The sequence below is a fragment of the Sphingobium cloacae genome (assembly GCF_002355855.1).
Classification (GTDB): domain Bacteria; phylum Pseudomonadota; class Alphaproteobacteria; order Sphingomonadales; family Sphingomonadaceae; genus Sphingobium; species Sphingobium cloacae.
Window position 1 is genome coordinate 392,339 of record NZ_AP017655.1, and the last position, 225,942, is coordinate 618,280.

Annotated in this window: 217 protein-coding genes, 1 tRNA gene and 4 pseudogenes (2 of these 222 only partly in view); 111 read left to right on the forward strand and 111 right to left on the reverse strand. The window is 64.6% G+C overall.

The genetic code is table 11. From position 1 onward, the window contains the following. The 17 genes and pseudogenes from SCLO_RS23750 to SCLO_RS02145 form a co-directional block, all read left to right on the forward strand. Positions 1–1,991 (forward strand): annotated as a pseudogene (locus tag SCLO_RS23750) (TonB-dependent siderophore receptor); its annotated part reaches 247 nt to the left of the window's first position; the annotation flags it as partial. Positions 1,992–2,037: 46 nt separating this feature from the next. After that, a pseudogene (locus SCLO_RS24360) lies at positions 2,038–2,358 on the forward strand (ATP-binding protein); the annotation flags it as partial. Between the two features lie 217 nt (positions 2,359–2,575). Then, positions 2,576–3,496: a hypothetical protein gene (locus SCLO_RS02080; protein ID WP_231923320.1), complete on the forward strand. Its 921-nt coding sequence runs from the start codon at positions 2,576–2,578 to the stop codon at positions 3,494–3,496. A 131-nt stretch (positions 3,497–3,627) separates the two neighbouring features. Further along, positions 3,628–4,161 (forward strand): DUF1419 domain-containing protein, encoded by a 534-nt coding sequence (locus SCLO_RS02085; RefSeq protein ID WP_231923321.1) that lies wholly within the window; start codon positions 3,628–3,630, stop codon positions 4,159–4,161. Between the two features lie 43 nt (positions 4,162–4,204). Continuing rightward, complete coding sequence (locus SCLO_RS02090) at positions 4,205–4,744, forward strand: hypothetical protein (RefSeq protein ID WP_021244092.1); 540 nt, start codon at positions 4,205–4,207, stop codon at positions 4,742–4,744. After that, a complete protein-coding gene (locus SCLO_RS02095) occupies positions 4,741–5,106 on the forward strand; it encodes a DUF6283 family protein (RefSeq protein ID WP_021244093.1) in 366 nt (121 codons plus the stop codon). The genes SCLO_RS02090 and SCLO_RS02095 overlap by 4 nt, the downstream gene beginning before the upstream one ends. An 83-nt stretch (positions 5,107–5,189) precedes the next feature. Next, positions 5,190–5,612 carry a hypothetical protein gene (locus SCLO_RS02100; RefSeq protein WP_021244094.1) on the forward strand — a complete coding sequence of 141 codons (423 nt, stop codon included), beginning with the start codon at positions 5,190–5,192 and terminating at the stop codon, positions 5,610–5,612. Continuing rightward, entirely contained in the window at positions 5,609–5,824 is a 216-nt protein-coding gene (locus SCLO_RS02105) for a hypothetical protein (protein ID WP_021244095.1), read from the forward strand. The genes SCLO_RS02100 and SCLO_RS02105 overlap by 4 nt, the downstream gene beginning before the upstream one ends. 67 nt (positions 5,825–5,891) lie before the next feature. Further along, positions 5,892–6,080: a hypothetical protein gene (locus SCLO_RS02110; protein WP_031290719.1), complete on the forward strand. Its 189-nt coding sequence runs from the start codon at positions 5,892–5,894 to the stop codon at positions 6,078–6,080. Positions 6,081–6,108: 28 nt separating this feature from the next. Then, entirely contained in the window at positions 6,109–6,303 is a 195-nt protein-coding gene (locus SCLO_RS22795; RefSeq protein WP_062066102.1) for a hypothetical protein, read from the forward strand. Beyond that, the gene (locus SCLO_RS02115; protein ID WP_021244098.1) at positions 6,300–6,848 is read left to right on the forward strand and encodes a hypothetical protein; all 549 of its coding nucleotides are present in this window, start codon (positions 6,300–6,302) and stop codon (positions 6,846–6,848) included. Before SCLO_RS22795 ends, SCLO_RS02115 begins: the two co-directional genes overlap by 4 nt. Positions 6,849–6,970: 122 nt before the next feature. Next, positions 6,971–7,486 (forward strand): hypothetical protein, encoded by a 516-nt coding sequence (locus SCLO_RS02120; protein WP_021244099.1) that lies wholly within the window; start codon positions 6,971–6,973, stop codon positions 7,484–7,486. A 78-nt stretch (positions 7,487–7,564) separates the two neighbouring features. Continuing rightward, entirely contained in the window at positions 7,565–7,966 is a 402-nt protein-coding gene (locus tag SCLO_RS02125) for a hypothetical protein (RefSeq protein WP_021244100.1), read from the forward strand. Positions 7,967–7,991: 25 nt separating this feature from the next. Next, positions 7,992–8,540, forward strand: a complete 549-nt coding sequence (locus SCLO_RS02130; protein WP_021244101.1) for a hypothetical protein — start codon at positions 7,992–7,994, stop codon at positions 8,538–8,540. Positions 8,541–8,676: 136 nt separating this feature from the next. After that, on the forward strand, positions 8,677–9,762 hold the full coding sequence (locus tag SCLO_RS02135; protein ID WP_021244102.1) for a hypothetical protein: 1,086 nt from the start codon (positions 8,677–8,679) through the stop codon (positions 9,760–9,762). Between the two features lie 136 nt (positions 9,763–9,898). Beyond that, entirely contained in the window at positions 9,899–10,099 is a 201-nt protein-coding gene (locus tag SCLO_RS02140; protein ID WP_021244103.1) for a hypothetical protein, read from the forward strand. Between the two features lie 91 nt (positions 10,100–10,190). Beyond that, positions 10,191–11,195: a deazapurine DNA modification protein DpdA family protein gene (locus tag SCLO_RS02145; protein WP_013846873.1), complete on the forward strand. Its 1,005-nt coding sequence runs from the start codon at positions 10,191–10,193 to the stop codon at positions 11,193–11,195. 111 nt (positions 11,196–11,306) lie between these two features. Here the strand turns inward: SCLO_RS02145 and SCLO_RS23215 are convergent, their stop codons facing one another. Further along, entirely contained in the window at positions 11,307–11,483 is a 177-nt protein-coding gene (locus SCLO_RS23215; protein ID WP_013846872.1) for a hypothetical protein, read from the reverse strand. A gap of 234 nt (positions 11,484–11,717) precedes the next feature. On the opposite strand from SCLO_RS23215, the gene SCLO_RS02155 reads away from it, so the two are divergent. The 3 genes from SCLO_RS02155 to SCLO_RS02165 all read left to right on the forward strand — a co-directional run bounded on the left by SCLO_RS02155 (position 11,718) and on the right by SCLO_RS02165 (position 13,171). Continuing rightward, the gene (locus tag SCLO_RS02155; RefSeq protein ID WP_062066100.1) at positions 11,718–12,320 is read left to right on the forward strand and encodes a hypothetical protein; all 603 of its coding nucleotides are present in this window, start codon (positions 11,718–11,720) and stop codon (positions 12,318–12,320) included. A gap of 87 nt (positions 12,321–12,407) precedes the next feature. Continuing rightward, a complete protein-coding gene (locus tag SCLO_RS02160; protein ID WP_021244107.1) occupies positions 12,408–12,722 on the forward strand; it encodes a type II toxin-antitoxin system Phd/YefM family antitoxin in 315 nt (104 codons plus the stop codon). Continuing rightward, positions 12,719–13,171, forward strand: coding sequence for a type II toxin-antitoxin system VapC family toxin (locus tag SCLO_RS02165; protein ID WP_021244108.1), 453 nt, complete (start codon positions 12,719–12,721; stop codon positions 13,169–13,171). Before SCLO_RS02160 ends, SCLO_RS02165 begins: the two co-directional genes overlap by 4 nt. Before the next feature lie 24 nt (positions 13,172–13,195). Here SCLO_RS02165 and SCLO_RS23220 read toward each other — a convergent pair whose 3' ends face one another. From SCLO_RS23220 to SCLO_RS24500, 3 genes are all read right to left on the reverse strand, one after another. Next, complete coding sequence (locus tag SCLO_RS23220; RefSeq protein WP_021244109.1) at positions 13,196–13,345, reverse strand: hypothetical protein; 150 nt, start codon at positions 13,343–13,345, stop codon at positions 13,196–13,198. A gap of 291 nt (positions 13,346–13,636) precedes the next feature. Beyond that, a complete protein-coding gene (locus SCLO_RS02170; RefSeq protein WP_021244110.1) occupies positions 13,637–14,032 on the reverse strand; it encodes a hypothetical protein in 396 nt (131 codons plus the stop codon). A gap of 44 nt (positions 14,033–14,076) precedes the next feature. Then, positions 14,077–14,382 carry a hypothetical protein gene (locus SCLO_RS24500; RefSeq protein WP_145980662.1) on the reverse strand — a complete coding sequence of 102 codons (306 nt, stop codon included), beginning with the start codon at positions 14,380–14,382 and terminating at the stop codon, positions 14,077–14,079. A gap of 559 nt (positions 14,383–14,941) precedes the next feature. Between SCLO_RS24500 and SCLO_RS02180 the strand changes: the two genes are divergently transcribed. Beyond that, positions 14,942–15,415, forward strand: coding sequence for a DUF736 domain-containing protein (locus SCLO_RS02180; protein ID WP_021243077.1), 474 nt, complete (start codon positions 14,942–14,944; stop codon positions 15,413–15,415). 83 nt (positions 15,416–15,498) lie between these two features. Beyond that, on the forward strand, positions 15,499–16,524 hold the full coding sequence (locus tag SCLO_RS02185) for an SLOG family protein (protein ID WP_062066095.1): 1,026 nt from the start codon (positions 15,499–15,501) through the stop codon (positions 16,522–16,524). Positions 16,525–16,688: 164 nt separating this feature from the next. On the opposite strand, the gene SCLO_RS02190 is transcribed toward SCLO_RS02185, so the two are convergent. Continuing rightward, entirely contained in the window at positions 16,689–17,012 is a 324-nt protein-coding gene (locus SCLO_RS02190; RefSeq protein ID WP_013846863.1) for a hypothetical protein, read from the reverse strand. A 464-nt stretch (positions 17,013–17,476) separates the two neighbouring features. Between SCLO_RS02190 and SCLO_RS02195 the strand changes: the two genes are divergently transcribed. From SCLO_RS02195 to SCLO_RS02300, 22 genes and pseudogenes are all read left to right on the forward strand, one after another. Continuing rightward, positions 17,477–17,776: a ribbon-helix-helix domain-containing protein gene (locus SCLO_RS02195; RefSeq protein WP_013846862.1), complete on the forward strand. Its 300-nt coding sequence runs from the start codon at positions 17,477–17,479 to the stop codon at positions 17,774–17,776. 172 nt (positions 17,777–17,948) lie between these two features. Further along, a complete protein-coding gene (locus SCLO_RS02200) occupies positions 17,949–20,099 on the forward strand; it encodes a type IV secretion system DNA-binding domain-containing protein (RefSeq protein ID WP_013846861.1) in 2,151 nt (716 codons plus the stop codon). Further along, a complete protein-coding gene (gene mobF / locus SCLO_RS02205; RefSeq protein WP_013846860.1) occupies positions 20,096–23,089 on the forward strand; it encodes a MobF family relaxase in 2,994 nt (997 codons plus the stop codon). The genes SCLO_RS02200 and mobF overlap by 4 nt, the downstream gene beginning before the upstream one ends. 6 nt (positions 23,090–23,095) lie before the next feature. Continuing rightward, the gene (locus tag SCLO_RS02210; protein WP_231746298.1) at positions 23,096–23,689 is read left to right on the forward strand and encodes a restriction endonuclease; all 594 of its coding nucleotides are present in this window, start codon (positions 23,096–23,098) and stop codon (positions 23,687–23,689) included. Positions 23,690–23,703: 14 nt separating this feature from the next. Continuing rightward, positions 23,704–24,243: a lytic transglycosylase domain-containing protein gene (locus SCLO_RS02215; protein ID WP_013846858.1), complete on the forward strand. Its 540-nt coding sequence runs from the start codon at positions 23,704–23,706 to the stop codon at positions 24,241–24,243. Between the two features lie 565 nt (positions 24,244–24,808). Then, positions 24,809–27,190: a phosphoenolpyruvate synthase gene (gene ppsA, locus SCLO_RS02220; protein ID WP_030090317.1), complete on the forward strand. Its 2,382-nt coding sequence runs from the start codon at positions 24,809–24,811 to the stop codon at positions 27,188–27,190. Between the two features lie 338 nt (positions 27,191–27,528). Next, positions 27,529–28,500 carry a universal stress protein gene (locus SCLO_RS02225; RefSeq protein WP_081465117.1) on the forward strand — a complete coding sequence of 324 codons (972 nt, stop codon included), beginning with the start codon at positions 27,529–27,531 and terminating at the stop codon, positions 28,498–28,500. A 126-nt stretch (positions 28,501–28,626) separates the two neighbouring features. Beyond that, a complete protein-coding gene (locus SCLO_RS02230; protein WP_231923322.1) occupies positions 28,627–35,112 on the forward strand; it encodes a glucoamylase family protein in 6,486 nt (2,161 codons plus the stop codon). A gap of 75 nt (positions 35,113–35,187) precedes the next feature. Further along, positions 35,188–36,237, forward strand: a pseudogene (gene istA, locus SCLO_RS02235) (IS21 family transposase); the annotation flags it as partial. A 150-nt stretch (positions 36,238–36,387) separates the two neighbouring features. Next, positions 36,388–37,650: an IS21 family transposase gene (gene istA, locus SCLO_RS02240; protein ID WP_096362064.1), complete on the forward strand. Its 1,263-nt coding sequence runs from the start codon at positions 36,388–36,390 to the stop codon at positions 37,648–37,650. Next, positions 37,647–38,507: an IS21-like element helper ATPase IstB gene (istB, locus tag SCLO_RS02245; protein ID WP_066522470.1), complete on the forward strand. Its 861-nt coding sequence runs from the start codon at positions 37,647–37,649 to the stop codon at positions 38,505–38,507. The genes istA (SCLO_RS02240) and istB (SCLO_RS02245) overlap by 4 nt, the downstream gene beginning before the upstream one ends. A gap of 79 nt (positions 38,508–38,586) precedes the next feature. Next, a pseudogene (locus tag SCLO_RS02250) lies at positions 38,587–39,054 on the forward strand (IS21 family transposase); the annotation flags it as partial. Further along, positions 39,041–39,769, forward strand: a complete 729-nt coding sequence (gene istB, locus SCLO_RS02255) for an IS21-like element helper ATPase IstB (protein WP_096362194.1) — start codon at positions 39,041–39,043, stop codon at positions 39,767–39,769. The pseudogene SCLO_RS02250 and the gene istB (SCLO_RS02255), both read left to right, overlap by 14 nt. A 211-nt stretch (positions 39,770–39,980) precedes the next feature. After that, positions 39,981–40,814, forward strand: a complete 834-nt coding sequence (locus tag SCLO_RS02260; RefSeq protein ID WP_013846845.1) for a universal stress protein — start codon at positions 39,981–39,983, stop codon at positions 40,812–40,814. A gap of 36 nt (positions 40,815–40,850) precedes the next feature. After that, positions 40,851–41,888 (forward strand): zinc-dependent alcohol dehydrogenase family protein, encoded by a 1,038-nt coding sequence (locus SCLO_RS02265; RefSeq protein WP_013846844.1) that lies wholly within the window; start codon positions 40,851–40,853, stop codon positions 41,886–41,888. Beyond that, complete coding sequence (locus tag SCLO_RS02270) at positions 41,885–43,456, forward strand: thymidine phosphorylase family protein (RefSeq protein ID WP_425454911.1); 1,572 nt, start codon at positions 41,885–41,887, stop codon at positions 43,454–43,456. The genes SCLO_RS02265 and SCLO_RS02270 overlap by 4 nt, the downstream gene beginning before the upstream one ends. After that, positions 43,453–44,370, forward strand: coding sequence for a ribose-phosphate diphosphokinase (locus SCLO_RS02275; protein ID WP_066520580.1), 918 nt, complete (start codon positions 43,453–43,455; stop codon positions 44,368–44,370). The genes SCLO_RS02270 and SCLO_RS02275 overlap by 4 nt, the downstream gene beginning before the upstream one ends. Positions 44,371–44,927: 557 nt before the next feature. Then, entirely contained in the window at positions 44,928–45,242 is a 315-nt protein-coding gene (locus tag SCLO_RS24370) for a universal stress protein (RefSeq protein ID WP_374411714.1), read from the forward strand. Between the two features lie 132 nt (positions 45,243–45,374). Then, positions 45,375–48,068, forward strand: a complete 2,694-nt coding sequence (locus SCLO_RS02285; RefSeq protein WP_162849038.1) for an HAD-IC family P-type ATPase — start codon at positions 45,375–45,377, stop codon at positions 48,066–48,068. Beyond that, a complete protein-coding gene (locus SCLO_RS02290) occupies positions 48,065–48,976 on the forward strand; it encodes a universal stress protein (RefSeq protein ID WP_021246219.1) in 912 nt (303 codons plus the stop codon). The genes SCLO_RS02285 and SCLO_RS02290 overlap by 4 nt, the downstream gene beginning before the upstream one ends. Beyond that, a complete protein-coding gene (locus SCLO_RS02295) occupies positions 48,973–49,941 on the forward strand; it encodes a calcium/sodium antiporter (RefSeq protein ID WP_030090329.1) in 969 nt (322 codons plus the stop codon). The genes SCLO_RS02290 and SCLO_RS02295 overlap by 4 nt, the downstream gene beginning before the upstream one ends. 246 nt (positions 49,942–50,187) lie before the next feature. Beyond that, positions 50,188–51,120 (forward strand): 1-phosphofructokinase family hexose kinase, encoded by a 933-nt coding sequence (locus SCLO_RS02300; RefSeq protein WP_030090330.1) that lies wholly within the window; start codon positions 50,188–50,190, stop codon positions 51,118–51,120. Positions 51,121–51,244: 124 nt separating this feature from the next. On the opposite strand, the gene SCLO_RS02305 is transcribed toward SCLO_RS02300, so the two are convergent. The 4 genes from SCLO_RS02305 to SCLO_RS02320 are packed head-to-tail and all read right to left on the reverse strand — an operon-like array spanning position 51,245 to position 54,402. Further along, entirely contained in the window at positions 51,245–51,577 is a 333-nt protein-coding gene (locus SCLO_RS02305) for a carboxymuconolactone decarboxylase family protein (RefSeq protein ID WP_231746297.1), read from the reverse strand. 38 nt (positions 51,578–51,615) lie between these two features. Further along, positions 51,616–52,881, reverse strand: coding sequence for a TolC family outer membrane protein (locus tag SCLO_RS02310; protein ID WP_030090332.1), 1,266 nt, complete (start codon positions 52,879–52,881; stop codon positions 51,616–51,618). Continuing rightward, a complete protein-coding gene (locus SCLO_RS02315) occupies positions 52,878–53,081 on the reverse strand; it encodes a YgaP family membrane protein (protein WP_021246224.1) in 204 nt (67 codons plus the stop codon). Before SCLO_RS02315 ends, SCLO_RS02310 begins: the two co-directional genes overlap by 4 nt. Positions 53,082–53,121: 40 nt before the next feature. Then, positions 53,122–54,402, reverse strand: coding sequence for an NAD(P)/FAD-dependent oxidoreductase (locus tag SCLO_RS02320; protein ID WP_030090333.1), 1,281 nt, complete (start codon positions 54,400–54,402; stop codon positions 53,122–53,124). Between the two features lie 83 nt (positions 54,403–54,485). Here SCLO_RS02320 and SCLO_RS02325 point away from each other — a divergent pair, with 83 nt between their 5' ends. The 5 genes from SCLO_RS02325 to SCLO_RS02345 are packed head-to-tail and all read left to right on the forward strand — an operon-like array spanning position 54,486 to position 60,071. Next, positions 54,486–54,824 carry a rhodanese-like domain-containing protein gene (locus SCLO_RS02325; protein WP_021246226.1) on the forward strand — a complete coding sequence of 113 codons (339 nt, stop codon included), beginning with the start codon at positions 54,486–54,488 and terminating at the stop codon, positions 54,822–54,824. A 39-nt stretch (positions 54,825–54,863) separates the two neighbouring features. Continuing rightward, the gene (locus SCLO_RS02330; RefSeq protein ID WP_030090334.1) at positions 54,864–55,913 is read left to right on the forward strand and encodes an efflux RND transporter periplasmic adaptor subunit; all 1,050 of its coding nucleotides are present in this window, start codon (positions 54,864–54,866) and stop codon (positions 55,911–55,913) included. After that, complete coding sequence (locus tag SCLO_RS02335; RefSeq protein ID WP_030090335.1) at positions 55,910–59,116, forward strand: efflux RND transporter permease subunit; 3,207 nt, start codon at positions 55,910–55,912, stop codon at positions 59,114–59,116. Before SCLO_RS02330 ends, SCLO_RS02335 begins: the two co-directional genes overlap by 4 nt. Continuing rightward, the gene (locus SCLO_RS02340) at positions 59,113–59,436 is read left to right on the forward strand and encodes an ArsR/SmtB family transcription factor (protein ID WP_030090336.1); all 324 of its coding nucleotides are present in this window, start codon (positions 59,113–59,115) and stop codon (positions 59,434–59,436) included. The genes SCLO_RS02335 and SCLO_RS02340 overlap by 4 nt, the downstream gene beginning before the upstream one ends. An 8-nt stretch (positions 59,437–59,444) precedes the next feature. Further along, positions 59,445–60,071 (forward strand): Tll0287-like domain-containing protein, encoded by a 627-nt coding sequence (locus tag SCLO_RS02345; protein ID WP_030090337.1) that lies wholly within the window; start codon positions 59,445–59,447, stop codon positions 60,069–60,071. 96 nt (positions 60,072–60,167) lie between these two features. Here the strand turns inward: SCLO_RS02345 and SCLO_RS02350 are convergent, their stop codons facing one another. The 6 genes from SCLO_RS02350 to SCLO_RS02375 form a co-directional block, all read right to left on the reverse strand. Then, complete coding sequence (locus SCLO_RS02350; RefSeq protein ID WP_231923323.1) at positions 60,168–60,740, reverse strand: cytochrome b; 573 nt, start codon at positions 60,738–60,740, stop codon at positions 60,168–60,170. Positions 60,741–60,812: 72 nt separating this feature from the next. Next, positions 60,813–61,118 (reverse strand): alkylphosphonate utilization protein, encoded by a 306-nt coding sequence (locus tag SCLO_RS02355; protein WP_030090339.1) that lies wholly within the window; start codon positions 61,116–61,118, stop codon positions 60,813–60,815. 28 nt (positions 61,119–61,146) lie between these two features. After that, the gene (locus SCLO_RS02360) at positions 61,147–61,839 is read right to left on the reverse strand and encodes a DUF1275 family protein (RefSeq protein ID WP_030090340.1); all 693 of its coding nucleotides are present in this window, start codon (positions 61,837–61,839) and stop codon (positions 61,147–61,149) included. 9 nt (positions 61,840–61,848) lie between these two features. Then, the gene (gene bktB, locus SCLO_RS02365) at positions 61,849–63,045 is read right to left on the reverse strand and encodes a beta-ketothiolase BktB (protein ID WP_030090341.1); all 1,197 of its coding nucleotides are present in this window, start codon (positions 63,043–63,045) and stop codon (positions 61,849–61,851) included. A 52-nt stretch (positions 63,046–63,097) separates the two neighbouring features. Further along, on the reverse strand, positions 63,098–64,774 hold the full coding sequence (locus SCLO_RS02370; protein ID WP_037446394.1) for a SulP family inorganic anion transporter: 1,677 nt from the start codon (positions 64,772–64,774) through the stop codon (positions 63,098–63,100). Continuing rightward, positions 64,771–65,085, reverse strand: coding sequence for a helix-turn-helix domain-containing protein (locus SCLO_RS02375; RefSeq protein ID WP_030091389.1), 315 nt, complete (start codon positions 65,083–65,085; stop codon positions 64,771–64,773). The genes SCLO_RS02370 and SCLO_RS02375 overlap by 4 nt, the downstream gene beginning before the upstream one ends. A 408-nt stretch (positions 65,086–65,493) precedes the next feature. Between SCLO_RS02375 and SCLO_RS02380 the strand changes: the two genes are divergently transcribed. The 4 genes from SCLO_RS02380 to SCLO_RS24160 all read left to right on the forward strand — a co-directional run bounded on the left by SCLO_RS02380 (position 65,494) and on the right by SCLO_RS24160 (position 68,965). Continuing rightward, the gene (locus tag SCLO_RS02380; protein WP_030091390.1) at positions 65,494–67,071 is read left to right on the forward strand and encodes a phosphoenolpyruvate carboxykinase; all 1,578 of its coding nucleotides are present in this window, start codon (positions 65,494–65,496) and stop codon (positions 67,069–67,071) included. A gap of 46 nt (positions 67,072–67,117) precedes the next feature. Next, positions 67,118–67,555: a DUF983 domain-containing protein gene (locus SCLO_RS02385; RefSeq protein ID WP_051743820.1), complete on the forward strand. Its 438-nt coding sequence runs from the start codon at positions 67,118–67,120 to the stop codon at positions 67,553–67,555. A gap of 103 nt (positions 67,556–67,658) precedes the next feature. Then, positions 67,659–68,834, forward strand: coding sequence for a cell division protein ZapE (zapE, locus tag SCLO_RS02390; RefSeq protein ID WP_051743818.1), 1,176 nt, complete (start codon positions 67,659–67,661; stop codon positions 68,832–68,834). Beyond that, positions 68,831–68,965: a hypothetical protein gene (locus SCLO_RS24160; RefSeq protein ID WP_255210268.1), complete on the forward strand. Its 135-nt coding sequence runs from the start codon at positions 68,831–68,833 to the stop codon at positions 68,963–68,965. Before zapE ends, SCLO_RS24160 begins: the two co-directional genes overlap by 4 nt. Positions 68,966–69,067: 102 nt before the next feature. Here the strand turns inward: SCLO_RS24160 and SCLO_RS02395 are convergent, their stop codons facing one another. The 6 genes from SCLO_RS02395 to SCLO_RS02420 all read right to left on the reverse strand — a co-directional run bounded on the left by SCLO_RS02395 (position 69,068) and on the right by SCLO_RS02420 (position 73,745). Beyond that, on the reverse strand, positions 69,068–69,484 hold the full coding sequence (locus SCLO_RS02395; RefSeq protein ID WP_030091393.1) for a ferritin-like domain-containing protein: 417 nt from the start codon (positions 69,482–69,484) through the stop codon (positions 69,068–69,070). A gap of 85 nt (positions 69,485–69,569) precedes the next feature. Next, positions 69,570–70,049 carry a Dps family protein gene (locus tag SCLO_RS02400; protein WP_021246237.1) on the reverse strand — a complete coding sequence of 160 codons (480 nt, stop codon included), beginning with the start codon at positions 70,047–70,049 and terminating at the stop codon, positions 69,570–69,572. Between the two features lie 22 nt (positions 70,050–70,071). Further along, on the reverse strand, positions 70,072–70,860 hold the full coding sequence (locus SCLO_RS02405) for a TlpA disulfide reductase family protein (RefSeq protein WP_030091394.1): 789 nt from the start codon (positions 70,858–70,860) through the stop codon (positions 70,072–70,074). A 12-nt stretch (positions 70,861–70,872) separates the two neighbouring features. Beyond that, entirely contained in the window at positions 70,873–70,983 is a 111-nt protein-coding gene (gene cydX / locus SCLO_RS02410; protein WP_030091395.1) for a cytochrome bd-I oxidase subunit CydX, read from the reverse strand. A gap of 14 nt (positions 70,984–70,997) precedes the next feature. Further along, complete coding sequence (cydB, locus tag SCLO_RS02415) at positions 70,998–72,146, reverse strand: cytochrome d ubiquinol oxidase subunit II (RefSeq protein ID WP_030091396.1); 1,149 nt, start codon at positions 72,144–72,146, stop codon at positions 70,998–71,000. 12 nt (positions 72,147–72,158) lie between these two features. After that, a complete protein-coding gene (locus tag SCLO_RS02420) occupies positions 72,159–73,745 on the reverse strand; it encodes a cytochrome ubiquinol oxidase subunit I (RefSeq protein ID WP_030091397.1) in 1,587 nt (528 codons plus the stop codon). A gap of 90 nt (positions 73,746–73,835) precedes the next feature. Here SCLO_RS02420 and cydD point away from each other — a divergent pair, with 90 nt between their 5' ends. The 3 genes from cydD (at position 73,836) to SCLO_RS02435 (ending at position 78,442) form a co-directional block, all read left to right on the forward strand. Continuing rightward, positions 73,836–75,419 carry a thiol reductant ABC exporter subunit CydD gene (gene cydD / locus SCLO_RS02425; RefSeq protein ID WP_030091398.1) on the forward strand — a complete coding sequence of 528 codons (1,584 nt, stop codon included), beginning with the start codon at positions 73,836–73,838 and terminating at the stop codon, positions 75,417–75,419. After that, positions 75,416–77,032, forward strand: coding sequence for an amino acid ABC transporter ATP-binding/permease protein (locus SCLO_RS02430; protein WP_030091399.1), 1,617 nt, complete (start codon positions 75,416–75,418; stop codon positions 77,030–77,032). Before cydD ends, SCLO_RS02430 begins: the two co-directional genes overlap by 4 nt. 162 nt (positions 77,033–77,194) lie before the next feature. Continuing rightward, positions 77,195–78,442 carry an MgtC/SapB family protein gene (locus tag SCLO_RS02435; RefSeq protein WP_021246244.1) on the forward strand — a complete coding sequence of 416 codons (1,248 nt, stop codon included), beginning with the start codon at positions 77,195–77,197 and terminating at the stop codon, positions 78,440–78,442. Between the two features lie 162 nt (positions 78,443–78,604). On the opposite strand, the gene SCLO_RS02440 is transcribed toward SCLO_RS02435, so the two are convergent. Continuing rightward, positions 78,605–78,847 carry a YdcH family protein gene (locus tag SCLO_RS02440; RefSeq protein ID WP_030091400.1) on the reverse strand — a complete coding sequence of 81 codons (243 nt, stop codon included), beginning with the start codon at positions 78,845–78,847 and terminating at the stop codon, positions 78,605–78,607. Between the two features lie 91 nt (positions 78,848–78,938). Further along, a complete protein-coding gene (locus tag SCLO_RS02445; protein WP_030091401.1) occupies positions 78,939–80,540 on the reverse strand; it encodes an MBL fold metallo-hydrolase in 1,602 nt (533 codons plus the stop codon). 216 nt (positions 80,541–80,756) lie between these two features. Here SCLO_RS02445 and SCLO_RS23575 point away from each other — a divergent pair, with 216 nt between their 5' ends. Further along, positions 80,757–80,984 (forward strand): hypothetical protein, encoded by a 228-nt coding sequence (locus tag SCLO_RS23575; RefSeq protein ID WP_030091402.1) that lies wholly within the window; start codon positions 80,757–80,759, stop codon positions 80,982–80,984. On the opposite strand, the gene SCLO_RS02455 is transcribed toward SCLO_RS23575, so the two are convergent. Further along, entirely contained in the window at positions 80,962–81,336 is a 375-nt protein-coding gene (locus SCLO_RS02455; RefSeq protein ID WP_030091403.1) for an ArsR/SmtB family transcription factor, read from the reverse strand. The two genes, SCLO_RS23575 and SCLO_RS02455, sit on opposite strands and share 23 nt — an antisense overlap. Next, positions 81,333–81,914 carry a peroxiredoxin gene (locus SCLO_RS02460; RefSeq protein ID WP_407695339.1) on the reverse strand — a complete coding sequence of 194 codons (582 nt, stop codon included), beginning with the start codon at positions 81,912–81,914 and terminating at the stop codon, positions 81,333–81,335. Before SCLO_RS02460 ends, SCLO_RS02455 begins: the two co-directional genes overlap by 4 nt. Before the next feature lie 190 nt (positions 81,915–82,104). Between SCLO_RS02460 and trxC the strand changes: the two genes are divergently transcribed. The 6 genes from trxC (at position 82,105) to SCLO_RS02490 (ending at position 86,352) form a co-directional block, all read left to right on the forward strand. After that, positions 82,105–82,548: a thioredoxin TrxC gene (gene trxC, locus SCLO_RS02465; RefSeq protein WP_021246250.1), complete on the forward strand. Its 444-nt coding sequence runs from the start codon at positions 82,105–82,107 to the stop codon at positions 82,546–82,548. 209 nt (positions 82,549–82,757) lie between these two features. Continuing rightward, positions 82,758–83,402, forward strand: a complete 645-nt coding sequence (locus tag SCLO_RS02470) for a peroxiredoxin (protein ID WP_030091405.1) — start codon at positions 82,758–82,760, stop codon at positions 83,400–83,402. Between the two features lie 70 nt (positions 83,403–83,472). Continuing rightward, positions 83,473–84,393 carry an MBL fold metallo-hydrolase gene (locus tag SCLO_RS02475; protein WP_021246252.1) on the forward strand — a complete coding sequence of 307 codons (921 nt, stop codon included), beginning with the start codon at positions 83,473–83,475 and terminating at the stop codon, positions 84,391–84,393. A 4-nt stretch (positions 84,394–84,397) separates the two neighbouring features. Beyond that, entirely contained in the window at positions 84,398–85,186 is a 789-nt protein-coding gene (locus tag SCLO_RS02480) for a sulfite exporter TauE/SafE family protein (RefSeq protein ID WP_030091406.1), read from the forward strand. A gap of 28 nt (positions 85,187–85,214) precedes the next feature. After that, on the forward strand, positions 85,215–86,075 hold the full coding sequence (locus tag SCLO_RS02485) for a class I SAM-dependent methyltransferase (protein WP_030091407.1): 861 nt from the start codon (positions 85,215–85,217) through the stop codon (positions 86,073–86,075). Between the two features lie 25 nt (positions 86,076–86,100). Then, complete coding sequence (locus SCLO_RS02490) at positions 86,101–86,352, forward strand: hypothetical protein (protein WP_030538178.1); 252 nt, start codon at positions 86,101–86,103, stop codon at positions 86,350–86,352. Here SCLO_RS02490 and SCLO_RS02495 read toward each other — a convergent pair. From SCLO_RS02495 to SCLO_RS02550, 12 genes are all read right to left on the reverse strand, one after another. Next, positions 86,346–87,041 (reverse strand): energy transducer TonB family protein, encoded by a 696-nt coding sequence (locus tag SCLO_RS02495; protein WP_231923324.1) that lies wholly within the window; start codon positions 87,039–87,041, stop codon positions 86,346–86,348. The two genes, SCLO_RS02490 and SCLO_RS02495, sit on opposite strands and share 7 nt — an antisense overlap. Positions 87,042–87,068: 27 nt before the next feature. Then, entirely contained in the window at positions 87,069–89,261 is a 2,193-nt protein-coding gene (locus SCLO_RS02500) for a TonB-dependent receptor (protein WP_096362195.1), read from the reverse strand. Between the two features lie 109 nt (positions 89,262–89,370). Next, positions 89,371–89,769 (reverse strand): DUF2946 family protein, encoded by a 399-nt coding sequence (locus SCLO_RS02505; RefSeq protein ID WP_021246258.1) that lies wholly within the window; start codon positions 89,767–89,769, stop codon positions 89,371–89,373. A 60-nt stretch (positions 89,770–89,829) separates the two neighbouring features. Beyond that, positions 89,830–91,068, reverse strand: a complete 1,239-nt coding sequence (locus tag SCLO_RS02510) for a TolC family protein (RefSeq protein ID WP_021246259.1) — start codon at positions 91,066–91,068, stop codon at positions 89,830–89,832. Continuing rightward, the gene (locus SCLO_RS02515) at positions 91,068–91,367 is read right to left on the reverse strand and encodes a DUF3240 family protein (RefSeq protein ID WP_021246260.1); all 300 of its coding nucleotides are present in this window, start codon (positions 91,365–91,367) and stop codon (positions 91,068–91,070) included. Before SCLO_RS02515 ends, SCLO_RS02510 begins: the two co-directional genes overlap by 1 nt. Beyond that, positions 91,360–94,431 (reverse strand): efflux RND transporter permease subunit, encoded by a 3,072-nt coding sequence (locus SCLO_RS02520; protein WP_021246261.1) that lies wholly within the window; start codon positions 94,429–94,431, stop codon positions 91,360–91,362. Before SCLO_RS02520 ends, SCLO_RS02515 begins: the two co-directional genes overlap by 8 nt. Positions 94,432–94,440: 9 nt before the next feature. After that, complete coding sequence (locus SCLO_RS02525) at positions 94,441–95,553, reverse strand: efflux RND transporter periplasmic adaptor subunit (RefSeq protein WP_021246262.1); 1,113 nt, start codon at positions 95,551–95,553, stop codon at positions 94,441–94,443. Between the two features lie 57 nt (positions 95,554–95,610). Beyond that, on the reverse strand, positions 95,611–96,627 hold the full coding sequence (locus SCLO_RS02530) for a sensor histidine kinase (protein WP_021246263.1): 1,017 nt from the start codon (positions 96,625–96,627) through the stop codon (positions 95,611–95,613). Continuing rightward, entirely contained in the window at positions 96,624–97,301 is a 678-nt protein-coding gene (locus tag SCLO_RS02535; protein WP_021246264.1) for a response regulator, read from the reverse strand. The genes SCLO_RS02530 and SCLO_RS02535 overlap by 4 nt, the downstream gene beginning before the upstream one ends. Positions 97,302–97,379: 78 nt before the next feature. Further along, on the reverse strand, positions 97,380–98,069 hold the full coding sequence (locus tag SCLO_RS02540) for a cytochrome b/b6 domain-containing protein (RefSeq protein WP_021246265.1): 690 nt from the start codon (positions 98,067–98,069) through the stop codon (positions 97,380–97,382). A gap of 72 nt (positions 98,070–98,141) precedes the next feature. Next, positions 98,142–98,843, reverse strand: a complete 702-nt coding sequence (locus SCLO_RS02545; RefSeq protein ID WP_021246266.1) for a VIT1/CCC1 transporter family protein — start codon at positions 98,841–98,843, stop codon at positions 98,142–98,144. 193 nt (positions 98,844–99,036) lie between these two features. Further along, complete coding sequence (locus SCLO_RS02550; protein WP_021246267.1) at positions 99,037–99,288, reverse strand: hypothetical protein; 252 nt, start codon at positions 99,286–99,288, stop codon at positions 99,037–99,039. 283 nt (positions 99,289–99,571) lie between these two features. Between SCLO_RS02550 and SCLO_RS23755 the strand changes: the two genes are divergently transcribed. Beyond that, positions 99,572–99,754 (forward strand): hypothetical protein, encoded by a 183-nt coding sequence (locus tag SCLO_RS23755; protein WP_062066092.1) that lies wholly within the window; start codon positions 99,572–99,574, stop codon positions 99,752–99,754. A 28-nt stretch (positions 99,755–99,782) separates the two neighbouring features. Here SCLO_RS23755 and SCLO_RS02555 read toward each other — a convergent pair whose 3' ends face one another. Both SCLO_RS02555 and SCLO_RS02560 read right to left on the reverse strand, forming a co-directional pair. Beyond that, positions 99,783–100,433, reverse strand: coding sequence for a hypothetical protein (locus SCLO_RS02555; protein ID WP_021246268.1), 651 nt, complete (start codon positions 100,431–100,433; stop codon positions 99,783–99,785). 121 nt (positions 100,434–100,554) lie between these two features. Further along, the gene (locus SCLO_RS02560; protein ID WP_231923325.1) at positions 100,555–101,727 is read right to left on the reverse strand and encodes a L,D-transpeptidase; all 1,173 of its coding nucleotides are present in this window, start codon (positions 101,725–101,727) and stop codon (positions 100,555–100,557) included. 49 nt (positions 101,728–101,776) lie between these two features. Here SCLO_RS02560 and SCLO_RS02565 point away from each other — a divergent pair, with 49 nt between their 5' ends. Beyond that, on the forward strand, positions 101,777–102,634 hold the full coding sequence (locus SCLO_RS02565; RefSeq protein ID WP_021690797.1) for a universal stress protein: 858 nt from the start codon (positions 101,777–101,779) through the stop codon (positions 102,632–102,634). A 44-nt stretch (positions 102,635–102,678) separates the two neighbouring features. Further along, positions 102,679–104,181, forward strand: coding sequence for a phospholipase D family protein (locus SCLO_RS02570; protein WP_021246271.1), 1,503 nt, complete (start codon positions 102,679–102,681; stop codon positions 104,179–104,181). 84 nt (positions 104,182–104,265) lie between these two features. Here SCLO_RS02570 and SCLO_RS02575 read toward each other — a convergent pair whose 3' ends face one another. The 7 genes from SCLO_RS02575 to SCLO_RS02605 all read right to left on the reverse strand — a co-directional run bounded on the left by SCLO_RS02575 (position 104,266) and on the right by SCLO_RS02605 (position 111,695). Then, positions 104,266–104,850: a hypothetical protein gene (locus SCLO_RS02575; RefSeq protein ID WP_021246272.1), complete on the reverse strand. Its 585-nt coding sequence runs from the start codon at positions 104,848–104,850 to the stop codon at positions 104,266–104,268. 81 nt (positions 104,851–104,931) lie between these two features. Beyond that, the gene (locus SCLO_RS02580) at positions 104,932–105,342 is read right to left on the reverse strand and encodes a DUF2147 domain-containing protein (RefSeq protein ID WP_021246273.1); all 411 of its coding nucleotides are present in this window, start codon (positions 105,340–105,342) and stop codon (positions 104,932–104,934) included. Positions 105,343–105,392: 50 nt separating this feature from the next. Beyond that, positions 105,393–105,926, reverse strand: coding sequence for an HdeD family acid-resistance protein (locus tag SCLO_RS02585; protein ID WP_086400778.1), 534 nt, complete (start codon positions 105,924–105,926; stop codon positions 105,393–105,395). 179 nt (positions 105,927–106,105) lie between these two features. Next, a complete protein-coding gene (locus tag SCLO_RS02590; protein WP_021246275.1) occupies positions 106,106–107,329 on the reverse strand; it encodes a phospholipase A in 1,224 nt (407 codons plus the stop codon). After that, positions 107,326–108,519 (reverse strand): acetate/propionate family kinase, encoded by a 1,194-nt coding sequence (locus tag SCLO_RS02595; RefSeq protein WP_021246276.1) that lies wholly within the window; start codon positions 108,517–108,519, stop codon positions 107,326–107,328. Before SCLO_RS02595 ends, SCLO_RS02590 begins: the two co-directional genes overlap by 4 nt. Further along, positions 108,516–109,937, reverse strand: coding sequence for a bifunctional enoyl-CoA hydratase/phosphate acetyltransferase (locus SCLO_RS02600; RefSeq protein ID WP_021690796.1), 1,422 nt, complete (start codon positions 109,935–109,937; stop codon positions 108,516–108,518). The genes SCLO_RS02595 and SCLO_RS02600 overlap by 4 nt, the downstream gene beginning before the upstream one ends. Positions 109,938–109,940: 3 nt before the next feature. Continuing rightward, complete coding sequence (locus SCLO_RS02605; protein WP_021246278.1) at positions 109,941–111,695, reverse strand: PHA/PHB synthase family protein; 1,755 nt, start codon at positions 111,693–111,695, stop codon at positions 109,941–109,943. A gap of 515 nt (positions 111,696–112,210) precedes the next feature. Between SCLO_RS02605 and lptB the strand changes: the two genes are divergently transcribed. Next, positions 112,211–112,960: an LPS export ABC transporter ATP-binding protein gene (gene lptB, locus SCLO_RS02610; RefSeq protein WP_047169120.1), complete on the forward strand. Its 750-nt coding sequence runs from the start codon at positions 112,211–112,213 to the stop codon at positions 112,958–112,960. Here the strand turns inward: lptB and SCLO_RS02615 are convergent. After that, entirely contained in the window at positions 112,950–113,774 is an 825-nt protein-coding gene (locus SCLO_RS02615; RefSeq protein ID WP_021690795.1) for a TetR/AcrR family transcriptional regulator, read from the reverse strand. The two genes, lptB and SCLO_RS02615, sit on opposite strands and share 11 nt — an antisense overlap. A 91-nt stretch (positions 113,775–113,865) precedes the next feature. On the opposite strand from SCLO_RS02615, the gene SCLO_RS02620 reads away from it, so the two are divergent. From SCLO_RS02620 to SCLO_RS02650, 7 genes are all read left to right on the forward strand, one after another. After that, positions 113,866–115,284 carry an efflux transporter outer membrane subunit gene (locus SCLO_RS02620; RefSeq protein ID WP_231923326.1) on the forward strand — a complete coding sequence of 473 codons (1,419 nt, stop codon included), beginning with the start codon at positions 113,866–113,868 and terminating at the stop codon, positions 115,282–115,284. Then, positions 115,281–116,354 carry an HlyD family secretion protein gene (locus tag SCLO_RS02625; protein ID WP_021246282.1) on the forward strand — a complete coding sequence of 358 codons (1,074 nt, stop codon included), beginning with the start codon at positions 115,281–115,283 and terminating at the stop codon, positions 116,352–116,354. Before SCLO_RS02620 ends, SCLO_RS02625 begins: the two co-directional genes overlap by 4 nt. Next, positions 116,351–119,101, forward strand: coding sequence for a ribosome-associated ATPase/putative transporter RbbA (gene rbbA / locus SCLO_RS02630; protein ID WP_021246283.1), 2,751 nt, complete (start codon positions 116,351–116,353; stop codon positions 119,099–119,101). The genes SCLO_RS02625 and rbbA overlap by 4 nt, the downstream gene beginning before the upstream one ends. Before the next feature lies 1 nt (position 119,102). Next, complete coding sequence (locus SCLO_RS02635) at positions 119,103–120,227, forward strand: ABC transporter permease (RefSeq protein WP_021246284.1); 1,125 nt, start codon at positions 119,103–119,105, stop codon at positions 120,225–120,227. A gap of 312 nt (positions 120,228–120,539) precedes the next feature. Beyond that, complete coding sequence (locus tag SCLO_RS02640; RefSeq protein WP_231923327.1) at positions 120,540–121,313, forward strand: helix-turn-helix transcriptional regulator; 774 nt, start codon at positions 120,540–120,542, stop codon at positions 121,311–121,313. A 184-nt stretch (positions 121,314–121,497) separates the two neighbouring features. Further along, positions 121,498–122,292: a type IV toxin-antitoxin system AbiEi family antitoxin gene (locus SCLO_RS02645; RefSeq protein ID WP_013846842.1), complete on the forward strand. Its 795-nt coding sequence runs from the start codon at positions 121,498–121,500 to the stop codon at positions 122,290–122,292. A 4-nt stretch (positions 122,293–122,296) separates the two neighbouring features. Next, positions 122,297–123,217: a nucleotidyl transferase AbiEii/AbiGii toxin family protein gene (locus SCLO_RS02650; protein WP_021690793.1), complete on the forward strand. Its 921-nt coding sequence runs from the start codon at positions 122,297–122,299 to the stop codon at positions 123,215–123,217. 213 nt (positions 123,218–123,430) lie between these two features. Here SCLO_RS02650 and SCLO_RS02655 read toward each other — a convergent pair whose 3' ends face one another. Beyond that, a complete protein-coding gene (locus SCLO_RS02655) occupies positions 123,431–123,715 on the reverse strand; it encodes a hypothetical protein (protein WP_145980663.1) in 285 nt (94 codons plus the stop codon). 665 nt (positions 123,716–124,380) lie between these two features. Here SCLO_RS02655 and SCLO_RS02660 point away from each other — a divergent pair. Continuing rightward, on the forward strand, positions 124,381–124,839 hold the full coding sequence (locus SCLO_RS02660; protein WP_021246288.1) for a hypothetical protein: 459 nt from the start codon (positions 124,381–124,383) through the stop codon (positions 124,837–124,839). Here the strand turns inward: SCLO_RS02660 and SCLO_RS02665 are convergent. From SCLO_RS02665 to SCLO_RS02775, 23 genes are all read right to left on the reverse strand, one after another. Next, complete coding sequence (locus tag SCLO_RS02665; RefSeq protein ID WP_021690792.1) at positions 124,836–128,606, reverse strand: conjugal transfer protein TraG N-terminal domain-containing protein; 3,771 nt, start codon at positions 128,604–128,606, stop codon at positions 124,836–124,838. The genes SCLO_RS02660 and SCLO_RS02665 overlap by 4 nt on opposite strands. Positions 128,607–128,620: 14 nt before the next feature. Further along, positions 128,621–130,045 (reverse strand): conjugal transfer protein TraH, encoded by a 1,425-nt coding sequence (locus tag SCLO_RS02670; protein WP_021246290.1) that lies wholly within the window; start codon positions 130,043–130,045, stop codon positions 128,621–128,623. Positions 130,046–130,090: 45 nt separating this feature from the next. Continuing rightward, on the reverse strand, positions 130,091–130,675 hold the full coding sequence (locus SCLO_RS02675; RefSeq protein WP_021246291.1) for a hypothetical protein: 585 nt from the start codon (positions 130,673–130,675) through the stop codon (positions 130,091–130,093). Then, entirely contained in the window at positions 130,672–131,544 is an 873-nt protein-coding gene (locus SCLO_RS02680; protein ID WP_021246292.1) for a conjugal transfer protein TraF, read from the reverse strand. The genes SCLO_RS02675 and SCLO_RS02680 overlap by 4 nt, the downstream gene beginning before the upstream one ends. Next, on the reverse strand, positions 131,541–132,152 hold the full coding sequence (locus tag SCLO_RS02685) for a S26 family signal peptidase (RefSeq protein WP_021246293.1): 612 nt from the start codon (positions 132,150–132,152) through the stop codon (positions 131,541–131,543). The genes SCLO_RS02680 and SCLO_RS02685 overlap by 4 nt, the downstream gene beginning before the upstream one ends. Continuing rightward, positions 132,124–133,005, reverse strand: a complete 882-nt coding sequence (locus SCLO_RS02690) for a type-F conjugative transfer system pilin assembly protein TrbC (protein ID WP_021246294.1) — start codon at positions 133,003–133,005, stop codon at positions 132,124–132,126. The genes SCLO_RS02685 and SCLO_RS02690 overlap by 29 nt, the downstream gene beginning before the upstream one ends. After that, positions 132,977–134,095 (reverse strand): conjugal transfer protein TraN, encoded by a 1,119-nt coding sequence (traN, locus tag SCLO_RS02695; RefSeq protein ID WP_021246295.1) that lies wholly within the window; start codon positions 134,093–134,095, stop codon positions 132,977–132,979. Before traN ends, SCLO_RS02690 begins: the two co-directional genes overlap by 29 nt. Further along, entirely contained in the window at positions 134,092–136,035 is a 1,944-nt protein-coding gene (locus SCLO_RS02700; RefSeq protein ID WP_013846831.1) for a hypothetical protein, read from the reverse strand. Before SCLO_RS02700 ends, traN begins: the two co-directional genes overlap by 4 nt. A 319-nt stretch (positions 136,036–136,354) precedes the next feature. Next, positions 136,355–137,371, reverse strand: a complete 1,017-nt coding sequence (locus SCLO_RS02705; protein WP_021246296.1) for a TraU family protein — start codon at positions 137,369–137,371, stop codon at positions 136,355–136,357. Then, positions 137,368–138,033 carry a conjugal transfer protein TraW gene (locus tag SCLO_RS02710; protein ID WP_021246297.1) on the reverse strand — a complete coding sequence of 222 codons (666 nt, stop codon included), beginning with the start codon at positions 138,031–138,033 and terminating at the stop codon, positions 137,368–137,370. Before SCLO_RS02710 ends, SCLO_RS02705 begins: the two co-directional genes overlap by 4 nt. Next, positions 138,023–138,259, reverse strand: coding sequence for a hypothetical protein (locus SCLO_RS02715; RefSeq protein WP_021246298.1), 237 nt, complete (start codon positions 138,257–138,259; stop codon positions 138,023–138,025). The genes SCLO_RS02710 and SCLO_RS02715 overlap by 11 nt, the downstream gene beginning before the upstream one ends. Beyond that, complete coding sequence (locus tag SCLO_RS02720; protein ID WP_037484338.1) at positions 138,256–138,765, reverse strand: hypothetical protein; 510 nt, start codon at positions 138,763–138,765, stop codon at positions 138,256–138,258. The genes SCLO_RS02715 and SCLO_RS02720 overlap by 4 nt, the downstream gene beginning before the upstream one ends. Further along, complete coding sequence (locus SCLO_RS02725; protein WP_021246300.1) at positions 138,762–139,175, reverse strand: hypothetical protein; 414 nt, start codon at positions 139,173–139,175, stop codon at positions 138,762–138,764. Before SCLO_RS02725 ends, SCLO_RS02720 begins: the two co-directional genes overlap by 4 nt. Further along, positions 139,172–139,498 carry a hypothetical protein gene (locus SCLO_RS02730; RefSeq protein WP_013846825.1) on the reverse strand — a complete coding sequence of 109 codons (327 nt, stop codon included), beginning with the start codon at positions 139,496–139,498 and terminating at the stop codon, positions 139,172–139,174. Before SCLO_RS02730 ends, SCLO_RS02725 begins: the two co-directional genes overlap by 4 nt. After that, positions 139,495–142,011, reverse strand: a complete 2,517-nt coding sequence (locus SCLO_RS02735) for a TraC family protein (protein ID WP_021246302.1) — start codon at positions 142,009–142,011, stop codon at positions 139,495–139,497. Before SCLO_RS02735 ends, SCLO_RS02730 begins: the two co-directional genes overlap by 4 nt. Continuing rightward, the gene (locus tag SCLO_RS02740) at positions 142,008–142,595 is read right to left on the reverse strand and encodes a TraV family lipoprotein (RefSeq protein WP_031291881.1); all 588 of its coding nucleotides are present in this window, start codon (positions 142,593–142,595) and stop codon (positions 142,008–142,010) included. The genes SCLO_RS02735 and SCLO_RS02740 overlap by 4 nt, the downstream gene beginning before the upstream one ends. A 35-nt stretch (positions 142,596–142,630) precedes the next feature. Next, positions 142,631–143,944, reverse strand: a complete 1,314-nt coding sequence (locus SCLO_RS02745) for a TraB/VirB10 family protein (protein WP_021246304.1) — start codon at positions 143,942–143,944, stop codon at positions 142,631–142,633. After that, on the reverse strand, positions 143,941–144,708 hold the full coding sequence (locus SCLO_RS02750; protein ID WP_021246305.1) for a type-F conjugative transfer system secretin TraK: 768 nt from the start codon (positions 144,706–144,708) through the stop codon (positions 143,941–143,943). The genes SCLO_RS02745 and SCLO_RS02750 overlap by 4 nt, the downstream gene beginning before the upstream one ends. Further along, the gene (locus SCLO_RS02755; RefSeq protein ID WP_021246306.1) at positions 144,692–145,330 is read right to left on the reverse strand and encodes a TraE/TraK family type IV conjugative transfer system protein; all 639 of its coding nucleotides are present in this window, start codon (positions 145,328–145,330) and stop codon (positions 144,692–144,694) included. The genes SCLO_RS02750 and SCLO_RS02755 overlap by 17 nt, the downstream gene beginning before the upstream one ends. An 8-nt stretch (positions 145,331–145,338) precedes the next feature. Continuing rightward, entirely contained in the window at positions 145,339–145,605 is a 267-nt protein-coding gene (locus tag SCLO_RS02760) for a type IV conjugative transfer system protein TraL (RefSeq protein WP_013846819.1), read from the reverse strand. A gap of 136 nt (positions 145,606–145,741) precedes the next feature. Beyond that, positions 145,742–146,059: a hypothetical protein gene (locus SCLO_RS02765; RefSeq protein ID WP_013846818.1), complete on the reverse strand. Its 318-nt coding sequence runs from the start codon at positions 146,057–146,059 to the stop codon at positions 145,742–145,744. Between the two features lie 181 nt (positions 146,060–146,240). Then, on the reverse strand, positions 146,241–147,023 hold the full coding sequence (locus SCLO_RS02770; protein WP_021246307.1) for a DsbC family protein: 783 nt from the start codon (positions 147,021–147,023) through the stop codon (positions 146,241–146,243). After that, a complete protein-coding gene (locus SCLO_RS02775; RefSeq protein ID WP_037484342.1) occupies positions 147,010–147,315 on the reverse strand; it encodes a DEAD/DEAH box helicase family protein in 306 nt (101 codons plus the stop codon). The genes SCLO_RS02770 and SCLO_RS02775 overlap by 14 nt, the downstream gene beginning before the upstream one ends. Before the next feature lie 449 nt (positions 147,316–147,764). On the opposite strand from SCLO_RS02775, the gene SCLO_RS02780 reads away from it, so the two are divergent. From SCLO_RS02780 to SCLO_RS02795, 4 genes are all read left to right on the forward strand, one after another. Then, a complete protein-coding gene (locus tag SCLO_RS02780; RefSeq protein ID WP_021246309.1) occupies positions 147,765–148,154 on the forward strand; it encodes a helix-turn-helix domain-containing protein in 390 nt (129 codons plus the stop codon). A 73-nt stretch (positions 148,155–148,227) separates the two neighbouring features. Next, positions 148,228–148,896 carry a MobA/MobL family protein gene (locus tag SCLO_RS02785; protein ID WP_021690788.1) on the forward strand — a complete coding sequence of 223 codons (669 nt, stop codon included), beginning with the start codon at positions 148,228–148,230 and terminating at the stop codon, positions 148,894–148,896. 756 nt (positions 148,897–149,652) lie between these two features. Then, a complete protein-coding gene (locus tag SCLO_RS02790; protein WP_021246311.1) occupies positions 149,653–149,856 on the forward strand; it encodes an excisionase in 204 nt (67 codons plus the stop codon). Then, positions 149,817–150,953, forward strand: coding sequence for an Arm DNA-binding domain-containing protein (locus tag SCLO_RS02795; RefSeq protein ID WP_021246312.1), 1,137 nt, complete (start codon positions 149,817–149,819; stop codon positions 150,951–150,953). Before SCLO_RS02790 ends, SCLO_RS02795 begins: the two co-directional genes overlap by 40 nt. Positions 150,954–151,161: 208 nt before the next feature. Here the strand turns inward: SCLO_RS02795 and SCLO_RS02800 are convergent. From SCLO_RS02800 to SCLO_RS02810, 3 genes are all read right to left on the reverse strand, one after another. Continuing rightward, a tRNA-Glu gene (locus SCLO_RS02800) sits at positions 151,162–151,236 on the reverse strand. Positions 151,237–151,532: 296 nt separating this feature from the next. Beyond that, positions 151,533–152,318, reverse strand: a complete 786-nt coding sequence (locus SCLO_RS02805) for a SapC family protein (protein ID WP_066517229.1) — start codon at positions 152,316–152,318, stop codon at positions 151,533–151,535. A gap of 119 nt (positions 152,319–152,437) precedes the next feature. Continuing rightward, on the reverse strand, positions 152,438–153,877 hold the full coding sequence (locus tag SCLO_RS02810) for an FAD-binding oxidoreductase (RefSeq protein WP_066517227.1): 1,440 nt from the start codon (positions 153,875–153,877) through the stop codon (positions 152,438–152,440). An 80-nt stretch (positions 153,878–153,957) separates the two neighbouring features. On the opposite strand from SCLO_RS02810, the gene SCLO_RS02815 reads away from it, so the two are divergent. Both SCLO_RS02815 and SCLO_RS02820 read left to right on the forward strand, forming a co-directional pair. Next, positions 153,958–154,392 carry a hypothetical protein gene (locus SCLO_RS02815; protein WP_066517225.1) on the forward strand — a complete coding sequence of 145 codons (435 nt, stop codon included), beginning with the start codon at positions 153,958–153,960 and terminating at the stop codon, positions 154,390–154,392. Positions 154,393–154,528: 136 nt separating this feature from the next. Then, positions 154,529–155,884, forward strand: a complete 1,356-nt coding sequence (locus SCLO_RS02820; RefSeq protein ID WP_066517224.1) for a DEAD/DEAH box helicase — start codon at positions 154,529–154,531, stop codon at positions 155,882–155,884. 201 nt (positions 155,885–156,085) lie between these two features. On the opposite strand, the gene radC is transcribed toward SCLO_RS02820, so the two are convergent. Then, on the reverse strand, positions 156,086–156,772 hold the full coding sequence (gene radC / locus SCLO_RS02825; RefSeq protein ID WP_066521812.1) for a RadC family protein: 687 nt from the start codon (positions 156,770–156,772) through the stop codon (positions 156,086–156,088). A 143-nt stretch (positions 156,773–156,915) separates the two neighbouring features. Here radC and SCLO_RS02830 point away from each other — a divergent pair, with 143 nt between their 5' ends. From SCLO_RS02830 to SCLO_RS02900, 16 genes are all read left to right on the forward strand, one after another. Next, entirely contained in the window at positions 156,916–160,140 is a 3,225-nt protein-coding gene (locus SCLO_RS02830) for an intermembrane phospholipid transport protein YdbH family protein (protein WP_066521827.1), read from the forward strand. A 14-nt stretch (positions 160,141–160,154) separates the two neighbouring features. Next, entirely contained in the window at positions 160,155–160,325 is a 171-nt protein-coding gene (locus SCLO_RS02835) for a YnbE family lipoprotein (RefSeq protein ID WP_231923328.1), read from the forward strand. Next, positions 160,322–160,723, forward strand: a complete 402-nt coding sequence (locus SCLO_RS02840; RefSeq protein ID WP_066521807.1) for a YdbL family protein — start codon at positions 160,322–160,324, stop codon at positions 160,721–160,723. The genes SCLO_RS02835 and SCLO_RS02840 overlap by 4 nt, the downstream gene beginning before the upstream one ends. 185 nt (positions 160,724–160,908) lie before the next feature. After that, on the forward strand, positions 160,909–161,232 hold the full coding sequence (locus SCLO_RS02845) for an AtpZ/AtpI family protein (RefSeq protein WP_066521805.1): 324 nt from the start codon (positions 160,909–160,911) through the stop codon (positions 161,230–161,232). A gap of 46 nt (positions 161,233–161,278) precedes the next feature. Further along, positions 161,279–162,064 carry a F0F1 ATP synthase subunit A gene (locus SCLO_RS02850; RefSeq protein WP_066521803.1) on the forward strand — a complete coding sequence of 262 codons (786 nt, stop codon included), beginning with the start codon at positions 161,279–161,281 and terminating at the stop codon, positions 162,062–162,064. Positions 162,065–162,116: 52 nt separating this feature from the next. Continuing rightward, complete coding sequence (locus SCLO_RS02855) at positions 162,117–162,344, forward strand: F0F1 ATP synthase subunit C (protein ID WP_021240110.1); 228 nt, start codon at positions 162,117–162,119, stop codon at positions 162,342–162,344. A gap of 84 nt (positions 162,345–162,428) precedes the next feature. Next, positions 162,429–162,923: a F0F1 ATP synthase subunit B family protein gene (locus SCLO_RS02860; RefSeq protein WP_066521801.1), complete on the forward strand. Its 495-nt coding sequence runs from the start codon at positions 162,429–162,431 to the stop codon at positions 162,921–162,923. Continuing rightward, a complete protein-coding gene (locus SCLO_RS02865) occupies positions 162,916–163,527 on the forward strand; it encodes a F0F1 ATP synthase subunit B family protein (RefSeq protein WP_066521799.1) in 612 nt (203 codons plus the stop codon). The genes SCLO_RS02860 and SCLO_RS02865 overlap by 8 nt, the downstream gene beginning before the upstream one ends. Positions 163,528–163,715: 188 nt before the next feature. Continuing rightward, positions 163,716–165,632 (forward strand): excinuclease ABC subunit UvrC, encoded by a 1,917-nt coding sequence (gene uvrC / locus SCLO_RS02870; protein WP_066521818.1) that lies wholly within the window; start codon positions 163,716–163,718, stop codon positions 165,630–165,632. 33 nt (positions 165,633–165,665) lie between these two features. After that, positions 165,666–165,839: a hypothetical protein gene (locus SCLO_RS23225; RefSeq protein WP_157080347.1), complete on the forward strand. Its 174-nt coding sequence runs from the start codon at positions 165,666–165,668 to the stop codon at positions 165,837–165,839. Positions 165,840–165,888: 49 nt separating this feature from the next. Next, complete coding sequence (gene recO / locus SCLO_RS02875; protein ID WP_066521798.1) at positions 165,889–166,623, forward strand: DNA repair protein RecO; 735 nt, start codon at positions 165,889–165,891, stop codon at positions 166,621–166,623. Positions 166,624–166,673: 50 nt separating this feature from the next. Then, a complete protein-coding gene (leuB, locus tag SCLO_RS02880) occupies positions 166,674–167,720 on the forward strand; it encodes a 3-isopropylmalate dehydrogenase (protein WP_066521794.1) in 1,047 nt (348 codons plus the stop codon). Between the two features lie 10 nt (positions 167,721–167,730). Continuing rightward, entirely contained in the window at positions 167,731–168,939 is a 1,209-nt protein-coding gene (locus tag SCLO_RS02885) for a trans-sulfuration enzyme family protein (RefSeq protein ID WP_066521791.1), read from the forward strand. 33 nt (positions 168,940–168,972) lie between these two features. Beyond that, entirely contained in the window at positions 168,973–169,371 is a 399-nt protein-coding gene (gene apaG, locus SCLO_RS02890) for a Co2+/Mg2+ efflux protein ApaG (protein WP_066521790.1), read from the forward strand. Further along, positions 169,368–170,159 carry a LysR family transcriptional regulator gene (locus SCLO_RS02895; RefSeq protein ID WP_066521788.1) on the forward strand — a complete coding sequence of 264 codons (792 nt, stop codon included), beginning with the start codon at positions 169,368–169,370 and terminating at the stop codon, positions 170,157–170,159. Before apaG ends, SCLO_RS02895 begins: the two co-directional genes overlap by 4 nt. Before the next feature lie 4 nt (positions 170,160–170,163). Further along, positions 170,164–170,580, forward strand: a complete 417-nt coding sequence (locus SCLO_RS02900) for an SgcJ/EcaC family oxidoreductase (RefSeq protein ID WP_231923329.1) — start codon at positions 170,164–170,166, stop codon at positions 170,578–170,580. Positions 170,581–170,717: 137 nt separating this feature from the next. Here the strand turns inward: SCLO_RS02900 and SCLO_RS02905 are convergent, their stop codons facing one another. The 3 genes from SCLO_RS02905 to SCLO_RS02915 form a co-directional block, all read right to left on the reverse strand. Then, positions 170,718–172,001, reverse strand: coding sequence for a serine hydrolase (locus SCLO_RS02905; protein ID WP_066522379.1), 1,284 nt, complete (start codon positions 171,999–172,001; stop codon positions 170,718–170,720). After that, positions 171,998–173,971: a DNA topoisomerase IV subunit B gene (parE, locus tag SCLO_RS02910; protein WP_066522374.1), complete on the reverse strand. Its 1,974-nt coding sequence runs from the start codon at positions 173,969–173,971 to the stop codon at positions 171,998–172,000. The genes SCLO_RS02905 and parE overlap by 4 nt, the downstream gene beginning before the upstream one ends. 259 nt (positions 173,972–174,230) lie before the next feature. After that, entirely contained in the window at positions 174,231–174,920 is a 690-nt protein-coding gene (locus SCLO_RS02915) for a GcrA family cell cycle regulator (protein WP_096362079.1), read from the reverse strand. 115 nt (positions 174,921–175,035) lie between these two features. Between SCLO_RS02915 and SCLO_RS02920 the strand changes: the two genes are divergently transcribed. The 5 genes from SCLO_RS02920 (at position 175,036) to SCLO_RS02940 (ending at position 181,409) form a co-directional block, all read left to right on the forward strand. Beyond that, the gene (locus tag SCLO_RS02920; RefSeq protein ID WP_066518683.1) at positions 175,036–175,884 is read left to right on the forward strand and encodes an ABC transporter permease; all 849 of its coding nucleotides are present in this window, start codon (positions 175,036–175,038) and stop codon (positions 175,882–175,884) included. A 54-nt stretch (positions 175,885–175,938) separates the two neighbouring features. After that, complete coding sequence (gene wecB, locus SCLO_RS02925; protein WP_066518716.1) at positions 175,939–177,051, forward strand: non-hydrolyzing UDP-N-acetylglucosamine 2-epimerase; 1,113 nt, start codon at positions 175,939–175,941, stop codon at positions 177,049–177,051. Positions 177,052–177,140: 89 nt separating this feature from the next. After that, positions 177,141–178,442, forward strand: coding sequence for a UDP-N-acetyl-D-mannosamine dehydrogenase (wecC, locus tag SCLO_RS02930; protein ID WP_066518678.1), 1,302 nt, complete (start codon positions 177,141–177,143; stop codon positions 178,440–178,442). A gap of 139 nt (positions 178,443–178,581) precedes the next feature. After that, a complete protein-coding gene (locus SCLO_RS02935) occupies positions 178,582–179,289 on the forward strand; it encodes a polysaccharide biosynthesis/export family protein (RefSeq protein WP_083949116.1) in 708 nt (235 codons plus the stop codon). A gap of 14 nt (positions 179,290–179,303) precedes the next feature. Continuing rightward, a complete protein-coding gene (locus SCLO_RS02940; RefSeq protein WP_066518672.1) occupies positions 179,304–181,409 on the forward strand; it encodes a GumC family protein in 2,106 nt (701 codons plus the stop codon). Positions 181,410–181,735: 326 nt separating this feature from the next. Here SCLO_RS02940 and rpoH read toward each other — a convergent pair whose 3' ends face one another. Beyond that, positions 181,736–182,650 carry an RNA polymerase sigma factor RpoH gene (gene rpoH / locus SCLO_RS02945; protein WP_066518671.1) on the reverse strand — a complete coding sequence of 305 codons (915 nt, stop codon included), beginning with the start codon at positions 182,648–182,650 and terminating at the stop codon, positions 181,736–181,738. A 76-nt stretch (positions 182,651–182,726) separates the two neighbouring features. After that, the gene (locus SCLO_RS02950; RefSeq protein ID WP_066518669.1) at positions 182,727–183,677 is read right to left on the reverse strand and encodes an RluA family pseudouridine synthase; all 951 of its coding nucleotides are present in this window, start codon (positions 183,675–183,677) and stop codon (positions 182,727–182,729) included. A gap of 16 nt (positions 183,678–183,693) precedes the next feature. Here SCLO_RS02950 and SCLO_RS02955 point away from each other — a divergent pair, with 16 nt between their 5' ends. Together SCLO_RS02955 and SCLO_RS02960 are read left to right on the forward strand one after the other, a co-directional pair. Next, on the forward strand, positions 183,694–184,095 hold the full coding sequence (locus SCLO_RS02955) for a M67 family metallopeptidase (protein ID WP_066518667.1): 402 nt from the start codon (positions 183,694–183,696) through the stop codon (positions 184,093–184,095). A 96-nt stretch (positions 184,096–184,191) separates the two neighbouring features. Further along, the gene (locus SCLO_RS02960; RefSeq protein WP_066518664.1) at positions 184,192–184,839 is read left to right on the forward strand and encodes a histidine phosphotransferase family protein; all 648 of its coding nucleotides are present in this window, start codon (positions 184,192–184,194) and stop codon (positions 184,837–184,839) included. Positions 184,840–185,104: 265 nt separating this feature from the next. Here SCLO_RS02960 and glnA read toward each other — a convergent pair whose 3' ends face one another. From glnA to map, 3 genes are all read right to left on the reverse strand, one after another. Next, positions 185,105–186,517, reverse strand: coding sequence for a type I glutamate--ammonia ligase (gene glnA, locus SCLO_RS02965; protein ID WP_066518662.1), 1,413 nt, complete (start codon positions 186,515–186,517; stop codon positions 185,105–185,107). An 81-nt stretch (positions 186,518–186,598) separates the two neighbouring features. Further along, positions 186,599–186,937 carry a P-II family nitrogen regulator gene (locus tag SCLO_RS02970; protein ID WP_066518659.1) on the reverse strand — a complete coding sequence of 113 codons (339 nt, stop codon included), beginning with the start codon at positions 186,935–186,937 and terminating at the stop codon, positions 186,599–186,601. Positions 186,938–187,155: 218 nt separating this feature from the next. Beyond that, on the reverse strand, positions 187,156–187,983 hold the full coding sequence (map, locus tag SCLO_RS02975; RefSeq protein WP_066518649.1) for a type I methionyl aminopeptidase: 828 nt from the start codon (positions 187,981–187,983) through the stop codon (positions 187,156–187,158). 108 nt (positions 187,984–188,091) lie between these two features. Here map and SCLO_RS02980 point away from each other — a divergent pair, with 108 nt between their 5' ends. Continuing rightward, the gene (locus tag SCLO_RS02980; RefSeq protein ID WP_066518713.1) at positions 188,092–188,853 is read left to right on the forward strand and encodes a competence/damage-inducible protein A; all 762 of its coding nucleotides are present in this window, start codon (positions 188,092–188,094) and stop codon (positions 188,851–188,853) included. A 259-nt stretch (positions 188,854–189,112) separates the two neighbouring features. Further along, positions 189,113–190,456, forward strand: a complete 1,344-nt coding sequence (locus SCLO_RS02985) for a UDP-glucose dehydrogenase family protein (RefSeq protein ID WP_066518648.1) — start codon at positions 189,113–189,115, stop codon at positions 190,454–190,456. A 3-nt stretch (positions 190,457–190,459) separates the two neighbouring features. Here the strand turns inward: SCLO_RS02985 and SCLO_RS02990 are convergent, their stop codons facing one another. From SCLO_RS02990 to SCLO_RS03075, 18 genes are all read right to left on the reverse strand, one after another. After that, the gene (locus SCLO_RS02990) at positions 190,460–191,395 is read right to left on the reverse strand and encodes a glycosyltransferase family 2 protein (RefSeq protein ID WP_231923330.1); all 936 of its coding nucleotides are present in this window, start codon (positions 191,393–191,395) and stop codon (positions 190,460–190,462) included. Beyond that, complete coding sequence (locus SCLO_RS02995) at positions 191,392–192,480, reverse strand: acyltransferase family protein (RefSeq protein WP_066518647.1); 1,089 nt, start codon at positions 192,478–192,480, stop codon at positions 191,392–191,394. The genes SCLO_RS02990 and SCLO_RS02995 overlap by 4 nt, the downstream gene beginning before the upstream one ends. Continuing rightward, positions 192,477–193,601 carry an endo-1,4-beta-xylanase gene (locus SCLO_RS03000; RefSeq protein ID WP_066518639.1) on the reverse strand — a complete coding sequence of 375 codons (1,125 nt, stop codon included), beginning with the start codon at positions 193,599–193,601 and terminating at the stop codon, positions 192,477–192,479. Before SCLO_RS03000 ends, SCLO_RS02995 begins: the two co-directional genes overlap by 4 nt. Beyond that, complete coding sequence (locus SCLO_RS03005; protein ID WP_066518632.1) at positions 193,598–194,563, reverse strand: glycosyltransferase family 2 protein; 966 nt, start codon at positions 194,561–194,563, stop codon at positions 193,598–193,600. The genes SCLO_RS03000 and SCLO_RS03005 overlap by 4 nt, the downstream gene beginning before the upstream one ends. Beyond that, positions 194,563–195,498, reverse strand: coding sequence for a glycosyltransferase family 2 protein (locus SCLO_RS03010; RefSeq protein ID WP_066518630.1), 936 nt, complete (start codon positions 195,496–195,498; stop codon positions 194,563–194,565). The genes SCLO_RS03005 and SCLO_RS03010 overlap by 1 nt, the downstream gene beginning before the upstream one ends. Continuing rightward, a complete protein-coding gene (locus SCLO_RS03015; RefSeq protein WP_066518628.1) occupies positions 195,495–196,424 on the reverse strand; it encodes a glycosyltransferase in 930 nt (309 codons plus the stop codon). Before SCLO_RS03015 ends, SCLO_RS03010 begins: the two co-directional genes overlap by 4 nt. Beyond that, a complete protein-coding gene (locus SCLO_RS03020) occupies positions 196,417–197,790 on the reverse strand; it encodes an O-antigen ligase family protein (protein WP_066518627.1) in 1,374 nt (457 codons plus the stop codon). The genes SCLO_RS03015 and SCLO_RS03020 overlap by 8 nt, the downstream gene beginning before the upstream one ends. A 4-nt stretch (positions 197,791–197,794) precedes the next feature. Beyond that, entirely contained in the window at positions 197,795–199,075 is a 1,281-nt protein-coding gene (locus SCLO_RS03025; RefSeq protein WP_066518626.1) for a polysaccharide biosynthesis protein, read from the reverse strand. Then, entirely contained in the window at positions 199,068–199,877 is an 810-nt protein-coding gene (locus SCLO_RS03030; RefSeq protein WP_066518625.1) for a WecB/TagA/CpsF family glycosyltransferase, read from the reverse strand. The genes SCLO_RS03025 and SCLO_RS03030 overlap by 8 nt, the downstream gene beginning before the upstream one ends. Next, complete coding sequence (locus SCLO_RS03035; RefSeq protein WP_066518624.1) at positions 199,874–200,779, reverse strand: P-loop NTPase family protein; 906 nt, start codon at positions 200,777–200,779, stop codon at positions 199,874–199,876. Before SCLO_RS03035 ends, SCLO_RS03030 begins: the two co-directional genes overlap by 4 nt. Then, complete coding sequence (locus tag SCLO_RS03040) at positions 200,776–202,131, reverse strand: GNVR domain-containing protein (RefSeq protein ID WP_066518621.1); 1,356 nt, start codon at positions 202,129–202,131, stop codon at positions 200,776–200,778. Before SCLO_RS03040 ends, SCLO_RS03035 begins: the two co-directional genes overlap by 4 nt. Further along, complete coding sequence (locus SCLO_RS03045; RefSeq protein WP_066518619.1) at positions 202,128–203,570, reverse strand: nSTAND1 domain-containing NTPase; 1,443 nt, start codon at positions 203,568–203,570, stop codon at positions 202,128–202,130. Before SCLO_RS03045 ends, SCLO_RS03040 begins: the two co-directional genes overlap by 4 nt. Then, positions 203,567–204,412, reverse strand: coding sequence for a polysaccharide biosynthesis/export family protein (locus SCLO_RS03050; RefSeq protein WP_066518618.1), 846 nt, complete (start codon positions 204,410–204,412; stop codon positions 203,567–203,569). The genes SCLO_RS03045 and SCLO_RS03050 overlap by 4 nt, the downstream gene beginning before the upstream one ends. Positions 204,413–204,435: 23 nt before the next feature. Next, positions 204,436–205,605, reverse strand: a complete 1,170-nt coding sequence (locus SCLO_RS03055) for a hypothetical protein (RefSeq protein ID WP_096362081.1) — start codon at positions 205,603–205,605, stop codon at positions 204,436–204,438. Between the two features lie 281 nt (positions 205,606–205,886). Further along, positions 205,887–206,093, reverse strand: coding sequence for a hypothetical protein (locus tag SCLO_RS23145; RefSeq protein WP_231923332.1), 207 nt, complete (start codon positions 206,091–206,093; stop codon positions 205,887–205,889). Between the two features lie 129 nt (positions 206,094–206,222). Beyond that, complete coding sequence (locus SCLO_RS03065) at positions 206,223–207,614, reverse strand: sugar transferase (protein ID WP_066518616.1); 1,392 nt, start codon at positions 207,612–207,614, stop codon at positions 206,223–206,225. A gap of 283 nt (positions 207,615–207,897) precedes the next feature. After that, on the reverse strand, positions 207,898–208,122 hold the full coding sequence (locus SCLO_RS23760; protein ID WP_066518613.1) for a hypothetical protein: 225 nt from the start codon (positions 208,120–208,122) through the stop codon (positions 207,898–207,900). Positions 208,123–208,242: 120 nt separating this feature from the next. Beyond that, positions 208,243–209,112, reverse strand: a complete 870-nt coding sequence (locus SCLO_RS03075) for a LysR family transcriptional regulator (protein WP_066518611.1) — start codon at positions 209,110–209,112, stop codon at positions 208,243–208,245. Between the two features lie 121 nt (positions 209,113–209,233). Between SCLO_RS03075 and SCLO_RS03080 the strand changes: the two genes are divergently transcribed. The 4 genes from SCLO_RS03080 to SCLO_RS03095 are packed head-to-tail and all read left to right on the forward strand — an operon-like array spanning position 209,234 to position 214,273. After that, positions 209,234–210,379: an isovaleryl-CoA dehydrogenase gene (locus SCLO_RS03080; RefSeq protein WP_066518608.1), complete on the forward strand. Its 1,146-nt coding sequence runs from the start codon at positions 209,234–209,236 to the stop codon at positions 210,377–210,379. After that, positions 210,376–211,977 carry a carboxyl transferase domain-containing protein gene (locus tag SCLO_RS03085; RefSeq protein ID WP_066518606.1) on the forward strand — a complete coding sequence of 534 codons (1,602 nt, stop codon included), beginning with the start codon at positions 210,376–210,378 and terminating at the stop codon, positions 211,975–211,977. The genes SCLO_RS03080 and SCLO_RS03085 overlap by 4 nt, the downstream gene beginning before the upstream one ends. 5 nt (positions 211,978–211,982) lie before the next feature. Then, positions 211,983–213,821 (forward strand): acetyl/propionyl/methylcrotonyl-CoA carboxylase subunit alpha, encoded by a 1,839-nt coding sequence (locus tag SCLO_RS03090; protein WP_066518696.1) that lies wholly within the window; start codon positions 211,983–211,985, stop codon positions 213,819–213,821. Further along, complete coding sequence (locus SCLO_RS03095) at positions 213,821–214,273, forward strand: MaoC family dehydratase (protein ID WP_066518692.1); 453 nt, start codon at positions 213,821–213,823, stop codon at positions 214,271–214,273. Before SCLO_RS03090 ends, SCLO_RS03095 begins: the two co-directional genes overlap by 1 nt. A gap of 10 nt (positions 214,274–214,283) precedes the next feature. On the opposite strand, the gene SCLO_RS03100 is transcribed toward SCLO_RS03095, so the two are convergent. Both SCLO_RS03100 and SCLO_RS03105 read right to left on the reverse strand, forming a co-directional pair. Then, on the reverse strand, positions 214,284–216,437 hold the full coding sequence (locus SCLO_RS03100; RefSeq protein WP_083949115.1) for a TonB-dependent receptor plug domain-containing protein: 2,154 nt from the start codon (positions 216,435–216,437) through the stop codon (positions 214,284–214,286). Between the two features lie 220 nt (positions 216,438–216,657). Beyond that, positions 216,658–217,035 (reverse strand): winged helix-turn-helix domain-containing protein, encoded by a 378-nt coding sequence (locus SCLO_RS03105; RefSeq protein WP_066518603.1) that lies wholly within the window; start codon positions 217,033–217,035, stop codon positions 216,658–216,660. A gap of 163 nt (positions 217,036–217,198) precedes the next feature. On the opposite strand from SCLO_RS03105, the gene SCLO_RS03110 reads away from it, so the two are divergent. Next, a complete protein-coding gene (locus SCLO_RS03110; protein ID WP_066518690.1) occupies positions 217,199–218,632 on the forward strand; it encodes an aldehyde dehydrogenase family protein in 1,434 nt (477 codons plus the stop codon). Between the two features lie 30 nt (positions 218,633–218,662). Here the strand turns inward: SCLO_RS03110 and ccoS are convergent, their stop codons facing one another. The 8 genes in view from ccoS to ccoN are tightly spaced (at most 45 nt apart) and all read right to left on the reverse strand, a layout consistent with a single transcriptional unit that may run on beyond the window. Beyond that, positions 218,663–218,815, reverse strand: a complete 153-nt coding sequence (ccoS, locus tag SCLO_RS03115) for a cbb3-type cytochrome oxidase assembly protein CcoS (RefSeq protein ID WP_066518602.1) — start codon at positions 218,813–218,815, stop codon at positions 218,663–218,665. Then, a complete protein-coding gene (locus tag SCLO_RS03120; protein ID WP_066518600.1) occupies positions 218,812–220,950 on the reverse strand; it encodes a heavy metal translocating P-type ATPase in 2,139 nt (712 codons plus the stop codon). The genes ccoS and SCLO_RS03120 overlap by 4 nt, the downstream gene beginning before the upstream one ends. Next, the gene (locus SCLO_RS03125; protein WP_066518598.1) at positions 220,950–221,423 is read right to left on the reverse strand and encodes a FixH family protein; all 474 of its coding nucleotides are present in this window, start codon (positions 221,421–221,423) and stop codon (positions 220,950–220,952) included. The genes SCLO_RS03120 and SCLO_RS03125 overlap by 1 nt, the downstream gene beginning before the upstream one ends. A 3-nt stretch (positions 221,424–221,426) precedes the next feature. After that, positions 221,427–222,860 carry a cytochrome c oxidase accessory protein CcoG gene (gene ccoG / locus SCLO_RS03130; protein ID WP_066518595.1) on the reverse strand — a complete coding sequence of 478 codons (1,434 nt, stop codon included), beginning with the start codon at positions 222,858–222,860 and terminating at the stop codon, positions 221,427–221,429. Positions 222,861–222,905: 45 nt separating this feature from the next. Continuing rightward, entirely contained in the window at positions 222,906–223,823 is a 918-nt protein-coding gene (ccoP, locus tag SCLO_RS03135; protein ID WP_066518594.1) for a cytochrome-c oxidase, cbb3-type subunit III, read from the reverse strand. Continuing rightward, the gene (locus SCLO_RS03140) at positions 223,816–223,992 is read right to left on the reverse strand and encodes a cbb3-type cytochrome c oxidase subunit 3 (protein ID WP_066518592.1); all 177 of its coding nucleotides are present in this window, start codon (positions 223,990–223,992) and stop codon (positions 223,816–223,818) included. Before SCLO_RS03140 ends, ccoP begins: the two co-directional genes overlap by 8 nt. After that, a complete protein-coding gene (ccoO, locus tag SCLO_RS03145; RefSeq protein ID WP_066518590.1) occupies positions 223,989–224,723 on the reverse strand; it encodes a cytochrome-c oxidase, cbb3-type subunit II in 735 nt (244 codons plus the stop codon). Before ccoO ends, SCLO_RS03140 begins: the two co-directional genes overlap by 4 nt. Positions 224,724–224,735: 12 nt before the next feature. Then, positions 224,736–225,942, reverse strand: the 3' portion of a protein-coding gene (gene ccoN / locus SCLO_RS03150) for a cytochrome-c oxidase, cbb3-type subunit I (RefSeq protein ID WP_066518589.1). It continues 458 nt past the right edge of the window; 1,207 of the gene's 1,665 nt are visible here — the last part of the coding sequence; the start codon falls outside the window, past its right edge — the gene reads right to left on this strand; it ends in the stop codon at positions 224,736–224,738.

Consider the following 225,942-nt stretch of genomic DNA (forward strand, 5'->3'; position numbering starts at 1 on the left):
GACTGACCTTCAGGTTCACGGGATCGAGTACCGTGACGCTCGAACCGGCGCCGCGATCGGCGGATGGCGCCGTTCAGCTGGGGCCGGTGCGCGTGGAAGGGGCAAGCCACGGTGCTGCATCCTATTCAAGCGGATCGATCGCGACGACACTGACGGAAGGGTCGCAATCCTACACGGCGCAGGCCGTCGAAGTGGGCGGGAAGACGGCGCGCGCGCTGAGGGAGATCCCGCAGTCGGTGACTGTCATGACGGCGCAGCGCCTGCGTGATCAGGTCATCACCACCACCGAGGACGCCTTGCGGCAGGCGACGGGTGTGACGGTCACGGACGGCTCCGGCTACCCGCTCGAGTCCTTCTCCGCCCGCGGTTTCGGGCTCGGCGTGCAGTCCGATGGTGGCGCGCCTGGCGTGAGCAACTTTTGGTACAACACCGGACTGCCCGATGCCGCAGTCCTCGACCATATCGAGATTCTGCGCGGCTCGGATGGTCTGTTCGCGGGGAGGGGCGACCCCGGAGGAACGGTGAATATGGTGCGCAAGCGCCCGCTGGACCACAATCAGGTTTCGGCCGATCTGCTCGCGGGAAGCTGGAACCGCTATCGCGGCGCCGTGGACGTGACAGGGCCGATCGGCTGGAACGGGCGCTTGCGGGGCCGCGCGGTCGCCGCCTTCGAGGACCGCGATTTCTTCTACAAACCGTCCAGTATGAACAAGCAGGTGTTCTATGGGATTGCGGAAGCCGATGTGACCGCGACCACGCTGCTGACCTTTGGCGGCAGCTATGAGAAGCGGGAGACCCGCGGCGCCTATGCGGGCACGCCGCGCTCCGTGACGAGGGACGATCTCGGTCTTTCCAGGGACGAATGCCTTTGCACGGACTGGTCGTTCCGCGATTACAAGACGAGCGAACTGTTCTTGCGGCTGGAGCAGAAGATCGGCGGTGACTGGACGCTCAAGGTCAATCTCACGCGGCAGCGGCAATCCTATGCGTATGAACTTGGCTACCCGCTGGGCACCGTCAATCCGGTGACCGGTGCAGGACCGCTCCTGGCGGGGAGCCGCACGGATGTTTCCAATCTCTCCAAACTGGCCGACGTGACCATTGACGGCAGCTTCCGCGTGCTGGGATTGAAACATGACCTGCTGGCGGGGATCAATTACCAGGACATGTTCAGCGACGGCACCGGTGTTTCCCTCTACCCGACGCGGCCCCCGGCCGATGTGTTCAACTTCGATCCCGCCGGGTTTCCAAGACCGGCGACGCCGGGCAGCTATGTTCCCCTCCTGCCATTCGGTGGTCAGAAGCAGTTCGGCGCCTATGCGACGCTGCGGTCCCACATAACCAATAGCTTGCGTGTCACCGCCGGCGTCCGTTTGAGCAATTATACGTATGACTACGCCGCCGGACGGCAGCGCTATGAAGATAACGGCGTCTGGATACCTTATGGGGCGGTGAGTTTCGATGTCTCGAAGTCGCTCACCTTGTACGGCAGCTATACATCCATCTACATTCCGCAGGGTGGCAATCTGACGGCGACGGGTGCCCAGCTGCCACCCGTGCGCGGGAATACCATGGAGATCGGCGTCAAGGGATCGTGGCTCGACGGAAAGCTGAACGGGTCGCTTGCGGCCTATCGTATCGATCGGAGGAACGGAGCGGCGTTGGATTTCACGTCACCGACGATCCCGGGCTGCTGTTATGTCGCATCCAGAGCGATCCGCGCGCAGGGCATCGATGCCGAACTGGTGGGCGAGATCCTGCCCGGCTGGGAGATGTCGATCGGCTACACCTACAACGAGAACAAATACCGTTCCGGCTATGGCGCATCGAACGGCGCCGCCTATTTTCCGCGCACGCCGCGCCATATGCTCAAGCTTTGGACCATGGCGCGCATGCCGGGGAATTGGTCCGCTCTCCGGCTCGGCGGCGGTATCAATGCGCAATCGAAGACCTATGTCGCAGGATCGGCGAGCATCATCGACGCGAGCGGAACCATCACCGGTACGACGCCCTATCAGTTCACCCAGGGCGCATATGCTGGTGACACGCCTCGAAGAGGAGACCCGGATCGGCAAAGGCGGGACCCTGGCGGCGCAGCTGTCGCGGCTCGATCTGATCGTGCTCGACGAGCTTGGATATCTGCCGTTCGCACGCTCGGGAGGGCAGTTGCTGTTCCACCTCATCAGCAAGCTTTATGAGCGCACCAGCGTCATCATCACCACCAACCTTGCCTTCGGCGAGTGGCCTACCGTCTTCGGGGATCCCAAGATGACTACGGCGCTGCTCGACCGCGTCACCCACCACTGCGATATCATCGAGACGGGCAACGACAGCTGGCGCTTCAAAAACCGCAGCTGACCGCTACCTTCGGCGCCTTCAAAAATCTATCTTGCGCTGCGCGCGCCTCCGGTCGGGCTACGCCCGCCCTCCGCCGCACGCAGCGCAAGGCCATCTTCAACAAACCAACATCATATCCGAAAAAGGGGGTCCCTCTTCGACGCCGATCGGGGGTCCCTTTTGAACGCCGTTTGACAACGCAGGCCACCTACAACTCGTGCTCCCTGCGCGCAAAGAAATGGTGCAGGGGCCGGCGCTCGAGGCGTTGCGCGAGGCCTGCGAGGCGGCGATCTTCCGCACCGTCGCCCGCAAGGGTCACCATCGGCTGTCGCATGCCCATTGGCTGCGGGCCAAGGCGCTGGGCGTGTTCCTCCCTGAAGCCGCACCCTGGCTGTCGGTCTGGACTCCGCGCACCGCGGAAGCGGATAGCACCATGTTCGGCGAGCGGGTGGCGGGTGAACCGATGATCCTGATGCCGACGGACCAGGCCCATATCGAGCAGTGTGCCGAGCGCGCCCTCGCGTCGGGACGTCTGCACGGCGCGACCCCAGTCGAGCCCGTCGATGAATTCGCGGGATACGCCTGGTATGACGAACTTCCGCGAGTGCTCGGATGGTCCTTCCGGGTCGACCAGGGCGAAGGCGACGTCTTCGATTATGCGGCTGACACGCAGCTGTCGCAGGTCGTGGTCTCCGGGCGCGTCGATGCGATCGAACTCGAAATCGCCGTGCAGGCGTCAGCCGATTCCGGCGAACCTGCCGAAATCCTCTCGTTACCGGCGGATGTGCTGATTATTCCCGATGACTGCTCGAACGATCTCGATAACGTCACCATCCTGCTCAGCGCCGACTGTGCAATCACACCCAGCGAACTCGCCTACCTGCTCGAAGCCGCCTGTTTCTATCACGACGACGATTGCGACGCCGACAGCTATCATACCCAGCAGGCGACATTCGATATGCAGGCGCGCTTTGCTGCGAACATGTTGCTGCTCGGCGAGGATGCCGCAATCCTTGAGCGAGTCCGCGAGGCGATCCGCGAGCATGTCTCCTGGCTGATCCCCAAGGACCGGGCGATTAGGATGCAGGCTGTCAACTATCTGGTTGAGGCCAGCTTCGCGGACAATGACGACGGGGCCGCTCTCGGCGCCGCCGAATAGCCCATTCTCTTTCCGGCCTGCCCGGCGCGTCATCACGCGCGCCGCGGCACGCCATGTCCATGAGGAATCGTCCCATGACCCAGGCTCCTCCATTCAGGAAGATTTTCGACGGCGTCGCGACACGCGAGCAGATGTTCGAACTGTTCAACCGCGTTCCCGATTGTTCGTTAGAGGATCGCATTTCGGGGAAGGCTTTTGAGAATAGATGGTTCGAGATTGAACTCGAATCCTACGAATCCATGCTTGAGGAACTGCCGCCGCTCTTCATGCGCGCCGGGATGTTTGCCTGGTCTGAACTCAAGGCCGGTTTCGTCGGTTCGGTCTTCTTCGCCATCACGATCGGACGCAAGCGCTGGTTTACCGGTTATTGCAATCTTGGAGATCGCCATAGCCCCGACGCGATGCGGGCGGCAATCATAGCCCATGAGACAGCCGCCGCTCCGGGCATGACCCGCGAACAGAAGCTGGAACTGATCTGGTCGCACACGCATCCTGATATTCGTGGTCTTGCAGGCGAGGCCGATCCCGATGCGTGGCCCCCGGAAGACCGGGGCAAACGCACGATCGTCATTTGTGAACCGGACGGCGGTTCCGCTTTGAAACTGCTCGAACGCCTCACCGATGATGAGATCGACCACCGGCTGCCGTCGGGGCCGGCGATCTAGCCTGCCGGGTGCTGTTCCATCCTTTCCATCCAGGAGCTGAAAGATGGCCAATCACTATCTGCAAACGGCGTTCGCCATTCCGCTGATGCCGCAGGAAGCAATCCTGCTCAAGGAATGCTTCGCCGTATCGACCCAACTGTCCAGCGACTTCGCCGAACTCCCGTCTAACGGGATGCAAGCGGTGAAGACCTATTACGCGTCGCTCAGCGAGGGATTCAGGAACACCTTTCCGAACAAACCGGAGGAGGAGGATCCTTTCGCGGACTTTCTCGATCTCTGGTCGGATCCGGGCTTTCCCGAGTTCGATGCCGATCTCATCATTCAAGGCGACCCGGAGGCCAAGACACAGTTCGCGTTCATCAGCGGCCATGAAGCCGACGTTCCGGCCCTCGCATCGCTGATCCAGAAAGTCTGCAAATCCGCGCTGCCGTTCGGCTTTCAATGGGCGGAGGTGGCCGACAAGGACATCGCTGACGGTTTCGGAGGCGGTTACTATGTCGTCACCGATACTGAGATATTCGGCGGCTCGACCCGGTGGCTCATGAAGGAGACGCTGCAAACATTGCGAGCTGGCGCGACATGAAGCCGCTGCTCAAGCAGCCGTGCAACGAATGCCCCTGGCGCCGCGATCATCCCGCCGGCTGGCTGGGCGGCTACCGGCCGGAGGATTTCACGCAGCAGATCCAGTTCGACGGGCCGCCGCTGCCTTGCCACAAGACCATTCCGGGCGATGGCAGCGATGCCCGCGCGATGTGCGCCGGCGCACTCATCTTCATGCGCAACAGCTGCAAAGGCGCGCATCACCCCGAATATGGCGACGCGCTCGATATGATCGAGCCGGATACTGAGACAGTATTCGCCTGGTCACAGGAGTTTATCGACCACCATAATAACCCGGCGCATTGGGTCGAGAACGTCCGGGCTCGGATGATGAAGCGCCCCTGAGACCGCCAATAGCTCTTCCATCCCCGACATAGCACCGGACACCTCGTGTGCCCCGTCTGGTCGCACCCGCGAAGGAGATTCCGATGAACGACGATCAATTCGACGCGCTGGTCGATGACGCTACCCATGCGGTCAACACCCTCATTCCCAACACTGTGCTGGACGGTCTGCGCGATAGCGAAAGGTCGGATCTGCTTTTCCAGATCAATGACGCGCTGACACCGATCCTGCGCGAAGCGATCGACAGGACCGATAGCGACAATCCGACCCGCGCCAGCACGATTGCTGCCCTAATCTGCGAGCTGCTGGAGACTCATGCCAAAAAGTGCGACGAGAGCGGCGATTGCAAGGATGACCGTCCGCCCCATGTAATTTCGGAAATCCATGGCACAAGCGCCAATATCGACAGCATCGCAAGCTGCGATATCCAGACGGGGACGCAGATCTACCTCGTGCTGGGCGATCGTTCCGCCTTCCGCATTACCGTGGAGGCGGTCTCCACATGATCGAGATGCACATGGGGCTTCGTGCCCTGAGGCAGATCGCGCTCGCTGCCGACCAGAGCGAACGCGACGTCGTCAGGACGGATGTATCCGATATCCTTGAGCGCGCCGGTTGGGAAAATTCGGCGCGCACCGTCATCGACAGCATCGGTTGCCCAGTCGTCTCCCACGATGCCGCCTCCGACGATCAGGAAGACCCGTCACAACAAGGCTGATCCCGCATCGGCCATGCCCGCCTACCGGGCAGCAAACCTTCCCCATCTCAACCTCATGGAGGATATCATGGCCCAACTGTCTCCCCTTCGCGAGCGTTTGGCGAGCGCGGAGCACGCATATGCCTGCGCGATTCAGCGCCGTAGCGCCACCGGCCGCAACCAGTATGTCATCCGCACCGGCAGCCCGATCCAGCCGTTCTGCGTGACGGAGACGCGCCCGGCGAAGGACGAAAATCTCGTACTGCACGTCGCCTGATACCAATCCCATCGTCGTGGAGGCGCCAATGAACCCTGCCGATCGATACCCGATCACGCCGGGCATGTGGATCAGGACCGAGGAGAACGAGAAGTTCTTCTTCCTGCGATATTCATCGACCGGCCATTGGGGTTTCTTTTCCGAGGAGCGTCATCACACCGTGCGGGAATACAAGCTCCCGCTCGCGGGCCTCAAACCTTGGCACAAGGAACGCTGCCCATGAAAACGCACGCGATGGCGAGCGGCCTTCGGGTCACTCTGAGCAAGACCGAGCTGCAAGCCTTGCTTGCGCTCGCGCGATATGGCGCCGAACAGATCGCGGCCGCACACCATTCTTATATCGTGCCAAAGCGGCAGGAAGCCCTGGCGGCCGACGTCATCAAGGGCCTCGAACAGGGGCTGTCGTCGGTCCGCTGGAAACAGGCGGAGGCCAAGGCAAGACGCGACGCACCGAAACGCGAGGCCGAGCGACGCGCAGCACGCGAGCATCATGCACAGATCGACGGCTATACGGTTTGGGGGATGTTGAGCGACTGGACCGATCTTTCGGACGATCCCGACCGGCACCAGTGGGCGGATCTATTGAATCCTCTAACCGAAGCGCGTGAGCAGGCAGAAATTCGCCATAATGTCTGGCGGATATTCATCAGCAAGGGCAGCGCCGCGGCGGACGATCTCATCGTCTATCCGGGTGATTGCACGCAGACCGCCGATCGTCAGGAAATCGAGGTGCTCGCCCGACGAATCATCGCGCAACATCGGGAATGACGGGATCGCGCTGGCAAGATATGCGCGCGCCCTCGGAGGTGACCACAGGATCGGCCATTGCGAAAGGGCCCGCAAGGAGGGGAGTAGGAGGGGCTGACGGTGAACTTCCCTGGGAGCTTGCTATGACCGCCAGCGATTTTGCCACATACCATCGCGTATCCACGCCACCCATATTCATCTCCGGATCGCTTTCCATCCGGCAGCTTCCGGCCTGCGTAATGAAGCGGCTCGGCGTCGTCATCGAAAAGGAGTTGCCCGTCGTGATTGGCGACGCATCTGGCGCGGATGCAGCGGTCCAGCGATTCCTCGCCGATTGCGGTGTGCGTCACGTCACGATCTTCTGCGGAGGTTCCGTCCCCCGGCACAATATCGGCATATGGCCGGTCCGGCAGATCCGAGCAGATGCTCCTGCGGGTACGCGCGCCTTCCACAGCGCGAAAGATCGGGAAATGTGTCGCCTCGCCGGTGTCGGGTTCGTCATATGGGACGGAACGAGCCAGGGCAGTCGCGCCAACATCCGGCGACTATGCGAGCGCGGGCGGTATGTCGTCGTCTATCTTCGCCCTGACGACTGTTTCGTGACCCTTGCCAGTGATGCGCAAAGGATGGCGTTTTTGGCCTCCGGCCGTCTCGGCTGACATCACTGCGGAATGGTGGTTGCACGCCTCGCTAGAACCCGCCCCCAGCCTCGAACTTCCATCACAAGGATGCCATCGATGACCGAATCCATTCGATTGTCCGCCGATGACGTCCGGCAGCTGCGAGACGTCGCCGAGCGTATCGCCCGCCGCCACAGTTCCGTCCGCCGCTTTGCGATCGAGATCGCCGAGCGCTTCAGCCTCACCACCGGCAACGCTGCCCTCAATATCCGTGCGATCAGCGCCGACCCGGATTGGGCGGACACCGATCTCAATCAGACGTTCCCCTGGTCGCGCATCCGCGAGCGCCATATACTTGCGAACGGAGGTGCGCTGTTCGACCTCTATATCTACGAACGGCCCGGCATCGGGGAAACCGGCGACCTTGTCTGCTGCGTCCAGGCCGAGTTAGATGGACAGGGCCTCATTGCCGTCCACGCGGATAGCACCAGGGATGTCTGGCGCCGGTCGGACCTGTAGACTGTCTTTCCGCCCATTCGATACGATGAGCGCGATCGCTCACAGCAACCACATCTTCGGGAATCCCGCCATGCGCCTGTCAGACGAGCTTGCCGCCAGACGCCGCCTCTATGCCATGCCGCTCGTCACCGCTCCGGCGGTGATGGTCATCGACATTCCGCCGCGTCTCGCGGGGCAGGGGCTCGCACTCGATCGCTATTATATCGTCATGATCGAGACCGATGAGGAGCTTGCCGCGTTCGAAGCGTTCCTCACCGTGGACCGGGACGGCCTGCGAGCACCCGATCTACTCGATCGCAAACCCAGTTGCCGCGAGGCGGGAGAGATAAGCTTCTTCGAATTCTCGCCCCCTGAGCCGGGCTGGCCATGGATCCTGCTTTGTCACTGGCCGCGGCACTTTGCGCGGATGTTCGGCACCGACCCCGATGCTCTCGCGCGCCGGGCCTATTCGATGGAGGCGTTCGACGATCGGGAAGGCCTGGAAGCGGCGCTGAAGGCGCATATTGCCGCGTTCGGCGAACTGGCGGACGTCAAGGTCATCCAGCCGCTGGCCGGCACGGCGGGCCGGGCGTGATCAGGCTGCCTGACTTGCCCCTATTCTGGATGAGCAACTGACCGCAGCGAACAGTCCTGGGCCGCAGGAGGGGAGGAAAGAGGTGATGGGCGAGGGAGCCATAGTGGATCCTCCGATCTCCATAAGGAAACAGCCCATGCCCACCCATCAGCTATCCGGTTTCACGACGGAAGCAACCGCCGACATCATCTCTCGGCCGTCCGCCGATCTTGTCGCGCTGTCCAGCAACGAACTGATGGTTGCGCGCAAGCTTGCCTATAATCCCGAAAACGACGCGCTTGGCGAAGGTGATTTCTGGGCCGAATATATGGAAAGCGAGGACGACTGCATGGCCGCGCGCCAGGTCGTTCCGTTCGACACATTCACGCTTTCCGTCTGGCATACCCTTGCCGCCGACATGTTCGAGGAACGATCCGATGAACGCGATGCATCCCAGATCGACCGGCTGATCGAAAGGCGCGGCCTGTTTCCTCATGATCCCGCCAATCGTCCTTGGCGTATCGCGCTTCCCGCAATCGAACTCCAAATCGCGCTTGAAAAGGATATCAAAGCAGGTTCGTGTCGGACTGCCGATGCCCGGATACGGGTCGATGCCCTCGATCAATTGTCCGGCATGGAGCCCGACTTCTATACGGATAGGGAAGCCATATCGACCGCAGGCTGGGACGCTCTTTCGGTCACCATCTTCGAACAGACCTGCACTGCGCCGACGGGCGTGCGCTTCGGGAACATCTTCGATCGACCCGACCTGACGACCGGAACGCCGCTCGCGCACGCCCGCGCCCAACTCTTCGAACTCCAGACGGCGCTCGCTTCCGCCACACGGAGCCGACGGCAGGATCCTGCGTTCAAAATCTATGTGCGGGGCATGATGGACGAGCTGCTCGCGATGCCTCCGCTGCTGGAGGCGATCCATAATGACCACAGCGGCGCATTCCGCGTCGTGGCCGCCTTTCTCGACGATCATCATCCCGAATGGTCCGAGGGGCTCTCGAAGAACCAGGCATTCAGTCCCTTGCTGCCCCTGCCTGTCGACTGGAATGGCCACGTCGATATCGTTGGCCTGGTGCAGGACTCGCGCGCCCGCATGTCCGCCGAAACGGTGGGTGTCGCGCCGCAGTTCTTCGGACTCTATGCCGGACGCCGCGATGGCAGTTCCGTCTGGCTCGGGGCGGCGGCCTGCGAAGCCGATGCTCATGCGCTGGTGACCCGGTTGGGCTAACCCGGCCCCATATCGATCCGCTCATTGGCGCGGCAGACTGGTGCAACAACAGGGCGGCAACATGGCGCCCTTCGCGTTCTCCACAGGGGGAAAGGGGGTGGTTGGTGGATGAGTTTCATCTGGGAGTTCACCAACCATGTCCAGCAGCCAGCGAACCACGAACACCCCCGAAATCATCGTAACCGACAGCATCACCTGTCCCAACTGCGGCGCAGCCGAGTGCTATGATGATCCCACGAGCCCTACAGGCAAGCGGTTCAACATCAACGCCTATAAGGTCGGCGACAAGCACGGTTACTGGTGGAGCCGTTGCAACCTTTGCAATAGCTGGTTCTAGAAGGGCAGGAGGATTTCCGGCTCCCGCAAGCGTAACCGTCTTTCGTCTCACCGACCCTTCGCTTGAGAAGCGTGACGTCGCGGAGGCCAGCATGAACATAGAGATCATCGTCGGCCTCCCGCATCTCAATCGTGGCCCGCTTCTCCAGCGCGCGATCGAGATGCGCTATCCGGTCCTCATTTCAGCGAACGCGCTGTCGCGATGGGATCGCCGCGAGGGCTATGCGCGCTGGGCGGGCTGGAACCTGCGTTCGCTGGCCAATGCCTCGCGCCTGGTGTCGATCGACCTCGACTCCGCCGGCTTTGTCGTCGCTCATCGCTACCGCGGGCTGCCCTGGACGGCCGATGACTATATCGAACTGGCCGCAAGCTACCCATTTCGGCGCTTCGCGAGCCTCGACCTGTGCACCGAAGAGGAAATTGCCCGCGACCGCGACGAAGTCCTCGACCGTATCTCGCGCACCATCGCGCTCAATCATGCCTGTCATGCAAGAGCCGCCGATCGCGGAATCGATGCCCGGTTCATGCCCGTCATCCAGGGACGGCATCCCGACGACTATCTGCGATGCCTCGACGGCATTGCCGGTATCCTTCGGCCAGGCATGGTTGTCGGTATCGGCTCCATGTGCCGCCGCACGGTGTCCGGTCCTGATGGGCTTCTCGCGGTGCTAAGCCGGCTCGACCGGGACGCAGACCCTGCGCTCCGCTTCCACCTTTTCGGTGTGAAGGGAACAGCCCTCCATTATTTGCGGCCGCTTGCGCATCGCATCGCCAGCCTCGATTCCTGCGCCTATTCTCTGGCCGCGCGGATCGAGGCGTGGCGCGAAGGCTTTTCGAAGACCGACGAGTTCGTTGCCGGTCATATGGAGCGATGGCAACGCCGGCAGCAGGCCCGGCTCGACGGGGGCGACGCCGCATTCCAGCATCATCTGCCGCTCACGAAACCTGCGCTTTCGGCCGGAAACGCATGGGACAGAGCACTCGATCTCGCCCGGGCGGAAATCCGCACTTTGATCGAACAAGGGGAGATCGCGCACGAGCAAATCACCGAAGGGTGGGTCGCGCAGTGGGCGGCTGAAACCTATAGCGCCACGTAGTAACGCAGGTCCTGGTGAATTTAGCCTCGGTCGCTGACCTATGCGGTGTGCGAAGAACTCACCGGCCTATAAGGTCGAGGACGCCACGCAGGGTCTTGCCCATCGATCGAATCATCTCCTCGCCCGCCTCACCTCGTCATCCCGACAGAAGTTCCAATACTCGTCCATATCTGCGAGCGTTAGCTTCTTCGGCTGCATCTTGGCCCAGGCATCCGCCATAAAGAGCATGAAGCTCATTGCGCCGTCATCAGAAACGGCATGCGGCTGATACACGATAGGCAGGTTCATCACGAGCATCCCTGTCGGAGCACTTTGTTTCTTTTTCAAAGCGGCGATAGGCGACCGCCCGTTTTTCACAGGTCCGAGACGCTCCGATTACGCCTGTCGCTGCGAATTCACAAGATTGACCGCCAGATTGGCGTGAACGACGCGCGGTTGCAACCACCGATCACCGTCGCCGCACGGCCTGGCTGTGCCGATGGGGGCAATTGCGGCCTTCAAGCCCGCAAAAAGGAGGTATCCGTGACCCAGTGTCCCGAATCCAATTCGGCCGAGCGTCATTGCTATGGCGTGATTCTCCATCATCGCGCCGAATGGTGGCTTGTCGAATTTCCCGAGCGCGATCCGGACCCTATCAAGGCATGGGCCCTGACCGGCCAGCTTACGCCGGCGATGGCGGATTGGTTTCGTGCCGATACGGGCAATAACGCCGCCAAGGCAGAGGTCCCCGCGTTGAACCCGGACAGTCGCTGCTGGTCTGGTGAATTCTCGATCCGTCCGTCGCCGGATAGCGCCGATCGCTTCGACATCGATGCGCATCCCTGGGGCTCCGAAGCGGGCGAATTGGAGACGCGGCTTGCCCGCGCCATGATCGAAAGCACACTCTTCCCTATCCCGCCCGGCTTCCTTTCAGTCTTCACAGGCCTTCCGGACGACGATCGACCCGTTCTTGCCATCCGCCTCAGCGGCTATATCTGCTCGACGTTCGAAGTGCTCACCGCCCGTTACATGCCGGTCTATCGGCCTCGATCGCCCTGGCGGGACATATCGGGCGAGGCCGTCAGCGACAGCGGCAGTGACATTCTCGGATGGGCACCCGCCCGCGACTGGATCAGGCCGGCATGACACACATGGCCTACCGATGCCGGATCGAGCTTGCGCCGATACCGCTGGATCATTATATCTGACTAACTAGTCAGATGGAGAATTTTCATGACTACCTCCAAACGCGCCGGTGACGGCCCCGCACGCAAAGGTGGTTCCAGGCTTCCACCAGCGGCGCGCGGATGGAAGCTCGAAGACGCCAAGGCGCGGTTCAGCGAGGTGGTTCGCCTGGCCCGCAGCGAAGGGCCGCAACGCGTCACGGTGCGCGGCAAGGATGCCGTCGTTATCATCAGCGCCGACGAACTCGAAAGATTGCTGCCGCCTGAACGCAAGAAGCCGCTTGTCGCCTTTCTCGAAGGACTGCACCTCGAAGGCGTCGATCTGACGCGCGAACGCGATAGCGGACGGGACATCGTCTTGTGATCGGCTGGCTTCTCGACACCAATGTGATTGCCGCCCTCATAAATCCCAACGGCGCGCCGAGCGTGAAGACATGGGCGTCGGAGCAGCCCGAAGAAGCGCTGTTCCTCAGCATCCTGACGCTCGGCGAATATGACAAGGGAATCCACGCCATACCCGCGAACCATCCCGAGCGGCCCCGCTATATCGGGGCTCGCGATGCGCTCGAAGCGCGTTTCAAAGGTCGCATTCTGTCCGTTGATGACGCGATTATCCGGCGATGGGGAGCAATCTCCGGCGACGTCAAGCTAGGGACGGGCCATGCGCCGGGCGTTGTCGACACAATGCTGGCGGCCACCGCGATTGAGCACCAGCTTTATCTCGTGACTCGCAACGTCAAGGATGTGCGTCACAGCGGCGCAGCCATATTCAATCCGTGGGAGGATGATCCCACAACTCTGGCGCTATCCTGACCAGTTCGGGAATGAGATCCTTCCTCAGGCCCCTTCGAGCAATCGCTCCCGCGCCAGATCCAGCGCGTGCGAAAGCCGTATCGCCACCACCTGGTCCTTAGGGTCGACGAGGCATTCGAGTGCCGCCTCCATGTGCTTGATGGCGTTTTCCAGCCCTGGCTCTTCGTCTGTCATCTGTGCTTCTCCGTCCCGTCGCGCTCAGTCGGCGGGCACCCCCCCGGAGGAGGATGCCGGCCCCTGAGCCGGACGGTAGAAAGACGCGAACAATAGAACGCGTGCCTGATCTTTAGCCGGAGCCTGGACATAATCAGGCAATCCGGCCGCAAGGCATGCGCCGACTCTATTGTTCGGAGTTTCTACTCTCCGGCCCACCACCGGCGGACCCGCCCCTCTAACCCAATCGGGCAGCAACTGCCAATCGGTTCCGTGCGAAATTACCGGATGCCGCAGGTGGGGACGGGATATTCAGCGTGTCGATAGACGCGCCGCTTCGACCGGCCGATACATATCCGCGCGATCACGCATTACGCTGGTAAGCCAGGCGAGATGGCTGGCCGCGTCCGCCAACGGCAACGTGGCTACCGCGTCGAACAGGCTGCGTTGATAGGGTGGACCGCTATCGAGGATATCCACCAGCTTTTCCCGCGCCGGGCTATGGGGATCGGTGATCTCGGCATTGGCTTCGCGAGCCGCCTCCAGAAAGGCCTCAGCCAGTTCTTGCGTGGCATAGTAGCCGCTGTCGAGACCTTCCCCGAGCGCGAGGGCGGCGATCTGGCTGCGCACATCCGCGATATCGGGGTCGTTGACTGCATCGATCAGCGACAGGTTGAAATCGAAGGTGGCGAGATAGTCCGCGATCATGGGAAAGTCCTTTCATCCATGAATAGAACATAGGTCGAACATGTTTACAATCGGAATGATGCCCGCAATAGGATCGCGATCATGAGTTTCGCTTCCGCATGGGCCGCCCCGATCGGCCGGCACCCCGCGCCGTGACCATGGCGGCCGCGCCTCTGCGCCTCCGTGGACAGCTGCGCCGATCCGAGCGCGGTTTCCTCCTCGAGATGGAGGATGGCCACGTCTGGCGTCTCAATGGCGCGCAGGATTTCCCGCCGCTGGTGGACGCCACTGTCATCGTCGAGGCACGCAAGGCCAGCAGCAGCCTCCTCGACGTTCTCTGGCTCGGGCCAGCGTAGCAACCCCAAAGGCACGCTCCGATCTCTCCTCGGGCATCGCGTTTGGGGAACCGTCGCCGCGGGCCTCGGCGAGGACGCCTCGGCCCGCAATCAGCGTCGCACGCAGTCTGTCATCACATTCTGCGCCGCCTCGCAGGGTCTCGGCGTGCCAGGGCTGGTCGGGGCAAGCAAGGGCTGCCTCCGGCCAAGAAAACCTAGGAGTAGAAGGGGCCTGCCGACGTTGTCGCTTGGGGTAAGCGGTCGGCAGGCCCCTTCTACTCCAAGCTTTTCTAAAGGCCGCAGCGCGACGTCCCTTGCTTGCCCCGACCAGCCCTGACCCTTGAGCCCCGGCGACGGCGGCTCCGAATGCGATGACAGACGGCCACCGTCGCGTCCTCCGCTGATCAGGAAGGAATGGCTTCGCCATACTTTTCTTTGTTCGGGACGCTGCCGCGTCCGTTTTATTGGCTCTGGCTCACCAAATGCGATGAAATACTGTCAAGAAAACAATGACATATACTCAAAAAGGGGGAGGGGGTATAAGTATAGGTGCTGATGGGGATTGGCCCCGGATGCATCGTTTGGAGTAAAGGCTATGAATATCGGTGAGTTTAACCTGAACAAGGGCCGCATCATCGGGTGGATTGCCACCCGCGCAATCGACCTGCCCAAGCTGGCCTTGCGCCCGGTGGAAAGCGAAAACGAACTGGCCCCGGCTTATGAAATCATCGCGCCCAATGTCGGGGGCCGTGTCGTTCAGGTCGGCGCGCTTTGGGAAGCCGTCGCCAAGAAAACCGGCGAGGTTTTCCTGCAAGGCCATGTTGATGACCCGTCGATGCCCGAAGCCCTGCCCATCGCGCTTTTCGGCTCGGTGGAGGAAGGCTATCGGGTGGCATGGCGCAGGCCGGAGCGCGACGATTTCGGTCCCGCCATTCGCGCCACCCGCGACAATGCGCCTTCCGGCAACCGTGGCGACGACTACGGTTTCGGTGACAGCACCGCCGATGAAAGCGGCGGACTGTCCAGCCAAGGAGCCGCCGCCGATCTGGACGATGAAGTTGCGTTCTAGGGGCTAGGCCGAGACGGGCCGGGGGAGCGTTGCACCGCTTCCCCGGACCCTAACCGATCATCCTGCCATCAGGAGTCAGACCCATGACGAAGAAGTCAGCTAAGAAAACCGTTAGCACATTTGCGGACCTGCCGGAACTTATCGCGGAGGAAACCGCAAACCCTGCCTTTGAAGCATCCTTTGGCGATCCGCTGCCGCTGTCCATCATCGAACCCGGCGACGAACCGGGCGAACACACCATGCCCGAACCGTTCACCGCGCAGAAGGTATGCGGCGAACTTATCACGTCGCTTTACTGCCTCTTGACCGACACGCGGCTTGACCCGCTCGCCCCGCAAATCGCTTGGGGTATCGTCAACAGCTTCCATTTCGTTGCCGGAACGGTGGAGCGCCAAGAGGATAGGCTTGCCGACAAAATCCGCGACATGACGCGGCGCATGGAACCGGGCGAGGTATTCAACAAAGACCTTGAGGATACCCAGTTGCAATGCCGCTCGCTGGCCGAACAGCGCGCAGCCATCGAGACATTGCGCGACTATGCCGCCGCCATGTATCGCGCTTGTTGGCGTCGCGCATGGGCACCGACCAAGGGCAGCAAGGCGTCATCTGTCACCACCGCAAGCTATATCAATGCGCTGGATTTCTTGCAGGAGCGCGCCCTTGCCAAGCGCGAGAAGCACCAGCCGCAAGGCCCCGTCGTCATCTTTTCCGGCCCAGCCGTATGGGAGGAATGGCAACCGCTTTGGGCGAAGCTAAGCGAGATCAAGGCCCGTGTTCCGCATATGACGCTTGTTACCACCGGGCAACGGAAAGGGGCGGACGCCATCGCGGCGGCATGGGCAGCGCGGGAAGGCGTCCCCGTTGTCGCCTATGGCCTCTATGGTGGCGGGCGCAAGGCTCCCTATCAGCGCAACCGCAAGATGGGCGAGCTTGAGCCGGTGGAAGCCGTCCTTTGCGAAGGGTCCGGCATCCAAGCCAATCTCTATCAGACCATGCGGAAACAAGGCGTTCCCATCCATGCTTTCCGCAAGCCCAAGGATGCCCCCGCATCCCGCAAGCCGCAGAACGGCGAGGGGGACACGTTCAGGCAAGCACGGCGCAGCGCCTGAAACCAAACGGCGCGGCGCTTCCCCCAGCGCCGCGCTACCCATCACACGAGACCCGCCAAGGCTGGCGCGCATCCCCGCGCGCTGGCCTTTTGTCGTGCCCCCGGCCGCCGCCGCGCCTGACGGCGCGGCGGCGGGAAGAACCAAAAGGGGAAGGGCCGACAGGTTCACGCCCCCACCGAAGGGCCGAGCGCCCCACCGTCATCCCCCTTTGCGGGCCTTGGCGCGGCTGGCGCTTTCCCCGAATGGGAAGCATCGGAGGCACCCGACGCCCCCTTGAGCGCAGCCAGCGCGGCAGCGCCGCCCAACCGCAACACATGGCCCAGCACGTCCCGGAACTCGCGTTCCGTCAATTGCTCGACCGGCAGCGCCGTCACCATTGCCGCATAGCGATCGCGTAGCCGCTTGCGTAGCGCAGCCTTCTCGACCGCAATCCTCTTCTCGCGATCTTCCAGATCAGCGAGCCTATCGCGTTCAGACATTTTAGGCATGACCAGTTTCCTTCTCAGGCTGGCCCGCTCGTCACGCGATCCTTGTCGCACAGGCGCACCCGCGCCACAAGCGACCCCACCGCATAGCGCGACCTATCTCCCCACATCGACCACCACCGCAATGGGTGCGCCCGGCAGCGGTAGGGATGACGCAGCAACTCCGTTGCTGCGGGCAAGCGACGCACGCGCTTCGCGGTTTGTAATGCACCGTACGCACGGGTGCTGTGGCCTGAAACTGCCCTATAATCAATGGTTTCCGTTGGCAGACGCGTCAGCCAGATTTCACGTTATTTGGCTGACGCGTCTGCCGCCTCAGTACTATTGCCCGAAAAAGCCCCGCAATTCCGCCGTTTCCGGCTGGCAGACACGTCCGCCACGCTGATTTTATTGTGATCGTCGCTTGTCTGCGCTATAGTTGCTGTGCGTCGTGACCTCCTTGTCGAAGCTCCAGTCGGAGCATCACCTTGGCAAGGGTCACAATCCGGATCGACGATGCCCTTTACGAGCGGCTGCAGCGCCGTGCCCGTAAAGTCGGCGTCAGCGTCGCCGAACTCCTCCGCCCCGCGATCGACCAGACCGCCGATCCCCGCGGCGGCTACGTCTACACGACGCAGGACGAAATCCTCTCCTGCGTCCTGCAGACGCTCTCTATCCTCGCGGCATCGGTGCGACGCCGGTCGCCCGAGACGCTCGAACAGGGCATGGCCGACGCCAGGGCGCTGCTCCTCGAAAAGGGGCTGCTCTCACCGGACGAACAGCCATGACCCGGCGCGCGGATCCCCACCTCGCGGACACATGCCCGGCCTCGCGTTCCCCCTCGGCGGGCTTCCCGTCCGGCCGCGCGATTGCCTGCGATTATTCCCTGCCGGTCAGGGCCATCCCAAATCCGGGGGCATGCCGTAGCGCACCGCCAGCCGTTCGGGGGAGGGGCCGGCCATGAGCATCTTCCGCAACGACACGTTGGGGAGCTGGACGCGGGGCGGGCAGGCGATCGTCCACAATGTCCGCATGACCACCCAGGTCTTTTTCCAGACCGTGCTGGCCGGGCTGATCCTCTGGTTGATGGGGACCTGCTGGTATGCGTTCGAAAAGTCGACCGACTATCAGCGCTTCGTCCTCGCCAAGCTGGTGGAGGCGACCATCAAGGCGGATGCGGCGCCGGGGACCAATGACCCGGTGCTGTTCCGCACCCCCGACGGGCGCCAATACTGGACCTCGGCCGACACCCTCGCCGACTCCGGTGTCGCGAAGCAGGCGCTCCACAAACTCGAAAAGGACCTCATCCACGGGGCGGCCATTGCCGGTGTGGTCGCCCTCTTCGGACTGGTCAGTGCCTGGTTCTATTTTACCAGAACTGGGAAGGGGCTCGGCTCCAACGAATATCTGCGCGGCGCCCGCTTCGGGACGGCCTCGGAAGTGCGGCGCGCGCTCCGGGGGCAGAAGAAGGGGGCGCTCACAATCGGCGGCGTCGCCGTGCCGGAAGCCTTCGAGCCCGAACATATCCTGCTGGTCGGCGCTCCAGGAACGGGCAAGACCAACCTCATCACCACCATGCTCGAAGGCATCCGCAAGCAGGGTAAGCGGGCGATCGTCTATGACACGGCCGGGAGCTTCGTTGAGAAATTCTATCGCCCCGGCAGGGACATCCTGCTCAACCCGCTCGACAAGCGCACCGACATCTGGAGTCCCTGGGTCGATGTTCCGCGGGAGTATCATTACGACCAGATCGCGGAATCTACGATCCCCGACAAACATGGCGATCCGTTCTGGAGCAAGGCCGCGCGCGGCACGCTGGTCGCCGTCCTGCGCAAGCTCGCGCGGCAGAAGCACACGCTCATCTCGGTCCTGCTTGATCGGGTGCTGCGTTCCCCGCTCGCCGATCTTGCCGCCTATGTGAAGGGCACCGATGCCGCCGCTTTCATCTCCGCCGAGGGAGAGCGCACCTCGGCCGGCGTCCAGGCCGAGCTTGCCTCGGTCATGCGCAGCTTCGCCTATCTCGACGATACCGAGGACGGCTTCTCGATCCGGCGTTGGGTCGAGGACGAGAAGGACGACAGCTGGCTGTTCGTCACCGTCAAGGCCGACCAGCTTCCTTCGCTGCGCCCCCTGATCACGGTCTGGCTCGACATCGCGATCAGCGCGATCATGAGCCTCACGCCCGACCGCGACCGGCGGCTCTATTGCGTCATTGACGAATTGCCGACGCTCCAGAAGCTCCCCAGCCTATCCGACTTCCTCGCCCGTGCGCGCAAATATGGCGGCTGCGGCATATTGGGGTTCCAGTCCTATCCCCAGCTGACCGCGACCTACGGCAAGGAGGATGCGGCGGCCATCACCGGCTACTGCTCGACCTGGGTCGCGCTCCGGGCGAACGATAGCGACACCTCGGAACTTATCTCCAAAAACCTTGGCCGGGTCGAGCAGGTCGAAGCCAACGAGGGGATGAGCTACGGCGTCAATGACATGCGCGACGGGGTGAACCTCAGTCGCATGCAGGTGACCCGCCCGCTGGTTCTGGACACCGAGGTCACCCATCTGCCGAACCTTTCGGGTTTCCTCCGTTTCGGGCGCAATCTCCCCGTCGTCCGTTTCACCGATCGCTTCAATCCGCTGCCTTCGATCGCGGCCGCGTTCGTTGAACGCACCGAGCCCCCCAAAAGGCTGCCGCTCGGCAAGGCCATCATCTCCCAGGCGTGGGCAGAGCGCCGCGCGCGCCAGGCGCGGGAGGAGGCCGCGAGGCGAGGGCAGGGTCCGGGACATCCGGACACGCCGCCGTCTCCCGGAACGGGGCAAGGCGATCTTTTTACCGGCGAGGCCAATCCCCCGCCGGCGCGGGAGCCGACCCAGGAGCCGCCCAGCCTGCCGGATCCCCAGGACGCCGTGCCGCAGGATGAGGTGTTCGGACCCACCGACCACAGCGATTCCGGCATGACGGACGAGGGAGCGCCGATCGACGATCATCCCGACGAGGAGAACAGGGTTGCCACCCCCATCCCCTTGTTGGGGGCGACGCGCGGCACGATCCGTGTGCGGCTCGACAGCCATGGCCGTTCCGAAGGCCCGCGTGAGAAGGCGAAGCCGGCATGATCCATCCTCGCCGCCTCAAGGGGACACCCGCCAATATCGGCCGCTACTATACAATCGGCGACTATTATACCAAGGGCGGCAACGAACCCTCCGAATGGGGCGGCAAGCTCGCCGCCAGCCTCGGCCTGTCCGGGCCTGTCGACCCCAAGCAGTTCGAGGAACTGCTCGCCGGCAAGGTCGGCGACCAGCAGCTCGGTCGCCGGCGCAAGGAAGGCATCCAGCATCATCCCGGCTGGGATTTCACGATCAGCGCGCCCAAGTCGATCTCGATCCTGGCGCTGGTCACGGGCGACGAGCGCATCCTTGCCGCGCACGAGCGGGCGGTCGGGGTTGCGCTTGCCTATGCCGAGGAACATGCCGAGCTGCGCCGCCGGGTGGACGGCGAGATCGTCCACGAGACGACGGGCCGGCTGCTGTTCGCGCGTTTCACCGAATATGCCAGCCGCGAGCACGACCCGCAGCTCCATACCCATGTCGTCATTCTCAACATGACCAACCATCTCAATGGCGACCGCATGTCGAGTCTCGAGACGCGCTCGATGTATGCCGAGCAGCTCGTCATGGGTCAGATCTATCGCAACGAGATTGCCCGCGACGTGCGCGCGCTGGGGCATGAGATCGTGTTCGATCCGCGTAAGGGGCTGTTCGAGGTCGAAGGCATGCCCGGCCAGCTTATCCGTGACTATTCGCAGCGCGCCGAGCAGATCAACGAGCATGCCGCGGAGCACGGGCTTGAGGGACAGGCCCAGCGCCGGATCTCCTTCTTCGCGACCCGAAAGGCCAAGGAGACGATCGGCCTCGATGACCTGCGCGAGCAATGGCGCGTGCGTGCTGAACCCTATCGTGAAGATCTCGACAGGCTCCAGGCCGCGGCGCAGGAGCGGGGTGAACGAACCATCGAGACCGATCCGCGCGTTGCCCGCCGCGCCGCTCTGTTCGGCATCCGCCAGAATGAAACGCGCGAGGCGGTCAACAATATAGGCCGTCTCTATCGCACCGCGCTCGCATCGCATGTCGGTGAGGTCCGCCTGGGCGACGTGCGGCCGCTCTACGATGCGCAGGAGAACAAGGGCAAGCTGCTGGTCACGGTGCGCCAGACCGGCGACCAGCCGCTTCCGCGCGGCCGGACATCGCGCCGGACCGCCAAACTCGAACTCGCCCTGTCCGAGCATCTGTCGCTGGCCATGGGCGATGCGAAGCCGGTTGCCACCCGTGAACGGCTGGAAGAGGCTGCGACGGCCGCCAGGCTGAAGCCCGAACAGACCGCGGCGCTGATCGCCATCGGCAGCGGCACAAACCGGGCGGTCGGCGTGCATGGTGTCGGCGGCGCAGGCAAATCCACCCTGGTCGCCGCGTTGGTCGATGCGACCCGCGACGACTATACCACCGTGGCGCTCGCACCGACCTCTTCGGCGGCGGCGGAACTCGGGCACAAGGCGGGCATCGAATCCCGCACGCTCGCCTCGCTGCTCGCGAGCGGCGGTTATGGCATTACCGACAGGCATATTCTCGCGCTCGACGAGGCGGGCCAGCTCGGCAACCGCCAGGCGCTGCGCGTGCTGGAGATCAGCCGCGCGACCGGCGCGCGTCTCATATTCCTCGGCGACAATAAGCAGACGGGCGCGATCGAGCAGGGCAAGGCCTATTGGCTGCTCCAGCAACTCGGGCTGCCGACTAGCCAGCTCAAGGAGTCGCGGCGCCACCTGACCGACGCGACGCAGGAGGCCGCGGACATGGCGCGCAAGGGCGACTATGCCGCGTCGCTCGCCGCGCTGGATCGCGTGACCACCGGCGACACCGCGGAGAACCTCGCCAAGGCGATGGTCGCCGATTGGACCCGGCTCAAACCGGAGATACGGGGCGAAACCAATATCCTCGTCCTCGACAACGCGACCCGTCTGATCGTCAACAGCCATATCCGCGAAGTCCTGAAACGCGAGGGCACCGTCGCGGCCGAAGACCATCGGCTCGAAGTGCTGACCCCGTCCGGCCTGACCGACCAGGAAAAGCAGATGGCGCGCTTCTACAGCGCGGGCCAGGTGCTCAAGTTCACGCGCGACAATCCCAGGCTGGGGATCGCACGCGACGCCGACTATCGCGTCGTCGGGGTCGGCCGGAACAATCATGGCCGCCAGGTCGTGCGCCTGGTCGACGAGCATGGCCGCCAGATCGAATGGCGTCCGGGCCTCGGCAAGGCGGCGCATGTCAATGTGTTCCTGCCTGAGAAGCGCGACCTTGCCCAGGGCGACCGCATCCAGTGGCGGCTGGTCAACAAGGAACTCGAGGTCAAGAATGCCGAACGCGGCACCGTTCTGGCGCTCGAGGGCAATATCGCGACGATCAGATGGGACCGCGGCGAGCGCGTCCAGCAGGTCGATCTCTCGGTCCACCGGACCTGGGATCATGGGTATTCGGAAACCGTCTATTCGTCGCAGTCCAAGACCTATGACCGCGTCTATGCGCTGGCGCCTGTGGAATCCGGCCTCGTCAACGGTCAGAACTATTACACCGCCATCACTCGCGCCGCCTATGGCGTGAAGCTCTGGACCGAGAGCCAGCAACGTCTCGCGGAAAAGCTCGCCTCGCGATCGGGCGAGAAGACCTCGTCGCTCGAAGGGCTCGGCCGGATCAGGGCCGACAGCCACAAGATGCGGGGACTTCGCCACAAGGACCGGCACGACCGCTCCCGCGAGGAGAATGCCCGCGAGCGCGCCGCCCGTAATGCCGAGCGGGAGCAGCGCGAGCGGAAACGGCAGGGCCGCTCCGAACCCCGCCCGAACAGTCTTGCCGAGATCCTCGCCGGCCGCGCGCAGGAGGCTGCCTCGCTGGTCGACCGCTTCCTGCGCGGCACGATCGAACGGGACCGTCAGCACGCGCCGGCGGAGCCCGATCGCGCGGGTACGCGCGAGCCTGTCCACCAACCAGAACCCCAATCCCAACCTCAGCCGCAGCACGATCATGGCGATCGTGGCGGCGGGCATGACCGATAGGAGAAGATGATGGAACTTTTGCTGATGGCGATCGCCTGCGCCGCCCTCGTTGCCCTGCTATACCGCCATTATCGCGTTCCGATCCGTCATCGCTGGCGACGCCGACAGGCTCGAACGATGTGCGAGCAGCTGCGCGGACCGGATCGCGATCAGCCCGCCGTCTTGCACTATGCCCGGCTGCGCGCGATGGATCCGCTGGCGTTCGAGGAATTACTGCTCGAAGCCTTCGAGCAGCGCGGGCACCGCGTCATCCGTAATCGCCGCTATACCGGGGACGGCGGCGTCGACGGGGAGGTCATCATCGATGGCCGGCGCTGGCTGATCCAGGCGAAGCGGTATCGCGATGCGATCAAGCCTGAACATGTGCGTGAGTTCGCCATGCTTTGCGCTGCGCGGCGGCGGCGCGGCATGTTCATCCACACCGGTCGCACCGGCGGGATGAGCCGCACGATCTGTTCGAGCGCCGATGGCATCGAAATCGTCTCCGGGCAGCGATTGCTTGCGCTGCTGACCGGCGCTCCGTTCGAGCCGGATGGTCTGCCGTCTCGCGATCTTCTTCGACGTGGCCCCTCCGATTTTCGTGATCGGATAGTGCAATGAGGGCGTGTCGATCAATGATTTTCCAGGCCTCGGTAGCGGGAAGGGCGCTCACCAGTATAGCGATCCTGTCCGTCATACTGACGCCGGCTCCTGTGCTGGCGAAGCAAGCTGCACCTGGTGAGGTCGCCGAAATCGCCCGTTGCATCCGCGTCGCCGCGCGGGGGCGTGCCTGGCTTGAAAAGACGCTTTGGGGCTTGCGGACACAGGAGGCTGGCTGGCTGGGCGCGGAGATCGCGAATACCAACGGCACCCACGATCTCGGGCCGCTTCAGATCAACAGTAGCTGGGTGCCGAAAATGTCCCGACTGCTCGAACGACCCCAGGAGCAGATCCGTCATTGGCTGCGCTACGATCCCTGTTTTAATGTCGAGGCGGCACGCTGGATATTCCTGTCCGGGCTGGAAGCGACCGGAGACTATTGGAAAGCGGTTGGCGTCTATCATAGCCCAACCGAGGCGAGGCAGGTCGCCTATGCGAAGAAGGTCGCAAGCCACATGCGTCGGCGGTTTGGCCCGGACGTGTTTGCGGCAAGCCGCGGGAACCTGGTGAGGTAGTTTTGGGCGATGAATACAAGCGGTTGAATAGCTTTCAACGCTGGACTCCAAGGCTGGGCAGGCAGCCCGTTCGCTGCATCTGCCCTCCGAGGTCATCCCTTTTCAGCGAACACTGGGATCGTACCTAAGATCGTGCGCTGGCCACCTGCGCTTTGCAGCTTCCGCCCCAATTCAGCGATGCGTCGTTCGCCGTCCTCTTACGTCAGTGTACTCCTTCGATGGGGCTGGCGGACTTGCACAGCTTGGCAGGCTTGGTGGACGGCCTGCGATCTGCTGATCGGTGAAACTGACGACAGGCAGGCAATGGCGCGATAGGGTGAGTATTACGCCCGCGCCCGCAGTTCGTCGATCATGCATTTGTGTTGCCCATAACCTGCTCTCGATCTTGGGCCATCCGGCCGGAGCTGATCCGGTCAATCTGATGATCGAGCCGAAGTCCATCGATACACTCAGGAGCCTTACGTAGTGACGTTGCCAGTCGGCGCGGTGATGGTGACCACAAAAGAGGTGGCTGGGTGAAACCTTGAGGCGGCCTCTGGCACCTTACGCAAGCTGGAGATGAGCTATGTCCAAGCCGATGATTTTGTGGTTCGAAGACATCGGTATCGCTGATGTGCAGGCCGTAGGCGGCAAGAACGCGTCTTTAGGCGAGATGACCGCGGCCCTCGCTCAGAAGGGCGTGAAGGTGCCCTCTGGCTTTGCCACCACTGCGGACGCTTACAGGGCGTTCATTCACGACAATGAGCTTGCACCCCGCATTACGGAACATCTCTCCGCCTTCCACTCCGGCGGATGCACCCTTCAGGAAGCGGGGCAGGCTATAAGGAGTCTGTTTCTGGAAGCGGAAATGCCCTCCCATATCGCCGAGGAGATTGTGTCCGCTTATGCGGAACTTGGCCGGCGTACCGGCACAGAGCGTCCCGCCGTTGCCGTGCGCAGCAGCGCGACCGCCGAAGATCTGCCGGATGCGAGCTTCGCGGGCCAGCAGGAAACCTTCCTCAATGTCCGGGGCCGGGCCGCACTTCTGGCGGCCTGTCGTCGATGCTTCGCCTCGCTGTTCACCGATCGCGCGATCAGTTACCGCGATGCGAAAGGCTTCGATCATCTCGAGGTTGCGCTGTCGATCGGCATTCAGCAGATGGTCCGCTCGGACCTGTGCGGATCGGGCGTCATGTTCTCGATCGATACCGAAACTGGCTTTCCAAATGCTATCGTCATCAGCGCCGCCTGGGGGCTGGGCGAGACCGTCGTCCAGGGGAGCGTAAACCCGGACAGATATGTCGTATTCAAACCGCTTCTCGCGCAGCCGGGGACCGAACCGATCATCGACAAGGAGTTGGGCGGTAAGGCGTTCCGCATGGTCTATGGGGAAGGCGGAAGCCACCGTACGAGGATCGTCGAGACAACCGAGCAGGAGCGTCAGAGCTTCGTTCTCGATAACAGCGATATCGTCCAGCTCGCGCGGTGGGCCGTGGCAATCGAGGACCATTACCAGCGTCCCATGGACATGGAATGGGCGAAGGACGGCGAGACTGGTGAACTCTACATCGTCCAGGCGCGTCCCGAAACGGTTCAGGCCCAGGCCAGCACTTCGACATTCCGGCATTACCGCCTCAAGGAGAAAGGCGACCCGCTATTGACGGGCGCGGCGGTGGGAACAGCCATCGCTGCTGGCAAGGCTTGTGTCATCCGGACCGCCGCCGACATCGCCCAGTTCCGGGACGGGTCTATTCTCATCACTGAGACGACTGACCCCGATTGGGTTCCGGTCATGAAACGCGCGGCGGGGATCGTGACCAATCATGGCGGCACCACCAGCCACGCTGCCATCGTCAGCCGCGAACTCGGTGTTCCCGCAATCGTCGGCACCGGAAACGCGACCGAGATCATTGCCGAGAACAGCGAGATCACGATCAGCTGCGCTGACGGTGACGTCGGAACAATCTACGCCAGCATACTCGATTTTTCCGTGACGGACGTGGATATCGGCTCCCTGCCGGCCACCCGGACGGACATCATGGTCAATATCGCGAACCCGGCGGCGGCATTCCAGTGGTGGCGGCTTCCTGCCCGAGGGGTCGGCCTTGCGCGCATGGAGTTCATCATCAACGCGCATATCAAGGTGCATCCGATGGCACTGGTTCACCCGGATCGCGTGAGCGCTGAAGCTCAACGGCAAATACGCGATCTGACCAAGGGGTATTCCGACCCATCGGAGTTTTTTGTCGATGTCCTCGCGCGCGGCATCGCGAAGCTTGCAAGTCCCTATTACCCGCACCCCGCCATCGTGCGCCTGAGCGATTTCAAAACGAACGAATATGCGCACCTTGTGGGCGGCGACGCCTTCGAGCCGGATGAGGAGAATCCGATGCTCGGCTTCCGCGGCGCCTCGCGCTATTACGATGAACGGTATCGCGAAGGCTTCGCTCTCGAATGCCGCGCGCTCAAGCGGGTCCGGGAGGAACTGGGCTTCTCGAACGTCATCGTCATGGTCCCCTTCTGCCGCACGCCGGCCGAGGCGGATCGCGTGCTCGAAGCGATGGCCGAGAACGGTTTGCGCCGCGGGGAGAATGGGCTGCAAATCTACATGATGTGCGAGATACCCTCGAACGTCATTCTCGCCGAGCAGTTCGCTACGCGCTTCGACGGATTTTCCATCGGCTCCAACGACCTCACCCAGCTTGTGTTGGGTGTCGACCGCGATTCCGGGATTCTGGCCAATCTCTTCGATGAAAGAGACGAAGCCGTCACCCGCATGATCTCGGAAGCCATTCGCAAGGCGCACGCGGCGGGCATCAAGATCGGCATATGCGGCCAGGGGCCGAGCAACCATCCGGACTTTGCGGCGTTCCTGATTTCGGAGGGTATCGATTCCATGTCGCTCAATCCCGACAGCTTCGTGCGAACGATCAAGGCCGTCGCGGAGGCGGAGGGACAATCGGGCTGAGCGCCGGGTGAAATGACACTGATGCGAGGTACAGGAAATTGCGTCTACCGGTGCTGATCCGCCTGGGTTCACCCGCATATTGTCGCGCAATCGCGAGCTCGGGAAGGTTACCCGAGAACGTCGTCTGAGTCCGGCGGCATTCGTAAAAGCCCTAATGGCCCCATCCTGGAACCGCCGATAGCCTTTGAGTGCTGGCTGGAATCGGGGAACAGGGTCCGGCCAGATGACGTTGATAGCAACAGTCGGAATGAGCGCCGCCGGTAGCGGGGAGACGGACGGCAACAGGAGGTTTTCCTATGTCTGCCGTATCTGCCTTTCCATCCTTCTCCCAGCCCCGAATGTCCGCGAAGACATCCGGCGTCGTCGCGTGCATCGATTGCACCGATCGCAACGCGTGGATCTATCCACACGCTCTTGCTCTGGCTTCAACGCTCGACGTTCCGGTAACGCTGCTTCAGGTCTTGGACAGAGACGCGTCGCCCGACGCACGGCCTGACCCCATCGAGTGCAATCTTCGTCGCCGCGAGGCCATGCGGGTGCTCGATCGTTGTGCTGCGACGATCGAACCGTCCTCATCTCAAACGACCATTGAGCTCGCAGAAGGACCGGCGGCGGAGGAAATCTGCCGGTACGTGCGGGAGTGTGACGAAGGGATGGTCGTGCTGGGCAGGCGCGGACGAAAGGAAGCCGGCCGCGACGGCGTCGGGGGCACAGTCCACAAGGTGCTGTCCCAGGCACCAGGCCCTGTCCTGCTTGTTCCGGTGGAAGCGCCCGTCCCGGGTTCGGCCTATCGACGGATCGTGGTGCCGCTCGATGGCTCGCGCTGGGCCGAAAGCGTGCTGCCCCTTGCGGTGCGCCTCGCGAAGGCAGCCGACGCTGAGCTGCTGCTCGTTCATGTCGTCCCCACGCCCGAAATGATCCAGGCGCGACCCCTGGAAACCGAAGACGAGACGCTGCGCGAAAACCTGATCGAACGCAACGAGCAGGCCGCGCGCAGCTATCTGGATCGGACCAGGTCCAATCTTTCGGCGATGGGCCTTCGCGCTCGCGCGATTGTCATCCGTGGCGGCGACGTTCGCGACACGCTTTGCGCGTTGATCGATCGCGAAGCGGCTGATCTCGCGGTGATGTCCGCACGCGGGCACGGGCATCAGCATGTCAGGGACGTCCCGTACGGAACGGTTGCCTCCTATCTGATGGCCCATTGCAGTGTCCCGATGCTCGTCCTGCCTTCGGCGAGTCGCAAGGCGCAAATGACTTCGCCTGCCGCCAGCCAGAGCGTGAGATTGCCAACGGCCATTCAGGTCTGATTGATGGCCGATTATGAGGAGCGCGATCCGCTCGCCGGGGCGGCGGAGGAGGTCGCCGACCGTCATCGCCTGACAGGACTGCTCGGCAAGTCGGTGCCGCTGCCCGCATGGGCGCATCTCGAGGAGATGAAGACCTGGCTGAGGCAGGCCCGACAGGCGGCCGCCAAGGCCGACAAGCGCGCAGGCGCCGCGGCTGAATGGCTGCTCGACAACGATTATCAGATACAACGCGCCATCCTGCAGATCCGCGAGGATCTTCCCGGAGAGTTCTACGCGAAACTTCCGGCGATCTCCGGGGACGGGCTCGGTCGCCCTCGCGTGCATCAGCTTGCCCATGCCTTGCTGCAGGCTTCTCACCTGCAGGTCTCGCTGAATGGCGCGGTGCTGTTCGTAGAGCAATATCAAAAGAAGATGCCGCTCAGCATCGCCGAGACCTGGGCCTTCCCGACCATGCTGCGCATAGTCTGCCTGGAATTGCTCATCGGAGGTTTCAGCCACCTCTTCCCGGAGGTCGAGCCGCCCTTTGAGATCGTCGAGACGCCCGACACGGCGATGGTTGGTTTTGACGATACGGAATGCGTCGCGCGCGCAATCGCGAACCTTGGCGTGATCGCGACGATTCAATGGAACGACTTCTTCGATCGAACGAGCCAGGTCGAAGCCATCCTCCGGCGCGACCCGGCAGGCGTCTATCCACATATGGACTTCGATACGCGCGATCGATATCGCCATGCGGTCGAGCAGCTTGCCGACCAGTCGGGACTCCCGGAATGGGATGTCGCCGAGCGTGCCTTGCGCCAGTGCTATAGCAGCGACGAAGCGCCATCGGGCCATGTAGGCTTCTGGCTCATCGATATCGGACGGCCTGCCTTTGCCGACGCGATCGATCCTCGTCCATGGACGCCGGGCTCGATATTGCGACGCGCGCTGCGTTATCCAGGCCTGCTTTATGCAGCCGCCTTGCTGCTCGCGGGCCTTGCGGGCTTTGCTCTACCCGCAGCCTATCTGGTTTCCACCGGCGCCACCGCCGGATCCTGGCTTCTAGGGATCGCGCTCACCCTGCTACCCGCATCGATCCTGAGCATCACCTTCGTCAATTGGCTCGTGACCCACATCGTTCGGCCGAACGTACTCCCCAAGCTCGATTTCAAGGACGGCATCCCCGAAAGTTCGGCGACGGCAGTCGTGATGCCTGTCTTGGTCGCGCGATTGTCGGATATCGCGCCGCTGCTTCGGCGCCTGGAGGCACACCGCCTTTCCAATCCCGATGCCGCGCTCGAATTCGTGCTGCTCAGCGATTTCGCCGATGCGTCACAGGAAAGTGTCTCGGTCGATGCCGATATCGTTCGCGCGCTGACCAGCGGGATCGAGGAACTCAACGCGCGCTTTGCCAATGCCAAGGGACATGGGCCGTTCCATTTGCTGCATCGGCCACGACGGTTCAACGCGGCCCAGGGCTGCTGGATGGGCTGGGAGCGAAAGCGCGGAAAGCTTGAGCAGTTCAACGCCTTCATCCTGAACGGAGATGCGTCCCCCTTCAATGTGACCGTCGGTAGCATCGAACGGTTGCGGCGATGCCGTTTCGTGATGACGGCCGATGCCGATACCAGGTTGTCGGCCGGCATCGTCCGGCGACTGGTGGGGACGCTATCTCATCCCCTTAACCGCGCCCACTTCAACGCTGCGACCGGCGCGGTCGAACGAGGATATACGGTTCTTCAGCCGCGCGTTGAGCTGGCGCCGGAAGCGACCGGCCAATCCTTGTTTTCGCGCCTCTATGGCGGTGACACGACCATCGATATCTATTCGCGCGCCGTATCCGACGTCTATCAGGATTTGCTCGGCACAGGCGTCTACGTGGGCAAGGGCCTCTATGATGTGGCGGCCTTTCATCGGAGCCTCGAAGGGCGCGTTCCCGAGAATACACTTCTCAGCCATGACCTGTTCGAAGGACTGCACGGGCGAGCGGCGCTGGTCAGCGATGCGATCGTTTATGAGAGCTTCCCGACCAGCTATCTCGACTTCACCTGGCGCTGGCACAGATGGGTCCGTGGGGACTGGCAGATCCTGCCATGGCTCTTTCCCTTCGTGCCCGGCGGCGATGGCCGATGGCTGCGCAACCGGCTCGGCTGGTTCGATCGGCTGAAGATATTCGACAATTTGCGGCGCAGCATAATTCCAGCGAGTATTGTGGCGCTGCTGGTGGGTGGATGGTTTCTTCTCCATGGGCAGCCCTGGGTCTGGACCTTGCTTGCCGTCATCGCGCCCGGTGCATATCTCTTTACGGACCTCGTGACCGGCCTCGCGCAGGGCCGCCGCCGCGGCGTCATGCAGAACCTGCTGCGACGTCTGGCGGATCACGCGGGTCGCTGGTTTCTCGCTATCGTCTTTCTCGTCAGTGACGCGATGATAGCGCTGCATGCCATTGCCATCACCCTATGGCGTCTCCATTCGGGCCAAAGAAAGCTCGAATGGACGTCGGCCGCCCACATGGCGACGCGCAACGCGGCGCGACATCCGCGACTGGCGGCATGGCGTGACATGGCCGCCTCTCCGGTGTTCGCGCTGATCATCGGCGCGGGTCTGTTCCTTGCGGCGCCCGCTTCCCTGCCTGTCGCGGCTCCCCTGCTGCTGCTCTGGTTCATTGCGCCTGAGATCGCGATCCGGATCAGCCGTCCGATTGAGCCGGCAAAGGACACGCTGTCCGAAAACGATCGAAAGTTCCTGAGACTGATGGCGCGGCGCACCTGGCTCTTTTTCGAGACCTTTGTGCGCCCCGAGGACAACTGGCTGCCACCCGATAACTATCAGGAGCCGCCCGACGAGGAAATCGCGCACCGAACCTCGCCGACCAACATCGGAATGATGATGGTATCGGTCCTCACTGCCTGGCGCCTCGGACATATCGGCCTCAACGAGGTTGCGACACGGCTTCACAACACGCTCGATACGTTGGATCGCCTGGACCGCTACCGCGGCCATATTCTCAACTGGTACGAGACGAGAACGCTCGCGGCCCTGGAGCCCCGATATGTTTCGACCGTCGACAGCGGAAATCTCGCGGTCAGTCTGATCACCGTCGCGCGAGCCCTTCAGGAAGCCAGAAGCTTGCCACCGGTCGCCACGGATTTGTGGCGAGGGTTTGACGACAATATCGAGTTGCTCGCCGAAGCGATTGCGACGATCGACCTCGAAGCGGCCTCCGCCGCCGGCTCGATCCTTGAGGCTATGCGGGAAACCGCCCGCAGGATTGAGGAAGGGAGGCAAGACTGGGCCGAGAGGATCGACGATCTCCTGTCGATCGATCTTCCTCGCCTGCGCGAGCAGATTACCCTGATGGCCGAAAGCGTCGGCGAGGATGAAATCGCCTCCCTGCGGAATGTCCAAGCCTGGCTGGAGCGGCTCGAACATCATCTGTCCGGCATGCGGCGAGACCTTCGGCTGTTCTCGCCCTGGTGGGAGACGCTCGCGGCGCATCCGGCAGAGTGTTCGAACGTCGCGGCAAAAGTCGCCGACCTGTTGGCGAACGACCGGCTGCCGTCCACGCACGCGGGCGCCGCGGCAGCAATTGGCGTCCTCAATGCGGCGAGAGACCAGCTACCGGCGGAAAGCCGGCAATGGGCGCACGATCTCCAGGCGGCGATCGAGGAAGGCCAGGCGGCCCGGCAAGCGCTTCATGACCGCCTCGATGACCTCTCCAGTCGCGCTAACGCCGCCGCGCACGCCATGGACTTCTCGTTCCTGTTCGATGCCGGCAGCCGGCTCTTTCATATCGGCTACAATGTGAGCGCCGATCGAATAGATCCGCACCACTACGATCTGCTCGCCAGCGAAGCACGCCTCGCCAGCTTTTTCGCCATCGCGAAGGGCGACATAGAGCCTCTGCACTGGTTCCATCTCGGGCGGCCCATCACCAAGCAGCACGCAGGCCTGGCGTTGATATCGTGGAACGGCTCGATGTTCGAATATCTGATGCCGAACATCTTCCTGCAGAGCGATCCCCAAACCCTGCTCGGAATGAGTGACCGGACCGCGATTGCTATCCAGATCGCATTCGGGCGGTCACATGATATGCCTTGGGGTATTTCGGAGTCGTCCTTCGCATCGATGGGCGAGGACCGCGTCTACCGATATCACGCATTCGGCGTCCCTGCGCTCGGCCTCCAGCGAGGTCTGGGGCGCGATCTGGTTATCAGCCCCTATGCGACGGCGCTGGCGCTGACGATCCGGCCCGCGCTGGCGACGCGCAACCTTCAAACTCTGGCGGATCTTGGCCTCATCGGCCGATACGGATTTTTCGAAGCGGTCGACTTCACGCCCGAGCGGGCGCCTGACGGTGAACGCTTTGCCGTCGTGCGCTCCTACATGGCTCATCATCATGGCATGAGCCTTGCCGCGCTCGGAAACGCGTTGTGCGATGACATGCTCGTGCGCTGGTTCCACACCGATCCTCATATCCGCACCGTCGACCTGCTCCTTAACGAAAGGATTCCATGGGAGCTGCCGCCCGAGATCGCGCGGCTTGAGGTTCGTGAGCCACAGCCGGAACCCGACGAACTGATTCCGGGCCTTTACGGCTGGGCACCCACTCGGCGCCGTGGGGAGCACGCGTGGCAGATTCTCGGCAATGGCCGGCTTTCGAGCCGCATTCGGACAGACGGTGCAGGTGGGCTGAGCTGGAACCAGCATGCCCTGACCCGTGGGGACGCAGGTTTCTGGATCTATCTGCACGACCGGGATGCAGATGTTACCTGGTCGGCAACGGGCGGCCCCTTTTCTCGACCCGAAGACGCGCCGGAGGTGATCTTCCAAGCGCATCAGGTGGAGTTCCACCAGCGCGCCCACGGCTTGTCGGTCACGACAACGATCAATGTCGCCAATGCCGACGACCTGGAGATCCGGCGTGTCGCTCTTGTCAATGATAGCGATAAGCCCCGGACCATCGAAGTCACGGGCTACGCGCAGATCGTTCTGGCTCCGGCCCAGGACGCGGCGCGCCACCCTGCCTTCAGCAAGCTGTTCGTGGGGGCGGAAGCCTTGCCTGGCAATGACGGCCTGCTTTTCACGCGGCGGCCGCGCAGTTCGGCGGAACGTCCGCCCGTCCTGCTGACCCGTGTGATCGGGGATGAAGATGGCGTTACCCTGCTCGGTCTCGAAGCCGATCGCAGCGCTTTCATCGGACGATATGGGTGCCCCAGGCGGCCCGCATTGTTGACCGGGGAACTGCCTGGTGGCCCGCTCGGCTGGACGCTTGATCCGATCTGCGCGATCAGGATGACGGTGGAACTGCCTCCGCGCGCGCGACGTGAATTCGCCTTCGTCACCATTGCGGCTGGATCCCGGCAATCGGCCCTCGAACTTGCCGAGCGCTTTACCACCCTGCCGTCACTCGACTGGGCTGTGAGCGATACGGCAAGTGCGGCGGCGCGCGAGATGCACAAGCTGGGCCTGCAGCCGCACATCGTGCCGCAGGCGCAGGCGTTGCTGTCCACTCTTCTCACCAGAGCGGCAGAGCCGGGATCGGCCGGCGCGCGCACATTTCGGCGCGGGGACCTTTGGGCGCTCGGGATATCGGGCGACCATCCTATTTTGATGCTGCGTTCCGGAACCGCGGAGCAGCAGGACCTGCTTCGACAGCTTCTCTCCTTCCACAAGCTCATGCGGCAGCGTGGTATGCCGATCGACCTGGTGGTGACGCATGAAGGAACGTCGGGCTATATCGAGCCCGTCCGCGAGCGTCTTCTGGAAGTGCTGAAGGATGCCGGGCTACAGGATCGCCTTGGCACCCATGCCGGGATACACCTCGTCGGCATCGGTCCATCCGATGGCGAGCGGGCGGCGCTTCTCGATCAGGTTGCCCGCCTCATCCTTGACGAAGCCGGCGGCAGCCTAGTCGACCAGCTTGCGCGATACGACCAGCCGCCGCATCCGGGCCCGCTGTTCGCGCCGGTCGGGGCGAACTCCGGTACAATCATGACGGCGCCCGTACCGCGCCCGGCTGATCTGCAATTCGATAATGGGTGGGGAGGCTTCGATCCGGATACGGGCGACTATACTATCTATCTGGAACCCGGTGCGCCGACCCCTGCGCCCTGGGCCAACGTCCTCGCCAACGACGGCTTCGGGACGATCGTGACCGAGGGCGGTCTGGGCTTCACCTGGGCGATAAACAGTGGTGAAAACCGTCTCACGCCGTGGTTCAACGACCCTGTCGAAGATCCTCAAGGCGAACGCCTTTATCTGCGCGATGAGGAAAACGCACGGCTCTGGACGCCGACGCCGCTTCCGGCCGGTGGAGACACGGCATGCCGCATCGATCACGGCCCCGACCGTACGTCCTGGCACCGGCATAGCGAAGGCCTTGAACAGGAGCTCTCCGTCATCGTGCCGACGCACGACACCGTGAAGCTTGTCCGGCTTCGCTTGCGTAATCAGTTGCCGCGTCCGCGCCGGATCACGGCTACCTACTATGCCGAATGGCTGATGGGCGCTGTGCAAGGAGAACAGGCGCCCCTGCGCCGCTCATTCTATGATCCGATCTCGCACGCGATTCTCGGCCAAAATCCCTGGACTGAGGATCAGCGTGCAATAGGCACCCCCTTCGTGGGGTGATCGGCGTGCAAAAAGGACCCCTTCATCCCGGGGATTTAGTCGGCCGACTGGTTTTGATCAGTTGGCGAGAACGGGATGTTGATCGTGGAGACAGTGGTTCGGATTCGGCGTGAGCATGCAGGGGGGAAGGCGATCAAGGCGATCGCGCGCGACCTTCGTTTGTCGCGGAAGGTAGTCCGCAAGGCGATCCGGTCGCCGGAGGCGGCGTTCAACTATCAGCGCAAAGTCCAGCCGCTGCCGCGGATCGGTCCTTATCAGGATCGTCTCGATGCGCTGCTTGAGGAGAACGAGGGGCGCGGCCGCCGCGATCGGCTACGGATGACGCGTATCCATGACCTGCTGGTGCGCGAGGGGTTCGATGGATCCTATGATGCGGTGCGCCGCTATGCGGCGCGCTGGCGTGCTGCGCGGCGGAAGGATGCTGGCGAAGGCGCACCGGCGTTCATCCCGATGACCTTCCAGCCGGGTGAGGCCTACCAGTTCGACTGGAGCCACGAGGATGTGGAGATCGCCGGCAAGCCGATGCGGGTGAAGGTGGCGCATATGCGTCTCTGCGACTCGCGCGCACCCTATGTCCGGGCCTATCCGCGCGAGGGCCAGGAGATGCTGTTCGATGCCCATGCCCGGGCGTTCGCGTTCTTCGGCGGTGTGCCGCGACGCGGTATCTACGATAATATGAAGACGGCGGTGACGGCCGTGTTCACCGGCAAGGAGCGTGTGTTCAACCGCCGCTTCCTGATCATGACCGATCATTACATGGTCGAGCCGACCGCCTGCTCGCCGGCGGCGGGATGGGAGAAGGGCCAGGTCGAGCAGCAGGTCCAGACGATCCGAGGCCGCTTCTTCCAGCCGCGACTCCGGTTCGCCAGCCTGGCCGAGCTCAACGGGTGGCTGGAGGCCGAGTGCCGGCGCTGGGCCGAGCATCATGCCCATCCCGAACGCGGGGATATTACCGTCGCCGAGGCGCTGGATATGGAGCGACCGGCCCTGCAGCCGATCCTGGCACCGTTCGACGGCTTCCATGAGAGCGAGCATGCCGTCACCGGCACCTGCCTCATCAGCTTCGATCGCAACCGCTACTCGGTCATGTCGACGGCCGCACGCCGGACCGTTCAGGTGCGCTCCTGTCATCGGTCGTGCAATTCTCCGCAAAAGTGGGCTTTGAAAATTCCCTAGTTGGTGGCCCCTTCATCTCATTCTGCCGGGGCTAGCCCCGGCAGAATGAGATGAGCCGACATTGTCCTCATCTCCTTTGCAGACGCGGAGACGGGGCCGATGATCCGACTTGGAGAATTGATGATGATCCTCGAACTACATCGGCAGGGCGTATCGATATCCGCCATTGCCCGACGCACTGGTCGCGATCCCAAGACCATCCGAAAATATATCGAACGGGGCATCGAGGCCCCGGTTTACGGCCCTCGCATGCTGGGTCGACCGAACAAACTGGCACCCTATCTGGAATTTTTGCGTGAGCGAGTGACGGCCTTTCCCGATCTGACTGCGGCGCGCCTGACGCGGGAAATCCGTGAGCTGGGATATATGGGCGCCTATACCGCGGTAAAGCGGTTCCTGGCAGCGATCCGGCCGGAAAACGGCCCCAAGCCCTTTGAGGTTCGGTTCGAGACGCCGCCTGGCGTGCAGGCACAGGTCGACTTTGCCCGGTTCGTCGTCGAATTTACCGATGAGCCCGGCGTCAGCCGGATCGTCTGGCTGTTCAGCCTGGTGCTGGGACATTCGCGCTTCCTGTTTGCGCGCTACGTCATGCATCAGGATCTCCAAAGCCTGTTGCGCTGTCATATGCAGGCCTTTGAAGCGCTCGGCGGCGTCCCGATCGAGATCCTCTACGATCGCATGAAAACCGCTGTGACCGGGGAAGATGATCAGGGCCACATCATCTACAATCGATCATTGCTGGCTCTGGCCGGGCATTATCGCTTCGTGCCGCGCGCCTGCCGTCCCTATCGGGCCAAGACCAAGGGAAAGGTCGAGCGGCCATTCAGCTATATCCGCAAGGACTTCTTCCTGGGCCGGAGCTTCCGCAATCTGGACGATCTCAATGTCCAGCTGATCGACTGGCTCGATACCGTCGCCAACGTCCGTGTCCACGGCACGACGCAGCGGATTATTGCTGAAGCCTTCGCCGCCGAGCAGCCTGAGTTGCAGCTGCTCCCGGCGGGCCGCTTTGACGCTGTTCTGAAGCTGGAGCGCCGCGTCAGCCACGATGGGATGGTCTCGGTCGGCGGCAATTACTACAGCGTTCCCGATCGCACCCGGCGCGTCGTCGAAATCCAGCAGTTACCCGACAAGATCCGGATCGTAGACCTGGGCCAGGTCATTGCCGAGCACCCGGTTCTTGAGGGGCGTCGGCAGTACAGGATCGATCCTGCGCATCGGACAGGCAGCAGCGGCGCCAAGCGCCGTATCCATGGCAAAGAGGTAATCGCCATCGGTCGTGTAGGCGAGCATGTCGCCGTGCGCTCCCTGGCCATCTATCAGGCGATCGGCAGCCAACTGGCGCGGGGAGACCGGCCATGAACCATGGGGGTGCCGCATCCCGCGTCGATAATATCCGCCGCAGCCTCGTCCATCTCAAAATGCCACGCGCCCTGGAGATGCTCGACGCCACCCTGCGCGGCATAGAGCAGGGCAAAATCGATGGCATCGAGGCCATCGACATATTGCTGAACGAAGAACTGTCGCTCCGGGAGAACCGCAGGATCAAGGCAGCCCTGCGCATGGCAAGGCTGCCGATCATCAAGACGCTGGACGGATATGACTTCTCCTTCCAGCCATCGCTCGACAGGAACCGCATCCTGGCGCTCGCTGGCCTGGACTTCATCAACCGGGCCGAGGTGGTGCATCTGCTGGGCCCGCCCGGTACCGGGAAAAGCCATATCGCCACGGCCCTTGCCGTCGAGGCCGTGAAGGCGGGCAAGAGCGTCTACTTCATCCCGCTCGCCGATCTGATCGCTTCACTGACCAAGGCTGAACGCGAGGGCACGTTGCGCGAGAAGATCCGCTTCCTATGCCGATCCTCCCTGCTCGTCGTCGACGAGATCGGGTATCTTCCCGTCACGCCCGGCGGCGGCAATCTCTTCTTCCAGCTCGTCAACGCCCGATACGAAAAGGGTGCCATGATCCTGACATCCAACCGCGGCTTCGCCGAATGGGGTGATGTCTTTGGCGATCCGGTGGTGGCCACCGCGCTGCTCGACCGCCTTCTTCACCACGCTGTGGTCATCCAGATCGAGGGCTCCAGCTATCGCATGCGACAGCACGCCGACCTCCTGCCCGAGCATGCGCGCATGGCACCGTCCATCAACCCGCCGCCCTTGCCGAAACGGCGCGGCCGCCCGCCAGCAAAGGAAAAGCCCGATCTCCATCACGGCTGATCACCGACACAAACCCTCCCGCCAAACTAGGGAATTTTAGATGCCCACTTTTGCGGAATCTTCGGTGCCCGTTGACAGCTCCTATGCCGATCGCATCGTCATACGCTGCGGCGATGCGATCGTCGGGGAGCATGAGCGCCACTTCGGTCGGAACCGCACGATATACGATCCCTGGCATTATCTGCCGGTCCTCGCGCACAAGCCCGGCGCGCTGCGTAACGGCGCACCGTTCCAGGACTGGGATCTGCCGCCCGCCCTGCACCGATTACGGCGAAGGCTCGGCACCGGGGACGAGGCCGATCGCAGGTTCGTGCGGGTCCTCTCGGCGGTGCTCACCGATGGCCTGGAGCCGGTAGAGGCTGCCGTGCGCGAAGCGTTGGCGAACGGAACGGCCAGCGACGAGCTGATCCTCAACATCCTCTCCCGGCGCCGCGAGCCGGCGACACCCCACAGCATCGTCACTTCGGAAGACCGGATGCTGCAGCATCCTCCGCTCGCCGACTGTGCCCGCTATGATCTGCTGCGAGGCTATGATGCAGCGGCATGATATGATCGACACGATGCGCGGCCTCGGACTCAAGGGCATGGCGGCGGCGTTCGACGAGGCGGTCACCACCGGCCTCCAGCGCAAGCGCACCACCATGGAGATACTGACCGACCTGCTCCGTGCTGAGGCGACCCACCGGGATGCAGCCTCCATCCGCTATCGGATGACGGCTGCGAGGCTGCCCGTGGTGAAGGACCTGGAGCGGTTCAGCTTCGAGGGCACACCGATCAATGAGGAGATGATCCGCTCCCTTCACGATGGCTCCTTCCTCCCGCCTCGCCGCAATATCGTGCTGGTCGGCGGCACGGGGACAGGCAAGACCCACCTCGCCATCGCGATCACCGCCAATGTCGTGCGAAGGGGCGCTCGCGCCCGCTACTTCAACACCGTCGATCTGGTGACACGCCTCGAAGAGGAGACCCGGATCGGCAAAGGCGGGACCCTGGCGGCGCAGCTGTCGCGGCTCGATCTGATCGTGCTCGACGAGCTTGGATATCTGCCGTTCGCACGCTCGGGAGGGCAGTTGCTGTTCCACCTCATCAGCAAGCTTTATGAGCGCACCAGCGTCATCATCACCACCAACCTTGCCTTCGGCGAGTGGCCTACCGTCTTCGGGGATCCCAAGATGACTACGGCGCTGCTCGACCGCGTCACCCACCACTGCGATATCATCGAGACGGGCAACGACAGCTGGCGCTTCAAAAACCGCAGCTGACCGCTACCTTCGGCGCCTTCAAAAATCTATCTTGCGCTGCGCGCGCCTCCGGTCGGGCTACGCCCGCCCTCCGCCGCACGCAGCGCAAGGCCATCTTCAACAAACCAACATCATATCCGAAAAAGGGGGTCCCTCTTCGACGCCGATCGGGGGTCCCTTTTGAACGCCGTTTGACAGTGCGGTCATCAATGGCCGGGGCCATGATGCGATCATGAGCAGCATTTCACAGATCAAACATGTGCTCGTCGTCGTGGACGGTGCAGAGCATTCCCTGACCGCCGTTGATCAGGCGCTTGCCTATGCCGGTATGCATGAAGCGGCGCTTACGATCGTCGTCGTGACCGAAAATCTCGCATTCGCCGCGGCGGCTGATGCGATGGCTTTCGCGCAGGCCATCACGGTATCCGAGGACCAGCGCGACGAACATCTGGCGGCCGTTCGCGAACGAACCAGGAATACCGCGATCGAAGTAGAGGTTCACTCGGTGTTCGAGGCCAGCGGGCTGATACCCGGTCTCGTGAAGGCTGAAGGCCAGTACGCGGATATCGCGCTGATTCCGGGTGTCGGGCGCTGGCAAAGGGATGGCTTGAGGCGCCGTATCTCCGAGGCGCTTCTGTTTACGGGCGTGCCGACGGTCATTTTGCCGGCCTCCTGGAATCCTGGTCCCATCGATCACGCCGTATTGGGCTGGAACGCATCACTTGAATCGTTCCGCGCCGCGAGGGCGCTTCTCAATCTGGCCGAACCCGATGCCCGTATCGACGTTGCGATTGTCGATGATCCGGGTGTCGAATCCGGGGAGCACCGGGGCGGTGTCCAGATCGCCCGCCTTTTCGCGCGACATGGCCATAGCGGCGGCGTTTGTCCGATCAGCTCATCCGGTAAGGATACGTCGGCTGTCCTTCAGAATTACGCAGTGGAGCAGAAAGCCGATGTGCTCGTGATCGGTGGCTATGGGCGTTCGCGCGCACTCGAGTTCGTGCTTGGCGGCGTGACGCGGGAACTGATCGATCATCAGCGCCTGCCGATCGTTTTCGTACACTGACTGGCGAACCCGTCTAACGGTTGAACGGAGGAGATCATGAAAGCTCTCGTTTATCATGGCCCCGGCGAGAAGAGTCTCGAGGATCGCCCGAGGCCGGCCTTGCAGGCACCCGGCGATGCGATCGTGCGGATCACGAAGACCACCATTTGCGGCACCGACCTGCACATCCTGAAGGGGGATGTGCCGACGTGCGAGCCGGGCAGGATCCTCGGACATGAGGGTGTCGGGATCGTGGAGGAGGTCGGAACCGCGGTTGGAGCCTTCAAGCCCGGAGATCATGTCCTGATCTCCTGCATCACCTCTTGTGCCCGGTGTGAATATTGCCGGCGCGGCATGTATTCGCATTGCGTCGAGGGCGGCTGGATATTGGGCAACAGGATCGATGGCACGCAAGCCGAATTCGTGCGCATCCCCCATGCCGACAACAGCCTTCACGCGATCCCGCCGGGGGCCGATGAGGATGCCCTCGTCATGCTGAGCGACATTCTTCCGACGGGCTATGAGTGCGGCGTCCTGAACGGGAAGGTTGCACCGGGCAGCAGCGTCGCGATCGTCGGCGCTGGACCGATCGGCCTGGCGACCCTGCTGACTGCGCAATTTTATGCACCGGCCCGGATCATCATGATCGATCTCGACGACAATCGCCTCGCCGTCGCGCGCAAGTTCGGCGCGACGGACACGTTCAACAGCGGACGTGATCCGGTCGTGAGCCTGGTTCGAGAGCTCACCGACGGCAAGGGGGTCGATACGGCTATCGAAGCAGTCGGGATCCCTGCGACATTCGCGTTATGCGAAGAACTGGTCGCGCCCGGCGGGGTAATTGCCAATGTCGGTGTCCACGGCGCCAAGGTCGACCTCCATCTGGAGGAACTCTGGTCGCGCAACATCACCATCACCACCCGGCTCGTCGACACCGTCAGCACGCCGATGCTCCTGAAGACGGTCGAGGCCAAGCGCCTGCGGCCCGAACAGCTCGTCACCCATCGTTTCGTGTTGTCGGACATATTGGAGGCGTATGAGACGTTCGCGCGCGCAGCCGATACTCATGCCTTGAAGGTGGTGATCGACACGTGATCGGGGTTTCCAGCGATATTCCGGGCGATGCGCAGCAATTCCATCCGAATATAGGGAGTTCCGAACCGGCGGAACCATCGTTCGCGCGCGCGCGCCGGCTGCGCCTTCACACGCATCATGAGCTGGTCGCGATCATGCGGACCGACAGCCCGGTGTGCCATGCCGAGGGCCTTGCCGCGCACACCCAGGTCTATATCCGCAACGGCAGCCAGCCGATCGCGGCCACGCTCTATCAGGTGGAGGGCGACTTCCTGGCCGGCGACGAGATCGGTCTGTCCGAAGCGGCCTGGGTCGCGCTTGGCGTGGAGGAGGGAACCGTTGTCCAGGTCGGTCATGCGCCGCCCCTCGAATCGATCGCCTGCGTCCGCCAGCGCATCTACGGACACAGGCTGAACGGGGCCGCGCTGACCAGCATCGTCGGTGACGTGGTGGCGGGCCGCTATGCCGATGTGCACCTCGCCGCCTTCCTCACGGCTACCGCCACGCTTCCCTTCGACGAGGACGAGACCTACCATCTCACCAGGGCGATGGTCGAGGCCGGCGACCGTTTGCGCTGGCCGAGCGAGATCGTCGTCGACAAGCATTGCGTTGGCGGTCTGCCGGGCAACCGCACGAGCCCGATCGTCGTCGCCATCGCTGCCGCCTGCGGTCTGACCATGCCCAAGACGTCGTCGCGGGCGATCACGTCCCCGGCGGGAACGGCCGATACCATGGAGACGCTCACCCGGGTCGATCTCGACCTTGGCGCCATGCAGCGCGTGGTGGCGGTCGAGGGCGGCTGCCTCGCCTGGGGCGGCGCGGTCTGCCTCAGTCCCGCCGATGACATCTTCATCGGCGTGGAACGCGCGCTCGACATCGATACGGAGGGGCAGCTCATCGCCTCCGTTCTGTCGAAGAAGATAGCGGCGGGCGCGACCCATGTGGTGCTCGACATTCCGATCGGGCCGACCGCCAAGGTGCGCAGCGTCGCGGCGGCCGAACGGCTGGAAGCCACGCTTGGCGCCGTCGCCGCCCGTTTTGGCCTTGTTATCCGCTGTGTCCAGACCGATGGCACCCAGCCCGTCGGCCGGGCGATCGGGCCCGCCCTGGAGGCGCGCGACGTGCTGGCGGTGCTGACAGGCGATGCCGATGCTCCGCCGGGCCTTCGGGACCGCGCCTGCACGCTCGCCGGCGTGGTGCTCGAACTCGGGAAGGTCGCGGAAGAAGGCCAGGGACGCGCGCGCGCCGAACGCACATTGGCCGACGGCAGCGCCTGGGACAGGTTCCAAAGGATATGCCAGGCCCAGGGCGGCATGCGCACCCCGCCCACGGCCAGGCTCACCCATCCGATCCTGGCGGCGCATAGCGGCCGCGTCACCCATATCGACAATCGCCGGATAGCGCGCCTTGCGAAGCTGGCGGGCGCGCCCGACTCGCCGGCCGCGGGCATGCTTCTTCATGTTCGCCTGGGCGACGACGTTATCGCTGGCCAGCCTTTGCTGACCCTCCACGCCCAGTCGCAGGGTGAAATGGCTTATGCGCTGACCTACGCCGCCGCCAATGCCGACATGCTTGCGATCGTGCCATGACGGCGATGCTGTTTTCCATGCCCGGGAACGAACGGCTGGCCGCATCCATCGCGGAACATACCGGGTGGGCGACAGGCACGCTCGAGGTTCGCCGGTTTCCCGATCAGGAGAGCTATGTCCGGCTCCGCTCCGGGGTGTCGGGATCAGCCGTGGCCGTCATATGCACGCTCGCGCGGCCCGACGACCAGATCATGCGGCTGCTCTTTGCTGCAAGGCTGCTGCGCGAGAGCGGGGCGCGGTCGGTCCATCTCGTGGCGCCTTATCTTGCCTATATGCGACAGGATCGGCGGTTCAAGGATGGCGAAGCGCTGACGTCCCGCCAGTTCGCCCAGCTCCTTTTATCCGAGTTCGATGGGCTCGTGACCGTCGATCCGCATCTCCACCGCTACGCGGATCTGGGGGAGATCTATTCGATGGAGACGGCTTCGCTCGCGGCATCTCCGCTTCTGGCGGACTGGGTCCGGGCCAATGTCGATGCACCGCTCATCATAGGACCCGACAGCGAGAGCGAGCAGTGGGCGGGCGCAATCGCCAGGCTTATCGGAGCGCCCCATGCGGTCTTCGCGAAATCGCGGCGCGGTGATCGGGACGTCCTTATCGCGGCCTCGGACCTGGGGGCATGGAAAGGCCGCACGCCGATCCTCGTCGATGACGTGATTTCGTCGGGACACACCCTTGCCAACGCCGCGCGCGAGATCATCGACCAGGGCTTCCCTCCGCCGATCTGCCTGGCTGTTCACGGCCTCTTCGCGGCTGGTGCCGAGGCTTTGCTCAGGGAAGTCGGCTGCCGCATGGTTACGACCGAAAGTATCTCGCATGCCAGTAACGCGATCACTCTTGGCGCACTGCTTGGCGATGCGCTGGCCCGGCAGATGGAAGGGGGCGCCGGTCGGCTACGTATAACACCCGAATGAATCCCATCACGGCGCTGGGTAGCAGGAATAGCTCAAAGCTGGAGGGACATATGGCTATCAAGGACATTCTCGCCGTCGTCGATACCGGAGACAAGGACGAGCGGTTTTTGCGCGATGCGCTTGCCTTTGCCGAGTTCCACGACGCCAGCCTTGCCATCGTCGTGCTGTCGGCTCTCCCCGCGAGCGACTATGCCCTGACGGTTGCACTGCCTTATGTACTTCTTCCCGATTATACTGAAGCGGTGGAGGCGAAGCAGCAGCGGATCGCGATGCTCGCCCGCTCCACGAACGTAGAGGTGAGGACGATTTCGGACCAGCCGGCGGTGATCTTCGCCAAGACCGCGGTCTATGCCCGTTATGCCGACCTCGTCCTGTTCGGTCCTTCGGACAATTACGACCATCCGCCAATTCGACGTGATACGCTTGAGCGTTGCCTGTTCGCATCTGGGCGTCCCGTTCTGATCCTGCCCACCGGCTATAAACCGGCCGCCATCGATCACTTGGCGATCGGCTGGAATGCGACCCGCGAGGCGACGCACGCGCTGCGCGACGCGACCATGTTCGCGGCGCCTGGGGCAAGGATCGATATACTCATCCTCGATGCGAAGCCGACGGCCCAGGGCCACGGTTCCGAACCGGGAGCCGATGTCGCCCACCATCTCGCCCGGCATGGCTTTACGTCGACCGTAGTTCCCATCCAGGGCGGTGACGTGTCGGATGCGGAGGCGCTGGTCGAAGCGGCTCACCGGCGTGGCGCCGGGATGCTCGCGCTTGGCGCTTATGGCCACTCTCGCCTGCGCGAGATGATCCTGGGCGGCGTCACGCGCGACCTGCTCACTGGCGCGCCGCTGCCGCTGCTGTTTGCGCATTGAAGCCCATTCAATCGGCGGCACGCAAGCGCGGAACCGCGGGCCGGGAATGAAACCGGTCCGCACGGTCTTCGCTCCGCATGCTCAACACGAGATGGTTTGATGTAATACGAAAGAGATTTGATGTCAGGACCCATGGAAACTTCCGAAGTGCGCTGGCATATGCTGTCAACCAGCGAAGTTGCCACGGCACTCGACGTCGGTTGTGCGGGTCTCTCTTCTCCGGAGGTGGATCGGCAATCGGCCCGCTTTGGGCCGAACGCGCTACCCCGGTCGGCGCGTCGCAATGTGTTCCTTAGGTTCCTCGCGCAATTCCATAACACGTTGATCTATGTGCTTCTTGCCGGGGCATTGGCCGCAGCGCTGCTCGATCACATGATCGACGCGGTGGTCATCGTCGCCGTCGTGATCGTGAATGCGGTGATCGGGCATATCCAGGAAGGAAAGGCTGAACAGGCGCTTGAGGCCATCCAGCAGATGATCGCGCCCAAGGCCAGCGTGGTGCGTGACGGCGTGAGGCAAACGATTCCCGTCCGCGAGATCGTGCCCGGCGATCTCGTGATGATCGAGGCCGGTGATCGCGTTCCCGCCGATCTCAGGCTTCTCCATGCGCGGCGAATGCTTATCGACGAGGCGCTGCTGACGGGCGAATCGGTGGCTGCCGAAAAGCAGGAAGCGGTGCTGCCCGAGCAGACCGATTTGGCGGATCGGCGTAATATGGCCTTTTCGGGCACGATGGTTGCGGCTGGGCACGCAAGCGGGCTCGCTGTTGCCACCGGATCTCGCACGCAGATCGGACGGATCAGTTCGCTTATCCAGTCGGTCGAACAACTGGCAACCCCGCTGCTGAAGCAGATCGACGGTTTTGCCCGGCGCTTCACCTGGTTCGTACTCGCGGGGGGGCTTGCGCTGTTCGCCTTTGCCGTTCTGGCGCGGAATTACGATTGGATCGACGCGCTGATCGCCGTGGTCGCGCTCGCCGTGGGGATCGTGCCGGAAGGGCTGCCGGCGGTCATCACGATTACTCTCGCGATCGGCGTGCGGCGGATGGCGGGGCGCAACGCCGTCATCCGAAAGCTCCCGGCCGTCGAAACGCTCGGCGCGACCTCGGTGATATGCACCGACAAGACCGGCACGCTCACACGCAACGAAATGACGGCCCGCCGCGTCATCACCGAGCGGCATACGATGATCGCGAGCGGATCCGGCTATGTTCCCGATGGTCAAATCCGGATCGTCGGGTCCGGGGACCAGGCAGAGGCTATGGCCGATGCGATGCCACTGATCCGCTGCGGGCTGCTGTGCAACGATGCCGCGCTGCGCAAGGTCGGTGCGGAATGGCGTGTCGAGGGCGATCCGATGGAGGGGGCCCTCTTCGCCCTGGCAATGAAGGCGGCCATCGATCCGGAGCAGGAGCGGGCGGAATGGGAGCGGCTCGACGAGATTCCCTTCGACGCCGCGCATCGGTTCATGGCGACGCTCTGCCGGGGTTCCAACGGCACGCGCTTGCTGTTCGTGAAGGGCGCGCCCGAAGCGCTCTTGGCGATGACCGCGCCCGACAATTGTTCCTATTGGGAGAGTTCCATCGCTACCGCCGGAAGCGATGGCGAGCGCGTTCTCGCCTTCGGCGCGAAGGAAATGCCTGCCGGCAGCGAACGGATCTCGTTCGAAGATCTCTCGACTGGCGTGTGCCTCCTGGGCCTTGTCGGCTTCATCGATCCGCCTCGTGCGGAGGTCAAGGACGCCATCGCCGAATGCCGGTCCGCCGGAATCGGCGTCAAGATGATCACTGGCGATCATGCGGCGACGGCGCTGGCGATCGCCCGGCAACTCGACCTTGCCGACGACCCGCGCGTGCTGACCGGGCTGGAACTGGAAAAGCTTCCGGACACCGAACTGGAGCAAGCGGTCGCGGATGTCTCGGTCTTTGCCCGGACCAGCCCGGAACATAAATTGCGGATCGTCCGTGCGCTGCAGGCTCAGGGAAAGATCGTCGCGATGACGGGGGACGGCGTGAACGACGCGCCGTCCCTCAAGCAGGCCGACGTCGGGGTCGCCATGGGCATCAAGGGCACCGAAGCGTCGAAAGAAGCGGCTTCCATGGTGCTGCTCGACGATAATTTTGCCTCGATCGTCAGCGCCGTTCGCGAAGGCCGAACGGTCTACGACAACATTCGCAAGGTCATTTCCTGGGAAATCCCTACGAACGGCGGTGAAACACTGGCGGTCGTATTGGCGATCCTGCTGGGCTTCGCGCTGCCGATGACGGCGACGCAGATCCTCTGGGTGAACCTCGTCCTCGCCGCCACGCTCGGCCTCGTGCTGGCGTTCGAGCCCACGGAACCCGGTGCGATGTTGCGCCGGCCACGGGAGCGCGGCGCGCCGTTGCTTTCGCCGTTCCTGCTTTGGCGTGTCCTTCTCGTCTCTGTGCTGTTCGCGGCCGTCACTCTCGGAATCTTTTTCCATGTTCTGGCGCAAGGCCGGAGCCTGGAGATGGCGCGCACCATGGTCGTCAACATGTTCATCATCGCGGAGATCTTCTACCTCTTCAACGTCCGCTATCTCCACATGACGTCCCTGACATGGCGCGGCGCGATCGGTACTCCCGCCGTGTTGATCGCGATCGGCGTTCTCGTCATCGGCCAGGCGCTCTTCACCTATGCGCCGTTCATGAACGCGATTTTCCACTCGCAGCCGCTGGGCTTCGCGGACTGGGTGTTGCTGGTGGCGTGCGGCATGCTTCTCATGCTGTCGCTGGAGGTGGAGAAGCATGTGATGCGGCGACTGGGCTGGTTTAGCGAACTTAATAATCAGGAGGACATGCCATGACGCGTGACGGTTTCCCTAAATGCATCGCGCTCGCGACCGACCTCAGCCATCGTTGCGACCGCGCCTTCGATCGCGCCCTGCTGGTAGCCCAGGCATGGCGGGCGGAGCTTATGGTCATCCACGCGCTGAACCCGCCGGAAGACGGGATGCTGTCCGTCCGACTCGGCGATCTGCCGTCCTGGCGTCGGCCTCTCGAAGACCCGGTGCGGGCGGCGCGCCATCGCATCTACCACGACCTTGTTCGCGAGGCGCCGCCAATCGACATTTCGGTCCACGTCGAAACCGGCTCGCCGGCACCGGTCGTCCTCGATATCGCCGGAAAGGGCGAGGCGGGCCTGATCGTCACCGGCGTGGCTCGCGATGGGCCGCTGGCCCGGATGCTGCTCGGCGATACCGTGGACCGGCTGATCCGCAAGGCGCCCGTTCCGATCCTGATCGTACGCGACCGCGCTTTCGAGCCTTACCGCGCCATGGTGGTCGCGACAGATTTCTCCGCGCCCGCCCGGATCGCTCTGGAGACCGCCGTCCGCTTTTTTCCCGATGCGGCTATCTCCCTTTTCCACGCCTACGATGTGCCCTTCGCGGGCTATCTCGGCCGATCGGAAATCGAACGGCAATTCGAGGGTTATGGCGAGGCTGCGGCCGACAAGTTCCTTGCCGAAGCGGGACTGTCTGATGTGGCGGCCCGGAACGTCACGCGCATGATCGAGCACGGGGTTCCCGAAGCGCTGCTTCGCGACCGTGCGGAAAATGCCGCACGTCACCTGACGGTCGTTGGAACCCATGGCGGTGGCCTCGTCTATGAGGCTATGATCGGCAGTACGGCGCGCAAGATCCTTGATGCGGTCCCGGGCGATGTCCTCCTCGTACCCGATCCCGCCAGGCGCAAGGTGAACCCGGCCGGATGACGCTGGCGATCGTTTCCAGCCTCATGGGGCTCGCCGCCCTGATCGCTGGTGCGGAGTGGCTGGTGAGGGGAGGCTCGGCGCTGGCCGCGCGGCTGGGCGTTTCGCCGCTGCTCATCGGCCTCACGATCGTGGCGCTGGGAACGAGCACGCCCGAACTCGCCGTCGGGATCGAGGCGGCGCTCCAGGGAAACGGCTCGCTCGCGGTTGGCAACATCGCCGGCACCAACACCGTCAACATCCTCCTTATCCTCGGCCTCAGCGCGATGCTGCAACCACTTGCCATTCGGATGCAGACGCTGCGTCTGGAACTGCCTGTCATCGTCATCGCGTCGGCCGCGCTACTCGTCTTTGCCTGGGACGGTGTGCTCTCGCGCCTTGAGGGGCTGTTTTTGATCACGATGGGAATGGCCTTCACGCTGACCGTCATTCGCGTCGCCCGGCGGGAAAGCATCACGGTGAAGCTGGAGTTCGCGCGGGAATTCGCGGCGCCGCGCTTTTCCCGCCGCCACGGTTTCTCCGCAATGGCGATGCTGGCCATCGGCCTCGTCGTGATCGTCGTGGGCGCCAACTGGCTGGTGGATGGTGCGGTCGCGCTTGCCCGGTTGTGGAACGTATCGGACGCCTTTATCGGACTGACGATCGTTGCGATCGGTACTTCCGCTCCTGAACTCGTTACGACGATCATTTCGACGATTCGTGGCGAGCGCGACATCGCGATCGGCAATCTGATCGGCAGCAGCGTTTACAATATTCTGGTGATTCTCGGCGCGGCCTGCCTGTTTCCGTCGAACGGGATCGAGGTCAGCGCGCAACTGATCCGGGTCGACATCCCGGTCATGTTGGGGGTCGCGCTGGCCTGCATTCCCGTATTCATCAGCGGACGCCAAATTTCGCGGTTCGAGGGTGGAATGTTTGTGAGTGCCTACTTGCTATATCTTGCCTATTTGATCAATGATCGGATTTAACCGATAAGGAAAGCGCGAGGGCATCTTTTGACAACGCCGCGATTTTCCCGCCTTTCGTCTATTATCCAGTGATTTTGGGTCGCAGGCGGTGGCTGCTGCTGTCAGGTTGCTAACGCGGGTCTTTCGATCCCGGTAGAACTTCGCACCCTTTCGATCGGAGCCTTCGCATTCGTGGACCCGCGATAGCGTAACGATTAGGGAAATCCCGGATAGACCCGAGCCCATCCGGGTCCCTCAATGGCGGCCATGATGAACATCGCGACCCTCACCCTGAACCCGACGATCGACGTCGCCTATGAAGTCGATCATGTCTACCACACCCGTAAAATGCGGACGAAGACAGAATTCTATTCGCCGGGTGGCGGGGGAATCAACGTGGCCCGTGTCTATGTCCGGCTCGGCGGGAACGCGCGGAGCTACTATCTTTCGGGCGGTGCAACCGGCCACGCGCTCGATGGTCTGCTCGACCTGCACCAGCTGGTGCGCAACCGTATCCCGATCAAGGGGCATACCAGGGTGGCCACCGCAGTGCTCGAGCGCGAAAGCGGGAAGGAATATCGCCTCGTTCCGTCCGGACCGATGGTCGAACCTGCAGAATGGCGGCAGTGCCTCAATCAGCTCCAGACGGCACAATGTGACTATCTGGTCGCGAGCGGTTCGCTCTCACCCGGCATTCCGGATGATTTCTATGGCCAGGTCGTCGCGATGATGACGGAACGCAATATACCGGTCGTGCTCGACAGTTCAGGCGCTGGCCTGCGCGGAGGCCTTGAGCAAGGCGGCGTCTTCCTCGTCAAGCCCAGCATTGGCGAGTTGCGCCAGTTCACCGGTCGGGATCTTCCCGACACGGAGTCGGTGGGACGGGCGGCCATGCAGATCGTCGGGGGCGGTCATGCGCAATATGTGGCGGTGACGATGGGGCACGAGGGCGCTCTCCTTGCCTCGGCCGAGCGCCAACTCCTGCTTCCCGCAGTGGACATCGAGGTCAGAAGCGCGGTCGGCGCGGGCGACAGTTTCCTTTCGGCGATGGTCTTTGCTATCTCCTCAGGCTGGGAGATCGAAGAAGCGTTCCGCTTCGGCATCGCGGCAGGCGCGGCGGCCGTGATGAATCCGGGGCACGATCTTGCGCGACCCGAAGACATCCGGCGGCTCTATTCGCAGGTCCGTGCAGCCTCCTGAACCTTGCGTTGAACTTGAGCGTACTCCACCGACCAGTTCATGATCGTGGTTCCCGGTCGCGAAATTCGCGACCGGTTCGGCGCACTGCCGGTCAAGTGTTCGGCTGTTTCGATTTCACGGCGTATTATTGTTTCGCTTGATCGGAGAACTGATCGAAGGCCTCGACCGCCTGCGCGGCATACATGAGGCTGGGGCCAGCGCCCATGTAGAGCGCCATGCCCATCGTCTCCATCACTTCATCGCGCGTGGCGCCATGCTTGACGGCGGCCTTCGAATGGAAGGCAACGCAGCCGTCGCAGCGGATGGCGACCGAGATGGCAAGAGCGATCAGTTCCTTGGTCTTGGCATCGAGCGCCCCGGCCTTGGTGGCCGCAGTCGCCATGGCGGAAAAGGCCTGCATCACGTCGGGCGTGCCGAGCCGCACTTCCTTGATGGCGCCATTCAGCTCGGTCGCCATTTTCGGCCAGTCCTTGTGCATATCGTCTCCTGTAAAGTTCAGCGTCCGAGAAGGGCAAGCAGTCGGTAAGCCGCGACGATGCGATCGCTTCGCGCGCGAGCTTCGCTGACCGCTGCGGCGGTTGCCTCGCGTTCGGCATCGAGCAGATCGAGCTGGGGCTTCATCCCCACGCGAACCTCGTGGCGCACGCTGTCGCGCGCCTGTCCGGCGGCAAGGGCTTGCTGGGAAGCAGCCGCTTCGACCAGGGCGGCCGAGCGCACCCCGGAAAAGGCGCTGATCGTCTGTTCATCGACGGCGGCGCGTGCGGCGCGCATACGCGCATCGGCGGCCCTGACCGCACTATCGGATTCGGTAATCTTGGCTGAGACTCGCCCGCCCGCGAATATCTGCCAGCGCGCCCGCACGCCGACCGTGGCGGCATCGGAGCGATAATCGGGAAAGAACTGGTCACGCACCGTCGAACCTTCGGCGAAGGCGCCGATCGTGGGCAGGCGTTCGGCCCGCGCGCCCCGCGCGCCGGCCTGGGCGGCATCCAATGCCGCTTCGGCTTGCGCCAGCGCCGGGTTGTTCCCGCGGGCGCTGTCGAGCGCTTCATCGAGCGAGGCAGGCAGGACCGGACTTGCCGGAATGGGCTGGAGATCCTGCGGGGCAAGGCCAGTGAGGTTGGTGAATCGCGCATCGGCCGAGATGGCAAAGCCGCGCGCGCCTTCAAGGGCTGCCTGTGCTTCGGCAAGGCGCGCCGCCGCCTGCGCAACATCGGTGCTGGGGCTTTCGCCTGCCTTGAAGCGGAGCCGGGCCTGGCGCTGGATCTCCTCCATCTGGCCGACCATCTGTTCATAGAGCGCTATCATTCGGTGCGTGGTCAGCACGTCGCCATAGGCTTGGACCGTCGCGACAACGATCTGGCTGCGGGTCATCGTTTCACCGGCGCGTGCTGCTTCGCTGCCCGCTTTCGCCTGTGCGATCCCGGCGCTGACCCTGCCGCCCATAAAGAGGGGCTGTTCGATAGTGAGCTGCGCCGCGCGCGGCGTGACGTTGGCCGCCGGAAGCCCGAAGAAACCCTGCGGATCGAGTCGTCCATAGCCGATCGTCCCGCTCAGCGTCGCGGTTGGCAGACCCTGGCCGCGTGCTTCCCTGATCCGGGCGTCGGCCGCATCGGCATCGGCCCCCGCCGCCTCGATTTCCGGCGCGTGGTTCACGGCGGCCGCAATGGCTTCTTCAAGCGTCGTTGCCTGCGCGGGCATGGCGACACTCGCCAGCAGGCCGGCGAGCAGGGGGAGGGGGATCGTCCGCCTGAGCGTCATTTGAAGGCGGTTCCCGGACGGACGCCGAACGCCTTGAACACCATCGCAGCCGGGCAGAAACCAGTGAAGCTTGCCTGAAGCATATTGAGGCCGGCAAAGGCGGTGAGCGCGATCCACCAGGGATGCACGGTCAGCGACAGGACGACGCCGAGCAGTACGACACAACCGGCGAACGCCATCACGGCACGATCGAGAGTCATCAGTCTCACTCCTTCGCTTGGGAAACCAGAAGCCGGGGCATCAGAAACGCAGCTTGCGGATGCCCATCGCGTGCATGGCGAGCTTTTCGTAGAAGGGCTCGCTCTCGCCCTTGCGGACCTTGCGCAGGAAATATTTCTCAAAGCCGACCTTGGCCAGATGGACCCATTTGCCGCTGGACGACCAGTTGACGTTGCGCGGCGGGATCTGCGGCTGGGCGACGAAGGCGACGCCTCCGTCGCCAAAATCGGCGAGACACACCGCGTTCCACGTCGCTTCCGCCGTCGGCTCCTGGCCGTCGAGAACCAGCGAGAGATTGGCGGCGATCGCCGTGACCATGGATTCGATCATGAAACCGGTCTTGGGCACGCCCACCGGAACCGGCGTCGGGCCGGTCGGCGGGATGGCGACACAGACACCGAGCGCGAATATCTCGGGGAAGGCCGGATTGCGCTGGTGCTTGTCGACGATGATGAAGCCGCGCGGATTGGCCAGCCCTTCGATATTGCTGACCGCGGGGACGCCCCGGAACGCAGGGAGCATCATCGAGAAGCCGAAGGGCAGGTCGTGCGTCTTCTTCACCGCGCCGTCCTCGCCGACTTCCTCGACGTGCATGACGCCGGGCTCGACCTTGGTGACGCGGGCGTTGGTGATCCATTTGATGTGGCGATCACGCAGCTCGCTCTCGAGCAGCGACTTGGTATCGCCGACGCCGTCGAGCCCAAGGTGGCCGATATAGGGTTCGGGCGTCACATAGATCATCGGCACCTTGTCGCGGATCTTGCGCTTGCGCAGTTCGGTGTCGAGGATCATCGCGAATTCGTAGGCCGGGCCGTAGCAGGACGCGCCCTGCACCGCGCCGACGACGATCGGGCCGGGATTTTGTGCAAAGGCATCGAACGCATCGGCGGCGGCTGAGGCGTGGGGCGTCTGGCAGATGGAGAGGGTATGGCCGCCATGCGGACCCAGCCCCTCGATCTCGTCGAACGCGAGTTCCGGGCCGGTAGCGATTACAAGATAATCGTAATTGATGGATGAGCCGTCATTGAGTTCGAGTCGCTTTTCGCCGGCATGCAGCCGCTTCGCGCCGACCGAGGTGAAGCCGATCTTCTTTTTGGCGAACACGGGAGGGAGGTGGACCTGGATGGCTTCAGGCTCGCGCCAGCGCACGGCGACCCAGGGATTGGACGGGATGAAGTTGTAGGTATCGCTATCGGATACCGTCATCACGTCGGCGCGGTCTTTGACGGCAGCCTTGATCTCATAGGAGGCGATCGTGCCTCCCAGACCCGCGCCCAGCACCACGATCAAAGGCTTGCCCATCTGCGATCCTTCCATGTCTCAATGGCATTGACGAATATCATCATTACACGTTATATGCAAATAACAAAGTTGAGGAAGCTGCCATGTTCGGATTCAAGAAACGTGATGCCCACCGTGAGATCGGCCCCGCCGAGCTGGACGCCATGCTGAAGGGCGGCAAGGCGCTCCTGATCGACGTGCGCGAGACAGGCGAGTTCGCCGCCGGCCACATACTGGGCGCAATAAACATGCCACTGTCGGGCTTTTCACCTCGTAACATCCCTGATCCCAAGGGCCGGACTGTCGTGCTGCAATGCGCGGGCGGAAAGCGCTCGGGCCAGGCACTCGATCAATGCGCGGCGGCGCAGAGCGCGATCGACACCCACCTCGCTGGCGGGATCGGTGCGTGGAAAGACGCCGGCTTCCCGGTCGTTGGTGATTGAGAGCCTGAAAGAGAACCAAAAAAGAGGGGTATCGGCGGCATGATGAGCGGCAGGGGCAAGTGGCTCTGGTTGGCGGGCGCCGCGCTGGCGCTGTCGGCATGCGGGAGCAAGCCGGAGCAGGAGCAGGCGGCGGCGACGCTACCCGCCGGGGAAACTCTGCGGCTCGCCGCAACCGAAATCCCGGACATGAAGGTAGTCGGCGCGGAGATCGCCACGCGCGACCAGGCCGAAGTGCTCGCCCGCATCCCCGGCATCCTCACGTCGCTTTCCGTCCGTGCCGGCGACACGGTGCAAAAGGGCCAGCGGATCGGCATGATCGTCGATTCGCGGCTCGGCTATGAGACAAGCGCCTATGGCGCCCAGACCGCCGCCGCCCAGGCCGAAGCCGCGCGGACCAATGCCGATCTCGCCCGCATTCGCGATCTCTATGGCCAAGGCGTCTATGCCAAGGCGCGCCTGGATCAGGCCGTTGCGGCCGCGCGCGCGGCCGATGCGCAGGTTGCTGCCGCTCGGGCGCAGCAGGGCGCAAGCGTCAGCGTCGCGGGGCAGGGGGCGGTGATCGCCCCGGCGAGCGGTCGGGTGCTTCGCGCCGATATTCCCGCCGGATCACCGGTGGCGCCGGGCATGTCGATCGCGACGGTTACCGCGGGGCCGCCGGTGCTGCGGTTGATGCTGCCGGAGTCGGTTGCCGGACAGGTCCATCCCGGTGCGCGCGTGATCGTCAATGAAGCGGATATGCCGTCCGGGCAGCGCGAAGGCAGTGTGGCGCAGGTCTATCCCGCGATCACTGGCGGCCAGGTCCGCGTCGATGCGACTTTGCCTGGGCTTTCCACCCAATTCATCGGCCGCCGCGTGAGCGCGTCGGTCGAGATCGGCACGCGCAAGGCGCTGGTCGTGCCGCGCTCCTTCATCACCACGCGCTATGGCATGGATCAGGTGCAGATCGTCGCGGAAGGCAAGCGGCTCAGCATGGTGCCGGTCCAGATCGCGCCGACGGCCGATCCCGCCCTGGTCGAGATATTGAGCGGTGCGGCCGCCGGCGACGTGCTGTTCGCCCCCGGTAAGCCGGCCAAGGCTCCGCGGCCATGAATCTCGGTGTTTCCGGTCGCCTCACCAGGGCCACTATCGCTTCCCCCCTGACGCCGCTGTTTCTGCTGGCGGCGATCGCTGTCGGTCTGCTGGCTCTTCTTTCCATCCCAAGGGAGGAGGAACCGCAGATCAGCGTGCCGATGGTGGACATTCAGGTGATGGCGCCCGGCCTGTCCGCCGCCGATGCGACCGAGCTGGTGGGCATTCCGCTCGAAACCATCGTCAAGAGCGTCGACGGGGTGGAGCATGTCTATACCCAGGCGCAGGACGATGGCGTAATGGTGACGGCGCGCTTCCTCGTCGGGTCGAACCCGGAGGATGCAGCGATCCGCATCGAGGAGAAGCTGCGCGCCAATTGGGATCGTAAGCCGGTCGGCATCCCCGATCCCAAGGTGACGGTGCGCGGCATTAACGACGTTCCCGCTGTCGTCCTGACCCTTGCCCCCAAGCCCGGCGCGGCAGGGCAGTGGAACGATGCCAGCCTCTACGAACTCGCCGCGAAGCTGCGCACCGAGATCGCCAAGGTCGACAATGTCGGGATCAGCTTCCTCGTCGGTGGCCGCCCCGAGGAAATCCGCATTGCGCCCGATCCGGCCAGGCTCCGCCAGTATGGCGTGCCGCTGGGGAGCGTGATCGAGGCCGCGAGCCAGGCCAATCGGTCCTTTCCGCTGGGTAATATCCGCGAGGACGGCAAGGCGGTCGGCGTCACGGCGGGCCGCACCCTGTCATCGGCGCAGGAGGTCGGACTTCTGACCGTGCGCTCTGCCTCCGGCTCGCCCGTCTATCTGCGCGACGTTGCCAGCGTAACGCAGGGGCCGCGCGAGGATCAGGCGCGGGCGTGGCGCTGGGCGAAGGAGGAAAACGGCAAGTGGCATAGCGCCCCCGCCGTCAGCATCGCCTTCGCCAAGCGCGCCGGCGCCAATGCCGTGGTGGTGTCCGATGCGATCCTCGAGCGCGTCGAGAGCCTGAAAGGCAAGCTCATCCCCGATGACGTCACGGTCGCCGTCACCCGCAACTATGGCGAGACGGCGAACGAGAAGGCCAACGAGCTGCTGTTCCATCTGGCGCTGGCGACCGTCTCCATCGTCGTGCTGATCGGCTTCGCGATCGGGTGGCGCGAGGCGGGCGTGACCGCCGTGGTCATTCCGACGACGATCCTGCTGACCATGTTCGCCTCGAACCTCATGGGCTACACCATCAACCGCGTCAGCCTGTTCGCGCTGATCTTCTCGATCGGCATCCTCGTCGACGACGCGATCGTCATGATCGAGAATATCGCGCGCCATTGGGCGATGGACGATGACCGCAACCGTACCCAGGCCGCGATCGAGGCGGTGGCGGAGGTCGGCAATCCCACGGTGGTCGCGACATTGACCGTGGTTGCGGCGCTGCTGCCGATGCTGTTCGTTTCCGGCCTGATGGGCCCCTACATGGCTCCCATCCCGGTCAATGCGTCGGCGGCGATGATCTTTTCCTTCTTCGTCGCCGTGGTCATTGCGCCGTGGCTGATGATCCGTTTTGCCCGCAAGACGCTCGGCTCTGGCCACGGCCATGACGAGAGCGGCGGCAAGCTGGGGCAGCTCTATGCCCGTGTCGCGCATCGCGTCATCGATACGAAGAAGTCCGCCCGCAATTTCCTGATCGCGGTGGGCGTGGCGACACTGGTCGCCTGCTCGATGTTCTATTTCAAGGCCGTTACCGTGAAGCTGCTGCCCTTCGACAACAAGTCGGAGGTTCAGGTCGTGGTCGATATGCCCGAAGGCACCGCGCTCGAAAACACGGGCCGCGTGCTGGAAGATGTTGCCGGCGTGGTGCGAGGCTTGCCCGAAGCGACGGCGATGGAGGCCTATGTCGGCACATCGGCGCCGTTCAACTTCAACGGCCTTGTCCGCCATTATTTCCTGCGCTCGCAGCCCGAGCAGGGCGATGTGATGGTGACGCTGCTGCCCAAGGGGGATCGCAGCCGGTCCAGCCATCAGATTGCGCTCGACCTGCGCCAGCGGCTGAAGGCGCTGCGCTTGCCCAATGGCGCATCTATCAAGGTGGTCGAGACGCCTCCAGGACCGCCCGTCCTCGCGACCCTGCTGGCCGAGGTCTATGGCCCCGACGAAGTCACGCGCCAGAAGACAGCGTCCGAGCTGGAAAAGATCTTCAAGTCCGTCCCCTTCATCGTCGACGTGGACAACAGCTTCGGCGAGGCGCGCCCGAAGCTCCGCCTCGACGTGCAGCGCGACCGGCTCGATTATTACGGCCTTTCCCAGCGGCAGGTCGCCGACAGCATCGGTATGCTCATGGGGAGCCAGACTGTCGGCTACGCGCCGCGCGGCGATGGCCGCAGCCCACTACCGATTACAATCGCGCTGGAACAGAAGGACCGCAGCTGGACGCAAGCCTTGTCGAGTATGCCTGTCGCACAGACGCCGGGCGGCCAGCTCATCGACCTTGGCGCGGTGGTCGAAGCGCGCACCGAGACGGGGAGTCCTGCGATCTTCCGCCGTGACGGTCGATATGCCGACATGGTCACGGCCGAGCTGGCCGGAGCCTATGAAGCGCCGATCTACGGCATGATCGAAGTGAACCGCGCGGTCGATGCCTATGACTGGGCGGCCAAGGGCCTCCAGAAGCCGGAAATCCGTCTCAACGGTCAGCCCGAGGATGAGAGCGTGCCGTCCCTGCTCTGGGATGGCGAATGGGAGATCACCTGGGTCACGTTCCGCGACATGGGCGGCGCCTTCATGGTCGCGCTGCTGGCGATCTACATCATCGTCGTCGCGCAGTTCAAAAGCTTCCGCCTGCCGCTCGTGATCCTGACGCCGGTGCCGCTCACGCTGGTCGGGATCGTCATTGGCCACATGCTGTTCCGTGCACCGTTTACGGCAACCTCGATGATAGGGTTCATCGCGCTCGCCGGTATCATCGTGCGCAACTCGATCCTGCTGGTCGACTTCATCCGCCATTCGGCCACGCCGGACAAATCGCTGCGCGACGTGCTGCTGGAAGCCGGCACGATCCGGTTCAAGCCGATCGTTCTCACGGCCGCCGCGGCGATGATTGGCGCGGCCGTGATCCTGACCGATCCGATCTTTCAGGGTTTGGCGATCTCGCTGCTGTTCGGCCTTGCGTCCTCGACGCTGCTGACCGTGCTGGTTATTCCGGCCATTTACATCGTGCTTCGAGATGATGGGAAACCCGCGACCAGATGATGCCGCTTGAGACGCCCCTTGCACAACTCGCCGAGCACGCCGCCCATGCGGCGAGCGTGCTGAAGCTGCTGGCCAATGAACAGCGTCTGCTGATCCTGTGCCGGCTGACCCAGGGCGAATTCTCCGTCGGGGAGATGGTGGAGTTGTGCGGGCAATCGCAATCCAGCGTGTCCCAGCATCTGGGGAAATTGCGAGAAGGGGGTCTGGTCAAGACCCGGCGCGAGGCGACGACGATCTACTACAGCCTTGCTGACAGCGACGTCCGCAAGTTGATCGACATGCTCTGCGATCGCTTCGGTCCCGGTGCTGGACAATCCTGAGAAATCCGATGCGACGCGCCGTCCTTCCGCTCCTGTCCATGGTCTCTCTCGGGGCTTGCGCCTCGAATGAGCCGCCGTCGGATCCGGCGGTGATGGTGCAGGAGGCACAAGCGCGCTCCGATATCCTGGCCGACCGCTTCCAGAAGGAATTATTGAGCGCGCTGACCGCCGCGATGGCGGCGGATGGTCCGCAAGGCGCGATCAGCGTCTGTTCGAGCATAGCGCCCGCGCTCGCCGCGCAGATCTCCGAGGAAAGCGGAGCGACCGTCCGGCGCACGGCGCTGCGCACGCGTAATCCCGCTGCCAGTCCTGACGCTACCGAACGCCGCGTCATGGAGAGCTGGGCCGCCGCGCCGTTTGGCGTCGACGGCAAGCCCAGGCGCTGGTCGGCGTATGAGGGCGGGCAATATCGCTATATGCGCGCCATACCGACCATGCCCATGTGCCTCGCTTGCCATGGCGAGAATGTCGCCCCGGAGGTGATGGCGGCGATCCGCGCGCATTATCCCGCAGATCAGGCGACGGGTTTTGCTTCCGGCCAGCTTCGGGGCGCCTTTTCGATCCGGTGGGAGGAGGCAGCCCTGGCGCGTGCGATCAAAGGCGGGGAGGGCGCGCAGCGAGGTCTGCACCCATGACGATCTTGCGCGCGCTTGCGCTGGCCCGATTTTACAGCGCTGCGGCAGCTGTCGCCTACCGCTCAGCGGCGCCGTGATCGCCAGAGTGCTTTGCCATCAGGTTCGGCCCGGCAGCATTCGGCGCAAGGTATCATCCTTGACGATGTAATGATGGAAGAGAGCGGCAAGGGCGTGAAAGCCGATCAGGAAATATCCGATGGTCCCGACTGTCTCGTGCCAATCCTTCATCTGTCCCGCCAGGGCTTTGCTCTGGCCGACAAGAGCCGGCAGTTCCAGACCGAAGAATGGAATCGGCTTGCCCGACGCACTCAGGATCACCCAGCCCGCCAAGGGCATCGCCAGCATGAACGCGTAGAGTGCGAGATGCGTCGCATTGGCTAAAAGCGTCTGCCATGACGGCGGTTCCGGCGTGATCGGGGGGGTGCGCTGGCTGAGGCGTGCCAGCAGGCGGATGATCGCCAGCGCCAGAACGGTGAGTCCGAGTATGAAATGCCAGGTTTTCAGCCCCTCGCGGATGTCGGTTCCCTTGGGATAGTTCTCCCGCAGGAGAATGGTAGCGTAAACGACCGAGATCAGCAGCACCATGAGCCAGTGCAGAGTGATCGACAGGGAAGAGAAGCGGTTACGGATATCGGTTGTACTCATGGCGAACCTCCCATCAATTTTCATATTGCCAGCGAGATGAGAAAAATGCCTTGATCCTTCTCAAGAAGCTTTGCGCCGAACAACCGCAATAACCGGTCAGCTGCGCTTGCGGACAAATTCCGCACGAAGCACCAAACCTTTGATGCCTTCATACCGGCAGTCGATTTCCTGCGGGTCATCCGTGAGGCGGATCGACTTTATCAGCGTTCCCCGCCTCAGAGTCTGGCCGGCGCCCTTGACGACCAGATCCTTGATCAACGTGACCTGGTCGCCGTCGGCAAGCAGGTTGCCCACGGCATCGCGGACTTCGATCCGGTCCGCGGTGGCGCGCCGTTCCTTCAGTTCGGATGCAGCCATCCATTCACCGGATTCTTCATCGTAGACATATTCATCTTCGCTCATGGAGTTCTCCATCGGTCAGGAATGTGCGTCAGGCACCGAACAGATCGCGTTCAATCAGCCAGGCGCGCATTGCCAGCAATGCGGCGACGAGGGCAGCCACGGCAAAGGCTCTGGCGTCGAGCGTGATCCACGCAACAGCGCCTGCGAGCCCGCCAATAAGGAAGACCAGCCAAAAGGATGCATGCAAGCCAAGCTGGCGATAGTTCGCGTGATGCCGTCCGCCGGCCAATGCCTCCCCGAACCGCACGACCTGCGTGGAGGGCGAAATAGCCTCCTGCAGGTCGGGATCATCCCTCTCAAAAGTGCAATGAGCACTACCCATGGCCATCGCGATCAGCACGGCCGGGATGATCGCCAGATGCGAGAGGAATGTCAGATAGGCGGCGGCCAACGCGATTGCGGTACAAACGAGCGCGATTGTGCGCCGGTACCGGCCTAGCCAGTGCGTAATCAAGGTCGTGAGGACCACACCCCCCACGAAGCTGAAGATCATTCCGCCCACAAATTTCGTGATACCAAAGCCACCGGGAAGGCTCGTGCCCAGAACAGTGGCGTTGGCCTCGGGCGAGGCAAGGAAGACGTGCCCGAATGCCAGAAAGCCGGCTGCATTGATCGCGCCGGCAAGGGCCGCCAGCATGGCGGCCAGTTGGACCAGCGCGCGCTGCGCTCTGCCGATATCCAGGGAGCTGGGCCGTCTGCCTGTCCGATCCGGTTCGCTCATGCTCGCCTCTTACGCATCCTGGCTCGGCAATCGCTCGATCACGAGTGCAATGCCTTGTCCGCCGCCAATGCACATGGTCACAAGCCCGTAGCGGCCGCCAATACGCTCGAGCTCGTAAAGCGCCTTGATGGTGATGATGGCGCCGGTTGCCCCGACGGGATGCCCAAGTCCAATGCCGCTGCCATTGGGATTGACCTTCTCGGGCGGGAAATCGAGCAGTTTGGCGACCGCGCAAGCCTGCGCGGCAAAAGCCTCGTTCGCCTCGATCACGTCGATGTCGTCAAGCGATAGTCCGGCCCGCTTGAGGGCGATGGGCACGGCTTCGACGGGACCGAGCCCCATCACTTCGGGGGCAACACCGGCATGTCCCCAGCTTACAACCCTGGCGCGGGGTGTCAGGCCGTGTCTCTCGGCGGCGGCGGCGGAAGCCAGCACCAGAGCCGCGCCAGCGTCGTTGATGCCGCTGGCGTTGCCCGCCGTTACGGTCCCGCCATCCTTGCGGAAGATGGGCGTGAGTGCGCCGAGGCCTTCGCTGGAAACGTCGGTGCGCACATGCTCGTCGGCCTCGAACATAAAGGTGCCGCTACGGCCCTTGACCTCGACGGAAACGATCTGCTCGCGAAAACGGTCTTCCTGCTGTGCTCTTGCTGCCCGGCGATGGCTTTCGGCCGCCAGCGCGTCCTGCTCGGCCCGGGTGATGCCATGACGTTCGGCAACGTTCTCGGCAGTGACCCCCATGTGACCTGCACCGAACGGATCGCTCAGCGTCGCGTTCATCGCGTCGATCATCATTTCATCGCCCATCCTGCGCCCCCAGCGCAGGCCCTTGAGAACGTGTGGGGATTGGCTCATGCTCTCGACACCGCCAGCAACGGCGATGTCACACTCGGCCAATGCGATCATTTGGGCGGCGGAAATAATCGCCTGCACACTCGATCCGCAAAGGCGGTTCAGGGTGAGCGCCGGGGTCCGATCGGGAATCCCCGCCGCGATAGCGGCAATTCGCGAGACATATGCATCGCTGGGTTCGCTTTGAATGACCTGGCCAAGGACAACATGCTCGACATGGCCTGGTTCGATTCCGGCCCGCTTGATGGCTTCGGCAATGACGATGCGGCCAAGCTCCCACGGCGCGACGTCCTTAAGGCTGCCTCCAAAATCCCCGATAGCGGTGCGCACACCCGACAGGATCACGACGTCGTTCAAATTTCCTTCCTTTCGACAATATGTTCGCCCGAACCGCAGCAGGGTGCGCCGATCAGTGCGGCTGAGTTTTGGGCGCTTCGAGCAAGCTGACCGCGAGCGACTGGGCGCTGGCGAAGTCCGCGGCATAGAAAAGCTTGTCCGAACCAGCTTCCAGGTGAACGCGCGCAAGCATCGACTTCGGTTGCGGCTGCACGCCGGACAACACGACCGTTGCGCCGGCGACGCGCGCTTGTTCGATGAACTGTTCGAGCGCCTGGACGCCGCTTGCATCGAGCAGGGGAACGAGCCGCATGCGCAGGATGATGACTTTGGGCGACTGACCGACGCGGCGCAGCGTATCGAGCAGTTCGCCTGCTACGCCGAAGAAGAACGGGCCGGTGATCCGGAACACCTCGACACCCTCCGGCAACGCGTCGCGCTGGTGAACGTCTTCGGAATCGAGATCGATGTCCTGCCGGCCGCTGCTGTCGACCTCGACAGCCTCGCTCATGCGGGCCATGAAGAGGAGCGAGGCCAGAGTTACGCCGACGCCGATTGCGACGGTGAGATCCACCAGTACCGTCAGGCCGAATGTCAGTAGCAGCACGGCCCGGTCGCTGTTGGGCATGTGCAGCAAGGCAATGAACCGCTCATATTCACTCATGCCCCAGGCGACCATGAACAGGATCGCGGCAAGCGCGGCCATGGGTACGAATGCCATCAGGTCCGTGGCGAACAGGATGAACAGAAGAAGGAACACGGCATGCATGATTCCGGCAACCGGGGTTCTGGCCCCGGAGCGGATATTGGTGGCGGTACGCGCAATCGCGCCCGTCGCGGGTAGCCCACCGAACAGGGCGGATCCGATATTGGCGACGCCCTGGCCGATCAATTCCTGGTTGGAGCGATGCCGCGTTCCGGCCATGCCATCGGCGACGACGGCCGACAGCAGGGCTTCGATGCCGGCGAGAAATGCAATGGTGAATGCCGAAGGCATCACCGCATTGATCTTGGCGAAGGTGAATTCCGGCAGGGACGGCATCGGCAGGCCGGAAGGAATGTCCGGGAAGCGGGAGCCGATAGTGTCGACCGGGAGCTTGAGCAGAGCGACGGCGAGGGAACTTACCACGACCGCGATCAGGAACCCGGGCAGTCTGGGCGCGAGTTTGCGCAGCACGATGATGGTCGCAAGTGCTCCGACCCCGACGCCTAGAGTTGCCCAACTGGTGCTCGGCAGAGCGGCGAGATAGGACTGCCATTTGGGCAGGAACTCAGCCGGGACCTCGGTCATCGAGAGCCCGAGGAAGTCCTTCACCTGACTCGAGGCAATGATAACGGCGATCCCCGCGGTGAATCCGGTGACGACCGGATGGGGGATGAATTTGATCATCTGCCCGAGGCGAAACGCACCGGCGGCAATGAGGATGATGCCTGCCAGGAGCGTCGCGATCAGCAGCCCATCATAGCCGTGCTGGGCGATAACATTGAAAATGACGACGACAAAGGCGCCCGTGGGTCCGCCGACCTGGACCCGCGATCCGCCGAGCGCGGAAATCAGGAACCCCGCCACCACGGCCGTGACAAGCCCCTTGTCGGGAGAAGCGCCGCTGGCGATGCCCAGGGCCATGGCAAGAGGCAGCGCGACGATCGCGACCGTCAGGCCCGCTATGGCGTCGGCGCGGAAGGTCTGAGCGGTGTACCCTTCGCGCAAGGTCGTGATGAGCTTGGGCGTATAGGCTTTCGCGCTCACCTGACCGGTTCCTCCGCCTTGTCATAGAGAAGCGACTGCCCCTGGCCGCCGGACTTTCCCGCGGTCGTTTCGCGCAGACGCACACCGCGGCCCACGCCCGTGCTGGGCGCATTCTCGCCCAGCAGTTCGATGCCTGCGCCTTCCAGCGCGGTGATCACCTTGACCAGCGTGTCGACCACACCGCGCACTTGGCCATCGGATGATTCCATGCGCTGGATGGTCGGCAGGGAGAGGCCGGCCAGCGCGGCGAGCTGGCGTTGATCAAGTCCGAGGAGGGCGCGCGCGGCGCGCATTTGCTGCGACGTGATCATGTTGGCTCCATGATGTTTAATACATCAAATATCACTCTTAACAAATTAGGAGGGAGTTGTATATGTGCATTGTACCGGATAATCGATCACACGCGCTTTGTCGGGGTGAGGTATTTCCGCGTCTGAGAAAGCCGATGGTCTTGAGGGCTGCGACCTTCGAGCCTCCAGATCGGAGATGAGCAAATGATCGTGGAGAAAAAGCACCGCCGCAAAGGTGCAGGTCGACAGGCGCCGCCATCGGATGCCCCGGCGGCGGCGAGTCCGGTGTCGCAACCCGATCGTCTTCGGCGCCCGAAGCTCAGGCTGAAACTTCCCGTCGGAACAGGTTCGGGCGACGCCCGATCCGCCTGCTTCCTTCCAACCCGATCCGAAAGGCCACACAGCAAAATCACGCAGATCCCCGCAGCTTTGGACATCACGGTCAAATCCGGTGGGACGCTTCACGAAAATCTCGATACGCCCGAACTCGTCGAGATCGCCTTGCGGCGCGGTGAAGGCCGCCTGTCCGAGCATGGCGCCTTCGTGGTTGAAACCGGAAAACATACCGGCCGTTCGGCCCAGGACAAATTCATCGTCCGTGATGAGGTCACCAGGGATGATGTCTGGTGGGGGGCTTCCAACAAGCCGATGTCGGAAGAAGCCTTCGCCAATCTGCGCGAGGATTTCCTCAAGCATCTTGCCGCACTCGACGACGTCTTCGTCCAGGATCTGTTCGGCGGCTCGCAGCCGGAATTCCGTGTCGGAGTCCGGGTCGTCACGGAACTGGCCTGGCACTCGCATTTCGTGCGCACCATGCTGGTTAGGCCGACGGCGGATGAACTCACGCATTTCACGGCGGATTACACCATCATCGACTTGCCCGGCTTCCGCGCCGATCCCGAACGCCATGGCTGCCGGTCGGAAACCATCATCGCGATCGATTTCACCCACCGGCTGATCCTGATCGGCGGCACCGGCTATGCCGGCGAGATGAAGAAGGCGGTGTTCTCGGTGCTGAACTATGTGCTGCCGCAAAAGGGCGTCATGCCGATGCATTGTTCGGCGAACATCGGTCCCGATGGCGACACCGCGATCTTCTTCGGCCTCTCGGGCACCGGCAAGACCACTTTGTCCGCTGATGTTTCGCGCACGCTGATCGGCGACGACGAGCATGGCTGGTCGGACAGCGCCGTCTTCAATTTCGAAGGCGGCTGCTACGCCAAGATGATCCGTCTCTCGGCCGAGGCGGAGCCTGAAATCCATGCGACCACCCGCCGCTTCGGTACGATCCTCGAGAATGTCGTCATGGATCCGGAAACCCGCGCACTCGACCTCGACGACGCCTCGCTCGCCGAGAACAGCAGGGGCGCCTATCCGATCCACTTCATCCCCAATGCCTCCGCCGAGAACATGGGGCCGGTGCCGAAGAACATCATCATGCTGACGGCCGATGCCTTCGGCGTGCTCCCGCCCATCGCGAAGCTAACGCCCGAACAGGCGATGTATCATTTCCTGTCCGGCTACACAGCCAAGGTCGCGGGCACCGAACTCGGTGTCACCGAACCCGAAGCGACGTTCTCGACCTGCTTTGGCGCGCCGTTCATGCCGCGGCATCCCAGCGTCTACGGCAATCTGCTTCGCAAGCGTATCGCCGCGGGGAATGTCGATTGCTGGCTGGTCAACACCGGCTGGACCGGCGGCCAATATGGAACGGGATCGCGGATGCCGATCAAGGTGACGCGCGCACTGCTCAATGCTGCGCTTTCCGGGACTCTCGAAGGCGCACAGTTCCGCACCGATCCCAACTTCGGCTTCGTGGTCCCCGTTGCTGTAGAGGGTGTGGATTCGAGTATTCTCGACCCGCGTTCCACCTGGGCTGATGGGGCCGCCTATGACGGCACGGCGCGTTCCCTGGTCGACCGCTTCAAGCGCAACTTCACGCAGTTTGTCGCTCATGTCGACGAAAGCATCCGCGCGGCGGCCCCTCCCGGATGGTTCGATGCCTGACCTCATCCGGTTCCCCTTTGACAAGTTTCACGAAAAGCCAGAATCCATGCCCGCTCATGAACAGGGATCGGTAACCGGCAAGCTTGTCTTGCCGGTCACAGGTTGGGCCGCGATCCTGCGCGGGTTGCGCGGGCGATGCCCCCGGTGCGGCGAGGCGCGCCTGTTCATGCGGTTCCTGAAACCGATCCCTCATTGCCCGCAATGCGGCCAGGACTGGACGCATCAGCAAGCTGATGATTTCCCGGCCTATGTCTCGATCTTCGTGACGGGGCATCTGATGGCGCCGCTCATTATCGCCGTGACCAGTCGCGCGGAAATGTCCGTGCCGATGTTGATGGCGATCCTGCTTCCGTTGGCGTTGCTCCTGATGGTCGGGCTGCTTCAGCCCGCCAAGGGAGCCATCATTGCCTTGCAGTGGTGGTTCGGCATGCATGGGTTTCGCAGGGAACGCCCGGGAGCAATTCCGGACGACGCCGATACATGATCTTCAGCTTCGGCCGTGGCCAGTCTCGAGATTGACCAGGGTATGAGGCTGTCGGGCCGATGCGCGACTTCTCAAATTCAACTTTTTGCCGGAGAACTTTGTCTTGCCTCAGAGCAAAGTCCTGACGCGTTACGTGAACGCCATTTCAACGGGTCAGCTGCGCCCTGACGACGCCCAGCGGCAGGTCGCTCTGCGTTTCGGCAAGGCGGTTGCGGAATTGGAAGCACAGGCGCGCCGTCAGGGCCTCCTGTCGCGTTTCGTCAGGCGCAAACCCGATCCCGTGCGGGGAGTCTATCTCTGGGGAGGGGTCGGCCGCGGCAAATCGATGCTGATGGATCTCTTCTTCGACTGCGTCGAGATCGCCGGGAAACGGCGCGTCCACTTCCACGAGTTCATGCAGGAGGTGCATGACCGGCTACGCTCCGAACGCGCCAAGGAGACCGGCGATCCGATATTGCCGGTCGCCGATGCCATCGCGGCCGAAGCGCGGCTGATCGCCTTCGACGAAATGATCGTAACCAATTCGGCTGACGCGATGATCCTGTCGAGGCTGTTTACCCGGATCATCGGACATGGCGTTACCGTGGTCGCTACATCCAACCGGCCGCCTCAGGACCTCTACAAGAACGGCCTCAACCGCGAACATTTTCTGCCATTCATCGCGCTCCTCAAGGATCGGCTCGATGTGCTCACCCTGGATGGGCCGACTGACTATCGCATGCAGCGCCTTGGAGGGTTCCAGACCTGGCACGTGCCCAATGGCGATGCGGCGACGGAAGCCCTGAGCCGGGCGTTCTTCCGGTTGACCGATTTTCCGGTCGAGGACCGGGAGCATGTTCCCTCCGAAACACTGGCAATCAAGGGCGGACGAGAACTGTTCGTGCCCAAGTCGCTGAAAGGCGTGGCCGTCTTCTCATTCAAGCGGCTATGCGGCGAACCGCGCGGCATTCCCGATTATCTTGCATTGGCCTACCGCTATCACACCGTGATCCTGGTCGGGATCCCCGTTCTCGACGCAAACCGGAAATCGGAAGCGGCGCGATTCAAGACACTGATCGACGCCTTCTATGAAAATGGCGTCAAGCTGCTGGCTTCCGCCGATCGCGAACCCGACGCGCTGTATTGCGCGGCAGACGACGCCTTCGAGTTCGAGCGGACGATCTCGCGCCTCAACGAAATGGGATCGCAGGACTATCTCGCCCGCGGTCATGGAGTGAGCGACGAGGTCGCGCTCGCCGAGGTTCAGCGTCCATCGAGAACACAAAGGCTTATGGAATGATTCCGAAACCGGATCTCAAGCCGGCAGTCCGAAACAGCGATGTCTATCTGAACAGACGTGATGTGTGCCTCGCCGAGGCGAAGGAAATGTACGAGAAAGCGCAGCTGTTCGAGGAACGCCAAAGGCGCTGACGCCGACAGGTCATGCCTCGCGCCCTCTGTCGATGCCATCCACCGTCGATTACGGATCCCAAAAGCAGCCTGTGCCTGAGTGATCGCGATTGAGGGAGGCCGTCACGAACGGCGATCGCGTTCCCGCTCCAGGCATTGCCTGAAAGCTGGAAGGTGGCGCTCGCGCGAGGCGGCCTGCAGGTTTTCCATCACCTGGCGCGCCGCGGGGTCGTCGACCATCGGGATCAGCCGGTCGTAAAGCGCGATATTCTCGATCTCGCCCTGGACCGCGCTTTCGCAAGCCTGCGCGAGAGAAGCTGGTGCCGCCACTTTCCCCGTCCATGGATCGGGCGGTACGTCGATGCCCAGCCGGGCAAGCTGGCGCTCAAGTGCGGCGGCATGGCGCTGTTCGGCCTCTATGATGTTGGAAAAGGGCCGGACAGGGCCGAACTTTTCGATCACGGCGGCATAGGTCGCCTCCGCCTTCCGCTCGTCTTCGAGCGCATCGAGGAGGATGTTTGCCAGCTTTGACGTAGCCAAGGTCTCGTCCTTTCAATGGCGGCAGTTCGCTAACGGCCCCGGCCTCGCAGAGATTGCGCGGCCGGGGCCAGTCGTTGAGCGTGTCTTACTCTTCGAGCAGGGCGCGCAGCATCCATGCGGCCTGCTCATGCACGCCGATCCGTTGGGTGAGCAGGTCCGCGGTCGGCTCGTCGCTCGCCTTCTCGACCAGAGGGAACAGCGTGCGCGCCGTGCGGGCGGCCGCTTCATGCCCCTTGGCGAGGATGTCGACCATGTCGAGCGCCTTCGGCGGCACTTCCGGCGCGTCGGGCAGGGAACTGAGTTTGGCGAACTGCGCGTAGGAACCGGGTGCGGGCTGTCCGAGCGAGCGGATGCGTTCGGCGATCGGGTCGATCGCGTTCCACAACTCGGTATATTGCGTCATGAACATGGCATGGAGGCTGTTGAACATCGGCCCGGTCACGTTCCAGTGAAAGTTGTGCGAGGTCAGATAGAGAGTGTAGGTGTCCGCCAGGAGGCGGCTCAGGCCTTCGCAAATCGCAACCCGATCTTCCTCGCCGATTCCAATATTCACTTGTCTGGTCATGGTCTTCTCCTTGATCGAAACTCTACTTCAGATCGCGTAGTCCCGCGAGCAGGGCGGCCCGCGAGATTTCACCGACATGGAGCGCACGGATCACGCCTTTGCTGTCGACGAACAGCGTCGCGGGAAGCCCGGCCGAGCCGGTCGCGGCAGCTATGCGCAGGTCGCGGTCGAGATGGACGTGCGCCGCTTCAAGGCGCTTGCTGTCCAGCCACGCACGTACGTTGTCTGCATCCTCGCCCTGATTGACAAGCAGGATCGGCACGGCCGAGTGTGCCGCTTCTACGACCATCATCGGCATTTCACGCTGGCACGGCGGGCACCAGGTTGCCCAGAGATTGACGACGAACGGCTTGCCCCGGCGATCGTCGAGCAGGCTCGTTCCGCTGTCCAGCGACTGGAGAACGATTCCTTGCGGTAGAGGTCGCTGCGCCGAGGCAAGGGCCGCTGCCGTGGCGCCGGATGTGACCGCGACGCAGCCCGCGAAGACGAGTGTCAAAGGTGCTAGGGCGCGAGATCGCCGTAGTGACACGCCCAGCACGATTGCGGCAGTCACCAGACCGGGGAGCGGCGAGAAACCTCCTTGCCAGACATAGAGGATGGTTGCGGGTTCGATGGCGAAGGCATGCCAGTTCTGCGCCACAAAACCCGCGCGAGCTGCAACGAGGCCAGCGAGCAATGCCCGCCACGCGGCCGTATCGCAATCCACGCCGCGACGGCGGCCTATCCAGTTCGCCGCCGCCAGGAAGGCGATGATCCCGAGAATCGCGAACAGCCGTTCCAACGCGAGCGCGAGAGGGCCGATGGCAATCATGATCCGTCGCGGTCAGGCCGCAATGTCCTCATCGGGATCGGCGTGGAATTCATGCCACATGCCGTTGAGGATACCGAACCCGACGGCGAGGCCCACGCCCAGAATCCAACTGAAATACCACATGGAAAGTCGTCCTTTCAGTAATAGTCGGGGTTGGTGTCGACATCGCGCAGCGTGATGCGGCCGAACAGGACCTTGTAGACCCAGGCGGTGTAGAGCAGGATGATCGGCAGGAAGATCACCGTCACGGCCAGCATGATGAACAAAGTCACATGGCTGGACGAGGCGTTCCAGACCGTCAGGCTCGAGGCCGGGTCGATCGAACTGGGCAGGATGAACGGGAACATCGAGAGGCCCACGGTCGCGATGATGCCGATCGCGCCGATCGATGAGCCGCCAAAGGCCAGAACCTCGCGGCCCTTGCGGATGCCGATCCACGCCAGCAGCGGCCCCGCGAAGCCGAGGATCGGGGCGATCAGCATCCAGGGATGGGCGCCATAATTGTTGAGCCAGGCCCCCGGCGCCGCGACCGTTCCCGACAGCAGCGGATTGGACGGGCCGAGCGGATCGGCCGCATGGGTCAGGCGGAAGCCCATGCCCATTTTCGCGACCATGACCCCGCCCAGCGCGAACAGCAGGATCGACGCGACCGCCGCGACCTTGCCGAAGGCGCGCGCGCGGTCATGCACGACGCCGCGTTCGATCTTGATCGCAAGCCAGCTCGCGCCGTGCAGCACGATCATGGCGACCGAGAGCAGCCCGGCGACCAGCGAGAACGGATGGAACAGGCCGAGCAGGCTGCCCTCGTAGAAGGAGCGCAGATCGCTATCGAGCCGGAAGGGGATGCCGGTCAGGACATTGCCGACCGCGACGCCGAACACCAGCGCAGGCACGAACCCGCCGACGAACAGCGCCCAATCCCAGCGCGAGCGCCATGTGGCATCGGGCTTCTTCGAGCGGTATTTGAAGCCCACGGGCCGCAGGATGAGCGCGGCGAGGACGAGGAACATGGCCAGATAGAAGCCCGAGAAGCTGACCGCATAGACGAACGGCCAGGCCGCGAAGATCGCGCCGCCGCCGAGGATGAACCAGACCTGGTTGCCTTCCCAGGTCGCGCCGATCGAGTTGATGACGAGACGCCGTTCGGCGTCGGTCTTCGCGACGAAGGGCAGCAGCGCGGCGGTGCCGAGGTCGAAGCCGTCGGTGAGAGTGAAGCCGATCAGGAGGACGCCCATCAGCAGCCACCAGATCAGCCGGAGCGTTTCATAGTCGATGGGAGGTGCCATGACCTGTTCTCCTTATTCGGCAGGGATGGGCGCGTAGCCGCTGTGGGTTTCGGGGGATGGCGCCGGAGGCCGATGCTGGTCCGGTCCCTTGCGGATTGCCGCCAGCATCAGCCGCACTTCGATGACGGCGAGCGCGCCATAGATCACCGTGAACCCGATGATCGTCGTCCAGAGCTGCGCGACGGTCAGGCTCGAGGCGGCAAGGAACGTCGGCAGAACGCCATCGATCGCCCAGGGCTGGCGGCCGATCTCGGCCAGGATCCAGCCAAATTCGATGGCGATCCACGGCAGCGGGATGACCCAGACCGCCGCGCGCAGGAAGGTGCGGCAGAAGCGGCTGTCGCAGTTCAGCTTGCGGATCGAAGCCATCCAGAAGGCGGCGCCGAAGAAGGCGATGAAGAAGAAGCCGAGGCCGGCCATCACCCGGAACACCCAGAACATCACCGGGACATTGGGCACGGTCGACCATGCGGCCTTTTCGATGTCCTGGGGCGTGGCTTGCCGCGGATCGGCGACGAAGCGTTTCAGCAGCAGGGCATAGCCAAGATCGGCCTTGGCTTCCTCGAATGCCTCGCGCGCGACCATGTCCTTCTGGTCCACCTTCAGCTTTTCCACCGCATCATAGGCCTTGATGCCGTTCTCGATGCGGTCCTGCGCCCTGGCGACCAGTTCGAAGATGCCGGAGACTTCGCCCGTCAGGCTGCGCGTGGAGATGAGACCGAGCACATAGGGGATCTTGACCTCGAAATAGGTCTCGCGGTCGGCGACGCTGGGAAAGCCGACAACGGCAATGCCCGCGGGCGCGGGCTCAGTGTGCCACATGGCCTCGAGCGCGGCGAGCTTCATCTTCTGGTTATCGGTCAGCGCGTAGCCGCTTTCGTCGCCGAGCACGACGACCGACAGCGACGAGGCAAGGCCGAAGGCGGCGGCGACCGTGAAGCTGCGCCGCGCGACCGCGACCCACTTGCCCTTGAGCAGATACCAGGCCGAGACGCCCAGCACGAAAACGGAGGCGCAGACATAGCCCGCGCTCACCGTATGGACGAACTTCGCCTGCGCGACCGGATTGAACAGCACCGCCATGAAGTCGGAGACTTCCATCCGCATCGTTTCGGGATTGAAGCGCGATCCCACCGGATTCTGCATCCAGCCATTGGCGACGAGGATCCACAGCGCCGATAGGTTCGAGCCGAGAGCCACCATGAAGGTGGTGAGCAGATGCCCGACCCTGGACAGCTTGTCCCATCCGAAGAACATGAGGCCCACGAACGTCGCTTCGAGGAAGAAGGCCATCAGCCCTTCGATGGCGAGCGGCGCGCCGAAGATGTCGCCGACATAATGCGAATAGTAGGACCAGTTGGTGCCGAACTGGAATTCCATGGTAATGCCGGTAGCGACGCCCAGCACGAAGTTGATACCGAACAGCTTGCCCCAGAAGCGCGTGACGGTGCGCCAGATCTCACGGCCCGTCATCACATAGATGCTCTCCATGATGACGAGGATGAAGGAGAGGCCGAGCGTCAGGGGGACGAACAGGAAATGGTAGAGAGCCGTCAGGGCGAATTGGAGGCGTGAAAGCTCGATCACAGCCATGTCCATGGCAAGACTCCTTGCGTTCCGGCCCGGCTTCCATGGGTGTCCTGAGTCGGTTGAAAAGATTATGATTATTCGTTACTCGTAATTGAGTATATGAGCAACCCGTTAGATAGACAGGCTGCGGCCCTTTTCTGGATCGGCGACAGCGGCGCGGCGATCCTCATGGCGGCGGCGCTGGCCGGAGCCGTGGCATCAATGGAGCAAGGGGCGGGGCAGGGCCATCTTGCGCTTGCCGCGGGCGGACTGATAGCCGCCGCCCTGCTTCGCGCCGGGATGCAGATCGGTGCGACCAACGCCGGCGAAGCGGCTGCTATGCGCGTCAAGACGAACTGGCGCCAGCGGGTGTATCCAGGCATTCTCGTCGCCGCGCCGGGGGATCGCCGGATGCTGGGCGAGGCGGTCGCCGATGCCGTCGACCGGATCGAGGACCTGGGCGGCTTCCATGCCCGCTTCCTGCCGCTGCGCCGCGCCGCGGTCCTGTCCCCGCTCATAATCGCGATTGCTGCCGTATTTGGGAGCTGGGTCGCCGGCGTGATCATGCTCGCGACGCTGATTCCCTTTGCCATGGGCATGGCGCTCGCAGGAACGGCGGCCGCGCGGGCCGCCGCGCGCCAGCTCGATGCGCTGAGTCGCCTGTCGGGCCTGTTCGTCGACCGGGTGCGCGCGCTCCCGGTGATCGTCGCCTTCGCCGCGCAGGACCGTATCGGCCGCCACCTTGCCGACGCTACCCGCGAGGTCGCCGCGCGCACGATCGATGTGCTCAAGGTCGCCTTCGTGTCGAGCGCGATCATCGAGTTCTTCGCGGCGCTGTCGGTGGCGCTGGTCGCGCTCTATTGCGGCTTCAACCTGCTCGGCATCCTGCCCTTTCCGGCTCCCGAAAAGCTGACCCTGGGCCAAGCCCTGTTTGTTCTTGTCCTCGCGCCGGAATTCTATCTTCCCATGCGCCGCCTTGCCGCCGCCTATCACGACAAGCAGGTCGGGGAGGCTGCGGTGGAACGCCTTGAAGCGCTCGCGCCCGCTTCTCCGCCCGCGCCGAAACCCGCGATCGAAGGGCCGCCAGCGCTGCGCTTTGACGGCGTGGTGATCGACTATGGCGAGACGGCCATCGGTCCCTTCACGCTGGATATCCCGGCGGGCACCAGCCTTGCCCTGCGCGGAAGCACCGGGGTCGGCAAATCGAGCCTGCTCCATGCGCTGCTGGGGCTGGCCCCCATTGGTGGGGGACGGATTCTGGTTGACGGCCGGGATGCGGCCGAGGTTGCGCTTCCCGGCCATGTCGGCTGGGCGGGCCAGACGGTTGCGTTCGTCCCGGGCACGCTGGCCGACAATATCCGTCTTGCGCGTCCCGATGCCGACGATGCGGCAGTCGAAGCCGTGGCCCATCTGGCAGGCCTTGGGCCGATGATCGAAGCGCGCGGACAGGGATTGGCCTTGCCGCTCGATCATCGCGGGTCGGGCCTGTCCGGTGGGGAACGCCGGCGCGTCGGCATCGCGCGCGTGTTGCTCAAGGACGCGCCGCTCTGGCTGCTCGACGAACCGACCGCGGATCTCGACGCGGGATCGGCGGCCGACATCGCCGGGATACTGGCGTCCGCCGCAAAGGGCCGCACGGTCCTGATAGTGACGCACAGCGCCGAGCTGGCCGCGATCGCCACCAAAGAAATGGTGCTTTCATGAGCCGCGCGGATATGGACCTGCTGCTCGCTGAAGCTATCGGCCCCGAACGCCGCGCCTTCCGAATCGCGGGCTTGCTTGCCTCCGCTGCGACAATCGCCGCGGTCCTGCTGCTGGGCCTGTCTGGATGGTTCATCACCGGCGCGGCACTGGCCGGGCTGGGCGGCGTGTTGGCCGCGCAGGGTTTCAACTACCTGGTGCCGAGCGCGATGATCAGGCTGCTCGCGATCGTAAGGACGACGGCGCGTTACGGCGAACGGCTCTATGGCCACCGCGCGGCCTTGATGGCGCTCGCCGCGGTTCGCGCGCGCCTGTTCGACCGCATCCTGTCGGTGCGCGACGTGCGGGCCGTATCGGCGGGCGATGCCGTGACGCGGCTCGTGCAGGACATCGGCGCGCTGGAGGACAATCTGGTCCGTAAGCCGGCATTGCCCGCCGCGTTCGCCGGCGCTGCCATCGGCCTTGCCCTTGCGTGGCTGGCCAGCCCCTGGACGAGCCTTGCCTTGCTGGCGTTGCTTGCCGGTCTTGTCCTCTGGGCGCATCTGGCGACCCCCCGCCTGCTGGCGAGCGCCGCGACCGATATGGCGGAGGCGCTGGCGCGGCTCAAGGCGAGCATGGTGGACTATGCCGCCGCTTCGCCCGAAATCCTTGCCTACGATCTCGCTCCGGCGATCGGGCGAAGCCTCGCGGTCGAGACGGCCGAGTTGGACAGCGCGCGACCTCGGTTCGCGCGCGGCGAAGCGATCATCGATGCGGGCCTCGTGTTGGGTGGGGGCATCGCCATGGGCGCGATGCTGATCTTCTCCCATGCCTCCCTGCCGGTGACGGTCCTTGCCGTGCTGGCGGCGGCGGGCGCGATCGAAGCGCTTTCCGGCTATGTGCGCGGGGTGTCGCGCGGCGCGCTGGTCGCGGCCGCCCTCTCGCGATTGGAGGGCATGGCGGGTCAACCGTCTGCGCCTGTCCGAAAGGCGACGGCATCCATGGCGCCCGCGCGGACCATTGCCTTTGACCGGGACGGCATGAATATCCGGATCATGGCGGGCGAGCGCTTGGGGATTTCAGGCAAATCCGGCAGCGGCAAGACCAGCCTTCTGGAAACGCTCGCTGGTATTCGGCCCGCTGGCGAGCATTGCGGCATTGCTCTTGATGACCAGCTTCTTGCTTCCCTGCCGTCCGAGGACGTGCGAGCGGCATTCGCGCTCTCGCCCCAGGATGCCCAGCTCCTGTCGGGAACCATCCGCGACAATTTGCGTGTGGCGCGCCCCGGCCTCAGCGACGAACGGCTTTGGGCGGCGCTGGAAGTCGCCTGCCTCGCTGTCGATATTCGCGCGATGCCGCATGGGCTTGACCAATGGGTCGGCGACGGCGGAGCGCGGTTGTCGGGCGGCCAGCGCAAGCGGTTGTCGATCGCCCGCGCCTTGCTTGCCGGCAGGCCGTGGCTGCTGCTCGACGAGCCGAGCGAGGGGTTGGACATGGCGACGGAGGCGCGGCTTGCGGGCCACCTCGACGCGTGGCTTCGCGAGACAGGGACCGGAGTCGTGGTGGTGAGTCATCGACCGATTTTCTTGAGTCTCGTCGGCAAGGGTCGAACAATCAACTTGAAGGATCGCCGCTAATATAGGGATATCTGTAGCTGGCCTGGGGGCGGATCGATTTGGCGCGCGTAATCAAATCCATTCAATCCACGTCGCGCATAAGGAGGAGCCTATCTGCCGCGTTCATACTACCGTTCCCGATCGATTACCTTGCCGTGGAGTGATCATTTGATATCGCTTGATATGGAACTGCTTCGTTCGCTTGCTGCGGCGCTCGCGGTAGGCGTGCTGATCGGTATCGAGCGAGGCTGGCGGCAGCGCGAGGCAGCGGATGGCAGCCGGGTCAGCGGTTTGCGCACCTTTGGCCTGCTCGGTCTTGCCGGCGGCCTTGCCAGCCATATGCCCGAAAGCCTTGCGGCGGTAATCGGGCTGGCGGTCACTGCCAGCCTGGTTCTTGGATATCGCAGCGAACAAGCCCGCACGGCCAGCCTGTCCATCACCAATACGTTGGTCGGCATTATCACCTTCGCCTTGGGATATATGGCCGGGCAGGGCCTGGTGAGCGAGACGCTGGCCGTCGCGGCGGTAACCACCTTGATCCTGACGCTCAGGCAGCAATCCCACGCCATGCTCAAAGGGATGAGCCACAAGGAGGTCGAATCGATCGCCACGTTCGCGATCGTCGCGTTGGTCATCCTGCCGCTGCTGCCGGATGCGAGCTACGGCCCCTTTGAGGCCTGGAACCCGCGGCAAATCTGGATGGTCGTCGTCGTCGTGCTCGGACTCTCCTTCGCCGGCTATGTCGCCAGTCGTCGGCTCGGCGCGGACAAGGGGGTCATGATAACCGCTTTGTTCGGGGCATTGGTATCGTCCACGGCGGTCACTGTTGCCTATGCCCGGCGTTTGCGCGCCAATGATGGTCCGCAAGGCCCCTTGATTGCTGGTATTGCGCTCGCCTCGCTCGTGATGTTCGCGCGCGTCCAGATACTCTCTTTTACCCTCATCCCCTACGCCAGCACATCGCTCGCGCTTGCAATGGTTCCGGCTTTCGTCGTCGGCGGTCTGACAACCCTTCTGGCGCTACGCTCCAAGGTGGATGGTGATGGCGCCAGCGAGGTGAAGCTGGGCAATCCGCTGGATTTCGGGCCGGCGCTTCTGCTGGCGGGCGCGGTTGCGTTGATTGCTGTCCCGGCACGTTGGGCGCTCGCGCGGTTCGGCGATCAGGGCATTGTCGTTGTGCTTGGCCTTACGGGCATGTGGGATGTGGACGCAGCCGTACTCACGCTCGCGGGGCTGCCTGAGGATATGCTGAAACCCGACACGGCCGGACTGGTGCTTGCGGTGCCCGTGCTCGCCAACACGATGTGGAAGGCTGTACTCACGCTGGTACTGGCAGGGCCATCAAAGCAAGGCTGGAAGGCGTCCGGCCCACTCTTCGCATCAGTTCTGGCATCTGCTGCCGGTATCGCCGCGCTCATGGTGTTTCGCTAGGAGCGATGAGCGGGCAGCTCGTGACTGGTTCGAAGCTGGTTCAGGTCCATTCCTGAGCGGGGATGCGCGCTTTCGTTGCTGGCCGTGAATTTGTGGCGACGCAGAGCCATGGCCGGCTATTGTCGTAAGGGCCGAACGCGCGGCATCCGGCCCTTGGGCAGATCAGGCGGCCTGCGACAGGGCTTCGGCGATCTGATCCTTGATCGCGAGGCGGCGCTTGCGAAGTTCGGTCTCGTGATCTTGCGAGGTCGGTTCGATATTGGTTTCAGCCACGTGGATTTCGTCATTCACGACATCATAATCGAGAAGAAGCTGCGCGAAGCGAGAGTCCGAAGCCTTCAAGGCGTGAATCTTGTCCATCTGACCGGGGAATTCCTCGCTCAGGGTGTGGGGGGTATTCGACATAATTACTCCTTTGATGAAACTATGATATATAGCGAATTCGCGGGTGGCCGCACCCGTTTATGTCTGGGGCTGGTCACTTTGTTTTCGCCGATCAGCTCGATCGGCTCTTACGATGCTCGCGATAGGCCTGATAGGAATGCAGAATCTCGGCCATGCGGGCGAGTGCCTCGCGCCGGCCCGACGCGCTCTCGATATTCTGCAGTTCTTTTTTCAGATGGGTCGAAAAATCCGCATAGTCATTCTGCCAATCGCGGCCGACAGCCTCCTGTAGTTCCGGCTTTCCGGTCTTCAGGCGCTTGGACGGGGCGCGTGACGGCAGTGAATAGGTTTCCCCGATCTTCGGCGTGACAATCGATGCCGCGGCATCGTCCGCCTGCATCAGGCGGCGGAACGTCTCGATCGAGCCCTCTTCGCCGTGTCCCAGGAACAGGCTGCCATCGATCGGCTTCCGCGCCCTTATCCAGCGCTGCAGATCCTTCTGGTCGGCATGCGCCGAATAAGTGTCGATCCGCCGGATCTGCGCGCGCACCGCGACGTCCTGCCCCCAGATGCGCACGCGGTTCGCGCCATCGAGGATTGTCCGGCCAAGGGTGCCTGCGGCCTGGAAACCGACGAACAGGATCGTCGATTCACGGCGGCCGAGATTGTACCGCAGATGGTGACGGATGCGTCCCGCTTCGCACATGCCGGATGCCGCCATGATGATGGCTCCGGACATGTCGTTGAGCCGCATCGATTCCATCGTGCTGGCAGTGTAGTGGAACGAGGGGTGACGGAAGATTTCACCCGAGCCCATGTCTTCGAGTTCCCCGGCATGTTTGGCGAACACCTCTGTCGCGCGGGTCGCAAGTGGCGAATCGATGAACACCTGCGGATGCGCCAGGCGTCCGGTGTTGATCAGGGTCGCGATATCGAGGAGCAATTCCTGGGTGCGTTCGAGCGCGAAAACGGGAATGACGAGGTTGCCGCCGCGCGTAAGCGCTGCATTGATCTCGGCTTCCAGCAAAGTCCGGCGCTGCTCGATCGTCACGTCCTCGCGGACGCGGTCGCCATAGGTGCTCTCGCAGAACACATGATCGAGTCCTGCCGGACCCTCGGGATCGGCATGAAAGGCCTTGTGGTCTGGACCCAGGTCGCCGGAGAAGAGCAAGTGCACGCCACCGACCTCGATCTCCACGGATGTGGAACCCAGGATATGGCCCGCATTCCACAAGCGCGCCCGAAAACCGGCGGCAGGTGCGAACCAGTCGTGCAGCGCTACTGTCTCGACCTGTTCATAGGCCGCTTTGGAATCCGCTTCGGTATAGATCGGTTCGATCGGCTCCTCGTCCCGGCGATCCTGCCGTCGATTGCGGCGCTCCGCATCGCCCTCCTGAATTCGTCCGGCGTCGGGCAGCATGTAATACAGAAGGTCGCGGGTTTGCGGTGTCGCGAAGATCGGCCCGCGATACCCTTCCGCCGTGAGCCTGGGCAGCAGGCCGCTATGGTCGATATGCGCGTGCGTCAGGACAACGGCGTCGATCTTGCGCACGTCGAACGCGAAGGGGTCGCGATTGAGTGTTTCCAGCGTCCGGGATCCCTGGAACAAGCCGCAATCTATGAGGATCGTCTTTCCGCCATGGCGTAGTTCCATGCAGGAACCAGTGACTGTGCCGGCAGCGCCGTGGAAGGTTATGGTGGGTACGCTACTCATCGGTCCTCTCATTCTCTCGCCGGCGGTCCAATAGGCTGGTTATGCGCGGGTCGCAGGCCAATCATCTGTAAACTCGCCGATCTTCGTCTGTCCTTACGTATGGTTCCGAATTTGATCGGTGAAGCCCGGATCGATAGTGGCGCTGAGATTGATTCCATGGAGTTCTTGCAAGGACGTGGGCGACGTCCGCGAACTGGTTGAGCTCAAGCAGGGAAAATGGAGGACGATGCCGCCCTCGAAGGCCAGACCTCGCTTCTTGACCGCGAAATTGCTCCCATGAGCCGGGCGCTGGAGCGGATCAGGCGAGGCGCTTACGGCGAATGCTTGCAGTTATGGTATTCCACAAGCCTCGAAATGCTCTCTAACGTTGCAGCGATGATGTTCAGAACTTTCTTGGAAGACATCGTCCAGGACAATATCGTCACAAAATCTTGGCGAAGGTAGCGACCGATCCCTGGGGAAAAGGTCGCTTTGTTTTCGCGGCAGTGTCTCCTCTATTTATCGGAGTTCCCGCTAGAGCGCATAGCAATTTCGCTGTTCCCTCCATATTGGCCGATACGATGCTATAGAAAACGAGTTTCGCATCGCGGCGCGTCTGAACCAGTTCCGCCTTGCGCAAAATTGCGAGTTGTTGGGACAGGCCCGGTTGACCGATGCCGGTGAGGGCTTCGAGTTCGCCTACAGACTTCTCGCCATGTTCGAGGAGCGTCCGCAGGAGCTTCAGGCGGACGTCATGGGCGATCGCCTTGAGGACGCTGGCAGCCTCTTCAAGCTGCGTATCGGTGAAAGTCATCACTTGCCTGTCTTCCCATGCTTGTCGGGCTGCGTGCGGTGGAACCAGCAGCCATCGCCCGCCGCATCGAGCGCACCGTGCTGGTCCTGATAGGGCGGAAGAAGCACGTCATCGCCGGGATGCCAGCCTTCGGGGGTCACTATGTTGTCGTTGTCGACCCGTTGCAGCGCGGTCAGGACTCGAAGCAGCTCCTCCACCGATCGCCCGATGGTGGCTGGATAGCAGAGCTTGGCGCGGACAATGCCTTCGGGGTCGATGAAGAAGGTCGAGCGCAGCGTGGCCGCGTCGGGGGCGTTGTCCGCGAGCATTCCATAGGCGCGGCCGATCACCATCGAGGGATCTTCGACGATCGGGAAAGCGATGGTCACGCCGAAATGCTCGCGGATCGCCCTGATCCATCCGAGATGGGAATAGAGGCTGTCGACCGACACCGCGACCAGGTCGCAGCCGAGCGCCTTGAACCGATCGCTGGCGCGCGAGAGGGCGACGAATTCACTGGTGCAAACCGGCGTAAAATCGGCGGGATGAGAGAACAGCAGTACCCAGCGGCCGCGATGGCCGGACAGGGTCATGTCGCCCATCGTCGTGCGGGCGCGGAAATCAGGCGCGGGATCGCCGATCTGGATAGGGGAGCACACGGCATTGTCGTCTGCGTTCGAGTTCAACTTTCTCACTCCTGCAGAGAGGCAAGTCTTGAACCCTCTCCCTTACACGGTTACATCATGCGGGTAAACGATTAAGCGGTATTGGCGTTCCACAGGAGAGAAGCGCATGTCCGATGTCCCGCTGGTAGCCTGCCCGGTTTGCGCGAGCATCAACCGCGTTCCTGCAGCGAAGATCGGCGCGGCGCCAATTTGCGGGAAATGCGGAATGCCGCTTTTCCAGGGACAGCCGGTCGATGTCGACCAGGCGGCATTCGATCGGCATGTAGGTCGCGGAAGCCTGCCGGTTCTCGTCGATTTCTGGGCGAGTTGGTGCGGACCTTGCCGCGCCATGGCGCCGGCGTTCAAGGCGGCCGCTGCGGAGCTGGAGCCGCATGTCCGGCTCCTGAAGGTCGATACCGAAGCTGAGCAGGGTATTGCCGGGCGCTACCGCATTCAGTCGATTCCGACGCTGATCCTGTTCAGGGGTGGCCGCGAGGTCGCCCGACAGGCCGGGGCGATGGACCGTGCGCGACTCGTCGCCTGGACAAGGCAGGCGCTCGTCACCGCCTGATTCGGGGTGTGATGACCCCATACTTAGCATAAACGATGCTTTGACGTGTTCGCGCCTCTGGTCCCGTGCGCTGCGAATCCGGCCTAATTCGGCCGATTGCAGAAGTGATTGAAAAATCCGATCAAAGGAATTAGATTTATCGTGTTATCACGATTAATAGAAATGTGTATTCAATGTCTGTCACTCACTCAGTCATAGGAGACGATAAAATGACAGACCAGGTCACTCCCTCCATGCCGCGGATCAACGAACCGGCGCCTCCCTTCAAGGCCAAGACGACCCACGGCGAACGCTCGCTCGACGATTACAAGGGCAAGTGGCTCGTTCTCTTTTCCCACCCCGCCGACTTCACGCCGGTCTGCACGACCGAATTCATGGGCTTCGCCAAGGCCGCCGACCGCTTCAAGGCGCTCAACTGCGAGTTGCTGGGCCTCTCCATCGACTCGGTGCATTCGCACATCGCCTGGATGCGCAGCATCGAGGAGAAGTTCGGCGTCGAGATCCCGTTCCCGATTATCGACGATCTGTCGATGAACGTCGCCAAGGCCTTCGGCATGATCCATCCCGGTGCCTCGGACACCTCGGCCGTTCGCGCCACCTTCATCATCGACCCCGAAGGCATTGTCCGCGCGATGGTCTATTATCCGATGTCGAACGGCCGCTCGGTCGATGAATTCGTCCGCCTGCTCACCGCGCTCCAGACGTCCGACGCCAACAAGGTGGCGACGCCTGAAAACTGGCAGCCCGGCGAGCCGGTGATCGTGCCGCCGCCCGCGACGGCCGAAGCCGCCAGGGCCCGCAAGGACGAAGGCTACGACTACACCGATTGGTATTTCAGCAAGAAGACCCTCTGAGGCAGCTGGGCCGGCTTCGCGTCCCAAGTGCGAAGCCGGTACGCCGGGCCAGACAGGAAAGGACAAGGCCATGGCCGACCCGCAAATCCGTGAAGCCACCCGCATCGTCGAGGCCGCGAGCAATGCGCGGCCCGCCGTCATCCGCAGCTTCTTCGACGAGGACACGTTTACCGTGACCCACGTCATCTCAGATCCCGCCACGGCCAAGGCCGCGATCATCGATAGCGTGCTCGATTTCGATCCGGCTTCGGGGCGCACCTCCTTCGCGTCGGCCGACAAGGTGATCGACTATATCCGGAGCGAAGGGCTCGAGGTCGAATGGCTGCTGGAGACGCACGCCCATGCCGACCATCTGTCGGCCGCGCCCTATCTTCAGGAGAAGCTGGGCGGCACGCTGGCGATCGGTCGCCATATTCTCACCGTGCAGGAGGTCTTCGGCAAGATCTTCAACGAGGGAACGCGCTTTGCTCGCGACGGCTCGCAGTTCGACCGGCTGTTCGATGACGGCGACCGTTTCAGGGTCGGCTCGATCGAGGCGATCGCGCTGCATGTGCCGGGCCATACGCCCGCCGACATGACCTATGTGATCGGCGATGCGGCGTTCATCGGCGACACGCTGTTCATGCCCGACTACGGCACGGCCCGCGCCGACTTCCCGGGCGGCGATGCGCGCACGCTTTATCGGTCGATCCGCCGCCTGCTGTCGCTCCCCGATCAGACCGGCCTTCATCTTTGCCACGACTACAAGGCCCCCGGGCGCGACACCTATGCCTGGGAAACGTCGGTCGGCGAGGAGCGAGAGCATAATGTCCATGTTCGCGACGGGGTGAGCGAGGACCAGTTCGTCGCCATGCGCGAGGCGCGCGATGCGACGCTCGGGATGCCGCGCCTCATTCTGCCGTCCATCCAGGTCAACATGCGCGGCGGCCACCTGCCCGAGCCGGAAGACAATGGCATGCGCTACCTCAAGCTGCCGATAAACGCGCTGTAAGGCCATGGCACTCGAATCCATCCAATATCTGCTTGGTGCCGGATCGGGCTCGCTCGTCGGATTCACGCTGGGGCTGGTGGGCGGTGGGGGCTCAATCCTCGCCGTCCCGCTCATGGTCTATCTGGTCGGCGTCGCCTCGCCGCATGTCGCGATCGGCACCAGCGCGCTGGCGGTCGCCGCCAATGCCGGGGCCAATCTCGTTCCCCACGCGCGCCAGCGGACGATCAAATGGCGTTGCGCCGGCATGTTCGCCGCTGCTGGTGTCGCCGGCGCCTATGCCGGATCGACACTCGGTAAAGCGTTCGATGGACAGAAGCTGCTGTTCCTGTTCGCTCTGCTGATGGTCCTGGTTGGCGGGCTGATGCTAAAAAGCCGGGGCGATCCCGGCAATCCCGATGTCCAATGCCGGCGCGAGAATGCGCCCAAGGTGATCGGTTATGGGGCCGCCACTGGTCTCTTTTCCGGGTTCTTCGGCATCGGCGGGGGCTTCCTGATCGTGCCGGGACTGATGGCTTCGACCGGGATGCCGATGCGCAACGCCGTCGGATCGTCGCTGGTCGCCGTCACCGCTTTTGGTCTGACGGCCGCGCTCAACTATGCCCTTTCCGGCTTGGTTGATTGGGGGCTTGCTGCGGCGTTCATCGCCGGCGGCGTCATCGGCGGCCTTGTGGGCGCGGCGCTCTCTCGGCGGCTGTCGGCGCACAAGGGGGCGCTCAATACGATATTCGCACTGCTGATCTTTGCGGTTGCCGCCTACATGCTGTGGCAAAGTACCGCCGCGATCCTGGGCTGATTCTTGAAACGACGATGGGAGTACATCGATGAACGATGCTGGCGAGAACAGGGAAGGTTTGGCCGCGCACGATTGGGCCGGCCAGGCGGGCATGCGTTGGCTCGCCCAGCTCGACCGCTTCGAAAGCATGATCGAGCCGATCGGCAGGGCGTTGCTTGCCCAGGCCGCATACAACGCCGGCGAAACGGTGGTCGATGTCGGATGCGGCGGTGGCTGGACCACGCGGCAGATCGCCACGGCCGTCGGCAACACCGGATTTGCGCTCGGCCTCGACATCTCACCCGATCTGGTGGGGATGGCCAGGGAACGGGCACAGCGCGCGGGCCTTGCCAATATCCGCTTCGAGCAGGGCGATGCCGCGACGACGATGCTGGAGGAAGCGCCGTTCGATCGGCTGTTCTCGCGCTTCGGTTCGATGTTCTTCGCTGAGCCTTATCCCGCTTTCGCCAATCTGCGCCGGATGTTGCGCGATGGCGGGCGGCTCGACATCGCTGTCTGGGCGTCCATCGCTGACAATCCGTGGCAGCTTAGTGTCATGGGCATCATCAAGGAGCATATGGACCTGCCGACGCCGCAGTCGCGCGCGCCGGGACCATTCGCGCTCGGCGAGCAGGACTATGTGATCGACCTTCTCCAAAGCGCGGGTTTCTGCGAGGTCAGATTCGATGCCTGGACAGGTGAGCAGCGCGTGGGCGGCCCCGGCAGTGATCCCGAGAGCGCCGCTCGCTTCGTGCTTGAGGGGATGCAGATCGGCGATCTTGTTCGACAGAACGGGGCAGAGGTACGCAAGGCCATTCACCAGCATCTTGTCGAGCTGTTCGAGCGCCATTGCGATGAGAATGGCGTTCATATGGGGGCGAAGGCCTGGCTGGTGAGCGCACGGGCCTGAGAGCATTCAAGAAAAGGGTGATAATATGGCGCGCAAGAAGCTATCGCTTCGGCTTCCGGGGAAAGGTTCATCCGATGGTGACGCTGCCAATTCCGAGGAAATAGCGGCGGCGCTCGCACTGATCGAGACGCATGGGCAACGTGCCGGACAGGCTCTTGTCGATGAGGCGCAGGCTGCCATCAAGGCTCGCGACGATCACCGTGTTTTGTTTCTGGAACGTGTGCGCGTCGCCCTATTGACGATCGAGCCATCCTCGTCCGCCATGCGGCCTCAATGAAAGCTGAATGGTATCGTAAAGACCAACTGCTCGCTTTCCACGCCCATAGGCGGTGTTGGAAAAGGAGCAGCATTGCGCACCGTGCGGAGCGCCAGGCGATCGAGCGCGGCATTCCCGCTGCTGCCGGCCAGCTCGACGGCAATCAGCGCGCCGTCAGCCCCGACGATGAAGCGGACCGTTGCGACCCCGTCGAGGTGGATCCCCGCGGGCTTGCGCGCGGCTATTCGCGCCCAGAGCTGGCGCTGATAGGCCGCAAGCGCGGACTGTTTCTTATTATCCTGGGCTTGCGGCGGCGCGACCTCGGGTTCCGGCGCGGGCGGTCTGCTTACCGGCGCGACAGCGAACGGAGAGGCGATTGCTGGAGCAGCGGGTATAGGCGACGAAGCTGGTCCGCCTCTTTCTCCCGTCGTAGCCAGCTCGGGCGGGTGCGCAGGGCGCCGCTCCGGCGATAGGCGGGCCTCGTCTGTCCGCGATCGCGACAACGTTGAAGGCGGTGGTGACGGTGGCGACGGGGTAAACAACCGGAAGCGGCTCACCTGCACAGGCTGCGTCATTCGCAGCCGTCCCGATAGATTGGCATTGAGCGCCACTAGCACCAGCAGGCAGCATGACGCGGCGGCAAGGCCCGCGCCCAGGCGCTGCGACCAGGCCGAGGGCTGGCCATAGCCTGCCCTCGGCTCCTCGTTCATGTCGTGCGAGTTCGGGAGCATGGGCGCTCAAAACGCAATCGTGATCCCGGCGTTGACCGATCGCCCCCGGCCCGGAACCGGGCGGCGCACGCCGGTCGCCTTCAGATCGCCGAGCGACATGCCGCTAAGCGGAGCATAATAGGCCTTGTCGAACAGATTGTCGGCGCCGAGCGTCAGGCGAACCTTGTCGATGCGATAGGCGAGCTGGACATTGAGCAGCGCGTAGCTGCCCGTCCGCGGTTCGTTGCGGGTCGGATCGGCGCGATCCTTTTCCGTCACGATGTCGAGGTCAATCCGGGTTTCGAGGCCGCCGATCCGATGCTCGAGGCTCAGCGCCGCATTGAACGGCATCTGGTGATAGAGCGGTGCGTGGTCGGTCAGATTCTGGCCGTGCAGCCAGCTCGCGCGCGCGGTCAGACGCGCGGTGCCGGCCGACGACGATGACCATAGCGGCACGGCGCCCGATATGTCGATGCCGTAGATCTCTGCCTTCTGGTTGGCGAACTGCAATTGAACGAACCCGGTCGGACTGCCCATCATGTCGGTGAAGTCCGCCAGCTTAACGGCGTCGATATATTCGTCGACATGGGTGTAATAGGGCGCGATCTTGAACGACCAGCCATCCTTGCCGCCTCCGGAAATGGCCAGGGCGGCGCTCAGCGTATCGGCCTTTTCGGGGCGAAGGTCGAGGTTGCCGACATAGCCGTTCCCGTCGCCGAACCACCCGATCATGCGGCTCGCCATGCTGCCCCGGCCCCAGCTATAGCGCTCGTAGATATTGGGCGAGCGAACCTTGCGGGCATAGCCGATCTCGATATCCGCCCCGTCCGAAAGCGCGTAGCGGACCAGCAGGCTGCCGCTCCAATTGCTGTCGTGGCGCTTGCGGTCGGCCTTGTTGAACGCCGCTGCCGCCATGACATCGGCCATCTGCATCATGCCGGTGCCATAGGGCGCGACCTTGCCGGTGTTCATCCAGACCTGATCGTTACGGATGCCGGCGATGAGGGAGAAACCGCTATCCCAGCGCGTTTCCCACTCGAGGAAGGTGCCGAGCCGATCGCGCTTGGCCCCGTTGACGTTGATGAACGCATTCGGCCCCATCATCATATTGCCCACAACGGGCGGCCAATAGTCGTTGAGCCATTGATGCTGGAATTCGCTGCCCAGGCGCAGCGTGCCGCCGCCGAGCAATATATCCGCCTGGACGGTATAGCTCGCGCTGTGGACCTCCGTGTTCATCGGCATCCCGCCGGTCGCGGTCCCGCCCTTGTCGGCGAGGAAGTTCATGACGTGGTCGGTGTCGCGCCAGCTCGCCCGCACATCGAGATTGCCCCAATCGAAGACGCCGGCATAATGGCCGTTCAGGAACCATGATTTGTTGGACGTCATGTCCATATATTGGTTCGGGAAACCCTCATAGGGCGTGAAATGATAGCCGCCTTTCAGCTCGATCAGGCCGTTGCTGACTTGCGCTGCGAGATTGAGGCTGTGGTCGGTCTTGGCATATTCGCTGGACCGCACGCCCCCCAGCGAGCCGCCGCCCTTGAAATTGCCGGCCTGGGTATAGGAGCCGCTATAGGTCAGGCTGAGCCTGTCGCTTGCGGCCGTCACGGACAGCGCGCCGCCGAACCCGTCGCCATTGCTTCGATAGAAGGCCGATGCTTCGCCGGTCAGCAGCGTTTCGCCCTGTTTCGCAAAGCGGGGCGGAGCGCTCTCGACGCGAATGATCCCGCCGATGCTGTCGCCGCCATAGCTGACTGGCGAAACGCCGGTAATGACGTCGATCGCGCTCACGGTTTGCGGATCGGTGTAGGACAGGGGCGGATTCATATCGTTCGGACAGGCCGAGGCAATCGCCACGCCGTCGACCAGCACGGTCAAGCGCTGCGCTTCAAGGCCCCGGATCACCGGCAAGGTCGAGAAGCCCCCGGCCCCATAGCCGCTGACGCCGGGTACGCTTTGCAGGATCGCTGCGGTATCGCTCGAGCCGACCTGAAGGTCGCGCAGGCGCGAGGGGGAAAGCCGCTCACCCGAAACCGTCGACCCCGCCTCGCTCGCCGAGCTAACGTCGACCTCTGGCAGCGGCGTCCCGTCCTGGGCGAAGGCTCGCGAGATGGGGGCGCCCGCCAGCACAGCGACGAGTGCGGGAAAAGCGAAGCTCCCGGCGAGGCGAACCTTGAAAGTTGGTTGCTTGCTGGTGGAGCGAGCGAAGGCAGGCATGGTGGTTGCCGCGCAATGCGCGGAATCAAGCATAATCGTCATGTCGGAATCCTGATTCACATGCGGCGCCCCGGCGAGGGGCGCCCATCAACGGGGAATGTCGAAGGAATCAGGTGGTGGGAGGACCGATCGCCGGCGGGCGCAGATAGGTGCCGCGCCGGAGGACTATGCGGTTTGGACGCCGAAAAACCGTTGCGAGGATGAAGGCGAGGGCGACGGCTAGGAGCAGCGCATCGACGGCCGCGAGCGATGGCGAGGACAGGCCGGTAAAGGCGCAAGGCGCTTCCGCCTTCTTGTGCTCGTCATGGTCCTGCTCGCCGCCTTTGCTCGGCAACTTGATTGCGATCTTCTGAGGCCCTTGCCCCGAGCACAGCTGGACCAGGATCACGCCATTCGAGACGACCGGCATGAAACCCGCCGGCACCAACGCCTTCACGAGCAGCGCAGCGCCTAGCAGGAGCGCGCACAGCCAATGGTGCCGGACAAGGAATTTGCGAGCTTCGGTCACGCAGCATCCTCTAAGTGCAGGCTCGTTTCATGTCGAGAATGTTTGCTTGCCGTATGTTAGCTAGTCGTGCCCCGCTTCATCTGGTGCCCAGATGCTGTGGGAATCGATCTGGATCTTGAGCAGAGCACGATCGGCTTCGGAGCGCGCCTCGATTTCCATTCGGCGCGCGTCATTGGCCTGCCGGCGGGCATAGAGCATATCGGAGAGGTCGATCTGCCCGAGTTGGTAACCGCGCACCGTCCTTTCGGCGGCGTCGCCGGCGCTGCGCGCCGAAGCGTCGGCATTGCGCCAGGCATCGAGCCGGGTGTGCGCGTTGGAAAGGTCGGCATTGGCGGTCGCCTCGATGCTGCGCTGCACGGCCGCGAGTTCCATGCGCGCGGCATTGGCCTCGGCTGACGCCTGATCGGCTGCGGCTCTGCGATAGCCACCGCCGAGCGGGATTAAAGCCACCACGCCCGCGCCGGCTTCCGCGCCGCCGCGCTCGCTGAACAGGCGGACGCCGAAGCTCGGGTCTGCGATGCGATCCGCTCGCACCCGACGCGAAGTCACGTTCAGACGCTGCGCTTCCTTGTCGGCGGCGCGGATCTCGTGACTGCGCTCGATTACCAGGTCGCGCATCGCTTCCAGCCCCTGGGCGGGCAGCATGGGGTCGGCCAGTTCTGGTGGTTCGGAGGGGAGCGGGATTTCCGGAAAGGACGCTGCGAAGGTCACGCGCGCCTGTTCGCGCAGCGAGAGTGACGATGCGGCCTGCGCGCGCGCCTGAGCCAGCGCCGCCTGCGCCTGGTCGAGGTCGAGTTGGGCGGCGTCTCGCAGCGTGACCCGCCGCTTTATGGCGGCGATTGCCTCCTCCAGCCCGCGGACGCTGTCGAGATCGTTGCGATAATGGCTTCCCGCAGTGAGCCAGTCGTGCCAATAGCCGGCCAGCAGCAGCGCGGTTTGATGGCGGACATCCTCCATCTGGTTTTCCGCGACCTCAATGCCGAGCGCACCGGCTTCGCGGTCGAGCGCGGCCTTGCCCGGCAGGCGGAATGGGCGGCTGATTGTCGTATCGAATTCGTCGAACCCGCCTTCGCGATCGACGGTTCGGCGAATGTAGCTGCCGCTCACCGTCACTTCGTGGGGGCCTTTGCGCAGCATATCGCCGCGTGCCCGTGCGGCTTCGACGCGCGCAATTGCGGCGGCGACGCTGGGGTGATTGTCGAGCGCTTCGTTGACCTTGTCGGCAGGCGGCAGATCGGTATGCTGGGCCAGGGCAGGCGCGGCCGTCAGAAGGCCGAGAGCGGCGAGTACGATCCGCATCAGGCGATCCTTCCATGATCGAGCAGGGGCGTCGTGCGCCACCGGACCGGCAGATCGCGCCGCGCGTCTTTTACGGTGCGGAGCAGGTCGGGCACCGCGTCTGCGCTCACGATCAGTTCGAGCGTCGAACGCTTCAATTCGCCCGACACGCGCTCGGCGGTTCCCGCATCGCCAAAATCGCGACCTCGCACAGCTTCCCCGCGGACATGGATTGGCGTGGGGGAGACGGCGCGGATCGCGTCCACGAGAAGCTCGGTATCGCGGGTGGCGCAATGGAGGGTGAACAGCAGGTCAGGCATTAGCGGCCTCCCCGGCGCTTTCCCCGAAGCGCTCGAACAGGATCGGCAGTAGGACCAGCGTCAGCAAAGTGGAGGTAATGAGGCCGCCGATCACCACGATCGCGAGCGGCCGCTGGATCTCGGACCCCGGCCCGCTGGCGAACAGCAGGGGGACGAGGCCGAAGGCCGTGATGCCGGCAGTCATCAGCACCGGTCGCAGCCGACGCTGCGCGCCCAGGCGCACGGTCTCGGCCATACCCACCCCGTCGGCGCGCAACTGGCGGAAATAGGCCACCAGCACCAACCCATTGAGCACGGCGATGCCGAGCAGGGCGATGAACCCCACCGACGCCGGGACCGAGAGATACTCGCCCGACAGCCACAGCGAGATCAGCCCGCCGACCATCGCGAAGGGGATGTTGGAGAGGATCAGCAGCGCGGCGCGCAATGAGCGCAGCGCCGCCAGCAGGACGAGGAAGATCAACACCAGCGCTACGGGCACCACCATCATCAGCCGGGCCGATGCGCGCTGCTGGTTCTCGAACTGACCGCCCCAGACGATGCTGTAGCCTGCCGGTAGCCGTACCTTGGCGGTGACCTGCGCCTTCGCCTCATCGACATAGCCGACCAGATCGCGGCCGGAGACGAAGGCCTGCACCAGCGCGAAGCGCGAGCCGTTCTCGTGATCGAGCTTCACCGGTCCCTGCGTGCGCTCCACCCGCGCCATGTCGCTGACACGCGCCAGCGTGCCATCGGGCGTGCGCAATTGCAGGTCGGCGAAACGGGCCGGATCGCTCCGGATGCCGTCGTCACCGCGAATGACGATCGGAATGCGTTTCTGACCTTCGGCCACGACCCCGGACCGCACGCCCTCGACCTGTGCGCGCAGCGCGTCCTGGAACTGGTCGACCGGCATCCCGAACCGCCCCGCCGCCGCGCGGTCGATGTCGAGTTGGAGATAGTCCACATTGTCGTTGGCGACCGTCAGGACCTCCGATGAGCCGTGGATGCCGGACAGGATATCCTGGATCCGACCCGCGAGCTCGGCGAGCGTTGCGGTGTCAGGCCCGAAAATCTTGACCGCTAGATCGCCGCGCGCGCCGGTGAGCATCTCCGAGACGCGCATCTCGATCGGCTGGGTGAAACTCGATTGGATACCGGGCAGGCCGTCCAGCGCCTTGCGCATTTCCCCGACGACGAAATCCTTGTCCCCGCGCCATTGCGAGCGCGGCTTCAACTGGACGAAGCTGTCGGTCTCGTTCGGTCCCATCGGATCGAGACCGATCTCGTCGGAGCCGACGCGGGCGATCACGTCCTCCACCTCCGGCACGGTGCGGAGCGCGCGCTGCACCGCCATGTCGCCGGCCACCGATTGGTCCAGGCTGATCGAGGGCAGCTTGGTAAGCTGCACGATCACCGAGCCTTCGTCCATCGTCGGCATGAAGGTCTTCCCGGCCGCGCCATAAGCGAGGCCCGCCAGCACCAGCCCGGTGGCGGAGAGACCATAGACCAGCTTCTTGTGCGCGAACGCCGCGTCGAGCAGCGCCTGGTAGCGCGGGCCGATCTGCCGCATGATCCATGGCTCACCATGATGGCCGCTCCTGAGGCTGAAGGAGGCAAGGACCGGCACCAGCGTCAGGGCGAGCAGCAGGGAGCCCGCGAGCGCGAAGACGATGGTGAGCGCGACGGGCGCGAACAGCTTGCCCTCCAGCCCCTGCAGCGAAAGCAGGGGCAGGAACACGAGCGCGATGATGACGATGCCCGCCGACACCGGCACGATCACCTCGCTGGTTGCGCGGAATACGTGGTTGAGTCGGGGCGTGTCCTCGCCCTGGGCATGGCTCAGGCGCTCGACGACATTCTCGACCACCACCACCGCGCCGTCGACCAGCATCCCGATCGCGATGGCGAGCCCGCCGAGGCTCATGAGGTTCGCGGACAGCCCCATGACGCGCATGAACAGGAAGGTGATGAGCGCGGCCATCGGCAGGGTCGCCGCGACGATCGTGGCCGCACGCCAGTCGCCGAGGAACAGGATCAGCAGCACGACGACCAGCACGGTCGCTTCCAGCAGCGCCTCCTCGACCGTGCCGACCGCGCGCCCGATCAGATCGGAGCGATCGTAGAAGACATGGATCTGCGTGCCTGCGGGCAAGCTGTGCTGAAGCCCGGCAAGCCGCGTCCGCACGCCATCGACCACCGCCCGCGCATCCGCGCCGCGCAGCGCGATCACCAGGCCCTCCACCGCCTCGGCCTTGCCGCCGCGCGTCACCGCCCCATAGCGGGTGAGGCTGCCGGTGCCGACTGTGGCGACGTCGCCCAGGCGGACGATGCGGCCGTCCCGGCTGGCGATGACCAGCGTTTGCAGATCCTCCACGCTGCGGATCGCGCCCACGGCCCGGACGATCAGCGATTCCTCGCCATCGGTCAGGCGCCCCGCGCCGTCATTGCGATTGCCGCTTTCGATCGCGGTGCGCAGATCGGAGATCGAGAGCTTCGCGCTCGCCAGCGCCACCGGATCAGGCCGGACCTCGAAGGTACGAACATAGCCGCCCAGCGCGTTCACGTCCGCGACGCCGGGCACTGTGCGCAGCGCCGGGCGGATCGTCCAGTCGAGCAGTTCGCGTTTCTGCTGGAGAGACAGCGGCCCTTCGATCGTGAACATGTAGACGTCGGACAGGGGCGTCGAGATCGGCGCGAGACCGCCGGTCACGGCAGCAGGCAGATCGCCCGTCACGCCCGCCAGCCGTTCGGCGACCTGTTGGCGCGCCCAGTAGATGTCGGTGCCGTCGGTAAAGTCGATGGTTATGTCGGCGATGGCATATTTGGCGCTCGAGCGCAGGATCGCCTGGTTGGGAATGCCGAGCATCTCCGTCTCGATCGGCGTGATGACGCGGCTCTCGACCTCCTCCGGCGTCATGCCGGGGGCTTTGAGGATCAGCTTCACCTGGGTCTGCGCGATGTTGGGATAGGCATCGACCGGCAAGTTGACAAAAGCCCAGACCCCGAGCCCGGCCGTGGCGGCGGCAAGGATCAGGACGAGCAGACGATAGGACAGCGCGGTGGCGACAAGCGAACGCAGCATCGGGAGAGCCTATTGCGCGGTGGCGAGCGCCTTGAGCGCGCTCGTACCGGAAACCACCACCTGTTCACCGGGCCTGATCCCGGAGAGCAGCACCGTGCGGCCATCACTGCCGCCGCCGCCGGTCACGGCGCGCACGGCAAAGCCGCCGCGCGCGGTCACGAACACAACCGGCTTGCCGTCGATCATGGTGACCGCCGTATCGGGCACGCTGACCGCGCCCGCCGGCGCCGGGCCGACGATGACGATGCTGGTTGCGCGCCCCGCGACAACACCGGGTCCGGCCGGAATCTCCGCCTTGAGGCCGGCCGAACGGGTCGCGGGATCGATGGCCGTTCCCACCGCGACGATCCGGCCGGTGAGGTTGGGAAGTAGCCGCACGCTCATGCCGGGGCGCACTTGCCCGATCAGCCGTTCGGGCAATTGGCCGACCACTTCATAGCGATCCGTCGCGTCGATCACATAGGGCGCGGTGGTGCCGTCCACCGGATTGCCGGTCTGGATGGAGGCGCTGGTGACGCGACCCGCGATAGGAGCCGTCAGCGTATAGGAGCCGCTGGCGCCATGACCGCCCACCATCGCCAGGATGCGCGACTTTTCCGAAACGTCGGCGCGAGCCTCGGCTGCGATGGCATTGGCTTCGTCAGCGCGCGCGCCTGCGATGATGCCTTCGCGGCTGAGCAGGGAGAGCCGCGCGGCATTGGCCTCGGCTACGCCACGCCGCGCGTTCGCGCGGCTGAGGTCCGCGCCGATCGTCAGCACGTCGCGGCTGGCGATGATCGCCAGCGGCTGGCCCCGCCGCACGCTGTCGCCCTCGACCACGAGAGTCCGCAACACGGTGCCGGGAAAGGTCGCGGCCACCGCCACCCGGGCGTTGGCGGGAGGCTCGATCATCGCGGGGATGGTGGCGAGCGCCGCATCCGCGGCTGCCGTCGCGGGCATAAGGCGGATACCCATCTGCGCGGCGCGGCGCGCATCCACCGCCAGGATCCCATCTGTCGGTTGGGCGTTGCTTGCCGGCGCGGAGTTGCCCGTCTCGACCGGCCGACTGGCGAACCACCACAGGCCTGATAGAATCAAGGCGATCGTCGCGGCGCCCGCAATGAGGGTGTATCGTCTGGACATGCGCTCGGGCTAGGGAGCGTTCCTGACCGAACCCTGACGGGATATGAGGATTGAAGATCAGGTCGCGGGAAAACGCAGCACCAGTTCACGGTCGGCCGGATCGGTCTCAAGCGTGCCGCCATGGGCCGCCATGATCCGGTCGACGATAGCGAGGCCGAGGCCGGCGCCATCCTTGCTCGCATGGTCGGCGCGGCGGTGGCGTTGCACAAGGTCGCGCAACCTTTCGAGCGCCAGCCCAGGGCCCTCGTCCCGCACGCCCAATAGCGCGTGGGGGCCGGCGAAGACCTGGATCGTGCCACCAGCCGGCGTCACGCGCGCGGCATTCTCGATCAGATTGCGCAGCGCTGCCGCAATCGCTTCGCGCCTGCCGTTCACGACCGCAGCCTGACCGCGGGTATCGAACGCGATCAGCTTGCCTTGTGCGATGATCCCCGGCGCCACGGCGCTGACGACCTCGCTCGCCACATCCGCGAGTGACACCTGTTCGGGAGCGGTCTGGGCGGCCTCCGCCGCGTCGATCTGCGCGAGCAGCATGAGTTGGTCGATCAGCCGGCGCATGGCCGCCACGTCTTCCTTGAGGCGCGCGGCGTCGTCATAGTCAAGCCGGTCGAGTTCGAGAGACAGGAGGGCGAGCGGCGTGCGCAACTCGTGCGCGACGTCGGCGGCGAACGCTTCCTGCCGCCGCGCGGCCTGATCGAGCCGCGCCAACAGATCGTTGACCGCATAGACGAAGGGTAGCGCCTCGGCGGGCATTTGCGACGCATCGATGCGGAACCCTCGTTCGTGGCCCTGTGCAGCCTCGATCCGGGCGGCGGCATCTTCCAGCGGTGCGAAGGCCTGGCGGATCACTCGGAGCACCATGATCGCGACGGGAACGAGCAGGACGACAAGCGGCAGAGCGACATGCTCAAGCATTTCCTTGATCGCGCGGATCATCGCCGCGCGTGCATCGAGATGTGTGAAGGTGACACTGTAGAAGAAGGCGACCGCCGCCAGCAGCAGAACGGTGCCCGCCACACCAATCAGGCCCAAACCGCGTTTGAGGCGCCGTGAGATGGAGCGCTGCACGGTCATGCCTTCCCGTCCTTCAGCATATAGCCGACACCCCGAACGGTATGGAGCGCGCCGGCCACGCCCGTGTCTTCGAGCTTGCGGCGCAGACGCGAAATGGCGGCTTCGACCGCATTGGGGGTCACCGGATCGTTGAAGCTGTAGAGCGCGTTCTCGATCACTTCGCGATGGACCACCGTGCCGGCTCGCCGCATCAGCAGTTCCAGAAGGTCCGCCTCGCGGCGCGAAAGGTCGATCTCGCGATCGCCAATGCTGGCAGAGCGGCTTGCCGTGTCGAAACGCAGCATGCCGACTTCGATGACGGGCTGGGTTCGAACGCCAGGCCGGCGCAGCAGGGCGCGGATGCGCGCGGCGAGCTCGTCGATCTCGAAGGGTTTGACGATATAATCGTCTGCGCCGGAATCGAGACCGGTGACGCGATCCTCCAGCGCCCCACGCGCGGTCTGGATGATGGCAGGCGGCATCTGCTGATATTTTCGGCGGCTCGCGAGCCAGTCGATCCCGTCGCCGTCGGGCAGGCCGAGGTCGAGTATGATGGCATCATAGCTCGCGCTGCCCATCGCAGCGTCGGCTTGTGCGAGATCATGGGCAACATCGCACACGAAGCCCCGGCGCTGAAGACCGTCGGCGATCAGTGCCGCCATTCGCTCATTATCTTCGACGATGAGAAGGCGCATGGGTTTAATGTAGACTTTCCACCAGGAACGAAAGGCAAGAAGGATTGAAGCTTTCTACCAGACCATCAACCGATGTTTTCAATCCCTTTCCTCGTGCGAACCGTGATGGGAATGGCGTTGCTGCGGCGCGAAGGCGGTCGGATCCACCATGACAATGGCGATGATTGCCAGAACGATCGCTGCGGCACCAAGTAGAGCCGCAAACAAGCCTGGTCCCCGAGCCTCACGCACATTCGGATAGAGGCTGTTCTTCTTGCGGCCGCTGATCATCGCGCGAACAAGGTTTTCGCCGGTGAGCAGCGACATCAACAGCACGGCGCCGACATGAAGCCCGATCAAAGCAAGCAGGCTGTAGGCGAGGGCTTCATGAAGGTCTTTGTCCATGCCGCCTGCCGCAACGCTGCTGCCGCTCCAGATGACGATTCCGGTCAATCCGATCAGCGCCACGACTGCGATCGCGCCCAGTGGATTATGACCCACGGAACGTCGAGGATGGCCAGCTAGAAGGTCGCGTGCATGGGTGGCGATTGCTGTTGGCCGAATGAAATTCACGAACCGGGCATGCTCGCCTCCGACGAAGCCCCAGATCAGACGGAACGCAAGCAAGGCAGCAGCAGACCATCCTGCGACCATATGCCACGATGCGATCGGACTATCGTCGTCGGAAGAGAGAAACGCGATCGAGATCGCTAGGACCAGCAGCCAATGGAATAGCCGTAGCGGCGTGTCCCAAACCTTGAATGTCCTTGTATATTCAGAATTTGTCATCACGTTCGCCTTTCCAGCTGGAAGGGCTACGGGTGTTCACTGACCGAATCCTGACGATGTGAGCAGCGTGGTTCAAACCACTGTTCCGAACAGCCTCCCGATGCCCGCGGTCGCAGCCAGGGCCAGCGCGCCCCAGAATGTGACCCGTAGGATTGATTTCATGGGGCGGGCGCCCCCGGCCCAGGCGCCAAGCGCGCCCAGCAGTGCGAGAAACAACAGGGTTGCCGCGACCTCGATTGCGACGAGGCTATCATGCGGAACGACGGCGACCAACATCAGGGGCATGAGGGCGCCTGTGCTGAAAGTTGCGGCGGATGTGAGCGCGGCCTGGATAGGGCGGGCGGTCACGACTTCGGAAATGCCGAGTTCGTCGCGGGCATGCGCGGCCAGCGCATCCTTTGCCATTAGTTCGTCGGCTACCTGCCGGGCCAGTTCCTCATTCAGACCGCGTTTGACATAGATGTCCGCCAGTTCCTGATGCTCGAGCACCGGTTGAACGGCGAGTTCACCTCTTTCCCGGGCGAGGTCGGCATTCTCCGTGTCCGCCTGAGAGCTGACCGAGACATATTCGCCGGCGGCCATCGACATGGCGCCTGCCACCAGCGCCGCCATCCCTGCGACCAGGATATTGGCCTTGCCCGCGCCGGAGGCTGCGACGCCGACGATGAGGCTCGCGGTCGAAACGATCCCATCATTGGCTCCCAGCACTGCCGCGCGTAGCCAGCCGATGCGTGACACCGCATGGCGTTCGGGATGGGATCTTAGTCGGCTCATGGTGTCCTTCGTAAAATGCCGTGAAAAAGTTCAACAGTCTTTCCTGACGAAACCCTGACGATGATTGGTAGCCGGCATAGCTCAGCAATCCCTACTTGAATCGGTCTACATTTGTCGCACCACGCTGAAATCGGCACTCGGTGAAGGGGCCGTCACGCTTGAATCCATAGAGATTGGAGAGACCCGGCCTAGTTCATGTGATCATGGCCTCCTGCAGGCGGCTCATGAGAGGCAGCGCCAATTCCAGATCATCCGGTTCGACGGCTGCCTCCAATATGGTTTCGACGTGCATGACGGCTATGTTCACAGCTTTGGCCTTCGCATGACCGCGGGGATCGATTTCGGAATCCGTCTTCTTGCGAAACTTCGGGGTGAAGAGACTGCAAAAATTACGTAACTCGCGATCGAATATGATCCAGCCCCCCGTTCGATACGGGTCGTCCACGTAATGCGAGTCCTGAACTAATCGCGACAGCGCGTGCGATTATGGGTGAGGATGCGGCCTATCAGGCCGCTTTGATCGCTGCGGAACGTCGCGTATGAGTGAGAGGCGCGTTAGAGGGGCTTACAAGCCGCATCAGCTTCCAGCCCAGGAAATAGCGGAACGGGAGCCGAACTGGGCAAGGATAACTTGCACTACGTCGCTCAATAACTGCGGCAATCCCCATTCGGATAACGGAAACCGAGCGTATATTGCGAGATGAAGCGATACGGCCTTCCGCTCGAACATGATCGCCGTCGCTGGACAATGGAAGCCGTGGACCGAAAGGGAGGTCCACGAAATCGTAGCCCGATCACGGGAAAGGAATTATCTTTCCCGATTGCTGACCCACATGCTTGCCGTTTTTCGCTGGCGGATGATCGAACAAGATTGGCGGCGCCTCCTCTCGCTGCTTGCTCCGTCAAAGTGAGCGGTTTCGCGCGGGCATCGTCCCCAGTCTACCGTTTCGGCGCCTTTGGGCGCTGCGCGCGGATTTCCGCCAGCAGCACGCCAAGATATTTCTCAGCTTCGGCAGCTTCGCTTTCGGGATAGGCGGCCGTCATGCGTCCGCTCCAATAGCCATAGTCGACTGTCGTCAGGCTGGAACGCCATGGTTTGCCGTCGCGATAGCCGGTGAAAGTTCCGCGATAGGCCTTGAGGCGGCGATTGGTTGGGATCGTCGCCGGTCCTTCCGACACGATGGTCGGCGCGGCAAAATGGGACATCGTAGCCTGACGCATGATCATATAGTGGTCGCGTGGCGGCATCTGGTCGATATGGACCACCGCCATCCGCACCACGATGCGATCGTCGCCGGTGCCGAGTGGCCGGTCGTAGCCGATGGCGATATACTCGCCGCCCGGATCGAATGCCCGTTCCCTGAGGCGGGTAAAGCCCTCGAATTCCTCCGGGAAGCGCAGGCCGCTGGCCACGTGGACAAGAGTTGTGCCGTCCGGCGCCAACTCAAATCCGTCGGGTACCGCGATTGCCGTGGCGTCGGCCGAAGGTGGCGCAGCGGGCGCGGTTTCAGCCAGTGACGGAGCCGCCGAGGACAGCCCCAGCAGGATGGCGGCGGCAAGGGAAACTGGAACGCGCAATGATCGGGACATCGAAGTCAAATCCTCTGGTGAGTATGTCGTAATTAGGCCGGTCTTCGCAATTACGGCAGGGGATTGTTTGGAATCAGGCGGTAAGACGCTGCGATGGACGCGAAGTCGGGATTGCACAACGTCATCGTTCGTTTGTATCCGCTTGGGCATCCTCGCCCGTGAGCACGGTCAGGGATGTGCCTGTACTCCCGCTTTCGAGGGTATCGGCCGTGACGATCAGCGTGCTTCCCGGTTTGAGCACCGACAGCAGGCCCCGTCTGAAGTCCTCGGGAAGGATTAGCCGCTCCCGGTCCTGCCGCGAGACTTCCCCCGTCTGTGCACCGCCAAATACAGGGAGGAACATCCAATGCGTCCCGTGTTCGTCGATGGAGGCGAGGTTGAAGGCCTGAAGGCCGGAGATCTTGCCGCGGATGGCGACAGGCGCCGAACCGATTTCGATGCCGTTTCGCAACACCACGGCGCGCTGGTCCGCCGCGCTGACGATTATGGAGATCGGCCCTGTGAGTGCTTTCTCTGGCTGCCAGACCGTCAAAAAGGCATTCCCGAACGACGAGCGCCGGGCCGTATCCTGCAGGATACGGGGAGCTGGGGCAAAGCGCGGAATCTCGCTTGCCTGCGTGATGATGACCGTCAGGCCAAGCTGCGTGACATCATAGAGGTGCTCGGCGAACGTCAGGGGAAACCGGATGCATCCGTGCGAGGCGGGATAGCCCGGAAGATTGCCGGCGTGCATGGCAATCCCGTCCCAGGTGAGGCGCTGCATGTAGGGCATCGGCGCGTCATTGTAGAGGTTCGATCTGTGCGCGACTTTCTTTTGGAGGATGGTGAAAACCCCGGTGGGCGTTTCGTGGCCGGCTGCGCCGGTGGAAACGGTCGAGATGCCGATCAGGACGCCGTTGCGATAGACATAGGCCCGCTGCCTGGCGAGGCTGACGATGATGACCACCGGACCATCGGGAGCCGTTTCGGGCGCCCACAGGAACTCTCCTGGCCGTAACGCTTCCACGCTCGCCGCGATCGATCCTGGATCAAGCGCCATAGCGCGGATCGGAGCGGCGGTCAGGCAGAGCGCGGCAGTCATGGTGCCGGCAAGAAGCGTTCGGCGCGAGAAGCGTGTCGATGGTGCGTGGGATGCGCCGGCCGTTGCCACGGCAGTGAGCGTCGGGGTTCGCAATATGATGTCTGGTGTTGTGATCTTATCCATCCTCTTCTGATCAGGCCATAATATCGGTCTGCTTCGCGACGGCCAGCGAATCCTTGCCGAAGAACATTTCTGTCCGTCCTGCAAATACACGGCGACACGTTCCTTGGTTGGCGGACCACTGCTGCTATGTTGCGTCGATATGACCCCGCGAACGATTCTGTTTCCAACCGATTTTAGCGGTCGCTGCGACCGAGCCCGCGACCGCGCGATACAGCTGGCGAGCGAGTGGCGCGCACATCTGGTTCTTCTCCATGTTCAGAGGGATCCCGATCCCGCAGACATGCTCGACGGACTGCAGGCTGCCGAGAGTCGCCTTCATGCCCGCTTGCGGGCGGAGGTGGCGGACCCGGATATTCCGGTCGAGACACGCCTCGCCACCGGCGCCGTCTCGCAGGCGGTGCTGGAAGCGTCAACCGCATGCGGGGCGGATCTCATCGTGACCGGCATCTCGCGCCATGACGATATCGGGGATTTCCTGATCGGCACGACCGTGGAGCGCATGATACGCCATGCTCATGCGCCGGTGCTTATCGTGAAGGAAAAGACTCAGCACCACTATCGCCGGGTCTTGGTCGCAACCGATTTCTCCGGCTGCTCGGCCCAGGCGCTTCGCACGGCCATGGCCGCATTCCCCGCTGCCGAGATCACTCTCGTTCACGCCTATCACGTGCCGCTGGAGGCACTTCGGGGCCGGGAAGGGCCGGCAGCTGCGCTGCAGGCCAGGATAGCCTATGATCTGGATGCCTTTCTGGACAGGACCGATCTGCCCGCCGACGCACGCGACAGGCTGGATATCAATGTCGACTATGGCGAGGTTTGCGAGGTTGTCCGCAATCATGTGAAGCTGAGCGAAACCGACCTGGCCGTGATCGGAACGCACGGTCGATCGGCCCTGACGGTGGCGGTGCTCGGCAGCACGGCGCGGGCGCTGCTCAGCCGTCTCGATTGCGATGTCCTGCTCGTGCGCCAGCAGCCGCAGGCGGATGCTGCCGTCTGATCCGGATCGTCATCCTTGCCTGCCTGGGCTTCGTCGCGGCGTCGATGCTCGCGACCTGGGTCTACGGCCTGTTCGCCAGTCGCGCGCAGGGGGAGCCTTCCTACGCACTGTCGATCGAACGCGGCCGGACGCCGCTCGATCAGCGTATTGGCGCCACGACGGATGCGCACCCCGGTGAGAGCGGCCTGCTTTTGCTGGACGAGAATCTCGACGCCTTCGCGGCACGTGGATTGTCGGCGCGCAAGGTCGAGCGCTCGCTCGATCTGATGTATTACATCTGGCACGACGATCTGACCGGCCGCCTTCTTCTGGCCGAGGCCCTGTCCGCGGCCGATCGCGGCGTCAGGGTGCGGATCCTGATCGACGACATCGGCACCAGCCATACATCTGATGCGATGATCGCCATGGCGCATCATCCGCATATCGAGATCCGTATCTTCAACCCGACCCGGGCGCGGCAGGGCGGCTTGCGGCGCGGCATCGAAATGATGCTGCGCGCCTTCAGCGTGACCCGGCGCATGCACAACAAGGCCTGGATCGCTGATGGCCGCGTCGCCATCCTTGGCGGGCGCAATATCGGCGACGCCTATTTCGATGCCGCGACGCAAACCAATTTCCGCGACATGGACGTGCTGGTGATGGGGCCAGCCGTCGCCCAGACGGAGAAGATCTTCGACGATTACTGGAACAGCGGCCTGGCGTTGCCGGTCGATAGGCTTTCGCCCTTGAAAGATCCTGGCGTGGCGCTGACGCGGATCGCCGCCGAATTGAGCAACGCTGCCAATGAGGCTGCCGCGCGCCCCTATCTGGAGCGCATCGCCAAACGGCTCTCGCTTCTCGATCCCGAGACCACGCGGCCCGACTGGACTCGCGCCGCCCGCGTGATCGCCGATCCGCCGCGCAAAGTGCTGGGCAAGGAGGGCAAGAACTGGCTGATGCACGACCTGCTGCCGGTCTTCGATGCGGCGCGGGAAAGGCTTGAAATCACTTCGCCCTATTTCATCCCCGGCGAGGAAGGCACGGCGGCGCTCGCCGCGATTGCGGCAAAGGGGGTTTCGGTCTCGGTCCTGACCAATTCTCTTGCGGCAACCGATGTCGCCGCGGTCCATGGCGGTTATGCGCGCTACCGTGTTCCGCTGCTCGAGGCAGGGATCAAGCTCTGGGAATTGCGGCCCGAGCATCAGGAGCGGGACTTTTCCCTGCGAGGATCGAGCCGGGCAAGCCTGCACACCAAGGCTTTCACTGCCGACGGGCATATGGGGTTCATCGGCTCGATGAACCTGGATCCTCGTTCGGCTTCCCTCAACACGGAAATGGGCGTCCTCTTCGAGTCCGAGGCCCTGGCCCGGAAGATGGCTGCCATCTGGCAGCGCGATACCGCGCCCTCCCGCAGCTATGAGGTCTGTCTGACGTCGGATGGCGACGTGGAATGGGCCGGGAGCCGGAACGGCGTGCCCGTCCGATACGACCGGGAACCGGAAGCCTCGTTCTGGCGCAGACTAACCGCACAGGCCATTGGCCTTCTGCCGCTGGAATCGCAGCTTTGACCCAAGCAGGCTTTCGGCGCCGTCTTCAATTTTGCGTGTTGCCGACGAATGGACCGTCTGCGACGGGGACCTGTTTCCTTGAGATCATGCGCTTGAGCGCGGATCGTTGTCGGAGCGCAGAAATCTGCTCCAGTCGATCTGGGCGAGCGCAGCAAGCAGGATGATCATGCCGATCTGCATCGCGATGCCCCACGGACTGGTGAGGCGCTCGGTAAAGACGTCACCCAGGCTCGATTTGCGGATCACGCCTGCTGTCGCGGCATAGATCGAATAGGAGACGAGACGCCCGACGAAAAACGCTGCTGTGAACTTCCCCAGCCTGATACCCGCAAGGCCGGCCGCTTCGAACAGTTGCGCCGAGGGAAGCGGAGAGAGAGCGAACAGTGCGAGCCCGAAAATCGCGCTTTTCGGTCGGTCCTCGACGACTTTTTTCGCTGCTTCGAGGTTGCGCTTTTGTTTCGCGGGCAAATAGTCCTTGAGAAATCGAAAGCCCCAGGCAAGCAGCAAACGTCCAAGAGCGGCCGCGAGCGCGCCAATGAACACGATCAAGGCGACAGGCAGATCGGTCGTCAGGCCATAGAGAACGATGATCGACCATGTCGGGGGACCGAACGCGGGCAACAGGTTGATACCAAGGACGATCAGGAAGAGAATCAGGCACGCGGTCATTTCGCCTTCGGCGTTATCGCATTTGCGCAGGGTCAGCGAGCCGGATGGGAGAGATGTCTTTCAGCCTGTCAATCCATGCGTCTACTTCTCGACGCGCGTCCAGATCTGCGACCGGCACCCGATGCGCCCGACGAGGCAGCCGTTCGCCTCGAGCCTGTTGCTGTCGAGTACCGTGACGCGCCCGGTGAAGGTCCGGCCGATATCGGGCACGAAAACGCGGCCGCGCCACACGCCGGGCTGCTCCTGCTCGAAATCACGAAACAGCTGTGCGCCCACCAGAGGATCCGGGCTGCCCTTGCGCGCATCGGCTTTCGCCTTGTCGTTAGCCCAGACGACGACACCGCACATCCTGTCGTCGCACGGTTGCGCGCGGATATGCACACTGTTTGCAGGGTTGCGCCAGATAGTCCCGGAAATGCTCGATGCCGGAGCATTTCCGACCGTTGCCGCCAGGATGAGCAAGACCGAAAGCGGTTTGTATCCTCCGATCATCCTGGCGTTTCCTTTGTTGTTCGGGGCAGGGCACCCTTGCCGCACTAAGTCTATAGCTTACCGATGCGGCGCAGACCCATGGCGAGGATGATGAGGAAGGTTCCTCGCAGCAGGAAGCTCAGGCCGACCGCCAATGCCAGGAAGGCAAGTCCGGTCGCGGGATCGCTGAACAGGAGGAGACCGCCCAGAACAGTGTCGAGAACGCCGAGTAGCAGGCGCCAGCCCCGGTCATGCGCAGACTGGAATGCGCCGACGATTTCGAAAACGCCGATGATGAGCAACCAGGCGCCGATCAGCGCGACGAGCGTCAAGGCCCCGGCGAAGGGATTGAAGAAAGTGATGGCGGCCGCGACGAGGCTCAGCACGCCGAGGAGGATCTCGATCCAGCGTGCGCGCCGGGAGAGCGAGGACAACCCGGCCGCGATAGCCAGTATTCCGTATATGAGGAGCGCCACGGCAAGGAAAACACCTGTCGCGAAGCCCGTCGCGATTGGGTTGAGGAGCGCAAAAACGCCGATCAGGATCACGAGCAGCCCATAAGCCAGGACCCAGCCCCAACTGGTCTCCAATGCCGGGTCGGCCATACCATAGGGGCTGGAATAGCGCCTCGATTGTGACGGCATGTGAAGGGCTCCTTCTTGGTGACTCGGAACTTTTGCTGTGAGCGTGTCGACTATTGCCAGAGTGCAACCTCAAGTCGAGCAGGAAGCGCTGATGTCGCAGGAGGCGTCGCTCAAGTGCGTGATGTGCATGAAGGCGGGTTTCAACGCACCAGTGCCACGCCCAGACGAAAACGGGTCGTATGGCGATCATAGTCGAGCAGATTCTCGCCATAGCCGATGAAGCTCTGGCCGAAGAGATAGAAGTCGGGTCCCCCACCCAATAGCCGCGAGAGCGGATAGGAAAGATCGGCGGCGAGTGCGCCTTTGCCGCTGGAGACGCTGAACCGCGTGGATGTCGTAAGGCGTAGGCCGTCATCTTTCCCGACTTCCAGGAAGAGCGAGCTATTGCCCCTGTAGCGGCGGATATCGGGATTGTCGGATTTGTCGCCGACAAGGAGGGAGAAGCGCGGAGCTACCGACAGGCGATAGCCGCCGCCCAGTGGGAAGGCGGCCATCGGCGCCACATAGAGCGTGTTGAGGCTGCGGGAATCGAGACCGGAGCGACCGTTGGATTCATGGCGAAAGCCGCCCTGTGCGCTCAGCGAGATGCCGCGTGTCAACGTAGCTGAAGGGGTCAGGTAGAAGAGTTCCGGCTGATAGTCGATGTTACGAAACGGCGAGGAATCCGCGCCAAGATCCCAGAACATGCGCTGGGTATAGGCAAAATGCAGTCCGTCGCGCCAGGAAAGTGGCAAGCCCTGGGCGCGTCTCGTTCCGAAAATCTGATATTTGAAGCTGATCTGGATGCGTGCGGCGCTGTCGGTGCTCGGACCATAGACAGCATAGATCGGTTCATAGGCCGACAGGTTGGCGAAAAAGGCGTTGCCCGCCGACCGGTCCGAGGGAGGCGGCACAGCCTTGTTTTCCAACCCCGGCGCGTTGGGAGGCCCGGATTGCGCGGAGGTGTTCGTGGCTATTTGCGCCCCTCGGTCCGCGGGCCGCAATGCCAGCGTGATCTGCCGCGTGCCCCATGCGGGAACGGAGATCGCGGCGCCTTCCAGCGACAGATTGGTCCTCCGCGCAAGCCGGTAGGTCGCGCGCGTGAAACCGCCAGGTGGAATGATCGGGTTTGGAGGCGTCGTCGCCATGCGCTCCAGCCAGACGGTGCGAGAGACGCCGCTCTGCTCCACCTGCGCTTCGATGCGGTCCGGAAGGGCCATGCCCTGCGGATCGCCGCTGTCATTGAGCAGGCGCAGATCGACCAGAACGGCGCCGGTTTCGTCCTCCTGCCCGGCATCGCTGATCAGGATTTCGACGGGCGATGCGGCATGAGCCGCGGCAGGGGTGGCAAGCGCGATGGCGGCAAGGCTTATCGCGCGCCTCATGATGGATTCTCCCCCAGCACATGCAAGGTGTGGAGCGCGATCATCCGTTCCTCGTCGGTGGGAATGACGCGCACCGCGACATGGCTGCCGGGCGTGCTGACAAGCGGGGCGCCGGCAGCGTTCGCCTGTTCGTCGAGTTCCACGCCCAGCCATGCGAGGCGTGCGCAGATACGCTGGCGCATCGCGGCGTCGTTCTCTCCGATCCCGGCGGTGAAGACGATGCCGTCCAGCCCGCCCATCGACGAGGCGAGCGCGGCCGTCTCGCGCGCGGCGCGCCAGGCGAACAGCGCCATCGCCTCTTCCGCTTCCGGCGCATCGCTGGCCGCGAGCGCCCGCATGTCGCTCGACAGGCCGGACACGCCGAGCAGGCCGGACTGCCGGTAAAGCATGTCCTCCACATCGGCCGCGCTCATGCCCATGCGGAGCTGAAAGTGCAGGATCACGCCGGGATCGATAGTGCCGCAGCGCGTGCCCATCACCAGGCCGTCGAGCGCAGTGAAGCCCATGGTCGTATCGACGCTCCTGCAGTCCCGCATGGCGCAGAGGCTGGCCCCGTTGCCCAGGTGCGCCGCGACCACGCGGCCCGCGGCCAGCGCCGGGTCGATCTCCGCGAGACGCATTGCGACATATTCATAGGACAGGCCGTGAAAGCCGTAGCGGCGGATGCCCTGATCGTGGAACTTGCGCGGGATGGCCAGGCGCGAGGCGACGTCCGGCTTGTCGTGGTGGAAGGCCGTATCGAAGCAGGCGACCTGCGGCAGGTCGGGTTTCAGCTTCGCGATCGCGCGGATCGCCGCGAGGTTGTGCGGCTGATGCAGCGGGGCGAGGGGGCACAGCGTTTCCAGCCTGTCCAGCAGGTCGGCATCGACCAGGCGGGGCGTGACGAAGTCCAGGCCGCCATGCACCACGCGATGGCCGATGGCGATCACGTCCCGCCCTTCCAGCGGATGATCTCCCGCCCAGGCGAAGAGGTCCGCCAGGAGATCCGCATGGCTGAGCGCAGCGCCGTCCGGCCAGTCCCGCTCGATGAGGATTTCTCCCGTCGCGGAGCGGGCCCGCAGGCTGGGCGCGATGCCGATCTTCTCGATCTTGCCGCCTGCCGAGAGCGTCAGCCCGTCCCGGCCATCGAGCGTGAACAGCGAGAACTTGATGCTGGACGAACCGGAGTTGATCGCGACGACGGCTTTCATGCGCTCGCCGTCCCCGGCAGGCCGGGCGCGGCCTTGGTGGCGGCGCGCGCCATCAGCACCGCGACCGCGCAGGAGGCGAGGCGGGTGCGCAGGCTGTCGGCCCGGCTGGCGAGGATGATCGGCACGCGCGCGCCCAGCACGATGCCTGCCGCGTCCGCACCGCCCAGGAAGGTGAGTTGCTTGGCCAGCATGTTGCCAGCCTCCAGGTTTGGCACGACGAGAATTTCCGCTTTGCCCGCCACCGGCGAGACGATGCCTTTCTCCTTCGCGGCGGCTTCGCTGATCGCATTGTCGAAAGCCAGGGGTCCGTCCAGCACGCCGCCCGTGATCTGACCGCGATCGGCCATCTTGCACAGGGCAGCGGCGTCGAGTGTGGATTGCATCGCGGGATTGACAGTCTCCACGGCGGAAAGGATCGCCACTTTCGGTTCCGCGATGCCGATGACATGGGCAAGGTCGATGGCGTTGCGGATGATGTCCGCCTTCTCCTCGAGTGTCGGCGCGATGTTGATCGCGGCATCCGTGATGATGAGCGGTGTCGGATGGTTCTGGACGTCCATGACATAGGCATGGCTGATCCGGCGCTCGGTTCGCAGGCCCGTGGCGGAGCGCACGATGGCGCCCATCAATTCGTCGGTATGGAGCGAGCCTTTCATCAACAGCTTCGCTTCGCCGCCGCGCACCAGGTCCACGGCCTTTGCCGCCGCTTCGTGGCTATGGGCGGCGGATACGATGCGGAAAGGCGAAATGTCCTTGCCGGCGTCTTCGGCCGCCTTGCGGATCTTCGCTTCCGGCCCGACCAGGATCGGCATGATGAGATTGGCTTCGGCGGCTTCAATCGCGGCCAGCATGGCGGCCGCGCTGCAGGGATGAGCCACCGCCGTCGGTTCCGGCACGCCATTGGCGGTCATCTCGATCAGCTTGCGGTAGCCGTCATGGTCGCGCAGGCTGACCTCCGGCAGCGCCGCACGGGGGCGGCGGACCTTCTCGGCCGGCGCCTTGACTTCGGCCTGGCCGCTGATGACTTCCTCGCCGTCCTGGTTGACGCAGCGGCAATCGAACAGGATATCATGGTGCGCGCGTTTTTCCGCCACCGTCACCGACGCCGTGATCGTGTCGCCAAGGCCTACCGGCCGCGTGAACTGCAGCGACTGGCTGAGATAGATCGCGCCGGGGCCGGGCAGTTCGGTGCCCAGCACGGCGGAGATGAGACCGCCGCCCCATAGTCCGTGCGCGATGACGCGGCGGAACATGTCGGTCGCGGCATAGTCGGCGTCCATATGCGCCGGGTTCACGTCGCCGGACACGAGCGCGAAAAGCTGGATGTCCTCTTCGGTCAGCGTGCGCGAGATACTGGCGGTATCGCCCACTTTTATCTCGTCGAAGGTGCGGTTCTCGATCATGGTTCCGTCAGTCATTGCTCAATGCTCCAGCACATAATGGCCGGGAGCATCGGCGATCGCCGCATAGCCCTTGTCCGCTGCGCCCATGGGCGGCGGCGCACCAGGTTCTCCCGAACGCGCGGCCAGCCATTCTCCCCACGCCGTCCACCATGAGCCTTGCTTTTGCTCGGCGCGGCTTGCCCATTCTTCGGGATCGTAGGAGGTGCCGTCGACCTCGCGGGTCAACACGCGGTAGCGGCGGCCCTTGTGGCCCGGTTCCGAAACGATGCCGGCATTGTGCCCGCCGCTGGTCAGGACGAAAGTGATCTCGGCCCCGGTCAGCAGGTGGATCTTGTGGACGGAATGCCATGGCGCGACATGATCGCGCTCGGTTCCGACCACGAACAGCGGTTTGCGGATGGAGGCAAGGTTGATGGTTCGCCCATCCACCCGGTATTTTCCTTCGGCCAGGTCGTCGTCGAGGAACAGGCGGCGCAGATACTGGCTGTGCATGGCATAGGGCATCCGTGTGCCGTCGGCGTTCCAGGCCATGAGGTCGTTCATCGGTTCGCGCTCGCCCATCAGGTAGGTGGCGAGCACACGCGACCAGACCAGATCGTTGGAACGCAGGATCTGGAAGGCGCCGCCCATCTGGCTGCTGTCCAGATAGCCCCGGCTCCACATCATGTTCTCCAGCAGGTTGAGCTGGCCTTCGTCGATAAACAGGCCCAATTCCCCCGGCTCGCTGAATTCCGTCTGTGCGGCCAGCAGTGTGACGCTGGCGAGCCTGTCATCTCCGTCGCGCGCCATGGCCGCGGCCGCGATCGAGAGCAGCGTGCCGCCCAGGCAATAGCCCATGGCATGGATGCCCGTCGCGCCGGTGATCGCCGTCACCGCATCGAGCGCCGCCATCGGTCCGAGGTGCCGGTAGGCGTCCATGTCGAGGTCACGGTCGGCACTGCCGGGATTGTGCCACGAAATCATGAACACGGTGAAGCCTTGCGCCGTCAGCCAGCGGACCAGCGAGTTCTCGGGCGACAGGTCGAGAATATAGTATTTCATGATCCACGCGGGCACGATCAGGATTGGCTCGGGCCGCACGGTGTCCGTGGTCGGTTCATACTGGATCAGTTCGATCAGCTTGTTGCGGTAGACGACCTTGCCTTTGGCCGTGGCGACGTTTTCGCCCACGCGAAAGGCTTCGGCGCCGACCGGCGGCAGGCCGCGCGCCATGTGCTGCATGTCCTCGACCAGGTGCCGGAAGCCGTCGACCAGGCATTGGCCACCTGTTTCCGCGATCTTGTGTTGGAGAACGGGATTGGTGGCGAGAAAGTTGGTCGGCGCGAGCATGTCCAGCATCTGCCGTGCGGCGAATTCCACCATGTCTTCATGATGTTTCGAGACACCGCCAATGCCTGTCGTCGCGGCGTGCCACCATTGCTGGTTGAGCAGGAAGGCCTGAGCGACGAGATTGAAAGGTAATTCTTTCCAGGCGGGATCGGCGAAGCGCCGGTCCTGCGGCAATGGTTCGATGGCCGGTTCGGCCTCGCTGTCTTCCATGCGGCGCTGCAGATAGTCGAAAAGCCGGGCATGCTTGCGGATGGCCTTGGCGCCAAGCTGCATTTGTTTGCCCGGCGACGTGGCGAGATGAATCCCCCAATCGGCCATGGCAAGCAGGAGCGTGGCCGGCGAAAGGCCGAAAGTCGTCTGCGCGATGGCCGCCGATGCCGTGCGGTCGAGCGTTTCGCTGATTCCGTCCAGCGGATCGTCGGAAGGCGGAGGGGACGTGGCCATGACTATATACTCCGAGTTCCGCTGGAAGGTGCCTCGTCTCTCCGACAGGATTCCACAGCAGATGTTTGGGCCGCCCCTCCCGGTTCTTCTTATGCCGAACGGTACTGCATAGGTAAGATAGAATGCAAGCCGCACGGAGCTTGGTTGCGACCGGACGGCTGTCTGACGGCCAGTCGCAACCGCGGGCGCGGGGATATTCGGCCATGGCCTGCTGGAGAAAAAGGAGCCTCAATCATTGAGCGTAAAGCCACTAGGTATAGTTCACGATGGCGATGCATTGCCTGGAGATACAGTGTACGGCGGTCGTCATCCCGGGCAATTTTGCGGGAAATTGAAGGAGAATGGATGATCCGCGAGATCGCCATGATGGCAGCGGTTGCGCTGGTGCTGGCCGGCCGGGATGGAGACGCGTACTGACCCGGCTTTTGAGGGACCTTGGCGGAAATCTCGGGCATGATGCCCAACTCGTATCGCCGGCCGCGCGTTCGGAGAGCGAGCCGCTTGCGCCCGCGTCAATCGGACCGGTCGCAGTCGAGCGCGCGCCGACGGTTCTTTCGATCGCCGGGATCGAGAAGTCCTTTGGCAAGCGGAAGGTGCTTGACGATGTCGCGCTCGAAGTGCGGGCAGGCGAAATCGTGGGGCTTCTGGGGCCAAACGGGGCCGGCAAGACGCTCTGCTTCTATGCGATTGCCGGCCTGATGAGCGTGGATGCCGGCAGGATCGAGATTGGCGGTCAGGATGTCACCGCGCTTCCCATGGATCGAAGAGCGAAGCTGGGCCTCGGCTATCTTCCCCAGGAAGGATCGATCTTCCGCGGCATGACGGCTGCGGAGAATATCGCGGCCGTGCTCGAACTGCATATCGCCGATCGCGATGTAGCTGCCGCGCGGCTCGATGAACTTCTTGCCGAGTTCAATATCGCCCACATTCGCGACGTTCCCGCACAGCGGTTGTCCGGCGGGGAACGCAGGCGCTGCGAGATCGCCAGGGCCATGGCGGCAGCGCCCTCGGTCATCCTGCTCGATGAACCGTTCGCGGGCATCGATCCCATGTCGATCGCCGACGTCAAGGCGATGGTGCGAAAGCTCAAGCGAGAAGGCGTGGCGATCCTTCTGACCGACCACAATGTGCATGAGATGCTCGAACTGGTCGAGCGGGCCTATATCATCGATCAGGGCAGGATGCTGTTCGAGGGCGGCCCAGAAGCGGTACTCGACAACCCCGAAGTCCGGCATCGCTATCTTGGCGAGGGCTTCAGGATGTGAGGCGGTTACCGCGCCCTTCGTTCAGGAACGGAATGGCCTTTGCCATGAGGTCGAGCGCTCGCTCGATATAGGCAGCCTTTGTCCGGGTGGTGTTGTGCAGATCATGGCGCTGCAGGATGCGCTGGCGCGGCACGGTGACCAGCGCGTCGAAGAGAAAAGCAGCGAGGAACGGAAGATCGCCTGCTTCCTCGCTGTTCGGTTCGCTCGCCTCGGCAAGGATCGTCTGCATCAGATCGATGCCGAACTGGGTGCCGATCGCGGGCTGTGCCCGCATCATGCCCGGATTGTGGTTTGCCAGCCAGATGATGAGCGCTTCGATGCCCACGACATCGCCTTGAAGCGACAGGTCGAGCATCCTGCGAGCGATATAGGCGATTTTTTTGCGGGTGCTTCCTCGAGGGACCGATGCCGCGATCGGATCGAGATAGCGGGCAAGGCTGTGTTCCATGGCGGCGACGAGCAGGGCGAGCTTTGAGCCGAAGCGGGAATAGAGCGTTCGCTTCGATGTCTGTGCGGCGGCGGCGATAGCTTCCATACTCGTACCCTCGACGCCGCCGGCGATGAATTGGGCAAGCGCCGTCTCGAGGATATGATGTCCAAGCCGGGCTGCGACCTCCTGTGGCGGCCTTCCTCCCCTGGGATCGCGGGCAGGCAGACGCGAGCCGGTTCCCGATGCGGCGCCGTCATCTTTCATGAATCGCTCGCGGCCCATCGCTGCTTCATTCCAGCTTTCGCGCTTGATCGGCAAGTGATACCGGGCAATATCAAAACCACTAAGTGTAGATACTAATAGTCCGGAGAGGTGCTTGCCCATAGGCGTACCGCCTGTTTGAACCAGAATGGAACCGGACTAGATGGCTCGCAGCGCTCATATTACTGGCCGTTTATGCGGGTTCCGGGCCGTCATGGCGGCGATGATCGTGCCATCTTTCCTGTCCGGCTGTTCCTTCGCGCCGCCCAATGTCCGGCCGGCCCAGCCGGTGCCGCAGGACTATCCCGCGCCAGCCGCGCTGGGCGCGTCCATCGCGCGGATCGGTTGGCATGATTTCTTCCGGGAAGAGCATCTGCGTGTGCTGATCGCGGCCGCGCTGGAGAACAACCGCGATATCCGTATCGCCGCGGCCCGCGTCGATCAGGCGCGCGCGGCCTGGCGTATCGAGGGATCGGCGCTCTATCCCGAACTCAACGCCGTCGGCACCGGCACGCGGGGTCGTTCCATCATCAGCCTGCCGGGCGCAGGCACGCAGAGCTATGACATCAAGCAGGTCACCGCGCAGGTGAGCGCGAGCTGGGAAATCGATTTCTGGGGCCGTCTGCGCAACCTGAACGACGCCGCGCGCAATCGTTATCTGGCGACGGAAGAGGCGAAGCGCGCCGTTGCCACCGGCCTGATCGCGCAGGTCGCCAATGGCTATCTGCTGGAGCGCGAATATGAGGAACGCCTCGCGCTTGCCCGGCGGACGATCGTCACGCGCGAGGACTCACTGCGGATCATGCGCCGCCGCTATGAAGTCGGGTCCGGCTCGAAGCTCGAAATGACCCAGGCGCAGTTGCTGCTGGCGCAGGCGCAGGATGCGCTGCAAGCGCTTGAGCAGGACCGCGACGTGAACCGCAACGCGCTGGCGCTGCTGGTCGGGCGGCCCGTGGAGATCGTGCCTGGGCCCCTCGGTCTTGCCGAAACCGGACCGGATATCGCCCTTCCGCCGGGTTTGCCCTCCGACCTTCTGGTCAACCGGCCTGATATCGTGGCGGCGGAATATCAATTGCGGACGGCCAACGCCGATATCGGCGCGGCGCGGGCGGCGTTCTTTCCCAATATCAGCCTGACGGGTGCCTTCGGCACGGCGAGTTCCGATCTCGACGGGCTGTTCGGCGACGGGAGCCGCGCGTGGAGCTTCACCCCGACGATCGCCCTGCCGCTGTTCAATGCGGGCCGCCTTTCCGGCAACCTCGATCTGGCGAAAGCGCGGCAGGTCGAAGCCGTGGCCAGCTATGAAAAGACCGTGCAGGGCGCGTTTCGTGATGTTTCCGACGCGCTGGTCCGGCGCCGGCAACTGGCGTTGCGGATCGACACCGCGCGCAGCTCGCTGGACGCCTTGCGCGAACGGGCTCGGCTGGCCGGGTTGCGGTTCGACAACGGGCGTTCGGCCTATTTGGAAGTGCTGGACGCGCAACGCGACCTTTTCGACACCGAACAGGCGCTGATCCAGTTGCGCCGCGCTCATCTGGCGAGCGGCATAGCCCTCTACGCGGCGCTTGGCGGGGGCTTTCCCGCCGAAGTCGTCCACGACAGCAACGATCAAGGCGGAGAACACAGGCGATGACGGCGTCCCGGAAGACATGGCTCATCAGGGGCGGCATCGCGGCGGCGCTCGTCGTTGTAGCTCTGCTCCTTTGGCAGGTGCTCAAGCCCGGCGATTTGCCCGAAGGCATCGTCGGCGGTAACGGCCGGATCGAAGCGGTTGAAATCGACGTTTCCGCCAAATCGCCCGGCCGCATCCGCGAAATCCTGGTCGACGAAGGCGCGTTCGTGCAGGCGGGGCAAGTCGTCGCCCATATGGATACGGACGTGCTGAGTGCCCAGAGGGCCGAAGCCGAAGCGCAACTGGCGCAGGCGCTGAACGGCATCCAGATCGCGACCAGCCAGGTCGCGCAGCAGCAGAGCAACCGGGCGGCGGCTCTCGCCGGCGTCCGCCAGCGTGAGGCGGAGCTGAACGCGGCGCGCAAGCGGCTGGCGCGATCGGAAACGCTGGCGCGAGAAGGTGCGACCGCCGTGCAGGAACGGGATGACGATCAGGCCCGCGTCGAAGGCGCGGCGGCGGCAGTGGAGGCCGCTCGCGCCCAACTCGCGGCCGTCGACGCGGCGATCACGACGGCGCGCAACCAGGTGATCGGCGCGCGTTCGCAGGTCGATGCCGTGCGCGCCACCATCCAGCGGATCGAGGCCGATATCCGCGACAGCGACCTCAAGGCGCCGACGGCCGGCCGCGTGCAATATCGCGTCGCCCAGCCGGGCGAAGTCGTGGGTGGCGGCGGGCGCGTGCTCAACCTGGTCAATCTGGGCGACGTCTACATGACCTTCTTCCTGCCGGAAACGGTCGCGGGCAAGGTGGCGCTGGGCAGCGATGTACGCATCGTGCTCGATGCGCTTCCGGATCGTGCGATCCCTGCGAAAGTCAGCTTCGTTGCCGATGTGGCCCAGTTCACGCCCAAGACGGTGGAGACGCAAAGCGAGCGCCAGAAACTGATGTTCCGCGTGAAGGCGCAGATCGATCGCAAGTTGCTCGATCGCTATATCACCCAGGTCAAGACCGGCCTTCCGGGCATGGCCTATGTGCGGATCGATCCGAAATCCGAATGGCCCGCGAAACTGACCGTCAACGTGCCGCAATGACGGAAGCTGTCGCCCGCGTTTCGGGCGTGAGCCTGCATTACGGCAAGGTGCTGGCGCTCGATGATGTGAATCTTGAAATCCCCGCCGGGCGCATGGTGGCGATGATCGGCCCGGACGGCGTCGGCAAGTCCAGCCTGTTTTCCCTGATCGCGGGCGCGCGAGCCATCCAGGAGGGCCGGGTCGAGGTGCTGGGCGGCGACATGGCCGAGGCCCGCCACCGCAACGCCGTGTGTCCGCGCATCGCCTATATGCCGCAGGGGCTGGGCAAGAACCTCTATCCTACGCTCTCCATCGACGAAAATCTCGAATTCTTCGGGCGGTTGTTCGGGCAGGACGCGGCCGAACGCGAGCGCCGCATTGCCGACCTCACCGAAAGCACGGGCCTCGCGCCGTTCCGCAAGCGCCCGGCGGGCAAGCTTTCGGGCGGCATGAAGCAGAAGCTCGGCTTGTGCTGCGCGCTCATCCACGATCCCGATTTCCTGCTGCTGGATGAGCCGACAACCGGCGTCGATCCCATGTCGCGCGCGCAATTCTGGGATCTGATCGACCGCATCCGCGCGAACCGCCCGCACATGAGCGTGCTGGTCGCCACGGCCTATATGGAAGAGGCCGAACGCTTCGACTGGCTAATCGCGATGGACGCGGGAAAGGTGCTGGCCACCGGCACCGCAGCCGACTTCTATGCACGCACCGGCGAACAGTCGCTGGAACAGGCGTTTATCTCGATGCTTCCCGAGGAGCGCCGCCGCGGGCACAAGCCGGTGGAGATTCCGCCGCGCAGCGACGGCGGCGAGGCCGAGATCGCCATCGAGGCGCAGGGGCTCACCATGCGTTTCGGTGATTTCACGGCAGTCGATCATGTCGATTTTCGCATCGAGCGCGGCGAGATCTTTGGATTCCTCGGCTCCAACGGCTGCGGCAAGTCGACCACCATGAAGATGCTGACCGGCCTGCTGAAAGCCAGCGAAGGCCAGGCCTGGCTGTTCGGCCGCGAGGTCGAGAATGACGACATGGCGACGCGCCGGCGCGTTGGCTATATGAGCCAGGCCTTCTCGCTCTACTCGGAACTGACGGTCCGGCAGAACCTCGAGCTGCATGCCCAGCTCTTCCATGTTCCCGCCGGGGAAGTGCCGGCCCGCGTGAGGGAAATGGCGCAGCGGTTCGGCCTGGATGGCATCATGGATGCGTTGCCCGGCGCCTTGCCGCTGGGCCAGCGCCAGCGGCTCAGCCTAGCCGTCGCCATGATCCACAAGCCGGAAATGCTGATCCTGGATGAACCGACGTCCGGCGTCGATCCGATCGCGCGGGACCAGTTCTGGCAGATGATGATCGACCTGTCCCGGCGCGACAAGGTGACGATCTTCATTTCCACGCACTTCATGAACGAAGCGGAGCGGTGCGACCGCATATCGCTGATGCATGCGGGCAAGGTGCTGGTCAGCGACACCCCCGCCGCCATTGTCGAGAACCGCGGCGCGGCGGACCTGGAAGAAGCGTTCATCGCCTATCTTCAGGATGCGAGCGGCGAGACGCCGACAGAAAAGAGGGACGATCCGGTTCCTGCGGGCGCGCCTGCCGCGGCCGATCAGGACATTTCGGCTGCACCGGCCCGCTCCCCATGGTTCATGCGGCGCCGGATGATGAGCTATGCCCGGCGCGAAGGGCTGGAATTGCGCCGCGATCCCATCCGCGCCACCCTGGCCCTGCTGGGCAGCGTCATCCTGATGTTCATCATGGGCTATGGCATCAGCATGGACGTGGAGGACTTGCCGTTCGCCGTGCTGGACCGCGACGGCACGACCACCAGCGAGAACTACGTCCTCAACCTGGCCGGATCGCGCTATTTCATCGAACGGCCGCCGATCACCGACTATAGCCAGTTGGACCGGCGGATGCGCTCGGGCGAACTGAGCGTGGCCCTGGAGATTCCGCCCAATTTCGCGCGCGACCTGCGCCGGGGCGTGCCGGTGCAGATCGGTGTATGGGTCGATGGCGCCATGCCGCAGCGGGCCGAGACCGTGCAAGGCTATGTCCAGGCCCTGCATGCCCACTGGCTCAGTGAAATGGCCGTGCAGGAAACAGGTGCGCGGCCATCGATGGGTCTCGTCAATATCGAGCTGCGCTATCGTTACAATCCGGACGTGAAAAGCCTTGTAGCCATCGCGCCGGCCGTGATTCCGATGATGCTGCTCTTGTTCCCGGCGATGCTGACGGCTTTGAGCGTGGTGCGGGAAAAGGAGCTGGGTTCCATCGTCAATTTCTACGTGACGCCGATCAGCAAGGTGGAATTCCTGCTGGGCAAGCAGCTTCCCTATGTCGCGCTCGCCATGCTGAACTATGTCTTGCTGGTGTTCCTCGCCGTCACGATGTTCGGTGTGCCGTTGACGGGCAGTTTCCTCGCGATGACGCTGGGCGCTCTCTTCTATACGCTGTCGGCGACGGCCATCGGCCTGCTGTTCTCCATCTTCATGCGCAGCCAGATTGCCGCGATGTTCGCCACCGCCATCGGCACGATCCTGCCCGCCGTGCAGTTTTCCGGCCTGATCAACCCGGTGTCCTCGCTCGAGGGGGCGGGCGCGGTGATCGGATCGATATATCCCGCGACCTGGTTCGTCACCATCTGCCGCGGCGTCTTTTCCAAGGGGCTGGGCTTCGCCGACCTCTGGCCTGACCTTCTCGTGCTGTTCGCGACGTTTCCCGTCATCCTGGCGCTGTGTGTCGCGTTGCTGCGTAAGCAGGAGAGCTGATATGCGCCACGCGGCCAACATCTACCGGCTCGGCATCAAGGAACTGCGCAGCCTGTGGCGCGATCCGATGATGCTGTTCCTGATCCTCTATTCGTTCTCGGTGGGGATCTACGTCGCGGCAACCGCCATGCCGGAAACGCTGCACAAGGCGCCTATCGCGATCGTCGATGAAGACCAGTCGCAGCTTTCCAGCCGGATAACCGGCGCCTTTTATCCGCCGCACTTCACGCCCCCTTCGATCGTGGGACTGAACGAAGTGGACAAGGGGCTGGATGCCGGGCGCTATACGTTCGCTCTCGACATCCCGCCCGATTTTCAGCGAGACGTACTTGCGGGACGCCAACCCGGCTTGCAGCTCAACGTTGACGCTACGCGGATGAGCCAGGCTTTCACGGGCGGCGGCTACATCCAGCAGATCGTGCAGGGCGAAGTTGCCGAATTCATGAAAGGCACGCGTGCGAGCACGCCGGTCCCGGTCGAGCTGGCGCTGCGCGTGCGGTTCAATCCTACGCTGGCGCAAAGCTGGTTCGGCGCGGTCATGGAAATCATCAACAGCGTCACCATGCTGTCGATCGTGCTGACGGGCGCGGCCCTGATCCGCGAGCGCGAGCACGGCACGATCGAACACCTGCTAGTGATGCCGGTGACGCCGTTCGAGATCATGGCCAGCAAGGTCTGGGCCATGGGGCTCGTTGTCCTGGTCGCCTGCGCTTTCGCGCTTTTCGTGATGGTGGAAGGGGTACTGTCCGTTCCCGTCGAAGGGTCGATCGCGCTGTTCCTCGCCGGAGCGGGGCTGCACCTGTTCGCCACGACCTCCATCGGCATCTTCATGGGGACGATCGCGCGCTCCATGCCGCAGTTCGGCTTGTTGCTGATGCTGGTGCTGCTGCCGTTGCAGATGCTGTCCGGCGGTTCGACGCCGCGCGAAAGCATGCCGGAGTTCGTCCAGACGGTCATGTTGGCCGCGCCCACCACCCATTTCGTGAAGATGGCGCAGGCCATCCTTTACCGGGGCGCGGGCTTTGACGTGGTCTGGCCCCAGTTCCTGGCTATCATTGCTATCGGCGCGATCTTCTTCGCCATTGCGTTGGCGCGGTTCCGGCGAACCATCGGCACGATGGCGTGAGGAGGCAGTCGAATGTCAGAACACCAAATTGCGTGGGACATCGTAACGATGCTTCAGACTAACGATTGCCGAACGGTTCCGCGCAGGTTTCGCAGGAGAATAATACCGGCGGCGGTGTCGCGGATCCTGAGCCAGGTTTTCGAAACAGCGAATCCACGATTGCCCTAGCAGCCTCACGCGTCAGCCATAGCGCTGGCTGACGGCTGTGAATGCCCCCTATCTCCCATAGGTATCACAACGGCTTCTTCTGGCACGTTTGCCGGTGCACGGCCAACACAACCCAAGGAGGATGCCATGTATGTCAATGCCAGAATGCGTGAGACACTCTCACGCTTCAATGCCGCTTCTTCAATGGAAGCGCTGCTCGCCGCCTTAGCTGATGCCGCCACGAAAATGGGCTTCCCCTATGTCGCGATGATCCAACATGGCGGCCTCCCACGCTTGGTCGAACGGGCGCTGGTTATTACCAACTATCCGGCGGAGTTCGTGCGTTTCTACACCGAGAGCCACGCGTACGTCATCGATCCAGTCTATGAGGTGAGCCAGTTGCTGGACCGCCCGTTCAGCTGGGACGAGATTCCCGGTTATGTCGATCTCACAGGCACACAATCAGCCCTGTTCGAAGAAGCGCGGCTGCATGGTCTCGTCCACGGTGTCACCGTGCCGCTCCACATACCGAGCGAATCCCATGCGTCTTGCACTTTCGCACGCGCGGAGCCGATCATGGCTTCGCCATCGCTACTGACGACGCTCCACATCGTCGCTGCCTTCGGGTTCAAGGCGGGCCTCAGACTACATCATGCCTCGCGCGGACATGACGTACCCAGGCTCACGCGCCGCGAAGCTCAATGCACGGCATTGGTCGCCGTCGGCAAGAGCGATTGGGAGATCAGCCAGATACTCGGTCTGAGCGAGACCTCGGTGCGCTATTTCGTCTCCCACGCAAAGCAGCGTTACGGCGTCTACAAGCGCTCAGAGCTTGTCGCCAGGGCGCTCATCGACGCGCAGATCCTTCGAAACGACCAAGGGATCATTGAGGCTGGACCCCGCCGCCCGCGCCACAGGGCGAAACGGCGCAGTCCTTGACAGTCCTGTCGGTGTCGCCGTGCTGCGCATCCCGTCAATTGGCCCGCGAATCGCCATGCCTAGGGCGGATAAGTGTATTGACCTACGGTCGCACGATCCAGTTTGCCGAGCTCTGATAATGCCAAGCAAGGCTTAGCCAATTTCGAAATTAATAAACTCGACAGTAGTTTCCCAATCTGTCAAAATGCATAGCATGGCTTCGCAAACATTAGGAAAATTAAACCGGCTGCAACGGGATCTCCCAGAGAGCCTGCTGGTCGACGCGGCATGGATGGAAGCCCATGGTTACTCATCATCGCTGCGGAGCCAATATGTTCGCGCGGGATGGCTCGATAGCCCGACCCGGCGCGTCTATCGCCGCTCGCGTGGACCGCTCACCTGGGAACAGGCCGTTATCTCACTGCAATCCCTGTTGGACCTGCCTTTGACAGTTGGCGGGCGCACAGCGCTCGAACAGCAGGGCTACGCTCATTATCTCTCCATAACGGTGCGCGAAGTCCATCTCTATGGGCCAAGCCGGCCGCCGACATGGCTCGACAGCCTGCCACTCGATGTCTCGTTCCGCTGGCATAACAGCCTCCGGCTGTTTCCAGTCGACGGCGAGATTCCTCCCGAGCCTGCGCCCCGGATGTCCAGCACCGCCGGCACGACCTTGCCGATCCGCTGTTCGAGCAAGGAACGCGCCGTTCTCGAACTGCTCGATGAGCTTCCCCATGAGAGCTTCCATCAGGTCGACATGCTGATGGAAGGAATGAGCGACCTCAGCCCACGTCGCCTTCAGACACTTCTTGAGGCGTGCGCGAGCGTAAAAGTGAAGCGTCTCTTCCTCTTCTTCGCGGATCGCCATGGCCATGCCTGGCGTTCGAAGCTCGATGTTTCCCGCCTGGATCTCGGATCGGGCAAACGCGTCCTGGTCAAAGGAGGGAAGCTCGACCGGCGCTACAACATCACCGTGCCCTCCGACCTGGCGGGAGAATAGCTGTATGGCGTTTCTCGACGGCTACCGGAGACAGGTCGCTCTTCTTCTGCGTGTTATGCCTCACGTCGCGAAGGAGGATATCTTCGCGCTGAAAGGCGGAACAGCGATCAATCTGTTCGTGCGTGACCTGCCGCGACTTTCGGTGGACATCGACCTCACCTATCTGCCGATCGAGGACCGCGCGACCTCGCTCGCCACGATCGATGCGGCGATGCTGCGGATCAAGGAACGCATCGAGGAAGGACTGGTCGGAGCCAGGATTCATGCGTCGCGTTCCGCTGACGAAAAAATCGTCACCAAGCTCATCGTTCGTGCGGATGATGTGCAGATCAAGATCGAGGTCACGCCAGTGTTGCGCGGGACGGTCTATGATCCCGTCGTTATGGGTGTCGTTCCCGCAGTCGAGGACGCCTTTGGTTTTGCTGAGATTCAGGTGGTGTCCTTCGCCGATCTCTATGCGGGAAAAATCGTGGCGGCGCTCGACCGGCAGCACCCTCGCGACCTCTTCGACGTCCGCGACTTGCTGGCGAACGAAGGCGTCACAGACGATTTGCGACGTGCATTTCTCGTCTACCTCGCCAGCCATAATCGCCCGATGGCCGAGGTTCTCGCTCCCGCCCGTAAACCGCTCGCCGAGGAGTTCGAGCGCGGTTTCGTCGGAATGACTCACCAGCCGATCACTCTGGCGGAACTGGAATCAGCGCGTGAAGACATCATCGCGCGCATGGTTGCCGGGATGCCTGACACTCATCGGCAATTCCTTGTCGGCTTCAAGCGTGGTGAACCGGACTGGGCGCTTGCGGGCATTGATGAGGCGAGGCGACTGCCCGCGGTCTTGTGGAAGCAACGTAACCTGGACCGGTTGGACCCTGGCAAGAGGCAGGAGCTTGTTGCCGCGTTGGAGAAGCAATTGCTGCCGGGATAGGTCAGGCGCCCCTCCGACGCCTGCAGGTCAGCCTGTTTGCGGCGAGCAGCGCGGAAGGGTGGTGGTTAGGTGAAGTGCGGGAGCAGCGAGGAAAGGGTGGAGGTGATGGGAGAGGGAGCCGCTCGCGTTTGGGACCAGCAGGTACATTGAAGGCTTACGGTTCGACATGGATTTTGGCGGAATGGCCGGGCAATGTCTTTCCGCTAGCGCTGCCTATATTCTTGGTGATGCAGGCGCGCGAACATAGCGCACAGCGTGGTCGAGGCGCTCCGCCGCGTCGGCCTCGCTGATGCGGAGGCGGCGTGCGATCTGGCCAACGGTAAAGCCGTCATTGCGATGAAGGAACAAGGCCCGCATGGTCAGGTGCGGTAGATCGGTAAAAACAGAATCCCATACCTCGCCTTCTTCCCCCATCTTGCCCGACGACCCCATGACCCTCTCAATCACATCGTGGAGATCGGCAGCAGCGGGTTCCTGCAAGGCGTATAGGATCGCCAAGGACTGCTCCATCATTTCCAGCGCTTGTTCTTTCAATTCGTCGTTGCCCGGCTCGTTACGCTCCCCATGCTCTCACCTCCTTCTTAGTTGCAGAGGAGCATGACAGAAATCGCGGGATTTTCATCAACAACAACCCCCAACTTGGATATTGTTGTGCGCTGGCTTTTTGCGCGAAGGTGCCATGCGCTATTTTATGATTTCCGAGCCGTTAGCCGGACTTCAGATTTTGAAAACATCATGACTGCCAGCCTTACAGGTCGCGCCGCCGCTCGCATCAGCGGAGGTGCCGAGAATGGGGTTGCCCGGGGATGGAGATGCTCGAGATATGGAAAATGCACGGTCTCGTGCCGACCTTGTAAGTCATATGCCCAGCAGAAGCGGCTGAGACGCAGTCCGTGTTGGACACCGCAAAAGCTGTCCCAACCGCGACATTTACCGGAACTGGCAAGAACGACCGTCATGCATTGACATTGGTGACGGTTATTGCGGCGGCGCCAATACCCTCTCTCTGGAATTGACGCCGCCACATCGATCCCTGTTCGCAAAGATGGGTCAATGCCGATAGATTAGAAGCGTTGTTCCCAATCGGTTTCCAGATCGAGCCGATTCACAAATGATGGAACACCGACAGAATTCTGCTATAGTCCTCCAGTGAGGATATAGCGATGAACAACGCCGCCCATATTCAAGCGCCCGAACCGGCATCGCCTCGGCTGAAACCGTCCGATTGGCTCTGGCGTCCGTGGTACGCGAAGCTGTGGTGGTCGGCAATTCCGGTCTGGTGGATTGGCATGGCTACATCGACCAGGATCGCGCCGCTTGAGGCGTTCTACGACAGTGCGGCGGCCGGTTTTCTCAACCTCCTGTTCTTTCCGATGACGGCACTCATGGTGCTTGGACTCGGCTATGTGCAGCAGTGGGTGGCCGGGTTTTCATCGACGGGCGAGGGTACGCCTGTGTCCGATGAAGCGGTGGCCAGAACCTCCAAAAGAATGTGGGAGGAACATGAGCGAGGAATGGAAGACCTTCGTGCTGGCACCGATATATTCGATCCACGGTCGGGAGGTCTCTACATCGGCAACCCGCTGAGCCTTCAGCACCCTAGTCGGTTCTTCAAGCACTAACGATTCTTGAAGCTGCTGTCGCCATCGCCGGGGCTGCCATCCACGTCCGTAGAAAATCTACCGCTCTTCAGGACGGAGTTCTGTTCGACCGAAGTCAGGGGCCCGGTAATGTCGAAAGTTGCCCGGCCGGAATCCGCATCATGGAGATATCGGTTGCGTATGCCATCCGGGCCAAGAATCCGGTCCGACAGTTCACGCGAGAAGGTCGCCGCCGGGTCGCTCGAGCGCGCGGCTTCGCGCTCGGCGGCGGCAATCGCTTCGCGCACGTCGTAGTTGACGATGTCAATCGACGACTGTGCTGTCTCGTTGCTGATTCCGACGTCACGACTTTCAAAACCAAGACTGGCGCCCACTCGACCTGAGGTCGACGTGGTCTTCTGTGGCGACTGCGCTTGGCCCGCTTGCTTGCCTTTCTCTGCAGGCTGCCCGCGACCGCCTATCGCCTCCGATTCATCGACCCCAACCGAGCCTCCGAGTTGAGCGCCGACGCTTGTACCGATCGTGACATTATCCTGCGCGGATCGCGAGAGCCCGCGCTGCCACCCGGTCTGCGCGATGATCGCCTGCACGTCGCGCGTAAGCGTATCGGCCACCTGCGGGTTCAGACGCCAGTTGCCATGACGGTCCATCTCGAACCCGCCCTTGAGCCAGTTCTGCATCATCGCCTGGCCCTGTTCGCCGCTGCTGAGGAAATGCTCGATCGTGTCGGGCCCGGCCTGTTTCCCTGCCTCGAACCGCGTAGAGGTATCGTTGCGGGCCGATTGCTGGAACCCGACCGAGCTGGAGACGAGAAGATCGTTGTCGGCGAACGAGAACCTTGCCCGCCCGCCATTGGCGACCGCGCCCAATTGGCTCTCGTTGATGAGCCCGCCGCGCCACATCTGCGCCGCCGTCTCCGGGGTGAGATTGAGGCTCAGATCGCCATTCTGCGCCATGGCGATCTGCCGCTTCGACATGTCGACACCATGATCGGCCAGCAGCTTCTGCATGCGCGTCAGGCGCTCATTATCGATGATCCGCGTCATCCGTTCGTTGCGAGCGCGGTCAGCGATCCCGGCCGCACCACCTTCGGCCATGTCGACCTGATTGCCGGCGCCCTGCGACAGCGTGCGGATGAAGCTGTCGAGATGTGCGGCCTGGCGCACCGACATGCCCGCGGCGGCCGCGCCTTCCGCGAACCCGGCATTGTCGGCCTGTCGCCGCTGCTCCCCGATCCGGGCGGCCGAGCGCGTACCGTCGTGACCGACCTCACGCTGCGCGTCGAGCTTGCCCGACCGCTCCGCAAAATCGAAGCCCGCTGCCTCGCGGGTGCGGCCATAGACGCTGGCGCCCTCGCGCGCGGCCTCGACGGTCGCACCGTCGGCGGTGCCGACCTGCACGGCGGCATTGTAGGTTTCGAGCGCCCGCATGACCTGCGCCTCGTTGCGGCCGGTTGCGCGGGAGAGTTGGGAAATGGCTGTCGACCGAGCCTCTCCGGATAGCGCATTGATAAAGGCGATGCGGCGGGAGGTTTCCTGGACTGAGAGGCCGAGCATGGAGGCGGCGTTGCGCTGGCCCTCATTGCTGCCGGTCCTATGCGCCTGCTCGGTCGCGACATTGCCGCGCTCGATCCGCCTTACATTGTCGCCAGCAAAATCGCGCCGGCCTTCCATCGCGCCGACTTGAATCTGCGCGCCGGTAAGATCGTTGCGCAGCATCTGCTCCTGGTCGAAGGTATTGGCGATCAGTTTGGCGAAGGTCGGATCAGCCGACGCTTGGGCGATCACCGTCGAGGCTTTGAGCGCGGCATCCTTTTGGTCGTAGCCGTTCCTCTCAAAATGCCGCTGGGCTCCGGACAGCATCATGTCATAGGCGCGCGTATCCCCGAACGCCTTCCACTGGACCATCTTCTGCGTGAAGGCCGCGAACGAACGTTCCCCGGATTGCCCCTCGCCAAAATAGCCGGTGCCAAGGCTGCGGAGCGCATCCTTCTCGGCAAAATTATGGATCGCACTGGTCGCGGCATTGTCGCGCACGGCGCGCACGGTCGCGGGATCGGTGAGGCTGCGGCCGGTGAGGGCAGGGGAGAGCCCGCCCAGTTCGCGTGCCGCATCGAGCTTGCCCATGCCGAATGCGGCCGTCCCGCTGGCGCCGCCGCCATGTTCGCCGAGCACGCTGCTCGCGGCACCGAACGCACGGGTTGCGCCGAAGGCCGAGCGCTCCCCGAAATCCCCGAAGTTCGAAGCCGCGCCCCGCCGCGCCATGGTGCCCGCTGCTCCCGCCTGCGCCTCGAGCGCGCCGGCATAGCCTTCGCTGGTGGCAAGCGGTGCGGCGGCTGCCGTGCCCTGACCCTGCACACCGAGCGCGCCGGATGTGAACGAGGTGAACACATTACCGGAGAACCGGAAAACCGTGAAGACGAACGCCCCCGCAAGACCCGCGGACGCGGTGCGGAAACTCCCGAAGATGGCGAGCGCCTTCATCGCGGACGACGGCGCCAGCATCCAGGCATTGGCCGCGACATGGTTGGCGCGCATCTCGGCCAGCACATCGGTCGCGCGGCCGAGCGTCAGCTGATAGATCCCGGCGTCGATCACGCCCCAGAGCGCCACGAAGACGAACAGGCCGAGGGCGAAGGAAGCCACGCGCAGATTGATCGGGGTGAGGATGAACAGCAGCGCGACGGGCATCATGAAGAGCATGATCCCGAAGACCGTCGCCCGGATCGTGGGCATCCACTCGTTGGCCGTCGACATGGTGGCCAGGCCTGACGAGACGACAGCGCGATTGGCCATGACACGCGCCGCCGTTGCAGGACTGTCCTCGAACAGCACATCGCCCACCGTGCTGCCGAGCATCACATTGGTCAGGAACTGCTGGAGCGAGAGCGGCGTATCCATCATCATCTGGCCAAGTTCGCCGATGTTGGAGCGGCAGCGCTGAAGCTGGGTCGCATTGCCGATGTCGTAGCCGGTGCGGGTGCAGACCTGCGCGACATAATTGTCGAACAGCGCAGGTTCGGAGAGGCGTGTCGAGATATGTTCCCACGCCTCGTTGCAGCTCACCGTCGTGCCGCCCTTGTCGGTGGACGTGAACACCGTGCTGAAGGTCGCCGGCCCCGCCATCGCGGCAAAGGCGGCAGGAAGATCGGTCGCCGTGCGGAACAGCTGATCGTCGTCGACGCCATAGGCGGGCGAGACCCGCGCGACCGGATAGCATTGCCGGACATAGTCCTTGATCGTCGCGTCAAGGAACGTGTCGGTCATCGGGCCGCGCGGGCTCGCTGCATTGAGGAACAGGTCGAAACTGTGCCCGCCCGCCCCGAACTCAAGCTTGGCATGGGGATCGGTGGTGTTGTCGTCGATCACTTCCGCGAGCGCGCGCTCCATCATGTTGGTCATGCCCGCGACCAGCACGATGAGGTTCGGCACGTCGCCGACCGGCTGATAGGCGTTGCGGACGCGGTCGTAGACATGGACCGTGCCCGTCGTCGCGACCAGGCCGACGAACAGGCCGACGCCGATCAGCATCTGGAACCCGAAGGCGACGATGCCCATGCCTTGCCCGCGGATGCTGGCGAGCAGGACGCCGAGCGCGATGCCCACCACCGCGACGATCAGCACCAATGTCTCGTAACGCGAATCCCCGAAGATCATCGAGACGAGGCGGAAGGCGTCCACCGTCTCCGCAAAGCCGTCATAGGTGTGGAAACTCGCATCGATCGCCAGCGCGGGACTGGCCGAGAAGAGAGCGATCAGGACCGAGATCGCGCGAACTAAGCGGTGCATGACGCGGCCCTCCGTCAGCGGTTGCGGTTGGCGGCGGCGCCGGCGGCGTCGCGCGCATCACGGTCGCGCTGGCGCACGACCCCGGCATAGTTGGCCGAGAGGTTCGCCTGGTTGAGGGCGGCCATGTAGGACTGGCGCATCTGCGCGCGCTGGCGCAGCACCTCGTCGCGTAGCCCGCTCAATTGCTCAATGCCCTTGGCGAGGATGCGGGTCTGGCAGATCCGGGCGCTGCCGGCATCGGCCGCGCCGGCGGCGGTCACGCCACGTTCGGCATTGGACACGGCAAAATCTATGCTACGCGTGAGGTCGTTGAGCATCTGGTATGCGAGCGTCAACGCGACCAGTTCGTCGGTATCGCCGATCACGCTCTCGACCAGCCCCTGGCGCACGCCCCATTCCAGAAGACGATAGACGGGGAGGGTGCGCACATTGGCGACGAACTGGCGTTCCTCCGCCGTCAGCGCGGCGCGCGTGCGGATCTTGATCGCGATCGACTCCATCCGGCCGCGCGCGAGCACCAGCGCGCCCTTGCCGCTGCCGTCGGTCGAGCAGTCGGCCGAGGTCGGCGGCACCGCGATCGCGCGGGTCTGGACCTTGCCGGTCAGGAAATCATCGACGCTCTCGGTGTCCTGCCGCGCGCAGGCGGGGATAGCCGTGAACAGCGGTACCTTGTCCGCCGGGTCCCAGCGCATATAGACGTCGCCGACGCGGGCGCGCATGACGCCGGCCCAGTCGGACGCGCCGACACGCGCGGCGGCATGGGCGAGGAGCGAGCCGGTCTTGAAGATGTCGGTGACCTCGGCCGGGCAGTTTTCCAGCGCGTCGCGCAGATCCTCGGTCGGATTGCCCTGGTTCGCCTGAATCTTTTCGCGGCTCTGCTGATAGCTCTTGGAGAAGCCCTCGCGGACGCTCTTGTAGCCGGTCATCTCTTCGATGATGCCCGACATATTGTCGTCGCCCCGGGCGATCTGGACCATGCGGTTGGCGAGCCGGCAATCGTTGACCTGGATCGAGTTGAGGAAGTTGGTCGCCGCCTCCATCTTCGAGATGATGTTGCCCATTTTTTCATCGAGGGTTTCCAGCAGGTACTGGAAAGCGACCGCCGGGGCGGCCTGAAGGATGCTTTCGAGCTTCTGGACGAGATAGTCGGGATCGAGGAACGACATGCCGCCCAAAAACATGTCGATTCCCCCGCAGCCCGCGCGGACCTTGGGCAGCGTGACCGACATGAGATAGTCGTTATGGACATCGATCCGGCCCGACATGCCGCCCGCGGTGATATAGCCGCGGGTCTGGTCCTCGAACGAGCCGGGGCTGGTATAGGTCACATTGTCGAACCAGCTTTCGGCCCAGCTTTGCGCACAAGCCGGTGTGGCGAAGGCAACGCAAGCCAGCAGGGGCAAGGCGAGCAGGGTCAGGCGGCGGCGCGGGTTTGCCATGGCGGGCAGCTTTCGTTTGCGCGGGCAAGGGTCTGGCTCCCCATGTCAGTTCCTTGCTCGGTTGGAGGATGGAGGCGTGGGCGCGGCCACGATTCCGGTGAACTTCGCCATGCCGCGCACGCCGACAGCGGGCTTCACCCCGGTCAGCATCTTGGCGGCGAGGTAGAGATTGCGCGCGAGGTTGGGCGCGTGATCGGTGCCGATCGCGACGGGAATGATGCGATTGGAATCGGCGACAGGGCGGACCCAGGCGACCGGATGCCCGACCCATGGCAGACCGAGGCGCCCGGAGCGCAGCATCGCTTCCTGGCTGCCGATCGTGCGGACCTTCCAGCCATAGCGTTGCCCCAATGTGCCGAGCCGCGCCCAGAGATCGGCGCAGGGGATGCAGCCGGGCGCCGTGCTCATCTCGACGATGAACGCGGGGGCCTGGCCTTTCATGGTTTCGGCGAAGTCGGGCGGCCAGTCGCGCGTCACCGGAACGCGGGCGAGCCATTGGCGCATCTTCGCGTCGGTGGCGACCGGGTGGATCGCCGCGCGCATCGCCTGTTCGTGCGTCGGCGCCTGCGCGTGCGCGGATCCATTGGCCATGAGCATCGCCGTAAGCAGGATGGGGGCAAAGCGGATCATGGCCGGGGTCCCATCCGAACGTCCACCAGATCGCCGCCCAGGACGCGCGGATCGGTGGCGGAGACCGGGCCGTTGGCGAGCGCGTCGAAGAACCCGTCTTCCTCGCCCGCGCCGGTCAGGAACTGTTCGGGCCGGATATCGCCCGCGAGCAGCCGGACCGCCTGGTAGGCCATCTGGATGAGGTTGGGATAGGCCTCGACCCCGCTGGCGATCACCATGCGCTGCTGGCTGCCCCGCCGGATCACCATCGTCGTGGGCGTGACCTCGACCCCGAAGCGCTGCGCGAGTTCCGGCTTGCGGTCGATGTCCTGAAGTGTGACCTGCCAGCCCATCTCGTCCTGGAAGCGCTGGACGATCGGCCACTGGACGCGGCAGTAGCCGCAGGTCGAACGCGAGAACATGACCAGCGCGAATTCATTGGCGCGGCTACGCAGATACTGGCGGCGGACCTGATCCTTCTGAGCGGAGAGTTGGTCACGCGCCTCGCCGACCATCGGATTGGCGGACTTGGCGTTGAGTTCGGGATTTTGCAGCATGGCGATCTGCGTGACACCGGCGAAGGCTCGGGCCTTGCGCCGGGCGAAGTCCTGCAGACGCCAGAAATCCGCGACCGCATCGACGGTGAGCACGGTCGCCGCGTAGTCGCGCTGTTCCTCGATCAGCTTCCTGATCTTCGGCGGCGTCCAGGTGGCCAGTTCGACCATCGGCGGGATCACCGGCTTTTTGAGAGCGTCGGGATCGGCATCCTCTTCCGTGGGTTTGGGCGGCGCCTGATACCACCAGTAGCCGGTGCGTTGCTCGCCGGTCTGCGCATGGACAGGCAGGATCGGCAGGAGCACCGCCACGATGAGGAGGGCGAGGCGGATCACAGCAGCTTCTCCATGCGCTTCAGCCGCTCGATCTCGACCGGGCCGTAGTAGCGGCTGTCGAACCCGCTGGCGTGCGACGAGCCGACATAGATCATGCCCGGCGGGATCGTTCCGATCATCGGACGCCAATGGTCGAGCTTCTGCCCATTGTGCCCATAAGGCTTGCTGATCCCGAGCAGCTTGCCGTTGCAATAGTACCAGCCATCCCATTCGCCGGGATGTATGGGGCCAGATGCAGACGACGGCTTCTCGATCCAGTCGATGCGGTCGCCCGGCAGGCACAGCGCCATCTTGGTAACATCGACCGGCTTGGGACCGGCGAGCGGATGCGACAGGGTAAACGATACGAAATCGCCGCGATGGATCGGCCCCGGCGCCTTGCGGACGAGCCAGGCGTCGATCGACGGGCTCATCACGATCGTCGCCTGGGGAATGGCCCACCACGTCAGCAGGCCCACCGGCAGGACGATGCCGAACGCCTTCCACAACTGTTCGGGTCGGGGTGGCTGGCCGAGCCCCGAACTGCCGAGCGCGACCGCGGCCTTGAGCGGCAGCAGCTTCAGTTCGGCCCAGCCGGATCTAGCGGCCCTGAAGGCGAGTCTGAGCATCGCGCACCTCCTGCTTGCCGCCGAGGCGGGCATATTCTTCGAGCAATCCTGAAAGTGCGGCGTCGCCGTAGATGACATGCGCGGCGCGCGGGGCATCATCCTCGCGCTCGCAATAGGGCAGCGCCGGATCGCCGGGCACCATGGCGAGTGCGGGGACGCGGGTGACGCCGTGCTGGCGGAAAATGAGCGGATCGACGATCAACTGCACGTCGCGCATCGCGCAGGCCGGGCCTTCGCATCCCGGATCATGGCGCAGGATTTCCGCGGAGAGTTTCGCCATCGGCGCGACCTTCGTGAGCCCGCCGGGCATCCCGCGAAAGGCCAGCACGCCGCCGACCCGTTCGAGCTGCCCGGCATAGATGCGCAATGTCGTCACCGGCATCGAGGACGAGACGAACAGCACCGGCACCCAGCCTTTGGTTTCGGGAGGCGTGGTGATGCCGGCTACGGCCTGCATGTCGGGCGCATCGAGACCGAGCGCCTGGCCGAGCCGTCTGGCCATGGCGTCGTGCTCGGCGGCCATGGCCTCCTTGCCGTTGTCGAGCGCGGTTCGCGCCCGCGCATCCATCGCCGGCGACGGAGCGCGCTTGCGCAGCCCCTCGAAAGCGCGGCGGCGGGTCTCGTCCGATGGCGTCGGCAGCGCGGTCGGACCGCGCATTTCCGCTTCGGCCTTGCGCGCGGCGGTGGCGCGTTCGAGCCGGTCCATCGCCGTGTCGCCTTGCTCTTGCGCGCGCTCCCTCGCGCTTACCGGCGGAGCGGTGTCCTGCGCTGGCGCGGAGGTGGAGAGGAAAGCGATACCGGCCAGCGCGAGCGAGACGCGCGCGTTATTGGCCGATGACCTGCATATAGGCATCGATCTTGTCCTTCATGTCGATCTGGATGTCGGCCTGGGCGCGGGCCTCGATTTCGGAATAATATTCGGAGAGGTCCATCTTGCTGAAATCCAGCGCCTGGAATTCCTCGGGGGTGAATCCGCGGCAATAGGGGTTCTTCGGCGTGCCCCAGCCAAGGCCGTTGAAGCTCTTGAGCTGCGGGCGACCCTGTTCCTGGATGATGCGGCCAAGCTTGGTGTTGAAGCAGCAGTGGCCCTTGGATTTCTGCACGCAGATGCCGAGGATCTTCGAGGAGCAATACGTCCCGACCTCGTGGCACATGCCCGACCCGCGCAGCATGCCCACTTCCATGTCCTGCTGGTCACAGCCGGACAGGAGGAAATCCATCATGAAATTGATCGCGAGACTGATGGCGATCGAGGTCGGATCGATCCCGGCGATGATCGCGTTCGCGCCGGAGCTCGCGGCCTGGCCGGCGGTCGCGCCCGCCTTGAACGCGCCATAGGCGGCCTTCATGCCGGTGAAGACGCCTTTCGCCACCGCGATCTTAGTGCCGATCGACGAGATGGACGAGCCCATCCCGTCCTTGACGATCTTGCCTTTGTCCTTGCAGCAGTTCGAGAAGGTGGTCTTGAGACCCGCTGGGCGGCAGCGCACCGCGCGTCCCGCGAATATCTCGATATTGCCGAGGCAATGCCCTTCGGCATCGACTTCGCCATCGGCAGGCGCGCCGGGATCGTCGACGATGGGATCGTCCTCAATTCCGGTGCCGTCGCTGCCGGTGCAGGCATTGGGCGAGCACATCGGCGTGCCGCCGCCGACCGGCGTCAGGCATGAGTGCTGGCTGCCGAGCGGGCAGCTATACGCGCCCTCGGCATCGGCCACGCACATCACTTGCTGGATCGGGCAGAGCCATTCTTCATCCGCCATGATCGTGCAGTTCGCGACCTCGCCAGGATCACCGGCATCGCCGTTGCCATCGAGATCGACCGCGCAGACCGGGAGCGTTTGCGCTTGCGCTGGCGTGACATGCCCCGCGAGCAGCAAGCCGTACAGGCCGAGCGCAAGCAGCTGTGCGCGCTTCCGCCAGGGAAGGAGGCGCCCGATCATCGGACTTCCCCCGTGCAGACCATGTCGGCCCCACCGAGGCGGACGGTCTGCATCATGACGACGGCTTCGGGAAAATCGTCGAGGCAGCCGCAGGCCGAGACGATTTCCTCGCCCGGACCCACAGGGCAGACATCGCCGCCGCCTGCCGCCGTGCAGGCATGGTAGAAGGTGTCCCACCCGACAGGCGCATTCTGTTTCGTGCCGACCACTCCGTCGAGGGTAGCCGCCGTATTGCGCGCGGGCGCGCGGGTCTTGCAGACCGGCTCGCAGGCCGGAACCGAGCCGCGATCGGGCAGCGCGAAGGGCCGTGACGCGGTGGCATAACCCCCGTCCGAGGTCCTCGTCCGGTCGGCCAGCATGGTCTCGGTCGAATGGTCGATGATATAGGCGCCGCGGCTCAGATCAGGTTCCGGCATCGATCCGGTATCGACGGTACAACGATAACGGCGCTGACGCTCGAACCATGGCCGCGCGAGACGGAGCGAGCAGGCGCCGCTCTCGAACAGGCGTGCCTGGGGGAGGGGTGTAAGGCCGGTGCCGACGCCGTTGCGGAACGTCTCGACGCCATCGACGCTTTCGTCATGAAGCGCGCAATTGACGTCGCCGGCATAGCCCGCGCACAGGTCGACGATCCGCTCGGTCGGGTTGCAACTGAGGTCGAGCATTGCATCGAACTGCGCGAAGGCCTCTCCTTCACCGCCGACCGCGATGCGCATGGAAATGACATGCTCGCCGCGGGTCAGCCACGGCTTGAGGTCGAGATTGGGATAGGCATGCCAGGTCCGTTTCCGCTCGCACTTGCCGGGCGGCAGGCCGGTCCCGGTCCAGTTCGCCGGATTGGACAGCACGAGCTCGCCGTCGATGCGAAGCTGGAGCCAGTCGTCGAAGAAATAGTGCGAGAGCCGGAACTGCGCGAGGCGATCGGGATCATCGATCCGCAGCCGCATGGAAAACTCGAAGATGCGGCAGCTCCCGCCTCGCAGGCTGTCGTCGCGCGGCGAGCCCATCTGCAATGTGAGCTGATCGGGTGCGGGCGCATAGATCGCATAGGCGCCGCCGAGATGCGCGATCACATCGTCCGCCTTGACGGCGTTCAACGACACCTCCCGCGTGATCGTGCAGGACCGGATCTGCTCGGCCTTGCCGACGCCGGCGGGCGAGCCCTTGAGCGCCTGGAAGATGCTGTTCGATGCGGCGACGCTCGCGGCATCGCCCTGGATCGTGGCGGGACTGGCGCGATAGGCCGTCTGCGGGAGCGCGGGGTTGGGCGAGCAGGCCGTGCTTTGGGCGCCAGTGTAACGGATGGCCGGGCCGTCGATCACCGCCTGCGCGACGCCGACGCGCGGATCGGCCGTGGTGAGCGCGCCGATGACGCCGCCGCCCAGGTCTTTCAGCACCGAGGCCATATTGCCCCAGACGAGGTTGCTGCCGCAGCTGTTGTTGATGCAGTAGCAACCGGCGAGATCGGTCAGGTCGACTTGCGCGAGCTTGAGATCGCCGCCTGACGCAACATCCCATTTGAAGCTCTTGCACTGGTTCCAGGTGCCCGGCTGACAGGAGACGACGCCATTGGCGCAAATGCCCGATACCGGCACCGGCAGGGTCAATGTCTGGTCGACCGTGCCGTCGAGATCCTTGTCGCGCGATATCCGCAGCGTGCCGATATCGCCGGTCGCCGCCGGCTGCGCGATCAGTTCGAGCAGCGTCGCCGTCTTCTGGCACGCTATATTGGGGTTGAACGTCCGGCTGTTGTCGACTGTCGAGATCGGTTGTCCGGCAAGCCCCGGCGTCAGATAATTCTGCTGGATCGCATCGCTGTCCGAGGTCTTCGCGCGGGATGCTTCGGCGGCGGCGCGGGCGCGGTCCTCGACCGTCTGGGCCGAGAGCGGCGCCGGCGCCAGAGCGCTGGCCGCGAGGAGGAGGATGCCGCGCTTCACCATGGCGTCCTCGCGCGGGTGGTTCGCGAGCCATGGGCGAAGCGCAGCACGTCTCCCGCCCGGAACGCGCTGGATCCGGGCGAGAGTATCCTGAAGACGGCCTGTCCCTCAAAAATGGTCAGCGCGGCCGCCACCGGAGATACGGCGGGAGGGGGCATTGCCGGCCCCGGCGGGGGGCTTTCGGCCGCGCCGACCGAGGGGGGAGCGGCGGTTGAAAGGCACACCGCCGCTCCTTCCGCGCGCCCGCTCACGGTGGGGAGCGTTCCGTGACGAGCGGGGCAGCTACCCGCGCGAGACGCACGGTTTGGGGGAAGCGATCTGCTCATGGCGTGGAAATCCCCGCGCAGCAGATCGCCTTCTCGAACAACATGAATTGGGCATTGTCCTTGCCCGGCGCGTGCTTGCCCGATGTCCAGAGCGCGCCGGGACGGCCGATGTTGACGCACTTGCCGCCCTTGACCGGCTCCATGATCTGCATCTTGTAGCGGCTCTTGGTCCAGATCGGCTGCGGCTTGAACGAGCAGCCGTCCGCCGAGTGGATCGTGAGAGCGCCCAGCCTGCCCATCATGAACGTCGAGCGCGCGGCGAGACCCGCCCAGGCCTCGACGCTGTCCCCGAAATGGATGTCGCCGGCGACCGGATAGGTCGCGCCCCAGGAGCCCATGCACCAGAACAGGGGATCGATGACCTTGCCAGCAGCTGCGGCGGCGCTGTCGGCCATACAGGCGAGGCCGGCCGCCGGATTGCCGAACAGGATGCCTTCGGGCTGGATGATAGCGCCCAATGTGCCCGACTGCCAGGTCGGCAGCACCTCGGTGATCATCGCGACGTCGAAGCCATCATCCTCGATGCACGGCAGGTCCGTGAACATGTCGAGCATCTTCCAGACCGGCGAGATGTAATAATGCGCCTGCGCGAACATCTTGCGGGTGTTGGTGCCGTCCGAGATCGACGACTGGCTGCCCTGCAATTTCCCACCGGTCGGCATGAGATCGACACCGAGCGCCATCATGCAGCCCGGCTCGGTCACGACATCAACCATGCGATTGGGTGACCAGAACGAAACCTTGACCCCTAACCAGAAGGTCGCACCCTTGCGGCAGGCGCAGAGCGGTTTGGAGGCCGACTGGGCGTCCAGTTCCTTGTCGAGCTTATCGTAGGAGCCCACCCGCACGCCCCCGATCGTGATCGGGAAGATGCAGTTCCAGCGCACCTTGGTGATCGGATTGAACACGGTGCCCGCCTCGCATTTGGAGGCATGCGCAGGCGTGGCGGGCGCGACGAGCGCCAGAGCGAGGGCCGCCGCGCCGGTGCGCAGCATCGAGATGAGCCGACTCATGGGATGGCCTTTCGTACGGGAGCGCGATCGACGCGCACCTCTGTCAGCTCCAGCTTCTGGCCGACCTGCCGGACGATCACGGGCGCGACGGTGAGGCCCAACCGCTCCTTCACGCGCTCCTCGAGAATGAAGAGGGCACGGCCGTGCTTCTCGCCAAGCGAGAGCGCATCGTCCTTTGCGTCCCCACCGCCGGTGAGGATGATCCAGTCGGTGAGCGCGGCGGTCTTCAGCGCCCAGCCCAGATCGCGGGGATGCACGACCACCAGCTTCTGCGGCAGCGACACATAGGTCAGCGGGTTGAAGGTGAAGCCCGCAGGATAGAGCAGCTTGCCGTCCGGCAGCCGGATTTCCTGATCGAGCGTGTAGAACGGCACAACGCTGCGAACCTGGTTCTGGCGCGCGACACCGAGCGTCGCGCCTTTCAATGCGCTCCAGCCCGAACGCGGCCCGAACTTTTCGGCCATATTGGGCGGCTGCTTTGCGGCACGCGCCTCGATCTCGGCCATCGCGTCGGGCTCGGCGATCGGCCATGTACGACCAATGGTCGATGTCTCGGCGTGGGCCACCCCCGCGACGATCAGCGCGCCGGCCAGACACCCGGCGATGAGCGCGGACTGGATGGCGAGGACATGCCAGCCTTGGGGGACACGTCTATCGACCACGGCGGCGCTCCCTCCAGGGAACGGCAGGCGTACGACTCTCGCCGCAGACCGCGCAGATGAACGCGGTGACGCCCAGGAACAGCGTGAGCCAGATCAGCGCCTGGCTGCCGCCGAGGTCGGGGGCCGACCAGAGCACCAGCGAAGACTGGAGGATCAACAGCAGATGGGTGCCGACCAGCAGGCGAATGGATGACGGACAAGGCGCGCCGGAGAAGATGCCGTTCATCGGCCCCACCTTTCGGCATGTCGGGCGAGGGCATTTGCCATCCTCGACGCGCGGTGCAGGAACCAAAGTCCTCCCCGCACAAGCGCGATCGGCGTCAGGACAAGAATGGCCGCCCGCATGAACAGGGGCATTTCCGGGACGAGCAGGAACAGGCCGACGATGATCGAGGCCGCCGCCGCTTCGAGGCCCACGATCTGCCGAAAGCGCAGAGCCGCGATCCTCTCGTCCCGACCGGACGTATATTCCATGGCAAGCGCGGAACGGGTCATGATCAGGAGCACGGCTTCATTCGAGCGATGCAGGCGTTCGACGTAGGCTTCCTGCGTCTCGCCCGGCAGGCGCGGGGCCATCCCTGGACGGATCAAAAGATTCTCCGGCCGTTTTCCGGGACGAGGAGGGATTTCGTCGATCCCGCCGTCGATCTGTCGGGCAAGCCAACGGATCATGTCGCCGATCAGCGGCCGGATCGACGACGGGTCGGGCGAGCCGGAGAAGCTGCCGTTCATGCCCATCTCCGTGCCCTCCGCGTGACCAGCCAATTCGGGATGCTGTCGATGATGCGGGCGATGCCGATCGCCAGCGCGGCGCCGGCAATTCCGGCACAGGCGATCAGCCCGGCCATGAGCGGCACTGGCAGCACGCTGTCCGCGGCCCCGCACAAGCCAAGAGCGGCATAGGCCAGGGCGGTGATGACCGGCCCGGTGAAGGTTAGCAGGAGAGCGTGCCGCCGCCAGCGCTGGCGCTCGCTTTCTAGGATGGTCCATTGCGCATCGCGAACGGACGCGAGGAACCGGACCCGGTCGCCCAGTTCCCACTGGCAGCGGACCAGGTAGTCGTGAAGGGATTCGTCCGGCCTGCGCACGACGAGGGTCAGGCGCTCATTGCCGCCACTGGGCGGGAGTATGTCCAGCATCATCTTTTCCTCCTGAGTTTTGCGAGCAAGCGGCCCGCGGCCCCGGTCAGGCCGATGAGGATGAGCCCGGTCAGGAAACAGCCGCCGCCAACGATCGCCGCGCCGCGAAGAACGATGCCAGCGGGCTGTTCGAGCACCAGCCCGGCCGCGAGCACGAGCGATGCGATCATCACGGATTCGATGACCACCAGGCGGAAGCGCCAGCGCAATGCGTCGGCTTCCGCCCGTGCGGCGACGCGCGCCTCGATGATCCGCTCGATATCCTCATCCGGGCTCTCCACGAGCCGGAGCGGCAACTGGTCGGGGGAGGGGGAGCGCCGCGTCATGACAGCGCGCTCCGCTTCAGCGGCGCTGCGTCATCGAAGGACGTGCCGATTATCCCGGCGGGATCGACGCCGGCGAGATCGCACACCGCTTCGAGCGGCGAGCGTCCGGCGCGGACCAGCGCCTCGAACGCGGCCACGTCTTCGGGCGCGGAGGTGTTGATCCAGTAGCTGAACGGATCGACGACGAGCCGGGCGATGCCGAGGCCAAGCGGGCTGTCGATGAAGACTTCCGAATAGTTCGGTTTGTTGTTGCGGACCGATTTCAGGAGGTCGAGGACGAAACCCGAATAGTCGAGGATCTTGTTTTCGACCGCCTTGTCATAGGTCGATCCCTGCAGGAGGAAGCGCGTCGCGGCATTTTCCAGGATCACCTGTCCCGTGCCGCCGAACAGCAGCAGATCGTTCATGCTCTGGAGAATGATGCCGAAGCTGCCGCGATATTTTCGGGCGCGGCGATAGCCCTGGCTGATCGCCTCGGCGAGGCGCGACAGGTCCTGGCCCTCTTCGCGGGTCATGAACTGCGCGGCTTCATCGCACAGCACGAAGCGGGGGCGATCACGGGCGGACAGGTAGAGTTCCTGCGTTACCGCGTTGATCACCACCATGACGACCACGTTGAACAGGTCAGGCATGGCCTTCAGGCGCTCGAGTTCGAGCACCACGAATTCATCGTTCGAGATGTCGAACGTGCTGGGACCGTTGAAATAATGGCCGTAGGCTCCGTCCGACCCGAAATCACGCAGGTTGAAGGCCAATTCGCGCGCCGTGGGCACGAGGTGGTCGACCCGGTCGAGATCGGAGACGGTGTTGGCCGGATAGGAGCCGAGCCATTCGCGCACCGCATCGATCCCGGCTTCCGCGCGGCCGCTCTCGATCGCCCATTGCACGGCGGACTTGAGCAGGTTCCATTCGGACGTGGTGACGCCCTTGCGCGTCCCGGCGTTGGCCATCTCCGCGACGATCGACACCGCCATCGAGATCGCGGACTCTCGATCGTCGCCGTCGAGAGCGAGCCCCAGGTCGAACGGATTGAGGACGAGATGCTCTTCGCCCAGATCGATGTAACGGCCCGAGCAGAGCGTGCAGAGCTTCTTGTAGCTGCCGCCGATGTCGATGATGCGGATGAGCGCGTTCTGCGCGAAATACTGCTGGCACAGGTTATTGAGCAGGAAGCTCTTGCCCGCGCCCGATTCCGCCGAGACGATGAAGTTGTAGTTGTTGATACGCGGATCGAAGAGGTCGAGCGTGATGAGCTGCCCCTTGCGGCCCGTGTAGAGCAGCGCCGGCCGCCCGCCGCCCCGGAAATCGGTTTGGATCGGCGACATCAGCACGCCCGCGCGCACCGGCACGCGGAAATCGCGCTGCAGCATACCGATCGTGCGTCGCTCGGGGTACAGGCCGAAGGGCAGGCTCGCGGCCAGCAGGATCGGGTTGAGGTAGGATTCCTCCTGGACCATCCACGGCAGCGGTTCGCTCTCCCACAGCCGCTTGGCGCGCGCCGCCATCTCGCGGGCCTGATGGCGGTCGCGGCCGAACACCCACATGGTGGGGATTACCGAGACGAACCGGGTGTTTCCGGCCTCGTCCAGGATCCACCCGATCTCTTCGATCTGCTTGCCGACCTCGACCGCGAAGGACCCCGCCGCCTTCTGCGCCGAGAGAATCTGCGCGCGCTTGTGGATCTCGAAGGCCGAGTGATCGAAGAGGACATTGAGCGTATAGAGGAACGGCCCGCCGATCTGGTCGCTGTCCTCGGACGACCCGCGCATGCCGCCGGTGAGACGATTGGCACGTTCGGCGGTGATCCGCCGCGGCGGCGACTTGGGCGTCAGACAGCGCGCCACCTGGTTGCCCAGATATACTTCCGGCCCGTCGAAGCGGAGCGCCGGCCCGGCATCGATGATCTGGCGGCGCAGCGGCACGTCGGCGGTCTGGGTGAAGACGCCGGGCGCGGGCGCATGAACGCCGTTGAAAATGCGCCGGTAGAGCGAGATGATCTCGCTCGGCGCCATCGGGCGGATGCCGAGCTTGGCGAGCTGCTCCTCGATCTGGCGGCGCAGGTCGCTGTCCATCGGCGCGCGCGTCTTGACCGACAGGAATGCGCGGAAATCGCGGATCGGGATGCCATGCAGGGCCTTCAAGCCCATGGTGCCGGCGCGCAGATAGTCGAAGGTGCGCCGGGCCGAGGCCTGGATGAGCGGATCGGGCCGTGTCTTGAGGTCGAGAAAGGCGTCGAGCGCATCGTCGATCAGCGGGTCGGCGAAACTCTGGAGCTGGAGGATCGTGCCTTCGGGAAAATTGACGTTGAGCAGCCCCAGCAGCGCCTCATGGACATGGGCGAACATGTAGGGGGAGGGGATCAGCTCCCAGCTATAGCCCCAGCCATCGTCGATGGTGAGGAAGGCCTGTTCTTCCTCGACCCAGGCGGCGAGCGGAAGAAAATCGGAATAGCTGTCGCGCTCGACGCTGCGGCGCAGCCGCGCCAGCGTCATGCCCGATTGATAGCTGGTCATGGCCGGGCCCCCGCATCATTCTGGCCATCGTCGGGGCGGTCCCTGACCTGTTCGAGCACGTTCGCGCGGGACGCGGGCGAAACCGGGGCGACAAGATAGTCGCCGACCACCCATTGCGGGCGCTCGACCAGCGAATAGACATAGCGCGGCATGTAGAGCCGGTCGGGCCGCTGGCGGTCGGCATAGGGCAGGATCAGCGTCCGGACCGAACGCGGGGGCTTGAGCATCGGCGTGACCGGCTGCTCGATCAGCCCCTGGAGCTCGCGATAGACGCTATCGCGATAACCGGCGAAGGCGCCCGACGTTGTTCCAGTGGAACCGCGCGCGGCCTTGCCGTCCCTGAGCAACTTCCTGTCCCTGGTGACCGCCGGATCGGACTTCGACGCGACGCCCGCAACGGCATCGGCATAGGCCTTCTCAGGGTGGATGCACTGGCCGTGATCGTCGTTCTTGCAACTGAACTTCTCGCTATAGGGCGACATGATCGAGCCCATCGTCGCGCAGCCGCTCAGCATGAAGGCGGCGCAGACCGGAAGAAGCGGGGAGAGGGCGCGCGATCGGCGCGCGGGCGATAGAGGCCGCATGGGCGATACTCCCTGTTGGATGAGGAGCCGGCGCATCAGAACTTGCTTCCGGCGGTCGGCTTGATATCGAGGGTGACGCCCTCCTGGATCACGACCACGACGTCCTTCGCCGCGCCGACCTCAACGATCGGCCCCGCCTGGCGCGCGAGATCGAGATAGAAATCGGTGAGCTTCTCGGACGATCGCGACAGGCCGCCGGCGATGCCGGCCTTGGCGGCGTCGCCCGCATCGAGCGTGCGCACCGAACCCAGCGCCGAGGTCGAGACGTCGCCGACCGTATTCTGGACCGTATCGGCGACCCCGGTGATGGTCCCGGCGATGAACGCGCGGGCAAGGGCCGCGCCGGCGCGGGTGACGACCTTGCCGGAGAGGCCCTTCTTGCCGTCGGCGTCGACGAAGAAGCCCTTGATGGGCTGGTCGACCACCGAGCGTTCGTCGAAATCGACGCAAGAGAGGCTGACCAACTGGACTTCGACCCGTTCCTTCGCGAGGCTGCCGGTGGCGTTGCCGATGACGAAGCAGCCGGCGAGGTTGGCTTTGACGTCATTGGGCAGGACGGCGGGGGCTTGCACCCGCGCGATCAACGGTTCGGGATTGTTGGTCGCATCCCGGCTCGCCAGCGCATCGATCCCGGTCAGCAGCCGCGCCTTCATGAAACCAGGTGGCAAATAGATGGTCCGCGTCTTTTTTTTAGCGGCCTGTGCCCCATCGGCGGCCGCGACCGGACTGGTCGCGGCGCCGATCGCGCCCACGGTCTTCTCGACCGGCGGGGCCGGAGGCGCTGGCGGCGCGGCGGGCGGCGCGGGCGGCTTCGCGACGGAAGGATCGATGTCACCGGTCGCGGGCGGTTCGGGAAAGTCGGGAACCGAGCCGGGGATCGCCGGAGGAAGATCGCCGTCCAGCGCATGGGGCGGCGTGCCGGAACCGGGCGCGACCTTGCCTTCCTCGATGGCGGAGACGCGATCGCCGAGCAATTGCTGTCCATCAAGAATCTTCTGCAGGTCGCCGCGCAGCTTGACCTCTAGGCTGTCGCCGCGAAGCCCCGCGCCCATGTCGAGCTTCGAACTGGGCGATGGCGCGGCCTGCTCGGTCTTGTCGCCGCTGGCCGTGTAGAGGCCGAGCCCCAGCACGCCGATCGCACCGGCAACGCCAAGCTGCCTCAAACGCAGCTGCTGGCGTGCGGTCAGCGTTTGCCACCGCGTCTTGAGATCGAGCAGCGCGGGGCCGCGCGTATTCTCGCCAGGACGAGGGCGGTCCGCCTCATAGCCGTCGAGGTCGAGTTCCTCCGCGCGATCGGCAGGACCGCGCCCGCGGGGCCCGCGACCGCCGCGAGAGTCCCCGCCGCTCATTGCCCGGCTCCCCGGCGAACGACGATCAGCCGCGCGGCTTCCCCGGCCTCGATATTGCCCCGGTCGAGGGTGATCGCGAAGATGTTGGCGCCGAGCGCGCCGTCGAGAAAACCGCGTTCGTCGAGCTGCGCGCCGCCGGCGGCAGAGACCAGATATTCCGATGCCGAGAGGCCGGACCCGTCGATTTCGATGCGGCGTCGTTCCTCCAGCGTGGCGCCCGGCAGCGTCGCGAGCCGGATCGGCCCGGATCGGGGCGCAACGCTGGTGAAGCTCGCCGGGATCCGGTCCTGGAGCATCGAGAGCGTGATCGAGACTGCACGCTCTTCTTCGACCAGGGGTCCTAGCAGTTCCTCATTGGCGCGGGCGCGCTGGGGAGCGCCGGGCTGGAGCATCACCGTCTGCGCCGGAATATCCGACGGCTCGGCATAGAGCGCATAGACCGCGCCGTTGCAGGTGATGAAGAACTCAGACGGCACGGTGACGAAGCTGCGCGTCACCATCCCGGCGTCGTCGATCTCGCGAACGAGGAACTTGATCCAGGCGTCGGAACCGGCGCGCTCCACGGCGATCGCCTTTTCGGCGCTGAACCTGACGTCCTCGATTTCTCCGCCCGAACAGATGACATGGTTGATGTCGCGGTTTGACAGGCGGATCGTGCTGGTCTGGTCGGGCAGAACCATGATGGATTGCGCGGCGGCCGGAGCGGCAAGCGACAGGGCGAGCAGCATCAGGCTCGGCCGCGCGGACTTAGCGAGGCTGGACATCGAAATTTTCCTCATTGAGGGCGGTCAGCCAGAAGCGGCCATTGTCGATCACGTAACGGATCCGAAGATTGCCCCGGAACTTGCGGATCACCCCGCCGATCACCCGGACCTTCTCGACCGGCACGAGAATCTCGGTCCGGGTCCAGGTGACGGGCTGGTCGGGGCGGATATAGGTCGCGATCGAGAGCGTCGGATTATTGGCCAGTTCGTCGAGCAGCCGGTTGAGGCTGTCGCGCAGGCTGTTGTAGGTCGAGGGGTGCGTGATGCTCAGCAGTTCCTGGAACTGCCGATCCGCGGAGTAGGCGGAGTAGGTGCCCGAGAGCGACACGACATTGCGCGTGATCGAGCGCAGATAGGCCTCGGACGGCTCGCCGCCCGTGACATAGAGGTCGCCGCCCGCGCCGTAGGGGACGATGATCGTCCGGGTGTTCTGGTTGGAGGTGTAGATCACCGTGCCCAGCACCGCCGTGATCCCGAACAGGCCGATGACGGCGAGCTTCAACAGCCGGTTCTCCTCGAACAGGTTGCTCGCCCCTTGCAGGTAGCGGTGGATGCCATAGCTGCCCGGCTTGCCGATCAGCGGATCGCGTGGGGGTGTGCCGGGGGATTTGCGTCCGAACATGGCCCGCCTCATTCGTAGAACCGAGTCTGGGTCGGACCCGGATAGTTGGACCAGCGGACCAGGCCCCAGCGCCAGGCCATGTGCGGGATGAAGCCGCGCGGCTTGGTGCGGAGCCAGGGAACGAAAAGGAGAAGACCCGCGACGAGCGCCCAACCGAGCATCCCGCCCACGATCACGGCGACGAAGATCACCGTGATCACGAGCACGAACTCGTCCGATCCGAACCACAGGATCTGGACGGGTTTGTGCAGATATTGGGGTAGCCGCTCGTCCACGAGCCTTCTCCTCCTTGCGTCGTGACCTCCCTGCGAAGCTGGTTGAACTTCGGGGGTTGTCCCGCCAGTGCGCCTCATGCGCCCTGGCCCGTTGAGGTCCGCCGACCGCGCCCAGGCGCGGCGGCGGACCAATCCGTCAGATGACCATTCCGAATGTCTGGAGGATCGAGTCCGCCTTGATCAGGCAGACGGCCGCCACGATGGTCGGGATGCCGATCATGATGTTCGAGAAGAGCCTGCTCACGCCGAACAGGAAGGCCGCGACGCCGCCGACGAAGCCGAGCGGGCCTTTGACCCCTTGATTGACCACGATATCGTAGATGTCGTAGCCGAGGTCGCCGGCCGCCGGCGCCGAGAAGGCGTGAGCCCCACCGGCCCCGAGCAGCGCGAGCAGGGTTACGGGAATGCCGACATTGGCGATTGAGGCGGATTGTCTGCCGAGTGTTTTCAACATGCACTTGCTCCAGGGAAGATGGGCCGCTCCGGGGACTGCTTGCCGGCATCGATGAGGATCGCTGTCGGCCGACGGCGAGGCTGGACGGCCCGGTTCGGGTCCCGCCGCCGGCATTGGGATTTGCGCGGCAGCGGCAGAGCCGATGCACCGCGCGTTCGCGATGTGAGGAGCCGGAAGGCGATCAGCGGCCGGCATTGGCGAGCGCCTTCTTACCGTCGAGGAACGCCTCGATCTCGGCCTGCCGGAAACCGGAAATCATCTGTCCGTCCGCGATCAGGGTCGGCGTGCCGGTGATGCCGGTCTTGCCGACGATTCCGGCATGCGCCTCGACCCTGGCCTTGCCTTCCGCGCATGTGCGCAAAGGCGTGGGCGCGGTTCCGGCGTAGATCGCCTTGAACGCCGCTTCCTTGTCCGGGGAGCAAAGGACATGCTCGGCCTTGGCGGCGGCCTCGGCGTGGATGCCGGAGACGAAGAAGATCAGGCGCCGCACCGGCTTGCCTTCGGCCGCTTTCGCCGCCCAGAAGCGGTCGAGCGCCCGGCAGTAGGGACAGTCGGGATCGGTGAACTCAATCACCGTGGGCGCGCCCGCCGGACCGATGGCGAGGGCCATGCCGGTGTCGATCCCGGCGAGTTTCTTCGCTGAAGCGGCGTTCTGCGCCAGCGCGGTGAGGTTCTGGCCGTTGCGGTCGTAGATTTCCGCGAACAACAGATGTTCGCTGTCAGGCGCATAGTAGATGATGCGGCCGCCCGCCGTCGCCTGATAGATCGGGCCCTTGACGGGCGCCGGCCCGAAATCCTCGAATTGCAGATTGACGAAGGTCTGCCGCAACTCGCTTTCGGCATCGCGCGCGGCGGCGGTAAGCGGATCGGCGGCTTGCGCGAACGCTGCGCCTTGAGCAGCGAGCAACAAGGGGAGGACGAGGGCTGCCGCACCAAACAGGCGGGTGGGCTTATGGATGTGCATGCGATCTCTCCTGAAGAGTGCTGGCAGGGCGGGAGAGCAGGCGCGCATCGACATGCGTGCCCGACCCCACCGGGATGTGCTCGGCAGTGACGGGTGCGGGCATCGACTCCATCCGGTTCGTCACGGCGGCGCGCAGAACGAACCCATCGACCGTCGCCACCACGATGCGCGGCTGCTCGGCCACCGGCGCGATAACTGTCTGTCGGCCATGTCCGCCGGGTCCGGCACAGGCTGTCGTCGTGACGATCAGTGTGCCCAGGGCAGCCGTCATCGCTTTGGCAATCGGCATCATGCACGACTCCATGTTGGCGCCCCGCGCCATGGTTGATGAATACTTAATGGTCCGAAGTATCAGGTCCGATTCGACTTGAACCCTCGCAACACGATCTGAGTGATTTGAAACGAAGAGGATTGCAACAGGCCCCGGCAGTGGGGTGCCTGAAATGGCGATATTAGCCGTAAATATGCGAACTTAGCCTTATAAATTCGCTTTCGGGATCACATGGACTGATCTGGTGCCGGTTCGGCAATAAAGTTCCTGAATGATCCGATTTGGAGGAAAATGGAAATTAACTGCTCATTGTGCGTCGAAACATAAATATGGTCGCGCATCCGCTATAAATGGGCAGAGATATTCCTCTAAAATCATCGGCATCTATTCTTGATGCTGGTTACTCCACGATCCTACCTTTGCCGGATTACCCACAGAGCCCGACGGGCCGAACCGGGGAGGAAGGACATATGGCATCCGATGGAAAATTCGCCGACGTCGACCTGTCGATCTTCAAGGAACTCAAGAAGCTCTCCGGCGAGAAGATCAGGCAGGCGCGAAAGGCGCTCGGTTTGACGCAGCTGGAGGTCGCCACCGAAATGGGCGGAAGCCTGCGCTGGTATCGCGCGATCGAGTCCGGCGATCCGGGGATTAGGCTGGAGGATCATCTGATCGCACTGCTCCGGCTCGGTGCATCGACCGCGCATATCGCGCTGCCTGTCCTCTATGCGGGCCAACGCATGCGGTTCCCGCGGCAACTGATCCACGGTGACCTGGCCAGCATCGAACGCACATGCATTGAGGCGATCTCGGATGCGGTGATCGCCGGGCTGAAACAGGACCTCTCACCCGAATGGTAGCGGGACGGCGGGAAGGACCAGTCATGAAAATTGACGGTCCGGTTCGGGCGTGACGCTGGGACAGGCGGAAAAGATGGCGATCTTTCATTTCCATGTGAATATCATCAGCCGCGGCGCCGGACGCAGTATCGTCGCGGCCGCGGCATGGCAAAACAGCTGCCGCCTGTACGATGAGCGCTACGGCCGGTTTTCCAATTTCGTGAACAAGCGGGCGGTTGCCTGGTCTGCGCTGATACTGCCGTCCGGGGGCCCCGCGCAGTGGGAGGATCGCGAGTGTTTCTGGAACGCGCTCGAAGCCGCCGAAATCCGCAAGGATGCGCAGCTTGGCCGTCAGTTCGACGTGGCGCTGCCCGATGAACTGGACCTGCCGGCGTCGATCGCGGTTCTGCAGCGTTTCGCCAGCGAGATATTTTGCATCGCGGGTTTTGCCGCCGACCTGACACTGATCGAAATGGGCGATACGCCCAGAGGCAAGCGCCACCATGGCTATGTGCTGATACCGACCCGTCCGATTGTCGACGGCATGTTCGGCCGGAAACCGCGCGAATGGAACAGCCGCGTGAAGCTGCTCGAAATCCGCGCGGCCTGGGCGATGATGCTGAACGATAAGTTCGCGGCGCTCGGCTATGATGTCCGCGTCGATCATCGGTCCAACGAAGAACGCGGCATCGACGCTCCGCCGGTTAAGCATATCGGCATGGCCCGCAAGCGTATCGCGGCGCGCGCCCGGCAAACATCCTGACAATAGTCCGTGGCCGGCGCCTCACCGGCGGTGCGGTCCATCATGACGACGGCGAGGGCGGTTGCGGCGGGCGTGTAGAGGAGAAAATAACCGACTGCACATGCGGCGACGGCAGCGGCAGGGATTGCCGTCGCCATGACCGCTGCCGCCACGGCGAAAACGGCTAGAAGCTGAACGGCCGCTGCGACAAGAAGTATCCGCCGCCGACCGAGCCTGTTGGCCAGCCACCCGGTGAGCATTGCGGAGGCCATGCCGGCGAGCGGACCGGTCATGTTGACGATGACGCCGAGACGATCGAGGCTCCACCCCCTCCTGTCAATCAGCGCGCCCGCGATCGCGCGCGGCAGGCCGCCATGCGTCCCGATCATTTGTCCCATTCTTCGAGGCCATCAACAACGGCGAGTGGAACGCTGCGAGTCTCTTCCAAGGCGCGACAACGCCAATAGGCTGACAGGCGAAAGCACGAGATTAGGCAGTGGGTTGCCCAAATATGCGATCTTGGCCTCTTTTTAGGACCAGGATCGAAATGCTAGACTGACGTCGCGTCATGGCCTGCTTGCGCTGCCCAACAGGCCAGCGATCCATGCGCCATTTCTGCGAGGATTATCCAGACCCACGTTCGCGAGCGCCTGCCCGTCCTGGTCGGCCGGCCATGCGGTCATCGCAGATCGGCCGGAAGGGAAGGGAGCGGGAGGAGAGAGGAAGCAGCGGACGGTTGGCTGTCCGTGGTTTCCTTTCCTCAACCGGAGCACTGTCATGACGGGCGCGCGCTACGTGCGCATCAAGCGCTTCGCCGAGCTGACCGGCTACACCGAGAAAGCGGTCTATCGAAAGATCGCCGACGGCGTGTGGATTCAGGGCCGCGAATATCGCCGCGCTCCCGATGGCAGCATCTGCATCGACCTCGAAGGCTTCCACAAATGGGTAGAAAACGGCCAGGGACTGGCGTCGAGCCGCTGAAAAGCTGCATTCGCGTCCGCTTCCGCTGGAACGGGCGGCTCTATCGCGAAACGCTCCAGCTCCAACCCACATCCGCTAACATCAAGGCGGCCGAGCGCTTGATGGCCCGTGTCCATCAGGAAATCGATCTCGGCGTCTTCGATTATGAAAGCACGTTTCCCAAGGGTGATGCCAAACCCGACCGGAACAAATACGCGGGCTTCAAGACTTATGCGAAAGAGTGGCTCGCAACGCTCGTAGTCGAGAAATCGACGATGTCCGACTATGTGTCGGCGATCAATAATGTCTGGTCGCCGGCTTTCGGTGAGCGGCAACTCAAGAGCATCAAGCCGAGCGAGATCAAGAAGGTCATCGCCGACCGGGCGAAGCAGGTCAGCGGCAAGACGATCAACAACAACGTCATTCCGCTGCGCGGCATCTTCGAGATGGCTCTCGACGACGAGCTGATCGACCGCTCGCCGCTGGAACGGATCAAGAGCCAGAAGCATCAGAAACGCGAGCCGGACCCGTTCGACCGGGAAGAGACCGAACGCATCCTCACCTATATGCACGAGCGTTACGACGAGCAGGTCTGGAACTGGTATGAGTTCGCCTTCGGGACCGGCATGCGTCCCAGCGAACAGATCGTCGTCCAGTGGCGCGACGTCGACTGGAAGCGCCAGTCCATCCGGGTCGAGCGTGCCCGCGTCCGGGCCGTGGAGAAATCGACCAAGACCAGGACCGTGCGCGACGTCGATCTTACTCCGCGAATGATGGCCGTGCTTAGACGCCAGAAGGCGCACAGCTTCATGCGGGGGCTCGATTCGCCGATCTTCATCAACCCGGTCACAAACACGCCGTGGCCGGACGTGCAGGATCAGCGGAAGCTCTATTTCCATCCCGCACTGCGTGCGCTCGGCATCCGCAGCCGTGATGCCTATCAAACGCGCCACACTTACGCGACGACGGCGCTGATGGGCGGGGTGAACCCGGCCTATATCGCCCGCCAGCTTGGCCACAAGAGCGCGGCAATGCTGTTCCGGCACTACTCGAAATGGATCGATCACGCGGACTATGGCCGCGAAGCAGCCAAGCTCAATCAGATCTACGGTTCCTGACGCGGATGTCTGGCTGGTCTGTGGGGAGGGCTTGCCTGTCGGTGGCGGCTGCCGCGAACGAATCCCTCGTCTACTGGGCAGCTATTGAGGTGATCTAAAAGAGCCTGGAACGGGGGCTGGGGTGGCCTCGAAAAACGCCAAATGTGCCACGAAAGTGCCACGGAAACCGCATTTTCGCGATTCCCCCTAACAATATCAACTACTTAGCTGGTGACCCCTACGGGAATCGAACCCGTGTTTCAGCCGTGAGAGGGCCGCGTCCTGACCGCTAGACGAAGGGGCCATGATCGCATGTGGGCGATCGGCAGGCGGTGGCGATTAAGCGCGCGGCCGGCCCGCGTCAAGCGAAACCGCCGCGATCGTTCCTTCCCGGCACATAAAAAACCACCCCATGCGATTCGCACGGGGTGGCCAGGTTCAGGGAGGAGACGCCTCCAAAGGGGGAGGCGCCCATACGACGCACCCGAAAGGGGGGCAGGTGGCCGTATGTTTCGAAGATAGGGGACGTTGCGTTTTCTTTCAAGAGGAATGCAACGCCCCTCCTATCAATTATTTGTCGCGGTCCTTGCGGACGCCTTTTCAGGCGTTCGCGGCCTGCGGCACGTCGGCGCCCGCGATCGGGCCCTTGCCCTGCTGGACCTGCGCCTCGAAAATCTCGCGCATCAGTTGCAGCGAGAAGAGGTGGGAGTGGATCAGCGGAAGCATGCCGCTCTGGTTGATCTTGCGGAGCTGGTCGCCGCGCAGGTCGCGCAGCTTTTCCTCATTCACCATGCGGAAGCCGCGATAGATGAAGGGCTGGTCGCTGCCGGGCACCTGGATGGCGACTTCGCCGTCCATCAACAGGTCCAGTTCCTGAAGCTCGCGGACGAACTGGCCGGTGCGCGCCGCCGCCTGCTCGAAATCCTCGCAGAATTTGAGCACGCCCTGCGTCAGTTCGGAGGGTTTGCCCTCCTCGAACAGCGGCTGCCCGTCCTCGAACGCGCCCAGCGCCTCGCTGGTGGGGTCGAAGCAGAGCGAAAGCTCGTCGCTGTCCGGGCGCAGCTTGGCCAGCATCCAGGGATAGCGGCGGACATAGGCGGGAACATAAGCCGGGCCGCGCAGCTTGCCTTCCTCGTCGAGGAAGATGTTGACCCCTTCGTTGAGGCCCATCAGCGCCAGCGGCACCGAATCCTCGCCCGCCGAGAAGATGATCGGCAGGAAACGCTGGGCGGCGACGAATTCGTCGACGGTGAGCGGCACCGCATGCTGGTCCTTCAGGAACGGCGCGGCGTCCAGCGCGCGGCTGCGGTAATCGGCATGATCCGCGCTGCTGAGCGGCAGCAGGTCGTTGTAGAAGATGGGAAGGCCGGTCGGTGCGCTTGCCATGATATGCGTTCCATTCGTTCAAAGGCGGCCGTTGGAAAGGCGCCGCCGGGCTGCAATATTGGCTGAGCGCAGTAGAGCCCTTGGCCGCGCGAGGCAATTGCTTTGTCGATGCGCGGTCTTCAGCCTTCGCCGGCGCGGGGGATGAGCTTGTCCGGGTTCATGATGCCCCTGGGGTCGAGCGCGGCCTTGATGGCGCGCATCGCCGCGATCCGCGCCGGGGAGGAGAGGCGGCCCAGCTCGGCCCGCTTCATCTGCCCGATGCCATGTTCGGCCGAGATCGACCCGCCCGCCGCGACCACGGCGTCATGGACGAAGGCGTTGATGGCCTGGCCCTGCCGGGCGATCCATGCCGGGCCATCCGCGGTTCCCCTGGGCGCGCGGACGTGGAAATGCACGTTGCCGTCGCCCAGATGGCCGAAGGAGGAGGCGGTCGTGCCGGGGAAGGCGCGCTCGGCCGCGTCCGCCGCCTCGACCATGAAGGCGGGCATCCGGGCGACGGGCACGCTGATGTCATATTGCAGGGCGGGGCCTTGCGCGCGTTCCGCTTCGGACAGGGATTCGCGGATGCGCCAGAAGGCTTGCGCCTGCGCCTCGTTGGCGGCGACGGCGGCATCTACCGCGATGCCGCGCTCCAATGCCTGCGCCAGGGCGTCTTCCAGCCGTTCGGCGGGACCGGGCTCGCGCATGTCGGCATGGTCGACTTCGATCAGCACATGCCATGGCGCGCGGGTGGCGATGGGGCAGCGCGCGCCGGGAATATGGGACAGCACATGGCCCAGGCCGTCGTCGGCGATGATCTCGAACCCTTCCACGCTGTCGCCCAGCCGCGCCTCGGCCAGGCGCAGTAGGGCAAGCGCGTCCGCCGGCGACCGGACGCCGGCCCAGCCCACCGCCCGCGCCGCGATGGCGGGGACGAGGCGCAGCGATGCGGCGGTGACGATCCCCAGCGTCCCTTCCGCGCCGATCAGCAATTGCCTGAGGTCATAGCCGCGATTGTCCTTCTTGAGGGCGTCGAGCCCTTCGAAGACGCTGCCGTCGGGCAACACCGCCTCGATCCCCGCCACCAGCGCGCGCATGGTGCCGTGGCGCAGCACCTGCGTCCCCCCCGCATTGGTGGAGACGAGGCCGCCGATGGTCGCCGACCCCTTCGCGCCGAGGCTGAGCGGGAAGCGGCGGCCCACCACCTCGGCTGCTTCGTGCAGGTGGGAGAGGATCACGCCCGCCTCGCAGATCGCCAGATCATCGTCGGGCGACAGGCTGCGGATGCGGTTCATGCGGCGAAGCGAAAGGATCAGCGCGCTGCCGTCGGCGGGCGGCGTCGCGCCCCCCACCATCGACGTGTTCCCGCCCTGCGGCACCAGCGGAACGCCCAGTTCCGACGCCAGCGCCACCGCCGCGGCGACCTCCTGCGTGGAGGCGGGCGCGAGGATCGCCGCCGCCGCGCCATGGAACCGGCCCCGCCAGTCGGTGAGCCATGGGGCGATGTCGTCCCTGTCCGTGATGACGCCCCTGGGGCCGAGCAGGGCGGCAAAACGGTCGATGATGCTTTGTCCCGTCATGGAAACTGTCCTATGCCCCGGAGTTCATCGGTTGTTCAACCGGTGAGCGATAGCATGGCTTTCCCAAAAAGGGGTTCGGCTTGTTTCATTCCCTTCTGCTGCTGCTGGTCGCGCCGGCCGATGCATCGACGCAATGGGCGCAGTTGACCATCGAGCGGCGCGTCATCATTCGCGTGCCCATGGCGCGCAAGGGCAAGGCGCCCGTGCGAATCGCGCCCCAGGCCAAGGATGCGTGGCGGGAAAAGAAAGGCCCCCGCTGCATCGCGCTCCAGTCGATTCGGTCGGCCAGCATCGTGGTCGCCAACGGGGTCGACCTCATTCTGGCGGACGATCATCGCTATCGGGCGCGGCTGGAGCGGGGATGCGACGCCACGGGCTTCTATTCCGGTTTCTATGTCGAGCCGCACGAGGACGGGTCGCTCTGTTCGGGCCGGGACGAGTTGCAGGCGCGCAGTGGCCTCAGCTGCGGCATCGACGGCTTCAGGCGGCTGGTCGCGCAGGACGCGGACGACTGAACCGGGAAGGCGGGGCGGGGCGCAAACAGCCCGGCGATGCGCGATTTTCTTGACAAGACGCCAATATTTACGCAAGGCGCGCGCGATTTATGCCGCATTTTCGCGGCGCTTCATTTTCCTGCATCGGACCGCTTGAATGACTTTTGCCGATCTCGGCCTTTCCGACGAATTGCTCAAGGCCGTGGCCGAGTCCGGTTACGACACGCCCACGCCGATTCAGGCGCAGGCCATTCCACCCGTGCTGATGATGAAGGACATCATCGGCATCGCCCAGACCGGCACGGGCAAGACGGCGAGCTTCGTGCTGCCGATGATCGACATCCTCGCCCATGGCCGCGCCCGCGCGCTGATGCCGCGCAGCCTGATCCTGGAGCCGACCCGCGAACTCGCCGCGCAGGTGGCGGAGAATTTCGAGAAATACGGCAAATATCACAAGCTTTCCATGGCGCTGCTGATCGGCGGCGTGCAGATGGGCGATCAGGTGAAGGCGCTGGAAAAGGGCGTTGACGTGTTGATCGCCACGCCGGGCCGTCTGATGGACCTGTTCCAGCGCGGCAAGATATTGCTGAACGGCTGTTCGATGCTGGTCATCGACGAGGCGGACCGGATGCTCGACATGGGCTTCATCCCCGACATCGAGGAAATCTGCACCAAGCTCCCGGCGCAGCGGCAGACATTATTGTTCTCCGCGACCATGCCCGCGCCGATCAAGAAGCTGGCCGACCGCTTCCTCTCCAACCCCAAGTCGATCGAGGTGGCGCGCCCCGCGACCGCCTCCACCAACATCGCGCAGCATCTGGTGAAGGTCGATTCGCGCAAGAAGCGCGACGTGCTCCGCAAGATGCTGGCGGCGGAGGATGTCACGAGCGCGGTCATCTTCTGCAATCGCAAGACCACGGTGCGCGACCTCAACAAGAGCCTCCAGCGCCACGGCTTCCGTTCGGGCGAGATTCATGGCGACATCGACCAGTCGGCGCGCATCGCCGAGCTGGAGCGTTTCCGCACCGGCGACGTGAACATCCTCGTCGCCTCCGACGTGGCCGCGCGCGGGCTGGACATCAAGGGCGTCAGCCATGTGTTCAACTTCGACGCGCCATGGCATCCCGACGACTATGTGCACCGGATCGGGCGCACCGGCCGGGCGGGCGCGAAGGGCGTCGCCTACACCTTCGTCACCGCCGAGGATGCGGAGGCGATCGACAATATCCAGAAGCTGATCGGCCAGAAGATCGAGACGATCGGCGCGCCCGCCGCGCAGGCGGAGCAGCAGGAAGAGCGTCGCGAGGAAAAACCGCGCGGCCGGGATCGGAAAGGCCCCGACCGCAAGAGCGATGACCGCAAGAGCGAAGACAGGAAACCCGCCCGCCGTCCCGAACCCGCGCCGGCCAGGGAACCGTCCCGCCCCCGCCGCCCCGAACCTGTGGACGAAGGCCCGGACGAGGGCTGGAACGGACCCGTCCCGGAATTCCTGTCGGTCAGCTTCGGACTCTGAAATTTTTGTCCGTCAAGGGTGGATTGGCGACAGTCCGCTTTCTTCATTCCGTTCGCCCTGAGCGAAGTCGAAGGGCACGGCCGACCGTAGGGAGGCCACTTTGCTCCGCCCAGTGGAGGGCTTCGGCAAGCTCAGCCCGAACGGAGATTGGATGTCCGCTCTTGGCCGAATCCAGCCATCGCGGGACCGTAATCCGTCGCCCTACAGCAACCCCTTGGCCCGCATGCTGCTATGGCCGTGCGATCCGATGATGATATGGTCGTGGACGGAGATATTGAGCCGCCTGCCCGCTTCGACGAGCTGCCGCGTGACCTCTATGTCCTGCCGGCTGGGCTCGGGCGATCCGCTGGGATGGTTGTGCACCAGTATCAGCGCGGCCGACCCCAGGTCGATGGCCCGGCGGATCACCTCGCGCGTGTAGATGGCGGCCTGGTCGATGGAGCCGTCGCCCATATGCTCGTCGCGGATCAGCATGTTGCGGCTGTTGAGGTGCAGCACCCGCACCCGCTCCACCCCCAGATAGGCCATGTCCGCGCGCAGATAGTCGAGCAGCGCCTGCCAGCTTGCCAGGACGGGCTTTTCCGCCACCTCGTTCCGCAGCATCCGCAGCAGCGTCGCATGGACGATCTTGATGGCGGCGATGCTGGTGTCGCCCATGCCGGGGACGCGGGCGATGGCCTGCCAGTCGGCGGTCATCAATGCGCCGATCCCGCCGAACTCCCGCAGCAGCGCCTTTGCCAGCGGCTTGGTGTCGCGGCGCGGGATGGCCAGGGCCAGCAGATATTCGATCAGTTCATGGTCATGCAGCGCATCGCCGCCGCTATCCGCCAGTTTCTGCCGCAGCCGGGCGCGATGCCCCGTTCCGTCATGGCCGGCCTTGCTTGCCATTTTCGCCGATCTTCCCTGTCCCCATCATGTAGGGGGCCTATGCGCTGGGGATTTTCGGGGCAAGGATATTTAGTCTGTCTGGGACGTTATGCAGGCGTTACAGATGACGGATGCTGTTCGAAAGCCGGGGGTTGACCAGACGGATGGAAGAGGAAGACGGCGACATGAAGGTTCGCCGGAACTGGTTGCGCTGGCTGGGCGCGGGCATCGGGCTGCTCGCGCTGGTGCTGGTCGCGCTGTGGACGCAGCGCGCGCCGATCGCTGAAAATTTCATCAGCCGCGAACTCAACCGGCGCGGCGTCGAGGCGCGTTACGAACTGGCGCGTATCGGCCTTCGGACGCAGCGGATCGAGAATATCTCGCTGGGCGATCCGGCCGATCCCGACTTCACGGCGCGCTGGGTGGAAGTCGACATCGCCTTTGCGGGGGTGACGCCGCAGGCGGCGGCCGTGCGCGCGGGCGGGGTCCGGATGCGCGCTTCGCTGCATGACGGCGTCCTCGATCTGGGCGAGCTCGACAAGTTCCGCGATCCGGCCTCGACCGCGCCGTTCAGCCTCCCCGATATCGTCCTGGCGCTGAACGACGCGCGGGTTCGCCTCGATACCGATGCCGGGGCGGTGGGGATGCGGATCGACGGGCAGGGCCATCTCCAGTCCGGCTTTCGCGGCAAGCTCGCCGCCGTCATGCCCCGCGCGCGGCTGGCCGATTGCGGGCTGGCGGGCGGATCGGCATGGCTCGATATCCGCATGAACGCGGGGCAGCCGCGTCTTTCCGGGCCGCTGCGGGGCAAGGCGATCGCCTGCCGGGGTGCGGCCACGGCGATGGCGCGCCCGGTCGCGAATATCGACCTCACGCTCGGCAAGGCGCTGGACCGCTGGACCGGAACGGCGCAGCTTGGCGGAGAAGCGCTCAAGTCCAACGGGATCGTGCTGGCGTCGCCCTCGGCGCGGATCGGCTTCGACGGGACCGCCAGGGGCACCGGCGGACAGGCGCGCGTCGCCGCGCGCGCCTTTTCGGCCGGGCCCGCCATGGCCGGGCAGACGGTGCTGAAGGGCACTTGGAACGCCGGGGCCGATGGCGCGAATTTCCAGGGCGATCTTTCGGCCCGCCATATCCGCGCGTTGGGCCGCGATCCTCTGGCGTCCCTGCGCGAATCGACCGCCGGTTCGCCGGTCGGCCCTCTGGGCGCGCGGCTGGCCGACGCCCTGAAACGCGCGGGGGAGGACAACCTCCTCCACGCGCGGCTGGCTCTCGTCCAGCGGAAAGGGGCGGGCAGCATCGTCCTCAACGACACGCATTTCTCCGCGCGCAGTGGCGCGCGCGTCGACCTGTCGCAGGACGGCCGCTTCACGCTATCCTGGCCGGGCCGGAAGGGCGCGGGCGTGGACTGGGCGCTCGATGGCGCGGTGACCACCGACGGCGGCGGCCTGCCGCGCTCGGCGCTGCGGCTTGCGAAGCGGCCCGGCGGCGGCTTTGGCGGGCAATGGTTCGTCGATCCCTACAAGGCGGCGGGCGCGTCCCTGTCGCTGGAGCCGGTGCGATTCGCCGCCGGGCCGGAAGGACAGACCCGATTCTCGACCGTCATGCGACTCGACGGTCCTTTGCCCGACGGCGGGATCAAGGGCCTCTCCACGCCCGTGGAAGGCGTGTTGGCGTCCAACGGCGCGCTCTCCATCAACCCCCGTTGCATCCCCCTGTCGCTGACCGAGGCGCGCTATGGCGGATTCGCGCTGGGCCGGACGCGGCAGACGCTTTGCCCCCTGCCGGGCGGGCCGATGCTGGCCATGGGCGCGGGCGGCGGCCTGCGCGGCGGCGTGTCCGTCCGCAACGTCGCGATCGACGGACGCAGCGGGAGCAGCCCCATGCGCCTGCAAGCGGATGAGGCGCGGTTCGTGCTCGGCCAGACCGGGTTCCAGCTCGCCAACGCCGCCTTCACCGTCGGACCGCAGGACGCGCCGGTGCGGCTGGCCGCGGCGAAGCTGGACGGGCGCATGTCCGGACGGGGCTTCGCCGGCAGGGCCGAGGATGCCGGGGGCCGGATCGGCGCCGTCCCGCTCATCGTCGAAAAGGGCCGGGGCGACTGGCGTTTCGCCGATGGCGTCCTGACCTTCAAGGCCGCCCTGTCCGTGCGCGACGCCCAGGACAAGCCGCGCTTCAACCCGCTCGACGTGCCGGACTTCACCCTTACCATGAAGGACGGACGCATCGCCGCGACGGGCAACCTGCGCGCCCCGCGCAACGGCGCCCTGGTGGCGCGGGCCGACATCGCGCACGACCTCAACAGCGCGAAGGGCCATGCGGTCCTCTCCGTGCCCGGCCTTGTGTTCGACCCCGGCCTGCAACCCGACGACCTGACCGGACTGACGCTGGGCGTCGTCGCCAATGTCGCGGCCCGGATCAGCGGCGAAGGACATATCCGCTGGAGCGATTCGGCCGTTACCAGCGACGGCGTTTTCCGCACCGACAATGCCGATCTCGCCGCCGCGTTCGGCCCGGTGCAGGGCCTGTCGGGCGAACTGCGCTTCACCGACCTTCTGGGGCTGGTAAGCGCGCCGGGGCAGGAGGTGCGGATCAAATCCGTCAATCCCGGCGTCGAGGTGCGCGACGGCGTGGTCCGTTACCGCCTCGAACCCGATCAGCATGTCCATATCGAAGGCGGCGGATGGCCCTTCGCCGGCGGTCAGCTGGTCCTGCTGCCCACCACCATGGATTTCAGCGCCGATGTCGACCGCTACATGACCTTCCGCGTGCTGGGGCTGGACGCCGGGGCCTTCATCCAGGCGATGGAGCTGGAGAATGTCTCGGCCACCGGCACGTTCGACGGCATCATGCCGCTCATCTTCAACGCCAGGGGCGGGCGGGTGTCGGGCGGCGTGCTGGTCGCGCGGCAGCAGGGCATGCCGCCCCTGATGATGCCCGAAGGCGTCCTGCCCAGCATCCCCTGCGACCCCGCGCGCCAGTCCGGCGTCCTGTCCTATGTCGGCCCGGTGTCGAACGAGCAGCTGGGCGTCATGGGCAAGATGGCCTTCGACGCGCTGAAGGACCTCCAATATAAATGCCTTACCATCCTGCTCGATGGCGCGCTGGACGGCGAGATGGTGACGAACGTGGTCTTCAACGGCGTCAACCGCGGCAAGCTGGGCGACGCGCCGGAGGGCATCGCGCGCAGCTTCATCGGCCTGCCGTTCATCTTCAACGTGCGGATCGCCGCGCCTTTCCGGGGCCTGATGGGCACGGCCCAGTCGCTCGTCAATCCCAACGCCCTGCTTCAGAACAGCGTCGGCGACGAAGTGCAGCAAAAGATGCGGGAAGGGGTTGCGGTTCAGCCTGCGGCAAGCGACACTATGTCACACGGGGAGCGGAAATGACGAAAACGACACTCATGACGGCGACGATCGCCAGCCTGGCCCTGGGGGGCTGCATTCAGGTGAAGGCCCCCGAAAAGCCTATCGAAATCAACCTCAACGTGAAGATCCAGCAGGAAGTCGTTGTGAAACTGCAACGCGACGCGCAGGATCTGATCCAGAACAATCCGGAGTTGTTCCCGCAATGACACGCATGGTTGCAATGATCGCCACCGGCGCCGCGATCGCTTTGGCGACGGGCCTCGCCATGAACATGCCTGCCCGGGCGCAGTCGGGCGCGGTCGCTTCGGCGATGGCGGCGGGGACGGTCGGCGAACAGGCCGACGGCTATCTGGGCATCGCCGGTTCGGTCGGCGCGGATGTCCGGGCCGAAGTCGAATCGATCAATATCAAGCGCCGCGCCGCCTATACCGACCTCGCCGGCAAGCGCGGGGTGACGGTTCAGGATGTCGCGGCGGCCACCGGATGCCAGACGCTCAGCAACCGGGTGAAGCAGGGACAGGTCTACCGCATCGGCGGCGGGGCGTGGCAAACCAAGGGCGCGGGGGCGATCGCGCTGCCCTCCTATTGCGCCACGGCGAACTGATCCCACCCCCGCGCCACGCGCCATTCCGGCGCGCGGCGCGGGGGTGGGGCAGGAAAAACATCTCCTTCCCATCCACGGTTGACTATCCCGAAGCGCCTTTCTAAACGGGCCGCGCCTTGACGGGTGCGGCCGCACGCTTCATGGCCTCTTTCCTGTAAGTTCCATCCGGACGAAGGGGATAGGCGATGGCTGCGGACGCACCCGGGCAGGACCCGGCGGGGGAGGACGCGCGGATCACCTCTTTGGAGGAAAGGATCGCGCGGGCCGAACAAGCCGAAAAGGTCAGACAGGGGACGGTTCAGCAGCAGCCTGACGATGGCTCGCGGCTGGGCAACAGGGTTCTCGCGGAACTGATCGGTGGTCTTGCCGGCGGCGCGGTGATCGGCGGAGTCCTCGACTGGCTGATCGGCACGTCCCCATGGCTCCTGCTCGTGTTCCTCGGTCTCGGGATCGTGGTGGCATTCAGGAACATCATCAGATTGACGACGACGAAGCGTCCCGATCAGTAAGGGACGCTTTTGTCTTAGTCCGAAGGCAAGGCACGCAGGGGTCAAAGTGGCAGAATCCGGCAAAATCGATCCGATGCACCAGTTTGCGATCGAACCGCTGTTCGGGACCGATCACCTGTCCATCGGCGGTTTCAACATCGCCTTCACCAACAGCGCGCTCTATATGGTGGCCGCCGCCGTGGTGCTGTGGATTTTCGTCGTCGGCGGCATGAAGCGCGAACTGGTCCCCGGCCGCTGGCAGATGGCGGTCGAATATATGACCGGCTTCATCAAGAGCCTGCTGGTGGCCAATGTGGGCGAAGGCGGGAAGAAATATATTCCCTACGTCTTTTCGCTGTTCATGTTCATCCTGCTGGCGAACCTGCTCGGCCTGCTGCCGCTGGGCCTCATCGGCCTGCACCCCTTTACCTTCACCAGCCATTTCACGGCGACCGGCGTGCTCGCCATCCTCAGCTTCTCGATCGTGCTGATCGTCGGTTTCTGGAAGCATGGCCTGCACTTCTTCTCGCTGTTCGTGCCGCACGGCACGCCGCTGCCGATGATCCCGGTCATCTTCCCCATCGAACTGGTGTCCTTCATGGTGCGCCCGTTCAGCCTGGGGCTGCGACTGTTCGTCGCCATGACGGCGGGCCACGTCCTGCTGAAGGTGCTGGCGGGGTTCGTCATCAACAGTTCGAATGCGGGCATCGGCTACGGCCTGACGGTCGGTTCGGCCAGCTTCATCCTGATGATCGGCATCAGCGCGCTGGAAGTGCTGGTCGCGGTGATCCAGGCCTATGTGTTCGCGCTGTTGACCTCGGTCTACATCAACGACGCCGAGAACCTGCACTGATTTCGTAGAATTTGTTCAACGCTTAAAAGAGTTTAGAAAAGGAGTTTACAACATGGACGCAGAAGCCGCGAAGCTGCTCGGTGCTGGTCTGGCCGCTATCGGTGCGGGTCTTGCCTCGCTCGGTGTGGGCAATGTCTTCGCCTCGTTCCTCGAAGGCGCGCTGCGCAACCCCGGTGCCGCCGACGGTCAGCAGGGCCGCCTGTTCATCGGTTTCGCCGCGGCCGAACTTCTGGGTCTGCTGGCGTTCGTCATCGCCATGATCCTGGTGTTCGTGGCCTGACAACCGCTTGGGAATCGGGCGGGTCGGCGGTTGCCGGCCTCGCCCGTTCCCGGAATTGACCGCGCCTGATCGGACGGATTCGAAATGCCTCAAATCGCGCAAATCGCCGAAACCTATTCATCCCAGATCTTCTGGCTGCTGCTGACGTTCGGCTTCGTCTTCTTCGTCATCGGCCTTGGCATGGTGCCCAAGGTGCAGGGGACGGCGGACGCGCGCGACGCGAAGATTTCCGGCGATCTGGACGCGGCGAAGGCGGCTTTCGCCCGCGCCGACGAAGCGGAGGCGGACTATCGCGTCCGCGACGCCGAAAGCCGCGCCACGGCTCAGGCCGTGCTGGCGAAAGCCAAGGCGGACGCCGCGCGGGATGCCGAACGCAAGCTCGCCGCCGCCGATGCGGAGATCGCGAGCCTCATCGGCGCTGCCGAAGCCCGCATCCAGGCCGCCTCGAACGCGGCCATGGAACAGATTGAAACCGTTGCGGCCGATGCGGCGCGCGACATGGTGGCCCGCATTTCCGGCGTGGATGCGTCGGAGGATGCGGCCCGTAACGCAGTAAAGGCAGCACTGGCCCATGGCTGAGGCAGCAGGACAGCATAGCGAAGCAACGCCCCATCTGGGCGACGCGATCCATGCCGAGGGCTTGGAGCCGGTCGGCACCGTCGCGCATGAAGGCGTCGCGCCGCACAGCGATCCCAAGGCGCTCTATATGGACGCGACCGGCTGGGTCAGCCTGGCGATGGCGGTGTTCATCCTGCTTTTGCTGGTGAAGAAGGTGCCCGGCCTGATCGGCGGCGCGCTCGACAACCGCATCGCCCAGATCAAGGCCCAGCTTGAGGAAGCCTCGAAGCTGCGCGCCGAAGCCGAAGCGTTGAAGGCGGAATATGAAGCGAAGCTGGCCGCAGCGGCCGGTGAAGCCGACGCCATGCGCCAGTCCGCCGAGCATGAGGCGGAAACGATCCTGCACGACGCGAAGGCCAACGCCGCCGCGCTGGTGGTGCGCCGCCAGAAAATGGCCGAGGACAAGATCGGGGCCGCCGAACGCGCCGCCATCGCGGGCATCCGCGCCAGGGTGGTGAACGCCGCCACAAGCGCCGCCGCCACGCTGATCGCAGGGGGCCACGACGCAAAGGCCGACAAGGCGCTGGTCGACAGCGCCATCAAGGAACTCGGCCCCGTAGCCTGACCGGCCGGACGCACCGAAGGAAAAAGGGCTGGCGCCAACACGCCGGCCCTTTTCCTTTTGGGTATCTCTCCTATTTCTCCTACCCTCCCTCTCGAAAAACGCGTTCCCTTCGCTATTTCATTCATGGATTCGCGAACAACCCCGCACCCCGCCATTGCGCTCCGCGCCCCTCCCGCTATCTCAGCATGATGTCGCGTCCCCAATCCCCCGACCGCTTCCACGAAGACAAGGCGACCTTCACCGTCAAGGGCAGCCAGCCCGACATAGAGGCAGGCGTGGAAGCGATCCGCACCACGCTCAGGACCCTGCCCACGCGCCCCGGCGTCTACCGGATGCAGGACGCGCGCGGCGACGTGCTCTATGTCGGCAAGGCGCGGGTGCTCAGGAACCGGGTCGCCAACTATACGCAGGTCGACCGGCTCCCCCGCCGCCTGCAACGCATGGTGGCGCAGACCCGCTCCATGACCATCGTCACCACCAACAGCGAAGCCGAAGCGCTGCTGCTGGAAGCGCAACTCATCAAGCGGTTCCGCCCGCCGTACAATGTGCTGCTCCGCGACGACAAGAGCTTCCCCTTCATCCTGCTGCGCGACGACCACGCCTTCCCCCGCGTCCAGAAGCATCGCGGCGCACGGAAATATAAGGGCCGCTATTACGGCCCCTTCGCCAGCGCCGGATCGGTGACGCGGACGATCAACGCCTTGCAGAAACTGTTCCTGCTGCGATCCTGCACCGACAGCTTCTTCGCCAACCGCTCCCGGCCCTGCCTGCTCTATCAGATCCGCCGCTGCTCGGCCCCCTGCGTCGGGCGGATCGACGATGCGGGCTATGCCGAACTGGTGCGGGACGCGCAGGACTTCCTCGGCGGCAAGTCGACCGCCGTCCAGCGCAAGCTGGGCGAAGCGATGCAACTGGCCTCGGACTCGCTGGACTTCGAGCAGGCGGCGGTGTTGCGGGACCGGCTGAAGGCGCTGACCTTCATCCAGGGCAGTCAGGCGATCAATGCCGAAGGGCTGGGCGACGCCGACATCTTCGCGCTGGCGACGAAGGGCGGGGCGATGTGCATCCAGGCCTTCTTCATCCGGGGCGGGCAGAATTGGGGCCATCGCAGCTTCTTCCCCGTCCACACCGCCGAGGTGGCGGAGGATGAGGTGCTGGCGAGCTTCATGGCGCAATTCTATGAGGAAGTGCCGCCCCCCCGCCTGATCCTCGCCGACCGCGCGCCCGCCGAATGCGAACTGATGGCGGAGGCGCTGTCGGAACGGACCGGCGCGAAGGTGCGGATCGAGGTGCCGCAACGGGGCACGCGAACCCGCCTGATCCAGCAGGCGCAGCGCAACGCCGTGGAGGCGCTCGCCCGGCGGCTGGCCGAGACGACCACGCAGGCGAAGATCCTGGACGAGATGGTGGAAGTGTTCGGGCTGGACGGCGTGCCCGACCGGATCGAAATCTACGACAACAGCCATATTCAGGGCAGCCACGCGCTGGGCGCGATGGTGGTCGCGGGGCCGGAGGGTTTCCGCAAGAACGCCTATCGCAAATTCAACATCAGGAACCCGGAGACCGCGCCGGGCGACGACTTCGCGATGATGCGCGAAGTGTTCGAGCGGCGCTTCGGCCGTGCGCAGCGGGAGGACCCGGATCGCGACAGCGGCGAATGGCCGGACCTCGTGCTGATCGACGGCGGCAAGGGGCAGTTGTCGGCGGCGCGCGCGACGCTGGAGGAAATGGGCATCGAGGATGTCTGCATGATCGGCATCGCGAAAGGGCCGCATCACGGCCGGGAAGGACGCGAGGTGTTCCACCTGCCGGACGGGCGGGAGGTGACTTTCCCGCTCAACCATCCGGTCCTGTTCTATCTCCAGCGGTTGCGGGACGAAGTGCATCGCTTCGCCATCGGCGCGCACCGGCAGAAGCGGAGCAAGGCGATCACCACCAGTTCGCTGGACGACGTGCCGGGCATCGGCCCCGCGCGGAAGAAGGCGCTGCTGATGCATTTCGGCACGGCGCGGGCGGTGAAGGACGCGGCGCTGGAGGACTTGCAGCGTGCGCCGGGCGTGTCGAAGGTCGTGGCGCGGCAGGTTTACGATTATTTCCATGAATGAAGATCGCGCCTGACGGCAGGCGGGACGGCCTCTATGGGGGAGCCCATTCCTTTTTCGCCTGTCGCCGGAAGGAGGCGGGCGGAGGTCATCACCGCCAACTGCGCCCATCCCGATTATCGCGACATGCTGAAGGACTATTTCACGCGGGCGATGAAGGGTTCCTGCGGCCTGCAATCGCCGATGCTACCCGCGGAGGCCTTTGCCTGACACCGGCGTCATATGGATATGCGGAGCATGAAGGCGTAAGGGAGGCCCTGTGCCTGCCCTCGTCACTTCCGCCATCGTCTGCGCCGTGCGCGCCCATGGAGAGCATGGGGCGATTGCGCGTCTGCTGACGCCGGACGATGGCTTGCTGGCGGGCTATGTCCGGGGCGGGCGGTCGCGGGCGGTCCGGCCGGTGCTGTTGCCGGGCAATGCCGTGAAGGCGGAGTTCCGGGCGCGGACGGAGGATCAGCTTGCGGGGCTGACCGTGGAACTGGCGCATAGCCGCGCGCCTCTCCTGGCGGAGCCCCTGCCTGCCGCCGCGATCGACTGGACCTGTGCGCTGACGGCGGCCGCCTTGCCGGAAGGAACGCCTTATCCGGCGCTCCATCAGGCGCTGGACGGCGTGCTGGGCGCAGTGGAGGCGGCCCCGGCGGCGCGAGGATGGGCGGCGGCGCTGGTCCGCTATGAATTGCTGCTGCTGGCGGAACTGGGGTTCGGGCTGGACCTGACGCGTTGCGCGGCCATGGGGGGGGGCGAGGATCTGGCCTTCGTCAGCCCGCGCAGCGCCGCAGCGGTGAGCCGGGAGGGAGCTATCGGTTATGAAAGCCGCTTGCTGCCCTTGCCGCCGTTCCTGATCGAAGGGGGAAGCGGGGACTGGGCGGAGATATTGGACGGGCTGCGGCTGACCGGCTTCTTTCTGGAGCGTTCGGTGCTGACGGAACGGCGCGCCGACGTGCTGGCGGCTCGGGAGCGGCTGGTCGACCGGCTCAAAAGGGCGGTTGCGTAACGGGCGGCGGCTTCATATGGCGGCGGCAACATATTGCAGGAGTTGTGCCCATGTTGATCGCCTTGTTTCCCGGAGACGGTATCGGCCCGGAAATCGTCGCGCAGGCGAAGCGCGTGTTGGATGCGCTGGCGATCGACGGCCTGACCTATGAGGAAGGGCTGGTCGGGGGGGCGGCATACAAGGCGGCGGGGCATCCCCTGCCGCCTGAGACATTGGCACTGGCGAAGCGGGCGGACGCGATCCTTTTCGGCGCGGTCGGCGATCCCGATTGCGATTCGCTGGAGCGGCATCTGCGGCCCGAGCAGGCGATATTGGGGCTGCGCAAGGAACTGGGCCTGTTCTCCAACCTGCGCCCCGCGAAGGTCTTCCCCGAACTGGCCGGCGAATCCGCGCTCAAGCCGGAGGTCGCGGGCGCCATCGACCTGCTGATCGTGCGCGAGACGAACGGAGATGTCTATTTCGGCGAGAAAGGCTTCCGCACGACCGCCGACGGCCTGCGCGAAGGCTATGACATCATGTCCTATAACGAGACCGAGGTGCGGCGCATCGCGCATAGCGGCTTCCAGGCGGCGCGGGCGCGGCGGGGCAAGCTCTGCTCGGTGGACAAGGCCAATGTGCTGGAGACGAGCCAGCTCTGGCGCGACGTGGTGATCGAGGTGGCCGCCGAATATCCCGATGTGGCGCTCAGCCATATGTATGTCGACAATGCCGCGATGCAGCTGGTGCGCGATCCGGGCCAGTTCGATGTGATCGTGACCGGCAACCTGTTCGGCGACATCCTGTCCGATCAGGCGAGCATGTGCGTCGGCTCCATCGGGATGCTGGCGTCCGCGACGCTGAACGGCAGCGGGCAGGGGCTGTATGAACCGATCCACGGCTCCGCGCCGGACATCGCCGGGCAGGGCAAGGCCAATCCGCTGGCGACGGTCCTGTCGGCGGCGATGATGCTGCGCTATTCGCTGGGGCTGCATGCGCAGGCCGACCGGATCGAGGCGGCCGTGGAGAAGGCGCTGGCCGATGGCGCGCGCAGCCCCGACCTGGGCGGCGGCATGAGCACCGTCGAAATGGGCGATGCGGTGCTGGCGGCGCTGAACTGAGGATCGAATCATGAAGCGGAAGAGCGGGCAGGACCCGGAGATCACGAAGAACTGGAAGCCTGCCACGCTCGGCGTCCGGGGCGGCACGGCGCGCACGGAATATGGCGAAACGTCGGAAGCTTTGTTCCTGACCAGCGGCTATTGCTACGACCGGGCGGAGGACGCGGCGGCGCGCTTTGCCGGCGAGCAGCAGGGCATGACCTATTCCCGGCTCCAGAACCCCACTGTCGAGATGCTGGAAAAGCGCATCGCCCTGCTGGAAGGGGCGGAGGCTTGCCGCGCGGCCGCTTCGGGCATGGCGGCGATGACCGCGGCGCTCCTGTGCCAGCTTTCCGCCGGGGATCATGTCGTGGGCGGCAAGGCGCTGTTCGGCTCGTGCCGCTGGCTGGTCGATACGCTGCTGCCCAAATTCGGGATCGAGACGACGACCGTCGACGCCACCGACAATGCCGCGTGGGAAGCGGCGATCCGGCCCAACACCCGGCTCTTCTTCTTCGAAACGCCTGCCAATCCCACCATGGATGTCGCTGATCTTCAAGGGATTTGTGACATCGCCAGGGCGCATGGCATCGTGACGGTGGTGGACAATGCCTTCGCCACGCCCGCGCTCCAGCGGCCAATGGAATTCGGCGCGGACGTGGTGGCCTACAGCGCGACCAAGATGATGGACGGACAGGGGCGGGTGCTCGCGGGGGCGATCTGCGGCACGGAGGATTTCATCCTCAACACGCTGCTGCCTTTCCACCGGAACACCGGGCCGACGCTCTCTCCGTTCAATGCCTGGGTGGTGCTGAAAGGGCTGGAGACGCTGGACCTGCGCATCCGCAAGCAGAGCGAGAATGCGCTGAAGGTCGCGCGCTTCCTGGAGGCGCGCCTGCCCAAAGTTCTCTATCCCGGCTTGGAAAGCCATCCGCAACATGCGCTGGCGATGCGACAGATGGAACTGGCCGGGCCGATCTTCTCGCTCTATGTCGGCGGCGGGCGCAAGGAGGCGCACGGCCTGCTCAACGCCCTGCAACTGGTCGACATCAGCAACAATATCGGCGATTCGCGGTCCCTGATGACGCATCCCGCCTCCACCACCCATTATGGCATGGCGGAGGAAGCGAGGCTGGAAGTCGGCATCACCGAGGATATGCTGCGCCTGAATGTGGGCCTTGAAGATCCGGAGGACGTGATCGCCGATTTCGATCAGGCGCTGCGGGCGATAGGGCGTTGACGTGGACGGGAATAAGGGCGCATTCCTGAAATCGTGAACGCACTGTTCCCCTTCCACGCCACGACGCGCGACATCACGGTCCATGTGGCCGTGACCTTCCTGCCCGAACAATCGGAGCCGGACCGGGGCCGCTGGTTCTGGGCCTATCATATCCGCATCGAAAATGGCGGGGATCAGCCGATCCAGCTTCTGACGCGTCACTGGATCATCACGGACGGGCGCGGCGCGCAGCATCGGGTGGACGGCGATGGCGTCGTAGGCGAGCAGCCGGTCGTGCAGCCGGGGCGAAGCTATGATTATGTTTCGGGTTGTCCGCTGGGCACGCCGACCGGATCGATGAAGGGTCATTATCATATGATCGGGGCGGATGGGCACACCTTCGACGCCGCGATCCCGCATTTCGCGCTGATCGCGCCTGCGGTGGCCGAATGAAGCGTACCCATTTGCCGCTCAACGGCCTGCGCGTGCTGGATGCGGCGGCGCGGCACCTGTCCTTCACCCGCGCGGCGGACGAACTGGCCGTGACCCCCGCCGCCGTGGGCCAGCAGATTCGCGCGCTGGAGGACATGCTGGGCGTGGTGCTGTTCCGCCGCACGCCCAAGGGCCTGGAACTCACGCCGGAAACGGAGGCTGGGCTGGACGCCCTGCGCGCCGGTTTCCTGGAGTTCGAGGAGGCGGTGCGGGCGATGCAGGCGGGCCAGTCCTCTTCCTCGCTCACCATCGCCGCGCCGCGCGACATCACCGCGAAATGGCTGCAAAAGCGGCTCGCCGCCTATGCCGCGAGCCAGCCCGACCTGAAATTCGCGCTGGTGGCGGCGGATGAGGCGCTCGATTTCACGGAAGCCAATCTGGATTTGGCGCTGCGGCTGGCCGAAACGCCGGGCGAGCATGAAGGCATCAGGCTGGGTGAAGCGGCGTTCGTGACGGTGGAGGCGGCCGATGGCGGTCCCGATGGGTGGATCGAATGGCCCGGTTGCCCCCATGGCGACAAGCCCGCGTCGATCCGGGTCGCGGATGGCGGTCTGGCGATCGAGGCGGCGGCGAACGGGTTCGGGCAGGCGGTCGTCCCGCTGCTGCTGGCGGAGGCGGACCTGGCCGCCGGTCGCGTGCGGCAAGTGGGGGAAGCGGTGGATTCGTCCCTGTCCTACTGGCTGATCGCGCCCCTGCCTCAATGGCGGCAGAAGAAGGTCAAGGCGCTGGTCGAGGCTTTGGCGGAATGATAGGGTGATAACGGAACCCGCGGATATTCCGGCGCGCTTTCAGGCGGCGTGGAACGCGCATGACATGGATGCCTTTGGCCTGCTGTTCCATCCCGACGCGACATTCGTGAACAGGTTCGGCACCTATTGGCGCGGCGTGGAGCAGATCGTCGCGGGCCACAGGCGGGTGCATGAAAGCATCTATCGCGATTCGACGCTGGAAAACGATGCGCCGGATGTCGATCCGATCTCCGGCGATGCGGCGATCCTGCATTTCTGGTCGCGGCTGGGCGCGGGGCAGGCGCATCCGGCGGGCCCCCACCGGATCGACACCATGATCCTGGCCGTGGCGACGCGGCGGGAAGGGGAATGGCGGATTCAGGCGCTGGAAAATGTGACGCTGGTCAATCCGATGACCGGCGAGGCGGTCCTGCGCCCCTAGAGCATTCTGAAGTCCCGACGGCTCGCAGAACGTGCTAGAGCATTTTCGAAGCAGATGGCTGCATCTGCTGGCTCGGAAAATGCGGAAAATAAAAGAGAATCAGAGCATGATCCGATTCAGCATGAACGGATCATGCTCTAGCGGGAGGTCTCGGCCAGCAGGTTGAGCGCGCGCGTCATCAGCGCGACGAAGCGCGGTTCGTCGAGGCGGGCGGCCGGATTGTTCCATGATCCCGTCACGGCATACCAGCTTCCGTCTTTTGCCTGAGCAAGGAAGTTCATCGCCATAACGCCCGGTTCTGAGCCGCCCTTATAGCCGAGATACTTCCAGCGGGCGGCATCGGCGGGCGCAATGCCGGGATTGACCGCCATGATGGGAAGGGCCTCCCCGCCATGACGGCGCAGCCAGTCGAGCAGGGCGACTTCGTCCTTCGGCGAGGCGAACCATTCGGCGCTGTCGATGGAGGCGGGGGTTTCCGCGACGGTGCCTATATCCACGGCCTTGGCGTCAAGTCGCGCGGCATGGTCGCGAAGCATGGCGCGGCGCTGGGCGATCGACGCCCGCGCATAGCTTTGGCGCAGGGATGCGTTGGCGGGCATCTTCAGGGCGAAGGCTTCGGCGGTGGTGAGGAGCGGCAGGGCCGCGTCCGCCTCGGCGTGGCCCGCGCGGGAGAGGGTGGCGTCCACATTCTCCCGCCCCAGCGCCAGCAGCAGCGTGTCGGCGGCGCTGTTGTCGCTTTCGGCGATCATGGTCGTGGCGAGGCTGTGGAGCGTCATCGGCGCACGGTCGGGATATGCCAGCAGGCGGCCGGAAAAGCTCTTGTGGGAGAGGGGGATCACGTCGCTCCAGCGGCGCTCCCCCGCTTCGACGGCGCGGGCGAGTTCGGCCAGCACATAGAGTTTGAAGGACGATCCGGTCGCCATTTGCCGGTCGGGCGCGCGGGTGGCGATCCATTGCGGGCCGCCATCGGTCAGGCGCGCGATGGCGAAGGCGGTCTGGCCCGGCAGCGCTTCGAAGTCGTCTATGACCTTGATGAGGCTGTCGTCCGCCTGCTTCGCGCCGACGATCTGGAGGCCGATGACGCGGTTCGGCGCTTCGGGAGCAATGACCAGGGTGAAGCCGACCGTGGCGCGTCGATAGCGGACCTCCACCTGACCGGCGGTGGGGCCGTTCTGGCGGACCGAGCCCAGCGATTGCGGCTCGCCATATTGGCGGCGCAGGTCGGCCGTGAGGGCGCGCCACTGGTTGACGGGAACCGCCGTCAGGAACAGGTCGGAGAAGAAGTCCTTTTCCCCGCCGTCCTTGCCGAGCAGCGGAAGCAATTGTTCCGCGCGGGCGTGATAGGCTGGCGCGACCTGCGCGGACGAAGAAAGAGGATGCAGCGCCAGCAGGAACAGCGCCAGAGCCGCCAAAGCCTTCATGCGTCTATGGCCTCTTCGTCCACCGCCGCCGCATTTTCCTGGATGAAGGCGAAGCGATGCGCGGGATTATTGCCCATCAGCCGGTCGACCAGGTCGCGCACCTGCTGCCGGTCCTCATAATCGTCGGGCAGGGTGATGCGGATCAGGCTGCGGGTCTTCGGGTCCATGGTGGTTTCGCGGAGCTGGCCGGGATTCATTTCGCCCAGGCCCTTGAAGCGGCTGATATCCACCTTCTTGCCCTTGAACTCGGTACGGAGCAGTTCCTCGCGATGGGCGTCGTCCTTCGCGTAGAGGTTCTTGCCGCCCGCGACGAGGCGGTAGAGCGGCGGTTGCGCGAGGAAAAGATGGCCGCGCCGCACCAGTTCCGGCATCTCCTGAAAGAAGAAGGTCATGAGCAGCGTCGCGATATGCGCGCCGTCCACGTCCGCGTCGGTCATGATGACGATGCGCTCGTAACGCAGATGGTCCGGATTGCAGTCCTTCCGCGTGCCGCAGCCCAGCGCCTGGATGATGTCCGCGATTTCCTGATTGGCGAGGATTTTCGCCGTGTTGGCGGACGCCACGTTCAGGATCTTGCCGCGCAGGGGCAGGATGGCCTGCGTCTTGCGGTCGCGCGCCTGCTTGGCGGAGCCGCCCGCCGAGTCCCCTTCGACCAGGAAGATTTCCGTGCCGTCGGGATCGTCGGTGGAACAGTCGGTGAGCTTGCCGGGCAGGCGCAGCTTGCGGGCGGAAGTGGCGGTCTTGCGCTTGACCTCCTTCTCCTGCTTGCGCTTCAGCCGTTCGTCCATCCGGTCGAGGACGTAGCCGAGCAGCGCCTTGCCGCGCTCCATATTGTCGGTCAGGAAATGGTCGAAATGGTCGCGCACGGCGTTCTCGACGAGGCGCGCGGCTTCGGGAGAGGTCAGGCGGTCCTTGGTCTGGCTCTGGAACTGCGGGTCGCGGATGAAGACGCTGAGCATGATTTCCGATGACGTCATGATGTCGTCGGCGGTGATGTCCTTGCCCTTCTTCTGGCCGACCAGATCGGCGAAGGCACGGATGCCCTTCACCAGCGCGGCGCGCAGGCCCGCCTCATGGGTGCCGCCGTCCGGGGTCGGAATGGTGTTGCAATACCAGCTATAGCTGCCGTCCGACCAGAGCGGCCAGGCGACAGCCCATTCGACGCGGCCCGCCGCTTCGGGAAAATCCTGATTGCCCGAAAAGAACTGGCTGGTGGCGCATTCCCGGCCGCCGACCTGTTCCTTCAGATGATCGGCAAGGCCGCCGGGGAACTGGAAGACGGCTTCGGCGGGCGTGTCGTCGGTGATGAGTTCGGGCGCGCATTTCCAGCGGATCTCGACGCCCGCGAAGAGATACGCCTTGGACCGGGCGAGGCGGTAGAGCCGCGCCGGCTTGAACTTCTGTTCGCCGAAGATTTCGCTGTCGGGAATGAAGGTGACGGACGTGCCGCGCCGGTTGGGAGCCGCGCCGACCTTTTCGAGACCGCTGGTGGGAAGGCCCTGCGCGAAGCTCTGGCGGTAGAGTTCGCGGTTGAGGGCCACTTCGACCACGGTGACGATGGACAGGGCGTTGACCACGCTGATGCCGACGCCGTGCAGGCCGCCGGATGTGGCATAGGCCTTGTCGGTGAACTTGCCGCCGGAATGGAGGGTGGTCAGGATCACTTCCAGCGCGGACTTGCCGGGGAATTTGGGATGCTCGCCGACCGGGATGCCCCGGCCATTGTCGGTGATGGTGAGGCGGTTGCCTGGTTCCAGCGTCACCTCGATCCGGGTGGCGTGGCCCGCGACGGCTTCGTCCATGCTGTTGTCGAGCACTTCGGACGCGAGATGGTGCAGCGCCCGTTCGTCCGTGCCGCCGATATACATGCCGGGGCGGCGGCGGACCGGTTCGAGCCCTTCGAGCACCTCGATGGTGGAGGCGTCGTAACCGGGAGAGGAGGCGGGCTGGTTCGCGAACAGATCGGACATGGGGGATTGCTATCGGGCGCGAACGCCGGGCGCAAGTGGCGTGGGAGGCAGTGGGGGTGTTCAGTCCAAAGGGGACATCCAATCTCCGTTCGGGCTGAGTCCTTCGACTGACTGCCAAGGCAGGCGCTCAGGACAGGCTTCGACAAGCTCAGGGTGAACGGCGGTGGAGAAAAGCAGACAGTCCGCTCTCCACCCAAAATAGCCATGCCAAGGAAAAAGGGCCGGCTCCTCCTCGGAACCGGCCCTGTTCATGATCTCATCAGCGCACGCGCGGGCCGCCGAAGGGAAGCGGGGGAGGCGGGCGGCGCGTGCCGCGCGGCAATTGCGCCTGATAGGCGCGGCCGCAATGCTCCACGCAATAAGGGAAGCCGGGATTCACCGGCTCGCCGCAGAAATGGAAATCCGGCTCGCCCGGATGGCCGACCGGCCATTTGCAGATGCGTTCCGTCAGGTCGAGCAGCGAGGTCTTGTCCGCGATTTCCGGGCTGGGCTTGGCGGGAACCAGGCGGCGCGGCGGCGCGGGCGGGATCGGCGCCTGTTGATCGCCCGGACCCTGGCGCAGGAAACCGCCGGGGCCGACCGAAATGATGCGCGGTTGCGGCGCGGCGGGCTGCTGCGGCGTGGCGGCGTCCGCTGCCGCGGGCGCGGCCGGCGCGGGGGCGGGCGCCGCGGCGTGGCGCGGTGCTGCCGGTTGCGCGGCCGGCGCGGCGGCGCGGGACGTTTCGGGCGCGGGAGCCGCCGCGGGGGCGGGCTTGCGCGGCGCGGCGGCCTTTTTCGGCGCTTCGTTGGCCTTCACGGGGGAAGGACGGGATTGCAGGCCCAGACGATGCGCCTTGCCGATCACCGCGTTACGGCTGACGCCGCCCAGTTCTTCCGCGATCTGGCTGGCGGTCAGGCCCTTTTCCCACATAGACTTGAGCTGGTCGATGCGCTCGTCGGTCCAGGACAAATGAAAACTCCTCACATTCCAAGAATTGCGCCCTATATGGGGCGCGCAGGCGCGGGTTCAAATCCGCGCACAACATCCTTGCGGGTTATCCGCTCAGCCGATAGTCGATCCAGCCATGAACGACCAGTCCAAAATTGCACCTGCCGCCAGCGCTTCCCCGCCGTTTCACGAACCGGGCGAGATGGTGATCCGCAACGTCAACTGGGCAGGCACGCGCGCGCTCTACGCGAAGGAAGTGCGCCGCTTCATGAAGGTGCAGCTCCAGACGATCTGGGCGCCCGCCGTGACGACGCTGCTTTTCCTCGTGATCTTCACCATCGCGCTCGGCGGCGCGAACCGGCAGGTGCTGGGCGTGCCCTTTGCCGACTTCATCGCGCCGGGGCTCATCATCATGGGGATGATGAACAATGCCTTCGCGAACAGCAGCTTCGCCCTGCTGGTGGGCAAGATGCAGGGGACGCTGATCGATTATCTGATGCCCCCGCTTTCCACGGGCGAACTGTTGCTGGGGCTGGTCGGCGCGGCGGTGACGCGGGCTATCGCCGTGGGGCTGGCGCTGTGGGCCGCGATGGCGCTGTGGCCGGGCGTGCATGTGACGCCGACGCATCCCTGGGCGATCATATGGTTCGGTCTGATGGGCTCGATGCTCACCGCCTTCGCGGGCGTGCTGACATCGATCTGGGCGGAAAAATTCGATCATGCCGCCGCGATCACCAACTTCGTGATCGGGCCGATGACGCTGCTGTCGGGTACCTTCTATTCGATCGACCGGCTGGCGCCCGTGTTTCGCGCGATCAGTCACGCCAATCCGTTCTTCTATGCCATTTCCGGCTTCCGCTATGGCTTCGTCGCGGCGTCGGACGGCGACGTGATGGCGGGCAGCATCGTGCTGCTGGTGCTGAATCTGGCGCTCGGCCTGCTGTGCTACGCGCTGCTCAGGAAAGGCTGGAAGCTCAAGGCGTAAAGGGCATGGTTACCTTTGTCTGCCAAGGGGAATGAAGCAGACAAAGGGACGATGATGAAGGTGGCGCTGGTTTTCGGGACACGGCCCGAAGCGATCAAATTGTTTCCGGTGATCCATGCGCTGAAGGCGCGGGAGAATGTGGATACCCGCGTCATCGTGACGGCGCAGCATCGCGGGCTGCTGGATCAGGTGCTGGAGATTGCGGGCATCGTGCCCGACATCGACCTGGACGTGATGACGCCCAACCAGACGCTGGACGGGCTGACGGCGAGGCTGATCGTGGAACTGGGCGCGGCGTTCGATGCGGAAAGGCCCGACCGCGTGGTGGTGCATGGCGACACGCTGACCACCATGGTGGCGAGCCTCGCCGCCTATTACCGCAAGATCCCGGTGGCGCATGTCGAGGCGGGGCTGCGCAGCGGGGACATCCATCACCCCTGGCCGGAGGAAGTGAACCGGCGCGTCGTGGCCTGCATCGCGGACATGAACTTCGCGCCGACCGACGCAGCGGCCGAGGCGCTGCGGAAAGAGAATCGCGACGCGAAGGGCATCCATGTCACCGGCAACACCGTGATCGACGCGCTGCTCGCGACGCGGAATCGAGTGCTGGCGGAACCGGTGCTGGCGGCGGGACTGGACGATCTGGCGGCGCGCTTCGCGGGCCGGCGGATCGTCGCGGTCACCAGCCACCGGCGGGAAAATTTCGGCGGCGGCATGGAAGCGATCGCGCGCGCCATCGCCGATATCGCCGGGCGGCCCGACGTGGCGGTGATCTTTCCCGTGCATCCCAATCCCCATGTGCGGCCGGTCATGGATGCGGTGCTGGCCGACCGTTCCAATGTCGCAATGATCGATCCGCTGGACTATCCGCATTTCGTGCGGCTGCTCGATCTCTGTCATCTGGTGCTGACCGACAGCGGCGGCGTGCAGGAGGAAGCGCCTTCGCTGGGCAAGCCGGTGCTGGTCATGCGCGAGACGACCGAGCGGCCCGAAGGCGTCGCGGCCGGCACGGCGAGGCTGGTGGGCACGGATCGCGCGCGCATCGTGCGGGAAGTGGCGATGCTGCTCGACGATGAAGCCGCCTATGGCGCGATGGCGCGGGCGCACAATCCCTTTGGCGACGGTCAGGCAGCGGAGCGGATCGCGCGGATTATCGCGGCCGCCTGAAGGACAGGAAAAGCGGCGCGTTACCGAAATCTTCAGCATTTCCCGGCATCAACGAAGCTGAAAATCACCGGCTTTTTCAGGATCGTTACATGCCCGTCGACAGCAAGCAGAAGGTTTCCGTCATCGGCCTCGGCTATATCGGCCTGCCCACCGCCGCGTTGATCGCGCGGGGCGGCGCGCAGGTCGTGGGCGTGGATGTCAGCGCGCATGTCGTGGAGACGGTCAATTCGGGCCGGGTGCATATCGAGGAGGTCGATCTCGACGGGCTGGTGCAGGGCGTGGTGTCGCGCGGCAACCTGCGCGCCAGCCTGGACGTCGAGCCGAGCGACGTCTTCATCATCGCCGTGCCCACGCCGGTGGCGGAGGATCGCGCGCCCGACATCTCCTATGTGCTCAAGGCCGCGCGGACCGTCGCGCCGGTGCTGAAGGCGGGGGACGTGGTGATCCTCGAATCCACCTCTCCGGTGGGCACGACCGAGGCGATGCGCGACCTGTTCGCGCAGCTTCGTCCCGATCTCAAAATGCCGGTGCAGAGCGGCGGGGCGGCGGGGGACATCGCCATCGCCTATTGCCCGGAAAGGGTGCTGCCGGGGCGGATCTTGGTGGAACTGATCGACAATGACCGCTGCATCGGCGGTATCACGCCGCGCTGCGCGCGCAAGGCGCTGGCCTTCTACCGCCAGTTCGTGCGCGGGCAGTGCATCACCACCACGGCGCGCGCGGCGGAGATGGTGAAGCTGGTGGAGAACAGCTTCCGCGACGTCAACATCGCCTTCGCCAACGAACTGTCCGTGATCGCCGAGCGGATGGACATCGACGTGTGGGAGGTGATTCGCCTCGCCAACCGCCATCCGCGCGTGAACATATTGCAGCCCGGTCCCGGAGTCGGCGGTCATTGCATCGCGGTCGACCCATGGTTCATCGTGCATGGCGACCCGGAAAATGCCCGGCTGATCCGCACCGCGCGCGAAGTGAACGACGGCAAGACCGACCATGTGGTGGCGCGCGCTTCGGACCTGATCGACGCATTTCCGGGCGAGGCGGTCGCCTGCCTCGGTCTCGCTTTCAAGCCCAATATCGACGACTTCCGCGAAAGCCCGGCGGTCAAGGTCGCGGCCCGGCTGGCGCGGCGCTATGGGCGGCGGATCAGGCTGGTCGAACCCTATGCCCATGCGCTGCCGATGGAATTCGCGGGCACGGGCGCTGAACTGATGGATCTCGATACGGCTCTGGAACAATGCGGCGTTTTCGTCATTCTTGTCGATCATGACATGTTCAAATCCGTGCCGGTGGACGAGCGCGCCGACAAGGCGGTCTATGACACGCGCGGCATCTGGTCCGATCAGCCGCGCCGGATTTCCGAAGCGCCCGTGGGCCGCGTGGCGGTCTGACAATGGAAGGGCCGACTGTCGTCAAGCGCGCGCAGCCGGTCCGACCAGCGGTTGCCATAGGGTCGACGCGCCGCTAACCCCCAAGCCCAGCCGCATTTTCTCCCAATGCGGCATCGGGTCGAAAGGGGTGTCCGGGCGGATGAAGCGGTCTTTCCACGATAGGATGCGGGCCAGTTGCGGCATCGCGCTCTGCGCGTTGACGGCGGCTTGCGCGACGGTGGAAGACGCTCCAAGGGGGGATGACGCCTATGCCGCGATCCCCGCCGCTCCCGCTGTCGGCATGGACTATCGGATCGCGCCGGACGACGTGCTGCGCATCAGCATCTATCATGAGCCGGGCCTTTCGCTGGAGGACGCGCGCGTCACGGCGGCGGGCATGGTGCGGATGCCGCTGGTCGGCGACATATCGGTGGCGGGACTTTCGGCGGAGGAGGCCGGGGACGTGATCGCCGGGCGGCTGGGGCAGCGCTATCTGGTGTCGCCGCAGGTCACCGTGTTCGTGAAGCAGGCGGTCGGCCGCCGCATCACCGTCGACGGCGAAGTGCGCGAACCGGGCCTGTTCCCCTTCGCCGGGCGGCTGACGCTCAGCCAGGCGGTGGCGATGGCGAAGGGGCCCACGCGGATCGCCAGCCTCGGCCAGATCGTCGTCGTGCGTCAGGAAGAGGGGCAGCGCAAGGCGGCCATGTTCAGCCTTGCCGCCATCCGCAAGGGGGAGGCGGCCGATCCTGAAATCCTGCCGGGCGACATGGTGATCGTGGGCCTGTCCCGCGCCAGGGCGATATTGGGCGGCGCCCTGCTGGCCGCGCCCGCGCTGGCGACGGGTTTCATCGCGCTGGACGGTCGATGAGGGAGGCGGTCCGCATGATTCCCGAAGAGGACGCGATGCTTGCGCGCGAAGGGCATCCCGCCCGCATGGTCGCGGCGGCGCGGCGGAGCTGGGCGATCGTCCGGCGGCATCGCGTGATCCTGTTCGTGACGATGGCCCTGTCGGTGCTGGCGGGCCTGATCTTCATCCTGATGGCGACGCCCGATTATCGCGCGACCGCTTCGGTCGAGGTGGAGGATGTCCCGGCGGGCGCGGCGGGCGCCGGCGCGACGCAGCGCCCCAATGCGCCGGGCGACACCGAATCGCTGATGCAGACGCAACTGGAAGTCCTGCGCAGCCGTGCCCTGGCGGAGGATGTGGCGCGCGAACTGGCTCTGGTCGGCAGCCGCACCTTCTTCGACGGCATGAACCGCAAGCGGCCGGAGCAGGGGGCGGGATCGCTCAGCCAGCGGCAGGTGGAGCAGGAAACCGTCCTCAAATTGTTGCAGGACGGGCTGGACATCGACCTGCCGGGCAAGTCCCGGATCATCCAGATCAGCTTCACCAGCGCCAATCCGGTGCTGTCGGCGCGGGTCGCCAACAGCTATGCCGACAGCCTGATCCGGACCGACCTGAAGCGCGGGTTCGAATCCGGCGTGCAGGCGCGGCGTTTCCTGCTGGGCGAACTGGAGGGCGCGCGCGCCGATCTGGAGCGGGCCGAGCGCGATCTGGCGGTCTACGCGGCCCGGGTGGGCGGCGCGCCGCCGCCGGATGCGAAGGAGGGCGGTGGCGAAGAGGCCCCCGTGCCGCAAGGGTCCGTCACGGCGCGGCTGGCGCAGCTCAACGCCTTCCGCGCGCAGGCGTCGGCCGATCGGATCGCCGCGGCGAAGAAGTGGGAAAGCGCCCGCCTCTCCAGCGTCGAAACCCTGCCCGAAGTGCTGAACAACGGCGCGATGCAGCAACTCATGGCGCAGCGCGCCGAAGCGCGGGCGGAACTGGTCCGCCAGCGCCAGTTCCGCAAGGACGATCATCCCGAAATGCGCGAGGCGCGGGCGCGGCTGGCGGCGCTGGACGATCAGGCGCAGGCGATGGCGAACACCATCCGCGCCTCGCTCAAGGAGCAATATGACGTCGCCGTCCATGGCGAAAAGCAGATCGCCTCGGAAATCAGGGATCTGGAACGGCAGGCGCTGGTCGAACGCGGGCGCGACGTGCAGGTCGGCATCATGGAGCGGCAGGTCGATACCTACAGGCTGCTGCATGACAGCCTGTTGCAGCGTTATCGCGACATGGCTTCCCAGGCCGGATTCCAGGCCGGGCGCATCCAGCCGCTGGACCGGGCGGCGGTGCCCGCGCGGCCTTCCTCCCCCCATGTCGGCAGCGCGATGCTGATCGCTTCGCTGGGCGGGCTTCTGCTGGGGCTTCTGCTGGTCGGATTGCGCCATGTGTTCGACGATGCGGTGACCTCGGCCGAAACGCTGGGCGAGCGGGTGGGCCTGCCGATGCTGGGATCGGTGCCGGTGACGGGCGACCGGGCGCAGCCGCAGGAGATATTCAGCCCCATCGCCTCGTCCCTGCTGCTGGGATCGGTGGAGGGGTTGCCGCGCTCCATCCTCGTCACCAGCGCGCAGGAGGGCGAGGGCAAGTCGCTGACGTTGAATGCGCTGGCGCGGGCGCTGGCGGCGCTGGGGAAGAAGGTGCTCGTGGTCGACGCGGACATGCGCCGCCCGGTCCAGCATCGCCTGTTCGGACTGGTGCCCGCCATCGGCATCAGCGAGGTGATGACGGGTCAGGCCAGGGTGGAGGATGCCGTCATGCCAACGGGCGTGGCGGGGCTTTCGATCCTGCCTTGCGCCGCCATTCCCCCCAATCCGGGCGAGTTGCTGGCGACACCGGCGCTGGACGGGGTGATGAGCCATGCGCGGGAAAGCTATGACACGGTGTTGATCGACGCGCCGCCGATCCTCGGGCTCGCCGACGCGCCGCTGCTGGCGGCCAAGGCGCAGGCGACGGTGCTGGTGGTCGAATGGGGCCGCAACCATCATGGCGGCCTGCGCGTGGCGGTCGAGCGCCTGCGCCGCGCGGGCGGAAGCATCATCGGCGGCATCCTCACCAAGCAGCAGGGGCGCGCCTATGATTATGACTATCATAGGGGTGGGTAAGCGCCATCGATGGGGCTTTGGGTGGAACTGGTCCCGCTGCGATGACGGGGGCCGGCAAGCGCGGCCTGATCCCCGATTTGACCCAGCGTGAAGCCGGCCCACCCCAAAGAAACGCGGTTATGGAGATTGTAAATCCCGCGTCAAGACACGGAGGGGTGGTTAGCGTCCGTCCGCTTAGTCCCAGGCACGGGGCACTTCAGTCTTGAGTCATTTCAGACACTCGGCCCGAACGGATGAAAGAATGTCCGCTCTTTCCCGAAACCCCCATCGCCAAACAAAAAGCCCCGGAAAATCCGGGGCTTCTCGTTTCTTTCTTCCAGCCTGTCTTAAGCAGCGGCGAGCCGCGCCATCTGGCCGAGCCGGTCGCCCGCGATCCGCATCATCGCCTTTTGCAGCTTCTCGAAAGCGCGCACTTCGATCTGGCGGACCCGCTCGCGGCTGACGCCATAGACCTGCGACAACTCCTCCAGCGTCTTGGGCTCTTCCGCCAGGCGCCGTTCGGCCAGGATATGCTTTTCCCGGTCGTTGAGGTCGTCCATCGCCTCGACCAGCATGTCGTGGCGCATTTCGCGCTCCTGCTCGTCGGCGACGCGTTCGTCCTGCAACGGATCGGTGTCGGCCAGCCAATCCTGCCACTGGCCCTCGCCATCCTCGCGCATCGGCACGTTGAGCGACGTGTCGCCGCCCATCGCCATGCGGCGGTTCATCGACACCACATCGTCTTCCGACACGCCCAGATCGGTCGCGATCTTCCTGACGTCGTCGGGATGCAGGTCGCCATCCTCGAACGCTTCGATATTGTTCTTCATCCGGCGCAGGTTGAAGAACAGCTTCTTCTGCGCCGCCGTGGTGCCCATCTTCACGAGGCTCCACGACCGCAGGATGAATTCCTGGATCGAGGCGCGAATCCACCACATCGCATAGGTGGCGAGCCGGAAGCCGCGATCGGCCTCGAACTTCTTCACGCCCTGCATCAGGCCGATATTGCCTTCGGAGATCAGTTCGCTGACCGGCAGTCCGTAGCCGCGATACCCCATCGCGATCTTCGCCACCAGGCGCAGATGCGACGTCACGAGCTGCGCCGCGGCCTCAGGGTCCTGATGTTCCTGATAGCGCTTCGCGAGCATATACTCCTGCTCCGGAGTCAGAAGCGGAAATTTGCGGATTTCCGACAGATAGCGGTTCAGGCTGGCTTCACCGCCCAGCGCTGGCACCGTAGGGACATTGCTCTTGTCAGCCATGTCGCTTCACCTTTCCCTTTCATGCGCGGCGGGACCCAGAAGAGGCGTCGCTGCGCCGTCGCAAACTTGTCGAACCTTATACGTGGAGCTGCCTTAACAGTTCCTGCATATCGGCCGGCAGAACACTTTCAAACCGAAGGCTTTCGCCTGTTACGGGGTGTATGAACCCCAGCGTTCGCGCGTGCAATGCCTGCCTTTTGAAACCCAGCGTTTCCAGTATTGATTTGAAACCTTTCCTGTCTCTACCGTAAACCGCGTCCCCGATCAAGGGGTGCCCGATATGCGCCATATGGACCCGCACCTGATGCGTCCGCCCGGTTTCCAGCCGGCATTCCACCAGGGCCGCGCCCGCCAGCCGCTCCACCGTCCGGTAATGGGTCACGGCATGTTTGCCGCGTCCTTCCCGATGAACCGCCATCTTCTTTCGATCGACGTCGGACCGGCCGATCCATGTGTCCACCTTCCCGTTGCCGGGCGCCGGTACGCCGTAGACGATCGCAGCATAAAGCCGTTCGATGCTGTGATCCTTGAACTGCCGGGCCAGCCCCTCATGGGCCTTGTCCGTCTTTGCAACGACCAGCAGGCCGGAAGTATCCTTGTCGATGCGATGAACGATGCCGGGCCGTGCAACGCCTCCGATGCCTGACAGCCGGCCCCGGCAATGATGGAGCAGCGCATTGACCAGCGTGCCGTCCAGATTGCCTACCGCCGGATGGACGACGAGGCCCGCGGGCTTGTCCACGACGATCAGGTCCGCATCCTCATGCACGATGGCGAGCGGAATGTCCTGCGCCGCCGCTTCCGCCTCGACCGGCGGGGGGAGGGTGACGGTGAAACACTGCCCCGCCGCGACCTTGGCCGAAGGGTTGGAGGTCCGCCCGCCCGAAGTGATCCGTCCGTCCAGGATCAGCGCCTTCAGCCGCTCGCGCGAAAGGTCGGGCAACAGGTCGGCGAGAGCGCGGTCAAGCCGCATCCCGGCCTGCGCCTCTCCGATCGTCGTTTCAATGATGGAAACCCCCGAACCCATTGCTAGAGATGTAGGCATGAGAGTCTCCATTTCAAGGGAAGATCTGGACCGGATCAGGCATCTGGCGGCGGCCGGAGAAGGCGAGATATGCGGCCTCCTGCTGGGCACGGAAGGCCGGATAGAGGCGATCCGGCCCGCCGCCAATATCGCCCCCGATCCCGCCCGTCATTTCGAGCTGGACCCGGCCCTTCTCCTCGCCGCGCATCGGGAAGCGCGTGGGGGAGGCCCCCGGATCGTCGGCCATTATCATTCGCATCCCGGCGGTGTTGCGGTCCCTTCGGCCACGGACGCCGCCTGCGCGCGGCCCGACGGCAGCCTGTGGCTGATCGTGGCGGGGAGCGCCGCGCGGCTCTGGATAGCGGGGCCGGGCGAGCGCGGACAGGTGCGCTTTGCCGAAGCGGCGCTCGACATACTGTGAGGGAAAGCGGGCGAGCCGGGCTTGCATCCTGCCATGCGGCGGCGCATTAGCGTGACTTCTCCCGATATCCCATCCATTGACCGGCAGTTCTTCTCCATGACCCATCCGACCGACAGCATCGAATTTGCCAGCCTGCTCTGTTCGCGCCTGTGCCACGACCTGCTGAGCCCGGTCGGCGCGCTGAACAACGGGCTGGAACTGATGGCGGACGAGACCGATCCGGACATGCGCCAGCGCTGCCTCGACCTGTTGACGGACAGCGCGAAGACGTCGGCGAACAAGCTCAAATTCTTCCGCCTCGCCTTCGGGTCGGCGGGCGGTTTCGGCGACGCGGTGCCGACGCATGAAGCGCGGGTCGCGATCGAAGGGATGTTCGCCACGGCGGGCCGCGTGAAGGTCGGCTGGCTGGTCGAGGACGATATGCTGGGCAAGCTGCCGGTCAAGATATTGCTCAACCTCGCGCTGATCGCGGGGGATGCGCTGGTGCGCGGCGGGCAACTCGACATCGGCGCGGAGCAGCGGACCGGCGTGACGGAGATCGTGGTGCGGGCGGAAGGGCCCAAGCTGGTGCTGGACCCGGACCTGCGCGCGGCGCTGGCGGGCACCCTGCCGCCGGAAGGGCTGGCCTCGCGCACCGCCGCTGCATGGATGGTGCGCGAACTGGTGACGAAGGCGGGGGGCGAGGTCGCCCTGTCGCCGCCGGGTGAGACGGTGCTCCTGTTCGGCGTGTCGATACCCGGTTGAGCCGCTACACCGGCGGAAAGCGGCGACTTTGCGATAGCCCGGTTCCTGACGGCTTTGGGTGGGTTCCAGACACCACGCCCGTTCGCCCTGAGCTTGGCGAAGGCGTAAACACCTCACGCTGTTCGGTGGAAGGCTCCGACTTCGCTCAGCCCGAACGGATGAAGGAGTGTCCGCCTTTGTCCGAACACCCGCCCCACCATGACCACGCAGCAAAAAGCCCGGCCGCTCCTGCCGCCGGGCTTTCCGTTTCGCGCTATGTCGGCGATCAGAGGCTGTAATACATGTCGAACTCGACCGGCGAGGGCGCCATTTCCCAGCGGTAGACCTCCGGCCACTTCAGTTCCAGATAGGATTCGATCTGATCCTTGGTGAACACGTCGCCCTTCAGCAGGAAGTCGTGATCGGCCGCCAGCGAATTGAGCGCTTCCCGCAGCGATCCGCAGACGGTCGGCACCTGGCTCAGTTCCTCGGGCGGCAGGTCGTAGAGGTTCTTGTCCATCGCGCCGCCCGGATGGATCTTGTTCTCGATCCCGTCCAGGCCCGCCATCAGCAGCGCGGCATAGCACAGATAGGGGTTCGCCATCGCGTCGGGGAAGCGGAACTCCACGCGCTTCGCTTTGGCGCCCGCGCCATAGGGGATGCGGCAGGAGGCCGAACGGTTGCGCGCCGAATAGGCGAGCAGGACCGGCGCTTCGAAGCCCGGCACCAGCCGCTTGTAGCTGTTGGTGGTCGGGTTGGTGAAGGCGTTCAGCGCCTTGGCGTGCTTGATGACGCCGCCGATGAAATAGAGGCACATTTCACTGAGGCCCGCATAGCCTTCGCCCGCGAACAGCGGCTTGCCGCCGTCCCAGATCGACATGTGGGTGTGCATGCCCGACCCGTTGTCCTGCGCGATCGGCTTGGGCATGAAGGTCGCGGTCTTGCCATAGGCCTGCGCGACCATCTGGACCACATATTTATAGATCTGCATCCGGTCGGCGGTCTGGACCAGCGTGCCGAAGGTCAGGCCCAGCTCATGCTGCGCGGCGGCGACCTCATGGTGATGCTTGTCGCAGGGCAGGCCCATTTCGAGCATGGTGGTCACCATCTCGGCGCGGATGTCGGTGGCCGGATCGACCGGCGCGACGGGGAAGTAGCCGCCCTTGGCGCGCGGACGGTGAGCAAGGTTGCCGCCCTCATATTCGCGGCCGGTGTTGGTCGGCAGTTCGATGTCGTCGATCTTGTAGAAGGATTCATGATAGTCCGAATTGAAGCGGACATCGTCGAACATGAAGAATTCGGCTTCCGGACCGACATAGACCGTGTCGCCGAAACCGGCGGACTTGACGAACGCCTCGGCGCGCTTCGCGGTCGAACGGGGGTCGCGCGCATACAGTTCGCCGGTGTCCGGCTCCACGATGTCGCAGAACAGGATCAGCATCGGCGTCGCGCTGAACGGATCGACGTAAACGGCGTCGAGGTCGGGCTTGAGGATCATGTCCGACTCGTTGATCGCCTTCCAGCCTTCGATCGACGATCCGTCGAACATCAGGCCTTCGTTCAGCTCATCCTCGCCCAGCACGGTCGACACCATGGTCAGGTGCTGCCACTTTCCCTTGGGATCGGTGAAGCGCAGATCGACCCATTCGATCTCCTTTTCCTCGATCATCTTGAGGATGTCTTTAGGCGTGTTGGCCATGTGAACTTGCCCTTCTTTCGTCAATATCGTTGATGCCGTGCCCGCCAGCCCCTGATCGCGGGCGGGAATGTCCCATGAAAATCAGATGGCGTCGCTGTCGCGTTCGCCGGTACGGATGCGGACCGCGCCCTCTATGGGGGAGATGAAGATCTTGCCGTCGCCGATGCGCCCGGTCTGCGCGGCCGAGGAGATCGCCTCCACCACCCGGTCGGCCAGCGTGTCGTCGACGACGACCTCCAGCTTCACCTTGGGCAGGAAGTCGACGACATATTCCGCGCCGCGATACAGTTCGGTATGCCCCTTCTGGCGGCCAAAGCCCTTCGCTTCCGTGACGGTGATGCCGGACACGCCCACTTCGTGCAGCGCTTCCTTCACCTCGTCCAGCTTGAACGGCTTGATGATCGCTTCGATCTTCTTCATCTCAAAAAAATCCCACCAGACGCATTTCGCGAAGGGAAGAGCCCTTCGCTCCAGACTTTCGAGTGACGATCATCATGCCCCCATCAGGCACGCGCCGCCTGCTTGTCCCATCAATTCCCGTGCCAATCGGCGAATCGCCGGATATGCTTTCGGCGATGCAGCAATTTTTGTCCATATTGCCCGGATTCCGGGCAATCCGGCATGCAGATGCCTAAATTTTAGGCATAGGGTGGCGCGTCGAGACCCGCCGGGCTTTTCGTGAAGATCTCGCAACCCGTTTCGGTGATGCCGATGCTATGCTCGAACTGGGCGGAAAGGGTGCGGTCGCGCGTCACGGCGGTCCAGCCGTCGTCCAGCATCTTGACGCCCGGCTTGCCGATATTGATCATCGGCTCGATGGTGAAGAACATGCCGGGGCGAAGCTCCGGCCCGGTGCCGGGGCGGCCGATATGCACCACCTCCGGGCTGTCGTGGAACACGCGGCCAAGGCCATGGCCGCAGAAATCGCGCACCACGCCATAGCGGTGCTTTTCGGCATGGCGCTGGATCGCATGGCCGATATCGCCCAGATGGTTGCCGGGTTTCGCCTGCTCGATCCCCAGCATCAGGCATTCATAGGTGACCTCCACCAGCCGCCGCGCCTTGATGGAGGTTTCCCCGCAAATATACATGCGGCTGCTGTCGCCGTGCCAGCCGTCCACCATCGGCGTCACGTCGATGTTGAGGATGTCGCCTTCGCGCAGCTTCAGGTCGCCGGGGATGCCGTGGCAGATCACATTGTTGAGCGAGATGCAGCAGCTGTGCGTATAGCCCCGATAGCCCAGGGTTGCGGGCACGCCGCCGCCGTCCAGCGTCATGCGGCGCACGATGTCGTCCAGTTCCCCGGTCGTCACGCCCGGCACGACATGGGGCGCCAGCGCGTCGAGTATCTCCGCGGCCAGCCGCCCGGCCTTCCTCATGCCCGCGAAACCCTCGGCATCATGCAGCTTGATCGCGGTGGATCGGGAAAGGGGCGCGTCGGCCGTCATTGTCATATATTCGGTCATGCGCGTGATTATAGGGCGGCGCGCGGAATAATGCGAGGGGGGAGGAAGCTGTCCGCGAACCATGCCGCCCCCTAGGCAGCGCGCATGGGGCAGGCTATGGCCATGACCATGCCTGATCCTCAACGCATCTGGACCGCCGCCTTGGTCGTCATCGGCGATGAAATCCTGTCCGGCCGGACGGCGGACAGGAACGTCGCGCAGATCGCCACCTGGCTCAACGTGCAGGGCATCCGCCTTCGGGAAGTGCGCGTCGTCGCGGACGACAGCGCCGCCATAGTGGAGGCGGTGAACGCCCTGCGCGCGCGCAACGACTATCTGTTCACGACCGGCGGCATCGGGCCGACGCATGACGACATCACGGTCGACGCCATCGCCGCCGCGCTGGGCGTGGAGGTGGAGATCAACGCGCAGGCGCGGGACATGCTGGAAAGCTATTACGAGACTCGCGGGGGCCTCACTGAAGCGCGCCTGCGCATGGCGCGCGTCCCCGCCGGTTCCTGCCTCATCGAAAACCGCATGTCGGGCGCGCCGGGCATCCGGCACGGCAATATCTTCATCATGGCGGGGGTGCCCTATATCACCGCCGGGATGCTGGAAAGTCTGACCGGAACGCTGGAGGGGGGCTTGCCGCTGCTGTCCGCCACCGTCGGCTGCTGGGTCGCGGAAAGCGAGATCGCCGACCTGCTGGCCGCCGCCGAACGCCGCCATGAAGGATGCCAGATCGGCAGCTATCCCTTTTTCCGCGAAGGGCGCACCGGCGCCAACTTCGTGGTCCGCTCGACCGATCCGGTGGCGCTGGACCGCTGCATGGCGGACCTCAGCGCCGCGCTGGCGGCGGGCGGCTGGCCTCCGATGGCGGGCGGCATCTGATCGGCGGACGCCGCGGAGGCGACGAAATGGCGTCTCCGCGCGTCGATATGTGGCGGGCCGCGTTGCGCGAGGGCGCGGAGGGACGCTATGTTGCGATGCGTCAACGGTTGATCCCGTCTTTCTCCCTTGGGCGGGGCGGCGAACGGATTGTCTCGAAAGAATAGGTTGAGGGCTATCCCGATGCTTTCGGGGCGCGCTTTGTGCGCCCTGTGAAAAGGCGGGGGGATGCGCGAAACAGGATATTAAAGGAGAAACTGTCATGCGGATCGTGATGACCGGATCTGGCTATGTGGGTTTGGTGTCGGGGGCATGTCTGGCGGATTTCGGTCACGAAATCATCTGCGTGGACAAGGATGAGCGCAAGATCGCGCTGCTGCGCGAAGGCGGCGTCCCCATCTATGAGCCGGGCCTCAAGGAACTGATCGCGCGCAACGTCGATGCGGGTCGCCTGACCTTCACCACGGATCTGGCGGGGTCGGTGGCGCAGGCCGATGTCGTCTTCATCGCGGTCGGCACCCCCGCCCGCCGGGGCGACGGCCATGCGGACCTCAGCTACGTCTATGACGCATCGCGGGAGATCGCGGGATCGCTCAACGGCTTCACCGTCATCGTCACCAAGTCCACCGTCCCGGTCGGCACCGGCGACGAGGTGGAGCGCATCATCCGCGAAACCAACCCTCAGGCCGAGTTCGCCGTCGCCTCCAACCCCGAATTCCTGCGCGAAGGCGCGGCGATCCAGGACTTCAAGCGTCCCGACCGCATCGTCGTGGGCATAGAGGATGAACGCGCTCGGCCGGTGATGGAGGAAGTCTATCGCCCGCTCTACCTCAACCAGTCGCCGATGGTGTTCACCGGCCGCCGGACCAGCGAGCTCATCAAATACGCCGCCAACGCCTTCCTGGCGATGAAGATCACCTACATCAACGAGATCGCGGAGCTGTGCGAGCAGGTCGGCGCCGACGTGCAGCAGGTGGCGCGGGGCATCGGCCTCGACAACCGGATCGGTTCCAAATTCCTCCACGCCGGGCCAGGCTATGGCGGTTCCTGCTTCCCCAAGGACACGCTGGCGCTGGTCAAGACGGCGGAGGATGCGGGCGCGCCCGTGCGCCTCATCGAAACCACCGTCGCCATCAACGAAAGCCGCAAGCGGGCCATGGCGCGCAAGGTGATCGCCCTTTGCAGCGGCTCCGTGCGCGGCAAGACCGTCGCGGTGCTGGGCCTGACCTTCAAGCCCAATACCGACGACATGCGCGACGCGCCCTCGCTCTCGATCATTCAGGCGTTGCAGGACGCGGGCGCGCACATCCGCGCCTATGACCCCGAAGGCATGGAAGCGGCCAGCGCCATGCTGAAGGATGTCGAGTTCGCGACCGGCCCCTATGTCGCGGCGGAAGGCGCGGCGGCGGTCGTGCTCGTCACCGAATGGGACGCCTTGCGCGCGCTCGACCTCAAGCGGCTGCGCGGCGTGATGGCGGGCGACGCGCTCGTCGACCTGCGCAATATCTACCGCCCCGACGATGCCGAAGCGGCGGGCTTCACCTATGCCAGCGTCGGCCGGGGGGCGCCCCCGCTCGCCGAACCGCTGGTCGAAGCGGCCGAATAAGGCTCAGTCCGACCCGTAAAGTGTCTGGGAGCCGCCCGTAAAAGCATGCAGGCGGCCCCAGCACTTCACCCATTGTCCCGCAATATCGACCCGCTTCGCGCCGGGCAGCAGCATCCCCGCCAGCCCTGCCGTCCGCAGCCCCAGCAACGCCACGGACCGCCCGAACAGCGCCAGCCCGCCGCCGAACCCCGGCCTCTGCTTGCGCCGCGCCAGCGTCTCCGTGCAGCCGATGCGTTCCATGCGCCGCAGCACCCATGACAGCCGCACCCGCTCCGGCGGCACCCATTCGCTGACCCGCGCCCCCGGCGCCCAGCCGAACGTCCCGCCCGCCGCGCGAAGCCGCATCAGGAAGTCCAGATCCTCCCCCCCGCTGCGGTTGAAGCGGCTGTCGAACCATGGCCGCCCAACCCGCTCCAGCGCGCCCCGCGTCACGAGCAGGTTGTTGCTCGCCCACAGCATATCGGTCACGCCGCCGGCCCGCTCCTCCGCCCGAAACACCAGCGTCTCGCTGACCCAGCGGAGCGGAGTCTCGACAAAATGCGGATCGACCGGCCCGCCGACCGCCTCCGCGCCCGTTTCCTCCTGGCAGGCGACCAGCGCGTCGAGCCATCCCGGCTGCGGCCATTCGTCATCGTCGATCATCGCCAGCATCCGCATCGCCGGATCGCCCATGGCCGCCGCCGCGATGGCATTGCGCACCGCGCAAAGCCCCGGCTCCTCGACCACCGTCACATGCAGGGGCAGGGGATAGCCCTCCGCCGCCATCGCCCGCGCCACCGCCGCGCCTTCCTGGCCCTTGGCGTCATTCTCCGCCACCAGCAGCGCCACATCGTCGCGCCGCACCACCTCGCCCACGCGTTCGAGCAGATAGCGCAACCGCTCCGGCCTGCGGAAAGTGGGCACCGCGATCCACAGCGGCGCGCTGGGAGAAGGGATCACCAGGCGGCGGCCCCAATGGCCTTGGCGCGGGCGCGATGGCCGTCATAGAGCCATTTGATCGCCCGATGCCCGCGCACCTCGATCAGATGATAGCTCGCCCAGCACAGCAGCCATGTCGCCGCCACCGTGCCGATCAGGAACAGCGCATCCATCCCGGTCACGCCATGCCGTTGCGCCACGCTCAGCGCCCGCGCCCCGATGTCGCGCACCAGCGGATGCCACAGATAGATGGAATAGCTGATCAGCCCCAGATGAAAGCTCAGCGGATTGGCGAGCAGCCCCCGCGCCACCGCCCCGTCATAATAGCAGCACAGCACCAGCGCGGGCATGATGCACACCGCCAGCAAATCCTGCTTCCCCGGCAGCCACAGCGCCAGCGCCAGAACCGCGCACACGGCAAGAAACGCCCCCGGCCTGTCGAACATGGCCCGCGCCCAGCGCGTCCGCGCGCCGCGATAGGCGATCACCCCCAGCGCGAACCCGCCCAGGCACCGCAGCAGCGTCAGCACGCTATCGGACGCCAGCACGTCCATCGGCCCGCTCGCGCCCAGACCCGACCGTGACACCAGCCACAGCAGCGCCACCGCCGCCAGCCCCTGCACCCACACCCATCGCGAAAAGGCCACCGCCGCCACCAGCGGATAGAGCAGATAGGCAGCCACCTCCGTGCTGACCGACCAGCTATTGCCCGCAATCGGTTCCGTCCCCCAACCCCAGCTCTGCACCATCAACAGGTTGGTGAGGATATTGGCGGGGGTCAGGGGGATGCTCTGGCTTCCCGAGATATTGACGAGGATGCGCGCGATGCACACCAGCGTCACCACCAGATGCAGCGGCCACACCCGCGCCGCCCGGTTGACGAGGAAATCGCCATAGGCCGGCAGGCTCCAGTGGCGGGCGACCTTCTCATAATAGCCGACCGAAATCACGAAGCCCGACAGGATGAAGAACAGGTCCACCGCCAGATAGGCCCGCGAAAAGAGCGGCATCGCGAATCCCGCGAAAACCGCCTGCTGCGGGATATGGTACAGCAGCACCGCCACCGCCGCGACTCCGCGCAGCCCGGTGAGGGAAGCGATCCTCACGCCTTGCGCTCCCGCATCTGCGGCGCGGCTTCGAAAGCGGCGGCGATGGCTCTCCACAGCGGCTTGCGCTGCCCTGCCGCGTCCAGCGGCAATCCTCGCGACAATTGCCCGTCCGGCCACTTATATTCGGGATAGTTGGACAGCCAGGAATAGCGGTCCGACAGCCCCCAGCACACCACGCCCCGCGTCGCCGGATTGTCCAGCGCCACGTCGAGGAACGCCTGCGCGAAGGCGGCCACTTCCCGGTCACGCTTGTCCGGGTCGGGCGGCCCGCCGCGATCCGCCACGTCGAACTCGCAGATCGAAATGTCGAGGCCATAGCCCGTGATCGTGTCGAGGAAATCGGCGAAGACCTTCTGGCTGAACCCTTCCTTATAGGGTTTGAGGTGCCCCTGTATGCCGACCGCATCCACCGGCACGCCCCGCGCCATCAGCCGGTCCAGCAGCTTGAGGAACGCCGTGCGCCGCCGCTCGCAGCGGACCGAATCATGCTCCAGCCCGAAATCGGTCAGGAACAGCGACGCCTTGGGGTCCGCCTCCCGCGCCGTGTGGAAGGCGGTGTCGATATAGGTTTCGCCCATGGCGCGCAGCCACATATTGTCGGCGCGCATCCCGTCCGGGCGCCCGTCATTCGGCTCGATCGCCTCGTTCACCACGTCCCATTCGGTGATCCACCCGGCATAGCGGCGCATCGCCACGCGGATATAGTCCGTCATCAGCTTTTCGCGCTGGCGCGGATTACCGGCCATCAGGGCCGGTTCCAGCCAGTCGGGATTGGCCGCGTACCAGACCAGCGGATGCCCGCGCCCGCCGATGCCATGCTTGCGGGCGAAGGCTTCGATCGCATCCGTGCCGCTGAAGTCATAGCGGCCCTGCTTGCGCTCGGTGGTGCCGCGCTTCATCTCATATTCCTGCACCACGATGTCGCACTCGCGCGCCACCGCGGCGGTGAAGTCCGCATCCTCGCGCAATTGCCGCGACTTGACCGCGCAGCCGAAATAGCGCCCCGTCCGCCGCGCCAGCGCCGCGAGGCCGGGGGAGGAGGGGATCGCCGCGCGCGCCGGGGCGGATGGCAACGCGCCCAGCGCCAGCGCGCCGATGACGAAATCCCGCCGCCTCACAGCCGGGGCCTTCCCGCGACCATGTGGGTCAGGTCGATCCAGCGGTCCGACAGGCGGCGGTAGACCGGATCGGGCAGCACGATCTGCATCAGCACCATGGCGGCAAGGCGCGGGCCGAACGCGCCCCGGCACAGCGCCTCCAGATAATAGCGCATCGCCCGCGCCCGGCTGGTCGGCCAGATGCTCTTCGCCGCGTGCCAGCCCATATAGGCGGAAAAGGCGCGGGGCGAGATATGCGGGCGCAGGTCGCGCAGCCACATGAGGCTGCCCACATTGCCGCGCACATGGGACAGGCGCTGCTCTGTCTTGCTGTCGGCCCAGATCGTGCCGGGCCGCTCCGTCATCAGGAAGCGCGCGCCCGCGAGCGACAGGCGGACCGCGAAATCGGTGTCGTCGCCGAAACGCACATCCTCGCGATAGCGCACCTTCTCCGCCAGCGCGCGGCTCAGCGCCATGCTGCTGGTCTGGATGAAGCCCCGGTCGCACATCAGATAGCCGTCGATGGTCTCCCCATCCGCGATGGCGCGCGGGGGCTTGAGGAAATTGCGGCCGCCTCCCCGGTCCGCCAGCACCTGCCCATAGGCGACGACATTCTCGTCCTGCTGCACCAGCGGCAGCAGGTCGGCCAGGTGATGGGGCAGGAAACGGTCGTCGCAATCGAGGAACGCGATATAGCGTCCCCGCGCCTCGTCTATCCCCCGGTTCCGCGCCGCCGCCGCGCCCTGATTATCCTGCACGATGACCCGCAGGCGCGGGTCGCTCACCGCTGCCAGAGCCGCCTGCGTCTGGTCGGTCGATCCGTCCACGACGACGATCACCTCGATCATGGCGACGGTCTGCTCCAGCGCCGACATGACCGCGCCGGTGATGGCGTCGGCCCGCTGATAGGTGGGGATCACGACGGAAAACAGCGGGCGCGCGGCGGCCGCCTGCAAGGCTTCGGGGGATTGCCACTCGCTCATCACGACTTGAAACCGTGACTAGGCTCCGCCTTGCCGAAGCGAAGGACGAAGCTGTTGACCAGCGATCGATAGAGCGGCTTGGGCAGGTAGGACCGCAAGATCTGCCGCGCGATGATCTTGGGCGGCACCCCGCCCGCGACGCATCCCACGATCAGGTCGCGGATCGCCGCCACCGGCCGCACCGGCGCCATATGATAGGCCAGCACCGTCGCCCGGTAGCCCCGCCGCGCCCGCCCGGTCAGCATATGGCCGCACCGCTCCAGCCAGTCGAGCGAGGTCTCGTAACCCTTCACATAGGATGTCCGTCCCGCCTCCGTCGCGTCCAGCCAGATGGTCAGCGGCTGCTCGATCATGCGGAACCGCGCCCCCGCGCCCTGCAAGCGGACGCAGAAATCCAGGTCCTGCCCTTTCTTCAGCGCCGGGTCGAACAGCACCTTCTGCGCCAGCGGCGTGGACATGACCATGGTGGAGGTCTGCATGAACTGATTGGCGCAGAACAGATATTCGCCCACATCCTCGCCCTCGCGGATGCCCCGGTCGGGCCTGATCCAGTAGCGGTCGACGCCCCGGTCCACCTTCATCCGCGAATACAGCACGGTCAGCCCATCATCATCCTTCAACGCCGCCGCCATGATGGAAAGCTTCCCCGGCAGGAACAGATCGTCGGAATCGAGGAAGGCGATATAGCGCCCCTGCGCCGCCTTGATCCCGGCGTTGCGCGCCGCCCCGCCGCCCGCATTGTCCTGCCGGATATAGCGGATGCGCGGATCGCCGATCGCCTCGATCACGGGCTTCGGATTATCCCGCGACCCGTCGTCGATCACGACGATTTCATAATCGGTCCAGTCCTGCGCCAGCACCGACCGGATGGTGTCGCCCACCTGATCGGCGCGGTTGTAGAGCGGAACGACGACAGAGAAAAAGGGCGTGGTCATGCGCCGTGCACCTTCCGATATTCTTCATAATGGATGCCGGCGAGGCCCGCGATCTTGCCCGCCGCGCGATAGAGCCTGCCCAGCCGCTCGACCCGCTTGCCCCGATCCAGCGTCGCCACCGCGCCCAGGCCTCCCATGATGAAGCCGCCGACGATGCGGGGCGCTTCAACGGCGGCGGCGCGCAGGGGGCCATGCTGGGTACGGGCCACGATCATGTCGGTCATGCCCACGCGGTAGCCGCGCATCAGCAGCCATTTCGCCGTGACCCGGCTCGCCGGGATCAGCTCGGTGACGACCGCTTCCTCCGACCAGGCGAAGCCATGGCCCGCCCGCTTCATCGCGGTGAAAAGCTGCTTGTCCGACCCGCCGGTCAGCGCCATGCGCTCGTCGAAGGGGCGCGGCCCCATGGCCTTGAGCGCCCGCGCCGCGATCAGCACATTGGCCGTGCTGTCCACCAGATCGACCGGCCCGGACTGCCCCCGGCTCTTGGGCTGGAGCAGCGGATGGCGCGCCGCCCAGGGATCGACTTCGCTGTCCATCTCCCGCAGCACCGCGCCGCCCACCACATCGGCCCGCCATTTCTCCGCCGCTTCCACCAGCGCGTCGATCCAGCGGGGGGAGGCCGTCTCGTCGTCGTCCAGCATCGCGACATGGGTCACGCCCTCGCGCGCCAGGGCCGCCTCGGCCAGCGCGTTGCGGACATGCGGGATGCCCCGCCGCGCCACGGCCATTCCCATCAGCGGCCAGCGATAGCCCGCCGCCGCGATGCCCTCGACGGCGGCCAGCCCTTCCTGCCGCTCGGCGTCATTGTCGCCCACCACCACCTCGATTTCATGCCGGGTGTCGAGCGCCGCGAGCGATTCCAGCGTGCGCGCCAGCCCTTGCGGCCGGTTGCAGGTGGCGATGCAGATGATGACCTTAGCCATGGGCAAGCTCCTGCGCTTTGGGGGTTTCAAGGAAACGGCGGTTCCACACGCGTTGCGGCCGCGCCTTGTAGGTCGCATGGGCCGTCGCGATGGCCGCGAGGAAGATCACCCAGACCTGCCGGTCCTTGTCGAAGAAGGACGTTTCCAGCAGGTTCTGGTACAGCACGAAGACCCAGATCGCGAAGGCGGGCACCATCAGCTTCTGGTTCTCCCGCGTCGTGCCGGTCAGGAACCACCAGGCGGGCAGCGCGACGAAGGACAGGATCAGCATGACAAGGCCCAGCGGCCCGGTCGTCACCCAGATTTCCAGATAGCCGTTATGCGAATGGGCGGTGCGGACCTGGAACGCCTGGTTCATATAGTCCCGCGCCGGGGACATGTCGCCCACCTGCCAGAAGCCGCCGAAACCTGCTCCCAGGAACGGATGATCGTCCAGATAGGCCAGCGGCACATGCCAGATCGAAACCCGCCCGGTGAAGGATGTGGGGTCGGCGAACAGCCGCTCCACCACCGGCTGATAGGCAACGTACAGCCACAGCACGCCCACCATCCCCAGCGCCAGCAGGATCAGCAGGATCGCCCGCTTCTGCGTGGAATCGCTGAGCGCCCGATACACCCCGCACACCATCAGGATCGCGAAGGAGAGGGCGAGCGAGGTCTTGCTCTTGGTCCCCACCACGAACAGGAAGGCCATGACGGAAAACAGCGCATAGATCCATTTCTTCGTGTCGATCCACGCATTGACCGTCACCATGAAGCACAGCGCCATCACCGCGCCCGCGATATTCTTGTGAAAGAAGAATCCGCGCCACGCGCCCACCAGCGCCCGGTCGTTCTCGCTCGGCGGATGCACCGCCGCCGGTATGATCGGCAACGACACCCAGCAGATGACGAGCGACAGGATCAGCGCCGCGCGCAACGACTGCATCAGCCTTTCCGGTCCGATCATGGAAAGGGTGCAGAAGGTGATGTAGATCACGATCACCTGCTGCATCACCCGCTTGAAGGAGATGAACGGGTCCGCCCCCCAGGTGCAGGTGACGAGGAACCACAGCAGCATGACGACCACCGGCCAATAGCTGAAGCGATAGCGCGGCGGATGCTTCCGCACGATCTGCACGCCCGTCAGCAGCAGCGCGAAGCCGATGAACAGCGCCTGCTTGAACAGGTCAGACCCGTCATTCTGCGCGGCCAGTTCGACCAGCTCCTCCTGCGTGCGCTCCGCGAAGGGGCGCTGGCCGATGAAGACCATCATCAGGAACACGAAGTAGAATATCTGCGCGGTGACGATCAGGCGCCTGGATTCACGCGGTTGGGAGGATGGGGCTTCCAGGGGCGCGCTGCGCCGCCATGCGAGGGAGGCCATGGCTTCAGCCCTCCGCCTTCTGTTGCCGCCGCCAGTGCCGGTCCAGCCGCCATATGCCCAGCATCATGACGATCTGCGAGAACACCACGCCCGCGATGGAAAAGACCGGCGCGACCGTCAGCGTCAGCGCCGTGACCGCGACGATGCCGACGACGCAGCTCCGCATGCTCTGCGCGGCGAGCGGACGGAACGCCTTGCGCGCCTGCGTCAGCACGCTCATCGGCGTCTGGATGCACTGGACGAGCGAAAGCAGCGCGCACAGGATCACCGCCGTGGCGACGAGCCTGTGGTCCAGCGTCGGTTTCAGGATCAGTCCCGGAAAAGCATAAAGCACGATGGCCGCCAGCACGCATGTCGCCAGCCACAGCATGACCAGCGCGCCCATGAAGATGCGCTCCGACTGGATCGCCGCCCGCCCGTCGCCGCGCGCCACGGCGCGGGTCATGCGCGGGCGCTCCAACTGGGTGAGGGCGGTGATGCAGACATTGACGGGACGGAAAAACAGCATCCCCACCGCGATCGGCGCGAAGGCGGCAGGCCCGGCCAGCAGCGTCACGGCATAGCTGTGCGCATTGGACGTGGCTTCGGTCGACAGCACGCCCAGCAGCGTCCAGGCCGACTGTTCCTTCCAGACGGCGCGATAGCGGCGCAGGGCGCGGACGGGCCGCATGGCGACATGGCGGCGCAGATAGGCGGTGCCGAAGCACAGCATCCCCACCAGTCCCGCCAGCGCGATGATCGCCCCGATCCCGGCCAGGTCGGCCCCCGTGCGCGATGCGACGAGCAGGCCGATCAGGATCGTCGCGGCATAGGCGAAGTCGGACTTCGCCGCTCGCATCGGCGCATGATGGGCATAGGCGTTGGACCGCCCGAACCAGCGCACCAGCGACAGCGTTCCCGCTATCCCGAACACCAGCGCGGCGGCGGGGGACGCCATCACCCAGGCGATGGCCGCGCAGGTCAGGCCCTGGCTCAGGCACAGCAGCAGGTTGACCGGGAAGAAGAAGTCGTGCGCGCCCGCCGCGATCTCCTCCTCCTGGTTGACGGCGATGGTATAGGGCGTGGACACCAGCGCGTTGGACAGGCTGTAGCCGAACTGGATGATGACCAGCAGGAAGGCCAGCACGCCGATGCCGCTGGCGCCCAGATGATGAATCGAGAAAAGCTGGACCAGCAGATGACTGACCGACACGACCGCCGACGACAGGCTGGCAAGGCCGAAGCGCCCGAATATGCCGCCGATCTTCTGGATGCGTCCGCTCGTCACGGCTTGCGCCTCAGCCATGGCGATGCTTCCAGATCAGCCAGAGCGCATGGGGATTGGTGGTGAGGTAGCGCCACGCAAGCTGTTTGGGCCGCGTCGCCATGCGGTGCAGCCATTCGAGGCCGGCATTCTGCATCCACATCGGCGCGCGCGGATAATCGCCGGTCACATAGTTGAACAGGCCGCCGCAGGTGACGATCCACCCGGCCTTGATCCGGTCCCGGTTGCGGACGCAGAACGCCTGCTCGCGCGGCTTGCCCGTGCCGACCCACAGGACGTCGGGCGCGGCGGCGTTGATCGCCTCGATCACCGCATCCTCCTCCTGCGGAGTCCAGAAGCCGTTGCGGCGGCCCGCGATCCGGATGCCCGGCGCGATCTCCTCGATCCGGCGCGCGCACTCGGCATTCACCCGCTCGTCGCCGCCCAGCAGATAATAGCTGACGCCGGCCGCCGCCGCGTCCTTCAGGCTGTCGATGAACATGTCCGTCGTGCCGGAACGGTCGGCGATGACCGGCCCGCCCAGCCAGCGCGAGGCCGCGACGACGATCTGCCCGTCCGCGTGGATCAGGTCCGCCTGCGCGAGGTCGGCGCGAAAGGCCGGGTCGCTCGCGTTCATGGACAGGCCCTGTCCGTTGCAATCGAACGCGAGAAACGCCCTTTCGCCCAGCGAGCGGCGCAATGGCGCGTCCTCCAGCATCCGCCGGATCAGCGCCTGAAGCGAGAGCGTCGACACCGGCACGCCCCCGACACGGGCGATGCCGCCATGGTCGCTGCTGCCGGGCCGCGCCGGTTGCGGGCGGGGGAGGGCCTGTTCCGCGCTCATGCAATCACCGTCCCGGCGATGGGCACCTTGTGCCGGTCCAGATCGTCGATCACGCGGCGCATGTCGGTGATCGCCGTCCCGCCGCGCCGCACGACCAGCGTGACCGCATCGAACCCTGCGAGGATCGACCCGAAGGGCGTCTGGTCGCCGCGCCGCTCGGCAAGGTAGAACAGCATCCCCATCTCGCCCAGGCCCCAGCCGTCCGCCGTCTCCGCCAGCGGCCCGCGCGTCAGCAGCCCCTTGGCGCTGCCCGAAGGCCGTCCCGCCGTCATCAGCCACAGCCCGTCGAGGGCCGTCTGCGCGGCGGGCAGCAGCGTGGCGCTGCCCATCAGCTGCTCCGCCAGCCCCGCCTTGTTGGCGATGCGGAACAGCCGGTCGAGCGAGGGATGGCCCATGTCGACATCGACCGCCATGGTCGGCCCGTCCATCTGCGCCATCACCACCGCCAGGTTGGCGGCGAGGATCGCGGCTTCGTCGCCCGTCTCGATCGACAGGATCGCCATGCGCGGCGCGGTGGAATCATTGCCGCTCGCGGTGGCGCGCATCTTGGCGCGGATCGCCCTGATCTTCGCCGCATAGGGGTCGGCGGGGTCGAAGGCGGTGACGACCAGCGGATCGATCCGTTCGTCTCCGGTCCGCAGCAGCGGGAAACCGCCGCCCATCGCGTCCAGCAGGCCCACCATGTCCGCGTCGAACAGGCCCAGGTCGACCGCCGCCTCCGCGAAGCTCAGGTCCGACGCGCGGGCATGGGCGTCGGCCCGCGCCGCCTCCGCTTCGCTGAGCAGGCCGTGCTGCACCGCCAGCCGCGCCGGGTCCTGCCCTTCGCGGGCGCGGGGCTTGAGCCCCGCCGAAGTGCCCGCTGCCAGACCGGGATGAACATTGGCCGTGGAACGCAGTCTCATGCCGCCTCCTGCTGCTTGTGGAACCAGAGCGTGCGCGCCTGGACCGGGTTCAGTTCGGTGATGACGTCCACGTCGGTCGCCCGCGCCACGCCGGAGGCGGAGCGCACGCGCGGCGTCACGATTTCGCCCAGGATCACGAAGGCGACCCCGCCGACCAGCCCCAGCGCGATGCCGCCCACCAGCCACAGCAGGATATTGGGCTTGGCCGGGAGCAGGGGCACGCTCGCCTCGTCCAGCAGGCTGGCGTTGGGCTGCGAGATCTGGCTCTTGAGTTCCGCCTCGTTGAAGCGCTGGCGCACCGTGTCGTAGGTCTGCCGCGCCGCGTCCACGTCGCGCTGGAGCACCATCAGCTGGTCCTGCACGTCGGACATGCGGATCATGCGGTCCTCCTGCGCCGACATGCTGGACTTGAGCGTGCCTTCGCGCCGTCCCGCCGCCACGCTGTTGGCGTTGACCGCCGCCGACTGGCTGCCCCGCGCCGCCCCGAGCTTCGCCTGCAATTCGTGGAGCTGGGCGTTCGCCGCCACCATCGAGGGGTGGTTGGGGCCCAGCGTCTTGGCCAGTTCCGACACGCGGCCCGATTGCGTCGCGACCTGTTCCTGAAGGCTCTGGACGATGATCGACCCTTCGATATCGGACACCGATCCCGCGCCGGTCTTGGACCGGGCGGCGGCGGCCTCCGCCTGCGCCTGGGTCAGCTGATAGCTCATGTTCTTGAGCTTCTCGGCCTCCAGGTCCATGCGGTTGATGCCGATGATGTCGTGCGCCCGCTGGAAGTCGGACAGCCGCTTCTGCGCCGCTTCATAGCGGCGGCGCACGTCGGCGGTCTGCTCGTTGAACCATTTGGCCGACCCGCGCGCGGGGGACGCCCGCAACTCCACCTGCTCGCGCATGTAGATTTTCGACGTCAGGTTCGCGACCTTCGCCGCGACTTGCGGATCGGGATCGAGATACTGGATCTGCATCACGTTGCTCTGCCGCCCCGTCGTGATGACGAGGCCCGCGCGAACCCGCGATGCCGCGGCCTGCAACCGCTGCTCGGCGGGCAGGTCGGCGGGCATCGCATCGACGAAGCCCGCCTCCTTCGCGACGGCGTTGATGACCTTCGCGCTGCGGATGATGTCGGTCTGCGTCCCGATGATGCTTTCGGTGTCGACGCGCACCTGGTTGTTGCCGTCCTCGGTCGGGTCGGTCTGCGACAGGTCCAGCATCAGCGAGGATGTCGCCATATATTGCCGGGGTTGCAGGAACGCCGCGATGGCGATCAGCAGGAACAGGATGCCGCCGACCATCGCGGCGGAGCGCCAGCGGGCCTTGAGCGCGCTCAGCAGGTCGATGGGATTGAGGATCATAGCCCGTCCACTCCTTTCAGCATGGCGCGCATTTCTTCGGTGCGGTCGGGCGCGGCGGCGCCGTGCGCGGGCCGCTTCGCCATCAGCAGCAGGAATTGCGGCGCGAGCGTATCCTCGAACATCCACGATTCCCCGCCCGACGTGGCCGCCAGCGCCGGAGCCAGCCGGGCCAGCGCATCGGCCGCTTCGCCGTGCAGCCGGTCCGAAGGCCCGAACAGTTCGGCCCCCGCCTGCACCAGCCGTTCCTGCGATACCGCATAGACCTGCGCGGCCACCACGGCCGCCAGCGCGATCATGCGGCGGTTATGCGGCGCGTCGCGCAGCGCGCGGGCGAGATGGCCGTGCGTCACCGCGCTCACCTCCCGCCAGTCCTCCAGCGCGGAGGCGAGGCCCGCCTCCACATCGGCGGGCGTGATGCGCGTGCGCCCCGCCGCTTCGGGGATCAAGGCCGCCTGCATGCCGAACAGCCGCGCATGATAGGGCGACCCCATCGCCGCATTGGCCAGCATGTCCAGCGCCTCCAGGTCGATGGAAAGGCTCGCCCGTTCCGCGCAGCCCAGCAGCAGCCGCGCCAGTTCGGGCGTCGGAATGGGGCTGACCCGCTGGGGCGAGATATGCCGCCGCAGCGACGGATGCGCCGCGATCAGCCCGTCGATGTCGCTCGCGATCCCCACCAGCACCAACTGTACCGGCGAATGGAGATCGGTCAGCAGCTTCATCAGCGCCGCCACGTCCTGCCGCGCCGCGTCGGAATGAACCCGGTCATATTCGTCGATGATGAGGATGGAGCGTTGCCGCACATCCTCCACCAGCAGGCTGGCCAGGCGCGGCACGTCGAACGGGCCGCTCATCAGCGCCTTCGCCTTTTCCCGGCCCGCCGCGCTCATCGGCAACTCGGCCAGGAAGGGGCGGAACAGCGTCTCGAAATCCGTCTCGCCATTGGCCGATCCATACAGCGCGACGCAGCCCGCCTCGTCCGCCAGGTCGCCGAACACGCGGGCGAGCGAGGTCTTGCCCGATCCGCGCGTGCCGAAGATGACGGCGTGCTTGCGCTGGACGACGATGGATTCGACCAGCTTCTCCAGTTCCAGGTTGCGCCCGGTCAGGCCGTGGCGGTCCGACACCGGCATCGCCGTGTTGAAGGCGGCATAGATGGAATCCCGGCGCAGGCTGATGGGCTTGAGCGGTTGCGCCATCGCGCCCATGGAAAGGGGGCGCGGTCCGTCCGTTTCCGGCTCCTTCCCGGACGATCGGCCCAAACCGGGCGGCGCGACGGTCTCCAGCAGCAGCGGCGCGGCGTCGATCGGCGGCGAAGCGGGAATGGTCCGCTCGCCGCGCCTGTCTACGCCCGCCAGCTTGCGCGGCAAGGCTCGCAACCAGTCGAGCGCGCCGCCTTCGGCGCGCCGCTGTTGCGCGAAATCATGGTCGATGGCCGTCAAAACAGCTTCTCCCTGATGATGAGGACGTCTTCGGGCTTCACCGGATCGTCGAGATTGGCCTCGACTTCCTGGCCCTCGCGCTTGACCTTGATGCGCCTGGTCGAACCGGCCAGCGTCGGCCCGCCCGCCAGCGCCAGCGCCTGCCGGAACGTCTGCCCCGGCGCATAGGCGAAAGCGCCCGGCTGCTGCACCTGTCCATAGACATAGACCTTCTCGGCGGGCGGCACGAACAGGATGTCGCCCGGCTGCAACGCCCGGCCCGCGCCCGCGCCCATGTCCGCCAGAGAGATGCGCACCGGCCCGCTGCCGTCCGCCGGGGTCAGGATCACCGCGTTCGCGCCCGCCGTGGTCGATCCGCCGGCCTTGGCCAGCATCGACGCGACCGTATAGTTGCGGTCCAGCGGGTAATTGCCCGCCTGCGGCACATTGCCCAGCACCGTGACGAAGCGGCTCACATATTGGCTGACCTCCACGCTGACCGACGGATTGTTGAGATAGCCGCCGCTGGCATAGGCCGACGCGATGGCCTGCCCCAGTTCGGATGTGGTCTTGCCCTGTGCGGAGACCGGCCCGATCAGGGCCAGCGTCAGCGAACCGTCCGCCTTGATCCGGCTGGTGGTGGAAAGGTCGGGCTGGCCGAAGATCGAGATCTTGACCTCGTCGTCCGCGCCCAGCCGGTATCCCGGATTGGCCGTTGCGGAGGGTGCCGCCCCCGCAGGGACGGCCGCCGCGGCCGCGGGGGCAGGCGCGGGCGCGGCGGCTCCGGTCTGGGCCGCCAGCGTGACCGGCGTCGCCGCCGTCAGCAGGATGGACAAGGACCGGAGGAGTTTTCCTGTTCTCACAGCTATCGCTCCCATGTGCATGTCTAGAATCGGAGAAGGGCGGACAGGGTCACCTGTGTGCCGCTGTAATTTGACGCGCTCGTGTCGGTGCGTCGCCGGTAATGCTGCGCGTCGAGCGTCAAATCGGCCCGGTCGGTGAGCTTGCGCTTCACCGCCGCGCCGAAACGGCGGTTCCTGTCGGCGCTGATGTTGAAGGGGCGCAGCGCGGCGTCCTGCCGGAACTTGCGCCGTTCCCAATCGGCGTAAAGGCCGATGGAGGTCAGTTCGCTCAGCGCATAATAGCCTTCGACCCGGTAATTGGACCGGATCGCGAAGCCGCTGGCGATCAGGCTGTCGTTCACGATGTTGCGTTCGGTGGACACGGACAGTTTCAGGCGGGGGATGAAGGCGCTGGTCAGCTTCACGTCCCATCCCAGGCCGTCATAGCCGCCCACGACGCTCGAATCGCTCTTCACGTCCAGCCAGGCGACCTGCGCGTCGATCTGCGTCAGCGGCGACACCGACCGCTGGAACCGCAGCGCATAGGCGTTGATGCGGTTGGTGATGCCCAGATTGTCGCGGTCGCTGGACGTATGTTCGTAATAGGCGGTGATCGTGCCCAGGCTCGGCTTGCTATAACCCACGCCCGCATAGAAGCTGTCGCTCGTCTGGTCGGCATAGTCGAACCGGTCGGCATTGCGCGTCATCGCATGTTCGTATCCCGCGACGGGGAACAGGCCCGGCCGCGCGCAGGAAAGATCGGCGCCCAGCGTCGTGAAACGCTGGAGATTCTCGGTATTCTGGTTGATGTCGCCATAATCGGCGCGCTGCTGGCGATATTGGGCGCGCGGCGTCAGCACGCAGGTCGCGCCGAAGCGGATATTCGCCAGCGCCTCGCCGTCCAGCCTCAGCTTGCTTCGTTCCTGGTGCGACAGGAACCAGTCATATCCCGCCTTGGCGCGCAGCAGCACGTCATGGCGGCCGACGGGATGGGCATAGGTCAGTTGCAGCGAAGGCGTGACGATGATGTCGTCGCTGGGTTTCTCCGCCCGGTCGTCGACCCGGAACACATTGTCGTCATAGAGGAGGTCGAGGCCGGTTTCGATCTGAAGGCCCAGTTTCTCCGGCTTGGTCGTGCTCCTGTCATTCCCTTGCGCGCTGGCGGGAAAAGGCGCCGCGGACAGCAGCACGGCGCTGCCCAGCGCGGCCGCCATGGCGGTCCGTTGTATGCCGTTCTTGTTTATTGCGGGCGCACAATGGCGCTCCTGCAAATGCAGGCGATTGGCTGTTCTCAAATGCTATGACCCTTATTGCATTGCAGCAACGAAGGGGCATGCTAATCCGATTTCAGGGAAAATACATAGGGTCGGCTGCGGCTGGTCGCGCCAAAGCAACGGTTCGTTTCATGCGCGACTCAAGCCCCGCGAACCGGGGCTTTTCCGTTCATCTGGCAGCAAGGAAAGGCAGGGGCGGCGCGGCGGCCTCCCGCCCGGTCTCAACCCCGGAACAGGAAATAGGAAATGGCCGCCAGGGCACCCGCGAAAGCCAGGATTCCCGCCCATCGCGACAGGATCTGGATCGACTGCTCCGCCCTGTCGGCCAGGCCCGGCACAGCGATCGCGCTGCCCATCGGCCGATAGCCGAAACACGAATCCTTCGATGACTCGTCCGCTATTTTGATCCGAACCGCTTCGTCGCTCACCATCTGATCCTCACGCCGGTGTCCCGACGCAGGCTTATCGGCTCTCTTGGTTCACAAATGGTTGATCGATCGGAAAACAGCCCCTCGCTTCATCGCAAAACGGGGCGGGAGGAAACCTCCCGCCTCCCGTCAATAAGCGTTGCGGTGGATCAGCACATTGGCCGTGCCGATCAGGATGGCGATGTCCCGCGTCAGGCTCCAGCCATGCAGATATTCAAGGTCCGCTTCCACCCGGTTCAGGATGTCCCGCCGCGTTTCCGTCGCGCCCCGGAACCCCCGCACCTGCGCGAGTCCCGTGATGCCGGGCTTCAAGGCGTGACGGTGCCAATATTGCCGGTCCACCTGCCAGAAAAGCTGCTGCTCCGCCGTGGAGCCGAGCGCATGGGGACGCGGCCCGACGAGGCTCATTTCCCCCAGAAGAACATTGATGAGCTGCGGCAGTTCATCGATGCTGGTCTTGCGGATGAAGCGTCCGACCCGCGTGATGCGGTCGTCGTCCCGCTGCGTGGAGGCCGCGCCCGCCGCGTCGCACTGCTCCACCTTCATGCTGCGGAACTTCAGGATGTGGAACAGGCGGTTGCCCCGGCCGATCCGCTCCTGCCGGAAGAAGACCGGCCCCGGCGAATCGAGCTTGATGGCGATCGCGACGACGATCATCAGCGGCATGAGCGCGATCAGCACCGGCACGGTGAGCGCGATGTCCAGCAGGCGCTTCTTCGCCCGGTTGGCAAGGTTCAGCGGCCCCCGCGCCACCACCAGAGTGGCGACGCCCCGGCAGTTCTGCACCGCCAGCGGAGCCATGGGCGCCAGTTCGGGCACGACGATCTCGCCCAATATATTGGCGCCCTTCAGCATCTGGGCCCAGTCGGCCTTGCGGTCGGCGGGGCAGGAGATCACCACCCGGTCGAAATCCCGCAGCACCATCCCCAGCCGGTGCAGCATATAGGGATCGTCCAGATCCGCCTTCAATCCGATGGCCGGCGCGTCCAGGATCACCATGCCCCGCACGTCTTCGGGGATGAAGCCCTCGTCGATGATGAGGAGCTGCGCGAAAAGGTCGTGCCCGAAATGCCGCTGCACCGCCCGCGTGATGAGCAGGCGCTGGACCATCAGCAGGCTGCCGCTGCACAGCAGGCCCGTCGCGATTCCGAGGCGCGAAAGCTCCGATGTCGCCTTCAGGGAGAAGAGAACGAGCAGGAAAATCAACAAGGTGCCTGCCAGTGCCAGTGCTGCGCTGCGACAAGATGCCGTCGCCTTGGTCAGGCAGCGCGGGTTGTAGGCTTGGTTGTGGAAGGCCACGAAGCCGTAGACGATCATGCCGCCAAACAAAGGCTGCCATAGCTCGGCCGAAAGTACGGGGATCGCGGCGGTTCCCATGCCGATCGCGAAACCGGCGCCCAGCGCGGCCATGTCGGCAAGCAACATGAGCAGGCACAGCCACAGCCGGGTATTCTGACGGGCGGTGGCGGCGGCAGGCTGGCGGCCGGGGACTCCCTCGATCGCCAGATCGATCTTAGACATCTGCAACCCTTTTCTACGTCAGGACATCGATTCACTGTCAGCCGCGTGAAGCGTGACTGACAGGCCATCGGGACATTCCCCTCCGGCGATCCACATCTTTTGACTTATGTTGCAAAGCAGCAGGACATAAATGCGGTGTCCTGACAATCGACTGTGGGACATGCGGACGCGCTTTTCCGACGATCCGTTGAAGGGGGAGACATGGGCATCGCGCCCCTGTTTGGCGGGGCGATGGCGCGAAGGCCGAACTCTGCCCTTTTGTTTCCGTGCCTTAAGGCTGGGATCAGCCCAGGAACATCCAGCCGATCAGCATCAGCACGGCGACCAGCGCCGCAGGCCCGGCCCATCGTGAAAACAGGGAGATATATCCGTCCAGCCTCTCCATCGCGAAAAGCCGCCTGTCCTGACCTTCGTCGGCCGCGGACATGATGCGGTCGTGCTGAGGCCGGGAGCGAGTTGCCGGGGCATCGGGATTTTCATCAAAGGGAGGAGGGAAAAGTTCGACCATCTTTCATCCTGACTACCCGATGATGCGTAGTAGGCGAGAATAACCCGTGTCGAAGAAAAACGAAACCATGTCTGTCCTTTATGCACATGAAATTGTTCGGAAGGTGCAATAAAGCTGCACTCATTTCCCGTTCAGGGCGGTTCCGACGGCCAGCATGAAGGGCAAGGGGCTTGCCAGAAAATGCTCCGTCCCGGAGGAAAAGGCCCAGCCGATCGTCCTCTTCAGCCCGAAGCCGGTCAGTCCGGGGCGCAGGACTCCATCATGATGGTAGCTTTCGGGCATGACGGTGATCCCCAGCTTTGCCGCCACCATCTGCATGACGCGTTCGTCATTGGTGGAGCGCAAGGCGAAGTGAGGGCGGACACCGCGTTCGGTGAAATGACGGCTGATTTCGGACAGCGCTTCGCAATGGCGGCGGACGATCATGATGTCCTGAGCGAGTTCCTCGGCGGCGATCTCCCGCTGGTCCGCCAGCGGGTGACTCGCGGGAATCGCGACGGCATAACCTTCGGTCGCGACGGGCTTTTCGGCGAAGCGGTCGCCGCCTCGTCCGACCAGCGACAAGGCGATGTCGATCCGGCCCTTCGCGAGATGCCCGGTCAGTTCCCTTTCGCTGCCATAGACCAGTTCGAACCGCCAATCCCTTTGCGGCGGGGCGGAGGCGAGGGCGGACGCGATCAGCGCGCCCGATATGCTGTTGAGCACGCCGAGGCGCAGGGGTGGCAGATCGGCGGCCTCTCCCATGGCCTGGAGCGCCAGGTTGAACTCCCGTTCGATACGCCGGGCGTGGGGGAGGAAGCGGGCGCCCGCGTCGGTCAGTTCGACGCGTTGGTTCGAGCGGATGAAGAGTGGGAAGCCCAGCGTCCGCTCCAGCTTGGCGATGCCGATGGAGAGCGTGGGTTGCGACACATGGCAATGGGCGGCGGCGCGGGAGAAGTTTCCCTGATCTATCACGGCGAGGAAATAGCGGACGAGATGGCGATCTAACACGGTTTTGAATCCGGTGGCGCAAGAGGTGAGGTGTATAGATAACATCAATGCAGTATTTGTTGGAATTTCAATTTTCCTATGAGGCGCGAGGGCGTTACACTTCTGGACAAGGAGAGTTGCCATGACGGATTTCGACTTTGCGCTGGGTGAGACGGCGGACATGATCCGGGAGAGCGCGGCGCGCTTCGCGGCGGACAGGATCGCGCCGCTGGCGGCGGAGATCGACGCGAAGGACTGGTTTCCGCGCGACCTGTGGCCGGAGATGGGGGCGCTGGGGCTGCACGGGATTACCGTCGAGGAGGAATGGGGCGGGCTGGGCCTTGGCTATCTGGAGCATGTGGTCGCGCAGGAGGAAGTGGCGCGGGCTTCGGCTTCGATCGGGCTTTCCTATGGGGCGCATTCCAATCTTTGCGTCAACCAGCTTCGGCGCTGGGGGAATGAGGCGCAGAAGGCGAAATATCTGCCGAAGCTGATTTCGGGCGAGCATGTCGGCAGCCTCGCCATGTCGGAAGCGGGCGCGGGGTCGGATGTGGTGTCGATGAAGCTGCGGGCGGAGAAGCGGGGCGACCGCTATGTGCTGAACGGCACGAAATTCTGGATCACCAACGCGGCGGAGGCCGATACGCTGGTCGTCTATGCCAGGACCGGCGAGGGATCGAAGGGCATCACCACCTTCATCATCGAGAAGGGGTATAAGGGCTTTTCCATCGGGCAGAAGATCGACAAGATGGGGATGCGCGGCAGTCCCACCGGCGAACTGGTGTTCGACGATTGCGAGGTGCCGGAGGCGAATGTCATGGGGCCGCTCAATGGCGGCGTCGGCGTGCTGATGTCGGGCCTCGATTATGAGCGGACGGTGCTGGCGGGGATTCAGTTGGGCATCATGCAGGCATGCCTCGACACGGTGCTGCCCTATGTGCGGGAGCGCAGGCAGTTCGGCCAGCCCATCGGCGCGTTCCAGTTGATGCAGGCGAAGGTCGCGGACATGTATGTCGCGCTCAACAGCGCGCGGGCCTATGTCTATGCGGTGGCGCGGGCTTGCGACGCGGGCCGGACGACGCGCTTCGACGCGGCGGGCGCGATCCTGCTGGCGAGCGAGAATGCGATGAAGGTCGCGCTGGAGGCGGTGCAGGCGCTGGGCGGGGCGGGCTATACGAAGGACTGGCCGGTCGAACGCTATATGCGCGACGCCAAATTGCTGGACATCGGCGCGGGGACGAATGAAATTCGCCGCATGTTGATCGGCCGGGAACTGATCGGGGCATGAGCGCGCCGATCCTCGATACGAAATTGTCGCTCGATACCGACGATTTCCGCGCCAATGCCGCGCATAATGCGGCTCTGGCGGAGGAGTTGCGGACGAAAGTCGCTGTGGCCGCGCAGGGCGGATCGGCCAGGGCGCGGGACAAGCATGTGGCGCGGGGCAAGCTGCTGCCGCGCGAGCGGGTGGAGCGGCTGCTGGATGCGGGATCGCCTTTTCTGGAGATCGGGCAACTCACCGCGAACGGCCTTTATCATGACGAGGTGCCGGGCGCGGGCCTGATCGCCGGGATCGGGCGGGTGTCGGGGCGTCAGGCGATGATCGTCTGCAACGATGCGACGGTGAAGGGCGGGACTTATTATCCGCTGACCGTCAAGAAGCATTTGCGGGCGCAGGAGATCGCGCTGGAGAACCGGCTGCCCTGCATCTATCTGGTCGACAGCGGTGGGGCGAACCTGCCCAATCAGGCGGAGGTGTTTCCCGACAAGGAGCATTTCGGCCGCATCTTCTTCAATCAGGCGAACATGTCGGCGCAGGGCATCCCGCAGATCGCCTGCGTCATGGGAAGCTGCACGGCGGGCGGCGCTTATGTGCCGGCCATGTCGGACGAGACGGTGATCGTGCGGCATCAGGGGACGATCTTCCTTGCCGGGCCGCCGCTGGTGCAGGCGGCGACGGGGGAGGTCATCAGCGCGGAGGATCTGGGCGGCGGCGACCTGCATGGGCGCAAGTCGGGCGTGGTCGATCATGTCGCGGAGAATGACGGCCATGCGCTGAGCATCGTGCGGGACATCGTTTCGACCTTGCAGCCGGAGCGGAAGGCGGCAGTGAACCTGCGGGAGGCGCGGCCGCCGAAGTTCGCGGCCGAGGAGCTTTACGGGATCATCCCCGACGATGTGCGCGCGCCCTATGACGTGCGGGAGGTGATCGCGCGGATCGTGGACGGCAGCGAGTTTCATGAGTTCAAGGCGCTTTACGGATCGACGCTGGTGTGCGGCTTCGCGCATATCTGGGGGATGCCGGTGGCGATCCTCGCCAATAACGGCGTGCTGTTCAGCGAAAGCGCGGTCAAGGGCGCGCATTTCATCGAGCTGGCCTGCCAGCGGCGCATTCCCTTGCTGTTCCTCCAGAATATCTCCGGCTTCATGGTCGGTGGGAAATATGAGGCGGAAGGCATTGCAAAACATGGCGCAAAGCTGGTGACGGCGGTCGCGACGGCGCAGGTGCCCAAGATCACGCTGCTGATCGGAGGGAGCTTTGGCGCGGGCAATTATGGGATGTGCGGGCGGGCCTATGCGCCGCGCTTCCTCTTCACATGGCCCAATGCGCGGATTTCCGTGATGGGCGGGGAGCAGGCGGCATCCGTGCTGGCGACGGTGCATCGGGACGCGGCGGCATGGAGCGCGGAGGAGGCGGAGGCTTTCAAGGCGCCGATCCGCAGGAAATATGAAGATGAGGGCAATCCCTATTATGCGACCGCCCGGCTGTGGGACGATGGCGTGATCGACCCGGCGCAGACGCGGGATGTCTTAGGGCTGGCCTTTGCCGCGACGCTGAATGCGCCGATTGCCGAGCGCGCGCAGTTCGGCCTGTTCAGGATGTGATGGCGATGATGCGTTCCCTTCTTGTCGCTAACCGGGGCGAGATCGCCTGCCGGATCATCCGCACGGCGCGGCGTCTGGGTATTGTGACCGTGGCGGTCTATTCGGACGCCGATGCCGATGCCCTGCATGTGCGGGAGGCGGATGAGGCCGTGCATATCGGGCCTTCCGCGGCGCGGGAATCCTATCTGCTGGGGGATCGGATCATTGCCGCCGCTCTGGAGACGGGGGCGGAGGCGATCCATCCGGGCTATGGCTTTTTGTCCGAGAATGCGGCGTTCGCGCAGGCGGTGATGGATGCCGGGTTGATCTGGGTCGGTCCCGATCCGGCGAGCATCACGGCCATGGGATTGAAGGATGCGGCCAAGGCGCTGATGAGCGAAGCGGGCGTGCCGGTGACGCCCGGCTATCTGGGCGAGGACCAGAGCGAGGCGCGATTGGCGGCGGAGGCGGACGCCATCGGCTATCCGGTGCTCATCAAGGCGGTCGCGGGCGGCGGCGGCAAGGGGATGCGGAAGGTCGATGGGCCACAGGACTTTGCCGAGGCGCTGCTTTCGTGCCGGAGGGAGGCGGCGTCCTCTTTCGGCAACGATCAGGTGCTGCTGGAGAAATGGGTGACGAACCCGCGCCATATCGAGGTGCAGGTGTTCGGCGACCGGCATGGGAATGTGGTGCATCTGTTCGAGCGGGATTGCTCGCTCCAGCGGCGGCACCAGAAGGTGATCGAGGAAGCGCCCGCGCCGGGCATGGACGAGGCGACGCGGCAGGCGATCTGCGAGGCGGCGGTGCGGGCGGCGAAGGCCGTGGACTATGTCGGGGCCGGGACGATCGAGTTCATCGCGGACGGGTCGGAAGGGCTGCGCGCGGACCGCATCTGGTTCATGGAGATGAACACGCGGCTTCAGGTCGAGCATCCGGTGACCGAGGCGATCACCGGGCAGGACCTGGTGGAATGGCAGTTGAGGGTGGCTTCGGACGAGCCTTTGCCGGTGGCGCAGGCGGAATTGGCGATCCATGGCTGGGCGATGGAGGCGCGGCTCTATGCGGAGGACCCGGCGAAGGGCTTCCTGCCGTCGATCGGGGCGTTGGAGGTGTTCGAACTGGGCGAAGGGTGCCGGGTCGATACGGGCGTGGAGGAGGGCGCGGAGATTTCGCCCTTCTACGATCCGATGATCGCCAAGGTGATCGCGCATGGGAGCGATCGGGAGAGCGCGCGGCGGCGGTTGGCGGCCTGTCTGGATGACAGCGCGATCTGGCCGCTGCGGACCAATGCGGGCTTTCTGGTGAAGGCGCTGGAGCATCCGGCGTTCGTCGCGGCGGAGATCGACACGGGACTGATCGGGCGCGAGGGCGAGGCGTTGATGCCGCCGGAGCGGCCTTCCGAGGAAGCGCTGGCGGATGCGGCGGCGGCTGTGGCTGGCGGCGGCGGATTGAGCGGGTTCCGGCTGAACGCGCCGGTTCGCGGCGAGGCTGTTTTTCTGCTGGATGGCGAGCCGTTGACGGTTTCCTTCGATCCGCGCGATGCGGGTGAGGGGCAGGAGGCGGTGCTGATCGCGGAGGGCGGGCAGGTCTGGCGTCTGTCGTCCTGGCGCGTCGATGGCGTGGCGAGCGGGGGCGCTTCGGATGGGCAGGTGCTTTCGCCCATGCCGGGGCGGATCATCTCGGTTGCCGTGGCGCGGGGCGAGCATGTCGCCAAGGGGCAGAGGCTGCTGACGCTGGAGGCCATGAAGATGGAGCATGGCCTCGTCGCGCCCTTCGACGGCGTGGTGGCGGAGTTCAACGCGGCGGAAGGCGCTCAGGTGAGCGAGGGCGCTCTGCTGGTCCGGATCGACAAGGGAGAGGAATGATGGCGGGGCGTGCCTTCGATCAGTGGCAGGTCGGCGACCGGGTCGAGCATGAGATTCGGCGCACGGTGACGGAGACGGACAATCTGCTCTTCACCACCATGACGCATAATCCGCAGCCGCTTCATCTGGACGCGGAGGCGGCGAAGGCGTCGGAGTTCGGGCAGATACTGGTCAACGGCACCTTCACCTTCGCCTTGATGGTCGGGCTGTCGGTGGGCGATACGACGCTGGGGACGCTGATCGCCAATCTGGGTTATGACAAGCTGGTGATGCCAAGGCCCGTGTTCATCGGCGACACGCTGCGCGCCGAGACGGAAGTGACCGCGCTCAAGCCCAGCCGGTCGCGGCCCGGCGCGGGCGTCGTGACCTTCACCCATCGCCTGTTCAACCAGCGGGACGAGTTGGTGTGCGAATGCCTGCGCATGGCGCTGATGCGGGGCGGCGCGGATTGACGGCGTTGGATCAATATTTGACGCGGACGCTGGCGAAGAAGGTGCGGCCCGGTTCGGGGTAGCCGTCCGTCAGCCCATAAAAATCGTCGAACAGGTTACGCCCGCCGATGCCCAGGTCGATATTGTCCGTCAGCCCATAGTCGATCCGCAGGCTGGCGTTCGCGTAAGAGCCTGTCCGGTAATAACGCACGGGACTACTGGCGGGGGTGGCGGTGAACAGCGTCCAGCGCTTCGACGCCAGATCGACGCTGGGGACGATATGCAGCCGCTCCACGGGCGACCAGTCGAGCCAGACGAAGCCCTTGTGCGTCGGCACGCCGGTCAACTCGAACGCGCCCTGCCCGGCATAATGCAGCTTCCGCCTGGTCAGCGTATAGTTGAAGCCCGCGTCCAGCCCCGGCATCAGCGTCGCGGACAGGGAGATTTCCCCGCCATAATAATGGCCTTTGCCCACATTCTGGCTCTGGCTCATGTAACGCTGGGCGCAGCCGGGGGTGGGGACGGCGGGCGGCGCGGTCGAGGCCGTGCAGGGATAGGCGAGGATCGGCACCGACGGGATGATCGCCCTGTCGATCCAGCTATGGAAGAGCGCGCCTTCCAGCCTGAGCGGGCCGCTCAGCCATGTGCCGCCGATTTCCGCGTTGGTCGCGCGTTCCGCTTTCAGGTCGGGGTTGGGAATGGCCTGATTGAAGCGCTGGCTGAACCGTTCGAAGATGGTGGGGAAGCGCGCCCGCGACGACAGGCTGGCGTGCAGGGCCAGCGCCTCGCTGGCCTGCCAGTCCAGCCGGCCTTGCAGGTTCCATGTGTCGGCGTCCCGGCGGGGATAGTTGTAGAGCGTGGCGGGCGTGCCCGACGTGCCGAGCGGCGAGCCATATTCCTCCGCCCGCTTGAGATCGCGCCAGTCGAAGCTTCCGCCCAGCGTGAAGGTGACATCCGGCGTCAGCTTCAGCTCATTTTCCAGCGCGATGGAAAAGACGTTTTCCGTCTGGGTCTGTTTCGGTTCGGTGCTGGGGACGCCGGCAGCGGAAAAGCTGGTCTGTGCCTCCACATGCTTGTCGTGGCGGTAATGGAAGGCGATGCGCAGCGTGTCGGCGTCCGACGCCCGGAAATCGAGCTGCGCCGAGCCGCCCCACGCCCTGTCCCAATAGGGGCTGTCGAAGGCATAGCCGCGGGTCTGCTTCGTCAGCGTGCGGTCGTCAAAGGAACGCAGCGCCGAATCGAACTGATTATAATAGGCGCGCGTCTTGAGCGTCGCGCGGTCGCCCAGCGCCGTCGTAGACAGGAAATAGACGCTGTCGATGTCCCATTTCGGCCATGTCCAATAGCGGGGCGTCGATACCGTGTCGCTGACGTGAAGGGGGGCCTCCTTCGCGCCGGCCTGCCGCGTGTAGCTGATCGCATATTCGTCGGTGTCGTTCGGCGTGAAGCCGACCTTCAGGTTCATGCGCCAGTCGCGGGTGCGGGAAAAGTCGCGCGCGCCGCCGTCCTCCAATGCAGGAACGGTCGCGCGGAAATCATTGGGCAAGTCCCAATGGTCGGTGAAACTGCGCGCATAGCTGGTCTGCGCATACCAGCGGTCCTGTTTCGTGCCCACCATGGCGGAGGTCGAATAGCCCGCATAATCGACGTCATTGTCGAGGTTGATCGTGCCGCGCACGTCGATGTCGAGTGTCTTCGCCGGCTTGCGCGTGACGAGGTTGATCGCGCCGCCCATGGCTCCGGGGCCGTCGAGGACGGAGGCATAGCCCTTGGCCACCTGAACTTCCGCGATGTCGGTCGTCAGGAAGCGGCCATAGTCGAGGCGGTTGTCGGCGGGCAGGTACACGCGGATGCCGTCGATCGATAGCGGCACCTGAAAGCGGTCGAAGCCGCGCACGAAGACGAGGCGTTCGTTGCGCGTTCCGCCGCTGTTGCCCGCCGCCACGCCGGGCATCAGATTGACCGCATCGTCCAGCGAGGCGCGGTTGAAGGTGTAGATCGCATTCGATGACAATGTGTTGGCGTCGATGCCCGCGCCGCCCGGACGGGGCGCGGTCACGATGATCTGACCCAGGGAGAAGCGCTCCGACGATGGGTCGGTGGCAGGCGCTCCGTCCGTCTGGGCCTGGGCCACCGGGACCAGGGACATGCCCGCCAGCAAGGCAGCGGCAAACAAGTAACGCATAATCCCCCTTTTTCGATCGTGCGACTCACTATATTCATTCATATATAGTTATGTCGCAGCCACGGGGCCATGGCGGCATGATGGGTTTGTTGCGATCCGCCGAGGCGATCAGGCTTTCGGCGTTGCTTCGGGGCCGGAGAAAACAGGCTTTTGCGGGTGATGCAGGAAAGCTTTCCGGCTGATCGGCTTTGCGATGCCGGGCCGGGTATGCGGGCTTAGATTATGAAGCGTGCGGAGGAAGGGGCGCATCCCTCAGCAGGCTCCTGAGATGGTCGAAATTCTTGCCTGCCGTGGCTGAAATAGCGGCTTTTTCGACGGTGCGGTAATCGGCCAGGATTTTCCGGCCTGCTTCCGTGAGCCGTGCTCCGCGTTCCTTTCCGCCGCCCGCGACGGTCTCGACCAGCCGCTCGCGCCAGCAACGGTTCATCGCATCGACCAGAAGCCAGGTCCGGCGATAGCTCATGCCCATGGAGCGGCCCGCGGCGGAAATCGAGCCATGGGCGTCGATGGCTTCCAGCAGATCGGCCTTTCCCGGACCCATCGCGATTTCGTCGCCGCAGAAAATCTGGATCTTGAGCTTGAGGACGTCGGCGCGCATGGCGTGTCCTTATCATCCTTTCATGGTTTGCGTTAAGCGCTACATGGGATCTGGCGCGGCTGGCATGATCGTGACATCGTGGAGGGCACCGGCTATCTGCGCGATGACGCCTGTCGCGCTGCGATGGGAGCGGGCGTATCCCGGCCAGGGAGAAGGGTTTTTCGTGTCACGCAATCTCCAATTCTATATCGGGGGCGAGTGGGTCCATCCCGCCGTTCCCCGGACGATGGACGTCATCGACCCTTCGACCGAGGAGGCCTTTGCCCGGATTTCCATGGGCAGCGGGGAAGATGTCGATCGGGCGGTCGCGGCGGCGCGGGCGGCCTTCCCCGCCTTTTCGCGGACATCGCGGGAAGAGCGGATGGCTCTCCTCCGCCGCATCCTGGAAATCTATCGATCGCGTCAGGATGAACTGGGCGAAGTGATGAGCCGCGAAATGGGCGCGCCGCTCGGCTTCGCGAAGGAAATGCAGGCGGGAACGGGCATCTGGCAACTGGAAGCCGTCATCCGGGCTTTCGAAAGGTTCGCGTTCGAAAAGCCGCTCGGCGCTTCGCTGATCGTCAAGGAGCCGATCGGCCTGGTCGCGATGATCACGCCATGGAACTGGCCGCTCAACCAGATCATGAACAAGGTCGCTCCCGCCATCGCGACGGGATGCACCATGATCCTGAAGCCCAGCGAAGTGGCGCCGCTCAACGCGATCGTCTTTGCGGAGATTCTCCATGACGCGGGCGTTCCGGCGGGCGTGTTCAACCTGGTCAACGGCGACGGGCCGGAAGTGGGGACAGCCTTGGCGCGGCATCCCGGTGTCGACATGATCTCCATCACCGGCTCCACGCGGGCGGGCGTGTCGGTGGCGAAGAACGCCGCCGACACGGTCAAGCGCGTGGCGCAGGAACTGGGCGGCAAGTCCGCCAACATCATCCTGCGCGACGCCGATCTGGAAGCGGCGGTGAAGCGGGGCGTGGCGGGATGCTTCGGCAATAGCGGCCAGTCCTGCAATGCCCCGACCCGCATGTTCGTGCCTGCCGAGCGGCTGGATGAAGCGATCGCCCATGCGAAAGCGGCGGCGGCGGCATATCGCACCGGCCCGGCGTCCGACCCGGATTCCGTCCTGGGTCCGGTCGTCAGCAAGCCGCAGTTCAACAAGATCCAGAAGCTGATCGAGACGGGCATCGCGGAAGGGGCCGACCTGATCGCGGGCGGCGCCGGGCGGGTCGAGGGCCATGAGCGAGGCTATTTCGTCAAGCCCACGATCTTCGCCCATGTGGCCCATGGATCGACCCTGTCCCGCGAGGAGATATTCGGGCCGGTTCTCGCCATATTGACATATGAGACCGAACAGGAGGCCATCGATAAGGCCAATGACACGATTTACGGTCTGGCCGCCTATGTGCAGTCGGGCGATCTGGCGCGGGCGCGCGAAGTCGCCCGGCAGTTGCGCGCGGGCAATGTCTGCATCAACGAATCCGATTGGGACTGCGACGTGCCCTTCGGCGGCTACAAGCAGTCGGGCAACGGCCGGGAAGCCGGTGAATGGGGCCTGGAGGACTTTCTCGAAGTGAAGGCCATATTGGGATATGAAGGCCAGGGCTGACGCGCGATCCATGCGTCGGAATCTGGCTCGTCAGCCCTGATCGTCCTCATCGTCGATCAGGATGCGCATGCCCGCGCCTTCCGTGTCGTCGAATTGCCCGGACCGCAGCGCCCAGAAAAAAGCGCCAAGTCCGACCAGCCCCATGAAGAGGGCGATGGGGATGAGGAGCGACAGTCCGGTCATTTGGCGGCCCTCCGCAGGCGCAGCGCATTGGCGATCACGATCAGCGAGGATGTGGACATGGCGATGGCGGCGACCAGCGGCGTCACCCTGCCCGCGATAGCCAGCGGCACGGCCAGCACATTATAGCAGATCGCGAGCGCGAAATTCTGCTTCACGACGGTGACGGTCCGCCGCGCCGCCCGCACCGCGACGGCGACCGGGGCAAGGCGGTCGCCCAGAAACACCGCGTCGGCCGTCAACTGGCTCGCGTCGCTGGCGGAGGCGGGGGCCATGCTGGCATGACCGGCGGCGAGCGCGGGGCCGTCGTTCAGGCCGTCGCCCACCATCAATATGCGTTCGCCCTTGCCCTTGAGGCGGTCGATCAGCGCGAGCTTGTCGGCGGGGCGGAGCGCCCCGATCGCGGTCGTGCCGGTCCGCCGGGCGATGTCCTCCAGCGCTTCGGGCCGGTCGCCGCTGGCGATCAGGGTCTTGAGGCCCATGTCGCGCAGGGATTTGAGGGTTTCGGGCGCATCGGGGCGGAGCGCGTCCGTGAAATGCAGCAACAGGCTGTGCCCGCCCCGCCGATATTCCGTCGCGAGGCCGAACAGGTTGATGAGGCTGCGCGGCCTGCCCAGCGATACGGTTTCGCCATCGAGGTCGCCGGACATCCCCTCGCCCGCGACTTCGCGCAGATGGTCGAGCGGGGCGGGGGCGACGCCTTCCGCTTCCAGCGCCATGCGCAGCGCGATGCTGAGCGGATGGCGGCTGGCCTGCGCGAGGCTGAGGATGACGGAGCGATCCTCATCGGCGAGGCGGGAGAGGTTGGTGGGCACCGGGCGGCCCAGCGTCAGCGTCCCGGTCTTGTCGAACACGGCTTCGCTCACCTCCGCCAGACGTTCGAGTGCGGACCCGTCCTTCACCAGCACGCCGCGCCGCATCAGCGCGCCGCAGGCGACGATCTGCGCCGCCGGCACTGCCAGCCCCAGCGCGCAGGGGCAGGTGATGAGGAGCACCGCCACTGCGATCAGCAGCGCGTGGTGGACGCCTGCCCCCGCGATCATCCATCCGGCAAAGGACAGCGCCGCCAGCAGATGCACGCAGGGCGCGTAATAGCGCGCGGCACGGTCGGCGAGGCGGACATAGCGGGACTTGCCCTGACCCGCTTCCTCCATCAGGCGGGCGATGTCCGCGATGATGGTGTCCGGCCCGGCGGCGGTCACGTCCACGGCGAGGGGCGCTTCGAGGTTCAGCGCGCCCGCCTGCACCATGTCGCCCCGGCGGACGCGCACGGGGGCGCTCTCGCCGGTCAGGAAGGCGATGTCGAGGCCGCTTTCCCCTTCGACGATGCGGCCGTCCGCCGCCAGACGTTCGCCTGCGGCCACCAGCATCCGCATGCCGGGACGCAGGGCGGTGGAAGCGATCCAGCGGCTTTGGCTGCCCGCGTCCAGCACCAGCGCGCCGGGCGCGGTCTGCTTGAGCAGGGCGGCGACGCCCGCCCGCGCCCGCCCGCGCATCATGCTGTCGAGGCAGCGTCCCGCGAGCAGGAAGAACAGCAGCATGACCGCGCCGTCGAACCAGGCGTGGGGCCCGTTGGTCGCGGTCTCATACAGGCTCATGGCGGTGGTCAGCAGGACGCCGATGCTGATCGGCACGTCCATGTTGGTGCGCCCGTGGCGCAGCGCGGCCCAGGCGGATCGGTAAAAAGGCTGGCCCGCATAAGCCACGGTCGGCAGGGCGATCAGCGCGGAGAGCCAATGGAACATCTCCCGCGTCGCGCCGTCCGCGCCGGACCAGACCGACACCGACAGGAGCATGATGTTCATCGCCGCGAAACCGGCGACGGCCAGAGCCCGCACCAATGCCCTGCTTTCCGCCGCCGCGACATCGACGCCGGGATCGGCGAGCGGTTCCGCCTCGAAGCCCAGCGATGCGATCGCGGCCTTGATCTGCGGCGGCGTCATGGCGGGGTCGTGGCGGATGGCGATCCGCCTGGCCGCCATGTTCACCCGGGCGGACTGGATGCCGGGGTTTCGGGGAAGGCCGTTCTCGATCTTGGAAATGCAGCCCGCGCAATGGATGCCCGGCACGGCGAACAGGCTTTCGCGCAAGTCGTCGAGCGGTTGCGCCTCGGCGATGTCGATGGGGTGCGTGGCCATCAGTCGATCTCCCGCAGTAGATGCCGTTGCGCGCCCGCATGGCGGATGTCGAACCGGATCTGCCAGCGTCCGGAGGGAAGGGTCTGTTCGCTGAGGTAGAGGCCTTCAGCGCCGTGGAAGGTCAGGGCAATGTCGGGGGCACGGCCCAGCGGATGCTGCGCTAGGGCTTCTATGCGCGATCCAGTGAGCGGTTCGTCGGCGGCACCGGTCAGGGCGATGCGGATGTGGCGCTCCTTCGTCAGCGCGATATCGTCTTTCCATCCCAGCCTGTCTTGCGCCCGCGCCTGTTCCAGCCAGCCGTTGAATTTCTGGCTGGCGACATAGCTGTTGTCCACGACGGTGCCGCCGAAGGACCGGATCGCCATCGTCGCCATCAGCATGTTGACCGCGATCACCACGCCGAAGAAGGCGATGAGGATGGCGGCCATGTGCCAGCCGGTGAAGCGTCGGGGAGGGGAGGAACGGTCGCGCATCGTTCAGGGCCTTTCGAAACGGGCGGGTTCGCGGTCGGCTCCGCCTTCCTTGTCGAGTGCGCGGACCGCGAAATGGAAGTCCTGCCGCGCGTCGCCGCTCCCCGGCAGGGCCACGAAAACGCGCAGCTTGGCGACGCTGTCGGCGGGGACCGTGGTGGAAAGGGTGGGGGCCGCCTGCTCGCGGGCGGTGGCGTCCGTCCAGAGTTGCGCGCCCGGCAATCCCTCGACGCCGACTTCCATCGGGCGGGGCCGCGCCTCCATATTGCGGATCTTCACCGTATAGGCGTTGCGGATCGTGCCGTCCGACAGGCGCACGAAAATGGGATTGCGGTCCTGCTGCGCGCTGATGTCGACGCGGGTGCGCGCGCCCAGGGCGAACAGCATGGCGACGCCTATGCCCGACCAGACCATGAAATAGGCGATCGTCCGGGGGCGCAGCAGGGTGCGCAGGACGGGGCGGGGGGCGGCCCCTTTCTGCTCGGCCTCCGCATCTTCCTCGGTGCAATAGTCGATCAGGCCGCGGGGACGGTCGACCTGCTCCATCACCTTGTCGCAGGCATCGATGCAGAGCGCGCAGGTGATGCAGCCGACCTGCGATCCTTCGCGGATGTCGATGCCGGTGGGGCATACGGCGACGCACTGGTTGCAGTCGATGCAGTCGCCATATTCGCCGGGATGCGCCTCCGCTTTCTTGAGGCTGCCGCGCTTTTCGCCGCGCCAGTGCTTATAGGTGACGATCAGCGATCTTTCGTCCAGCATCGCCGCCTGGATGCGCGGCCATGGGCACATATAGATGCACACCTGTTCGCGCATGAAGCCGCCCAGCACGAAGGTCGTCGCGGTCAGCACCGCCACGGTGATGTAGGCGGCGGGCGCGGCCGTGCCGGTCCAGAACTGCTGCTGGAGCGTCGGGGCGTCGGCATAATAGAAAATCCATGCGCCGCCGGTCAGGAAGGCGATCAGCAGCCAGACCGACCATTTGGCTAGTCGCCGGGCCAGTTTGCCCAGGCTCCACGGCGCCTTGGCGAGACGGATCTGCGCATTGCGGTCGCCATCCATGAAGCGTTCGACATGCTGGAAGAGGTCGGTCCACACCGTCTGCGGGCAGGCATAGCCGCACCATGCGCGCCCGACCGCCGAAGTGACGAGGAACAGCCCGATCCCCGCCATGATGAGGAGGCCCGCCACATAATAGAATTCATGCGGCCAGATTTCGATGTCGAACATGTAGAAGCGGCGGTTGGCGAGGTCGACCAGCACCGCCTGATCGGGCGCATAGGGGCCGCGATCCCAGCGAATCCAGGGCGTACCCCAATAGATTGCCAGCGTCACCGCCATGATCGCCCATTTGAGGCGGCGGAAGAATCCGTCCACCGCCTTGGGATAGACGCCCTTGCGCTTTTCGTAGAGCGAGGCCGATCCCCCGGGCGTCAGCATGATGCTGTCCTCCTGTCCCCGTCCGGGATGGATGGGGAGGAAAGGTCACTGCGCGGCATCGGCCGCCGCCACGGTCGCGGGCGTGGCTTCGCCGCCGCCCAGGCTGTGCACATAGGCCGCCAGCATGCGGATGGTGGCCTTGTCGAGCTTGTCGTCCCAGCGGGGCATGACGCCGTGGCGGCTGTTCCAGACGGTATCGTGGATGCTGCCCGCATCGCCGCCAAAGAGCCAGATCGCGTCCGTCAGATTGGGCGCGCCCAGTTCGCGGCTGCCCTTGCCGTCCGGTCCGTGGCAGACCGCGCAATTGTCCGCGAAGATCGGCGCGCCGCGCTGCGACGCCGCGCTGGGCTTGTCCTGATGGCTGATCGCGCGGACATAGGCGACCACATCGTCCACCTGCGCGGGTTGCAGCAGTTGATCCTTGCCGAAGGCGGGCATCAGCGACTGGCGCGTTTCGGCATGGTCGGGATTGCGGACGCCATCGGTGATCGTCTTTTCGATCGCCGCCAGATCGCCGCCCCACAACCAGTCGTCGTCATTGAGGTTGGGATAGCCCCTGGACCCCGCCGCGCCCGATCCGTGGCATTGCACGCAATGCACGCGGAAGGCGGCGCGACCGCCCTCGACCGCTGCCTGCATCAGTCGCGGATGGTTGGGCAGGTCCTGGATCGGCGTCTCCGCAATGGCCTTGCGGATCGGCGCGACCTGCGTTTCGCGGGCGGCCAGTTCCTTTTCCAGCGCGCCCCGGCTCGACCAGCCCAACATTCCCTGCGTGGCGCGGTCGATCATCGGCCAGGCCGGATAGGCGATGGTATAGCCCACCGCGAAGAGGATGGTCGCGTAGAAGGTCCACAGCCACCAGCGAGGCAGGGGCGTGTCCAGTTCCCGGATGCCGTCCCACTCATGCCCCTTCATCTCGGTGCCGGTGGCTGCGTCGATGCGCGGTTGCTTGTCGTCAGCCATGGTCGGCGTCCCTGTTCTCATTCTCGCTGTCGAAGATCATGCGGGCGGCCTCGTCGCCGCGTTCCCGTCCCTTGGGCAGGAAAGTCCAGCCGATCAGGACGAGATAGACGACGGTCATGGCGACCAGCCCCCAGCTATCGGCGAAATGCCGCAGTTCATTGTAGTTCATCGCCGGACCTCCTGCGGTCTGGCGGATTCCACGTCGACCAGCGTGCCCAGCATCTGGAGGTAGGCGACCAGCGCATCCATCTCCGTCAGCCGGCTGGGATCGCCGTCGAAGTCGCGCGCCTGCGCCTTGGGATAGCGCTTCAGCAGATCGGCAGTGTCGGCATCGGGATCGGCCTGCGCCTTGAGGTCGTCATTGGCCTTGGCGATGTCCTCCTTCGTATAGGGGACGCCGACCCGGCTCAGGGCGGTCAGGTCCTTCGCCATATCGCCTGCCTTGAGGTCGCGTTCGGCCAGGAAGGCATAGGGCGGCATGATCGATTCCGGCACCACCGCGCGCGGATCGATCAGGTGCTGGACATGCCATTCGTCCGAATAGCGCCCGCCCACGCGCGCGAGGTCCGGCCCGGTGCGCTTGGAGCCCCATTGAAAGGGGTGGTCGTACATGCTTTCGGCGGCAAGGCTGTAGTGGCCGTAGCGTTCGGTCTCGTCCCGGAAGGGGCGGATCATCTGGCTGTGGCAGTTGTAGCAACCCTCGCGGATGTAGATGTTGCGGCCCGCCTGCTCCAGCGGCGTGTAGGGGCGCATCCCCTCCACCTTCTCGATCGTGTTGTCGATCCAGAAGAGGGGCGCGATCTCCACGATGCCGCCGATCGCCACCACCGCCAGAGACAGCGCCGCCAGCAGCGTGACATTGCGTTCGATCTTCTTATGGTCGAAGAATTTGGTCGCCATGATTGCTGTTCCTTATTCGGCGGGCTGCGGAGCGGGCGCGATGGGGCGATCGCGCGCGGCGTCATAGCGGGGCATCGACATCGGCTGTTCCACGCGCTGCCGCCCCGCGATCGTCTGCCAGACGTTCCAGACCATCACCACGGCGCCGGCGAGGTAGAGCACGCCGCCCAGCGAGCGGATGACATAATAAGGGAACATGGCCGACACGACTTCGGAGAAGGCGTAGACGAGATAACCGTCCGAGCCATATTCGCGCCACATCAGGCCCTGGGTGATGCCTGCCACCCACATGGCGGCGGCGTAGAGCACGATGCCCAGCGTCGCGAGCCAGAAGTGCCAGTTGACCATGCGCAGCGAATAAAGCCGCTCGCGGCCCCACAGGCGCGGTACCAGGAAATAGATGGCGGCGAAGCTGATCATGCCGTTCCACCCCAGCGCGCCGGCATGGACGTGGCCGATGGTCCATTCGGTGTAATGGCTGAGCGAATTGACCGCCTTGATCGACAGCATCGGCCCTTCGAAGGTCGCCATGCCGTAGAAGGCCAGCGCCAGCACCATCATGCGGATGATGGGGTCGGTCCGAACCTTGTCCCACGCGCCGTTCAGCGTCATCAGGCCGTTGATCATGCCGCCCCAGCTCGGCATCCACAGCACGACCGAGAAGACCATGCCCAGCGTCTGCGCCCAGTCGGGCAGAGCGGTGTAATGGAGATGGTGCGGACCTGCCCAGATGTAGAGGAAGATCAGCGACCAGAAGTGGATGATCGACAGGCGATAGCTGTAGATTGGCCGTTCGGCCTGCTTGGGCACGAAATAATACATCATCGCCAGGAAGGGCGTGGTGAGGAAGAAGGCGACGGCGTTATGGCCGTACCACCATTGCGTCAGCGCGTCCTGCACCCCGGCGAAGGCGGAATAGCTCCTCGATCCGAAGAGGCTGACCGGGATCGCCAGGTTGTTGACGATGTGCAGCATCGCGATGGTGATGATGAAGCTGAGGTAGAACCAGTTGGCCACATAGATATGCGGCTCGTTCCGTTTCAGCAGCGTGCCCACGAAGACGACGAAATAGGCGACCCAGACGATGGTGAGCCACAGGTCGACATACCATTCGGGTTCGGCATATTCGCGGCTTTCGGTGATGCCCAGCACATAGCCGGTCGCCGCCAGCACGATGAAAAGCTGATACCCCCAGAAGACGAAGCGGGCGAGCGTCGGG

Excerpts from the sequence above, each read along its gene's own strand:
- SCLO_RS02080 (WP_231923320.1), top strand. The coding sequence starts at position 2,576 with ATGGTGCAGGGGCCGGCGCTCGAGGCGTTGCGCGAGGCCTGCGAGGCG.
- SCLO_RS02085 (WP_231923321.1), top strand. The coding sequence starts at position 3,628 with ATGTTCGAACTGTTCAACCGCGTTCCCGATTGTTCGTTAGAGGATCGC.
- SCLO_RS02090 (WP_021244092.1), top strand. The coding sequence starts at position 4,205 with ATGGCCAATCACTATCTGCAAACGGCGTTCGCCATTCCGCTGATGCCG.
- SCLO_RS02095 (WP_021244093.1), top strand. The coding sequence starts at position 4,741 with ATGAAGCCGCTGCTCAAGCAGCCGTGCAACGAATGCCCCTGGCGCCGC.
- SCLO_RS02100 (WP_021244094.1), top strand. The coding sequence starts at position 5,190 with ATGAACGACGATCAATTCGACGCGCTGGTCGATGACGCTACCCATGCG.
- SCLO_RS02105 (WP_021244095.1), top strand. The coding sequence starts at position 5,609 with ATGATCGAGATGCACATGGGGCTTCGTGCCCTGAGGCAGATCGCGCTC.
- SCLO_RS02110 (WP_031290719.1), top strand. The coding sequence starts at position 5,892 with ATGGCCCAACTGTCTCCCCTTCGCGAGCGTTTGGCGAGCGCGGAGCAC.
- SCLO_RS22795 (WP_062066102.1), top strand. The coding sequence starts at position 6,109 with ATGAACCCTGCCGATCGATACCCGATCACGCCGGGCATGTGGATCAGG.
- SCLO_RS02115 (WP_021244098.1), top strand. The coding sequence starts at position 6,300 with ATGAAAACGCACGCGATGGCGAGCGGCCTTCGGGTCACTCTGAGCAAG.
- SCLO_RS02120 (WP_021244099.1), top strand. The coding sequence starts at position 6,971 with ATGACCGCCAGCGATTTTGCCACATACCATCGCGTATCCACGCCACCC.
- SCLO_RS02125 (WP_021244100.1), top strand. The coding sequence starts at position 7,565 with ATGACCGAATCCATTCGATTGTCCGCCGATGACGTCCGGCAGCTGCGA.
- SCLO_RS02130 (WP_021244101.1), top strand. The coding sequence starts at position 7,992 with ATGAGCGCGATCGCTCACAGCAACCACATCTTCGGGAATCCCGCCATG.
- SCLO_RS02135 (WP_021244102.1), top strand. The coding sequence starts at position 8,677 with ATGCCCACCCATCAGCTATCCGGTTTCACGACGGAAGCAACCGCCGAC.
- SCLO_RS02140 (WP_021244103.1), top strand. The coding sequence starts at position 9,899 with ATGTCCAGCAGCCAGCGAACCACGAACACCCCCGAAATCATCGTAACC.
- SCLO_RS02145 (WP_013846873.1), top strand. The coding sequence starts at position 10,191 with ATGAACATAGAGATCATCGTCGGCCTCCCGCATCTCAATCGTGGCCCG.
- SCLO_RS23215 (WP_013846872.1), bottom strand. The coding sequence starts at position 11,483 with ATGAACCTGCCTATCGTGTATCAGCCGCATGCCGTTTCTGATGACGGC.
- SCLO_RS02160 (WP_021244107.1), top strand. The coding sequence starts at position 12,408 with ATGACTACCTCCAAACGCGCCGGTGACGGCCCCGCACGCAAAGGTGGT.
- SCLO_RS23220 (WP_021244109.1), bottom strand. The coding sequence starts at position 13,345 with ATGACAGACGAAGAGCCAGGGCTGGAAAACGCCATCAAGCACATGGAG.
- SCLO_RS02170 (WP_021244110.1), bottom strand. The coding sequence starts at position 14,032 with ATGATCGCGGACTATCTCGCCACCTTCGATTTCAACCTGTCGCTGATC.
- SCLO_RS02180 (WP_021243077.1), top strand. The coding sequence starts at position 14,942 with ATGAATATCGGTGAGTTTAACCTGAACAAGGGCCGCATCATCGGGTGG.
- SCLO_RS02185 (WP_062066095.1), top strand. The coding sequence starts at position 15,499 with ATGACGAAGAAGTCAGCTAAGAAAACCGTTAGCACATTTGCGGACCTG.
- SCLO_RS02190 (WP_013846863.1), bottom strand. The coding sequence starts at position 17,012 with ATGCCTAAAATGTCTGAACGCGATAGGCTCGCTGATCTGGAAGATCGC.
- SCLO_RS02200 (WP_013846861.1), top strand. The coding sequence starts at position 17,949 with ATGAGCATCTTCCGCAACGACACGTTGGGGAGCTGGACGCGGGGCGGG.
- mobF (WP_013846860.1), top strand. The coding sequence starts at position 20,096 with ATGATCCATCCTCGCCGCCTCAAGGGGACACCCGCCAATATCGGCCGC.
- SCLO_RS02210 (WP_231746298.1), top strand. The coding sequence starts at position 23,096 with ATGATGGAACTTTTGCTGATGGCGATCGCCTGCGCCGCCCTCGTTGCC.
- SCLO_RS02215 (WP_013846858.1), top strand. The coding sequence starts at position 23,704 with ATGATTTTCCAGGCCTCGGTAGCGGGAAGGGCGCTCACCAGTATAGCG.
- ppsA (WP_030090317.1), top strand. The coding sequence starts at position 24,809 with ATGTCCAAGCCGATGATTTTGTGGTTCGAAGACATCGGTATCGCTGAT.
- SCLO_RS02225 (WP_081465117.1), top strand. The coding sequence starts at position 27,529 with ATGTCCGCGAAGACATCCGGCGTCGTCGCGTGCATCGATTGCACCGAT.
- SCLO_RS02230 (WP_231923322.1), top strand. The coding sequence starts at position 28,627 with ATGAAGACCTGGCTGAGGCAGGCCCGACAGGCGGCCGCCAAGGCCGAC.
- istA (WP_096362064.1), top strand. The coding sequence starts at position 36,388 with ATGATCCGACTTGGAGAATTGATGATGATCCTCGAACTACATCGGCAG.
- istB (WP_066522470.1), top strand. The coding sequence starts at position 37,647 with ATGAACCATGGGGGTGCCGCATCCCGCGTCGATAATATCCGCCGCAGC.
- istB (WP_096362194.1), top strand. The coding sequence starts at position 39,041 with ATGCAGCGGCATGATATGATCGACACGATGCGCGGCCTCGGACTCAAG.
- SCLO_RS02260 (WP_013846845.1), top strand. The coding sequence starts at position 39,981 with ATGAGCAGCATTTCACAGATCAAACATGTGCTCGTCGTCGTGGACGGT.
- SCLO_RS02265 (WP_013846844.1), top strand. The coding sequence starts at position 40,851 with ATGAAAGCTCTCGTTTATCATGGCCCCGGCGAGAAGAGTCTCGAGGAT.
- SCLO_RS02275 (WP_066520580.1), top strand. The coding sequence starts at position 43,453 with ATGACGGCGATGCTGTTTTCCATGCCCGGGAACGAACGGCTGGCCGCA.
- SCLO_RS24370 (WP_374411714.1), top strand. The coding sequence starts at position 44,928 with ATGTTCGCGGCGCCTGGGGCAAGGATCGATATACTCATCCTCGATGCG.
- SCLO_RS02285 (WP_162849038.1), top strand. The coding sequence starts at position 45,375 with ATGGAAACTTCCGAAGTGCGCTGGCATATGCTGTCAACCAGCGAAGTT.
- SCLO_RS02290 (WP_021246219.1), top strand. The coding sequence starts at position 48,065 with ATGACGCGTGACGGTTTCCCTAAATGCATCGCGCTCGCGACCGACCTC.
- SCLO_RS02295 (WP_030090329.1), top strand. The coding sequence starts at position 48,973 with ATGACGCTGGCGATCGTTTCCAGCCTCATGGGGCTCGCCGCCCTGATC.
- SCLO_RS02300 (WP_030090330.1), top strand. The coding sequence starts at position 50,188 with ATGATGAACATCGCGACCCTCACCCTGAACCCGACGATCGACGTCGCC.
- SCLO_RS02305 (WP_231746297.1), bottom strand. The coding sequence starts at position 51,577 with ATGGCGACCGAGCTGAATGGCGCCATCAAGGAAGTGCGGCTCGGCACG.
- SCLO_RS02310 (WP_030090332.1), bottom strand. The coding sequence starts at position 52,881 with ATGACGCTCAGGCGGACGATCCCCCTCCCCCTGCTCGCCGGCCTGCTG.
- SCLO_RS02315 (WP_021246224.1), bottom strand. The coding sequence starts at position 53,081 with ATGACTCTCGATCGTGCCGTGATGGCGTTCGCCGGTTGTGTCGTACTG.
- SCLO_RS02320 (WP_030090333.1), bottom strand. The coding sequence starts at position 54,402 with ATGGGCAAGCCTTTGATCGTGGTGCTGGGCGCGGGTCTGGGAGGCACG.
- SCLO_RS02325 (WP_021246226.1), top strand. The coding sequence starts at position 54,486 with ATGTTCGGATTCAAGAAACGTGATGCCCACCGTGAGATCGGCCCCGCC.
- SCLO_RS02330 (WP_030090334.1), top strand. The coding sequence starts at position 54,864 with ATGATGAGCGGCAGGGGCAAGTGGCTCTGGTTGGCGGGCGCCGCGCTG.
- SCLO_RS02335 (WP_030090335.1), top strand. The coding sequence starts at position 55,910 with ATGAATCTCGGTGTTTCCGGTCGCCTCACCAGGGCCACTATCGCTTCC.
- SCLO_RS02340 (WP_030090336.1), top strand. The coding sequence starts at position 59,113 with ATGATGCCGCTTGAGACGCCCCTTGCACAACTCGCCGAGCACGCCGCC.
- SCLO_RS02345 (WP_030090337.1), top strand. The coding sequence starts at position 59,445 with ATGCGACGCGCCGTCCTTCCGCTCCTGTCCATGGTCTCTCTCGGGGCT.
- SCLO_RS02350 (WP_231923323.1), bottom strand. The coding sequence starts at position 60,740 with ATGAAAATTGATGGGAGGTTCGCCATGAGTACAACCGATATCCGTAAC.
- SCLO_RS02355 (WP_030090339.1), bottom strand. The coding sequence starts at position 61,118 with ATGAGCGAAGATGAATATGTCTACGATGAAGAATCCGGTGAATGGATG.
- SCLO_RS02360 (WP_030090340.1), bottom strand. The coding sequence starts at position 61,839 with ATGAGCGAACCGGATCGGACAGGCAGACGGCCCAGCTCCCTGGATATC.
- SCLO_RS02375 (WP_030091389.1), bottom strand. The coding sequence starts at position 65,085 with ATGATCACGTCGCAGCAAATGCGCGCCGCGCGCGCCCTCCTCGGACTT.
- SCLO_RS02385 (WP_051743820.1), top strand. The coding sequence starts at position 67,118 with ATGCCCGCTCATGAACAGGGATCGGTAACCGGCAAGCTTGTCTTGCCG.
- SCLO_RS24160 (WP_255210268.1), top strand. The coding sequence starts at position 68,831 with ATGATTCCGAAACCGGATCTCAAGCCGGCAGTCCGAAACAGCGATGTC.
- SCLO_RS02400 (WP_021246237.1), bottom strand. The coding sequence starts at position 70,049 with ATGACCAGACAAGTGAATATTGGAATCGGCGAGGAAGATCGGGTTGCG.
- SCLO_RS02405 (WP_030091394.1), bottom strand. The coding sequence starts at position 70,860 with ATGATTGCCATCGGCCCTCTCGCGCTCGCGTTGGAACGGCTGTTCGCG.
- cydX (WP_030091395.1), bottom strand. The coding sequence starts at position 70,983 with ATGTGGTATTTCAGTTGGATTCTGGGCGTGGGCCTCGCCGTCGGGTTC.
- cydB (WP_030091396.1), bottom strand. The coding sequence starts at position 72,146 with ATGGCACCTCCCATCGACTATGAAACGCTCCGGCTGATCTGGTGGCTG.
- SCLO_RS02420 (WP_030091397.1), bottom strand. The coding sequence starts at position 73,745 with ATGGACATGGCTGTGATCGAGCTTTCACGCCTCCAATTCGCCCTGACG.
- cydD (WP_030091398.1), top strand. The coding sequence starts at position 73,836 with ATGAGCAACCCGTTAGATAGACAGGCTGCGGCCCTTTTCTGGATCGGC.
- SCLO_RS02430 (WP_030091399.1), top strand. The coding sequence starts at position 75,416 with ATGAGCCGCGCGGATATGGACCTGCTGCTCGCTGAAGCTATCGGCCCC.
- SCLO_RS02435 (WP_021246244.1), top strand. The coding sequence starts at position 77,195 with ATGGAACTGCTTCGTTCGCTTGCTGCGGCGCTCGCGGTAGGCGTGCTG.
- SCLO_RS02440 (WP_030091400.1), bottom strand. The coding sequence starts at position 78,847 with ATGTCGAATACCCCCCACACCCTGAGCGAGGAATTCCCCGGTCAGATG.
- SCLO_RS02445 (WP_030091401.1), bottom strand. The coding sequence starts at position 80,540 with ATGAGTAGCGTACCCACCATAACCTTCCACGGCGCTGCCGGCACAGTC.
- SCLO_RS23575 (WP_030091402.1), top strand. The coding sequence starts at position 80,757 with ATGGAGGACGATGCCGCCCTCGAAGGCCAGACCTCGCTTCTTGACCGC.
- SCLO_RS02460 (WP_407695339.1), bottom strand. The coding sequence starts at position 81,914 with ATGGGCGACATGACCCTGTCCGGCCATCGCGGCCGCTGGGTACTGCTG.
- trxC (WP_021246250.1), top strand. The coding sequence starts at position 82,105 with ATGTCCGATGTCCCGCTGGTAGCCTGCCCGGTTTGCGCGAGCATCAAC.
- SCLO_RS02470 (WP_030091405.1), top strand. The coding sequence starts at position 82,758 with ATGACAGACCAGGTCACTCCCTCCATGCCGCGGATCAACGAACCGGCG.
- SCLO_RS02475 (WP_021246252.1), top strand. The coding sequence starts at position 83,473 with ATGGCCGACCCGCAAATCCGTGAAGCCACCCGCATCGTCGAGGCCGCG.
- SCLO_RS02480 (WP_030091406.1), top strand. The coding sequence starts at position 84,398 with ATGGCACTCGAATCCATCCAATATCTGCTTGGTGCCGGATCGGGCTCG.
- SCLO_RS02485 (WP_030091407.1), top strand. The coding sequence starts at position 85,215 with ATGAACGATGCTGGCGAGAACAGGGAAGGTTTGGCCGCGCACGATTGG.
- SCLO_RS02490 (WP_030538178.1), top strand. The coding sequence starts at position 86,101 with ATGGCGCGCAAGAAGCTATCGCTTCGGCTTCCGGGGAAAGGTTCATCC.
- SCLO_RS02495 (WP_231923324.1), bottom strand. The coding sequence starts at position 87,041 with ATGAACGAGGAGCCGAGGGCAGGCTATGGCCAGCCCTCGGCCTGGTCG.
- SCLO_RS02500 (WP_096362195.1), bottom strand. The coding sequence starts at position 89,261 with ATGCCTGCCTTCGCTCGCTCCACCAGCAAGCAACCAACTTTCAAGGTT.
- SCLO_RS02510 (WP_021246259.1), bottom strand. The coding sequence starts at position 91,068 with ATGCGGATCGTACTCGCCGCTCTCGGCCTTCTGACGGCCGCGCCTGCC.
- SCLO_RS02515 (WP_021246260.1), bottom strand. The coding sequence starts at position 91,367 with ATGCCTGACCTGCTGTTCACCCTCCATTGCGCCACCCGCGATACCGAG.
- SCLO_RS02520 (WP_021246261.1), bottom strand. The coding sequence starts at position 94,431 with ATGCTGCGTTCGCTTGTCGCCACCGCGCTGTCCTATCGTCTGCTCGTC.
- SCLO_RS02525 (WP_021246262.1), bottom strand. The coding sequence starts at position 95,553 with ATGTCCAGACGATACACCCTCATTGCGGGCGCCGCGACGATCGCCTTG.
- SCLO_RS02530 (WP_021246263.1), bottom strand. The coding sequence starts at position 96,627 with ATGACCGTGCAGCGCTCCATCTCACGGCGCCTCAAACGCGGTTTGGGC.
- SCLO_RS02535 (WP_021246264.1), bottom strand. The coding sequence starts at position 97,301 with ATGCGCCTTCTCATCGTCGAAGATAATGAGCGAATGGCGGCACTGATC.
- SCLO_RS02540 (WP_021246265.1), bottom strand. The coding sequence starts at position 98,069 with ATGACAAATTCTGAATATACAAGGACATTCAAGGTTTGGGACACGCCG.
- SCLO_RS02545 (WP_021246266.1), bottom strand. The coding sequence starts at position 98,843 with ATGAGCCGACTAAGATCCCATCCCGAACGCCATGCGGTGTCACGCATC.
- SCLO_RS23755 (WP_062066092.1), top strand. The coding sequence starts at position 99,572 with ATGATCGCCGTCGCTGGACAATGGAAGCCGTGGACCGAAAGGGAGGTC.
- SCLO_RS02555 (WP_021246268.1), bottom strand. The coding sequence starts at position 100,433 with ATGTCCCGATCATTGCGCGTTCCAGTTTCCCTTGCCGCCGCCATCCTG.
- SCLO_RS02565 (WP_021690797.1), top strand. The coding sequence starts at position 101,777 with ATGACCCCGCGAACGATTCTGTTTCCAACCGATTTTAGCGGTCGCTGC.
- SCLO_RS02570 (WP_021246271.1), top strand. The coding sequence starts at position 102,679 with ATGCTCGCGACCTGGGTCTACGGCCTGTTCGCCAGTCGCGCGCAGGGG.
- SCLO_RS02575 (WP_021246272.1), bottom strand. The coding sequence starts at position 104,850 with ATGACCGCGTGCCTGATTCTCTTCCTGATCGTCCTTGGTATCAACCTG.
- SCLO_RS02580 (WP_021246273.1), bottom strand. The coding sequence starts at position 105,342 with ATGATCGGAGGATACAAACCGCTTTCGGTCTTGCTCATCCTGGCGGCA.
- SCLO_RS02585 (WP_086400778.1), bottom strand. The coding sequence starts at position 105,926 with ATGGCCGACCCGGCATTGGAGACCAGTTGGGGCTGGGTCCTGGCTTAT.
- SCLO_RS02590 (WP_021246275.1), bottom strand. The coding sequence starts at position 107,329 with ATGAGGCGCGCGATAAGCCTTGCCGCCATCGCGCTTGCCACCCCTGCC.
- SCLO_RS02595 (WP_021246276.1), bottom strand. The coding sequence starts at position 108,519 with ATGAAAGCCGTCGTCGCGATCAACTCCGGTTCGTCCAGCATCAAGTTC.
- SCLO_RS02600 (WP_021690796.1), bottom strand. The coding sequence starts at position 109,937 with ATGACTGACGGAACCATGATCGAGAACCGCACCTTCGACGAGATAAAA.
- SCLO_RS02605 (WP_021246278.1), bottom strand. The coding sequence starts at position 111,695 with ATGGCCACGTCCCCTCCGCCTTCCGACGATCCGCTGGACGGAATCAGC.
- SCLO_RS02615 (WP_021690795.1), bottom strand. The coding sequence starts at position 113,774 with ATGGGCAAGCACCTCTCCGGACTATTAGTATCTACACTTAGTGGTTTT.
- SCLO_RS02620 (WP_231923326.1), top strand. The coding sequence starts at position 113,866 with ATGGCGGCGATGATCGTGCCATCTTTCCTGTCCGGCTGTTCCTTCGCG.
- SCLO_RS02625 (WP_021246282.1), top strand. The coding sequence starts at position 115,281 with ATGACGGCGTCCCGGAAGACATGGCTCATCAGGGGCGGCATCGCGGCG.
- rbbA (WP_021246283.1), top strand. The coding sequence starts at position 116,351 with ATGACGGAAGCTGTCGCCCGCGTTTCGGGCGTGAGCCTGCATTACGGC.
- SCLO_RS02635 (WP_021246284.1), top strand. The coding sequence starts at position 119,103 with ATGCGCCACGCGGCCAACATCTACCGGCTCGGCATCAAGGAACTGCGC.
- SCLO_RS02640 (WP_231923327.1), top strand. The coding sequence starts at position 120,540 with ATGCGTGAGACACTCTCACGCTTCAATGCCGCTTCTTCAATGGAAGCG.
- SCLO_RS02645 (WP_013846842.1), top strand. The coding sequence starts at position 121,498 with ATGCATAGCATGGCTTCGCAAACATTAGGAAAATTAAACCGGCTGCAA.
- SCLO_RS02650 (WP_021690793.1), top strand. The coding sequence starts at position 122,297 with ATGGCGTTTCTCGACGGCTACCGGAGACAGGTCGCTCTTCTTCTGCGT.
- SCLO_RS02660 (WP_021246288.1), top strand. The coding sequence starts at position 124,381 with ATGAACAACGCCGCCCATATTCAAGCGCCCGAACCGGCATCGCCTCGG.
- SCLO_RS02665 (WP_021690792.1), bottom strand. The coding sequence starts at position 128,606 with ATGCACCGCTTAGTTCGCGCGATCTCGGTCCTGATCGCTCTCTTCTCG.
- SCLO_RS02670 (WP_021246290.1), bottom strand. The coding sequence starts at position 130,045 with ATGGCAAACCCGCGCCGCCGCCTGACCCTGCTCGCCTTGCCCCTGCTG.
- SCLO_RS02675 (WP_021246291.1), bottom strand. The coding sequence starts at position 130,675 with ATGATCCGCTTTGCCCCCATCCTGCTTACGGCGATGCTCATGGCCAAT.
- SCLO_RS02685 (WP_021246293.1), bottom strand. The coding sequence starts at position 132,152 with ATGCTCAGACTCGCCTTCAGGGCCGCTAGATCCGGCTGGGCCGAACTG.
- SCLO_RS02690 (WP_021246294.1), bottom strand. The coding sequence starts at position 133,005 with ATGCCTATATGCAGGTCATCGGCCAATAACGCGCGCGTCTCGCTCGCG.
- traN (WP_021246295.1), bottom strand. The coding sequence starts at position 134,095 with ATGATCGGGCGCCTCCTTCCCTGGCGGAAGCGCGCACAGCTGCTTGCG.
- SCLO_RS02700 (WP_013846831.1), bottom strand. The coding sequence starts at position 136,035 with ATGGTGAAGCGCGGCATCCTCCTCCTCGCGGCCAGCGCTCTGGCGCCG.
- SCLO_RS02705 (WP_021246296.1), bottom strand. The coding sequence starts at position 137,371 with ATGAGTCGGCTCATCTCGATGCTGCGCACCGGCGCGGCGGCCCTCGCT.
- SCLO_RS02715 (WP_021246298.1), bottom strand. The coding sequence starts at position 138,259 with ATGAACGGCATCTTCTCCGGCGCGCCTTGTCCGTCATCCATTCGCCTG.
- SCLO_RS02720 (WP_037484338.1), bottom strand. The coding sequence starts at position 138,765 with ATGAACGGCAGCTTCTCCGGCTCGCCCGACCCGTCGTCGATCCGGCCG.
- SCLO_RS02725 (WP_021246300.1), bottom strand. The coding sequence starts at position 139,175 with ATGATGCTGGACATACTCCCGCCCAGTGGCGGCAATGAGCGCCTGACC.
- SCLO_RS02730 (WP_013846825.1), bottom strand. The coding sequence starts at position 139,498 with ATGACGCGGCGCTCCCCCTCCCCCGACCAGTTGCCGCTCCGGCTCGTG.
- SCLO_RS02735 (WP_021246302.1), bottom strand. The coding sequence starts at position 142,011 with ATGACCAGCTATCAATCGGGCATGACGCTGGCGCGGCTGCGCCGCAGC.
- SCLO_RS02740 (WP_031291881.1), bottom strand. The coding sequence starts at position 142,595 with ATGCGGCCTCTATCGCCCGCGCGCCGATCGCGCGCCCTCTCCCCGCTT.
- SCLO_RS02745 (WP_021246304.1), bottom strand. The coding sequence starts at position 143,944 with ATGAGCGGCGGGGACTCTCGCGGCGGTCGCGGGCCCCGCGGGCGCGGT.
- SCLO_RS02750 (WP_021246305.1), bottom strand. The coding sequence starts at position 144,708 with ATGTCCAGCCTCGCTAAGTCCGCGCGGCCGAGCCTGATGCTGCTCGCC.
- SCLO_RS02755 (WP_021246306.1), bottom strand. The coding sequence starts at position 145,330 with ATGTTCGGACGCAAATCCCCCGGCACACCCCCACGCGATCCGCTGATC.
- SCLO_RS02765 (WP_013846818.1), bottom strand. The coding sequence starts at position 146,059 with ATGTTGAAAACACTCGGCAGACAATCCGCCTCAATCGCCAATGTCGGC.
- SCLO_RS02770 (WP_021246307.1), bottom strand. The coding sequence starts at position 147,023 with ATGCACATCCATAAGCCCACCCGCCTGTTTGGTGCGGCAGCCCTCGTC.
- SCLO_RS02775 (WP_037484342.1), bottom strand. The coding sequence starts at position 147,315 with ATGATGCCGATTGCCAAAGCGATGACGGCTGCCCTGGGCACACTGATC.
- SCLO_RS02780 (WP_021246309.1), top strand. The coding sequence starts at position 147,765 with ATGGCATCCGATGGAAAATTCGCCGACGTCGACCTGTCGATCTTCAAG.
- SCLO_RS02785 (WP_021690788.1), top strand. The coding sequence starts at position 148,228 with ATGGCGATCTTTCATTTCCATGTGAATATCATCAGCCGCGGCGCCGGA.
- SCLO_RS02790 (WP_021246311.1), top strand. The coding sequence starts at position 149,653 with ATGACGGGCGCGCGCTACGTGCGCATCAAGCGCTTCGCCGAGCTGACC.
- SCLO_RS02795 (WP_021246312.1), top strand. The coding sequence starts at position 149,817 with ATGGGTAGAAAACGGCCAGGGACTGGCGTCGAGCCGCTGAAAAGCTGC.
- SCLO_RS02805 (WP_066517229.1), bottom strand. The coding sequence starts at position 152,318 with ATGGCAAGCGCACCGACCGGCCTTCCCATCTTCTACAACGACCTGCTG.
- SCLO_RS02810 (WP_066517227.1), bottom strand. The coding sequence starts at position 153,877 with ATGACGGGACAAAGCATCATCGACCGTTTTGCCGCCCTGCTCGGCCCC.
- SCLO_RS02820 (WP_066517224.1), top strand. The coding sequence starts at position 154,529 with ATGACTTTTGCCGATCTCGGCCTTTCCGACGAATTGCTCAAGGCCGTG.
- radC (WP_066521812.1), bottom strand. The coding sequence starts at position 156,772 with ATGGCAAGCAAGGCCGGCCATGACGGAACGGGGCATCGCGCCCGGCTG.
- SCLO_RS02830 (WP_066521827.1), top strand. The coding sequence starts at position 156,916 with ATGGAAGAGGAAGACGGCGACATGAAGGTTCGCCGGAACTGGTTGCGC.
- SCLO_RS02835 (WP_231923328.1), top strand. The coding sequence starts at position 160,155 with ATGACGGCGACGATCGCCAGCCTGGCCCTGGGGGGCTGCATTCAGGTG.
- SCLO_RS02840 (WP_066521807.1), top strand. The coding sequence starts at position 160,322 with ATGACACGCATGGTTGCAATGATCGCCACCGGCGCCGCGATCGCTTTG.
- SCLO_RS02845 (WP_066521805.1), top strand. The coding sequence starts at position 160,909 with ATGGCTGCGGACGCACCCGGGCAGGACCCGGCGGGGGAGGACGCGCGG.
- SCLO_RS02855 (WP_021240110.1), top strand. The coding sequence starts at position 162,117 with ATGGACGCAGAAGCCGCGAAGCTGCTCGGTGCTGGTCTGGCCGCTATC.
- SCLO_RS02860 (WP_066521801.1), top strand. The coding sequence starts at position 162,429 with ATGCCTCAAATCGCGCAAATCGCCGAAACCTATTCATCCCAGATCTTC.
- SCLO_RS02865 (WP_066521799.1), top strand. The coding sequence starts at position 162,916 with ATGGCTGAGGCAGCAGGACAGCATAGCGAAGCAACGCCCCATCTGGGC.
- uvrC (WP_066521818.1), top strand. The coding sequence starts at position 163,716 with ATGTCGCGTCCCCAATCCCCCGACCGCTTCCACGAAGACAAGGCGACC.
- SCLO_RS23225 (WP_157080347.1), top strand. The coding sequence starts at position 165,666 with ATGGGGGAGCCCATTCCTTTTTCGCCTGTCGCCGGAAGGAGGCGGGCG.
- leuB (WP_066521794.1), top strand. The coding sequence starts at position 166,674 with ATGTTGATCGCCTTGTTTCCCGGAGACGGTATCGGCCCGGAAATCGTC.
- SCLO_RS02885 (WP_066521791.1), top strand. The coding sequence starts at position 167,731 with ATGAAGCGGAAGAGCGGGCAGGACCCGGAGATCACGAAGAACTGGAAG.
- SCLO_RS02895 (WP_066521788.1), top strand. The coding sequence starts at position 169,368 with ATGAAGCGTACCCATTTGCCGCTCAACGGCCTGCGCGTGCTGGATGCG.
- SCLO_RS02905 (WP_066522379.1), bottom strand. The coding sequence starts at position 172,001 with ATGAAGGCTTTGGCGGCTCTGGCGCTGTTCCTGCTGGCGCTGCATCCT.
- parE (WP_066522374.1), bottom strand. The coding sequence starts at position 173,971 with ATGTCCGATCTGTTCGCGAACCAGCCCGCCTCCTCTCCCGGTTACGAC.
- SCLO_RS02920 (WP_066518683.1), top strand. The coding sequence starts at position 175,036 with ATGAACGACCAGTCCAAAATTGCACCTGCCGCCAGCGCTTCCCCGCCG.
- wecB (WP_066518716.1), top strand. The coding sequence starts at position 175,939 with ATGAAGGTGGCGCTGGTTTTCGGGACACGGCCCGAAGCGATCAAATTG.
- wecC (WP_066518678.1), top strand. The coding sequence starts at position 177,141 with ATGCCCGTCGACAGCAAGCAGAAGGTTTCCGTCATCGGCCTCGGCTAT.
- SCLO_RS02935 (WP_083949116.1), top strand. The coding sequence starts at position 178,582 with ATGAAGCGGTCTTTCCACGATAGGATGCGGGCCAGTTGCGGCATCGCG.
- SCLO_RS02940 (WP_066518672.1), top strand. The coding sequence starts at position 179,304 with ATGATTCCCGAAGAGGACGCGATGCTTGCGCGCGAAGGGCATCCCGCC.
- rpoH (WP_066518671.1), bottom strand. The coding sequence starts at position 182,650 with ATGGCTGACAAGAGCAATGTCCCTACGGTGCCAGCGCTGGGCGGTGAA.
- SCLO_RS02950 (WP_066518669.1), bottom strand. The coding sequence starts at position 183,677 with ATGGGTTCGGGGGTTTCCATCATTGAAACGACGATCGGAGAGGCGCAG.
- SCLO_RS02955 (WP_066518667.1), top strand. The coding sequence starts at position 183,694 with ATGAGAGTCTCCATTTCAAGGGAAGATCTGGACCGGATCAGGCATCTG.
- SCLO_RS02960 (WP_066518664.1), top strand. The coding sequence starts at position 184,192 with ATGACCCATCCGACCGACAGCATCGAATTTGCCAGCCTGCTCTGTTCG.
- glnA (WP_066518662.1), bottom strand. The coding sequence starts at position 186,517 with ATGGCCAACACGCCTAAAGACATCCTCAAGATGATCGAGGAAAAGGAG.
- SCLO_RS02970 (WP_066518659.1), bottom strand. The coding sequence starts at position 186,937 with ATGAAGAAGATCGAAGCGATCATCAAGCCGTTCAAGCTGGACGAGGTG.
- map (WP_066518649.1), bottom strand. The coding sequence starts at position 187,983 with ATGACCGAATATATGACAATGACGGCCGACGCGCCCCTTTCCCGATCC.
- SCLO_RS02980 (WP_066518713.1), top strand. The coding sequence starts at position 188,092 with ATGCCTGATCCTCAACGCATCTGGACCGCCGCCTTGGTCGTCATCGGC.
- SCLO_RS02985 (WP_066518648.1), top strand. The coding sequence starts at position 189,113 with ATGCGGATCGTGATGACCGGATCTGGCTATGTGGGTTTGGTGTCGGGG.
- SCLO_RS03005 (WP_066518632.1), bottom strand. The coding sequence starts at position 194,563 with ATGAGCGAGTGGCAATCCCCCGAAGCCTTGCAGGCGGCCGCCGCGCGC.
- SCLO_RS03010 (WP_066518630.1), bottom strand. The coding sequence starts at position 195,498 with ATGACCACGCCCTTTTTCTCTGTCGTCGTTCCGCTCTACAACCGCGCC.
- SCLO_RS03015 (WP_066518628.1), bottom strand. The coding sequence starts at position 196,424 with ATGGCTAAGGTCATCATCTGCATCGCCACCTGCAACCGGCCGCAAGGG.
- SCLO_RS03020 (WP_066518627.1), bottom strand. The coding sequence starts at position 197,790 with ATGGCCTCCCTCGCATGGCGGCGCAGCGCGCCCCTGGAAGCCCCATCC.
- SCLO_RS03025 (WP_066518626.1), bottom strand. The coding sequence starts at position 199,075 with ATGGCTGAGGCGCAAGCCGTGACGAGCGGACGCATCCAGAAGATCGGC.
- SCLO_RS03030 (WP_066518625.1), bottom strand. The coding sequence starts at position 199,877 with ATGAGCGCGGAACAGGCCCTCCCCCGCCCGCAACCGGCGCGGCCCGGC.
- SCLO_RS03035 (WP_066518624.1), bottom strand. The coding sequence starts at position 200,779 with ATGAGACTGCGTTCCACGGCCAATGTTCATCCCGGTCTGGCAGCGGGC.
- SCLO_RS03040 (WP_066518621.1), bottom strand. The coding sequence starts at position 202,131 with ATGATCCTCAATCCCATCGACCTGCTGAGCGCGCTCAAGGCCCGCTGG.
- SCLO_RS03055 (WP_096362081.1), bottom strand. The coding sequence starts at position 205,605 with ATGGCGGCCGCGCTGGGCAGCGCCGTGCTGCTGTCCGCGGCGCCTTTT.
- SCLO_RS03065 (WP_066518616.1), bottom strand. The coding sequence starts at position 207,614 with ATGTCTAAGATCGATCTGGCGATCGAGGGAGTCCCCGGCCGCCAGCCT.
- SCLO_RS23760 (WP_066518613.1), bottom strand. The coding sequence starts at position 208,122 with ATGGTCGAACTTTTCCCTCCTCCCTTTGATGAAAATCCCGATGCCCCG.
- SCLO_RS03080 (WP_066518608.1), top strand. The coding sequence starts at position 209,234 with ATGACGGATTTCGACTTTGCGCTGGGTGAGACGGCGGACATGATCCGG.
- SCLO_RS03085 (WP_066518606.1), top strand. The coding sequence starts at position 210,376 with ATGAGCGCGCCGATCCTCGATACGAAATTGTCGCTCGATACCGACGAT.
- SCLO_RS03090 (WP_066518696.1), top strand. The coding sequence starts at position 211,983 with ATGATGCGTTCCCTTCTTGTCGCTAACCGGGGCGAGATCGCCTGCCGG.
- SCLO_RS03095 (WP_066518692.1), top strand. The coding sequence starts at position 213,821 with ATGGCGGGGCGTGCCTTCGATCAGTGGCAGGTCGGCGACCGGGTCGAG.
- SCLO_RS03100 (WP_083949115.1), bottom strand. The coding sequence starts at position 216,437 with ATGCGTTACTTGTTTGCCGCTGCCTTGCTGGCGGGCATGTCCCTGGTC.
- SCLO_RS03105 (WP_066518603.1), bottom strand. The coding sequence starts at position 217,035 with ATGCGCGCCGACGTCCTCAAGCTCAAGATCCAGATTTTCTGCGGCGAC.
- ccoS (WP_066518602.1), bottom strand. The coding sequence starts at position 218,815 with ATGACCGGACTGTCGCTCCTCATCCCCATCGCCCTCTTCATGGGGCTG.
- SCLO_RS03120 (WP_066518600.1), bottom strand. The coding sequence starts at position 220,950 with ATGGCCACGCACCCCATCGACATCGCCGAGGCGCAACCGCTCGACGAC.
- SCLO_RS03125 (WP_066518598.1), bottom strand. The coding sequence starts at position 221,423 with ATGCGCGACCGTTCCTCCCCTCCCCGACGCTTCACCGGCTGGCACATG.
- ccoG (WP_066518595.1), bottom strand. The coding sequence starts at position 222,860 with ATGCTGACGCCCGGGGGATCGGCCTCGCTCTACGAAAAGCGCAAGGGC.
- ccoP (WP_066518594.1), bottom strand. The coding sequence starts at position 223,823 with ATGGCTGACGACAAGCAACCGCGCATCGACGCAGCCACCGGCACCGAG.
- SCLO_RS03140 (WP_066518592.1), bottom strand. The coding sequence starts at position 223,992 with ATGAACTACAATGAACTGCGGCATTTCGCCGATAGCTGGGGGCTGGTC.
- ccoO (WP_066518590.1), bottom strand. The coding sequence starts at position 224,723 with ATGGCGACCAAATTCTTCGACCATAAGAAGATCGAACGCAATGTCACG.